The 229,197-nt window shown below is 71.5% G+C and carries 210 protein-coding genes, 2 pseudogenes and 1 riboswitch (2 of these 213 running past the window's edge); of the genes and pseudogenes, 125 read left to right on the top strand and 87 right to left on the bottom strand.

Going from position 1 to position 229,197, the window contains the following annotated elements:
* Together OU416_RS14670 and OU416_RS14665 are read right to left on the bottom strand one after the other, a co-directional pair.
* Positions 1–455 carry the beginning of an NAD(P)/FAD-dependent oxidoreductase gene (locus OU416_RS14670; RefSeq protein ID WP_270927480.1) on the bottom strand. It extends 694 nt beyond the left edge of the window, so the window shows 455 of its 1,149 coding nt (coding positions 1–455); its start codon is at positions 453–455; its stop codon lies beyond the left edge, outside the window.
* On the bottom strand, positions 452–2,035 hold the full coding sequence (locus OU416_RS14665) for an aldehyde dehydrogenase family protein (protein WP_270927479.1): 1,584 nt from the start codon (positions 2,033–2,035) through the stop codon (positions 452–454). The genes OU416_RS14670 and OU416_RS14665 overlap by 4 nt, the downstream gene beginning before the upstream one ends.
* A gap of 338 nt (positions 2,036–2,373) precedes the next feature.
* On the opposite strand from OU416_RS14665, the gene OU416_RS14660 reads away from it, so the two are divergent.
* From OU416_RS14660 to OU416_RS14645, 4 genes are all read left to right on the top strand, one after another.
* The gene (locus OU416_RS14660; RefSeq protein WP_270927478.1) at positions 2,374–3,312 is read left to right on the top strand and encodes an ornithine cyclodeaminase family protein; all 939 of its coding nucleotides are present in this window, start codon (positions 2,374–2,376) and stop codon (positions 3,310–3,312) included.
* 236 nt (positions 3,313–3,548) lie between these two features.
* Positions 3,549–5,021 (top strand): amino acid permease, encoded by a 1,473-nt coding sequence (locus OU416_RS14655; protein ID WP_270927477.1) that lies wholly within the window; start codon positions 3,549–3,551, stop codon positions 5,019–5,021.
* Positions 5,018–6,388 (top strand): SLC13 family permease, encoded by a 1,371-nt coding sequence (locus tag OU416_RS14650; protein ID WP_270927476.1) that lies wholly within the window; start codon positions 5,018–5,020, stop codon positions 6,386–6,388. Before OU416_RS14655 ends, OU416_RS14650 begins: the two co-directional genes overlap by 4 nt.
* 7 nt (positions 6,389–6,395) lie before the next feature.
* Positions 6,396–7,193 carry a serine hydrolase gene (locus OU416_RS14645; RefSeq protein ID WP_270927475.1) on the top strand — a complete coding sequence of 266 codons (798 nt, stop codon included), beginning with the start codon at positions 6,396–6,398 and terminating at the stop codon, positions 7,191–7,193.
* Here OU416_RS14645 and OU416_RS14640 read toward each other — a convergent pair whose 3' ends face one another.
* Both OU416_RS14640 and OU416_RS14635 read right to left on the bottom strand, forming a co-directional pair.
* On the bottom strand, positions 7,194–8,462 hold the full coding sequence (locus OU416_RS14640) for a glycosyltransferase (RefSeq protein ID WP_270927474.1): 1,269 nt from the start codon (positions 8,460–8,462) through the stop codon (positions 7,194–7,196).
* Positions 8,463–8,520: 58 nt separating this feature from the next.
* On the bottom strand, positions 8,521–8,910 hold the full coding sequence (locus OU416_RS14635) for a VOC family protein (protein WP_270927473.1): 390 nt from the start codon (positions 8,908–8,910) through the stop codon (positions 8,521–8,523).
* 363 nt (positions 8,911–9,273) lie between these two features.
* Between OU416_RS14635 and OU416_RS14630 the strand changes: the two genes are divergently transcribed.
* The 5 genes and pseudogenes from OU416_RS14630 to OU416_RS14610 all read left to right on the top strand — a co-directional run bounded on the left by OU416_RS14630 (position 9,274) and on the right by OU416_RS14610 (position 13,747).
* On the top strand, positions 9,274–9,915 hold the full coding sequence (locus tag OU416_RS14630; RefSeq protein ID WP_270927472.1) for a hypothetical protein: 642 nt from the start codon (positions 9,274–9,276) through the stop codon (positions 9,913–9,915).
* 391 nt (positions 9,916–10,306) lie between these two features.
* Positions 10,307–11,626, top strand: a complete 1,320-nt coding sequence (locus tag OU416_RS14625; protein WP_270927471.1) for an RNA-guided endonuclease InsQ/TnpB family protein — start codon at positions 10,307–10,309, stop codon at positions 11,624–11,626.
* A 41-nt stretch (positions 11,627–11,667) separates the two neighbouring features.
* A pseudogene (locus OU416_RS14620) lies at positions 11,668–12,093 on the top strand (MFS transporter); the annotation flags it as partial.
* Positions 12,090–12,542: a GAF domain-containing protein gene (locus OU416_RS14615; RefSeq protein ID WP_270927469.1), complete on the top strand. Its 453-nt coding sequence runs from the start codon at positions 12,090–12,092 to the stop codon at positions 12,540–12,542. The pseudogene OU416_RS14620 and the gene OU416_RS14615, both read left to right, overlap by 4 nt.
* On the top strand, positions 12,539–13,747 hold the full coding sequence (locus OU416_RS14610) for a metal-dependent hydrolase family protein (RefSeq protein WP_270927468.1): 1,209 nt from the start codon (positions 12,539–12,541) through the stop codon (positions 13,745–13,747). Before OU416_RS14615 ends, OU416_RS14610 begins: the two co-directional genes overlap by 4 nt.
* A gap of 63 nt (positions 13,748–13,810) precedes the next feature.
* Here OU416_RS14610 and OU416_RS14605 read toward each other — a convergent pair whose 3' ends face one another.
* Entirely contained in the window at positions 13,811–14,683 is an 873-nt protein-coding gene (locus OU416_RS14605) for an NAD(P)-dependent oxidoreductase (protein WP_270927467.1), read from the bottom strand.
* Positions 14,684–14,845: 162 nt separating this feature from the next.
* On the opposite strand from OU416_RS14605, the pseudogene OU416_RS14600 reads away from it, so the two are divergent.
* A pseudogene (locus OU416_RS14600) lies at positions 14,846–15,158 on the top strand (winged helix-turn-helix transcriptional regulator).
* Between the two features lie 41 nt (positions 15,159–15,199).
* Here the strand turns inward: OU416_RS14600 and OU416_RS14595 are convergent.
* The 3 genes from OU416_RS14595 to OU416_RS14585 form a co-directional block, all read right to left on the bottom strand.
* Complete coding sequence (locus OU416_RS14595; RefSeq protein ID WP_270927466.1) at positions 15,200–17,386, bottom strand: terpene synthase family protein; 2,187 nt, start codon at positions 17,384–17,386, stop codon at positions 15,200–15,202.
* Positions 17,387–17,526: 140 nt separating this feature from the next.
* Positions 17,527–19,131, bottom strand: a complete 1,605-nt coding sequence (locus OU416_RS14590; protein WP_270927465.1) for an amidohydrolase — start codon at positions 19,129–19,131, stop codon at positions 17,527–17,529.
* A gap of 45 nt (positions 19,132–19,176) precedes the next feature.
* Positions 19,177–19,995: a hypothetical protein gene (locus OU416_RS14585; RefSeq protein ID WP_270927464.1), complete on the bottom strand. Its 819-nt coding sequence runs from the start codon at positions 19,993–19,995 to the stop codon at positions 19,177–19,179.
* A 534-nt stretch (positions 19,996–20,529) separates the two neighbouring features.
* Here OU416_RS14585 and OU416_RS14580 point away from each other — a divergent pair.
* The 4 genes from OU416_RS14580 to OU416_RS14565 all read left to right on the top strand — a co-directional run bounded on the left by OU416_RS14580 (position 20,530) and on the right by OU416_RS14565 (position 24,789).
* Positions 20,530–21,699 carry a Glu/Leu/Phe/Val family dehydrogenase gene (locus OU416_RS14580; RefSeq protein ID WP_270927580.1) on the top strand — a complete coding sequence of 390 codons (1,170 nt, stop codon included), beginning with the start codon at positions 20,530–20,532 and terminating at the stop codon, positions 21,697–21,699.
* Positions 21,700–21,931: 232 nt separating this feature from the next.
* Positions 21,932–22,135 (top strand): cold-shock protein, encoded by a 204-nt coding sequence (locus OU416_RS14575; protein ID WP_270927463.1) that lies wholly within the window; start codon positions 21,932–21,934, stop codon positions 22,133–22,135.
* A 192-nt stretch (positions 22,136–22,327) separates the two neighbouring features.
* Positions 22,328–23,269, top strand: coding sequence for an NAD-dependent epimerase/dehydratase family protein (locus tag OU416_RS14570; RefSeq protein WP_270927462.1), 942 nt, complete (start codon positions 22,328–22,330; stop codon positions 23,267–23,269).
* Positions 23,270–23,403: 134 nt separating this feature from the next.
* Positions 23,404–24,789: an FAD-binding oxidoreductase gene (locus OU416_RS14565; RefSeq protein ID WP_270927461.1), complete on the top strand. Its 1,386-nt coding sequence runs from the start codon at positions 23,404–23,406 to the stop codon at positions 24,787–24,789.
* A 23-nt stretch (positions 24,790–24,812) separates the two neighbouring features.
* On the opposite strand, the gene OU416_RS14560 is transcribed toward OU416_RS14565, so the two are convergent.
* The 5 genes from OU416_RS14560 to OU416_RS14540 form a co-directional block, all read right to left on the bottom strand.
* Entirely contained in the window at positions 24,813–24,983 is a 171-nt protein-coding gene (locus OU416_RS14560; protein ID WP_270927460.1) for a hypothetical protein, read from the bottom strand.
* 124 nt (positions 24,984–25,107) lie between these two features.
* Positions 25,108–25,548: a thioesterase family protein gene (locus OU416_RS14555; protein ID WP_270927459.1), complete on the bottom strand. Its 441-nt coding sequence runs from the start codon at positions 25,546–25,548 to the stop codon at positions 25,108–25,110.
* Positions 25,545–26,507, bottom strand: a complete 963-nt coding sequence (locus OU416_RS14550) for a 3-hydroxyacyl-CoA dehydrogenase NAD-binding domain-containing protein (protein ID WP_270927458.1) — start codon at positions 26,505–26,507, stop codon at positions 25,545–25,547. The genes OU416_RS14555 and OU416_RS14550 overlap by 4 nt, the downstream gene beginning before the upstream one ends.
* 147 nt (positions 26,508–26,654) lie before the next feature.
* Positions 26,655–27,539 carry a BKACE family enzyme gene (locus tag OU416_RS14545; RefSeq protein WP_270927457.1) on the bottom strand — a complete coding sequence of 295 codons (885 nt, stop codon included), beginning with the start codon at positions 27,537–27,539 and terminating at the stop codon, positions 26,655–26,657.
* A gap of 74 nt (positions 27,540–27,613) precedes the next feature.
* The gene (locus OU416_RS14540) at positions 27,614–28,474 is read right to left on the bottom strand and encodes a TetR/AcrR family transcriptional regulator (RefSeq protein WP_270927456.1); all 861 of its coding nucleotides are present in this window, start codon (positions 28,472–28,474) and stop codon (positions 27,614–27,616) included.
* A gap of 221 nt (positions 28,475–28,695) precedes the next feature.
* Here OU416_RS14540 and OU416_RS14535 point away from each other — a divergent pair, with 221 nt between their 5' ends.
* Entirely contained in the window at positions 28,696–30,138 is a 1,443-nt protein-coding gene (locus OU416_RS14535; RefSeq protein WP_270927455.1) for an MFS transporter, read from the top strand.
* A gap of 155 nt (positions 30,139–30,293) precedes the next feature.
* On the opposite strand, the gene OU416_RS14530 is transcribed toward OU416_RS14535, so the two are convergent.
* Positions 30,294–30,734, bottom strand: a complete 441-nt coding sequence (locus OU416_RS14530) for a jacalin-like lectin (protein ID WP_270927454.1) — start codon at positions 30,732–30,734, stop codon at positions 30,294–30,296.
* 336 nt (positions 30,735–31,070) lie between these two features.
* Between OU416_RS14530 and OU416_RS14525 the strand changes: the two genes are divergently transcribed.
* Positions 31,071–31,688: a GyrI-like domain-containing protein gene (locus OU416_RS14525; RefSeq protein WP_270927453.1), complete on the top strand. Its 618-nt coding sequence runs from the start codon at positions 31,071–31,073 to the stop codon at positions 31,686–31,688.
* A gap of 104 nt (positions 31,689–31,792) precedes the next feature.
* Here OU416_RS14525 and OU416_RS14520 read toward each other — a convergent pair whose 3' ends face one another.
* Together OU416_RS14520 and OU416_RS14515 are read right to left on the bottom strand one after the other, a co-directional pair.
* Positions 31,793–31,981 carry a DUF397 domain-containing protein gene (locus tag OU416_RS14520; RefSeq protein ID WP_270927452.1) on the bottom strand — a complete coding sequence of 63 codons (189 nt, stop codon included), beginning with the start codon at positions 31,979–31,981 and terminating at the stop codon, positions 31,793–31,795.
* A 2-nt stretch (positions 31,982–31,983) separates the two neighbouring features.
* Complete coding sequence (locus OU416_RS14515; protein WP_270927451.1) at positions 31,984–32,850, bottom strand: helix-turn-helix domain-containing protein; 867 nt, start codon at positions 32,848–32,850, stop codon at positions 31,984–31,986.
* 147 nt (positions 32,851–32,997) lie between these two features.
* Between OU416_RS14515 and OU416_RS14510 the strand changes: the two genes are divergently transcribed.
* Together OU416_RS14510 and OU416_RS14505 are read left to right on the top strand one after the other, a co-directional pair.
* A complete protein-coding gene (locus OU416_RS14510) occupies positions 32,998–33,210 on the top strand; it encodes a hypothetical protein (RefSeq protein WP_270927450.1) in 213 nt (70 codons plus the stop codon).
* Between the two features lie 97 nt (positions 33,211–33,307).
* The gene (locus OU416_RS14505; protein ID WP_270927449.1) at positions 33,308–33,715 is read left to right on the top strand and encodes a YybH family protein; all 408 of its coding nucleotides are present in this window, start codon (positions 33,308–33,310) and stop codon (positions 33,713–33,715) included.
* A gap of 24 nt (positions 33,716–33,739) precedes the next feature.
* Here OU416_RS14505 and OU416_RS14500 read toward each other — a convergent pair whose 3' ends face one another.
* From OU416_RS14500 to OU416_RS14485, 4 genes are all read right to left on the bottom strand, one after another.
* Positions 33,740–35,161 (bottom strand): APC family permease, encoded by a 1,422-nt coding sequence (locus OU416_RS14500; RefSeq protein WP_372907152.1) that lies wholly within the window; start codon positions 35,159–35,161, stop codon positions 33,740–33,742.
* 197 nt (positions 35,162–35,358) lie between these two features.
* A complete protein-coding gene (locus OU416_RS14495) occupies positions 35,359–37,461 on the bottom strand; it encodes a catalase (RefSeq protein WP_270927447.1) in 2,103 nt (700 codons plus the stop codon).
* 73 nt (positions 37,462–37,534) lie between these two features.
* Positions 37,535–38,032 carry a VTT domain-containing protein gene (locus tag OU416_RS14490; protein WP_270927446.1) on the bottom strand — a complete coding sequence of 166 codons (498 nt, stop codon included), beginning with the start codon at positions 38,030–38,032 and terminating at the stop codon, positions 37,535–37,537.
* Positions 38,033–38,304: 272 nt separating this feature from the next.
* Positions 38,305–39,027, bottom strand: a complete 723-nt coding sequence (locus OU416_RS14485) for a FadR/GntR family transcriptional regulator (protein ID WP_270927445.1) — start codon at positions 39,025–39,027, stop codon at positions 38,305–38,307.
* A 154-nt stretch (positions 39,028–39,181) separates the two neighbouring features.
* Here OU416_RS14485 and OU416_RS14480 point away from each other — a divergent pair, with 154 nt between their 5' ends.
* Together OU416_RS14480 and OU416_RS14475 are read left to right on the top strand one after the other, a co-directional pair.
* On the top strand, positions 39,182–40,612 hold the full coding sequence (locus OU416_RS14480) for an acyl-CoA synthetase (protein WP_270927444.1): 1,431 nt from the start codon (positions 39,182–39,184) through the stop codon (positions 40,610–40,612).
* Positions 40,605–41,936: a carboxyl transferase domain-containing protein gene (locus tag OU416_RS14475; RefSeq protein ID WP_270927443.1), complete on the top strand. Its 1,332-nt coding sequence runs from the start codon at positions 40,605–40,607 to the stop codon at positions 41,934–41,936. Before OU416_RS14480 ends, OU416_RS14475 begins: the two co-directional genes overlap by 8 nt.
* A gap of 74 nt (positions 41,937–42,010) precedes the next feature.
* On the opposite strand, the gene OU416_RS14470 is transcribed toward OU416_RS14475, so the two are convergent.
* The gene (locus OU416_RS14470) at positions 42,011–42,712 is read right to left on the bottom strand and encodes a nucleotidyltransferase family protein (RefSeq protein WP_270927442.1); all 702 of its coding nucleotides are present in this window, start codon (positions 42,710–42,712) and stop codon (positions 42,011–42,013) included.
* Positions 42,713–42,869: 157 nt separating this feature from the next.
* Between OU416_RS14470 and OU416_RS14465 the strand changes: the two genes are divergently transcribed.
* Genes OU416_RS14465 through OU416_RS14445 form a run of 5 tightly spaced genes read left to right on the top strand, consistent with a single transcriptional unit; the run spans position 42,870 to position 47,526 of the window.
* Complete coding sequence (locus OU416_RS14465) at positions 42,870–43,646, top strand: 2,3-dihydro-2,3-dihydroxybenzoate dehydrogenase (RefSeq protein ID WP_270927441.1); 777 nt, start codon at positions 42,870–42,872, stop codon at positions 43,644–43,646.
* A gap of 28 nt (positions 43,647–43,674) precedes the next feature.
* Complete coding sequence (gene dhbC, locus OU416_RS14460) at positions 43,675–44,919, top strand: isochorismate synthase DhbC (RefSeq protein ID WP_270927440.1); 1,245 nt, start codon at positions 43,675–43,677, stop codon at positions 44,917–44,919.
* A gap of 12 nt (positions 44,920–44,931) precedes the next feature.
* A complete protein-coding gene (locus OU416_RS14455; protein ID WP_270927439.1) occupies positions 44,932–46,560 on the top strand; it encodes a (2,3-dihydroxybenzoyl)adenylate synthase in 1,629 nt (542 codons plus the stop codon).
* 42 nt (positions 46,561–46,602) lie between these two features.
* A complete protein-coding gene (locus OU416_RS14450) occupies positions 46,603–47,256 on the top strand; it encodes an isochorismatase family protein (RefSeq protein WP_270927438.1) in 654 nt (217 codons plus the stop codon).
* Positions 47,257–47,280: 24 nt separating this feature from the next.
* Complete coding sequence (locus OU416_RS14445; RefSeq protein WP_270927437.1) at positions 47,281–47,526, top strand: phosphopantetheine-binding protein; 246 nt, start codon at positions 47,281–47,283, stop codon at positions 47,524–47,526.
* Between the two features lie 60 nt (positions 47,527–47,586).
* Here the strand turns inward: OU416_RS14445 and OU416_RS14440 are convergent, their stop codons facing one another.
* Both OU416_RS14440 and OU416_RS14435 read right to left on the bottom strand, forming a co-directional pair.
* Positions 47,587–49,098 (bottom strand): beta-N-acetylhexosaminidase, encoded by a 1,512-nt coding sequence (locus OU416_RS14440; protein WP_372907153.1) that lies wholly within the window; start codon positions 49,096–49,098, stop codon positions 47,587–47,589.
* A 143-nt stretch (positions 49,099–49,241) separates the two neighbouring features.
* Entirely contained in the window at positions 49,242–50,093 is an 852-nt protein-coding gene (locus tag OU416_RS14435; protein ID WP_270927436.1) for an EamA family transporter, read from the bottom strand.
* A 73-nt stretch (positions 50,094–50,166) separates the two neighbouring features.
* Between OU416_RS14435 and OU416_RS14430 the strand changes: the two genes are divergently transcribed.
* The gene (locus tag OU416_RS14430; RefSeq protein WP_270927435.1) at positions 50,167–51,072 is read left to right on the top strand and encodes a LysR family transcriptional regulator; all 906 of its coding nucleotides are present in this window, start codon (positions 50,167–50,169) and stop codon (positions 51,070–51,072) included.
* 9 nt (positions 51,073–51,081) lie between these two features.
* Here the strand turns inward: OU416_RS14430 and OU416_RS14425 are convergent, their stop codons facing one another.
* Complete coding sequence (locus OU416_RS14425) at positions 51,082–52,959, bottom strand: propionyl-CoA synthetase (RefSeq protein WP_270927434.1); 1,878 nt, start codon at positions 52,957–52,959, stop codon at positions 51,082–51,084.
* A gap of 314 nt (positions 52,960–53,273) precedes the next feature.
* On the opposite strand from OU416_RS14425, the gene OU416_RS14420 reads away from it, so the two are divergent.
* The 9 genes from OU416_RS14420 (at position 53,274) to OU416_RS14380 (ending at position 61,634) form a co-directional block, all read left to right on the top strand.
* A complete protein-coding gene (locus OU416_RS14420; protein ID WP_270927433.1) occupies positions 53,274–53,510 on the top strand; it encodes a hypothetical protein in 237 nt (78 codons plus the stop codon).
* A 152-nt stretch (positions 53,511–53,662) separates the two neighbouring features.
* Positions 53,663–54,370 carry a CDP-alcohol phosphatidyltransferase family protein gene (locus OU416_RS14415; protein ID WP_270927432.1) on the top strand — a complete coding sequence of 236 codons (708 nt, stop codon included), beginning with the start codon at positions 53,663–53,665 and terminating at the stop codon, positions 54,368–54,370.
* Between the two features lie 157 nt (positions 54,371–54,527).
* Positions 54,528–54,914 carry a glycine cleavage system protein GcvH gene (gene gcvH, locus OU416_RS14410; protein WP_270927431.1) on the top strand — a complete coding sequence of 129 codons (387 nt, stop codon included), beginning with the start codon at positions 54,528–54,530 and terminating at the stop codon, positions 54,912–54,914.
* A 118-nt stretch (positions 54,915–55,032) separates the two neighbouring features.
* A complete protein-coding gene (gene garA, locus OU416_RS14405) occupies positions 55,033–55,488 on the top strand; it encodes a glycogen accumulation regulator GarA (RefSeq protein WP_270927430.1) in 456 nt (151 codons plus the stop codon).
* A 534-nt stretch (positions 55,489–56,022) separates the two neighbouring features.
* Complete coding sequence (locus tag OU416_RS14400) at positions 56,023–56,499, top strand: bifunctional nuclease family protein (protein ID WP_093147450.1); 477 nt, start codon at positions 56,023–56,025, stop codon at positions 56,497–56,499.
* A gap of 268 nt (positions 56,500–56,767) precedes the next feature.
* Positions 56,768–57,337 (top strand): MerR family transcriptional regulator, encoded by a 570-nt coding sequence (locus OU416_RS14395; protein ID WP_270927429.1) that lies wholly within the window; start codon positions 56,768–56,770, stop codon positions 57,335–57,337.
* A 78-nt stretch (positions 57,338–57,415) separates the two neighbouring features.
* Positions 57,416–57,518, top strand: a riboswitch (glycine riboswitch).
* Positions 57,519–57,695: 177 nt separating this feature from the next.
* Positions 57,696–60,572: an aminomethyl-transferring glycine dehydrogenase gene (gene gcvP / locus OU416_RS14390; protein ID WP_270927428.1), complete on the top strand. Its 2,877-nt coding sequence runs from the start codon at positions 57,696–57,698 to the stop codon at positions 60,570–60,572.
* A 198-nt stretch (positions 60,573–60,770) separates the two neighbouring features.
* Positions 60,771–61,040, top strand: coding sequence for a HesB/YadR/YfhF-family protein (locus OU416_RS14385; RefSeq protein WP_270927427.1), 270 nt, complete (start codon positions 60,771–60,773; stop codon positions 61,038–61,040).
* Positions 61,041–61,187: 147 nt separating this feature from the next.
* Positions 61,188–61,634, top strand: a complete 447-nt coding sequence (locus OU416_RS14380) for a hypothetical protein (RefSeq protein WP_270927426.1) — start codon at positions 61,188–61,190, stop codon at positions 61,632–61,634.
* A gap of 7 nt (positions 61,635–61,641) precedes the next feature.
* Here OU416_RS14380 and OU416_RS14375 read toward each other — a convergent pair whose 3' ends face one another.
* Positions 61,642–62,232 (bottom strand): protoglobin domain-containing protein, encoded by a 591-nt coding sequence (locus OU416_RS14375; RefSeq protein ID WP_270927425.1) that lies wholly within the window; start codon positions 62,230–62,232, stop codon positions 61,642–61,644.
* Between the two features lie 124 nt (positions 62,233–62,356).
* Here OU416_RS14375 and OU416_RS14370 point away from each other — a divergent pair, with 124 nt between their 5' ends.
* A complete protein-coding gene (locus OU416_RS14370; RefSeq protein WP_270927424.1) occupies positions 62,357–63,070 on the top strand; it encodes a Crp/Fnr family transcriptional regulator in 714 nt (237 codons plus the stop codon).
* Here OU416_RS14370 and OU416_RS14365 read toward each other — a convergent pair.
* The 3 genes from OU416_RS14365 to OU416_RS14355 all read right to left on the bottom strand — a co-directional run bounded on the left by OU416_RS14365 (position 63,019) and on the right by OU416_RS14355 (position 65,379).
* Positions 63,019–63,588, bottom strand: a complete 570-nt coding sequence (locus OU416_RS14365; protein ID WP_270927423.1) for a hypothetical protein — start codon at positions 63,586–63,588, stop codon at positions 63,019–63,021. The two genes, OU416_RS14370 and OU416_RS14365, sit on opposite strands and share 52 nt — an antisense overlap.
* Before the next feature lie 82 nt (positions 63,589–63,670).
* Positions 63,671–64,834: an MFS transporter gene (locus OU416_RS14360; protein WP_270927422.1), complete on the bottom strand. Its 1,164-nt coding sequence runs from the start codon at positions 64,832–64,834 to the stop codon at positions 63,671–63,673.
* Complete coding sequence (locus OU416_RS14355) at positions 64,834–65,379, bottom strand: Chromate resistance protein ChrB (protein ID WP_270927421.1); 546 nt, start codon at positions 65,377–65,379, stop codon at positions 64,834–64,836. Before OU416_RS14355 ends, OU416_RS14360 begins: the two co-directional genes overlap by 1 nt.
* Positions 65,380–65,511: 132 nt before the next feature.
* On the opposite strand from OU416_RS14355, the gene OU416_RS14350 reads away from it, so the two are divergent.
* The 4 genes from OU416_RS14350 to OU416_RS14335 all read left to right on the top strand — a co-directional run bounded on the left by OU416_RS14350 (position 65,512) and on the right by OU416_RS14335 (position 69,680).
* Positions 65,512–66,045: a 2,4'-dihydroxyacetophenone dioxygenase family protein gene (locus OU416_RS14350; RefSeq protein ID WP_270927420.1), complete on the top strand. Its 534-nt coding sequence runs from the start codon at positions 65,512–65,514 to the stop codon at positions 66,043–66,045.
* 13 nt (positions 66,046–66,058) lie between these two features.
* Complete coding sequence (locus OU416_RS14345) at positions 66,059–67,276, top strand: MFS transporter (RefSeq protein ID WP_270927419.1); 1,218 nt, start codon at positions 66,059–66,061, stop codon at positions 67,274–67,276.
* 120 nt (positions 67,277–67,396) lie between these two features.
* Complete coding sequence (locus OU416_RS14340; RefSeq protein ID WP_270927418.1) at positions 67,397–68,389, top strand: 2,3-butanediol dehydrogenase; 993 nt, start codon at positions 67,397–67,399, stop codon at positions 68,387–68,389.
* Positions 68,390–68,771: 382 nt separating this feature from the next.
* Positions 68,772–69,680 carry a helix-turn-helix domain-containing protein gene (locus tag OU416_RS14335; protein ID WP_270927417.1) on the top strand — a complete coding sequence of 303 codons (909 nt, stop codon included), beginning with the start codon at positions 68,772–68,774 and terminating at the stop codon, positions 69,678–69,680.
* Between the two features lie 13 nt (positions 69,681–69,693).
* On the opposite strand, the gene OU416_RS14330 is transcribed toward OU416_RS14335, so the two are convergent.
* Positions 69,694–70,821, bottom strand: coding sequence for an MFS transporter (locus tag OU416_RS14330; protein WP_270927416.1), 1,128 nt, complete (start codon positions 70,819–70,821; stop codon positions 69,694–69,696).
* 221 nt (positions 70,822–71,042) lie between these two features.
* Here OU416_RS14330 and OU416_RS14325 point away from each other — a divergent pair, with 221 nt between their 5' ends.
* The 3 genes from OU416_RS14325 to OU416_RS14315 all read left to right on the top strand — a co-directional run bounded on the left by OU416_RS14325 (position 71,043) and on the right by OU416_RS14315 (position 77,634).
* Positions 71,043–71,852: a molybdenum cofactor biosynthesis F family protein gene (locus tag OU416_RS14325; protein WP_270927415.1), complete on the top strand. Its 810-nt coding sequence runs from the start codon at positions 71,043–71,045 to the stop codon at positions 71,850–71,852.
* A gap of 9 nt (positions 71,853–71,861) precedes the next feature.
* Entirely contained in the window at positions 71,862–73,538 is a 1,677-nt protein-coding gene (locus OU416_RS14320) for an amidohydrolase (RefSeq protein ID WP_270927414.1), read from the top strand.
* A 358-nt stretch (positions 73,539–73,896) separates the two neighbouring features.
* Positions 73,897–77,634, top strand: a complete 3,738-nt coding sequence (locus tag OU416_RS14315) for an nSTAND1 domain-containing NTPase (protein WP_270927413.1) — start codon at positions 73,897–73,899, stop codon at positions 77,632–77,634.
* Positions 77,635–77,653: 19 nt separating this feature from the next.
* Here OU416_RS14315 and OU416_RS14310 read toward each other — a convergent pair whose 3' ends face one another.
* The 3 genes from OU416_RS14310 to OU416_RS14300 are packed head-to-tail and all read right to left on the bottom strand — an operon-like array spanning position 77,654 to position 80,514.
* A complete protein-coding gene (locus OU416_RS14310; RefSeq protein WP_270927412.1) occupies positions 77,654–78,610 on the bottom strand; it encodes an alpha/beta hydrolase fold domain-containing protein in 957 nt (318 codons plus the stop codon).
* A complete protein-coding gene (locus OU416_RS14305; RefSeq protein ID WP_270927411.1) occupies positions 78,607–79,548 on the bottom strand; it encodes an alpha/beta hydrolase in 942 nt (313 codons plus the stop codon). Before OU416_RS14305 ends, OU416_RS14310 begins: the two co-directional genes overlap by 4 nt.
* A gap of 6 nt (positions 79,549–79,554) precedes the next feature.
* Entirely contained in the window at positions 79,555–80,514 is a 960-nt protein-coding gene (locus OU416_RS14300; protein ID WP_270927410.1) for an aldo/keto reductase, read from the bottom strand.
* Positions 80,515–80,622: 108 nt separating this feature from the next.
* Here OU416_RS14300 and OU416_RS14295 point away from each other — a divergent pair, with 108 nt between their 5' ends.
* The 8 genes from OU416_RS14295 (at position 80,623) to OU416_RS14260 (ending at position 89,961) form a co-directional block, all read left to right on the top strand.
* Positions 80,623–81,984 carry an amidohydrolase gene (locus OU416_RS14295; RefSeq protein WP_270927409.1) on the top strand — a complete coding sequence of 454 codons (1,362 nt, stop codon included), beginning with the start codon at positions 80,623–80,625 and terminating at the stop codon, positions 81,982–81,984.
* 45 nt (positions 81,985–82,029) lie between these two features.
* On the top strand, positions 82,030–83,010 hold the full coding sequence (locus tag OU416_RS14290; protein ID WP_270927408.1) for a methyltransferase: 981 nt from the start codon (positions 82,030–82,032) through the stop codon (positions 83,008–83,010).
* A gap of 213 nt (positions 83,011–83,223) precedes the next feature.
* Positions 83,224–84,732, top strand: a complete 1,509-nt coding sequence (locus OU416_RS14285) for an ABC transporter substrate-binding protein (RefSeq protein WP_270927407.1) — start codon at positions 83,224–83,226, stop codon at positions 84,730–84,732.
* A gap of 98 nt (positions 84,733–84,830) precedes the next feature.
* Positions 84,831–85,772: an ABC transporter permease gene (locus tag OU416_RS14280; RefSeq protein WP_270927406.1), complete on the top strand. Its 942-nt coding sequence runs from the start codon at positions 84,831–84,833 to the stop codon at positions 85,770–85,772.
* Positions 85,769–87,508, top strand: coding sequence for a dipeptide/oligopeptide/nickel ABC transporter permease/ATP-binding protein (locus OU416_RS14275; protein WP_270927405.1), 1,740 nt, complete (start codon positions 85,769–85,771; stop codon positions 87,506–87,508). The genes OU416_RS14280 and OU416_RS14275 overlap by 4 nt, the downstream gene beginning before the upstream one ends.
* Positions 87,505–88,350, top strand: a complete 846-nt coding sequence (locus OU416_RS14270) for an ATP-binding cassette domain-containing protein (protein ID WP_270927404.1) — start codon at positions 87,505–87,507, stop codon at positions 88,348–88,350. Before OU416_RS14275 ends, OU416_RS14270 begins: the two co-directional genes overlap by 4 nt.
* Positions 88,351–88,355: 5 nt before the next feature.
* Positions 88,356–88,949 carry a TetR/AcrR family transcriptional regulator gene (locus OU416_RS14265; protein WP_270927403.1) on the top strand — a complete coding sequence of 198 codons (594 nt, stop codon included), beginning with the start codon at positions 88,356–88,358 and terminating at the stop codon, positions 88,947–88,949.
* 283 nt (positions 88,950–89,232) lie between these two features.
* Complete coding sequence (locus tag OU416_RS14260) at positions 89,233–89,961, top strand: alpha/beta fold hydrolase (RefSeq protein ID WP_270927402.1); 729 nt, start codon at positions 89,233–89,235, stop codon at positions 89,959–89,961.
* Here the strand turns inward: OU416_RS14260 and OU416_RS14255 are convergent, their stop codons facing one another.
* Complete coding sequence (locus tag OU416_RS14255; protein ID WP_372907151.1) at positions 89,962–90,927, bottom strand: aldo/keto reductase; 966 nt, start codon at positions 90,925–90,927, stop codon at positions 89,962–89,964.
* Between the two features lie 100 nt (positions 90,928–91,027).
* On the opposite strand from OU416_RS14255, the gene OU416_RS14250 reads away from it, so the two are divergent.
* Together OU416_RS14250 and OU416_RS14245 are read left to right on the top strand one after the other, a co-directional pair.
* The gene (locus tag OU416_RS14250; RefSeq protein WP_270927401.1) at positions 91,028–91,768 is read left to right on the top strand and encodes an SDR family NAD(P)-dependent oxidoreductase; all 741 of its coding nucleotides are present in this window, start codon (positions 91,028–91,030) and stop codon (positions 91,766–91,768) included.
* A gap of 84 nt (positions 91,769–91,852) precedes the next feature.
* Entirely contained in the window at positions 91,853–92,962 is a 1,110-nt protein-coding gene (locus OU416_RS14245) for a zinc-binding dehydrogenase (protein ID WP_270927400.1), read from the top strand.
* A 6-nt stretch (positions 92,963–92,968) separates the two neighbouring features.
* Here OU416_RS14245 and OU416_RS14240 read toward each other — a convergent pair whose 3' ends face one another.
* Positions 92,969–93,532 (bottom strand): TIGR03086 family metal-binding protein, encoded by a 564-nt coding sequence (locus OU416_RS14240; RefSeq protein ID WP_270927399.1) that lies wholly within the window; start codon positions 93,530–93,532, stop codon positions 92,969–92,971.
* Between the two features lie 122 nt (positions 93,533–93,654).
* On the opposite strand from OU416_RS14240, the gene OU416_RS14235 reads away from it, so the two are divergent.
* From OU416_RS14235 to OU416_RS14225, 3 genes are read left to right on the top strand one after another with little or no spacing between them, the layout of a single operon-like run.
* On the top strand, positions 93,655–94,842 hold the full coding sequence (locus OU416_RS14235; RefSeq protein ID WP_270927398.1) for a Bcr/CflA family multidrug efflux MFS transporter: 1,188 nt from the start codon (positions 93,655–93,657) through the stop codon (positions 94,840–94,842).
* Between the two features lie 41 nt (positions 94,843–94,883).
* A complete protein-coding gene (locus OU416_RS14230; protein ID WP_270927397.1) occupies positions 94,884–96,053 on the top strand; it encodes a GDSL-type esterase/lipase family protein in 1,170 nt (389 codons plus the stop codon).
* Between the two features lie 7 nt (positions 96,054–96,060).
* Positions 96,061–96,441 carry a winged helix-turn-helix transcriptional regulator gene (locus OU416_RS14225; protein WP_270927396.1) on the top strand — a complete coding sequence of 127 codons (381 nt, stop codon included), beginning with the start codon at positions 96,061–96,063 and terminating at the stop codon, positions 96,439–96,441.
* On the opposite strand, the gene OU416_RS14220 is transcribed toward OU416_RS14225, so the two are convergent.
* A complete protein-coding gene (locus tag OU416_RS14220; protein WP_270927395.1) occupies positions 96,442–97,404 on the bottom strand; it encodes an ArsR/SmtB family transcription factor in 963 nt (320 codons plus the stop codon).
* A 91-nt stretch (positions 97,405–97,495) separates the two neighbouring features.
* Between OU416_RS14220 and OU416_RS14215 the strand changes: the two genes are divergently transcribed.
* The gene (locus OU416_RS14215) at positions 97,496–98,749 is read left to right on the top strand and encodes an MFS transporter (RefSeq protein ID WP_270927394.1); all 1,254 of its coding nucleotides are present in this window, start codon (positions 97,496–97,498) and stop codon (positions 98,747–98,749) included.
* Here OU416_RS14215 and OU416_RS14210 read toward each other — a convergent pair.
* The 5 genes from OU416_RS14210 to OU416_RS14190 all read right to left on the bottom strand — a co-directional run bounded on the left by OU416_RS14210 (position 98,724) and on the right by OU416_RS14190 (position 104,336).
* Positions 98,724–99,599, bottom strand: coding sequence for a 3-methyladenine DNA glycosylase (locus OU416_RS14210; RefSeq protein ID WP_270927393.1), 876 nt, complete (start codon positions 99,597–99,599; stop codon positions 98,724–98,726). The two genes, OU416_RS14215 and OU416_RS14210, sit on opposite strands and share 26 nt — an antisense overlap.
* 26 nt (positions 99,600–99,625) lie before the next feature.
* Positions 99,626–101,152 carry a protein kinase domain-containing protein gene (locus OU416_RS14205; protein ID WP_270927392.1) on the bottom strand — a complete coding sequence of 509 codons (1,527 nt, stop codon included), beginning with the start codon at positions 101,150–101,152 and terminating at the stop codon, positions 99,626–99,628.
* A gap of 68 nt (positions 101,153–101,220) precedes the next feature.
* The gene (locus tag OU416_RS14200; protein ID WP_270927391.1) at positions 101,221–102,261 is read right to left on the bottom strand and encodes a hemolysin family protein; all 1,041 of its coding nucleotides are present in this window, start codon (positions 102,259–102,261) and stop codon (positions 101,221–101,223) included.
* Positions 102,258–103,595: a hemolysin family protein gene (locus tag OU416_RS14195; protein ID WP_270927577.1), complete on the bottom strand. Its 1,338-nt coding sequence runs from the start codon at positions 103,593–103,595 to the stop codon at positions 102,258–102,260. The genes OU416_RS14200 and OU416_RS14195 overlap by 4 nt, the downstream gene beginning before the upstream one ends.
* A 180-nt stretch (positions 103,596–103,775) precedes the next feature.
* Positions 103,776–104,336 (bottom strand): TIGR03086 family metal-binding protein, encoded by a 561-nt coding sequence (locus OU416_RS14190; protein WP_270927390.1) that lies wholly within the window; start codon positions 104,334–104,336, stop codon positions 103,776–103,778.
* Between the two features lie 253 nt (positions 104,337–104,589).
* On the opposite strand from OU416_RS14190, the gene OU416_RS14185 reads away from it, so the two are divergent.
* The gene (locus OU416_RS14185; protein ID WP_270927389.1) at positions 104,590–106,065 is read left to right on the top strand and encodes a peptide MFS transporter; all 1,476 of its coding nucleotides are present in this window, start codon (positions 104,590–104,592) and stop codon (positions 106,063–106,065) included.
* Positions 106,066–106,120: 55 nt separating this feature from the next.
* On the opposite strand, the gene OU416_RS14180 is transcribed toward OU416_RS14185, so the two are convergent.
* The 4 genes from OU416_RS14180 to OU416_RS14165 form a co-directional block, all read right to left on the bottom strand.
* Positions 106,121–107,629 carry an alpha/beta hydrolase gene (locus OU416_RS14180; RefSeq protein ID WP_270927388.1) on the bottom strand — a complete coding sequence of 503 codons (1,509 nt, stop codon included), beginning with the start codon at positions 107,627–107,629 and terminating at the stop codon, positions 106,121–106,123.
* Positions 107,630–107,676: 47 nt separating this feature from the next.
* A complete protein-coding gene (locus tag OU416_RS14175; protein ID WP_270927387.1) occupies positions 107,677–109,074 on the bottom strand; it encodes a pyridoxal phosphate-dependent decarboxylase family protein in 1,398 nt (465 codons plus the stop codon).
* 115 nt (positions 109,075–109,189) lie between these two features.
* Positions 109,190–111,265: an FUSC family protein gene (locus OU416_RS14170; RefSeq protein WP_270927386.1), complete on the bottom strand. Its 2,076-nt coding sequence runs from the start codon at positions 111,263–111,265 to the stop codon at positions 109,190–109,192.
* 125 nt (positions 111,266–111,390) lie between these two features.
* Positions 111,391–111,981: a TetR/AcrR family transcriptional regulator gene (locus tag OU416_RS14165; protein WP_270927385.1), complete on the bottom strand. Its 591-nt coding sequence runs from the start codon at positions 111,979–111,981 to the stop codon at positions 111,391–111,393.
* 209 nt (positions 111,982–112,190) lie between these two features.
* Between OU416_RS14165 and egtA the strand changes: the two genes are divergently transcribed.
* The 5 genes from egtA to OU416_RS14140 all read left to right on the top strand — a co-directional run bounded on the left by egtA (position 112,191) and on the right by OU416_RS14140 (position 116,961).
* Positions 112,191–113,423, top strand: coding sequence for an ergothioneine biosynthesis glutamate--cysteine ligase EgtA (egtA, locus tag OU416_RS14160; RefSeq protein ID WP_270927384.1), 1,233 nt, complete (start codon positions 112,191–112,193; stop codon positions 113,421–113,423).
* A gap of 19 nt (positions 113,424–113,442) precedes the next feature.
* Positions 113,443–114,768, top strand: coding sequence for an ergothioneine biosynthesis protein EgtB (gene egtB, locus OU416_RS14155; RefSeq protein ID WP_270927383.1), 1,326 nt, complete (start codon positions 113,443–113,445; stop codon positions 114,766–114,768).
* Between the two features lie 3 nt (positions 114,769–114,771).
* Positions 114,772–115,527, top strand: coding sequence for an ergothioneine biosynthesis protein EgtC (gene egtC / locus OU416_RS14150; protein WP_270927382.1), 756 nt, complete (start codon positions 114,772–114,774; stop codon positions 115,525–115,527).
* On the top strand, positions 115,524–116,495 hold the full coding sequence (egtD, locus tag OU416_RS14145) for an L-histidine N(alpha)-methyltransferase (RefSeq protein ID WP_270927381.1): 972 nt from the start codon (positions 115,524–115,526) through the stop codon (positions 116,493–116,495). Before egtC ends, egtD begins: the two co-directional genes overlap by 4 nt.
* 130 nt (positions 116,496–116,625) lie before the next feature.
* Positions 116,626–116,961, top strand: a complete 336-nt coding sequence (locus OU416_RS14140; RefSeq protein WP_270927380.1) for a hypothetical protein — start codon at positions 116,626–116,628, stop codon at positions 116,959–116,961.
* Between the two features lie 44 nt (positions 116,962–117,005).
* On the opposite strand, the gene OU416_RS14135 is transcribed toward OU416_RS14140, so the two are convergent.
* A complete protein-coding gene (locus tag OU416_RS14135; protein ID WP_270927379.1) occupies positions 117,006–117,224 on the bottom strand; it encodes a hypothetical protein in 219 nt (72 codons plus the stop codon).
* Entirely contained in the window at positions 117,221–117,436 is a 216-nt protein-coding gene (locus OU416_RS14130; protein ID WP_270927378.1) for a zinc finger protein, read from the bottom strand. The genes OU416_RS14135 and OU416_RS14130 overlap by 4 nt, the downstream gene beginning before the upstream one ends.
* Positions 117,437–117,732: 296 nt before the next feature.
* Between OU416_RS14130 and OU416_RS14125 the strand changes: the two genes are divergently transcribed.
* The 9 genes from OU416_RS14125 (at position 117,733) to metX (ending at position 131,223) form a co-directional block, all read left to right on the top strand.
* Positions 117,733–118,107, top strand: a complete 375-nt coding sequence (locus OU416_RS14125) for an MmcQ/YjbR family DNA-binding protein (RefSeq protein WP_270927377.1) — start codon at positions 117,733–117,735, stop codon at positions 118,105–118,107.
* A 668-nt stretch (positions 118,108–118,775) separates the two neighbouring features.
* Positions 118,776–121,586, top strand: coding sequence for an AfsR/SARP family transcriptional regulator (locus OU416_RS14120; protein ID WP_270927376.1), 2,811 nt, complete (start codon positions 118,776–118,778; stop codon positions 121,584–121,586).
* A gap of 233 nt (positions 121,587–121,819) precedes the next feature.
* Positions 121,820–123,298 (top strand): FAD-binding protein, encoded by a 1,479-nt coding sequence (locus OU416_RS14115; RefSeq protein WP_270927375.1) that lies wholly within the window; start codon positions 121,820–121,822, stop codon positions 123,296–123,298.
* Positions 123,295–124,395 (top strand): Gfo/Idh/MocA family oxidoreductase, encoded by a 1,101-nt coding sequence (locus tag OU416_RS14110; RefSeq protein ID WP_270927374.1) that lies wholly within the window; start codon positions 123,295–123,297, stop codon positions 124,393–124,395. Before OU416_RS14115 ends, OU416_RS14110 begins: the two co-directional genes overlap by 4 nt.
* Positions 124,395–125,582 carry a hypothetical protein gene (locus tag OU416_RS14105; RefSeq protein WP_270927373.1) on the top strand — a complete coding sequence of 396 codons (1,188 nt, stop codon included), beginning with the start codon at positions 124,395–124,397 and terminating at the stop codon, positions 125,580–125,582. The genes OU416_RS14110 and OU416_RS14105 overlap by 1 nt, the downstream gene beginning before the upstream one ends.
* A 134-nt stretch (positions 125,583–125,716) precedes the next feature.
* Complete coding sequence (locus OU416_RS14100) at positions 125,717–127,027, top strand: UDP-glucose dehydrogenase family protein (protein ID WP_270927372.1); 1,311 nt, start codon at positions 125,717–125,719, stop codon at positions 127,025–127,027.
* Between the two features lie 79 nt (positions 127,028–127,106).
* Positions 127,107–128,510 (top strand): DHA2 family efflux MFS transporter permease subunit, encoded by a 1,404-nt coding sequence (locus OU416_RS14095; RefSeq protein WP_334271035.1) that lies wholly within the window; start codon positions 127,107–127,109, stop codon positions 128,508–128,510.
* Between the two features lie 254 nt (positions 128,511–128,764).
* Positions 128,765–130,084, top strand: a complete 1,320-nt coding sequence (locus OU416_RS14090) for a bifunctional o-acetylhomoserine/o-acetylserine sulfhydrylase (protein WP_270927370.1) — start codon at positions 128,765–128,767, stop codon at positions 130,082–130,084.
* Positions 130,081–131,223: a homoserine O-acetyltransferase MetX gene (gene metX, locus OU416_RS14085; protein ID WP_270927369.1), complete on the top strand. Its 1,143-nt coding sequence runs from the start codon at positions 130,081–130,083 to the stop codon at positions 131,221–131,223. Before OU416_RS14090 ends, metX begins: the two co-directional genes overlap by 4 nt.
* Positions 131,224–131,262: 39 nt before the next feature.
* Here the strand turns inward: metX and OU416_RS14080 are convergent, their stop codons facing one another.
* Positions 131,263–132,072, bottom strand: coding sequence for an alpha/beta fold hydrolase (locus tag OU416_RS14080; protein ID WP_270927368.1), 810 nt, complete (start codon positions 132,070–132,072; stop codon positions 131,263–131,265).
* A 123-nt stretch (positions 132,073–132,195) separates the two neighbouring features.
* Between OU416_RS14080 and OU416_RS14075 the strand changes: the two genes are divergently transcribed.
* Positions 132,196–133,605: a GAF domain-containing protein gene (locus tag OU416_RS14075; protein ID WP_270927367.1), complete on the top strand. Its 1,410-nt coding sequence runs from the start codon at positions 132,196–132,198 to the stop codon at positions 133,603–133,605.
* A 7-nt stretch (positions 133,606–133,612) separates the two neighbouring features.
* Here OU416_RS14075 and OU416_RS14070 read toward each other — a convergent pair whose 3' ends face one another.
* Entirely contained in the window at positions 133,613–135,523 is a 1,911-nt protein-coding gene (locus OU416_RS14070) for a beta-N-acetylhexosaminidase family protein (protein WP_270927366.1), read from the bottom strand.
* A 253-nt stretch (positions 135,524–135,776) separates the two neighbouring features.
* On the opposite strand from OU416_RS14070, the gene OU416_RS14065 reads away from it, so the two are divergent.
* The 18 genes from OU416_RS14065 to OU416_RS13980 all read left to right on the top strand — a co-directional run bounded on the left by OU416_RS14065 (position 135,777) and on the right by OU416_RS13980 (position 156,143).
* Positions 135,777–136,721 (top strand): MetQ/NlpA family ABC transporter substrate-binding protein, encoded by a 945-nt coding sequence (locus OU416_RS14065; RefSeq protein WP_270927365.1) that lies wholly within the window; start codon positions 135,777–135,779, stop codon positions 136,719–136,721.
* Positions 136,718–137,743 carry a methionine ABC transporter ATP-binding protein gene (locus tag OU416_RS14060; RefSeq protein ID WP_270927364.1) on the top strand — a complete coding sequence of 342 codons (1,026 nt, stop codon included), beginning with the start codon at positions 136,718–136,720 and terminating at the stop codon, positions 137,741–137,743. Before OU416_RS14065 ends, OU416_RS14060 begins: the two co-directional genes overlap by 4 nt.
* Entirely contained in the window at positions 137,740–138,402 is a 663-nt protein-coding gene (locus tag OU416_RS14055) for a methionine ABC transporter permease (protein WP_333779639.1), read from the top strand. The genes OU416_RS14060 and OU416_RS14055 overlap by 4 nt, the downstream gene beginning before the upstream one ends.
* Before the next feature lie 151 nt (positions 138,403–138,553).
* Positions 138,554–139,570, top strand: coding sequence for a LacI family DNA-binding transcriptional regulator (locus OU416_RS14050; RefSeq protein WP_270927362.1), 1,017 nt, complete (start codon positions 138,554–138,556; stop codon positions 139,568–139,570).
* 103 nt (positions 139,571–139,673) lie between these two features.
* The gene (locus OU416_RS14045) at positions 139,674–140,984 is read left to right on the top strand and encodes an extracellular solute-binding protein (protein ID WP_270927361.1); all 1,311 of its coding nucleotides are present in this window, start codon (positions 139,674–139,676) and stop codon (positions 140,982–140,984) included.
* A complete protein-coding gene (locus tag OU416_RS14040; RefSeq protein WP_270927360.1) occupies positions 140,981–141,913 on the top strand; it encodes a carbohydrate ABC transporter permease in 933 nt (310 codons plus the stop codon). The genes OU416_RS14045 and OU416_RS14040 overlap by 4 nt, the downstream gene beginning before the upstream one ends.
* Positions 141,906–142,745: a carbohydrate ABC transporter permease gene (locus OU416_RS14035; protein WP_270927359.1), complete on the top strand. Its 840-nt coding sequence runs from the start codon at positions 141,906–141,908 to the stop codon at positions 142,743–142,745. Before OU416_RS14040 ends, OU416_RS14035 begins: the two co-directional genes overlap by 8 nt.
* Before the next feature lie 21 nt (positions 142,746–142,766).
* Complete coding sequence (locus OU416_RS14030) at positions 142,767–144,710, top strand: cellulase family glycosylhydrolase (protein ID WP_270927358.1); 1,944 nt, start codon at positions 142,767–142,769, stop codon at positions 144,708–144,710.
* Positions 144,711–144,765: 55 nt separating this feature from the next.
* A complete protein-coding gene (locus tag OU416_RS14025) occupies positions 144,766–145,500 on the top strand; it encodes a dienelactone hydrolase family protein (protein ID WP_270927357.1) in 735 nt (244 codons plus the stop codon).
* A gap of 134 nt (positions 145,501–145,634) precedes the next feature.
* Positions 145,635–147,062, top strand: coding sequence for an MFS transporter (locus tag OU416_RS14020; protein ID WP_270927356.1), 1,428 nt, complete (start codon positions 145,635–145,637; stop codon positions 147,060–147,062).
* Between the two features lie 14 nt (positions 147,063–147,076).
* Positions 147,077–148,600 carry an FGGY family carbohydrate kinase gene (locus OU416_RS14015; RefSeq protein ID WP_270927355.1) on the top strand — a complete coding sequence of 508 codons (1,524 nt, stop codon included), beginning with the start codon at positions 147,077–147,079 and terminating at the stop codon, positions 148,598–148,600.
* Positions 148,594–150,267, top strand: a complete 1,674-nt coding sequence (locus OU416_RS14010; protein ID WP_270927354.1) for a glycerol-3-phosphate dehydrogenase/oxidase — start codon at positions 148,594–148,596, stop codon at positions 150,265–150,267. Before OU416_RS14015 ends, OU416_RS14010 begins: the two co-directional genes overlap by 7 nt.
* Entirely contained in the window at positions 150,264–151,817 is a 1,554-nt protein-coding gene (locus tag OU416_RS14005; protein ID WP_270927353.1) for an FAD-binding oxidoreductase, read from the top strand. The genes OU416_RS14010 and OU416_RS14005 overlap by 4 nt, the downstream gene beginning before the upstream one ends.
* 28 nt (positions 151,818–151,845) lie before the next feature.
* Entirely contained in the window at positions 151,846–152,463 is a 618-nt protein-coding gene (locus OU416_RS14000) for a glycerol-3-phosphate responsive antiterminator (RefSeq protein ID WP_270927352.1), read from the top strand.
* 37 nt (positions 152,464–152,500) lie between these two features.
* Positions 152,501–152,803, top strand: a complete 303-nt coding sequence (locus tag OU416_RS13995) for a putative quinol monooxygenase (protein WP_270927351.1) — start codon at positions 152,501–152,503, stop codon at positions 152,801–152,803.
* Positions 152,803–153,924 (top strand): zinc-dependent alcohol dehydrogenase family protein, encoded by a 1,122-nt coding sequence (locus tag OU416_RS13990; RefSeq protein ID WP_270927576.1) that lies wholly within the window; start codon positions 152,803–152,805, stop codon positions 153,922–153,924. The genes OU416_RS13995 and OU416_RS13990 overlap by 1 nt, the downstream gene beginning before the upstream one ends.
* 15 nt (positions 153,925–153,939) lie before the next feature.
* Entirely contained in the window at positions 153,940–154,893 is a 954-nt protein-coding gene (locus OU416_RS13985; protein ID WP_270927350.1) for a pyridoxal-phosphate dependent enzyme, read from the top strand.
* Between the two features lie 74 nt (positions 154,894–154,967).
* Positions 154,968–156,143 carry a serine hydrolase domain-containing protein gene (locus OU416_RS13980; RefSeq protein ID WP_270927349.1) on the top strand — a complete coding sequence of 392 codons (1,176 nt, stop codon included), beginning with the start codon at positions 154,968–154,970 and terminating at the stop codon, positions 156,141–156,143.
* Here the strand turns inward: OU416_RS13980 and OU416_RS13975 are convergent.
* Positions 156,119–156,523 carry a DUF5313 family protein gene (locus OU416_RS13975; protein WP_270927348.1) on the bottom strand — a complete coding sequence of 135 codons (405 nt, stop codon included), beginning with the start codon at positions 156,521–156,523 and terminating at the stop codon, positions 156,119–156,121. The two genes, OU416_RS13980 and OU416_RS13975, sit on opposite strands and share 25 nt — an antisense overlap.
* 98 nt (positions 156,524–156,621) lie before the next feature.
* Here OU416_RS13975 and OU416_RS13970 point away from each other — a divergent pair, with 98 nt between their 5' ends.
* Positions 156,622–157,104, top strand: a complete 483-nt coding sequence (locus tag OU416_RS13970; protein ID WP_270927347.1) for a MarR family winged helix-turn-helix transcriptional regulator — start codon at positions 156,622–156,624, stop codon at positions 157,102–157,104.
* Here OU416_RS13970 and OU416_RS13965 read toward each other — a convergent pair.
* On the bottom strand, positions 157,091–157,297 hold the full coding sequence (locus tag OU416_RS13965; protein ID WP_270927346.1) for a hypothetical protein: 207 nt from the start codon (positions 157,295–157,297) through the stop codon (positions 157,091–157,093). The two genes, OU416_RS13970 and OU416_RS13965, sit on opposite strands and share 14 nt — an antisense overlap.
* A 105-nt stretch (positions 157,298–157,402) precedes the next feature.
* On the opposite strand from OU416_RS13965, the gene OU416_RS13960 reads away from it, so the two are divergent.
* On the top strand, positions 157,403–158,605 hold the full coding sequence (locus tag OU416_RS13960; protein WP_270927345.1) for a dipeptidase: 1,203 nt from the start codon (positions 157,403–157,405) through the stop codon (positions 158,603–158,605).
* A 720-nt stretch (positions 158,606–159,325) separates the two neighbouring features.
* Here the strand turns inward: OU416_RS13960 and OU416_RS13955 are convergent.
* Positions 159,326–160,801, bottom strand: coding sequence for an HNH endonuclease signature motif containing protein (locus OU416_RS13955; RefSeq protein ID WP_270927344.1), 1,476 nt, complete (start codon positions 160,799–160,801; stop codon positions 159,326–159,328).
* A 758-nt stretch (positions 160,802–161,559) separates the two neighbouring features.
* On the opposite strand from OU416_RS13955, the gene OU416_RS13950 reads away from it, so the two are divergent.
* Positions 161,560–162,846, top strand: a complete 1,287-nt coding sequence (locus tag OU416_RS13950) for a M14 family metallopeptidase (RefSeq protein WP_270927343.1) — start codon at positions 161,560–161,562, stop codon at positions 162,844–162,846.
* Positions 162,847–162,913: 67 nt separating this feature from the next.
* Complete coding sequence (locus OU416_RS13945; protein ID WP_270927342.1) at positions 162,914–163,657, top strand: SDR family oxidoreductase; 744 nt, start codon at positions 162,914–162,916, stop codon at positions 163,655–163,657.
* Here the strand turns inward: OU416_RS13945 and OU416_RS13940 are convergent.
* From OU416_RS13940 to selD, 4 genes are all read right to left on the bottom strand, one after another.
* The gene (locus OU416_RS13940) at positions 163,654–164,778 is read right to left on the bottom strand and encodes an MsnO8 family LLM class oxidoreductase (RefSeq protein WP_270927341.1); all 1,125 of its coding nucleotides are present in this window, start codon (positions 164,776–164,778) and stop codon (positions 163,654–163,656) included. The two genes, OU416_RS13945 and OU416_RS13940, sit on opposite strands and share 4 nt — an antisense overlap.
* Before the next feature lie 25 nt (positions 164,779–164,803).
* On the bottom strand, positions 164,804–166,168 hold the full coding sequence (locus OU416_RS13935) for an NtaA/DmoA family FMN-dependent monooxygenase (RefSeq protein WP_270927340.1): 1,365 nt from the start codon (positions 166,166–166,168) through the stop codon (positions 164,804–164,806).
* A complete protein-coding gene (locus OU416_RS13930; protein ID WP_270927575.1) occupies positions 166,165–167,325 on the bottom strand; it encodes an LLM class flavin-dependent oxidoreductase in 1,161 nt (386 codons plus the stop codon). Before OU416_RS13930 ends, OU416_RS13935 begins: the two co-directional genes overlap by 4 nt.
* Positions 167,326–167,562: 237 nt before the next feature.
* On the bottom strand, positions 167,563–168,564 hold the full coding sequence (selD, locus tag OU416_RS13925; protein ID WP_270927339.1) for a selenide, water dikinase SelD: 1,002 nt from the start codon (positions 168,562–168,564) through the stop codon (positions 167,563–167,565).
* 54 nt (positions 168,565–168,618) lie between these two features.
* Here selD and OU416_RS13920 point away from each other — a divergent pair, with 54 nt between their 5' ends.
* Entirely contained in the window at positions 168,619–169,407 is a 789-nt protein-coding gene (locus OU416_RS13920; protein ID WP_270927338.1) for an alpha/beta fold hydrolase, read from the top strand.
* Here the strand turns inward: OU416_RS13920 and OU416_RS13915 are convergent.
* Complete coding sequence (locus OU416_RS13915) at positions 169,404–170,390, bottom strand: sigma-70 family RNA polymerase sigma factor (RefSeq protein WP_333779638.1); 987 nt, start codon at positions 170,388–170,390, stop codon at positions 169,404–169,406. The genes OU416_RS13920 and OU416_RS13915 overlap by 4 nt on opposite strands.
* A gap of 103 nt (positions 170,391–170,493) precedes the next feature.
* Positions 170,494–171,417 carry a siderophore-interacting protein gene (locus OU416_RS13910; RefSeq protein WP_270927337.1) on the bottom strand — a complete coding sequence of 308 codons (924 nt, stop codon included), beginning with the start codon at positions 171,415–171,417 and terminating at the stop codon, positions 170,494–170,496.
* A 62-nt stretch (positions 171,418–171,479) separates the two neighbouring features.
* Between OU416_RS13910 and OU416_RS13905 the strand changes: the two genes are divergently transcribed.
* Positions 171,480–172,484: an ABC transporter substrate-binding protein gene (locus tag OU416_RS13905; protein WP_270927336.1), complete on the top strand. Its 1,005-nt coding sequence runs from the start codon at positions 171,480–171,482 to the stop codon at positions 172,482–172,484.
* 60 nt (positions 172,485–172,544) lie between these two features.
* On the opposite strand, the gene tatA is transcribed toward OU416_RS13905, so the two are convergent.
* Positions 172,545–172,730, bottom strand: a complete 186-nt coding sequence (gene tatA, locus OU416_RS13900) for a Sec-independent protein translocase subunit TatA (protein WP_270927335.1) — start codon at positions 172,728–172,730, stop codon at positions 172,545–172,547.
* A gap of 189 nt (positions 172,731–172,919) precedes the next feature.
* On the opposite strand from tatA, the gene OU416_RS13895 reads away from it, so the two are divergent.
* The 4 genes from OU416_RS13895 to OU416_RS13880 all read left to right on the top strand — a co-directional run bounded on the left by OU416_RS13895 (position 172,920) and on the right by OU416_RS13880 (position 177,576).
* Complete coding sequence (locus tag OU416_RS13895; protein ID WP_270927334.1) at positions 172,920–174,431, top strand: LCP family protein; 1,512 nt, start codon at positions 172,920–172,922, stop codon at positions 174,429–174,431.
* A 119-nt stretch (positions 174,432–174,550) separates the two neighbouring features.
* The gene (locus tag OU416_RS13890) at positions 174,551–175,540 is read left to right on the top strand and encodes a Bug family tripartite tricarboxylate transporter substrate binding protein (RefSeq protein ID WP_270927573.1); all 990 of its coding nucleotides are present in this window, start codon (positions 174,551–174,553) and stop codon (positions 175,538–175,540) included.
* A complete protein-coding gene (locus OU416_RS13885) occupies positions 175,537–176,067 on the top strand; it encodes a tripartite tricarboxylate transporter TctB family protein (RefSeq protein ID WP_270927333.1) in 531 nt (176 codons plus the stop codon). The genes OU416_RS13890 and OU416_RS13885 overlap by 4 nt, the downstream gene beginning before the upstream one ends.
* Before the next feature lie 3 nt (positions 176,068–176,070).
* A complete protein-coding gene (locus OU416_RS13880) occupies positions 176,071–177,576 on the top strand; it encodes a tripartite tricarboxylate transporter permease (protein WP_270927332.1) in 1,506 nt (501 codons plus the stop codon).
* A gap of 44 nt (positions 177,577–177,620) precedes the next feature.
* Here the strand turns inward: OU416_RS13880 and OU416_RS13875 are convergent, their stop codons facing one another.
* From OU416_RS13875 to OU416_RS13860, 4 genes are all read right to left on the bottom strand, one after another.
* Positions 177,621–178,088 (bottom strand): DoxX family protein, encoded by a 468-nt coding sequence (locus OU416_RS13875; RefSeq protein WP_270927331.1) that lies wholly within the window; start codon positions 178,086–178,088, stop codon positions 177,621–177,623.
* A 104-nt stretch (positions 178,089–178,192) separates the two neighbouring features.
* A complete protein-coding gene (locus OU416_RS13870; protein WP_270927330.1) occupies positions 178,193–178,975 on the bottom strand; it encodes an alpha/beta fold hydrolase in 783 nt (260 codons plus the stop codon).
* 250 nt (positions 178,976–179,225) lie between these two features.
* Positions 179,226–180,086, bottom strand: coding sequence for a hypothetical protein (locus tag OU416_RS13865; protein WP_270927329.1), 861 nt, complete (start codon positions 180,084–180,086; stop codon positions 179,226–179,228).
* Positions 180,087–180,209: 123 nt separating this feature from the next.
* Positions 180,210–180,920 carry a Crp/Fnr family transcriptional regulator gene (locus OU416_RS13860; protein ID WP_270927328.1) on the bottom strand — a complete coding sequence of 237 codons (711 nt, stop codon included), beginning with the start codon at positions 180,918–180,920 and terminating at the stop codon, positions 180,210–180,212.
* A 407-nt stretch (positions 180,921–181,327) separates the two neighbouring features.
* On the opposite strand from OU416_RS13860, the gene OU416_RS13855 reads away from it, so the two are divergent.
* The 4 genes from OU416_RS13855 to OU416_RS13840 are packed head-to-tail and all read left to right on the top strand — an operon-like array spanning position 181,328 to position 184,138.
* Positions 181,328–181,492, top strand: a complete 165-nt coding sequence (locus OU416_RS13855) for a hypothetical protein (RefSeq protein WP_270927327.1) — start codon at positions 181,328–181,330, stop codon at positions 181,490–181,492.
* Between the two features lie 14 nt (positions 181,493–181,506).
* Positions 181,507–182,205: a hypothetical protein gene (locus OU416_RS13850; RefSeq protein WP_270927326.1), complete on the top strand. Its 699-nt coding sequence runs from the start codon at positions 181,507–181,509 to the stop codon at positions 182,203–182,205.
* Positions 182,202–183,110, top strand: a complete 909-nt coding sequence (locus OU416_RS13845) for a DUF6895 family protein (protein WP_270927325.1) — start codon at positions 182,202–182,204, stop codon at positions 183,108–183,110. The genes OU416_RS13850 and OU416_RS13845 overlap by 4 nt, the downstream gene beginning before the upstream one ends.
* The gene (locus OU416_RS13840; protein ID WP_270927324.1) at positions 183,107–184,138 is read left to right on the top strand and encodes a serine hydrolase domain-containing protein; all 1,032 of its coding nucleotides are present in this window, start codon (positions 183,107–183,109) and stop codon (positions 184,136–184,138) included. The genes OU416_RS13845 and OU416_RS13840 overlap by 4 nt, the downstream gene beginning before the upstream one ends.
* Positions 184,139–184,326: 188 nt before the next feature.
* On the opposite strand, the gene OU416_RS13835 is transcribed toward OU416_RS13840, so the two are convergent.
* The 5 genes from OU416_RS13835 to OU416_RS13815 all read right to left on the bottom strand — a co-directional run bounded on the left by OU416_RS13835 (position 184,327) and on the right by OU416_RS13815 (position 186,721).
* Positions 184,327–185,238 carry an alpha/beta hydrolase gene (locus OU416_RS13835; RefSeq protein WP_270927323.1) on the bottom strand — a complete coding sequence of 304 codons (912 nt, stop codon included), beginning with the start codon at positions 185,236–185,238 and terminating at the stop codon, positions 184,327–184,329.
* On the bottom strand, positions 185,235–185,465 hold the full coding sequence (locus OU416_RS13830; protein ID WP_270927322.1) for a hypothetical protein: 231 nt from the start codon (positions 185,463–185,465) through the stop codon (positions 185,235–185,237). The genes OU416_RS13835 and OU416_RS13830 overlap by 4 nt, the downstream gene beginning before the upstream one ends.
* On the bottom strand, positions 185,462–185,860 hold the full coding sequence (locus OU416_RS13825) for an acyl-CoA thioesterase (RefSeq protein WP_270927321.1): 399 nt from the start codon (positions 185,858–185,860) through the stop codon (positions 185,462–185,464). The genes OU416_RS13830 and OU416_RS13825 overlap by 4 nt, the downstream gene beginning before the upstream one ends.
* On the bottom strand, positions 185,857–186,075 hold the full coding sequence (locus OU416_RS13820; protein WP_270927320.1) for a DUF2277 domain-containing protein: 219 nt from the start codon (positions 186,073–186,075) through the stop codon (positions 185,857–185,859). Before OU416_RS13820 ends, OU416_RS13825 begins: the two co-directional genes overlap by 4 nt.
* A gap of 100 nt (positions 186,076–186,175) precedes the next feature.
* On the bottom strand, positions 186,176–186,721 hold the full coding sequence (locus OU416_RS13815) for a winged helix-turn-helix transcriptional regulator (RefSeq protein ID WP_270927319.1): 546 nt from the start codon (positions 186,719–186,721) through the stop codon (positions 186,176–186,178).
* Positions 186,722–186,832: 111 nt separating this feature from the next.
* On the opposite strand from OU416_RS13815, the gene OU416_RS13810 reads away from it, so the two are divergent.
* From OU416_RS13810 to OU416_RS13795, 4 genes are all read left to right on the top strand, one after another.
* Positions 186,833–188,251, top strand: coding sequence for an MFS transporter (locus tag OU416_RS13810; protein WP_270927318.1), 1,419 nt, complete (start codon positions 186,833–186,835; stop codon positions 188,249–188,251).
* A 191-nt stretch (positions 188,252–188,442) separates the two neighbouring features.
* Positions 188,443–189,231, top strand: a complete 789-nt coding sequence (gene fabG, locus OU416_RS13805; protein ID WP_270927317.1) for a 3-oxoacyl-ACP reductase FabG — start codon at positions 188,443–188,445, stop codon at positions 189,229–189,231.
* Positions 189,232–189,474: 243 nt separating this feature from the next.
* On the top strand, positions 189,475–191,070 hold the full coding sequence (locus tag OU416_RS13800; protein WP_270927316.1) for an ABC-F family ATP-binding cassette domain-containing protein: 1,596 nt from the start codon (positions 189,475–189,477) through the stop codon (positions 191,068–191,070).
* A 99-nt stretch (positions 191,071–191,169) separates the two neighbouring features.
* Complete coding sequence (locus OU416_RS13795) at positions 191,170–191,970, top strand: MBL fold metallo-hydrolase (RefSeq protein WP_270927315.1); 801 nt, start codon at positions 191,170–191,172, stop codon at positions 191,968–191,970.
* Between the two features lie 3 nt (positions 191,971–191,973).
* Here OU416_RS13795 and OU416_RS13790 read toward each other — a convergent pair whose 3' ends face one another.
* The 3 genes from OU416_RS13790 to OU416_RS13780 are packed head-to-tail and all read right to left on the bottom strand — an operon-like array spanning position 191,974 to position 194,763.
* Positions 191,974–192,384: an archease gene (locus OU416_RS13790; RefSeq protein WP_270927314.1), complete on the bottom strand. Its 411-nt coding sequence runs from the start codon at positions 192,382–192,384 to the stop codon at positions 191,974–191,976.
* Entirely contained in the window at positions 192,381–193,793 is a 1,413-nt protein-coding gene (locus OU416_RS13785; protein WP_270927313.1) for an RtcB family protein, read from the bottom strand. The genes OU416_RS13790 and OU416_RS13785 overlap by 4 nt, the downstream gene beginning before the upstream one ends.
* A gap of 40 nt (positions 193,794–193,833) precedes the next feature.
* Positions 193,834–194,763 (bottom strand): TauD/TfdA dioxygenase family protein, encoded by a 930-nt coding sequence (locus OU416_RS13780; RefSeq protein WP_270927312.1) that lies wholly within the window; start codon positions 194,761–194,763, stop codon positions 193,834–193,836.
* Positions 194,764–195,155: 392 nt separating this feature from the next.
* Between OU416_RS13780 and OU416_RS13775 the strand changes: the two genes are divergently transcribed.
* The 6 genes from OU416_RS13775 to OU416_RS13750 are packed head-to-tail and all read left to right on the top strand — an operon-like array spanning position 195,156 to position 203,586.
* Positions 195,156–196,331 (top strand): ROK family transcriptional regulator, encoded by a 1,176-nt coding sequence (locus tag OU416_RS13775; RefSeq protein ID WP_270927572.1) that lies wholly within the window; start codon positions 195,156–195,158, stop codon positions 196,329–196,331.
* Positions 196,328–197,881, top strand: coding sequence for an ABC transporter substrate-binding protein (locus OU416_RS13770; RefSeq protein WP_270927311.1), 1,554 nt, complete (start codon positions 196,328–196,330; stop codon positions 197,879–197,881). Before OU416_RS13775 ends, OU416_RS13770 begins: the two co-directional genes overlap by 4 nt.
* Before the next feature lie 19 nt (positions 197,882–197,900).
* Complete coding sequence (locus OU416_RS13765; RefSeq protein ID WP_270927310.1) at positions 197,901–198,860, top strand: ABC transporter permease; 960 nt, start codon at positions 197,901–197,903, stop codon at positions 198,858–198,860.
* Entirely contained in the window at positions 198,857–199,675 is an 819-nt protein-coding gene (locus OU416_RS13760; protein ID WP_270927309.1) for an ABC transporter permease, read from the top strand. Before OU416_RS13765 ends, OU416_RS13760 begins: the two co-directional genes overlap by 4 nt.
* Entirely contained in the window at positions 199,672–201,978 is a 2,307-nt protein-coding gene (locus OU416_RS13755; protein WP_270927308.1) for an arylsulfatase, read from the top strand. The genes OU416_RS13760 and OU416_RS13755 overlap by 4 nt, the downstream gene beginning before the upstream one ends.
* Before the next feature lie 36 nt (positions 201,979–202,014).
* On the top strand, positions 202,015–203,586 hold the full coding sequence (locus OU416_RS13750) for a dipeptide ABC transporter ATP-binding protein (RefSeq protein WP_270927307.1): 1,572 nt from the start codon (positions 202,015–202,017) through the stop codon (positions 203,584–203,586).
* Positions 203,587–203,592: 6 nt separating this feature from the next.
* Here OU416_RS13750 and OU416_RS13745 read toward each other — a convergent pair whose 3' ends face one another.
* The 5 genes from OU416_RS13745 to qcrB all read right to left on the bottom strand — a co-directional run bounded on the left by OU416_RS13745 (position 203,593) and on the right by qcrB (position 207,873).
* Positions 203,593–203,871: a DUF6343 family protein gene (locus tag OU416_RS13745; protein WP_270927306.1), complete on the bottom strand. Its 279-nt coding sequence runs from the start codon at positions 203,869–203,871 to the stop codon at positions 203,593–203,595.
* Positions 203,872–203,909: 38 nt separating this feature from the next.
* A complete protein-coding gene (locus tag OU416_RS13740) occupies positions 203,910–204,428 on the bottom strand; it encodes a winged helix-turn-helix domain-containing protein (protein ID WP_270927305.1) in 519 nt (172 codons plus the stop codon).
* A gap of 202 nt (positions 204,429–204,630) precedes the next feature.
* On the bottom strand, positions 204,631–205,104 hold the full coding sequence (locus OU416_RS13735) for a DnaJ family domain-containing protein (protein WP_270927304.1): 474 nt from the start codon (positions 205,102–205,104) through the stop codon (positions 204,631–204,633).
* Positions 205,105–205,150: 46 nt separating this feature from the next.
* Entirely contained in the window at positions 205,151–206,170 is a 1,020-nt protein-coding gene (locus OU416_RS13730; protein WP_270927303.1) for a CobW family GTP-binding protein, read from the bottom strand.
* A 56-nt stretch (positions 206,171–206,226) separates the two neighbouring features.
* Entirely contained in the window at positions 206,227–207,873 is a 1,647-nt protein-coding gene (qcrB, locus tag OU416_RS13725; RefSeq protein WP_270927302.1) for a cytochrome bc1 complex cytochrome b subunit, read from the bottom strand.
* A 361-nt stretch (positions 207,874–208,234) separates the two neighbouring features.
* Between qcrB and OU416_RS13720 the strand changes: the two genes are divergently transcribed.
* Positions 208,235–209,428, top strand: coding sequence for an FAD-dependent monooxygenase (locus OU416_RS13720; protein ID WP_270927301.1), 1,194 nt, complete (start codon positions 208,235–208,237; stop codon positions 209,426–209,428).
* A gap of 54 nt (positions 209,429–209,482) precedes the next feature.
* Here OU416_RS13720 and OU416_RS13715 read toward each other — a convergent pair whose 3' ends face one another.
* The 4 genes from OU416_RS13715 to OU416_RS13700 form a co-directional block, all read right to left on the bottom strand.
* Positions 209,483–211,360 carry an ABC transporter ATP-binding protein gene (locus OU416_RS13715; RefSeq protein WP_270927300.1) on the bottom strand — a complete coding sequence of 626 codons (1,878 nt, stop codon included), beginning with the start codon at positions 211,358–211,360 and terminating at the stop codon, positions 209,483–209,485.
* A 90-nt stretch (positions 211,361–211,450) separates the two neighbouring features.
* The gene (locus OU416_RS13710) at positions 211,451–211,624 is read right to left on the bottom strand and encodes a hypothetical protein (protein ID WP_270927299.1); all 174 of its coding nucleotides are present in this window, start codon (positions 211,622–211,624) and stop codon (positions 211,451–211,453) included.
* 566 nt (positions 211,625–212,190) lie between these two features.
* Positions 212,191–212,376 (bottom strand): hypothetical protein, encoded by a 186-nt coding sequence (locus OU416_RS13705; RefSeq protein WP_270927298.1) that lies wholly within the window; start codon positions 212,374–212,376, stop codon positions 212,191–212,193.
* Positions 212,377–212,426: 50 nt separating this feature from the next.
* Positions 212,427–213,269 (bottom strand): IclR family transcriptional regulator, encoded by an 843-nt coding sequence (locus OU416_RS13700; protein ID WP_270927297.1) that lies wholly within the window; start codon positions 213,267–213,269, stop codon positions 212,427–212,429.
* Positions 213,270–213,411: 142 nt separating this feature from the next.
* On the opposite strand from OU416_RS13700, the gene OU416_RS13695 reads away from it, so the two are divergent.
* The 3 genes from OU416_RS13695 (at position 213,412) to OU416_RS13685 (ending at position 216,502) form a co-directional block, all read left to right on the top strand.
* Complete coding sequence (locus tag OU416_RS13695) at positions 213,412–214,362, top strand: DUF1177 domain-containing protein (RefSeq protein ID WP_270927296.1); 951 nt, start codon at positions 213,412–213,414, stop codon at positions 214,360–214,362.
* A 233-nt stretch (positions 214,363–214,595) separates the two neighbouring features.
* Entirely contained in the window at positions 214,596–215,366 is a 771-nt protein-coding gene (locus tag OU416_RS13690; protein WP_372907237.1) for an enoyl-CoA hydratase-related protein, read from the top strand.
* A 53-nt stretch (positions 215,367–215,419) separates the two neighbouring features.
* The gene (locus OU416_RS13685) at positions 215,420–216,502 is read left to right on the top strand and encodes a VIT1/CCC1 transporter family protein (protein ID WP_270927294.1); all 1,083 of its coding nucleotides are present in this window, start codon (positions 215,420–215,422) and stop codon (positions 216,500–216,502) included.
* On the opposite strand, the gene OU416_RS13680 is transcribed toward OU416_RS13685, so the two are convergent.
* On the bottom strand, positions 216,503–216,832 hold the full coding sequence (locus OU416_RS13680) for a GNAT family N-acetyltransferase (protein WP_270927293.1): 330 nt from the start codon (positions 216,830–216,832) through the stop codon (positions 216,503–216,505).
* Positions 216,833–216,906: 74 nt separating this feature from the next.
* Between OU416_RS13680 and OU416_RS13675 the strand changes: the two genes are divergently transcribed.
* Positions 216,907–217,896, top strand: coding sequence for a pirin family protein (locus tag OU416_RS13675; RefSeq protein WP_270927292.1), 990 nt, complete (start codon positions 216,907–216,909; stop codon positions 217,894–217,896).
* A gap of 108 nt (positions 217,897–218,004) precedes the next feature.
* Entirely contained in the window at positions 218,005–219,390 is a 1,386-nt protein-coding gene (locus tag OU416_RS13670) for an amidase (RefSeq protein ID WP_270927291.1), read from the top strand.
* Here the strand turns inward: OU416_RS13670 and OU416_RS13665 are convergent, their stop codons facing one another.
* Complete coding sequence (locus tag OU416_RS13665) at positions 219,391–220,344, bottom strand: threo-3-hydroxy-L-aspartate ammonia-lyase (protein WP_270927290.1); 954 nt, start codon at positions 220,342–220,344, stop codon at positions 219,391–219,393.
* A gap of 35 nt (positions 220,345–220,379) precedes the next feature.
* Positions 220,380–221,024: a TetR family transcriptional regulator gene (locus OU416_RS13660; protein WP_270927289.1), complete on the bottom strand. Its 645-nt coding sequence runs from the start codon at positions 221,022–221,024 to the stop codon at positions 220,380–220,382.
* 114 nt (positions 221,025–221,138) lie between these two features.
* On the opposite strand from OU416_RS13660, the gene OU416_RS13655 reads away from it, so the two are divergent.
* On the top strand, positions 221,139–222,152 hold the full coding sequence (locus OU416_RS13655) for an NADP-dependent oxidoreductase (protein WP_270927288.1): 1,014 nt from the start codon (positions 221,139–221,141) through the stop codon (positions 222,150–222,152).
* Positions 222,153–222,288: 136 nt separating this feature from the next.
* Here OU416_RS13655 and OU416_RS13650 read toward each other — a convergent pair whose 3' ends face one another.
* From OU416_RS13650 to OU416_RS13635, 4 genes are all read right to left on the bottom strand, one after another.
* Complete coding sequence (locus OU416_RS13650) at positions 222,289–223,053, bottom strand: TetR/AcrR family transcriptional regulator (RefSeq protein WP_270927287.1); 765 nt, start codon at positions 223,051–223,053, stop codon at positions 222,289–222,291.
* A 94-nt stretch (positions 223,054–223,147) separates the two neighbouring features.
* Positions 223,148–223,948, bottom strand: a complete 801-nt coding sequence (locus OU416_RS13645) for an SDR family oxidoreductase (protein ID WP_270927286.1) — start codon at positions 223,946–223,948, stop codon at positions 223,148–223,150.
* Between the two features lie 53 nt (positions 223,949–224,001).
* On the bottom strand, positions 224,002–224,565 hold the full coding sequence (locus OU416_RS13640; RefSeq protein WP_270927285.1) for a hypothetical protein: 564 nt from the start codon (positions 224,563–224,565) through the stop codon (positions 224,002–224,004).
* 291 nt (positions 224,566–224,856) lie between these two features.
* Positions 224,857–225,021, bottom strand: coding sequence for a hypothetical protein (locus tag OU416_RS13635; RefSeq protein ID WP_270927284.1), 165 nt, complete (start codon positions 225,019–225,021; stop codon positions 224,857–224,859).
* 190 nt (positions 225,022–225,211) lie between these two features.
* Between OU416_RS13635 and OU416_RS13630 the strand changes: the two genes are divergently transcribed.
* Genes OU416_RS13630 through OU416_RS13620 form a run of 3 tightly spaced genes read left to right on the top strand, consistent with a single transcriptional unit; the run spans position 225,212 to position 228,513 of the window.
* Positions 225,212–225,595 (top strand): DUF5313 family protein, encoded by a 384-nt coding sequence (locus tag OU416_RS13630; RefSeq protein ID WP_270927283.1) that lies wholly within the window; start codon positions 225,212–225,214, stop codon positions 225,593–225,595.
* 6 nt (positions 225,596–225,601) lie between these two features.
* Positions 225,602–226,993 (top strand): NAD(P)/FAD-dependent oxidoreductase, encoded by a 1,392-nt coding sequence (locus OU416_RS13625; RefSeq protein WP_270927282.1) that lies wholly within the window; start codon positions 225,602–225,604, stop codon positions 226,991–226,993.
* 38 nt (positions 226,994–227,031) lie between these two features.
* Positions 227,032–228,513 carry an amidase gene (locus OU416_RS13620; protein ID WP_270927281.1) on the top strand — a complete coding sequence of 494 codons (1,482 nt, stop codon included), beginning with the start codon at positions 227,032–227,034 and terminating at the stop codon, positions 228,511–228,513.
* Between the two features lie 106 nt (positions 228,514–228,619).
* Here OU416_RS13620 and OU416_RS13615 read toward each other — a convergent pair whose 3' ends face one another.
* Positions 228,620–229,197 carry the 3' end of a GmrSD restriction endonuclease domain-containing protein gene (locus OU416_RS13615; protein WP_270927280.1) on the bottom strand. The gene runs 1,876 nt beyond the window's last position, so only the last 578 of its 2,454 coding nucleotides appear in the window; its start codon lies off the right edge, out of view; its stop codon occupies positions 228,620–228,622.

Raw genomic sequence — 229,197 nt, 5'->3', positions numbered from 1 at the left:
TCCGGCGTGCAGTGGCCGTCGGTGGGGGAGAAGGCAGCGGCCAGCAGCCCGTCGGGCACCGCGTACGGCGAGAGCTCGCAGGCCTCGGCGACGGTCAGCATCCGGCTCGGCACCCCGAACTCGTTCTGCAGCCGGACACCGTCCTCGAACGCCGCGACGTCCGCGGGGTCCGACAGCAGGAACAGGTAGCCGTGCTGCTTGAGGTCGATCTCCCCGCCGGGTCTGCGCGCGAAATCCTCGAACGCGCGCAGGCTGCGCTGGCCGAGCTCGATGTTGACCGGGTCGGAGAACTGCGCCCGGACACCGCCGGCGGCCTTGCAGGTGCTGCCCGAACCGAGCTCGTCGCGCTCCAGCAGCAGCACCTGCACGCCGGCCTCGGCGAGGTGGAAGGCGGTGCTCACGCCCACCACCCCGCCGCCGATCACGACGACCTCGGCGCTGCCCGGCAGCGTCACCGGGCACCGCCGAGTTCGGGTGGCAGCGTGAAGTCGAGCTCCGGCTCCACGGTGTCGACGTCCATCTGGGCCTTCTGCAGCTTGCCGGAGAAGTCCCAGTTCAACGACTGCCAGCGGGTGAACTGGTCGAGCACCCACACACCGGACTGGCGGCTGCCGTTGCCGGACTTGCCGTTGCCGCCGAACGGCAGGTGCGCCTCGGCGCCGGAGGTGGAGTTGTTCACGCTGACCATGCCCGCGCCGATGCCCTGCCGGAACCGGAACGCGGTGGCCGGGTCGGTGGTGTAGATCGCCGCGGACAGCCCGTAGCCCGGGGCGTTGCCCAGCTCGATCGCCTCCTCCAGCGTCTCGTAGGTGCTCACGCCGACGATCGGCCCGAAGGTCTCGTTGCGGAAGACGTGGTCGTCCGGGCGCAGCCCGTCCAGCAGCACCGGGTGGTAGTACAGGCCGGTCGACGGGTCGCCGTGGAAGCCCTTGCGCGGTGCGGATTCGGTGATCCGCCCGACCGACTCGGAACCGAGCACGGTGTGGTGGTCGCGGATCTCGCCGAGGATGTTCTCGAAGTTGTCGGCGAACTTCTGGTCCAGCATCGGCCCGTAGAGCACGTCACCGCTCGGGTCGCCGATGGTCGCCGCGCGCAGCGCCGCGTCGAGCCGGTTGACGAACTCGTCGTGCACGTCCCGGTGCACGATCAGGTTGCCCAGCGAGGTGCAGCGCTGCCCGGCGGTGCCCCAGCCGGAGAACAGCGCGCCCTCCACCGCCAGGTCCAGCTCGGCGTCCGGCGCGACGATCATCGGGTTCTTGCCGCCCAGCTCCAGGCACGGGCTCTGCAGGTACCGGCCGCACAGCGCGCCGACCTCCGAGCCCACCGCGCTGGAACCGGTGAACCCGACCTTGTTGACGGTGCCCGCCGCGAGCGCGGTCTCCAGACCCTTGAAGGTCGACTCGCCGTCGGCGTAGACCAGGTTCAGCACGCCCTTGGGCACCCCGGCCCGCCAGGCCAGCTCGGCGAGCGCGCGGGCGGCACCGGCGGCGTACTCGGCGGGCTTCCACACCACGGCGTTGCCGCACAGCAGCGCGGGCACCAGGTACCAGGACGGGACCGCGACGGGGAAGTTGCCCGCGGTGATCACCACGGCGACGCCCACCGGCACGCGGAAGGTGAACAGCTGCTTGTCCGGCATCTCCGAGGGCACCGTCTGCCCGTAGAGCCGCCGCCCCTCGCCCAGGAAGAAGTCGCAGGTGTCGATGATCTCCTGGACCTCGCCCAGCGCCTCGGCGTAGGGCTTGCCGATCTCGCGCGTCACCAGCCGCGCCAGGGATTCCTTGTTCGCCTCCACCAACCGGCCCAGCCCGGCGATCACGCGCCCGCGCACCGGCGCGGGCACCTGCGCCCACTCGCGCTGCGCGCGCTGAGCCTGCTCGGTGGCGGCGGGCAGCACCTCGGGCCCACCGAGCGAGACCTCGGCGACGACGTCGTCCAGGTTCGCCGGGTTGCGCGAGAGGTACTCGCCCCCGCCGTCGACCCGCGCCGGGGCGTCCGGACCGATCACGGAGCTCAACGTCGACTGCACCGACATGCACCTCTTCCTGCTCGAACGTCTCGATGTCCAGCGGTGCCGCGGCGGTGTGTGCCGCGCGCCACCGTCGTCGCACGGCTCACGGTAGTTCGTCGGTGGGGCGTTCGCGGAGAATCAGGAGAGTGATTTCTCCTCCGCCTGAGCACCAGCAACCCTGCGTCTCGCCGTCGCGCCCCACCAGCTTCGACCGAAACCGCGCGGCACCGGTGCATCCGGTGCCCGACACACCGGCGCGTGTCAGGTGTTCCTGGGGCAACAACGGAATGGTGCCCATCGGAACCGCCTCCGCGAGCTCGGTGCGTTGATCTTCGCCGCAGCGGGTGGCAGCGTGGTCGCGCATGAGGATGTGGAGCGATGCCGAGGTCGCCGCGGCGCTGGACGTGGACGTCGCGATCAGCTCGCAGCGGGTGGCGTTCGAAGCACTCGCCCGGGGTGAGGCGCAGCTGGCCGACAAGGTCGGCATCCGCACCGGTGACGACACCGCGCTCAGCTACCTGTGCCGCCTTTCGCCCCGGCACGGCGCGGTGAGCAAGATCGTCGCGGTGCACCCCGGCAACGCCGGGCGCGGGCTGCCCACGATCTCGGGGACGGTCCTGGTCATGGATCCGGTGACCGGCCGGCTCGTGGCCACGATGCAGGCCGCCGCCCTCACCGAGACCCGCACCGCCGCCGGCAGCGCCGTCGCCGCGGACGCCCTGGCGCTGCCGGACGCCGACGAGCTCGCGATCCTCGGCTCCGGCGTGCAGGCTCGCGCCCACGTGCGCGCGATAGCGCGCGTGCGGCAGCTGCGCGAAGTGCGGATCTTCAGCCGCGACGCGGCGCGGCGCGAAGCGGCGGCCGCGGAGCTGGCGGCGGAGCTGGGGCTGCCGGTGCGAGCGGTGGCGAGCGCCGAGGAAGCGGTGCGCGAAGCGCCGCTGATCGCCGCGTGCACCCTGAGCGCGGAGCCGGTCGTGCCGACCGCCGCGGTAGCGGCGGGAGCGACCGTGATCAGCGTGGGCAGCTTCGAGCACCACCGGTGCGAGGTGGACGCGGAGCTGGTGCGGCGCGCCGGAGCGGTCGTCGTCGACGAAGTCGGCGCGGCCGCGGCGCACGCGGGGCCGATCGCCGGAGCGCTGGAGCGCGGAGACATCGCGCGCGAGCGGCTGCGAGCGCTGGGCGAGGTGCTCCTCGGAGCGGCGCCGGGGCGCCGCGACGCGGCGGAGGTCGTGTTCTACAACAGCGTCGGCCTGGGCGTCCAGGACGCCGCCGCGGCGCATGCCGTCCTCGGCACCCTCTGAGCTCCGTTTCCGCTGTTCAGGAGCCGTGAGCGGTTTGAGGGGCTATGGCACCACAAAACACTCACGGGCTACCACCAGCGGAAACCACGGCTCGTTCGCCGGACTGCCACCAGCTGAAGATCCGCTGGGGCTCAGGGGAAGGCATCCGCTCGCTTCGGCGTCTTTCCCGGGTCCGTTCCACCGACGATCATCCCGGCATCGCTAGCGCATCCGGCGCAGCTCGCGGGGAGGTACTCATGCGCGATGAGACTACCGCGACGGGTGGGTCGCTGTTCGGCACCGGGCCGAACGGCATCTTCCGCCGCACCGTCCCGAAACCCGAGGAGCAGACCGACCGGCGGATGCTGCGGGTGCTCGGGCTGCCGCAGCTGACCATGATCGGCGTCGGGGCCATCATCGGCGCCGGGATCTTCAGCCTGGCCGGTGCCGTGGCGCGGGACGTCGCCGGGCCCGCCGTGCTCGTGTCGTTCCTCATCGCCGGGGCGGCTTCGCTGTGCGCGGCCTTCGCCTACGCCGAGTTCGCCGGGATGGTGCCGCGCGCCGGTTCGTCCTACACCTACGCCGCCGCCGTGCTCGGCGAGGTCGTCGGCTGGATCATCGGCTGGGACCTGCTGCTGGAGTACACCGCCATCGTCGCGACGGTGTCCATCGGCATGTCCGGCTACGCCGGGTTCCTGCTGGAGTCGGTCGGGCTCCAGCTGCCGGTGTGGATGCTCGGCGCGCCCGGCACCGGCGAGGGCCACCGGGTGGACCTGATCGCGATGCTGATCTGCCTCGGCGTGGCCTGGCTGCTCAACCGCGGCACCAAGACCTCGGCGAAGGTCGACGTGGTGCTCACGGTGGTGAAGATCGCGGTGGTGCTGCTGGTCGTCGTGGTCGGTCTGTCCAAGGTGGACTTCGGGAACCTGACGCCGTTCGCGCCGTTCGGCTGGGGCGGCGCGGTCACCGGTGCGGCGACGGTGTTCTTCGCGGTGTTCGGCTACGACGCGCTGTCCACCGCGGCGGAGGAATCCGTCGAGGCCCGCAAGCTGCTGCCCAAGGCCATGATGCTCTCGCTGGCCATCTCGATGGTGCTCTACGTCGGCGCCTGCATCGTGCTCACCGGCATGGTGTCCTACGACCAGGTCGACCCGGACAGCGGGTTCTCCAGCGCGTTCGCCAGCGTGGGGATGTCCGGCGTGGCGGTGGTGATCGCCGTCGGAGCGGTGCTGGGCATCGTCACCGTCAGCTTCTCGTTCATGATGGGCGCGTCCCGGCTGTGGTACGCGCTCAGCCGCGACGGGCTGATGCCGAAGTGGTTCGGCGAGCTGCACCCGGTGCGCCGCGTGCCGCACCGGGCGACCTGGATCCTCGGCATCGTCTCGGCCGTGCTGGCCGGCCTGCTGCCGGTGCAGGAGGCCGCCGAGCTGACCAACATCGGCGTGCTGTTCGCCTTCGTGCTGGTCTGCGCCGCGGTCGTGGTGCTGCGCTACCGCAGGCCCGATCTGCCGCGCGGGTTCCGCTGCCCGGGCATGCCGGTGGTGCCGGTGCTGGGCGTGCTGTTCTCCGCCTGGCTGATGTCGTTCCTGGCCGCCGAGACCTGGCTGCGCTTCGCGGGCTGGCTGCTGCTCGGACTGCTGGTCTACGCGCTCTACAGCTACCGCAGCACCCGCCGGGTGATGCCCGGCGGCTCGGCCGACCTCAGCTCGCTCGACGAGCCCGGCCGATGACCGGGTGGAAGCCGCGGGCCGCGGCCGGTGTCTTCGGGGCCGCGCTGGTCGCGGCGGTGGTGCTGCTGCTGACCGGCTCGGCGGGAACGCTGTGGGGCCTCACGCCGATCGTGGTGTACGCGATCCTGGTGCTGCTCGACGTCGACATCGTGCTCGCGACGCTCGGTGCGCTCGTCGTCGCGGCCCTGCAGACCGGGACCGCACCGCTGGAGCTGGGCGAGCTGATGGCCGAGTCGCTGGGCTCGTTCATCGCCGTCGTCGGGCTGATCGTGCTGCTCGGCGGCGGTCTCGGCCGCGTCGTCACGGAGACCGGCGCGGCCGCGACCATGGTCCGCGGCGTGCTGCACGGGATCGGGATCAGCACTCGGCTGCGGTTCCGGATCGGGGTGATGGCCTCGGCGACGCTGCTCGCCGCCGCCCTCGGCACGCTGTCCGGGGCCAGCGCGCTGCTGGTGCCGATCGTGCTGCCGATCGCCGCCGCGCTGCGGCTGACTCCGCCGTCGATGGCCGCGATGCTGCACGCGGGCACGGCCGCGGGCCTGGTCACCGGCCCGTTCACGCCGCCGGTGGTCACCATCATGGGCGCGGCGCAGCTCGGCTACGGCGACTACCTGCTCCACGCCGGGATCCCGATGGCCGTCGTGGTCTGGCTGACCGGCCTCGGCATGTCGCACTGGATCCAGCGGCGGACCGAGGGCACCGAGGCCTACCCGGACGAGGTGGCCGAAGACCAGGATCGCGCACCGGTCGCGGCGAAGCGGGCGATGGCCGGGTTCCTCGGCAGCATGGCGGTTCTGGTGGTGCTGGGCATCGTGTTCCAGGCGAGCTACACCTACGTGCTGATCGTGATGCCGGTCAGCGCCGCGGTGACCGCGCTGCTCGGGCGCATGCCGCCGAGCGCGGCGCTGCAGGCGATGTACCGCGGCGCGCAGCCGCTGCTGTGGTTGTTCCTGCTGTTCTGGCTGCTCAACCCGATGCTGGAGCTGTTGGAGAAGTCCGGCGCCTACGACGCGCTGCAGAACCTGATGGCACCGACGCTCGACGGCGTCGGGCCGTGGGTGTTCTGCATGATCGTGCTGCTGGTGGGATGGCTGGGCATCTCCGGTGCGGCGGTGGCGCAGGTGGTGCTGCTGCAGAAGCTGTTCGGGCCTGCGCTGGCCGCGGTGGGTGTTCCGCCGGGCGCGTGGGCCGCGGTGCTGCTGGGCTCGTCGCAGATCGACTGGTTCGGGCCGTTCCCCGGACCGGACATGATCGGGCAGATGGGGCTGGCGCGCTCCCGCAACCTGCGGATGATGATGTACAACGGCTGGGCGATCATGGTCGCCAACCTGGCGCTGTTCGCCGTGCTGTTCCTGGTCCTCGTCTGATGGGAGCGTGGTTGTGGGATTCGCGGAGCGGTTGCGGGCGGAGCTGTCGCAGGCCGAGCTCCCGGGCCGCGTCGGGTTCGCGGCGTGGGACCTGGCCGAGCGGGAGCCGGTGCTGCTCGGTGCCGAGCGGGTGGTGCCCGCGGCCAGCACGATCAAGGTCCTGATCATGATCAGCGCGCTGCGAGCGGTGCAGGCCGGGCGGATCGGGCTGGACGAGCAGGTGGAGCTGCCCGCGGAGCGCGTCGGCGGCGCCGGGCTGCTCCGGCAGTTGCGCAGCGTCGACCGGCTCTCGCTGCGCGACCTGCTCACGCTGATGGTCGTGATCAGCGACAACGCCGCCACCAACGCGGTGATCGACGCGGTCGGCTTCGCCGCGATCCGGGACTGCGCGGCGGATCTGGGCTGCACGGGCACCCGCGTCGAGCGGCGGCTGATGCACCACCACGAGCCGGGCCGCAACGAGACGACCGCGCTGGACCAGGCCCGCGTGCTCGACCGGCTGGCCGGAGGAGCGGCGCTGCCACCCGAGCTGACCGAGCACGCGCTGGGCGTGCTGGCCGAGCAGCAGGTCCGCGACCGGCTGCCCGCGCTGCTGCCGGTGGGTGCGAACTGCTGGAACAAGACCGGCGAGCTGCTCGGGCTGCGCCACGACGTCGGTCTGCTCGGCACCGACCGCCCGCAGGCGGTGATCGCGGTCCTGGTCGACGAGCTCACCGACGAGCGCTCCCTCAGCACCTACCGGGGCGGCCCGGCCTGCGACGCCATCGCCGCGCTGGGCCGGGCCGCCTTCGCCGCCCTGAGCTGACTACGCGTCGCGGAGGAGCCGCCGCACGGTTCGGATCACCGGTGCCGCGCCGTCCTCGGCGGCGATCGTGCGGCCGATCTGCGCGGCCCGGCGGCGGTGGGTTTCGTCCTGGGTCGCCCGGCGGATCAGGCCGGCCAGGCGTTCCGGCGTCAGCTTCCCGAGCGGCACCGACCCCGGGCTGATCCCGAGGGCTTCCATCCGGGAGCACCAGAAGGACTGGTCGGCGATCACCGGCACACCGATGGCAGGCACTCCCGCGCGCAGCCCGGCCGCGGTCGTTCCGGCGCCCGCGTGGTGCACGACCGCGGCGAGCTGCGGGAACAGCCAGTCGTGCGGCACCTCGCCGACGGTGATGACGTCGTCGTGGCTGATGTCCAGGCCGGCCCAGCCGGACTGCAGGACCCCGCGCACCCCGGCCCGGCGCAGCGCCGCGGTGACGATCCCGGTGATCCGTTCGCTGTCGCGGAAGCTCCGGCTGCCGAAGCCCACGAAGACCGGTGGCGGCCCGGCTCGGAGGAAGTCGACGAGCTGCGGCGGCGGCTGCCGGCCCGGCCGCCGGACGGGCCACCAGTACCCCGTGACCTCGACGCCGGGACGCCAGTCCGAAGCACGTGGCGACACCAGCGGGCTGAAGCCGTACAGCAGCGGCCAGCGCCGTGCCCGCTGCTCCGAGCGCACGGTCCGGTAGGTCACCGGCGGCAGCCCCAACTCCGCCCTGAGCTGCTTGATCGGTTTCGCCTGCGAACCGGTGCCGAGCTTGACCACCGCGCTCCACGCCGCCGAGTTGCCCCACCGGCCCAGCTGCGGGAGCCCGACCGGCGGATAGTCGCCGGTCGGCTCGACCGGCTGAAGGTTCAACGCGGCGCTCGGGATGCCCAGCGCCCGGCCGATGTGATAGCCGCCGAGGGACAGGAAACCGCTGAGCAGCAACACGTCCGCGCCCTGCTGGGCGATGCCGAGCAGACCGGTGTTGAGCTCGCGGATGTGCTCGGCCATCATCCGTAGGAACTGCAGCGTGGACTTGAGCCCGGCACCGCCCTCCTGCCAGGACAGCCCCTCCTCGGAGCGGTCCATGGCCTGCGGATCACCGGGCAGCGGCTGGAATTCGAGGCCCTGTTCGCGCACTTGCCCGGCGAACAGCTCGTAGGTGGCGACGCTGACCCGGAACCCGGCGTCGCGCAGCCGCACGCCGAGTCCGATGAAGGGGACGACGTCGCCGACGGACCCCGCTGCCGCGATGAGCACGTGCTCGCCCTGCTCCGTCGTCAACCCGACCCCCTAGTCGTCCGGCCGCAGGCTATCGCCGGGCGCCGCTGCGCGGTGCTGATCAGGGGTGCCGGCCGGAGAGGACGCAGAACTCGTTGCCCTCGGGGTCGGTGAGGGTCACCCAGCTCTCGTCGCCGGTCTGGCCGACGTCGGCGTGCCGGGCACCCAGGTCGAGCAGCCTGCGGACCTCCTCGTCCTGCTCCACGTCGGTGGTGTTGACGTCCAGGTGGACCCGGTTCTTGACCACCTTGCCCTCCGGCACGCGCGCGAACGTGAGCACCGGCGGCACCGGGCCGCGGCGGCTCTTGCCCTCGGGCACCTCCGGGGAACCGATCGTGATGGTTTCGTCGTCCATTTCCTGCACCACGTAGTCGAGGGCAGCGCACCAGAACCGGGAGAGCACGGCGGGATCGGCGCAGTCGATCGCGATCTCGGTCAGCTTGCTGGTCATGCCGGGGTCTCCTCGTCGGATGCCGGGTTCGTCGAAGGACGCACGTTAGCCGCGGCCGCTGTTGTGCCGCAACAGGTTTGATCCGGCAGCGGGACTGGGGCGAGCCGGGGTCGGCCCCGCCGGGGCGGCGATCGGAGCCGGGGACTCCGCGGTGTCGAGCACAGCGCTTCGATATGACCGAAAAGTACGGTTCGCGCGGCGTCGGGATCACTCGAATGCGTGTTCTAAAACGGCCTCTGACGTGGTAAGATCTTGTTGTCGGGCAGGGGATTCGGGCGCATTTCGACCACTGTGGACTGTTGCGCTGCGGGCGCGCGGTCAGCGGTGGCGATGAATGCTGCCCTCGGCCGCGGAGGGGTACTCGTGGATGGTGTGCACATCGGTCTCGGTTCGTTCCTGGACTACGCGCGCAGCACGCCGCGCGGCTGCGCGGGCATCGTTCGGAACCAGTGGGAGATCTACATCGACGAGACGAGCTTGGCCTGGACGTTCTACGCGCCGTTCCGGTCGGCGCTGCGCAGGGCGGTGAGCTCGCCGGACGCCTCGGAGGTCGTCGCCGAGGCGGTCCGGCAGGCCCGCCCGGTGCAGCAACCGCACTACCAGCAGCTGCACGAGGGGTTCCAGCGCTGGTGGGGCAAGGTCAGGGCCACCGGGGTGCCGATGGAGTCGGCGGCCTGGGACTGCGGTGATCTCTCGGTCACCCTGTCCAGGCGCAGCGCGCTGGCGTTGCGCCACCGGGACGGCCACACCGAGGTCGTCCTGCCCTACCTGAAGGAGCCGGAGCTCGGGGCGGATTCGGCGAACCTGGCGCTGCGGGTGCTGGAGCACCTGATGCCGGTCGTGCTGCCGGAGGCGACGCCGGTCGTCCTCGACGTGCGGCGCGGCAAGGCGCTGCGGCTGCGCCGGAACACCAACCGCGCGGAGCTCGACGCGCTGCTGGCCGCCGAAGTCGCCAAGTACCTCACGCACTGGGAGGCCATGGCCGAAGTCCGCCGGGCCGAGTAGCGCCCAGATGCGTGGGTTCCGAGATGACCACCGAGTGCGGCGCGGACTTCGCGGCCGCGCCGCACTCTGGTGCGGTGTCCGGTTTTCGGGCGAGGCCATGGTCTGAGTTCAGCCGGGGGTCGCGTTTGCTGTTCGATGCACTGGAGAAGCATCGAAATCGGCGTGTTTCCGGTCGGCCCGGTGAAGTGCGGTTCCGGTCACGACCGGAGGTCTTCCCGGTAGGCAAGAACAGGTCTCTGAACTCCTTGCGTAACAGCTTGCTGGAGAACCTGTTGAGACCGGCGCTCAGCTTCGATTGTGACTTGTGGGAGGTGGGTTCACCAGCAGGTGGACGTCCTCGCGGCAAGTGAGGTGGGTATCGCTGAACAGTGGATGCAGGTATACCGCCAAGATGGTCGGTGTGAAGGCGAACACGGCGGCGAAGTTCCGCTTGTACCCCACCGCAGATCAGGCGGAACGACTTGTGTCGTGGTCGCACACCTGCCGAGCGGTGTGGAACATCGCGCTTGCGCAGCGGGTCTGGGCGTATGGCTCAGCACAACGCAAGACCCTGCAGGCAGGGGAGCAGTGCTCTGAGCTCACCCTCGCACGAAAGGAACACGTCTGGCTCAGGGACTTGCCAGCCCAGTGTGCGCAGCAGGTTCTGCGTCAGCTGGACGCGGCGTACGAAAACTTCTGGAACCCGGAGCATCCGGCCAGGTCCCCGCAGTACAAGCGCAAGTCTCATCAGCAGGGCGTCACTTTTCCCGGACAGGCTGTGCAGATTCGCAAAGTCTCACGCCGTATGGCGCATGTGAGGTTGCCGAAACTCGGGTGGGTGCGGTTTCGCCTATCCCGTCCTATCGAGGGGACGGTTCGCAACGCCACCATCAAACGGGATGGGCTCGGTTGGCACGTCGCGTTCGGTGTCCACCGCCCCGAGCCGGTAGATCGGCATGTCAACGCTGGGCCTGCTGCTGGGGTGGATGTGGGTATCGCCTGCTCGGTTTTCGTCTCGACGGAGAACGAGGGGCGACAGCGCCCTGACACTCTTACCGCTGGCGAAAAGCAGCGGTTGAGAGGGCTAGAGCGCCGCATGGCCAGGCAGTTGACATTCGCGAAGAAGCACAACGGAGGTAAGTACAGCAAGCGGTTGCGCAGGACGATCGCGCAGATCGCAGTGCTCAAAGCCCGGCAGGCCCGTCGCCGTGCGGATTGGAACCACAAGCTCACCGACGACCTGGCCAAAAGCCACGGCATTGTCGCGGTCGAAGACCTCAAGGTTTCCAACATGCTCCGCTCGGCCAAGGGCACCGTGGCGCAGCCCGGCACCAACGTCAAGCAAAAGGCCGGGCTCAACCGATCCATCGCTGATCAAGGCTGGTTTGAGATTCGTCGCCAACTGGGGTACAAGACCCGGCGGTATGGCGGTGAACTCGTTGCGGTCGCACCGCACGGCACTTCGCAAACCTGTGCCCGGTGCGGCACTCGCGACTCCGAAAACCGGCAAGGTTGCGGTCGGTTGTTTGCGTGCGTGCACTGCGGCCATACCGAACATGCCGACCGCAACGCGGCCATCAACATCCTTGATCGGGCGCTCAGCACCGCCGGACGTGCGGGCTGTGCCGCGAGCGGACGCGGCACAGCGCAGAGCACGCGCAGTCCACACGGGCAAGGCAGCCTAGCGGGTAGCCGCATGCGTGAACCATCCTCGAACGTCACCGCAGCATGACGCCGAGGAATCTCCGCCCTTCACAGCGGAGTGGACGTCAAGGGTTCTTCACCTGGATCCCGACGCTGCTGGTGCAGCAGGGCATCACAGTGACCAAGAGCTTCGAGTTCTCGATCATCATCTACCTGGCCCAGGTGCCGGGGTACTTCTCGGCGGCGTGGCTCGGCGAGTACCTGGACCGCAAGAACACCATCGCGCTGTACTCCTACACGCCCGAGGTGTTCCCGACCTGGATCCGCGCCTCCGGCACCGGCCTGTCCAGCGCGTTCGGCCGGTTCGGCAGCATCATCGCGCCGTCGGTGATCGGCATCTTCGCCGCCTCCCTCGGGTTCGCGGGCGTCTTCGGCATCACCACCGCGGTGCTCGCGGTCGGCGTCATCTGCACCCCGATGTTCGGGTTGTCCACCGCGGGGCGGTCCTTGGAAGACCTGACCGAACCCGATTCGCCGAAGGCGGCCGTCCGATGAATCTGTCCACCGTGGAAGAGCGGGTGCGGCGGGAGGTCGGCGTCCGGCTGTTCACCGTGCTGGCCTGGCTCCCCGGCAGGCGCGTGCTGCACCGGGCGCACACCAGCCACCCCGACCAGTACCCGCTCGGCGGTGAGAAGTCCGTCGAGATCGCCGCGGACTGGCTGGATCGCTGCATCAACCGCCAGCAGCCGTTCTTCGGGCCGGACGCGGAGTCGGTCCGCCAGGTCTTCGCCGATCACGCGCTGATCGCGGAACTCGGCTGCGGCTCGGTGATCAACGTGCCGGTGATCGGGGCCGACGGTGCCACGCCGGGCACCCTGGCCCTGCTCGAGGCCGAGCACGCCTACGGCCCGGACCAGGTGCAACGCGCGGTCGAACTGGCCGCGCTCGCCGCTCCCGCGCTGGTCGAACTGGTCCAGCGCCTCGACGATCAGGAGGATTCGTGACCGCTCTGCTGCTGCGCTCGGGCAAGCTGCTCGACGTCGAGACCGGCGAGTACGCCGAGGGCGACCTGCTGTGCGCGGACGGCCGGATCGTCGAGTCCGGGCCCGGGCTGACCGCACCGGAGGGCGCGCGGACCGTGGACCTGGCGGGCGCCACCGTCCTGCCCGGGCTGATCGACGCACACGTGCACGTCACCGCCGCCACAGCGGATCTCGGCGCGCTGCCGCACTGGTCGCCCTCCTACGCCGCGGCGCACGCCGGGCGGATCATGGGGCAGATGCTCGACCGAGGCTTCACCACGGTTCGCGACGCTTCGGGTGCTGATTTCGGCCTGGCCGACGCGCAAGCCGAAGGCCTGATCCGGGGGCCGCGGCTGGCGTTCTGCGGCAAGGCGTTGAGCCAGACCGGCGGCCACGGCGACAGCCGTCCGCGCGGGACCAGGGTGCACGACGGCCACCAGTGCTGCGCCGGACTGGGCCGCATCGCCGACGGGGTGGACGCGGTGCGCGCCGCTGCCCGCGACGAGCTGCGCAAAGGTGCGCACCACATCAAGGTGATGGCCGGGGGAGGGGTGGCGTCGCCGACGGACCGCATCGACTCCACCCAGTACTCGATGGACGAACTCCGCGCAATCGTGGAGGAAGCCGACGCCGCCAACCGCTACGTCGCTGCGCACGCCTACACGGCGCGTTCGGTCAGCCGGGCGCTGAAGGCGGGCATCCGGTCCATCGAGCACGGCAACCTCATCGACGAGTCCAACGTGCCCGAGTTCCTCGAGCACGACGCGTTCCTGGTGCCGACCCTGGTGACCTACTGGGCGCTCAAGACCGAGGGGCGCGAGTTCGGGCTGCCCGAGGACAGCTGGCGCAAGGTCGACGACGTGTTGGAAGCCGGCCTGGCCGCGCTGGAGATGACCCACCGCGGCGGCGTCGAGATCGTCTACGGCAGCGACCTGCTCGGCGGCATGCACCGCCACCAGAACGAGGAGTTCCGGATCCGCAGCGAGGTCCAGCGGCCGCTCGACGTCATCCGCTCGGCGACCAGCACCGCGGCCGACCTGCTCGGCATGACCGGCGAGATCGGCACCCTCCGCGAGGGCGCCCTGGCGGACCTGGTGGTCGTCGACGGAGACCCGCTCGCCGACATCTCCGAGCTCGCCGACCCCGAGCACGTCCGCCACGTCGTGCAGGGCGGCAACCTGGTCTGAGCCGCGGTCCTGGCCGGGCGGGTGGTTCCACGCCGAACCACCCGCCCGGCCGGGCGTTGCGGCTCAAACCGGGTGCTTGATGCTCTCGATGATGCGGGGGAAGGCCTCTTCGCCGTGCCCGGCGTCGATCTGGCGCTGGATGAGGTTCTGCACCACGTCGATCACCTCGGTGCTGATTCCCTGCGCGGCGCTGGCGGCGACGATGTCGTCGAGGCTGGAGAACTCCAGGCTCTGCTGCCCGGCGATGGTGTAGTCCCCGCCGTCGATCACGGCGGCCAGCCCGCCCAGCGATCCGGTCATCGCCGCGATCCAGGCGGAGGCCCGCTCGGCGAACGCGCCCGCCGACACGCCTGCGGGCGCGACCATGGCCGCACCGTGCATGAATCCGGCGAACATGACGTACATCCCCGACAGCAGCGCGAGATCGTACAGCGACGCCAGACCGGCGTCGTCGCCGAAGTACACGCTCTCGCCCCACAGGTCCAGCAGCGGGCGGTGCTGCTCGAACACCGCCGCCGAGCCGCTGTAGAGGATCGACGACCCCGGCTGGCCGATCATCGCCGGGACGGCCATGATGCCGCCGTCCAGGTAGGCGATGCCGTGCCCGGCGGCCCACGCTGCGATCTCCCTGGCCTGGTCGGGAGAGGTCGTGGTGACGTTGATCAGCGTCCGCCCGGACAGCTCCTCGACCACCGGGTCGAGGGTCTCGCGGACCGAGGCGGCGTCGTACAGGCAGGCGATGACAACGTCGGCGGCAACCGCCTCGCGCACCGAACCGGCGGCGACCGCGCCCCGGGCTGCCAGCCCGTCTGCCTTGCCCGGCGTCCGGTTCCAGACCACCGTCTGATATCCCGCCTCGATGACCGCGGCGGCCATCACGCTGCCCATGGCGCCCAGCCCGAGCATGCTGACGCGGGTGTTCTTCTCGTCGCTCAATTTCAGTTCCCCTCAGCGCTTTTCGATGCCTGAATCCTTTCTCCAGCAGGTAGGATCGACAAGTACCGACTAATTAGTGGGGTACTTACCTTTTGGGAAGTGAGGAGTGCGGTGGCGAAGGAAGCCCGGCGCGGGCCCTACTTCTGCGGCATCGACGCCGCGATGGACGTGGTGTCCGGCAAGTGGAAGTCGCTGATCATCTGGGAGCTGCACGAGCACGGCACCCGGCGGTTCGCCGAACTGCGGCGCGGCCTGCCCGGCGTGACCGAGAAGATGCTCACCCAGCACCTCCGCGAGATGGAGCAGGACGAGCTGGTGCACCGCGAGGTCTACCCGGGAGGTTCCGCCCAAGGTGGAGTACTCCCTGACCGAGCACGGTGAATCGCTCAACCGCGCGCTGGCCGCGCTCGGCGAATGGGGCATCGAGCGCTGCCGCCGCATCGGCGCGGAACGTCTGCACGAGGCTGCGAGCTGATGGCCGCCTCCGCACCCGGGTGCGGAGGCGGCCATCCGGCCCTAGCCGAGGACCGGGTCCCAGCTGATGCGGGCGGCCGAGGTGCCGAGCCCGGTGGGCCGGGGCACCACGACGTTGTGGCGGAGTTCGGCGTCGAAGTAGCGGCGGCACTCGCGGTGCCAGTTGAGGATCCCGGCCATCCAGTCCTGCAGCTCCGCGGCGTAGCGGGTGAGCGTCGCGCGGGCTTCGGCGTCCAGGTCCTGCTCGGCGAACAGGGCGGGGAGCTCGACGTCCACGGTGCGCTCGAACTGCCGCAGGCGCGCGTCCATCAGGTCGTGCACCACCTGGAACGCCCGGTCCAGGTCGCAGTCCAGGAAGTTCTGCACCACCAGCACCGCGTTGTGCACCTCGCCCTCGTACTGGATCTCCTTGCGGTAGGAGTACACGTCGTTGACCAGCGTCGCGAAGTCGGTCGCCGAGTTCTCCATGGCCCGGATGGTGCGGGTCCGGTAGATCTCCGGTGGCACGGTCGTGCCGTGGGAGAACCGGGACAGGCTCATGGTGAGCTCGGTGCCGAAGGTGCGGCGCCGCATCTCGACGTAGTCGACCGGATCGGGGATCCGGTTCTGGTGCTGGTTGGCCAGTTCCCACAGCCAGCTGTCCAGCATCACCTCGACGGTGCCGCGGAACGCCCGGCGCTTGTCCACCGGCAGCGGGCCCGCCGTGCGCAGCCACAGGTCCGCGAGCCCGCGCTCCAGCGCGTTGGCCGGGACGACGGGACTGCTGCCCTCGACCGGCATGAGCTCCTTGAGGCGCGCGGTGAGCGCTTTGGCGCCCGCCATGTCGCGGGTGTGCCCGAAGACCTGCGGGTAGTAGTCGTCGCCGTAGGTTCCCCAGGTCAGCCACGCCGAGGCCAGGTCGATCTCCTCGACGGTGGCGTCCGGGTCGAGCCCGGCGGCGCAGTGCGGGAGGTCGTTGGCGCGCATCGCGGGCTCGTCCCACACCATCGGGACGTCGGTGAAGATGCCGATGGAGCGGGCCCACTCGACGGCGTGCTCGCGGGCCAGGTCCAGGTGCGGCGAGAGCGAAACCGGGTACGGCAGCCGGATTTCCCGGCGCGGCACGTGCCCGACCGGCTGGAACGGGGTCCGCGTGTAGCTGCGCATCCGCTGCGGCGCGGTGCTGATCAGCGAGGAGATGATCCGGGCCGCCGAGGTGCCCAGCCCGGTCGGCCCGGCCAGCACGCTGGAGGCGCCGCCGTCGGGGTACCGGCCGGACTGCACGTGCCACTCGTGGCCGCCGGACTGCCAGTCCTGCAGCCCCTTGACGTAGCCGAGCACCGCCAGCCTGCCCAGCGGATCGATGCCCCGCTCGTCGAGCAGCTGCGGCACCTCGGTCAGCGCGGTGTGCTCGAACTGGTGCAACCGCGAGGTCAGCAGGTCGTTGACCGCCTGCGCGGCCTGCTGCGTCGAGCAGCCGAGGAACTTCTCGAAGACCAGCACGCCGTTGCTCAGCTCGCCCTCGTCCCGCACCTCCCGCTCGTAGGAGAACAGGTCGTTGCGCAGGTGCACCGCGTCGGAGAAGGTGTCGCGCAGCACCTGCATCGGCCTGGTCGCGGCGATCTCGGCGGGCACCTCGGCGCCCACCGCGTGCTCCACCAGGTTCGCCGACCACGGCGCGCCACCGACCTTGCGGCGCATCTCGACGTACTCGATGGGGTTGGACAGCCGGTTCTCGCTGATGTTGGTCAGCTCCCACAGCGATTCGTCCAGCAGGTGCTTGGTGTTCTCGGCGAACCGCCGCCGCCAGTCCGCGCTCATCGACGGCACGGTGCGCTCCCACAGGTCCGCCAGGCCGCGCTCCACCGGGTTGACCGGCTCCGCGGTGATCGGGCCCTCGACCGGCATGAACGCGGGCAGCCGTTCGAGGTGCTCGCGCGCGCCCGGCAGATCCGGATTCCGCTTGTACAGCTCCACGAAGTGGTCGTCGAAGTAGAACACCCACACGTACCAGTCGGTGATCAGGTCCAGCTCCGCGCCGTCGGCGTCGGGATGGGTGTACGCGCACAGCAGCGCGTAGTCGTGCCGGTCGAGATCCGATTCGGTCCAGACGTCCACGCCGTGCTGCGGCGCGTCGATCATGTCCATCCGCCGGGCCCAGGTCTTGCTGTGCTCCCGGGCCCGGTCCAGGTTCGGGTTCAGCCGTGCCGGGTAGGACAGGTAGAACTCCGGCAGCCGGAAGGCCTGCATGGTCCGCGCACCTCTCTGCGATGGTCACCGACCCTGCGCACGAAACCAGCCGCGTCCGCGGCGGCCAATGCCCTCCGATGCCCTTCCACACGATCGGGAAACCGCGTCGCCCGCACGGCCCAGCGCGGGGTTGCGGTCGGTCACCGCCGCTGGTGCACCACTGCTCCGTCGACCATCGTCAGCTCCACCTCGCACCGCCAGATCTCGTTCGGCGGCAAGGCGAACGGGTCGCGGTCCAGCAGCACCAGGTCGGCGGCCTTGCCGACCTCGACGGTCCCGGTCTCCCGCTCGGCGTGGTCGACCCACGCGCTGCCCGCGGTGTAGGCGGCGAGCGCGTCGACGAGGTCGAGGGCCTCCTCGGGCCGGAACGGCGGATCGTCGGTGTCCGGCTCGCTGCGGTTGACCGCGACGTGCACGCCCAGCACCGGATCGGCCTCGGACACCGGCCAGTCGCTGCCCGCCGCCAGCACCGCCCCCGCCGCGCGCAGCGAGCGGAACGGGTACTGCCAACCGGCTCGCCGGTGCCCGAGGCGCGGCACGGTCAGCTCGGTCATCGCCGCGTCGTTGACCGCCCACCGGGGCTGGATCGTGGCCGTCACGTTGAGCTCGCGGAAGCGCGGCACGTCGGAGGGGTGCACGACCTGCACGTGCGCGATCTGGTGGCGCAGGTCCTGCTCGCGCGCGCCGGCGAGGGCGTCCAGCACGTCGCGCACCGCGCGGTCGCCGATGGCGTGGAAGTGCAGCTGGAAACCGGCGTCGGCGAGCTCGGGCACCACCTCGGCGAGCAGCTCGGAGTCCACGAAGGACAGTCCGCTGCCGTGCTCGCCGAGGTAGGGGAGCCGCAGCGCAGCGGTGAAGTTCTCGCACACGCCGTCCTGCATGATCTTCACCGTCTCGGCCCGGAACCGGTGCCCGCGCGCCCGGTCCCGGCGGTGCCGCAGCTCATCGATCTGCTCCCGGCCGCGGCCGCGGTCCCACCACAGCGCGCCGCGCACCTTGCCGGTCAGCAGCCCGCGCCGGTCGGCGTCCAGGTAGGTGGCCACCGCGTCGTCGTAGCCGAGGTAGGGGCCGACGATCGCGTCGTGCCACGACGTCACGCCGCGCGAGTGCAGGTGCCGCTGGCCCTCCAGCAGCCCGGCGAGGTACTCCGCGTCGCCGGTCTCCGGCAGCACCCGCTCGACCAGCCGGGTCGCGCCCTCGTGCAGGGTGCCGGTGGGATGACCGCCGGGATCGCGTTCGATCCGGCCGTCCGGCGGGTCGGGGGTGTGCCGGTCGATGCCGGCCAGCAGCAGTGCTGCGGTGTTCACCCAGGCGCCGTGGTGGTCGCGGTTGAGCAGGTAGGCCGGGCGGGTCCCGGTCACCTGGTCCAGCGCGGCCCGGTGCGGTGCGCCCCCGGGGAACTGCGCCATGTCCCAACCGCCGCCGAGCACCCAGCCGGTGTCCGGGTGCGCGCGCTGGTAGGCCTCGACCTGGCGGAGGCACTGCGCGGCGTCGAGGCATTCGGTGAGGTCGCAGCGCAACCGCTCGATCCCGCCGTAGACCGGGTGCACGTGGGCGTCGTGGAAGCCCGGCAGCAGCAACCGGCCGCGGAGGTCGACGAACTCGGTGCGCGCGGACCAGTGCGCCCGCACGGCATCGCGCCCGACGGCCGCGATCCGGCCGTCCCGCACCGCCACCGCGTCGGTGAACGACCGGGCGGCGTCCATTGTGGCCACCGGACCACCGGCGAACACCACATCGCGCATGCCGGGATTGTGCCAGCTCCCGGCGCTGCGGCCGACCGCGGACGACTACTGGCGCTGCTCGCCGGTGATCAGGGTGACGGCCTGCTCGCGGACCGGCTCGGCGACCTCGGGAACCCGGAAGCCCTGGCGGCGGACGTGCGCCACGAGGTCGGCCTCCGGGGCCACTCCGTGCTGGCGCAGGTAGTAGCCGACCGCGCCGGGCCAGACCCAGGTGCCGTCGGTGTGGAAGGTCATCGGCACCGACGGGGTGCGGTTCGGGTCGAGCCGGTCGGTGTCGTAGCTGCGCGCCGCCAGCACGATCGGCGCCTGCTCCAGGTAGTCGGCGACCGGCTCCAGCTCGGCCGGGTCGATCCCCGGGCGGTCGGTGATCGGGCGGCCCGAGTCGTCGAAGACCTCCGCGGTGCGCAGCTGCGCCGCGGGGCTGCCCGAGAGCCAGTCCGGGATGGCCGATGCGGGGCGCGGGAAGCGGTTGAGCTCGTCGGCGTAGGCGGCGGCAGGGGGAGCGGTGCGCCAGTTCGGCTCGTAGTCCCCGTTGAAGTCGACGGTGTAGCTGCCGGGGCGCTCCAGCCGGTACAGCGCGCTCACCCAGGTGCCGCGGTCGGGCTGGTACATGCCCTGCCGCAGCCGGGCGAAGGCTTCGGCGGCTTCAGCGGGAGCGGCCAGCGGGACGGCGGTGCCGTTGGGCGCGATCAGCTGCGCGACCAGTTCCTGGTGCCCGCCCAGCGACCGGTACTCGACGGTGGCCTCGCGCCAGCCAGGGGGCAGCGCGCGCACGATCAGCCGGCCGATCTCCTGGATCAACTGCTGCTGCGTCGCCTCGTCCAGCGATCCCGGTAGCTCGTGGGGTCGTCCCGGTTGGCTCATGCTCGCATCCTCCCAGCCGCGCGGTGATCTTGGGAGTGGTTTGGTCCAAGTCCACGCGCGGTTCGTGCTACGCCCTCATCCCTCGCGATCGGAAGCTTAGAACCGCGTATCCCCCGTTCGTGTGACCTGGGGTGCGGATGGTCTTCCGGTGCTGGTCGGAGGCCCTTTCGGGGTGCTCGGCGGTGGTGGTCGCGCACCCGTTCCGATGATGTGCCGCTTGTCCGAGAAGTCGATTGTTGACAATCCAAACCGACCGCCCTTAACTTCGAGCCATCCGGGCGGAGAGCGGGAGGTGGACCATGCGAGCAGAGTCGTACCGAAACCCGCGTCCAGTCCGGTGGTTGTCCTCTTCCTCGCTCTGGCTGCGACATCACTGACCGACCTGATCGGCAGTGGGGCGAGCATCGCGATTCCGCGGCTCGCAGGTAGTTCGATCACTGGTTGCACTCACCACATCCCCGCCCGGGTTCTCCGCGGCGGGTTCGCGCGTACTGGAAGGAGGTTCGGCCCGTGGCACTCGTCGACCGCGACCCGATGATGCGGGTGATCTGGACGGATCCGGTGACCGGCCGCAACGGTTACCTGGTGGTGCACAGCCTGGTGTCCGGTCTTGCCACCGGCGGGACCCGGATGCGGGCCGGGTGCACCCTGACCGAGGTGGAAGACCTGGCGCGCGGCATGGCGCGCAAGACCGCCGTGTTCGACCTGCCGGTGGGCGGGGCGAAGGGCGGTATCGACTGCGACCCGAAGGACCCGGAGGCCAAGGGCGTCCTGCGCCGCTTCGTGCAGTCGATGCGTCCGTACCTGGACGCGCACTGGGTGACCGCGGAGGACCTCGGGGTGCCGCAGCACCTGATCGACGAGGTGTTCGCCGAGGTGGGGCTGCACCAGTCCTACCACGCGGCGATCAGGCGGGCGCCGGACGCGGAGCGCACGCTGCGCCGCGTCCGAGCGGGGCTCAACGCTCCGGTGCCCGGCGGCCTGCTGCTCGGTGACGTGGTCGGCGGCTACGGTGTCGCGCAGAGCTGCCTCGGTGTCGTGCACGCGCGGGGCTGGACTCCCGCTGAGACCACGGTCGCGGTCCAGGGCGTCGGCACGATGGGCGGCGGCGCGGCCTACTACCTGCACGAGGCCGGGCTGAAGGTGGTGTCGATGGCCGATGCGGCGGGCACCTTGCACGATCCGGACGGGCTGGACGTCCCGGCGCTGCTGGACGCCCGCGACCGGTTCGGCGAGATCGACCGCGGCCAGGTGCCCGAGCACGTGCAGCGCGCGCCGCGCGAAGCGGTCCTCGGTGCCGAGGTCGACGTGCTCATCCCGGCCGCGGTGTCCTACGCGATCGCCCCACCGCAGGTTCCGGAGATCAACGCGAAGGTGATCGTCGAGGCGGCCAACACCCCGGTGACGGCCGACGCGGAGGAAATGCTGGCCACGCGCGGCATTCCGGTCATCCCGGACTTCGTGGCCAACGCGGGCGCGGTGGCCTGGGCCTGGTGGCTGCTGCTGGGCCGGGTGGACGCCGACCCGGTGCTGTCGTTCCAGGTGCTGCGGGAGGAGATGCTGGCGAAGATCCCGCCGCTGCTGGTGGCGTGGGACGCCGAAGGGCTCACGCCGCGCGCCGCGGCGCTGCTGCTCGCCGAGCAGCGGACCGAGCAGAACCTCGCCGCGGAAGCCCGCGGTCAGGGCCTGCTGAGCATCCCCTGAAAACCGGTGCCGGCGGCGGTGTTGACGGGCGGCGATCGACGTGTGACAACCCGCAGTCGGGGTGCTAGCGTTGCGGTGGTTGCTGTTTTGGTCCCAGCAGTACTGGAAAGTGCCTGCCAGAACGCAGGCACTTTTTTTGTGCGGTGGTGCTCGGAGCGCGGCGGGGATCGGCTCGGCGACCTCGGGTCTGCGCAGTGTTGACCCTGGCCAGCAGAATCAGGAGAAACAGGGAATGGCTACCGGTACGGTCAAGTGGTTCAACGCGGAGAAGGGCTACGGGTTCATCACCCCGGACAACGGCGGCGCCGACGTCTTCGCCCACTACTCCGCGATCGACGCCACCGGTTTCCGCACGCTGGAGGAGAACCAGCGCGTGGAGTTCGAGATCGCCCAGGGCCCGAAGGGCCCGCAGGCCGCGGGAATTCGCGCCATCTGACGAAGGGTCGTGCCGCTCCGGCACGACGGTGCATCGGAAGAGAGCTCTGATGCCGCCTCATGGGGCGGCAGGTCCGGGCCGTCCGCGGCGCTGGTCTGCCGCCTGCGAGGGCGAGCGTTTTTCACCCGTTCCGGGGTAGGCCACCGGGGTAGGCTTTCGAGCCGCTGACGTCTAACCCGGTGCGAGGTCGAAGTGCCCCTGCGTGTGGTTGTCGCCGGTGCGACCGGCGTGGTCGGAAGGACGCTCCTCCCGCTGCTGCGGGAGCGAGGTCATCACGTGACCGCGCTCGTCCGGCGCGTTGACCGGCTGAACGGCTCGACATCGTTCGACGATATCGCCGTCGCCGACCTGCTGGATCCCGACGGGGTGCGGCGCGAGTTGTGCCGCGCCGCACCGGATGTCGTGGTCGACCAGACCTCCGGGATCGGCCGGACCGATCTCCCCGACGGGCGGCACCGCACCGCGCGGTCCCGCGAGCGGGCCTCGAAGAACCTGGTCGACGCCGCGGTGGCGGCCGGGACCAGGCGCATCATCGGGCAGAGCACGACCGCTGCCTACCGTCCGCACGGCCACGACGTGCTGGACGAGGAATCACCACTGTGGACGGACGCGCCGGGCTGCTGGGGCGATGCGGTCCGGGCCCAGGTGGCGATGGAGGAAGCGGTCCTGACCTGTTCGGACATCGAGGGCGTCGCGCTGCGCTACGGCAACCTCTACGGCCCGGGCACGCAGTACGCGCCGGGCGGCGCGGTCCACTCGCGGGTGTGCGGCAGCGAGCTGCCGGTGGTCGCCGAGGGAGCGGGAGTGACGTCGTTCACGCACGTCGAGGACGCGGCCGGGGCGGTGCTCGAACTGCTGGCGAGCGGCGATCCCGGCCCGTACAACGTGGTGGACAACGAGCCGGCGGAGGCCACCGAGTGGCTGCCCGCCTACGCGCGGATGGCGGGCGGCCCGGCGCCGGTGTCGCTGACCCTGGAGCAGGCCAAGGCCCAGCTGGACTGGCTGACGGTCCACCAGCTGACCGAACAGCGCGGCGCGACGAACTTCCGCCTCCGCGAAACCCTGGGCTGGCGCCCGAAGTGGCCCAGCTGGCGAGAGGGCTTCGCCGACCTCTTCGGCCACTGGCCGGGCTGACCGCCGGAACCGGGCGCTGCTCACCGGTGCCCGCATTGTGAGCAGGCCCATTCCGCAGGGTGGACTCCGGGGCCGTTCGGCGGGTTAAGTTCTAGCGGCAAGACCGTTCCCACCGAGGTCGGAGAGTTCACCCGATGACCACCGCTGATGTGCAGGCCCTGCGCGATCTGCTGCCCGACGGGCGCGTTTTCGACGACGTCGACGTGCTGGAGGCCCACCGCCGGGACCGCGCCGGCTTCTGCCCGGCGGGCACTCCCGCGGCGCTGGTCCGCGCGCGGTCCACTGAGGACGTCTCGGTGACCTTGGAGTGGGCGCACCGCAACCGGGTTCCGGTGGTGCCGCAGGGCGCTCGCTCCGGGCTGTCCGGCGCGGCCAACGCGCTGGACGGCTGCATCCTGCTGTCGCTGGAGAAGATGGACCGCATCCTCGACATCGACGTCTCCGAGCAGGTCGCGGTCGTGCAGCCCGGCGTGGTCAACGGGGTGCTCGCGGCGAAGGTCGCCGAGCACGGGCTGTTCTACCCGCCGGATCCCGGTTCGCGCAGCGTCTCCACGATCGGCGGCAACGTGGCCACCAACGCCGGCGGCATGTGCTGCCTGAAGTACGGCGTGACCGGGGACTTCGTCCGCGGCCTCGAAGTCGTGCTGGCCGACGGCCGGGTGATGCGCACCGGTCGCCGCACCGCCAAGGGCGTGGCCGGCTACGACCTGACGCGTCTGGTCGTCGGCTCCGAAGGCACCCTCGGCGTGGTCACCGAGGTCACCGTGGCGCTGCGCCCGGCCGTCGCGCAGCCGCTGACCGCGGTCGCGTTCTTCCCGACCATCGCCGACGCAGTCCGCACGGTGGCCGGTTACCTGGCCGAGGGCTACCGGCCCTCGGTGCTGGAGTTCATGGACCGGCCCACCGTCAACCTGGTGCAGAAGGTCGCCGACCTCGGCTTCCCCGAGGGCATGGCGGGCATGCTGCTGGTGCAGTCGGACCGGGGCGAGGCGGCGCGGGGGGACTTGGCCGTCTTCGAGGACGTGGCCCGCACCCACCGCGCTTCCGAGGTGATCGTCGCCGACGACCCGGCGGAGGGCGAGCTGCTCATGCAGGCGCGGCGGCTGGTCGGCGACGCCCACGAGCACCTGGGCCTGACGGTGCTGATCGACGACGTGTGCGTGCCCCGGCGCAACCTGGTGAACCTGGTCGAGGGCCTGGGACGGATCGCCGACCAGTACCAGGTCCAGGTGCTGTGCGCCGGGCACGCCGGTGACGGCAACATGCACCCGGTGGTGGCCTTCGACGCCGACGACGCGGCGGAGAGCGTCCGCGCGCAGCAGGCGTTCGACGCGATCATGGAGCTGGGCCTGGATCTCGGCGGCACCATCACCGGCGAGCACGGCGTCGGCCACCTCAAGCGGCGGTGGCTGGGCGAGGAGCTGGACGAGGCGGCCTTGAGCACGCAGCGCGCGATCAAGGCGGCGCTGGATCCGCACAACATCCTCAACCCCGGCCGCGTCTTCCCCGAGCAGGGGTAGTTCGCCCCGCGCTGCGGCGCGGGTCAGTCGTGGTCGTAGGTGTCGTCGATCGGAACCTCGCGGTGCTGGTCGGCGAGATCGGCCGGATCGGCGTCGAGGGGCACCTCGACCTGCTCCGGCTCCTCGTCCTCGACGAGTTCCTCGGCCTGCCTGGCCTGCTCGACCGCGTCGGCTTCTGGCGTCTCGGGGCTCATCGAACCTCCAGTCGGTCGCTGGGCGGAACACCCGCCACGGTAGCCATCCGAGCCGGTTCGGTCATCCCGAGCGGGGCCCACGTGAGCGGCCACCGCCGCTCACGTGCCCCTCCCGCACCACCGGTCAGCCGATGGACCGGCCCGCGTACTCCGGCGGCGGCTCGACCAGCGCGGCCAGACGTTCGGCCACCGCTGCGGGGAACGGTGTGGTGCCGCCCTGCGCCTGGTCGACGTGCAGCGCCATGATTTCCTCGGTGGCCACCACGGTGCCGTCCGCGGACATCTCGTGGCACAGGCGCACCTTCTTCGCCCCCGCGCCCACCACGCGCGTGGTGATCACCAGCTCCGCGTCCGGCCCGACCTCCCGCAGGTAGCGCACGTGGGCCTCCACTGTGTACAGCGAGCAGCCGGTGCTGCTGCGGTAGGCCTCGTCCAGGCCCACCCGGTCCATCACCGCGTCGGTGGCGAACCCGAAGACCAGCACGTAGTAGGCCTCGCTGAGGTGGCCGTTGTAGTCGATCCACTCCGGACGGACCCGCTGGCGGAACTCGCCGGGCCCGGTCACTTCGCGCCCTTCCGCACCTCGTCGACCGCCCGCATCACCGCGATCACCGCGCGGTCGCGGTCGGCGACGAGCTCGGCGATGCTGCGGCCGTCGGCGGCCTGCTCGCAGCCCTGGACCATCGCATCGCGCAGCTCGGTGGTGAGTTCGGGCGCCTCCAGCCGGGTCCACGGCGACTTCAGCGACGGGCCGAAGTGGTCCAGCATGTGCGCCATGCCGCCCTCGCCGCCTGCCAGGTGGAAGGTCAGGCACGGGCCGAGCAGCGGCCAGCGCAGCCCCGGGCCCTCGGTGATGGAGGCGTCGATCTGCTCGACGGTGGCCTCCCCGTTGGCGACCATGTGCAGCGCCTCGCGCCAGATCGCCTCCTGCAGCCGGTTGGCGATGAAACCCGGCACCTCGCGGTCCATGGTGATCACCGACTTGCCCGCGACCTCGAAGAACTCCGAGGCCCACCGCACGGCCCAGGCCTCGGTCCGCTCGCCGCCGACCACCTCGACCAGCGGGATGAGGTACGGCGGGTTGAACGGGTGGCCCACCACCAGCCGCTGCGGGGTCGGGCAGTCCACCTGCATCTCGGTCATGCCGTAGCCCGAGGTCGAGGAGGAGATCACCACGCCCGGCGGGGTGGCCGCGTCGATGCGGGCCAGCAGGTCCCGCTTGAGCGCCAGGTCCTCCGGCGCGCTCTCCTGCACGAACTCGGCGTCGGCGACGGCGTCCGCCAGCGTCGCGGCGATGACCAGGTTGTCGCGGGAGGCGCCGTCGGCCAGGCCCAGCTCGGTCAGCGCGGGCCACGCGGCGTCGACCAGCCGCCGCAGCTTCGCCTCGAACTCCGGCGCCGGGTCCCACGCGGTCACCTGGTAGCCGCGGGCCAGGAAGTGCGCGACCCAGCCACCGCCGATGACACCGGCACCGATGCAGGCGACCCGCCGCACGGCACCGGGGGAGGGGGTGTGCTCGTTCAACTCAGAATTCCCTTTCGAGGTCGATCAACGGGCGGCACCGGCTCCGTTTGCGCAGGTGGTGGCCCGTGAGTGCTTTGTGGTGCTATAGCCCCTCAAAACGCTCACGGGACCTGACCAGCGGAAACGGAGCCGATGGCGTGGCGAGGCTCAGCGCTTCTTCAGGCCGAGCTGCTCGCGGGCCTGGTCGGGCGTGGCGATCTTCATGCCCATGCCCTCGACGATGGTCACCGCGCGCTCGACGAGCTGGGCGTTGCTGGCCTTGACGCCCTTGCTCAGGTAGAGGTTGTCCTCCAGGCCGACGCGCACGTTGCCGCCGAGCGCGGCGGTCAGGCCCACCCAGCGCAGCTGGTCGCGGCCGATGGCGAAGCTCGCCCAGTTCGCGCCCGCGGGCAGCATGTTCACCATCGCCTGCAGCAGCACCGGTTCCGGCGGCGCGCCCCACGGGATGCCCGCGCACAGCTGGAACAGCGGCGGGGCGTCGAGCAGGCCTTCGGCCAGCAGCTGCTTGGCGAACCACAGGTTGCCGGTGTCGAAGATCTCCAGCTCCGGCTTGACGCCCAGCTCCTGGATCCGCTTGGCACCGGCCCGCAGCATGTCCGGGGTGGAGATGTAGAGCTGGCTGCCCTCGCCGAAGTTCAGCGAACCGCAGTCCAGCGTGCAGATGTCCGGCAGCAGCTCCTCGACGTGCGGCAGCCGGTCCAGGCCGTTGACCAGGTCGGTGCCGTCCACCGGCTTGAGCGGGTCGTCGGGGTCGATGACCAGGTCGCCGCCCATGCCCGCGGTCAGGTTGATGACCACGTCGGTGCCGGTCTCCTTGATGCGCTCCACGACCTCGCGGTAGAGCGCGGTGTCCCGCGAGCCCTGGCCGGTCTCGACGTTGCGGACGTGGATGTGCACCACGGCCGCCCCGGCCTCGGCGGCCTCGACCGCGTCCTTGGCGATCTGCTCCGGGGTCACCGGGACGAACTCGCTCTTGCCGGTGGTGTCACCGGCGCCGGTGAGCGCGGCGGTGACGATCACTTCGCTGGCCATCGGGGCTCTCCTCTCGTGGGCAGGTTCCAGCGCCCGGGCACCGGTGCGGTGCCCAGGTCGGGTTGCGGGGGATGTCAGTGCCGGACGATCTCGCGTTCGACGTACTCGCGCAGCGCCTTGCGCATCCGCTCGACGGACCGGCCGGGACGTCCGGCGAGCACCTGGATGCCGAGGCCGTCGATCAGCGCGGTCAGCGTGACGGTCAGCTCCTCGGCGTCGGTGTCGGCGAACACGCCCTGCTCCTGGCCCTGCCGGATGGTGCGGGCGATGGTGTCGTGCCAGCGCGTGTAGGAATCGCTGTGCAGCACCTGCAGATCGGGGTTGAGCGCGCTCTCGTTCCACACCTGCAGCCAGATCGACCACTCCTGGCGCAGCAGGCCGGGCGTGGGCAGCTGGAGTTCCACCAGCCGCAGCAGGCGTTCGTGGGCGTCCTCGATCGCGTGCAGCTCGGCGACCTGCCGGTCGAAGGCCAGCCGCACCGAGTAGCGCAGCGTCTCGGTGAGCAGGTCGTTGCGGCCGGGGAAGTAGTAGTGGATGGTCGCCGCGCTGGTGCCGCACTCCTTGGCCACGTCGGCCACGCGCACCGAGTGGTAGCCGCGCTCGGCGATCAGGTGCCAGGCGGCGTCGAGGATCTGCTGGTAGCGGCTGGCTTCCCGGAGGTCGCCGGGATCGCGAACGGGCCGGGCGGTGCGCTGCGGCGCGGCGGCCACCGTCTCGACGTCGTCGCCGCCGTTGATCAGCCAGTTCACCGTCACGCCGGTCAGCTCGGCGATGCGGGTGAGCTCGACCGGGGTGAACCGCCTGGTGCCGGTCAGCGACTTGGACAGCTTGGTGGGGTCCAACCCGATCTGCTCGGCGAAAGCGCGCTGGCTCCCGGGGTACTGGTGCAACACGTCGCGCACCCGCTGGCGCAACGCAGCCGTCGTGTCCTGCACGAGACGGAACGCTAACAGCACATTGCGAGAATCGCAATGATCCGACCGTGTTGCGATCGGCGGCCGTGCCGTCGAGTGGTGGGATATGCCTAGACAGAGGCGGTTGATGACAGGTTCAGCGCGGTCGCCCGGATGATCTACGTGATTGATAAGTCAGTCGGTCGCAATGCTGGGGCGCATCGGGTAGTGCGAGCCTAGAACGAACGTGCTGAGGTGAATCCGTGGACCCGACCGAGTCGACGGCGCGGACCGACGAGCCGTCCGCCACCCGCTGGCGTGTGCTGGCCATCTGCCTGATCGCGGGCTTCATGACGCTGCTGGACGTCAGCATCGTCAACGTCGCGCTGCCGTCCATCCAGCAGGGCCTGGACGCGCCCGCCGCCGCGCTGTCCTGGGTGGTCTCCGGCTACGCGCTGACCTTCGGCCTGGTGCTGGTGCCCGCGGGCCGGCTGGGCGACGACCGGGGCCGGAGCAGGATGTTCCTGCTGGCGCTGGGCGCGTTCACGGTCGCCAGCGCGCTGGCCGGATTCGCGATGACACCGCTGTGGCTGGTGGTGGCCCGCCTCCTGCAGGGCGTGGCGGGCGGACTGCTCAACCCGCAGGTGCTCGGCCTGATGCAGCAGCTGTTCCGCGGCCGTGAACGCGGCAAGGCCTTCGGCCTGTTCGGCGCCGTGGTGGGCATCTCCACCGCGATCGGTCCGCTGCTCGGCGGCCTGATCATCCAGCTGGCGGGCGCGGAGCACGGCTGGCGCTGGGTGTTCTTCGTGAACCTGCCGATCGGCGCGGCGGCGATCCTGTACGGGATGCGCGTCCTGCCGCGCGACCGCCGACGGGAGGCCACCCGGAGCCTCGACCTGGTGGGCGTGCTGCTGCTCGGCGGTGGCCTGCTGTGCCTGCTGCTGCCGCTGGTCGAGCAGGAGGGCGGCGGCAGCAGCCCGTGGTACCTGCTGATCGTCGCGGTCGTGATGCTGGCGGCGTTCGCGGTGTGGGAGCACTGGTACCGCAAGCGCGGGAACCACCCGCTGGTGAACCTGCGCCTGCTGCGGATCCGCAGCTACTCCTTCGGCGCCACCCTCGGCCTGCTCTACTTCGCCGGGTTCACCAGCATCTTCTTCGTGCTGGCGGTGTACTTCCAGCGCGGCCTGGGCTACTCGGCCCTGCAGGCCGGGCTGGCGCTGACGCCCTTCGCGGTCGGCTCCGCGGTGTCTTCGGCCCTGGGCGGCCGGATCGTGCACCGCATGGGCCGCCACCTGGTGATCATCGGCCTGCTGGCGGCGCTGCTCGGTCTGCTGGCCACGGACGTCCTGCTGGCCACCCACCCCGGCTCGATGGCGGGCGCGGTGACGGCGGCGCCGCTGCTGGTGGCGGGCATCGGCAGCGGCCTGGTGATCTCCCCGAACCAGACCGTGACCCTCAGCGAGATCGACGCGGCCCACGGCGGAACGGCGGCGGGCGTCCAGCAGACCGGCCAGCGCATCGGCTCGGCGGTGGGCACGGCAGCGGCCTCCGGCCTCTTCTTCGGAGTCCTGACCACGGGAGGCTTCGACGCGGCGATCACCAGCGGCCTGATCGTCTCGATCACCTTCGTCGCCGCAGCCCTGCTCGTGGCCCTGGCCGAGGTCGTCCTGGCCCGGCGAAGGCCTTCGGCGGCAGATGGCCCGTGAGCACTGTGCGGGACTGTGGCACCAGGAAGCGCTCACGGACCAATACCAGCGAGAACATCACGCGCAGTCTCGCGCTTCGGAGATGTCCGCTACCTCGCAGCGGCGCACGCGAGCAAGCCTCGATTACGCCGCCTGAACCTCCTGGCTTCCAGGGCTCAGTACGAGGGTTCCCCGTACAGCACGCCGATGGCGTCGATGTAGTCGCCTTCGCGGCCGACGAAGCCTCCGACGTAGGTGCGTCGGGGCAGGTCGATCGTGAACTGAGTACCCCCGCCCTCGCCGAAGGGACCGAAGACGTGTCCCTGGTTGGTGGTGAAGCTGATCTGGTTGAGCACCCAGTCGTAGGTGCCCGTGACCTTCACGATCAGCTCGCCCGGCGCGAGCGAGATGTTGTTGACCTGCCCGCCGTTGCCGCCGTGCTGCTTACCGGTCTCGATCGTTCCTTCGCCGTCCTCCAGCATCCAGGTGCACTGGATGGCATCGACGTGCTTGGCAGCGCGGACCATGATCGAGGTCAGGCGCTTGAGCCGCGACGCGGTGTCGCGGAAGTCGGCACCACCGGATCCGCCGTTGATCTTGCTTTCGGTATAGGCCATGACGAGCCTCCCTTGTGGAGCGTTGCCGGAACACAGAACTCACTCACGAATCCCGCATCGACAGTCCCGTCGGCGCCCGACGTTTGCTCGATGACCACGGCTAACGGGTGTCGCCCTCTCGGACCGCCCGCTGGCGGCCTCCGGCCTCTTCGGGGTCCTGGCCACCAGCGGCTTCGGCGTGGCGATCACCAGCGGCCTGATCGTCTCGATCACCGTCGCAGCGGCCCTGCGGGTGGCACTGGCCGAGGTGCTCATCGGCAGGCGAGCGGCGCGGTCGTGAGCGGTTGTCGCACCCCTCCAGCAGGATGGCGCTGAACGGGCGAGTGGAGGGTGCCGATGACGGACAAGGTCGACTTCAAGAAGAGCCTCGACACCTACCGGGCGGAGCGCGGCCGGTTCCGGGTCGTGGACGTGCCGGACATGCAGTACCTGATGGTCGACGGCCACGGCGACCCCAACACCTCGCCCGCCTTCGCCGAAGCGGTCGAAGCGCTGTACCCGGTCGCCTACAAGCTGAAGTTCGCCAGCAAGCAGGACCTCGGCCGGGACTACGTGGTCCCGCCCCTGGAAGGCCTGTGGTGGGCCGAGGACATGAGCGCCTTCACGGCGGCCCGCGACAAGTCGCGCTGGGACTGGACGATGATGCTCATGGTCCCCGGCTGGATCGATCGGACCATGTTCGCCACCGCCGTCGAGCGAGCCGGGGCGAAGAAGCCGCCGACGCGCCTGGCAGACGTCCGCCTGGAACCGCTGTCCGAAGGACGGTGCGTCCAGACGCTGCACATCGGCTCCTTCGACGACGAAGCGGAGGTCCTCGCGGAGCTGCACGACGAGTACATCCCGGCCAACGGCCTGTGCATGTCCGGCAAGCACCACGAGATCTACCTGAGCGACTTCCGCAAAGTCGCCCCCGAGAAGCAGCGCACCATCCTCAGGCAACCGGTCGCGAGCTGAACCACGTCCTCGCCAGGCGCGCTCCTTCAGCAGCTGATGGCCCGTGAGTACTTTCTGGCGTCATAGCGCCAGAAAGTACTCACGGGCCATGACCAGCCAAAACATCACCCTTTGAGGAAGGACAAGAAAGCACCCCAGCTCTCGCTCGCGAAGGTCAGAATCCCGTCCTCGGGAGCCTTGGAGTCCCGCACCAGGGCGGTGCTGTCGAGTAATCGGACCTCGACGCAGTTGTCACTGGCTGCGGCGCTCTTGGAGCTCTTGAACCATCCCGTGTCCCGGGCAAGCCTCGGCATGATCAGCCATCCCTCATGATCTCGTCGATCAGCTGACGCGACTCCGACACGCTCAAGGCGAGGTCGCGGAGCCGTCGGAAGACGCGAAACATCGTCGCAGTATCGGCTTCGTCGTGGAAGTAGGTGGAAGGGCCGTAAACGACGTTGGCGAAGGCGACCGGCGCGCCCTGTCCGCTGAACTCGAACAAGGTGAAGCCACCACCGCGTGCCGGGTTCTGGTAGCTCTCACGGGGGAGGATCTGAATGCTCAGTTCGTCGCGCTCATCCAGCAAGGCGAGGAGATTTGTGAGTTGATCGCGCATGACCTCCGGTCCGCCGACCGGTGCGCGAAGCGACTCCTCGGTCAGGATGAAAGCCATCTTCTTGCTGGGTGATGCATCGAAGGTGCGCTTCTGGCGATCGAGGCGGAACGCAACGCGCTGCTCCAGCTCCGCTTCCGATGACTGCCACCAGATCCCGTCGCCTTCGTTGATGAGAGCTCTGACGTACTCGGGCGTTTGCAGTAGTCCTGGCACCATCCCGCACTCGTAGCTGCTGATCTCCGTAGCGCTGGATTCGAGGTCGGCGAAGCGCTGGAAGGCTCCGGGGAGGAGGTCCGTGTAGGTGCGCCTGCGCTGGCGCTTCCTTGCTTCCACTCCCAGGGCGAGCGCTGTTCTGCGTTGTTCGGCGGAAACGTCGTAGCAGTCGAGCAGCTTGACGAGGTCGTTCTCCGGGATGGCGCTGCGGCCGTCCTCCAGGTCGACGATCCGGGATCGGACCTTGCCGATCGCGTCGGCCGCCTGCTGCTGGGACTTCTCGGCTTCCTTGCGCAACCGGCGCAGCATCAGTCCGAGCTGTCGTCGCTCCAAGGTCTGGCGAGCTTGGCCCATGCGATGACTCCTGCTCCTGATCAGCACCCGACAGAGGGATACAAAAGTCCGACTGTCGGACCTAACCTCAAAATAGTCCGACAGTCGGACTTATGTGAAGCGGTTCCAGCAAGTCACCATAGTCGTCCACTGAGGAAGGTCGGGAGCATGGGCGTGTGCAAGCAGTCCGGGATATTCATCGACTCGTTCGTCGCGATGGAGCGGGAGGTGCCGATGCGCTACGAGCTGGATCGGCACAACGACGTCGTGGTCCTCTACTGTGGACCGAACAGCGAGTACGTCCTCACCATCGGCCGGGAGAACCTCGCCAACCTCATCGCCCTCGGTGCCGAGGCGATCCGCGAACTCTCCGCCACCTGATCAGCGTCGTCGGCAATGGGAGGCACGCCAGTGCTCTGGGGCGAAGCGCTGGCGTGCTCTTGTCCTCGACCGGACTCGAAGTTCTATCGTCGTGACCATGGCTGACGACATCGATGGCGTTCTCGCACTGGTCGAGGCGTACCGGGCGGCTTGGGCGGGTCTGGACCCTGCCGCGTTCCGGTCGATCTGGGATCCGGAGCGCGAGATCGTCTACTGCCCCTCCGAGCTGGACCGGCCGCTGCTGGGAGCGGATGCCGTCGGGCGGTACTTCGACCGCGTCGTCTCCGGCATCCGCCACGTGCGGGCGATGACGGTTTCCGACGTCCGGGTCGAGGTCATCGGCGATGCCGCCTGGGCGTTCTTCTCCTTCGACCTCGAAGGTTCGGGCGCTGAGCCGTTCGAGGTGCGCGGCCGGAACACGCTGCTCGCGCGTCGCACCGGCGGAGGGTGGAAGGCGGTCCACTACCACGAGTCGCTGCGCGGCCCGCTCACCGAGCCGGTGTAGCCGCCGCGCAGCGAACCCGCCGCGCTAGTCGCGGGAGGCCAGGCGGGCGTTGCGGTAGCCGTAGGCGAAGTAGATCAGCAGGCCGAGGACCAGCCAGGCCGCGAAGCGCAGCCAGGTGATGATGTCCAGGTTCGTCATCAGGTACAGGCAGGCCAGGGCGCTCAGGATCGGCAGCCAGGGCGACAGCGGGACCCGGAACGGGCGGTGCAGGTCCGGTTTGGTGCGGCGCAGGACCGGGACCGCCAGCGAGACGATCACGAAGCCCGACAGGGCGCCGATGCTCACCATGTCGGCCAGCTCGGAGATCGGGATGAACCCGGCCATCAGCATGATCACCACCGCTCCGCCGATCGTCATCCGGTGCGGCGTGCCCCACTTCGGGTGCACCTGGGAGAGCTTGGGCGGCAGCAGGCCGTCGCGGCTCATCGCGAAGCCGATGCGGCCGATGGTGACCAGCTCGACCATCATCACCGAGGTCAGGCCCGTCACCGCGCCCAGCGCGATCAGCGCGCCCACCCACGGCTGGCCGACCGACTGGAACGCCGCCGCCAGCGGGGCGCCCTCGTCGATCTCCCGGTAGTCGACCATCGCGCTGAGCACGATCGCGACCAGCACGTACAGCAGGGTGCACACGATCAGGCTGCCGAGCAGGCCGACCGGCAGGTCGCGCTTGGGGCGCTTGGTCTCCTCACCGAGGTTGGCCAGCGCCTCGAAGCCGGTGTAGGCGAAGAACACGATGGCCGCCGCGGTGAACACGCCGCCGATGCCGTACATCGACTGCTCCATGCCGAGCAGGACCTGCACCAGCGGCTGCTCCAGCGCGCTCGCGGTCTCGGCGGCGGGCTGCGCGGGCGGGACGAACGGGTCGAGGTTGGCGCCGTTGAAGAAGAACAGCCCCGCGACGATCACCAGCACGCACACCGCGACCTTGACCACGACCAGCGCGTTGGTCACCCACGACGACTCGCGGATGCCGATGACCGCGACCGCGGTGAGCGCCGCGATGATCAGGATGGCGCCGACGTTGACCGTGGCGTCCTCGCCGAACCACTCCGGTGGCAGGCCGAGCAGGTTGGCCACGTAGCCCGACCAGCTGCGCGAGACCACCGCGGCGCCCAGGGCGAACTCCAGCAGCAGGTCCCAGCCGATGATCCACGCGAACAGCTCGCCGAGCGTGGCGTAGCCGTAGGTGTAGGCGCTGCCCGCGGTCGGCACCGCCGAGGAGAGCTCGGCGTAGCACAGCGCGGCCAGCGCGGCGACGACGCCGCCGATCACGAAGGACAGCACCACACCGGGCCCGGCGTGCTCCTTGGCCTCGATGCCGGCCAGCGTGAACACACCGGTGCCGATGATGATGCCGATCCCGAAGCCGACCAGGTCCTTGCCGGTCAACCTGCGGATCAGCCCGCTGCGCTCACCGCGGGTCAGGATGTCCTCGACGGGCATCGTTCGGAAGACGCTCACGGGCAAGCACGGTAAGCGAGGCGTGCTGACATGGCGCGACCGGAGTCGCGTTGCGTGATCGTATCGGTACGAATCGTGACGCTAGGTGCGCGTGGGGTGCCCGCGAGTGATCCGGATCAACCCGGCGAACGGGCTGTTCGTGCGGCGGGGAGGCACGAACAGCCCATTCCGCCCGCGGCTCAGGCCGGTACGGCCGCGGTGTCGCGCTCCCACACCCGGTGCTGGGCGAGCGCGGCGGCGAACTCCTCGATGAACCCCTCCGGCAGCGCGCCGCCGGTGTGCGCGGCCATGACCACGCCGAGGTCGGTCACCACGCCGTCGGGCCCGGAGGGCTCGCGCGCTTCGGCGACTCCGGCCCGCCGCAGCAGCTCCATGCCCTCGTCGCTGGCCGCGACCGGCTTGTGGTGCTTGTACGCCTCGGCGACGAAGTGCACGACGTGCCCGTCTTCGGACAGGGCGCGCACGCTGTCCGCGCCGCCCGGGACGATCACGCCGTCGTAGAGCACCGACATCATGGTGTGCACCGCCCGGTCCGCGGTCACCTCGTCGCCGTCGGCGCCGCCGACCTTGCCGTCGCGCAGGCCCAGCACCTCCGCCAGCGCGCCGCGCTCGGCCAGGCCGCGCTGGATCTGCGTCACCTCCGCGGCGTCCACGCCGTCGGCGACGAGCACGGCGATCTTGCGGCTGGTGATCGTGTCGGTGCGCGAGTTGGCCAGGCTCAGCGCGGGGGAGCTGCGGCCGTGGTTCGGCCGGCCGCCGCTGGGCGGTGCCACGCCGACGCCTTCGGCCACCGCCGCGGCCAGCTCGTGGTCGACGTTCTCCAGGTGGTCGACCACGTTGGCGCGCACGTGCTGGTGGTCGACCTTGCCGAGCTCGAAGCGGAACGCGGCGACGATGTGCGCCTTCTCCCAGGGCGCCATGCTGTTCCAGAACAGCGTGGCCTGGCTGTAGTGGTCCTTGAAGCTCTCGCTGCGCTTGCGGATCGTGTGGCCGTCCACCTTCTGCTGGTAGTGCCGGAACACGTCCTCGTCGGCCAGCGCCGGGCACCCGCCGGCGAGGGTGTTCTCGGTGTAGCTCGTCCGGCCCCGGTGGATCCGCTGCTGGCCGTAGCCGTCGCGCTGGTTGTTGGCCACCTCCGCGGTCGGCCGGTTGATCGGGATCTGCGCGAAGTTGGGGCCGCCGAGCCGGATCAGCTGGGTGTCGAGGTAGGAGAAGTTGCGGGCCTGCAGCAGCGGGTCGTTGGTGAAGTCGATGCCCGGCACCACGTTGGCGGTGTGGAAGGCGACCTGCTCGGTCTCGGCGAAGAAGTTGTCCGGGTTGCGGTCCAGCACCATCCGGCCCACCGGCCGCACCGGCACCTCCTCCTCGGGGATGATCTTGGTGGCGTCCAGCAGGTCGAAGTCGAAGTCGAACTCCCGCTCCTCGGCGACCAGCTGCACGCCCAGCTCCCACGTCGGGTACTGGCCGGCCTCGATGGACTCCCACAGGTCGCGCCGGTTGAAGTCGGCGTCGGCCCCGGCGATCTTCTGGCACTCGTCCCACACCAGCGAGTGGCTGCCCAGCAGCGGCGTCCAGTGGAACTTCACGAAGGTGCCCTCACCGCTCGCGTTGACCAGGCGGAAGGTGTGCACGCCGAAGCCCTGCATCATCCGGTAGCTGCGCGGCAGCGCCCGGTCCGACATCAGCCACATCATCATGTGCAGCGTTTCCGGTTGCAGCGACACGAAGTCCCACAGCGTGTCGTGCGCCGACGCGGCCTGCGGCATCTCGTTGTTCGGCTCCGGCTTCACCGCGTGCACGAAGTCGGGGAACTTGATCCCGTCCTGGATGAAGAACACCGGCATGTTGTTGCCGACCAGGTCGTAGTTGCCCTGCTCGGTGTAGAACTTGGTGGCGAACCCGCGCACGTCGCGGACCGTGTCCGCCGAGCCGCGGGAGCCCGCGACGGTGGAGAACCGCACGAACACCGGGGTGCGCTGGTCCGGATCGGTCAGGAACCGCGCGACGGTGTGCTCGGTCAGCCAGCCGTCGTAGGGCTGGAAGTGCCCGTAGGCCCCGGCGCCGCGGGCGTGCACCACGCGCTCCGGGATGCGCTCGTGGTCGAAGTGCGTGATCTTCTCGCGGGCGTGGAAGTCCTCCAGCAGCGTGGGGCCGCGCTCACCGGCGCTCAGCGCGTCGTCGGTGTGGTCGATGCGCACGCCCTGCTGGGTGGTCAGCTTCGTCCCGGTGAGGTCCTGGCGGACCCCGTCGAGCTGTCGTTGCTTGTCGTCCTCGGTGCCCATCGCGCTCGGCTCCCCTCGGTGTCGGCTCGAACCGCCCACCAGGTTTCCCACCGGTGCCGAGGGGTATGCCCGCTCAGGAGCCCAGTGCGGCGGGCAGCCAGTGCAGCAGTTCGGGGGCGCCGGCCACGATCAGGAAGTGCGCGCTGCGGCCCAGCAGGCTCGCCGCCAGGAAGCCGAGCAGCGGCAGTCCGGCGGCGCCGGAGAGCAGGCACATCAGGCTGTAGGGCGGGATGCCGGGGATCGCGGTCAGGGCCAGCACACCCAAGCCCCACCAGGGGCGTTCCACGGTGCGCTGGTGGAACTTCTCGAACCAGCCGGCCCACCGGCTGCCCTTCCGCTTGGTCTCCAGCCGCTTCAGCAGCCGCTCGCCGAGCGCGAATCCGCCCCGGCCCGCGAAGTAGAACAGGGTCTTGCCCGCCACCTGGCCGACCGCGGCGGCCAGCCCGAACGCCCACCAGCTCACGCCATCCACTGTGGACACCACGCCGAGCAGGTAGAGCTCGATGTTGACCAGCGGGAAGAAGCTGCCCAGCGCAGCGGTGCCCGCGGTGGCCAGCAGCCACCCGATCATCGGACCACCCGCTCGCGCGGCGAGACCAGGTGGTCGACCACGTCACGCACTCCACAACGACCGGAACAGGACGACCCAGCCTAACGACCCGCTCCAGCCATCACCCTGTCGGGGACGAGATGTCAATTTCGTACGAAATTGACACCCTCCTCGCAGCGCGGGTGCTCTGAGCTGGGAGGGGGTCTGGGGCTCCGGTCAGGGCGGCGTCACTCGGCCGGTCGACTCGTGCGCGGCGCGATGGTCAATTTCGTACGAAATTGACCATCCGCGCCTCACTCGGCCGGGGGTGGCGGGTCGGCGTCGGGGTCCCAGGAGAGGAGGCGGACGCGGCTGACCGTGCGCAGGTGGCGGCGCATCGCGGTGACCGCCGCGCGGGCGTCTCCGGCGCGGATCGCCTCGGCGATGCGCTCGTGCTGGGTCAGGGACTTGGTCGGGCGGTCCGGCTGGCGCAGCGACTCCTGGCGGCTCTCGGCGATCTCGGTCGCGATGGTGCGCATGAAGTCGGCGATCAGGGAGCTGTGCGCGGCGGCGGTGATCGCGGCGTGGAACCGGCGGTCGCCCTCGCTGCCGAGCTCGCCGTCGGCGATCTCGCGGCGCATGTCGGCCAGCGCCGCGTCGATCTCGGCCAGGTCGGCCTCGGTGCGCCGCTGCGCGGCCAGCTCCGCGGTCTTGGTCTCCAGCGCTTCGCGCGCGTCCAGCACGTCGGGGAGACGGCGCTTGCGCGCCACCAGCTCGTCGACCGGCTCGACGTCCAGCGATTCGCGGCGCAGGTAGGTGCCGCCGCCGTGCCTGACCTCGACCAGCCCTTGCACCTCGAGCACCACGATGGCCTGCTTGACCGAGGCGCGGCTGACGCCGAGCTGCTCGGCGAGCTTGCGCTCCGGCGGCAGGCGGTCGCCCGTGCGCAGGCCGGAGGCGGTGACGTGCTCGCGCAGCCGCTGCACGACCTGCTCGTACAGGCGCGGGCGGGTGAGCGGGCGCAGGGCGTCGGACACCGGGTTCCTCCAGGCCGGGAAGGGGAGAGGTGATCAGGCTAACACCGGGGGTTCGGTTCAGTGGCTGAGCCAATTTTCGCACAGTCGCTTGACTGCGGTGGTTCGCGGCGCAAAAGTGGACTGGCCAGTGAACCAATGATCGTGGAGGTGGCCCGTGCTGTTCCCGAAGTTGCGGCAGCCGGATGGCACGGAGGCCCTGCGCTTCGGCGCGCGGGCGCTGGACTACCAGGAGCTGGCGGGGGTGGCCGCGGCGATCGCCGAGCTGGTCGCGGGACGGCAGCGGATCGCGGTGTGGGCGACCAACGAGCTGGAGACCTGCGCGGCCGTCATCGGCGGGCTCAGCGCGGGTGTCGCGGTCGTGCCGATCAACCCGAAGGTGGGCGAGCGCGAACTCGCGCACATCCTGACCGACAGCCGGCCGGAGCTGCTGCTGGCCGCGCCGGGGTTCCGCGCGCCGGACGGGCTCGGCGACATCCCGGTGCACGAGATCGACCTGACCGCCAGCGGCGGTGAGCTGCCGCCGGAGGCCGACGAGGACGCGCCAGCGCTGATCGTCTACACCTCGGGCACCACCGGCCCGCCCAAGGGCGTCGTGCTGCCGCGCCGCGCGCTGAGCGCCAACCTCGACGCGCTGGCCGAGGCGTGGGAGTGGACCGGGGCGGACGTGCTGGCGCACGCGCTGCCGCTGTTCCACGTGCACGGCCTGATCCTCGGCACGCTCGGGCCGGTGCGGCTGGGCGGCTCGGTGCACCACCTGGGCAAGTTCTCCTCCGCGGCCATCGCCGAGGAGCTCGCCGGGCCGGCGACCATGATGTTCGGCGTGCCGACCATGTACCACCGGCTGGCCGAGGACGCCGAGCGCGATCCGCGGATCGGCGAGGCGGTCGGCAAGGCCCGGCTGCTGGTGTCGGGCTCGGCGGCGCTGCCCGCGGTCGAGCACGAGCGGATCGAGCGGCTGACCGGTCAGCGGGTCGTGGAGCGCTACGGCATGAGCGAGACGATCATGAACTGCGGCGTGCGCGCCGACGGCGACCGCAGGCCCGGTTACGTGGGCCGCCCGTTCGCCGGTGTCGAGCTCAAGCTGGTCGACGAGCGGGGCGCGGAGATCGAGGTCAGCGACGACGAGACGGTCGGCGAGATCCTGGTCCGCGGCTCGAACCTGTTCAGCGGCTACCTCAACCGCCCCGACGCCACCGCCGCGGCGTTCACCGACGGCTGGTTCCGCACCGGCGACGTGGCCACCCGCGCCCCGGACGGCTACATCCGCATCGTCGGCCGCAAGGCCACCGACATCATCAAGAGCGGCGGATACAAGATCGGCGCGGGCGAGATCGAGAACTGCCTGCTGGAGCACCCGGCGGTCGCCGAGGTCGCGGTCACCGGTGAACCGGACGCCGACCTGGGCGAGCGGATCATCGCCTGGATCGTGCGCGCGCCGGGCCAGGAGGTCACCGACCAGGAGCTGGCCGACCACGTGGCCCGTCTGCTGACGCCGCACAAGCGCCCGCGCGTGGTCCGCTACCTGGAGGCCTTGCCGCGCAACGAGATGGGCAAGGTGCAGAAGAAGGCCTTGCAGCATGGCTGAGCTCAGCGCGGCTCGCGCGCTGGTCGAGGCGATCGGCCGGGGGTTCGAGGAGTTCGAGCCCCCGGCGGTCGCCGAAGCCGTCGACGGCCCGCTGGGCTGGCCGGGCTACGACGACCAGCGCGCCCGCGCGACCGACCGCAGCGGCGCCGCCGAGTCGGTGCTCTGCGGTCGGGCCCAGGTGGGCAGGCTGTCGGCGGTGCTCGTCGCGTTCGACTTCGCCCACCTCGGCGGATCGGTCGGCGAAGCGGCCGGTGCGCGGATCGTGGCGGCCTTCGCGCGGGCCCGGGAGCTGCGGCTGCCGGTGATCTCGCTGGTGGCCTCCGGTGGTAGCCGGATGCAGGAGGGCATCCGCGCCCTCCGGCAGCTCCAGGAGATCGCGCGGGCCTGCCTGCGGACCCGGCGGGACGGGATCCCGCACATCACGGTGCTGCGGAACCCGACGACCGGAGGCATGTGGGCGGCGCTGTCGGCGGCCGCCGACGTGGTGCTGGCCGAGCGCGGCGCGGCGGTGGCCTTCGGCGGCAGCCGCGTGCGCAGCGCGACCGAGACGGGGGAGGCGTTCACCGCCGAGGGCAAGCTCGCCGACGGCCAGGCGGACCGGATCGTCGACCCCGCCGAACTGCCCGTGGTGCTGGCCGAACTGGTCCGGTTGCTGCACCCGCAGCGGTCGGACCAGCTACCGGCCCCGGTGCCGAAGTCGCTGGCAGGCGGCGAGCCACCCGCGACGGGCTGGGAGGCGGTCCAACGTGCGCGGTCGGCCGACCGGCCGCACGCCCAGGCATACCTGGATGCCTACTTCGCCGCCCGCTTCGAGATCAGCGGCGACCGCGCCGGCGGCCGGGACGAGGGGATGCTCTGCGGCTTCGGTGAGCACGAAGGCCGCACGATCGCCTTCGCCGCGCAGACCGGCACCGCCAACACCCCGCCCGGATTCCGCACCGCGGCCCGCCTGATCGGGCTCGCCGACCGGCTGGGCATCCCGGTGCTGACGCTGGTGGACACCCCGGGCGCGGCCAACGACGCGGCGGCCGAGCGCGGTGGCGTCGGCCCCGCGATCGCGGAGCTGTTCACGGCGGTCGCCGACGCGCAGGTGCCGATCACCACCCTGGTCATCGGCGAAGGCGGCTCCGGAGGAGCGCTGGCCCTGGCGGCACCGGGGCGGACCTGGATCACCGCGGACGCCTACTTCGCGGTGATCGCCCCGGAACACAGCGCAGCGATCCTCAAACGAGACCCGGAGCAGGTCCCGGGCCTGGCCGGACACTTGCGCCTGCGCCCCCAAGACCTCGTCGACCTGGGCTTCGCCCAGGACATTGCCGACTGACCTCCTGCGCGCTTCTCCCGGGCGGAGGCGTCAGTGCGCAGCTGCCCTGCGTGACCACAGGTTCGCCGGGTCCGTCAGGGGTTGCGGGGGTCGGTAACTTCGTAGCCCTCGCGAAGTCGGCCTCCGACGGTGTTGAGGACCTGGTGGGCGAGCGCGGTGAGGCGGGCGGGATCGGTGAGGGCGGTGGCCAGGTCTTCGGCCAGGTGCGGGTCGTGGTCGTGCAGTTCGCGGAAGAGCCATTTGCCGGTGCCCTGCCAGTGGCGCGCCGCCAGCAGGGCGAGCTGGGCGGTCTTGTTCAGCGCGCGGGCGGCGGTGAAGGCGGTTTCGGCGGGGACGGTGCTGCCCGCGAGGTCGTCGAGCAGGTCGGTCAGCTCGTAGCGGAGTTCGGCGAGCTCGGCAGGCGTCGGTGCGGCCGGTCCTGCGGCCAGGTTGTGGCGCATCTCGTCCTGCAGGCGGGCACCCAGGCCGTCGCGGTCGGCCACGATCGCGCCCTCGGCGATCAGCCGCGGGATCCCCGGCCAGCGGCGGGCGAGGTTGTCGGCGCAGTGGGCGGCCAGGCTCCGCTCGTCGTGCTCCAGCACTTCGACCGGCCAGTCCTCCCAGGTCAGCGACCGGCGGGACGGCTGGGCCCTGGGCTCGGTGACCACCACCACGTCCAGGTCGGAGGTCGCGGTGCGGCGGGCGGTGAGGACGCTGCCGCCCACGATCACCAGGCGGGCCGCGGCGTACTCGTGCTGGGCCAGACGGCGTGCCGCGTCGATCGGATTCCGGTTCACCGACTCGTTCTACCGTGCTGATCGGGTGATGAGAACAAGGGATCGTTGCGGTCGGTGATCAATGCCACCTCGATGGTGGGGCGATCCGGGCACGTCCGTGTTCTAAACTCAGGCTCGCCTGACAAAGGTTAGGCTTGCCTGAGTTTCAGAAGGTGCGATGAACCGGACGGGGATCGGCGGCGCGGTCGCCATCGTGACAGGCGCGGGCCAGGGCATCGGTGCCGCGGTGACCGCTGCGTTCGCCGGGCTCGGCGCGACCGTCGCCGCGGTGGACCGCGACGGGGAGAAGGTCGCGGCCGTCGCCGCGGAGCTGGGCGAGCGGGTGCGGGCCTACCAGGCCGACGTGGCCGACCCGGCGGCCGTGACCGACGTCGTGGAGCGGGTGGAGGCCGAGGTCGGGCCGGTCGGCGTGCTGGCCAACGTCGCCGGGGTGCTCCAGGTCGGCACGGTGCAGGAGATCAGCGACGAGGACTGGCAGCGGACCTTCGCGGTCAACACCACCGGGGTGTTCAACTTCTCCCGCGCGGTGTCCAAGCACATGATCGCCCGGCAGCGGGGCTGCATCGTCACCGTCAGCTCGAACGCCGCGGGCGTGCCCCGGCACGGCATGGCCGCCTACGCCGCGTCCAAGGCCGCGGCCACGCTGTTCACCAAGTCGCTCGGGCTGGAGCTGGCCGAGCACGGCATCCGCTGCAACGTCGTCGCCCCCGGCTCCACCGACACCGACATGCAGCGCGGGATGTGGGCCGACGAGCGCGGCGCCGAACGGGTCATCGCCGGTTCTCCCGAGACCTTCAAGGCCGGCATCCCGCTGCGCAAGCTCGCCACCCCGGAGGACATCGCCGACGCGGTGGTGTTCCTGGCCTCCGATCAGGCCCGGCACATCACCATGCACGACCTGTACGTCGATGGCGGCGCCACGCTGCGCGCCTGACTCCTGCCGCGAACTCCGAAAGGTTGCCATGACCACCATCGACAGCGATATCGACAGCATCGACCTGGTCGCCGACGACGCGGCGGCCCGGTTGTTGTCCGCTTACGAGGCGGGCTCGTCGTTCCTGTTCTCCACGCCGCGCGGCGTGCTGCTGGCCCGCGGTGTCGCCGCGACGGTCCCGAAGACGCTGTGCGCTCGGGAGAACCTCCCGCAGCGGGTCTCGGAGTTCTTCAACAGCGCGGCGGAGTTCGGCCACCGCAACCCGATGGTCGTCGGCGCGGTGCCGTTCGGCAACAACCTGCCCGCGCACCTGGTGCTGCCCGAGGACGTGCTCCGCGCCGAGCCGCTCAACCTCGTCGTCCCGCGCAGCCCGCGCGGCGGCGGGCTGGACTGCGAAGTCCGCCCGGTGCCCGCGCCCGCCGAGTACGAGCGCGGCGTGAGCCGCGTGCTGCGGCGGCTGGAGGAGGGCGAGCTGAGCAAGGTGGTGCTGGCGCGGTCGCTGGAGCTGACCGCCGCTGAACCCATCGACGTGCGCACCGTGCTGCAGAACCTGGCGCTGGCCGATCCCGCCAGCTACACCTTCGCGGTCGACCTGCCCAAGCGCGGCGAGGACGGCACCCGCGACAGCTTCGGCCCGCAGCCGCTGCTGCAGCGCACCTTCCTGGGCGCGAGCCCGGAGCTGCTGGTGTCGCGGCGCGGCATGCGGGTGCGCTCCAACCCGATGGCCGGATCGCGCCCGCGCAGCACCGACCCGGTCGAGGACCGGCGGCGCGCCGCCGAGCTGTCCACTTCGGACAAGGACCTGCGGGAGCACGCGGCCGTGGTGGAGGCGGTGGCCGAGGCGCTGCGCCCGTACTGCCGCGAGCTGCGGGTGCCCGAGCCGTCGGTGATCAGCACCAACGCCATGTGGCACCTGGCCACCGAGGTCACCGGCGAGCTGCGCGACCCCGCGACCTCGTCGCTGGAGCTGGCCGACGCGCTGCACCCCACCCCGGCGGTGTGCGGAACCCCGCTGCAGCGGGCGCGCGAGGTCATCGCCGAGACAGAGCCTTTCGAACGCGGCTACTACGCGGGCATGGTCGGGTGGTGCGACGCGGCCGGGGACGGCGAGTGGGTGGTGGCCATCCGCTGCGCCGACGTCGAGGACGAATCGCTGCGGCTCTACGCCGGAGCGGGCATCGTGGCCGGCTCCGATCCGGCCGATGAACTCGCCGAGACCTCCGCGAAGTTCCGCACCGCGTTGTCCGCGATGGGCCTGGACCAGGCGTTCTGAAGGGGCTGAGCAATGACCGAACCGCAACCGGACCACCCGATCTGGCCGCCGGAGTTCGCCGACCGCTACCGCGCGGCGGGCTACTGGCGCGGCTACACCTTCGGCCAGATGCTGCGCGAACGCGCCACCGAGCACCCCGACCGCATCGCGGTGGTCGACGGCGACCGCCGGGTGTCCTACGGCGAGCTCGACGTGCGCGCCGACCGCCTCGCCGCCGGGCTGCGCGATGCCGGCATCGGCAAGGGCGACCGCGTCGTCGTGCAGCTGCCCAACATCGCCGAGTTCTTCGACGTGTGCTTCGGGCTGTTCCGGCTGGGAGCGGTGCCGGTCTTCGCGCTGCCGTCGCACCGGTTGACCGAGGTCTCCTACTTCTGCGAGTTCAGCGGGGCCGCCGCCTACATCACCACCGACGTCGAAGCCGGTTTCGACCACCGGAAGCTGGCCGCCGAGGTGGTGGCGAAGCTGCCGGAGCTGCGGGTGTTCATCGCGGGCGAGCCCGGCGAGTTCGCCGCGCTGTCCGAAGTCGACGCCGAGCCGGTGGGGCTGACCGGGCCCGAGCCCGGCGACCTCGCGTTCCTGCAGCTCTCCGGCGGCAGCACCGGGGTGCCGAAGCTGATCCCGCGCACCCACGACGACTACATCTACTCCTTCCGCGCCAGCAACGAGATCTGCGGCGTCACCGCGGACACCGTCTACCTCGGAGCGCTGCCCATCGCGCACAACTTCCCGATGAGCTCGCCCGGCACCTTCGGCGTCCTGCACGCCGGCGGCCGCGTGGTGCTGGCCCGCAGGCCCAGCCCCGACGAGGTGTTCCCGCTGGTGGAGCGCGAGCGCGTCACGCTGGCCGCCGCGGTCCCGCCGCTGGCGCTGGTGTGGCTGGACGCGGCGGGCAGCACCGAGCACGACCTGTCCAGCCTGGAGGTCCTCCAGGTCGGCGGGGCCAAGTGCAGCGAGGAGGTCGCCCGCCGGGTGCGACCGGTGCTCGGCGCGACCCTGCAGCAGGTCTTCGGCATGGCCGAGGGACTGGTGAACTACACCCGCCTCGACGACCCCGAGGACGTCATCCTCACCACCCAGGGCCGGCCGATCTCGCCGGACGACGAGGTGCTGGTCGTCGACGACGAGGACAACCCGGTGCCGCCCGGCGGAACCGGGCACCTGCTCACCCGCGGGCCCTACACCATCCGCGGCTACTACCGGGCCGCCGAGCACAACGCGAAGGCCTTCACCGCCGACGGCTTCTACCGCACCGGCGACGTCGTCCGGCTCACCGCGGCGGGCAACATCGTCGTGGAGGGCCGCGCGAAGGACCAGATCAACCGCGGCGGCGAGAAGATCGCCGCGGAAGAGGTGGAGAACCACCTGCTGGCGCACCCGGCGGTGCACGACGCGGCCGTGGTGTCCATGCCCGACGACTACCTCGGCGAGCGCAGCTGCGCCTTCGTCGTGCCGCGCGGCACCCCGCCCAAGGCTCGCGAGCTGATCAAGTTCGTGCGCGAGCGCGGGCTGGCCGCCTACAAGGTGCCGGACCGGGTCGAGTTCGTCGAGCAGTTCCCGCAGACCGGCGTCGGCAAGGTCAGCAAGCGCGACCTCCGGGAGGCGATCAGCCGGGAGCTGGTGCCGGAGCTCGAACGCCGCTGACCTGCACAAGGACCGATCATCGACTACAGGAGGAGGCCGCCCGTGGCGCTTCCGACCATCGCCCCGTACCGGGTTCCGCAGCCCGACGAGCTGCCGGAGAACCGCGTGTCGTGGCGGCCCGACCCGAACCGGTCGGTGCTGCTGATCCACGACATGGAGCGGCACTTCGTCAACGCCTTCCCGGCGGAGGGCGAACCGCTGGACCAGGTGGTGCCCAACATCGCGCTGCTGCGGGAAACCGCTCGCGCGGCAGGCGTTCCGGTGGTGTACTGCGCGCAGCCCGGTGGCCAGACGCCCGAGCAGCGCGGCCTGCAGCTGGAGTGGTGGGGCCCGGGCGTGGCCGACCCGGCGCAGGAGGCGATCATCGACGAGCTGGCGCCCGGCGACGGCGACGTGCTGCTGACCAAGTGGCGCTACAGCGCCTTCCAGCGCACCGAGCTGCGCCAGCTGCTGCGGGACTGGGGACGTGATCAGCTGATCATCACCGGGATCTACGCCCACATCGGCTGCCTGATGACCGCCGCCGAGGCCTTCCAGCAGGAGGTCCAGGCGTTCCTGGTCGCCGACGCGGTCGCGGACTTCTCCGCGGAGGAGCACCGGATGGCGCTGACCTACGCCGCCAAGCGGTGCGCGGTGGTCGACACCGCGCAGCGCCTGGCGCAGGACCTCGCGGTGCGCGAGTCCGAAGTGGCCTGACGATTTTTTCTGGGAGTGCGTGCGATGTCGCAGAAGTTGACGCTGGAAGAGGTCCGGGAGCAGGTCGCGGAGCTGCTCTACGAGGACCCCGCGGAGCTGACCGACGAGGAGAACCTCATCGACTGGGGCCTGGACTCGGTCCGCATCATGACCCTGGTGGAGAAGTGGCGCCGCCTCGGCGTCCAGATCACCTTCGCCGACCTGGCCGAACGCCCCACCCTCGCCGAGTGGTGGACGGTCCTGCAACCCAAGCTCCCAGCGGGGGAGTGAGGTGAAGGGCACCTTTTAGCAAGTATGTTGCCTAAAGGTGCCCTTCACCGGGCCGGTTCCTCAGATGTTCCAGGGGACCTGGGGCGACCTGTAGTAGTTGATGCCGGAGGCTTCCAGGCGGGGGCCGTGGGTGGCCAGGCGCTGGGCGAAGGACTCCCAGTCCTGGGCGGACTTCGGGGACCAGGCCAGTTCGGCGAGCGCGGGCAGGCGGGGGAAGGCCATGAACTCGACGTGGTCGGAGTTCTCCAGGGTTTCCGACCACAGCGGCGCTTCCACGCCGAGGATCGCTTCCTCCGGCACGTCCCGCAGGTAGCTGCCCGGGTCCCAGCCGTAGGCGTCGGCGACCTCGATGAACCCGGCCCACTTCAGGCCCAGCGGGGTGTTCTCGTCGTACTTCATGTCCAGGTAGGACTTGTTCGCGGGCGAGACCAGGATCTTGTTGCCGCGCGCCACCGCCTCGGGCAGCAGCGGATCGGTGTCGGTGGTGCCCCAGTACTGCACCACCGCCTCGCCCTGCGGGGCCGCCTTGGCGTACTCGTGCCAGCCGACCGCGGTCTTGCCGTACTTCGCCACCACGGGCAGGATCCGCGAGACGAACTCCTTGTAGTCCTCCTCGCTGGTCGCCTCCGCCTCGTCGCCGCCGATGTGCAGGTACGGGCCGGGCGTGATCTCGGCGAGCTCGCGGATGACGTCCTCGACGAACTCGTAGGTGACCTCCTTGTCCGCGCACAACGAGCTGAAGCCGACCTCGATGCCGGTGTAGCGCGGCGGTGCCACCCCGTCGCGGTTCAGCTCGGCGTAGGAGGCCAGCGCGGCGTTGGTGTGCCCGGGCAGGTCGATCTCGGGGATCACCACCACGTGCCGGGAGGCGGCGTACTCGACGATCTCGGCGTAGTCCTGCTTGCTGTAGTGCCCGCCCGGACCGCCGCCGACCTCGGTGCCGCCGCCGTACTCGGTGAGCTTCGGCCAGCTGTCGATGTCGATGCGCCAGCCCTGGTCGTCGGTCAGGTGCAGGTGCAGCCGGTTGAGCTTGTACCGGACGATCTGGTCGATGTAGCGCTTGACCTGCTCGACGGTGAAGAAGTGCCGCGCGACGTCGAGCATCGCGGCCCGGTGCGCGAAGCGCGGCCGGTCGACGATCTCACCGCCGGGCACCGACCACGGGCCGGGCTGCTCGGTGCGGCTCTCGATCGCGGCGGGCAGCAGCTGCCGCAGCGTCTGCACGCCGTTGAACAGCCCTTCGGCGCTGACGGCGCGCAGGCCGACGGTCTCCCCGGTGACGAGCAGCCGGTATCCGGCCGGGCCGGTCTCCGCGGTCGCGTCGATCTCCAGCGCGATGGCGCCTGCGTCGTCGCGCACCGGCAGCGGGAAACCGGTCGACGGTCGCAGGATCCCGGCCAGGTACTCACCGACCTCGGCGGCGTCGCCCGCCGCCCGGATCGACGTCTGCGGGGACAGTGCGAAGGTCGTCGCCGGATCCGGTCGCACCGATTCGGGGACGGGGATGAGGTTGTCCATGGCGAGGTTCTCCACGGCAGGTGCGGCCACCGCGGTCCCGGCGACCGAGCGCACCTGCCACAACGGCGAGCGCGGCTCTGCGCGCCGTTGGTCGGTCGGGCGTGAGGTCAGGTGCGTGCGCTCCTCGTGGCTCGGGGAGCGGCGCACCTCAAAGGTATAGACCAAAGTCGGCCGACGAAGCGTCCGAACGGACGCACTCAGCGGTCCCGGGTGAGCACCGCTCCGATCGACGCCGCCGTGACGCAGCCGAGCGCGACGAGCTGGACCGGTGACAGCAGCTCGGCGAGCAGCAGCAGGCCGGCCAAGGCGCCGGTCGCAGGCTCCAGGCTCTGCAGCACCCCGACGACCCGGGGTGGGATCCGGCGCAGCGCGGCCAGCTCCAGCGAGTACGGCACGACCGCCGACAGCACCGCGATTCCCAGCCCGGCCAGCAGCACGGCGGGGGACAGGAGCGCCGTCCCGGACTCGGCGATGCCGAAGGGCAGCACGAGCACTGCGGCGCAGGCGACCGCGAGCGCGAGCGGGGAGCCGTCGCTGCTGATCGCGCCGACGCGGTGGCTCACCAGCAGGTAGCAGCCCATCCCCGCCGCCGACACCAGCGCGAGACCAACGCCGATGACGGGCAGCGGTGCGCTGACCGGGCCGCAGAACAAGAACACGCCCGCCGCCGCGAGGGCTGCCCACAGCACGTCGCGCGGACGTCGTGAGCCGAGCAGCGCGACGGAGAGCGGGCCGAGCAGCTGGAGCGTGCTGGCGACCGCCACCGGCAGGTGCGCCAGCGCGAGGTAGACGACGTTCATCGTCGCGATCGCCGCTCCGAACGCGATGATCAGACCGCGCGAGCGCCAGTCGGCGGGGATTCGCGGCCGCCGCAGGACCAGCAGCAACAGTGCCGCCAGCGACAGCCGCAGGCCTGCGACCCCGAGCGGCCCCACGACTGCGAACAGCTGCTTGCCGAAGGCCTGCCCGAACTGGACGCTGACGACGGCGCCGAGCACGAGCGCGAACGGTGGCACGGCGATCGGCCGCGATGGCGTGGATGACTGCACCCCTGAAGCCTGGGACGGCCGCGGTTTCAGATCCATCTCACATTTCCGCCCGCAACCGTGAAGAATCGCCTGAATGATCGACCTGCGACGACTCCACGTCCTGCGCGTCCTCCGGGCGGAAGGCACGGTGACCGCGACCGCGCGGGCGCTCTACCTGACGCCGTCAGCGGTCTCGCAGCAGATCCGCTTGCTGTCCCGCGAGATCGGCGCCGAGCTGCTGCGGCCGGAAGGCAGACGAGTGCAGCTCACCCCCGCGGCGCACATCGTGCTGGCGCACGCCGATGCGATCGCGGCCGAGTGGGAGCGGGCCCGCGCCGATCTGGCCGCGCACTCCGCCGGGGCGGTGGGGCAGGTCCGGGTGGGCGGGTTCGCGACCAGCTTCGGCTCGCTGCTGGCCCCCGCCGCCGCGCGGCTCCGCGACTCCCACCCGCGGTTGGAGGTGGGGCTGCGGGAAACCGACATCGACGACGGCCTGCGCCTGCTGCTGGGCGAGCAGACCGACGTCGTGGTCCTGCCGGTGGCGGGCACGCCGCCGCTGGACGACCCGAGGCTCGACCAGCAGGTCCTGCTCGACGACCCGCAGGATCTCGTGGTCTCCGCGGAGCACCCGTTCGCCGAGCGCGATTCGGTCCGGCTGGTCGAGACCGCGCGCGAGACCTGGATCGAGCCGCACCACGACCAGTTCCAGCTGATCGAGGTCGCGTGCGCGGCGGCGGGATTCGCCCCGCGAGTGGCGCACGGGGCCGCGGAGTGGAACTCGGTGCTGGCGATGGTCGCGAGCGGGCTCGGCATCTGCCTGCTGCCCCGTCTCGCCACCACCTCGCCCGAGCACCGGGTGGTGCGGATCCCGCTCCGCGACGAGCCGGTGCCGTCGCGGAGCGTCCTCACCTGCGTGCGCCGGGGCAGCCGCGAGCAACCGGCCATCGCGGCCGTCCTCCAGGCGCTGGAGGACGTCGCGCGGGACCGGCAGCGCGGCTGAGCCCTCCGGTCACTCGCCGCGCAGCGCCGGGCGCAGGCGGTCGAGCACCGCCGGGTCCTCGATGGTGGACGGGACCTTGGTGTCGCCGCTGTCGGCGATCTCCCGCATCGACTTGCGCAGGATCTTGCCCGAGCGCGTCTTGGGCAGGCCGTCCACCACCGCGACCTCGCGGAACGCCGCGACCGGCCCGATCTGCTCGCGCACCGCCGCCACCAGCTCCTCGCGCAGCACCTCCGGATCGATGTCCACACCGGACTTGAGCACCACGAGCCCGCGCGGCACCTGGCCCTTCAGCGCGTCGCGCACCCCGATCACCGCGCACTCGGCGACCGCGGGGTGCGCCGCCAGCACCGCTTCCATCGAGCCGGTGGACAACCGGTGCCCGGCGACGTTGATCACGTCGTCGGTGCGGCCCATCACGAACACGTACCCGTCGGCGTCGACGTAGCCGTTGTCGCCGGTCAGGTAGTAGCCGGGGTAGCGCGACAGGTACGACTCGCGGAACCGCTCGTCATCGCCCCACAGCGTCGGCAGCGTGCCCGGCGGCAGCGGCAGCCGGATGCAGATCGCGCCGTCGGTCTCCGGCGGCAGCGGATTGCCCGCCTGGTCCAGCGCCACCACGTCGTAGCCGGGCACCGCCACCGTCGGCGAGCCCGGCTTGACCGGCATCGGCTCCAGCCCGCGCAGGTTCGCGCAGATCGGCCAGCCCGTCTCGGTCTGCCACCAGTGGTCGATCACCGGCACGCCGAGGTGCTCGGACGCCCAGTGGTAGGTCTCCGGGTCCAGCCGCTCACCGGCCAGGAACAGCGTCCGCAGGCTGGAGATGTCGTGCTCGGCCAGCAGCTTCGCCTCCGGGTCCACCCGCTTGATCGCCCGGAACGCGGTCGGCGCGGTGAACAGCGCCTTGACCCGGTGCTCGGCGATGACCCGCCAGAACGCGCCCGCGTCCGGCGTGCCGACGGGCTTGCCCTCGTAGACCACGGTGGTGGCCCCGGTCAGCAGCGGCGCGTAGACGATGTAGGAGTGGCCGACCACCCAACCGACGTCGGAGGCGGTCCAGAACACCTCGCCCGGACCGATGTCGTAGATGTTGGCCATCGACCAGCGCAGCGCCACCGCGTGCCCGCCGTTGTCGCGCACCACGCCCTTCGGACGGCCCGTGGTGCCCGAGGTGTAGAGCACGTACAGCGGATCGGTGGCCTTGACCGGGACGCACCCGGCTGGTTCGGCCTGCGCCAGCGCCTCGTCCCAGTCCACGTCCCGCTCGCCGAGCTCGGCGCGGGCCTGCTCGCGCTGGAGCACGATCACCCGCTTCGGCTGGTGCTCGGTCAGCCGCAGCGCCTCGTCGACGATCGGCTTGTACTCGACGACCCGGTTGGGCTCCAGCCCGCAGGACGCCGCCACGACCACGGTCGGCCGGGCGTCCTCGATGCGCGCGGCCAGCTCCTTCGGCGCGAAACCGCCGAAGACCACCGAGTGCACCGCGCCGATGCGGGCGCAGGCCAGCATCGCGATCGCGGCCTCCGGGATCATCGGCAGGTAGAGCACCACGCGATCACCGCGCGCCACGCCCTGCGCGCGCAGCGCCCCGGCGAACAGCGCCACCCGCTCCAGCAGCTCCCGGTAGGTCCAGCGGACCACCTGGCCGGTCATCGCCGAGTCCCAGATCAGCGCGTCCTGCTCGCCGCGACCGTCGCGGACGTGCCGGTCCAGCGCGTTGAAGCAGGTGTTGAGCTCCCCGTCGGGGAACCAGCGGAAGAACGGGTCGGCGTCGCGGTCGAGGGCGCGCGACGGTTCGCGCTCCCACTCGATCGCCGCCGCCGCGTCGAGCCAGAAACCCTCCGGGTCGGTCAAGCTCCGCCGGTGGGCCTCGGCATAGGCACCCATGACCAACTACCTCCCGCATCCGCCACCAAGTGCCTGTCGTCCTACCGCACAACCACCGGGTGCGCCAGAGCCGTTGTGCCGCGCCGCGAACAGGCGCCCCCCGGTGAGCGGTTCGCCCGAGTTCGGCGGGGCATAGCGCCCGGCCTATCGCCGACGGCAGCTCGGCGACGGAACGCGTCCGCTGGGCGCTGCGGTCCGGCTTCGGCGCGACGCAGCGCGCATGTCCGATCACAATCGGATCCGAGTCTGAGATCGGGCTAACAAAAGTGCGCGCCGCGCCGACAACAGAAGCAGAAAACGGAGGTGCTGCAACGATGAGCACGGAACCGGCCCGGTCCCCCGAGGCATCCACCGCACAGGTCGAAACGCGCCCGGCCCCGTCGGCCGAACTGCCCACCGCGCCGTGCAGCGTGGTGTGGAGCGGCGGTCATTCCTACGTGCTCGAGGGCTCTGCCGGAGCCCGCTGGGCCGGTGTCGACGACCGCGGGCGAGCCCGCTTCCTCACCGACGCCGAACTCCGCCGCCGCGGCTGGAGCCGCACCCGGGCCTGACCCCGTCGGCCGTCGGCTCCCGCCGCCATCCGGCCCGATCCTCGGGAGCCACGGCCGCCAAGTGTGTTGTGCGCCGAATGTGAGATCCTGACCCCGAGGGGATGCGCATCCGTGCATCTGGGGTAGCACGCACAACCATTCAGGGGAGGCTCGTGGTGCAGGACGCCGAGCGCACCACGGAGAACACCACGAGCGGAAGCCGCGGGGACAACCCGGGTCGCTCGCCGGAGCAGCGCCAGGACCACGGCATAGCCCGGATCCGCGAAGCCGCCGCCGGGGTGTGGGCCGATCCATGGTGGACACTGCCGAACCTGCTCAGCGTCGTCCGGCTCGCCGGGGTACCGCTGTTCCTGTGGTTGCTGCTCGGCCCCAAGGCCGATCTGCTCGCCCTGCTGGTGCTGGTGATCAGCGGGATCACCGACTGGCTCGACGGCAAGCTCGCCCGCTGGCTCAACCAGTACAGCCGCCTCGGCGAACTGCTCGACCCGGCCGCCGACCGCCTCTACATCATCGCTACCCTGGTGGCCTTCGTGCTGCGCGACGTGGTGCCCTGGTGGGTCGCCGCCGCGCTGGTGCTGCGGGACGTGGTGCTGACCCTGTGCCTGCCGGTGCTGCGCTGGCACGGTTACGAGCCGCCCGAGGTGCACTACCTGGGCAAGGCCGCGACCTTCTGCCTGATGTACGCGTTCCCGCTGTTGTTGCTGGTGCAGGAGGAGTTCCCGCTGTCCGAAGTGGTGCGCCCGATCGCCTACGCCTTCACCTGCTGGGGCGGCGCGCTGTACCTGTGGGCCGGAGTGCTGTACCTGGGGCAGGTGGTGGCCGCGGTGCACCAGGCCCGCCGCCGACCGGCGCGGGCCTGACCGGCGGTCTCCCGCCCGCGCGGCAGGCCTGAACCGATGCCACCGGGGGTCGCCTTGCGGGCGGCACCGCGCGCTGCATACGCTCGCCGAGCCGATCACGCCACCAGCGCGGCCGGCGTTTCCGAAGAGCAGCAGCGGACGAGGAAGGCGGGACCACGTGGCGGCCCCGGACGAGATCAAGTACACCGAAGAGCACGAGTGGGTCCAGCGCACCGGCGAGGACACCGTGCGGATCGGGATCACCGACTACGCCCAGCAGCAGCTCGGCGATGTGGTGTTCGTGCAGCTGCCCGAGCTGGGAGAGCAGGTCGCGGCCGGCGACTCCATGGGCGAGGTGGAGTCGACCAAGAGCGTGTCGGACATCTACGCGCCGGTGAGCGGCGAGGTGACCGCCCGCAACGGCGAGCTGGAGGACCAGCCCGAGCTGGTCAATTCGGCGCCGCAGGACGGCGGCTGGATGGTCGAGATCAAGCTCGCCGATCCGGAGCAGTTCGCGGATCTGCTCGACGCCGAGGCCTACCAGAAGCTGATCGACCAGGAATGATCGTCGTTCTGTCGGGGTCGCCCGGGAGAATGTCGGGAGTCCCGCGTCCAACGCCTGCCCAGGCACGGTACGTTGGGCACATATTTAGCACGATCTATCCGCGTGGAGGAGAGCTCAGGTGAGCCAGAACAGCGGCTTCGGCGAGGTTCCGCCGGAGCAGTCACCGGAGACCACCTCGGTCTTCAGGCCGTTCCTCTCGGAGCCGGAGAGCACCGAGAGCCCGGCCCCGGAGCCCGCCGCCGCGTCCGGGGTCGACGCACTGCCCGCGGGCAACGCCCTGCTGGTGGTCAAGCGCGGCCCGAACGCGGGCTCGCGGTTCCTGCTGGACCGGGAGGCCACCACCGCGGGCCGGCACCCGGACAGCGACATCTTCCTCGACGACGTCACGGTTTCCCGTCGGCACGCGGAGTTCCGCCGCGAGGGCAACGACTTCGTGGTCGTCGACGTCGGCAGCCTGAACGGCACCTACGTCAACCGCGAACCGGTGGACACCTCGGTGCTGGCCAACGGCGACGAGGTGCAGATCGGCAAGTTCCGGTTGGTGTTCCTGACCGGGCCGATCGACGGGCGCTGAGAGCCTGTCGGCGAAGCCGTCCGCGCTTCGGTGAGCGGCGGCAGCCGCTCGGGGTGCGTGTGCGGGGTGGCCGTCGGCGGGTCGGGTTCCGCTGGACGACCACCTGAGCGGCACGACCGCCAACAGGCATTGAGACCCGGATCCGACTTCCGACCCGCCAGCGGGGCGACGCCATCCCGGCGCCGCCCCGCTGGCGCGTCGCGGTACTTGCGCGACCGAGGTCGAGCGGCATCCGCAGCGAGGAATTTCTCGGCGCCGCAACCGGTTCTGCCGTTGCAGCGGCTTCATTTCCGGCGGTCCGCGCGGACGGTCGGCGGTGTATCGTGCTGGTAATGCTCGATGACGAGCTCGGCCAGCGGTTCGAGCCCACCGGTGGCGATCGGGTATCCGGTGGGAAAGCTGTGGCAGCGGCGGCCGGTGAGGCCGCCGGAGGGATGGGCGTAGCCGCCGTATCGCGGGTAGCGTCGGAGGCGTCGGTGCGCGATCCTCGACGGGGATGTCACGCTTCGGCGCGCTGGAGGAGGCGATGTGACGATGAGCAGCGAGATGCGCGTCGTCGGCGTGCGAGTGGAACTACCAGCCAATCAGCCGATCCTGCTGTTGCGCGAAGCGCACGGCGAGCGCTACCTGCCGATCTGGATCGGCTCGGTCGAGGCGACGGCCATCGCGCTCGAGCAGCAGGGCGTGCGACCGCAGCGACCGCTGACCCACGACCTGCTCAAGGACGTCATCGGCGCCCTCGGGCGCGACCTGGAGCAGGTGCGGATCACCGATCTGCAGGAGGGCACCTTCTTCGCCGAGCTGGTGTTCGACGGGGACGTGCGGGTGTCCGCGCGGCCGAGCGACTCGGTGGCGCTGGCGCTGCGCATCGGAGTGCCGATCCACGCCGACGAATCGGTGCTGGACGAGGCCGGGCTGATCATCCCCGACGAGCAGGAGGACGAGGTGGAGAAGTTCCGCGAGTTCCTCGATTCGGTGTCGCCCGAGGATTTTAGAGGTGCCGACACGTAACGGTCGGCCGATCAGGTGTTCCCGGCCCCCGCTTGCTGGTGCAGGCGGGGGCCGGGTCGTTCGGCGTGCCCCGCGCGTCGCGTTGACCTCCCCGCGCGGCAGGCATACCGTCGGGTTACGCGAAATTGCCCCGGTGTGATTCAGCGGGTGAACTGCCGATGCGGCGGTGCTACCGGACCGCGGTCGGCGGGGCGTTCGCGGCCCCGGTCGAACCGATCCGGGCGCTGGTGATCGTCGTCGGCGACAAGCCGGACGAGGGGAGGCAGGCGTGGTCGAGGAAGCGTCCAACGGGGATGCTGCCGCGGAGCAGGGTGGTCTGTTCCCAGACGCCTCGCTGCCGGACGAACTGGTCGGCTACCGGGGTCCGGCCGCCTGCCAGATCGCCGGCATCACCTACCGCCAGTTGGACTACTGGGCGCGCACCAAGCTGGTCGGCCCGTCCATCCGCGGTGCGGCGGGTTCCGGCTCGCAGCGGCTGTACTCGTTCAAGGACATCCTGGTGCTCAAGGTGGTCAAGCGGCTGCTGGACACCGGGGTGTCGCTGCACAACATCCGGGTCGCGGTGGAGCACCTGCGCAACCGCGGCGTGCAGGACCTGGCGCGGTTGACGCTGTTCAGCGACGGCACGACGGTCTACGAGTGCACCTCCGCGGAGGAGGTGGTCGATCTGCTGCAAGGCGGCCAAGGCGTGTTCGGCATCGCCGTCAGCGGTGCGATGCGCGAGATCAGCGGCACCATCCACGAGTTCCCGGCCGAGCGGGCCGACGGCGGCGAGCTGGTGCAGGCCGAGGACGAGCTGTCCCGGCGCCGCCGGGACCGGCAGGCCGAGACCGGCTGAGGCGGTTCCGGCACTGTGCCGCAGCTCGCATCGGAGGTTCGTGAGGGCCTGCTGATCGGGTAAGCTCCGACGCATCGCCGACCCCGTGCGGGAGAGTCCGGCCCGGCGCCCAGCCGCGGTCGGCGCCGAAGGAGCAACCCTCCCCGACAACCTCTCAGGCCACCTGGACCGCACGGGCGAGATACCTCTGGAAAGAGGGTGCGCCACGGTCGTGGTGTCACCCCGCCGACGGTGCAAGCCCGGTTCCCGGGTGAAGCTCTCAGGCGTCCGCTTCGCGGACGGGGACAGAGGGGGAGAGAACAGCGCAGTCCCAGCTGCACTGCCACCCCCTGTTCGCCGCGATGATTGAGGTTTGGCGATGACCGACGACCGCATTCCCCTGGCAGCTCTGGAGCACGGCACGCCGTTCGCCGACCGGCACGTCGGACCGGCGCCGGCCGAACTGGCCCGCATGCTCGACGTGATCGGCGTCGGTTCGCTCGAGGAGCTGGGCCGCAGCGCGGTGCCGGAGGCCATTCGCGAGGACGACCTGCGGCTGGCGCTGCCGGAACCGGCGACCGAGTCGGCGGCGCTGGCCGAGCTGCGCGAGCTCGCGCGCCGCTGTCACCCGCACACCGAGATGATCGGGCTCGGCTACTACGGCACCACGACCCCACCGGTGATCCTGCGCAACGTGCTGGAGAACCCGGCCTGGTACACCGCCTACACGCCGTACCAGCCGGAGATCTCGCAGGGCAGGCTGGAAGCGCTGCTGAACTTCCAGACGATGGTGGCCGACCTGGCCGGGGTGCCGGTGGCCAACGCGTCGATGCTGGACGAGGCGACCGCCGCCGCCGAGGGCATGACGCTGGTGCGCCGCGCGGGCAAGTCCAAGTCGTCGCGCTTCCTGGTCGACGCCGACACCCTCCCGCAGACCATCGCGGTCATCGAGACCCGCGCCGAGCCGCTGGGCATCGAGGTCGTCGTGGCCGACCTGTCGGCGGGCCTGCCCGAGGGCGAGTTCTACGGCGTGCTGCTGTCCTACCCGGGTGCCTCGGGCGTGCTGCGCGACCACGAGGCGCTCATCGCCGAGGCCCACGAGCGCAAGGCGAAGGTCGTGGTGGCGACCGACCTGCTGTCGCTGACGCTGCTGCGCGCGCCCGGTGAGATCGGTGCGGACGTGGTCGTCGGCAGCACCCAGCGCTTCGGCGTGCCGATGGGCTTCGGCGGCCCGCACGCCGGGTTCATGGCCGTGGCCAAGGGACTGGAGCGGCAGCTGCCCGGGCGGCTGGTCGGGGTGAGCGTCGACGCCGACGGCGACAAGGCCTACCGGCTCGCGCTGCAAACCCGCGAGCAGCACATCCGCCGGGAGAAGGCGACCAGCAACATCTGCACCGCGCAGGTGCTGCTGGCCGTGATGGCGTCGATGTACGCCGTCTACCACGGTCCGGCCGGGCTGCGGGCGATCGCGACCCGCGCGCACCGGATGGCGGCGGTGCTGGCCGAGCAGCTGCGGCGCGGCGGCGTCGAGGTGCTGCACCAGGAGTTCTTCGACACGATCGTCGCGAAGGTGCCCGGCCGGGCCGACGAGGTCGTGGCCGCGGCGCGGCGCGGCGGCATCAACCTGCGCCGGGTCGACGCCGACCACGTGGGCGTCAGCTGCGACGAGACCACCACGCGAGCGCACCTGGCGACGGTGTGGCAGGCGTTCGGGATCGACGGCGTGGACGTCGACGAGCTGGACGCGCAGACCACCGACGCGCTCCCGGCGGCGCTGCGCCGCACCTCCGAGTACCTGACGCACCCGGTGTTCCACACCCACCACTCGGAGACCTCGCTGCTGCGCTACCTGCGGCGGCTGTCGGACAAGGACATCGCGCTGGACCGCAGCATGATCCCGCTGGGCTCGTGCACGATGAAGCTCAACGCGACCGCCGAGATGGAGGCCATCACCTGGCCGGAGTTCGGCTCGCTGCACCCGTTCGCGCCCGCGCAGGACGCCGAGGGCCTGCTGTCGCTGGTCAAGGACCTGGAGACCTGGCTGGCCGAGGTCACCGGCTACGACGCGGTGAGCCTGCAGCCCAACGCGGGCAGCCAGGGCGAGTTCGCCGGACTGCTGGCCATCCGCGCCTACCACCGCAGCCGTGGTGAGTCGGCCCGCGACGTGTGCCTGATCCCGGCGAGCGCGCACGGCACCAACGCCGCCAGCGCGGTCATGGCCGGGATGCGCGTGATCGTGGTGCGCTGCGACGACGACGGCAACATCGAGCTCGACCACCTGCGCGAGCTGGTCGCCGCGCACGCCGAGGACCTCGCCGCGATCATGATCACCTACCCGTCCACGCACGGCGTCTACGAGGGCACCGTGCGCGAGGTGTGCGGTCTCGTGCACGACGCGGGCGGGCAGGTCTACGTCGACGGCGCGAACCTCAACGCGCTCATCGGCCTGGCCCGGATGGGCAAGTTCGGCTCCGACGTCTCGCACCTGAACCTGCACAAGACGTTCTGCATCCCGCACGGCGGCGGCGGCCCGGGCGTCGGCCCGATCGGCGTGCGCGAGCACCTGGCGCCGTTCCTGCCGAACCACCCGCTGCAGCCCTCGGCCGGCCCGGCCACCGGGGTGGGCCCGATCAGCGCGGCCCCGTGGGGCAGCGCCTCGATCCTGCCGATCTCGTGGGCCTACGTGCGGATGATGGGCGGCGAGGGGCTGCGCCGCGCGACGCTGACCGCGGTCGCGGCGGCCAACTACGTGGCCCGGCGGCTGAACAACTACTTCCCGGTGCTCTACACCGGCGAGGGCGGGTTCGTCGCCCACGAGTGCATCCTCGACCTGCGCCAGATCAGCAAGACCAGCGGCATCACCGTCGACGACGTGGCCAAGCGGCTGGCCGACTACGGCATCCACGCGCCGACGATGTCGTTCCCGGTGGCCGGCACGCTGATGGTGGAGCCGACCGAGAGCGAGAACCTGGCCGAGCTGGACCGCTTCTGCGAGGCCATGATCGCGATCCGCGCGGAGATCGACAAGGTCGTCGCCGGGCAGTGGCCCGCCGAGGACAACCCGCTGGTCGGAGCCCCGCACACGGCGGCCTGCCTGGCCAAGGACTGGGACCACGCCTACTCCCGCGAGGAGGCGGCGTACCCGCTGGGCGTGGGCGAGGCGAAGGTGTGGCCGACGGTGCGGCGCATCGACGGCGCCCGCGGCGACCGCAACCTGGTCTGCTCCTGCCCGCCCCTGGACGCCTACCAGTCCTGAGCCGTCGGGGTGGCGGTCGATTTCGCGCGAAATTGACCGTCACCCGGGTGAACGTCAATTTCGCGCGAAATTGACGCCGACCTGGGCGAGCGGAGCCTTGGGTGCCGACACGCCCGGGCGGGCTGGTTTGCGTGCTGGGCCGTTCGGATGACACGGTGGCCCCTTCACCTGACCGGCTCCGAGAAGGAGTTGAGCACCATGCTCACCATCAGTGAGAGCGCCGCCGAGGTCATCAAGCTCGTCCTCGTCGGTGGTGACTCTCAAGAAGGCTCCGGGCTGCGCATCGCACCGGCCGGGGACGGACTGCAGGCGTCGATCGCCGATCAGCCCCAGGAGGGCGATGAGGTGATCGAGGCCTCCGGGGTCCGGGTGTTCCTCGAACCGCAGGTCGCCACCCTGCTCGGGGACAAGACGCTCGACGCCGAGAAGGACGCCAACGGCGATCTCGCGCTGGCCGTCCGCGACTGATCCGACGGGCTCGACGAACGCCCCGGGCACCCGCCCGGGGCGTTCGCGCGCTTCCGGCGGCCGCGCGCTGTGTGACGGGCGTAACCGACGAGCGGTACGCGGGCGCCGATGCTGCTGGTGAGGGCCTGAACGATCGGAGGTCGCGTCATGTCCACTGCTGCACATCCAGCGCACCACCCGGTGCAGCTGGTCGTCACGCGCGGACTGCACGGCGCCGTCGCCGGTATCGGTGGCGGGCTCGTGTTCGGCGTCCTGATGGTGCTCACGGGGATGCTGCCCATGGTGGCGATGCTCGTCGGAGGTTCCGGCGCCGCTGTCGGAGCCGTGGTCCACCTGGTGATCTCGGCGGTTCTCGGTGCCGGTTTCGGACTGGCCGTGCCCGCCACCGGCTTCCGAGCACTGCTCGTCGCCGGAGCGGGTTATGGCCTCGTGTGGTGGGTGCTCGGCGGGTTGCTGCTGATGCCCGCCGGATTGGGGATGCCGGTGTTGCAGATCGGGGCCACGGCGGTGTGGAGCCTGGTCGGGCACCTGCTCTACGGCCTCGTCACCGCGTCGGCGCTCTTCGGGATCCGCCACCGCGCCGGGCGGGCGTGAGCCCGCGTCACCACGAGTCGGTGTAGGCGCGGCTCCACAGCGCCACGTCGAGCACGACCGCCTTGAACCACGCCTGGTGCATGCGGTCGACGTCGTCCGGCTCGTGGCCCTTGCGGGCGAGGAACGGGCGGATCGTCGTCGTGATCGGGTTGATGAAGGCGATCATGTAGCGCAGCGGGACGAGGTCGACCGCGCGGGCGTGATCGGTCTCGTTCTTCTTCGCCCGCGTGTGCCGGAGCGCGATCTCGTTCTGGTAGTCCAGCCAGGCCTGGTCGTGCGGTTTGCGGCAGGTGTCGAGGATCCACTGCTCGAAGCGCGGGCGGACCCGCTCCAGGTAGTCGTGGTCGGGTTCGCCGCCGGGCGGCGCGAAGTAGGCGGCCAGGTGCGGGTGCGAACCGACGTAGCCGTACCAGGCGTCGACGATCTCGGTCACCTGATCGGCCAGCACGTCTCCGGCCTCGCGGAGCGCGCGGTCGTCGTCGTCGCGCCACAGCAGCGCGGACTTGAGCCGGTCCACCTCCGGCAGGGTGACCGGCGAGTGCGGGAGGTGCGGATCGCCGTAGTCGTAGCCGGAGATGGTGTGCGGTGTGCTGCCCATGGTCGCCTCCTGCTCTCGCCCGACTGCACTCATCTACCCGCTGCGGGCAGCTCGCAGGCATCTCGCTGGACAAGTTCGCGGTCAGCGGTGATGGTGGCGGGGAGCGGTCCTCCCGGAGGCTTCGGTGCCCGAAGATTTCTACTGCCTGTCCGAAGCCGAGCTGTTCCGCGATCTGTCCAGGCGGGAGATGGCGGAGCTGGGGGCGCGTGCGCCGCTGCGCGAGGTCGCTGCGGGGCAGGTGGTGTTCAGCCCGCACCGGCCGGTGGCGGACCTGTTCGTGGTCAAGCGGGGCAGGATCTGGCTCTACCGGATCTCCGCGGCGGGGACACCGGTCACGACCGGGGTGCTGGGGCCCGGATCGGTGTTCGGCGAGGTCCGGCTGCTCGGTCTGCGGATGGGGGCGAACTGGGCGGAAGCGCTCGAACCCTCTCAGCTGTGCGTGCTGAGCCCGCACCACGTCCGGCGGCTGCTGCTGGCCGACCCGCGCATCGCGGCCCGCGTCGCCGAACACCTGGGTGCCCGCATCGTCGAGCTCGAGCACCAGCTCACCGACCTGGCGTCCCAGTCGCTGCTCGAGCGCCTGGCCACCGCGCTGTGGACGTTGAGCGGGGGTGCGTCGGCCGGCTCGCCCCCGCAAGCGGTCCGGTTGACGCACCAGCAGCTGGCGGGGCTGGTGCACGCCAGCCGGGAGCGGACCACGGCAGCGCTCGGTGAACTCGCCGACCGGGGGCTCGTACGCCTGCACCGGGCGAAGATCACCGTGCCGAGCCGGGAGCGCCTGCTCGGCTACCTCGACACCACCGAACCGGGCGCCGGGGAGCTGCCCCGCCAGGAGTGATTCCCGACCGCGCTCCGGCGCAGGCGGCCCCAGGGCTTGAACACCGACAGCAGGTAGGCGGTGAGCAGCAGGCTCGGCCCGAGCACGATCGGGAAGAGCAGCGTCGGGGGAATCGCGGCGGTCGCGTCGCCCGCGGTCATGCGGGCGCCGGCGTCGGCCGCCTCGTCGATGCCCGGGCGCAGCCCGGCGAGGATCAGCGCGGAGAAGACCACGTTGATGGCGAGCTTGACCGCCACCCACCAGTACCGGACCAGCCCGTACTTGGTGCCCAGGCCGAGCACCGCTCCGGAGGCCAGGCACAGGACGCTGGTGGTGAACATCGGCCAGACGGCGAAGATCCCGACGGCCTGCAGCGCCGCGCCCGCGGTCTGCGGGGAGTCGGTGATCGCGGCCGTGACGACCAGGACTCCGACGACGAGGTCGATGCCGAACCAGGCGGCGGCGGTGAGCAGGTGCGCGGCCAGGAACACCTTGCGGCGGCGACCGCTGAGCCGTCGGCCCGGGCGCGTTGTCGTCATGGGGATCCCTCCTGTCGGCGCGGCTCGGTGAAGCGTGGCCGACGGGAGGGATCCGCTCATCCGTCGCGGAGCTGAACCTCGGCTACGCCCGCTGACGTAGCCGCGCGGCGCGCACCGCGAAGGCGACCGCGGGGCCGAGTGCGATCAGGACGGCGAGCGCGGTGTAACCGGTGGTCAGACTCGCGATCGTGGCGATCGCCGCGACCAGCAGCGGGCCGCCCGCGTCGCCGAGCTCCCGGCCGAGTTCGGCCGCGCCCATCGTCTGGCCCATCCGCTCCTGCGGGGTGGCGGCGGCCAGCGCGGCGAAGCCGAGCGGGGTGATCAGGCCGGTTCCCGCTCCGATCAGCGCGGCGGCCGACAGGACGCCGAGCAGGCCGGGCAGCACTGCGCAGACCAGACCCACCGCCGTGATCAGCAGACCTGCGGCGATGCCGCGGGACGGCGCGAGGCGGCCGGCGTCCAGCGCGCGCCCGGCCATCGGCTGCACGACGGCGGCGCAGGCGGCCAGCACCGACACCGCGGCTCCGGTGGCGATCGGGCCCAGACCGTCCAGCCGTCCGGTCACCGGCAGGAAGCCCACTCCCACCGACAGCGCGGCGGTCGCCGCGGCCAGCGCCGCCGTCGGGGCGAGGAAGGCCGGATCGGCCAGGCGGCGGAGGAGGTCCAGCACCGTCTGGCGGGTCTTGGGCAGCGGTGGGACGGACGGGACGTCGACGGCGGCCCAGATCGCGACGGCGAGGCCGAGCAGCGCCATCACCGCGAACACCAGCCGCAACCCGCCGGCCCAGACCAGCACACCGCCCAGCAGCGGGCCCAGCGTGTAGCCGATCGACTTGTAGAAGCCGTAGGAGCCGAAGGCGCGACCGTGCTTGGCCGACGGGTTGAGCCGGGCGACGAGCGCTGAGGCGGACGGCGAGAAGGCCGAGGCCGCGGCGCCCTGGCCGAGGCGCGCCACCCACAGCCACGCGGGGCTGTCGGCGATGACGTAGATCGCCGACGCGGCGGCGAAGCCGAGCAGCCCGCCCAGCAGCACCGGGCGGGCGCCGATGCGGTCGGCGAGGGTGCCGAACAGCGGTTTGAGCAGGACTTCGGCGCCGTCGTAGAGGGCGAGCAGCGCGCCGAGCACCAGCAGCGAGGTGACCGCGTCGTCGGAGAAGCCGCCGAGGTTCGCCGCGATGCCGTGAGCGCCGAAGGCGGTGGTGAAACCCGCGGCGTACAGCGGCCACATCTGGCGCTTCGAGCGCATCACCTGTCCCCGTTGTGCAGCGCGTTGAAGACGCGTTCGGCGTAGTCCTCGCACGCTGCCGCGCACTGCTTGAGCCGTTCGGCGGCTTCGGGGGCCTCCGGGGCTCCGAAGACGTCGCGGGCGGTCAGGTCGCGGTGCCAGCGGCGCAGCCGTTCCAGCGACTGCTCCTCTTCCTCCAGCTCGGCCAGGGTGAACTTGGCGATGCGGATCTCCTTGGCCAGTTCGGCCTCGAACTTGCCGCAGTCGGCGAGGAATTCCGTCCAGTCGGCCGAACGCGCCGCGGTGAACTGGGCTTTCAGCGCGGCGGCGTCGGACTCGCCGCGCCCGGCGGCATCCAGCGCCAGGGCCTGGCCACCGGCCTGCTCGGTCAGCTCGACGGCGCGGGCGATCCCGTCGGCGAACACCGGGACGTCGGGCACGCTCCACACGCCCTGCCCGAGGGAGAGCGCGCCGATCTTGCGGAGCTCCCGCCACACCGCGACCCGGTGCCGGGACGGTTCGGCGGGCACCTTGATCACGAGGACCAGCCAGCGAAGGTCTGTCACGAAGAAGAATGTAGCAGCTGTTACATCGGCGTGTCCGGGACGGGCAAGAACTGGTCCGCCAGCGGAAAGACCCGGGGGCCGCCGGCGGGATTGGATGCCAGCACCTGGTACTCAGCGGAAAGGCGGCCGACGATGCCCGAACAGCCCACCACGGAGTTCTGGAAGGACCTCAAGCCGATCGAGAACTCCTTCCGGCCGGACGCGCAGCCGGAGGTCTACCTGTCGCAGGTGGCCACCGACGACGACCGGTACTACGCGCCGTTCTCCGACACCGTCGGCTCCCGGCCGCTGTGGATCAACGTCAAGGACAACTCCTGGTCGGACATCCTGCGGGCCAAGACGGCCGGGCTGGTCAACCGGCACTACCACCCGCACGAGGTGTTCGCCTACACCATCTCCGGCAAGTGGGGCTACCTCGAACGGCCGTGGACGGCCTCGGCGGGCGACTTCGTCTACGAGGCGCCGGGGGAGGGCCACACCCTGGTCGCCTACGAGAGCGAGGAGCCGATGAAGGCCATGTTCATCGTCAAGGGCCCGCTGATCTGGCTGGACGAGAACGGTGAGACCACCGGCTTCTTCGACGTGCACGACTACATCGAGCTGTGCCGCAAGCACTACGACGCCGTCGGCATCGGCGCGGACTACGTCAACTCGCTGTTCCGCTGAGGGCGGTGCTGCCGTGAACCCGGTCCGCTACGAGAACCGACTGCTGCTGATCCTGTTCCTGTCGTTCGGCTTCGTGTTCTTCGACCGGCAGGCGCTGTCGTTCCTCGCGCCGATGATCCGCGAGGACTTCCCGCTGTCGAACACCCAGCTCGGCGCGCTGTCCGGGGTGCTGGCGCTGACCTGGGCGCTGTCCGGGATGGTCGTGGGCACCGTCTCCGACCGGATCGGGAAGCGCAAACCGCTGCTGATCGCGGCGATCCTGGGCTTCTCGGTGTGCTCGGCGGCCTCCGGTCTGATGACCGGGTTCACCGGGCTGCTGATCGCCAGGGCGCTGATGGGGCTGGCCGAGGGCGCGGTGCTGCCGATGGCGCAGTCGCTGATGATCGAGGCCTCCCAGCAGCACCGCCGCGGCCTGAACATGGGGCTGGTGCAGGGATCCTCGGCCGGGCTGCTCGGCGGGATCGTCTCGCCGATCGTCGTGGTGTGGGCCGCCGAGCACGTCGGCTGGCGCGCGGCGTTCCTGCTGACGATCGTGCCGGGACTGCTGCTGGCGGTCTGGGTGGCGCGCTCGGTGCGCGAGGTGCCGCCCGGCGGCCGGGTGGAGGCGGCCGCGGAATCGGGGCCGAAGGTGCCGGTCGGCCAGCTGCTGCGGCAGCGCAACATCGTGCTGTGCATGGCGATCGCGGCCTGCTACCTGACCTGGTTCGTCGTGATCATCACCTTCGCGCCGACCTACCTGGCGTCGGTGAAGGGCTATTCGCCCGGCACGATGAGCGCGGTGATGGCCTGCTTCGGCGTCGCCTGGGTGCTGTGGGGCTTCGCCACCCCGGCGATCTCGGACCGCATCGGCAGGCGGCGCACGATGATCGCGTTCACCGCGGTCGCCGCGCTGTGCCCGCTGGCCGTGGTGCTGGTGGCGCAGCCGCTGCTGCTCGGGGCGATCGTCGTGCTCACCTACACCGGGCTGGGCTGCTTCACGCTGTTCATGGCGACGATCCCGGCCGAGACCGTGCCGAGCCGGGCACTGGCCACGGCGCTGGGCCTGGTGATGGGCGTCGGCGAGCTCTGCGGCGGGTTCCTGGCGCCGATGCTGGCGGGCTGGGCCTCCGACGAGTGGGGCTTGCAGGCGGCGATGTTCATCGCTGTCGGCGGAGCCGTCGTGGTGGTGCTGTTGTCGTTCGGATTGCGCGAAACCGCACCGCTGGTCCTGCAGCGGCGGACACGTGAGTAGTCCCGAGTCCTGCGAAACTGCACCTCAGGGGAACGTGACGCACATCAGCCAGGAGAAACCGCGAAACGTGAGATCACTCCTGAACGCAATCACCACTGTGAATCGCGGAGAGGTGGAACTGTGAAAGCGGCGGTGTACCACGGCGCTGGGGACGTCCGGATCGGCGAAGTGCCGGTGCGGGCTCCCGGGCCGGGGGAGGTGCAGGTGCGGGTCGCCTACTGCGGGATCTGCGGTAGCGACAAGCACGAGTTCGTCGACGGGCCGCACGCGATCCCGGTGGATCGACCGCACCCGGAATCGGGGGTGGTGGCGCCGCTGGTGCTCGGGCACGAGTTCTGCGGGACCGTCACCGCGGTCGGCGCCGATGTGCGCGGCCTGGCCGAAGGCGATCGGCTGGCGATCGAACCGCACTACCGGTGCGGGCGCTGCGATCGCTGCCGGTCGGGCGAGTACAACATCTGCGCGCACTTCGGGTTCGCCGGGTTGATGGGGCACGGTGGACTCGCCGAGTACGCGACCGTCCCGGCGTACATGGCGCACGTGCTCCCCGAGGACGTTTCCTTTGAGCAGGCAGCGGTTTTCGAGCCCGCCTCGGTGGCGCTGCACGCGCTGCGCCGGTCGGGAGCGCGGCCCGGCGAGTCGATGGCGGTGGTCGGGCTCGGGCCGATCGGACTGCTGATCACGCTGCTCGCGCGGCAGCTCGGCGTTGGCCGGATCCACGGTGTCGACCCGGAATCCGCGCGGCGGGAGTTGGCGGCTGAACTCGGAGCCTCCAGCGTCGGCGACGACGTTCCCGAGGTGGACGTGGCCTTCGAGGCGGTCGGCATCCAGTCCACGTTGGACACATCGCTCGCGGTGACGCGGGCGGGCGGCCGCGTGGTGCTCGCCGGTCTCGGCGGGCGCCTGGACTTCGACGCCTTTCGCCTGGTCAACCGCGAGCAGTCCATCATCGCGACCGTCGGCTACCGGGACACCTTCCCGGAACTCATCCGGCTGGCTTCGCAGGGCGTGGACTTCTCCCGCATCGTCACCTCGACGGTGCCGCTGGACGAGGTGGTGGAGCGCGGTCTGCGCGCGGGCGCTGGCGAGGTGAAGGTGGTGGTGCGGCCATGACGGTGGTGATCACGGGCGGGACCTCGGGCATCGGGGCCGCCACCGCGCCGACCCCCGTGGCGGAAGTCGCGGCTTAATTGCCCTCTTTCGTTCAGACTCCGGGAAACCGCATCCCTGGCCCTCCACCGGCGTGCAAAGACGTATGTACGAACAGTCCCGAGTTCTGCGAAACCGCACCTCAGGGGACCGTGACGTACCCCAGCCACAAGAAACCCCGAAACGCGAGATAATTCCTGGACGCAACCACCACTGTGAATCCCGGAGAGGCGGCACTGTCACCGGTGCCGTGGTGCCGGTGGACGGCGGCTACCTGGCCGCTTGAGGCCGGGCGCGGCGCGGGTTAACCTGCCCCCGCAACGAGGCGCGCCGGCGGGAGGCCGTGATGACTCAGCCTGTTTCGCTGATCTCGCGAGTGTCCACGGCCCACGTCGACCCGGCCGACCGGGTGGCGGCGTGGGAGGAGTACAACCGCCGCGCCCTGGTGGGGTTGAAGTGCTCGCCCTACGCCGAGCAGGGATTGCTGGCCACCCAGACCAACGTGCGCTTCGGCGCGCTGCGGATGGCCGACATCGCGGGCAACGAGCACGTCATCGAGCGAACCTCGGCGGCATGCCGTGCGCTGCCGAAGGATTCGGTGTTCGCCAGCCTGGTGCTCTCCGGCGAGGCCGTGTTCTACCACGGCCAGGGCTGCCTGACCCTCGGCGCGGGCGAGCTGGTCGTCTACGACACGCGCCGGTCCTACCTGTTCGGCTTCGCCGCGCCGATGCGCCAGCTGCTGGTGGACATCCCGCGCGAGCTGTTCGCGGAAGTGCCCGGCCCCGCCAAGTTCAGCGCGGACAGATCGGCGCTGCGGGCGCTGCGCGCCCTGCTGGAGTCGGTGGCGGCCCGCCCGGAAGCGGTGGCCGACGGCGCGGACGAGACGGCGCTGGACCTGTTGCGGGCGTTGACCACCGGTGGTGCGCCGCCGCTGTTCGCGGCCAAGGACTACGTCGACCGCCACCTCGGCGACCACGAGCTGACCCCGGCCAGGGTGGCCGCCGCGGTCGGCATGTCCGCACGGCACCTGGGCAGGCTGTTCGCCGCCGAAGGCGACACCCCGGGCCGCTACGTGCTGCGGCGGCGCCTGGCGAGAGCGCGTCGCGAACTGGCCGACCCGGCCAGTCGCCACCGCACGATCGCCGACATCGCGCACCGCTGGGGCTTCGCCAGCCACGCGCACTTCACCAGGGTCTTCCGCGCGGAGTACGGCCATCCGCCCACCGACTGCCGTGAGCGTTTCGGGGCGCTATGACACCCCGAAGCGCTCACGGCAGTTGACTCGGCCGCGAGATGATCGCCGCGCAGGTGGTGGAGAGCAGGACCGCGGCGAGGGAGACCGCGAGCATCGTGGTGTGGCCGCCGGTCGCGTCGACCAGCACTCCCGCCAGGTACGGGCCGATCGCGAAGCCGCCGCCGATCATCAGGTTCGTGCTGTTCATGACCTGGGTTCCGCTGCTCAGGTCGGCGAGCGCGGTCAGCAGGTTCGGCAGCAGGAACGTCCAGGCGAACTTGAAGACCACCGCGGCCACCGCGAAGCGGACCAGGCCGGGAGCGCCGAGCAGCAGCGCGATGCTCGCGGTCAGCGCCGCGTAGCCGGAGAGCAGGTAGGTGCGGCGGCGCGGGCTGTCTCCGATGAGCGTGGCGATCAGCGCGGATCCGATGCCCGCCACCGTCGCCACCGACAGCACCACGCTGGTGTCGGAGAGGTCGGTGCCCGCCGCCGAGGAGATCCCGGCCATGAACGTCCACACGCCGCTCAGCGCTATGTAGAACAGGAAGATCCCGGCCAGGCCCAGCGCGAACCTGGCGCTCGGCGTGCGGCGGCCGGTGGCTTCCGGCGCGCTCAGGCCGCCGCGCAGCAGGCGCACCACCGGCAGGCACAGCACGCCGAGCACGGCCATCGTCCAGTACACCGCCGCGACCGGGGCACCGGCGAAGACGACCGGGAACACCGCGAGGAACAGCGCGCCCATCGCCAGCTGGCTCACCACGAAGATGCCGAAGGCGCGCCCGGGGTTGGCGGTGCGGGCGCTGAGGGTGAGCAGCACGATCGTGATCGAACCCGCCGCCAGCGAGGTGATCACCCGCACCGCGACCAGCAGCGGGAAGCTCTCCAGCAGTCCGGAGACGACGTTGCCCGCGATGAACACCGCGGTGCAGGCGTAGGTCGCGGTGCGCGGGTCGATGCGGCCCAGCCACAGGTAGGCGGGCAGGGTGGCGAGGCTGAAGGCGCCGAGTTCGAGCGAGAACAGGCCGCCGAGCTCGCCCGGGGTCAGGTCGAACTGCGCGGTCAGCGCGCCGCCGATCACCGGGGCGGTCAGCAGCACGGTGTAGAGCACCGCGCTGTAGACACCGATGAAGGTGCCCGCGGCGCGATCGGAGGTGGCGGCCATGGCGGACCCCATTCCTCGTCGGAGTTGATCGTCCACAGGGGACGCTCGCGAGCGTCGAGTCGCGGCCTGCAGCATCGCGCGGTCCCGGCGCCGCGGCAGCCGATCGGCCGGGACGCGTGCACGGACCGACAAGGACGGTGCAGCGCGGGACAAGACACCGCCGTGCCCGCGGCGGGATGGTCGTGCCCGTCCCGCCCCCGGAGATCGCCGAGGACGAATCGATGACCACGCTTTCCGACACCTCCACCTGGCCGCCGCTCAACGAGCTCGCCGACGGCTTCGACGCCAACAAGGGCCCGGTCTCCACTGCGCTGGCCGACCGCACGATCACCCTGGTCAACGCCAACGGATCGCGCGTCGAGCACCAGTTCACCCGCGACGAGGTGCGCTGGGACTACGTCGCGGCCGAAGGCGACCCGCACGGCAACGCGCGCGGCGCGGACCGCTACGAGGCCTTCGAGGTCGACGAGCAGCTGTACTACGCGCAGTTCCACACCGGCTCCCGCCCGCAGGACGCGGTTTCGCTGCTGCTGGACCTGCGCAGCGGTCACGCGCTGAGCGTGGTGAGCATCATCGGCGACAGCGCGCCGCGGGTGTCGCAGGGGTTCATGCCCGGTGTCATCGACGGCGTGGAGGTCACCGGCACCGCACCGGCGCCGACGACGAGCCTGCTGGGGCGTCGGGTGATGTGGGTGTACAGCGAGCAGCACGCCTACGAGCACGTCTACCTGAGCCCGCACTGGTACACCTGGCACTGCCTGGCCGGTCCGGAGCGCGGTCTCGCCGACACCGACGAGCACACCACCTACCAGCTGCGCCCGGGGATCCACGTGTTCGCCTGGCGGGAGAAGGTGATCCCGTGCGCGGCGGTCACCGTGGCCGACCACCGGGACGCCCGCAACATCCGCTCGCACGGCGCGCTCTTCGGGCTCGACGAGTCCGGCTCGGCCACCACCCACTTCACCTTCGGCGCGCACGGCCGTCTCCTGAGCGCCACCGCGCACCCGGCCGAGTACGACCCCGCCCGCTGAGGAGGCGTCATGGACACCGCAGAGCTGATCCTGACCGGTGCCACCGTGTACACAGTGGACTCCGGGCGGCCGTGGGCGACGGACCTGGCGATCGCGGGCGGCAAGCTGCTGGCGGTCGGCGACCGCGACGAGGTCGCCCGCCACGGCGGGGACGGCACGGCGGTGGTCGACCTCGGCGGTGCCTTCGTCATGCCCGGGCTGGTCGACGTGCACAACCACCACGTGCTGGCCGGGATGGCCGAGCTCTTCGAGCTCTCGGTGGACCCGGCGGCGGACCTGGCGCAGGTGCTCGCCGCCGTCGCCGAGCGGGCTCGTTCGGCGGGGCCCGACGAGTGGGTGACCGGCGGATCGTGGGGATCGCACCTGGTCGGCGAGCTCTCCCGCGAGGCGGCGTTGCGGGCGCTCGACGATGCGTCGTGCGGCAGGCCGGTGCTGCTGTCGGACGACAGCCACCACAACCGGTGGGCGAACTCGCGGGCCCTGCGGCTGGCCGGGATCGGCGCGGACAGCGCGGACCCGGCAGGCGGCGTGATCGTGCGCGACCAGGACACCGGTCGGCCGACCGGATTGTTGCTGGAGCGCGCGGGCATCGCCGCCGCGCAGGCCGTGCACGACGCGGCGGCGCCGACGGCCGAACAGCACCGCCGCGCCTCGCGGCGGGCCGTGGAGGTGCTGAACTCCTACGGCATCACCGCGTTCCAGGACGCCGGTGCATCGCGGGAGGTCATGCGGGCGTTGCACGAGCTGGACGGCGACGGCGAGCTCAGCGCGTGGGTGGTCAGCTCGATGCTGATCAACGATCCGATCTTCGGGTTCGCCCCGATCGGTGCGGACCTGCTGGCCGAGGGGGAGCGCTACCGCAGCGCGCACCACCGGCCGGACTTCGTCAAGATCTTCCTCGACGGGGTGCCGCCGACGCGCACCGCCGCGTTCCTCGACCCCTACCTGCCCGACCACGCGCACGGCGCGCACCACCACGGCGAGCTGAGCATGCCGCCGGAGGAGCTCCTCGGCTGGCTGCGGTCGGTGGCCGGGGCGGGCCTGTCGGCGAAGATCCACTGCACCGGGGACGCTTCGGTGCGCGCGACGCTGGACGCGGTGGCGCAGATCCGCGCGGAGGGCAACCGGTCGAGCCGGTTCCAGATCGCGCACGGCCAGTTCGTGCACCCGCAGGACCTGCCGCGCTTCGCCGAGCTCGACGTCATCGCCGACATCTCGCCGTTCCTGTGGTTCCCCGGGGTGATCCCGGCGGCCATCGCCGAGGTGCGCCCGGCGGAGCTGGCCGGGCGGATGCAGCCCAACCGGGCGCTGCTGGACTCCGGCGCGCTGGTCGCGGGCGGATCGGACTGGCCGGTGAGCACCTCGCCGAACGCGTGGGAGGGCATCCAGGGCCTGGTGACCAGGCAGGACCCCAGCGGCGCCCACGCCGGTTCGCTGTGGCCGGAGCAGGCGCTGTCACCGGCCGAGGCGATCGAGGTGTTCACCATCAACGGCGCGCGGGCGATGGGCCTGGGCGGGGTGACCGGTTCGCTGCTGCCGGGCAAGTCGGCGGACTTCGTCGTCCTCGACCGCAACCCCTTCGAGCATCCGGTGCACGAGCTCGCCGCCACCACCGCCGCGGAGACCTGGTTCGCCGGTCGCCGGGTCTTCCGGCGGCCGGAATCCTCAAGCGCACCAACCGAATGACGGGGGCCGAGCGGGGCAACCGGGTGCGTCCGAACGACAGGTAGGATGGGAACGCTGGCCGCGTGCTTCCCGCATTCCCCCTCGGGAAAGCACGTGGCCGGCCCGTGCGCCGCTGGGCTCCTCGCTGGAGTTCCCGCGCGGGTCGACCGGCGATGCTCCCCTCGGCGCAATCACTCCGATGCGGGCCCGGAAGTCGCGATGACCGGGATACCGTGGTGAGGCGTTCCCACCCGGCTGCGAGGAGTTCGCGTGGAACCTGAAGTGGCGGCACCGGTTTCGACGGCGGCGAACACCCTGGTGGACGTGATGACGACAGGTGGCGACCAGCACATCACCTTCGGCGGCGAGCGGTAGCGGGATGCCGCCCGACGACCCCGACGTCCACCAGATCGCGCACGCATCCGGTTCCGCGGCGGTCTTCCAGGCGGGCGGCGACCAGCACTTCGAGACGCACCTGCACTTCGGGGCCGGCACCCGCCGGGCGGAAACCGGTGCGGTGACCGAGGTGTGCCCGTACCCGACGGGCATGTCGGCGTTCCGCCCGGATCAGGCCGAGTGGTTCTTCGGGCGGGACGAGCTCGTGGCGAGCGTGCTGGACCGGTTGGACCAGCGCCTGCGCACCGGCGGCAGCCCGCTGGTGCTGGTCGCACCTTCGGGAGCGGGCAAGTCGTCGCTGCTGCAAGCAGGTCTGGTGCCCCGGCTCGAACAGGGATCGCTGCCCGGTTCGGCGCGGTGGCCGGGATTGCTGTTCACGCCCGGTGCGAAACCGGTCGAGGCGCTGGCGGCGGCGATCGCCTCGGTGAACGACGAGCACGTGATCGACGTGCACCGCAGGATGTCCGATCCCGAGCAGTTCGCGGAAGACCTGCGAGCAGGCCTGCGCGGGCTCTCGGCGGCCGACGGCGGCCAGGCGGGTCGAGTGGTCGTGATCGTGGATCAGCTCGAAGAGCTCTTCACGATGTGCACCGAGGGCTGGCAACGACGTGCGTTCCTGGACGTGCTGGCCAAGCTCAGCGCTCAGGGCCCGGCCGGGCGAGAACCGGCGGCGTTGGTCGTGTACGGCCTCCGGGCGGACTTCTACGCGCAATGCGCTGGTCTTCCCGAGCTGCGAGAAGCGCTGGAGGACGGCCAGATCGTCGTCGGGCCGATGTCGGCGGCGGAACTGCGGGCGGCGATCGTGAACCCCGCTCAACGGGCCGGGCTGCGGATCGAGGACGGGCTCGTCGACGTGCTGCTGCGCGATCTCGGCGTGGACGACTTCGATGCCGCCTACGAAGCCGGGAGACTTCCGCTGCTGGCGCACGCGATGCGGGGCACGTGGCGCGAACGGCACGGCCGCACGCTGACCGTGCAGGCCTACCGCAACACCGGTGGAATCCAGGGCGCGGTGGCGAAAACCGCGGAGCGGACCTTCACCGGCCTCAAGCTCTCGCCCGAGCAGCAGCGCACCGCGAAAGGCCTGTTCCTGAGGCTGGTCAGCATCGGCGACGCCGCGGACGACGCCCGGCGCCGGGTCTCCCAAGCGGCGCTGGTCCGCGACAGCCCGGACCGGCCGACGGCGCGAGCCGTCCTGGAGGCGTTCACCCGGGACCGCCTGCTCACCCAGGGGCAGCACACCGTGGAGATCACCCACGAGGCGCTCCTGCGGGCCTGGCCGCGCCTGCGGGAGTGGATGAGCCAGGAACGCTCCGACGACCTCACCCGTCAAGACCTGGAAGAAGCCGCCGCCGCCTGGTCCCGCCACGAGCGCGACACCGCCCGGCTGTTCCGCGGGCGCCGCCTCGACAACGCCCGGGCGTGGAGCGCGGAGCACCGGGGCGAACTCGGTGCGGTCGCGATGGAGTTCCTCGCCGCCTCCCGCGCGGCGGCACGAGGCCGTCGCGGCATCGCGGTGGTGCTGGCCGTGCTGGTCCTGGTGCTGCCGTCGGTGGCCGCCGTCTACGCCTTCGGGCAGCGCGACGCCGCTCTCTTTCAGCAGATCGCCGCCCAAGCCGGTCAGCTCCACGGCACCGACGTGTCCATGGCCGCCCAGCTGCACCTCGTCGCGCACGACATGCGCCCTGACGACCTCGGTGTCCGGACGGATCTGATCAACACCGCGAACACCCCGCTGGCCACGCCGATGCGGCAGTTCGGCGACGTGCACTCGGTGGCCTGGAGCCCGGACGGCACGGTGCTGGCCAGTGCGAGCTGGGAGGGCACCGTTCAGCTGTGGGACGCCTCCGACCGCAGCGCACCGGTGGAGCTCGGTCCGCCGCTGGAGCACCGCGGCAACGCGCTGTCCGTGGTGTTCAGCGCGGATGGCGCGCTGCTGGCCAGCGGGAGCGGCGACGGAGAGGTGCAGCTGTGGGACGTCACCGATCCCGCCGGCCCGAAACGGATCGGAGCTCCGCTGGCGCATTCGGGTTCCGTCTACTCGCTGGCGCTGAGCGGTTCGCTGCTGGCCAGCGGGGCCAGCGACGGCACGGTCCGGCTGTGGGACATCTCGGACCGCGAAGCCCCGAAACCCCTGGGCGTTCCGATGACGGGTCACCGCGAGGTCGTCTACTCGCTCGCGCTGAGCGAGGACGGTTCGCTGCTGGTCAGCGGAAGCTTCGACCGGACGGTCCGGCTCTGGGACGTCTCCGACCGGAGCGCGCCGAGACTCGTCGCCGATCCGCTGACGGGCGCCGGCCGGGTCACCGACGCGGTGCTGAGCCCGGACGGCGGGCTGCTGGCCGCCGTGAGCGACGACGCGACGACTCGGCTGTGGGACGTCTCCGACCGCTCACGGCCCCGGCCCGTCGGAGAACTCCTGGAACCGGACCACCCGGCAGGTCTGCTCTCGGTGGCGTTGAGCCCCGACGGGTCGACGCTGGCCACCGGTGCCTCCGACGGGACGGTCCGGCTGTGGAACATCGCAGATCCCGCCCACCCGAGCCTCCTGCACGATCCGCTGACCGGTCACACCGGCTCGGTCTACTCCCTGGCGTTCACCCCGGACGGCAGCGCGCTGGCAAGTTCGAGCCGGTCCGAGGCGCGCCTGTGGAACCTGCCCGGCGCGTTGCTGGTCGGTGACGCCCAGGCCGCCAACTCGATGGTCATGAGCTCCGATGGCCGAACGCTGGCGAGCGCGAACGAGGGCCGGGCCGTCCGGCTGTGGGACGTGTCCGACGCCGCCGATCCGAGGGCGCTCGGAGTTCTGGGCGGCGACCGCGCGAGAGTGCTCTCGATCGCGCTCAGCCAGGACAACACGATGCTGGTCACCGGAAGCCTCGACGGCGTGGTCCAGCTGTGGAACATCGCCGATCGCGCGCACCCGAGACTCCTCGGATCCGCGCAGACCGGGCACGTCGGCACCGACCTGAGCCTGGCGCTGAACCGGGACGCCACGCTGCTGGCAACCGGGAGCTCCGACCGGACGATCCGCCTGTGGGACGTGTCGGACCGCGCCGATCCGGTCCCGCTCGGTGAGCCGTTGACGGGGCATTCCGACGGGGTTCTCTCGGTGGCCCTCAACCCGGACGGCACCGTGCTGGCCAGCGGAAGCCTCGATGAGACGGCCCGGGTGTGGGACGTCTCCGACCCCGCCGATCCGAAGCCGCTGGGCGATCCCGTCGTGTCCATGGGCTCGGTTCGTTCAGTGCACTTCAGCGCCGACGGCCGAGTGCTGGTCCGGGCGGGGGCGGGCGAGTACTTGCGAGTCGGGCTCTTCGACATGAGCGATCCGGCCGACCCGAGGGTGGTGCCGCAGGATCCCGTCGAAGGCCACACGAACGCCATCAACTCGACGGCGCTGAGCGAGGACGGCCGAACCCTGGCCAGCGCGAGCAGGGACGGCACCGTCAGGGTGTGGGACGTCTCCGATCTCGTGCATCCGAAGCCGCTGGTCGGGCCGCTGACCGGTCACAACGACGGAGTCTTGGCGGTGGCGCTGAACCACGACGGTTCGCTGCTGGCCAGTGCGAGCGACGACGGCACAGTGCGCCTGTGGCGGCTCGACGCCGAGGTCGCCGAGCAGCGGATCTGCGCCACCACGCGCAACGTCCTCACCGAAGACCGGTGGGAGGAGCGCAGCATCCCGTTCGGGTACGCGCCACCTTGCGGGGAGAGCTGACCAGGGGCGCAACGTTCCCTCATGCGCCCGGTTCGCCGAACACCCGGCGCAGCCAGGAATCCCGCGCCGCCATCGCGGCCCGGGACACCTCGGCCGCCGGGGACGAACCGGCGAAGCCGTGGTAGCCGCCGGACCACACGTGCAGTTCGGCGCGGCCGCCGGTCGCCCAGATCCGCGTCGCGTGGTCGATGGCCTCGTCGCGGAAGACCTCCGCGGCGCCGACCGAGATGAACGCCGGAGGCAGGCCCGACAGGTCGCTCGCGCGCGCCGGTGCCGCGTACGGCGAGACCGCGTCGGTGCCGCGCCGCGAGCCGAGGATCGCGTTCCAGGCGGTGTCGTTGTTGTTGCGGTCCCAGGCGCCGATGCCGTCGTACTGCCTGCTGGAGGCCGTGTCGTTGCGGTCGTCGAGCATCGGGCAGTCCAGCAGCTGCCCGACGAGCGCGGGACCACCCCGGTCGCGGGCCATCAGCGCCACGGCCGCGCTCAGCCCGCCACCTGCGCTCGAACCGCTCACCAGGATGCGCGCCGGGTCCACGCCGAGCTCACCGGCGTGCTCGGCGAACCAGCACAGGCCCGCGTAGCAGTCCTCGGCGGCGGCGGGCGCGGGGTGCTCCGGCGCGAGCCGGTATTCGACGGTGACCGCGACGGCGCCGAACCGCAGCACGTCCTCGACCAGTCCGGCGGCTCCGAAGGCGCGGTTGCCCAGCACCATTCCGCCGCCGTGGATGCCGCAGATGCCCGGCGCGCCGCTGGTGCCGCCGCGCGGGCGCAGGACGGTCAGCTCGACGCCCGGGGCGGTGACGTGCTCGAAGTCCACCGGTCGGTCGCCGATCGCGGCTTCGACCGGCGGGACGACGGAGTCGAAGTGCGCGCGGTTGGCCAGGATCGTCTCCGCGCGCAGCGGGATCTGCTCGACGAGTTCGAGGAAGGCGGCCAGGCCCGGTTCGAGCTCGGGGTCGTAGGGCACCGGGTTCATGGCGCCAGCACCCGCCGCAGCCAGGACAGCCGGGCGGCCAGCGCGGCCCGGGTGATCTCGGCGGCCGGGGCGTAGATGTCGAAGCCGTGGCAGCCGCCGCTCCACACGTGCAGTTCGGCGCGGCCGCCGGTGGCCCAGATCCGCCGCGCGTACTCGACGTCCTCGTCGCGGAAGCCCTCGGCGCTGCCGACCTCGATGAAGGCGTGCGGCAGGTTCGACAGGTCCGCGGCCCGGCTCGGCGCGGCGTAGGGCGAGACCTCCTCGGCGTCGCCGACCAGCGCCGACCAGCCCGCGATGGTGGCCTCCCGGGGCCACGGGCCGATGCCCTGGTACTGGTGGCTGGCCACCGTGGTGCTGGTGTCGTCGATCATCGGGCACAGCAGCAGCTGCCCGGCCAGCGCCGGGCCGCCGCGATCGCGGGCCAGCAGCGCCACGCCCGCGGCGAGCCCACCGCCCGCGCTGCCGCCCATCACGACGATGCGCGCCGGGTCGACGTGCAGCTCCGCCGCGTGCGCCGCCGTCCACACCAGACCCGCGTAGCAGTCCTCCACCGGTGCTGGGTGCGGGTGCTCTGGCGCGAGGCGGTATTCGACGTTGATGGCGACGACGCCGAGCTCCAGCACCAGGTCGACGAGGCGCGGGTTGTCCATGTCGCGGGTGCCGAGCATCATGCCGCCGCCGTGGATGTTGTACAGCGCGGGGACCGGGTGGTCGAGCCCGCGCGGGCTGAGCACGGTGATCGCGATGCCGCCGTCGGCGGTGTGCTCGGCCACCTCGACCGGGCGGGCGCCGATGACGTCGGCGGCGGTGGGTGACATCGAGGCCATCGCGCGGCGCATCTCGGGGAGCGTCTCGGCGGTGTACTCGGGCGTCGTGCCGTCCGGCACGCCCAAGGCCGACTCGATCTCGGGATCGAAAGGTACTGGGGTGTGGGGCATTTCGGGTCAGGGTCCTTCCGGGGAGACGGCGTCGCGGTCGGCCCAGAACGGTTCGGCCAGCGCGCGCAGCTCGTCGGAGCCGACGCGCGCGAGCAGGTCGAAGGCGCCGATGTTCTGCTCGACCTGCTCCAGCCGGCTCGCGCCGACCAGGGTGGAGACGTTGGCCGGGTGGGTGAGGGTGAACGCGATGCACAGCTGCGCCGGGGTGGTGTCCAGCTTCTCGGCGAGGTCGGCGAGCACCGGCACGGCGGCCAGGATCGTCTCCCGGATGCCGCCCGGATCGCGTCCGACGGCGCGTTCGGGAGTGGTGTTGCCCGCGAGGATCCCGCCTTCGAGCACGTCGGAGGCCTCCATCTGGAAGCCGGTGCGGAACAGCTCGGCGAAGGGTGCACCGTCCGGAATGGACCGTCGCGCGACGCTGTACTTCAGCTGCGCCAGCTGCGGGCCGGGAACGCCGTCGCGGTCGGCGATGGCGCGCAGGGCGTGGATGTTCGGCGCGGACCAGTTGTTCACGCCCCAGGCGCGGATCAGCCCGTCCCGGGCCAGTCCGGCGAGGTCGCCGACCAGGTCGTCCAGCGGCACGTCGTCGCGCCGCAGATCGCCCAGGATCACCAGGTCGGCGTGGTCGAGGCCGGTGCGCAGCAGCGTGTTCTCCAGCTGCGGGCGGAATCCGCGCTGGCCGAAGCCCTCGATCCACAGCTTGGCGGAGAGCAGGAAGTCCTCGCGGGGCGGGCCGATCGCCCGCATGATCGCGCCCCAGATCACGTCGGTGAAGGTCGGGGGAGCGCCGGGCAGGCCGTAGACGCCGACGTCGAAGAGGTTGACGCCGCGGTCGAGCGCGTGGCGGACCATCGCGACCGCATCGGCGAAGTCCACCCGGTCGTAGGTGTGCCAGGAACCCAGGGAGAGCGCGGAGGCCTCGAGGTCGGTGCTACCGATGCGGCGGTGCGGAACGGTGGTGTGCACGGATCGCCAGCTCCTTCGCAAATCGTGCGGGTGCAACGGCGCGAACCTGGGTTAGTCTACAGCTGTTGACTCAAATGTCGAGTCCACGGCGGAGAAAGGGGAGTGCCCGTGCGCGCAGCAGGGGACAGCACCCGGGGAGTCGCCGACCTCGTCCTGCGCGGCGGGGTCGTTCGCACCATGACCGAGCAGGACCCGGCGACCGCGATCGCCTTGCGCGGCGGGCGGATCGCCGCGATCGGCACCGATCGCGAGGTGCTGGCGCTGGCCGGTCCGGCCACCGGGACCATCGAGCTGGCCGGGCGGGCGGTCCTGCCCGGGATCAACGACGCGCACCTGCACGCGACCTGGCTCGGTGCGCTCTGGCCGCGTACCCTGTTCGGATCCGGCAGCGGTGATCCGCGAAATCCGTTGCGCACCAACGAGCAGCGCCGCGCGGCGATCCTGCGCGCCGGCGACCTGCTCGCCTCCCTCGGCATCACGAGCTACACCGAACCCGGCCTCGGGCCGGGGGAGGACGCCGGGCCGACCGGCGCGTTCGGCAGCCCGGTCGTGGCGCAGTACCGCGAGCTCGCCGCCGAGGGGCTGCTGAAAGCCCGCGTCACGGTGCTGTCGCTCTACGGCGAGCTGGACGGCCGGAGCTCGCTGCCCGACGTGCTCGCCGGGCTCGAGTCGGACCGGGCCAGCGCCGACCCGCGGTGGCTCAGGTTCGCCGGGATCAAGATCTTCGCGGACGGCATCCCGCCGATGCGCTCGGCCTGCACCAAGTGCGGGTACGCCGACGGGAGTTCGGCGGGCCTGCTGGTGGACGGGATCGACGACGCCGATCGCGAGCACAACCTGACCCGGATGATCGTCGCCGCGCACCGGGCCGGGCTGCAGGTGGGCGTGCACGCCACCGGCGACCGCTCCATCGAGGTCGTGCTCAACGCGGTCGAGCTGGCCGGAGTCGGGCACGGCGCGGATCTCGGGCACTACATCATCCACGGTGACATGGCCTCGTCCGAGCAGCTGCGGCGGATGGCCGAGCTCGGCGTCGGCCTCGACGTGCAGCCGGGAATAGCCCTGTGCACCGGCGAGCAGGTCGACGCCGTGCTCGGGGCCGGTGCGGCGGCGGAGTCCTGGCGGCTGGGCGAGGCGCTGGAGTTCGGCGTGCGGATGTGCGTGACCTCCGATGCGCCGGTGCTCTCGCCCGACTGGCGGCGCCAGATCGCCGCGGCGGACGAATGGCTGGGCCCGGCGGAGGATCCCCGGCAGCGCACGGCCCAGCTCCTTCGCTGCTGCACGGTCGAACCGGCTCGCCAGGACGGCGCCGCGTCGTGGAAGGGGGTGCTCGCGCCCGGGATGGCCGCGGATCTGTGCGTGCTCGCGGCGGATCCGCTCGCGGTCGCGCCGGCCGAGCTGCCCGACGTCGAGGTCGACCTGACCGTCGTGGACGGGCGGATCGTCCACGACCGCACCGGGATCGGCTGAGCGGTCCACAGTGGCCTTATCAGAAGAAACCCTAATGGAGGAAGCATGTCCGCAGCACCGACACCGGATCGCATCGTCGACATCGCGATCGGCTACATGGGCGCCAAGCAGCTCTTCGCCGCCGCGCGCACCGGGATCTTCCGCGAGCTCGCCGCCGGTGAGCGCAGCATCGAGCAGCTGGCCGCCGGGACGGGCTTGAGCGAGCGGACGACCCGGATCCTGGCCGACGGCATGAACGCGCTGGGCCTGCTGGACCGCCGCGACGGCGCGTACCGGCTCGCCCCCGACGCGGCCGCGTTCCTCTCGGGCGAGGGCGAGACCGATCTGCACCCGTTCCTGGGCTTCCTGAACGAGATCAGCTTCGGCCACTGGTCGCAGTTCGACGCCACCGTGGACACCGCCGAGCCCGGCGACCTGAAGATGGACGAGGCCCGGTGGGCGACGTTCATGGCCGGTGTCATGCGCTACAACGCCCTGCACGCCGCGATGCTGGCCAGGAGCTTCGACTTCGCGCCGTACCGGGACATGCTCGACTTCGGCGGGCTCTCCCCGGCCTTCGCGATCGGTGCGATGCGGGCGAATCCCGAGCTGTCGGTGCGCTTCGCCTTCGCGCCGGACTTCACCGACGGCATCACCGGGGCGCTGGAATCGGCCGGGCTGACCGAGCGGGCCAGGATCGACCCGGCGCCGACCGACACCGCGGATCCGGGCGGTGCGCACGACATCGTCATGCTCAACCACGTGATCCACCGGTTCGCCGCGGAGCAGAACCGCGCGATCCTGGGCCGGGCGCGAGCGGCGGCGCGGGACGGAGCGACGTTGCTGCTGCTGGACTTCCTGCTCGACGACGACGAGCGCCAGCGCGGCATCGACGCCCTGCACGCGGCGGAGTACCTGGTCATCGACGGCACCGTGGTCTACCCGGCGGCCGAGGTGTTCGGCTGGTTGCGGGAAACCGGTTGGCAGCCGCGAGAAGTGCTGCAACTGCCGGGAAGTCCGCGGGTGATCGTGGCCGCGGCGAGCTGACCGCGGCGGGAAGTGGCCTCGTGCGGGCGAATCCGGGCGAGGCCATTGCATTTTTAGCCGACATCCGTAGACTCAACGGCCACGACGCGGTGCGGCGGCGAGCAACGGGCCCCTCCCTCGCGTCCCGCTCGCCCGGGAAATCCGCAGCCGGTGGCGAGGATCCTCGGAGTTTCGAACGGTCATCAGCGCCCCTCTCGCCGGAGGCAGAGATCCATGAAAAGGCTCTGGAAAACCGCACTCGCCGCAGTGCTCGCACTGACCGCGGCCGGGTGCACCAGCATCGCCGGGAATTCCGGCGCCGCGGCCGACGAGCTCAAGATGGGCACGTTCCAGGACGTGACGTCGTGGGACCCGGCCAACGCCGACATCGGCTTCGACGGCCCCTACCTGTCGGCGGTCTACGACCCGCTGGTCGCGCTCGACGAGCACTCCCAGCCGGTTCCGGCGCTGGCGACCTCCTGGTCGTTCTCGCCGGATTCCCGCACGCTGACCATGCAGCTGCGCACCGGGGTCACCTTCGCCGACGGGCAGCCGTTCGACGCGGCGGCCGCGGTGAAGAACCTGGAGCACCTCCGGGCCGGGGCGCGCTCCGGGCAGGCCTACCTCAACGTCGCTTCGGTGACCGCGGTGGACCCGCAGACCATCGCCCTGCACCTCACGCGCAAGGACGACACGCTGCTGTACTTCATGGGCCTGGGGCGCAGCTGGATGGCCTCGCCGGCCGCGATCGACCGCGGCGACCTGGCCACCGACCCGGTCGGCTCCGGCCCCTACGAGTACCGGGCCGCGGAGTCGACGGCCGGTGCGCAGTACGTGTTCGCCAAGAAGCCGCAGCACTGGGACGCCGCCACCTACCCGTTCACCGGTGTCCGGATGTTCCCGATCACCGACCAGACCGCCAGCCTCAACGCGATGCTGTCCGGTCAGCTCAACGTCGCCTTCGCCAACCCCGCGGAAATCCCGCAGGCGCAGCAGAACGGCTGGAACGTCTCCTCGAAGGTCGCGTCCTGGGTCGGAATCCAGTTCGTGGACCGCACCGGCGAGCGCGTCGAGCCGCTCGGCGACGTGCGGGTGCGCCGCGCGATCAACCACGCCTTCGACGGCGCGGCCATCCTCAAGGCGGTCGGCCAGGGCGGCGGAACGGTGAGCAGCCAGGTGTTCCCGGTCGGCGACCCGGCCTACGACCCGGCGCTCGACGACCGCTACGCGCACGACGTCGCCGAGGCCAAGCGGCTGCTGGCCGAGGCCGGTCACCCGCGGGGATTCCCGGTGCACATGCCGATGTCACCGATCTTCCAGGCCTGGCAGCCCGCCGTGCAGCAGACCCTCGGCGAGCTCGGCATCACGGTCACCTGGGACGAGATGTCGCAGGCCGACTACCAGAAGAACGCCGCGACCTACCCGATGTTCATCGCCGTCATCGCGATGGACTCCAACCCGATGGCCTCGGTCGCGGGCCGCTTCACCACCGAGCAGTGGTACAACCCGGAACCGTCGATCGAGGCCTTCCCGGAGGTCGCCGAGCTGGTCGCGCGCACGGAGGCGGCCTCCGGCGACGAGCAGCTCGCGCTGGCGCGCGAGCTCAACGGCAAGCTCGTCGACCTCGCCTGGCAGGACGTCTGGTACCAGGCGAACAACACCTACTTCAGCGTTCCGGGAATCAAGGTCACCCCGATCACCGGAATGATGTTCCCGACCCTCCGCTTCATCCAGCGCGGCTGAGGATTTCGCGGCTGTGCGAGGTCAGACCGTGCGCGTTTCGGGGCGTCATGGCACCCCGAAGCGCGCACGGACGCCCACTCACCCGAGAGGGGTGCGCAATGCTCAAGTTCACCGTCCGGCGGTTGGTGTCCGGGCTGGTCCTGCTGGTCGTCGTCACCTGCGGCTCGTTCTTCCTGGCGCACCTCGCGGTCGGCGACCCGACGGCCGGGCTGCTCGGCAACAACGCCACTCCCGCGCAACAAGCGGTGCTGCGCCAGCAGCTCGGGCTCGACCGGCCGCTGCCGGTGCAGTTCTGGGACTGGGCCTCGCACGCCGTCCGCGGCGACTTCGGCACCTCCTGGCGCAGCTTCCAGCCGATCTCCGAGCAGATCGCGCTGCGGGTGCCGGTGACGCTGTCGGTGGTCCTCGCGGCCACCTTCCTGGCCGCCGCGCTGGGACTGGTGATCGGCGTGGTGGCCGGGCGGCGGCCGGGCGGGCTGCTGGACCGGTGCCTCAAGCTCGCCTCGGTGGTCCTGTTCGCGCTGCCCGGGTTCTGGGTGAGCCTGGTGCTGGTGCTCTGGTTCGCCGTGCAGCTGCGCTGGTTCCCCGCGGTGGGCTACGTGTCGCCGGACGAGTCGGTGCTCGGCTGGCTGCGCTCGATCACGCTGCCCGCGGTGTCGTTGTCGCTGACCGCGATCGTGCTGGTCGCCGAGCAGCTGCGCAACGGCCTGCTGGAGGTCGGCGGGCAGGACTTCGTCCGCACGCTGCGGGCTCGCGGCCTGCCCGAGCGCAGGGTGGCGCTGCACGTGCTGCGCAACGCCTCGCCCGCCGCGCTGACGGTGCTGGCGCTGATGTTCGTGGGACTGCTCGGCGGGGCCGTGGTCGTCGAGGTGGTGTTCAACCTGCCGGGCATCGGCAGCCTCACCCAGTCGGCCTCGCAGATCGGCGACATCCCGGCGCTGCTCGGGCTGACCGCCGTGACCGTCGTGTTCGTGGTCGTCGTCAACTTCCTGCTCGACCTCGTGCTCGGGTGGGTCAACCCGAAGGTGCGTGAGAAGTGACCGCAACCGCGCATGCCGACCGCGGCCTCTGGCGGCGCTACCTGCGCCGTCCCGCCGGTGCGCTGGCCCTGGCGGTGTTCCTGCTGGTGGTGCTCGCCGGTCTGCTGGCGCCGCTGCTCGCGCCGCACGACCCGAACCACGTCGACTTCACGCTGGCCCAAGCGCCACCGGGCCCCGGGCACCTGATGGGCGGTGACTCGACGGGGCGCGACATCTTCAGCCGGTTGCTCTTCGGCGCGCGCACCACGGTGTACGGCGCCGCCGTCGCGTGCCTGACCGGGATCGCGCTGGGCGTGCCGGGCGGTGTCGCGGCCGGTTACCTCGGCGGCCGGGCGGACCGGATCGGCTCGTGGATCAGCGACGCCGTGCAGTCGGTGCCCGGCATGGTGGTGCTGCTGATCGTCGCTGCGGGCACCGGCTCGAACTTCACCGTGCTGATGGTGACGATCGGCGTGTTCATGGCGCCCGGCTACTTCCGCATCTCGCGCTCCCGCGCGCTGGCCGTGCGCAAGGAGCCCTACATCGACGCGGCCCGCGTCGCGGGCCTGACCGACGCCCAGGTGCTGCGCAGCCACGTGCTGCGAGCGGTGCGCGCACCGATCATCATCCAGACCGCGCTCACCGCGGGCATCGCGATGGGGATGCAGACGGGGCTCCAGTTCCTGGGCGTGGGCGCTGCGTCGACGCCCAGCTGGGGGCAGATGATGAACGACGGCTTCCGCACCATGCTGAACCACCCGCTGATCCTGCTGTGGCCCTCGGCCGCGCTCGGCCTGACCATCGCGGCCCTGGCGTTCATGGGCTCGACGCTCGCGGACCTGGTGAGCGTGCGGGCCGGTGACCCCGGTCGGCACGATGCGGCGGAACCCGACCACCCGCGCACGGGCACGCTGGTGCACCCGCCGGAGCAGGCGGCGCTGCGGATCGACAACCTCCGCGTCGCCTACCGGGAGCAGGTGGTGCACGGGATCTCGCTGGACGTCGCGCCCGGCGAAGTGCTGGGCATCGTCGGGGAATCCGGCTCGGGCAAGTCGCAGACCGTGTTCGCCGCGCTGGACCTGCTGCCCGCCGCGGCGCGCAGCACCGCCGACGGCATCCGGATCGGCGGCCGCGAGGTCGGCGGTCTGCCGCGCGGCAAGCGGCACGCGCTGCTGGGCACCGAGATCGGCTACGTGCCGCAAGAACCGATGAGCAACCTCGACCCCTGCTACACCATCGGGCACCAGCTGGTCGAGCCGCTGCGCGCGGTGCACGGACTGGGCAAGGCACAGGCGCGGGAGCGCGCCCGCGAGATCCTGCGGCGGGTGGGCATCGCCGAACCCGACCGGCTGCTGGCCAGCTACCCGCACCAGATCTCCGGCGGGATGGCGCAGCGCGTGCTCATCGCCGGAGCCGTCGCGGGGCGGCCGGGCCTGCTGGTCGCCGACGAGCCGACCACCGCGCTCGACGTCACGGTGCAGGCCGAGGTCCTGGAGCTGCTGCGGGAACTGCAGTCCGAGCACGGCATGGCGCTGGTGATCGTCACCCACAACTTCGGCGTGGTCGCCGACATCTGCGACCGCGTGGTGGTGATGAAGGACGGCGCGATCGTCGAAACCGGCCCGGTCGCCCGGATCTTCGCCGAACCGGCCGACCCCTACACGGCCGAACTCATCCAGGCGTCCCAGGAAGACACCGAAACCCGCGCCGAACTCGACGCGGCACAGGACCGACCCGGACGGACGGTGCGCGCATGAGCACGAACCACAGCTCGCTCCTGGAGGTGGACGATCTCGTGGTGGACTACCGCCGCGGTCGGAGCACCTTCCGCGCGCTGCACGGGGTGTCGTTGAGCATCGGGGCGGGGGAGTGCGTCGGGCTGGTCGGCGAGAGCGGCTCGGGCAAGTCGACGCTGGGCAAGGCGATCCTCGGGCTGAGCCCGGTCTCCGCGGGTTCGATCCGCATCGACGGTCGCGACACCACGCGCGCCAGCGGCGCTGAGCGGCGCCGGCTGGCCGCTGACGTGCAGGTGGTCTTCCAGGACCCCTACGGCTCGCTGGACCCGGCGATGACGGTGGGCCAGGCGGTGGCCGAGCCGCTGCGGGCGGCCGGGACCGACCGGGAGACCGCCCGCGCCGCGGTCGCCGAGATGCTCGACCAGGTGCGGCTGCCCGCGGACGCGGCGGAGCGCTACCCCGGCGAGTTCTCCGGCGGGCAGCGGCAGCGCATCGCCATCGCCAGGGCGCTGGTGCGCCGGCCGCGGCTGATCATCTGCGACGAGCCGGTCAGCGCGCTGGACCTGACCACCCAGGCGGCCGTGGTCGACCTGTTCATCGACATCCAGCGCGAGACCGGGGTGTCCTACCTGTTCATCTCGCACGATCTGGGTGTGGTGCGCCGCATCTGCCACCGGGTTTCGGTGATGTACGGTGGGCGAATCGTCGAGTCGGGGGCGAACGGGACGATCACGCGCAGCCCGGCGCACCCGTACACGCGTCGACTGCTGCTCGCGTCCCCGGTCGCCGATCCGGCCCGGCAGGCCGAGCGCAGGCGGGCGTGGCTCCGGCTGCGCGACCCGGGCGAGTCGAGCACAACGTAGGGACCATGCCGAAGATCATCGATCACGACCAGCGACGCCGGGAGATCGTCGCGGTCGCCAAGCAGCTCATCATCGAGGGCGGGTTCGAGGCCGCGACCATGCGCAGCATCGTCGCGGCGGCGGGTTACGCCAACGGTGCGCTCAAGCGGTACTTCCCGAGCAAGGACAGCATCATCGCGGCCACCTTCCAGAGCGTGCTGGCCGAGATGAACGAGCGCTCCGGCGAACAGCGCCCGGAGTCCGAGGACGCGGAAGCGGCACTGCGCCACTACGTGGAGGCCGCGCTGCCGCTCGACCAGTACCGGATCGACTCGGCGCGGATCCTGCTGGCCCTGTGGGAGCACTCGGTGACCAACGAGGAGCTGGCGGAGCTGTACCGCGAGCACCTGCGAACCTGGCGGGCCCAGCTGGCGGAGCGGATCGCCGCGGCCCGCGGCAAGGGCGAACCGCCGGACGCCCCGGCGGTGACGGCGGTGGCGGGCGAGATCATCGGCGTGTCCATAGGGGCGAACGTGACCTGCCTGATGTTCCCCGACGGAGCCCTGATCCCGGAGTACCGCGCCTACGTCGACCGCCTCCTCCGCCACATCGCCGACTGAACCCCAGACCGGACGGCACTGGGTTTCCGGACGCCGCGTTCTCGGCCGCTCCGGTGGTGGCGAGCTTCGTCGATTTCGCTTGAAATTGGCGACCTCGCCACCGCAGGTTTCGTCGACAACGCAGCCAATTTCATGCGAAATCGCTACCCCCGCAAGGCGACCGCCTACCGCTCTGATCTCAACCCGGCCCCGTCGTCAGCCGGCCCGTCACCGCCGCAACCCCACCCCGCTATCACCGCCGATAGCGGGGTGCTGCCCCGAGTTTTTGGTCTACAGTCGTAGAATGACGACTGAACTCGCCATCACCCGCACCGTTGCGGACGAGGTCACCGGTCCCGCCGTCGTCCTGATCCACGGCTTCGCCTCCAGCGGCGCGCAGGACTGGCCAGTCGGCCGGTGGGCGCGACCGCTGGCCTCCGCCGGACGCGAAACGCTGGTGGTCGACCTGCCCGGGCACGGCGCGAGCCCGCGCGTCGGCTCCGCTGCCGAGGGCACCACCGGGAAGGTGCTGGACAAGCTCGCCGAGGCGCTGCAAACCGCTGGCACCGATACCGTCGACGTGATCGGCTACTCCCTCGGGGCGCGGTTGGCGTGGGATCTCGTTGCGGTGAGCCGGGTTCCGGTCCGCCGGCTGGTGCTCGGCGGGTTGAGCCCGGTCGAGCCCTTCGGCGCGGTGGACGTCGCCGCCGCTCGCGCCGCGGCGCGGGGCGGCGACCGGCCCGCCGATCAGCTCACCGGCATGGTCCTGGGCATGGTCACCGCCCCCGGGCGGGACGCCGAATCGCTGCTGTCGCTGGTGGAAGGGCTGGCTCGCGAACCGTTCGACCCGGCGGCGGCTCCGCCCGGGGTTCCCGCGCTGCTGGTCGGGGGAGCGGACGATCCCATGTCGCAGGGCGTCAACGGGCTCGCCCACCACCTGCCGCGGGGCGAGGTGCTGCGCGTTCCCGGGGATCATCACGGAGCTCTCACGGGTGATGAGTTCCGGGCTGCGGCGGTGGAGTTCCTCCGCTGATCACCAGGTCCCGTCGGGGCTGAGCTCCCGGTCGAGCCAGAGGTGTTCCAGTGCCGCGCGGAGCTGGGCCCCGTGCTCCTGCCACAGGTGCAGGGCGGCGAGGTTGTCGGCCAGCTGCTCCGCGCGGCTCACGCCGAACAGGACGTTGGCCACCGCCGGGTGTGCCAGGCAGAAGGCGATCGCGACCTGCGCCGCGGTCGCGTCGAACTCGGCCGCCACGGCTGCCACGTCGTCCGACACCGCGCGGATCTGCTCGCGGATGTTGCCCGGGTCGGCGCCGATCTTGCGCTGCGGGTGCTTGCGACCGGCGAGGATGCCGCCTTCGAAGACGTCCGAGGCCTGCAGGGCGAGGGTGCCGGTGCGGAAGTGCTCGCCGTACGGGCCGCCCTCGGCCATCGAACGGCGGACGATGCTGTACTTCAGCTGGGCGAAGCACGGCGGCACCAGGCCTTCTCGGGCGGCGAAGTCCACTGCGGACGTCAGATCGGCGGCGATCCAGTTGTTCACGCCCCAGCTGCCGATCCGGCCCGCGCGGATCTGCTCGTTGACGTCCAGCACGATCTGCCGCACGTCCGGTTCTTCCAGGTAGTCGCCGACCACCGCGGTGTCCAGGTGCGTCACGCCGACCCGCTCCAGGGAGGTGGTCAGCTGCTCCTCGAAGCCGGTGCGCGGGTACTCCCACAGCCACAGCTTCCCGCACAGCTGGTACCGGTCCCGTTCGATCCCCGCCGCGCGGACGGCTTCGCCGAAGATGATGTCGGTGCGGGCCTGCTCGGCGTGCGGGCCCGTGTTGTAGTGCGCGACGTCGAACAGCGTCACGCCCCGCTCGACCGCGGTCGAGATCAGCGCGACCGCGTCGGCGAAGTCCATCCGGTCCCAGGTGTTCCAGGACCCGAGGCCGAACACCGAGGTGCGCGTCCCGCCGGGGCCGAGCTGCCGGATCGCGGGGTTTCTGCTCTCCTCCACGATTCTCCCTTCATCGCAACGGCTTTTTAGTCTACGGTCGTATAATAAAACGTGATCCGGGTGCGCGGCAGGTGTCGCGCCGAATCGAGGGTGGTCTGCGATGGGCGAGCTGTCCCGAGTGGTGCTGGTGACCGGAGGCGGCAGCGGAATCGGCCGCGGTGTCGCGGAATCCTTCGCGGCCGGCGGGGATCGCGTGGTGGTCGCCGACATCTCGGCCGGTGCGGCCGAATCGGCGGCGGCCGAGCTCGGCGCGGAGTGGGTGGCGGTGGACATCGCCGACGCCGGCGCGGTGGAGGCCGCGGTGGCCGAGGTGCACGACCGGATCGGCGCGGTGGACGTGCTGGTCAACAACGCCGGGCTCACCGCGGGCGGCGGCCCGCTGGTGGAACTGGACGTCGCCGCCTTCGACACGTGCTTCCGGGTGAACCTGCGCGGCACCTTCCTGATGACCAGGGCGGTCGGCGCGCGGATGGCCGAGCGCGGCGAAGGCGGCGCCATCGTGAACATCACCTCGATCGGCGCGCGGCAGCCCACGCCCGGTCTCGGGCACTACGAGGCGAGCAAGGCCGCCGTCGAGGCGCTGACCAGATCGGCCGCGATCGAGCTGGCGCCGCGCGGAATCCGGGTCAACGCGGTGGCGCCCGGGCCGGTGCGCACGCCGATGACAGCTGGGCTCACCGCCGATGCCGCCGCCCGCGCCGCGTGGGAGCAGCGGATCCCGCTGGCCCGGATCGCCGAGGTCGCCGACGTGGTGCCTGCCGTGGTGTTCCTGGCCTCCCCGCAGGCCCGGCACATCACCGGCGCGAGCCTGCAGGTCGACGGCGGCCAGCTGCTCGGCTGAGCTGTCGAGTTGTTGCCAGGCGCGACTTTTCCGTCTCCATTCGTAGTCTGATCTTTCGCGGTGCTCCGCGAGAAGGGGTTGGCGATGACGCTTCCGACGACGACCGCGGCGGCCGTGCTCACCGGGCACGTGCAGCCGCTGGCCCTGCAGGAGGTTCCCCTGCCCGCCGAGGTGGAACCCGGTGCGGCGCTGGTGCGCATCACCTGCGCCACGCTGTGCGGCACCGACGTGCACCTGTGGCAGGGGCGGATGACCTTCCCCGGGATGCTGCCGGTGATCCTGGGCCACGAGATGGTCGGCGAGGTCGTCGCGGTGGGGGAGTCCACATCGGACGCGCTGGGCAGGCCGGTCGAGCCGGGTGCCCGGATCGGCTGGTCGGAATCGGTGTGCGGCCGCTGCTACGGCTGCACCGTCCTGCGCGAACCGGTGGCGTGCGCCGACCGCGGCTACGGATTCCGCCAGCGCGCGGACCGAAGCCCCTACTCGACCGGCGGTTTGACGCAGCTGTGCTACGTGACCCCCGGCGCGGCCAAGCTCCTGCTGCCCGGCGAGGTGCCGGACACCTGGGCGGCGATGTCGGGCTGCGCGGGCAAGACCGTGCTGCGCGCCTTCGACCGGGCGGGCGGCATCCGCCCCGGCTCGACCGTGGTGGTGCAGGGCGCGGGTGCGCTGGGCATCTTCGCCACGGCGGCCGCCCGGATCGCCGGAGCGGCGCAGGTGATCACCATCGGCGGCCCCGACGACCGGCTGGCGGCCGCGACCCGCTTCGGCGCCGACGTGACGGTGCCGCTGAGCCGCAAGCCGGTGGGCCGGATCGCGACGGTTCGGGAGCTCACCGGCGGCCGCGGCGCGGACTACGTGTTCGACTTCGCCGGTGCCGACACCGTCGGCGCCGAAGCGGTGGGCATGGCGGCCCAGCGGGGCACGATCGTCGTGGTGGGCTCGACCGGCACCAAGCCCACCCCGGTGCCGCTGGGCGAGGTGATGGGCAAGGAGCTGACCGTGCGCGGCTCGCTCAACGGCGACATCTCCGACTACCACCGGGCGGTGGAGTTCTTCCGCACCTTCGCCGACCGGATGCCCTGGGACGAGCTGTTCAGCGAACCGGTCGGCCTGGGCGGGGCGTCCAAGGCGCTGGCCGCGATGGCCAACCAGGGCAAGATCAAAGCCGTGATCGACCCCCGCCTGCCCTGATGCCGCTCAGGGGCGCCAGCCCGGGTCCCGGCCGGTCAGGCCGATGAGCCGGTCCAGCGGCGGGGCGTCCGCGGCGACCTCGACCGGTGGGTCGAACGGGCCTTCCTCGTCTCCGGCCGCCGGGCCGACGAACTCCAGGCACGCGGTCAGGGATTCCTCGTCGCAGTCGAACGGCTGCCCGGTCGCCTTCGCGAGGTCCCAGCCGTGCACCACGAGCTCGTCCAGCGCGATCAGACCGGCCACCGGGCCGGGCAGCTCCAGGCCACCGGCCTGCGTCATCCCGTCCCAGGCCGCCGGATCCGCCCAGGCCCCGGCCATCGCGGTCAGCTGCTCGGGGATGCGGGTGCGCCAGTCGGCGGGCAGCCGGGACGCGTCACCGGAAGGCCCTTGCGCGGTCAGCGAGAAGTCCTTCACCGCCGCGCCGGTGAAGGCCAGGCTCAGCCCGCTGATGTGGTCGATCAGGTCGCCCGCGGTGTACTCCGAGCACGGGGTCGGCGCGGTGAGCTGGGCATCGGTGACGCCGGTCAGCAGCGCGGCCAGCCGGTCGGCGGCGGGTTGCAAATCGTGCATCGGAACTCCTCGAAAGCGTCGGATCGCCGGTGCATACGACCATGAACCACCGACACCGGCCCCGCGCGCGGTCGGCTAACGTGCTGTCGGCTCATTTGCACGGCGAACGAACGAGGCGGGGGATGTCTGCACCGGACAGGACCAAGTACGTGCTGATCCTGGGCGGGTTGTCCGCGTTCGGCCCGCTGGCCATCGACATGTACCTGCCCGCCTTCCCGGAGATCGCCGCCGAGCTCGGCACCGGGGCCTCCCAGGTCCAGCTGTCGCTGACCGCCTGCACGCTCGGGCTCGCGCTGGGGCAGCTGGTGGCCGGACCGCTCTCGGACACCTTCGGCAGGCGGCGCCCGCTGCTGATCGGGCTGGTGGTGTTCACGCTGGCCTCGCTGCTGTGCGCGTTCGCCCCGTCGGCGTACGCGCTGGCCGGGTTGCGGCTGGTGCAGGGGCTGGGCGGGGCGGCCGGGATCGTCATCGCGCGGGCCGTGGTGCGCGACCTGTACTCGGGCATCGAGATGGCCCGGTTCTTCTCGCTGCTGATGCTGGTCAACGGGCTGGCGCCGATCCTCGCGCCGCTCATCGGCGGGCAGCTGCTGCAGGTGACGTCGTGGCGCGGGGTGTTCCTGGCGCTGGGCCTGATCGGGGCGGTGCTGCTGGTGGCGTCCGCGTTCGGGGTGCGCGAGACGTTGCCCGCGCAGAACCGGCGGGCCGGGAACCTGGGCGACACCCTGCGCACCTTCCGCGCGCTGCTCGGCGACCGCGCGTTCATCGGGTGCTCGCTGTCGTCCGCGCTGGCCTTCGCGGCGATGTTCGCCTACATCTCGGGCTCGTCGTTCGTGCTGCAGGACGTCTACGGCATGTCGCCGCAGCTGTTCAGCCTGGTCTTCGGGATCAACTCGCTGGGCATCATCCTCGTCGGCCAGCTCAACGCCCGCCTCGTCGAGCGCGCCGCGCCCCGGCGCCTGCTGGCCATCGGCCTGGGCTGCACCGCGCTCGGGGGAGTGGCGGTGGCGGTGTCGGCGGCCGTCGACGCGGGCCTGGCCGGGCTGCTGCCCGCGTTGTTCCTGGTCGTGTCCAGCATCGGCATGGTCTCGCCGAACGCCACGGCGCTGGCGCTGTCCGGGCACCCGGAGACGGCGGGCAGCGCTTCGGCCCTGCTCGGTGTGATGCAGTTCTCGGCAGGCGCCTTGGCGGCTCCGCTGGTCGGCTCGGCGGGCACCGGCACGGCCTTGCCGATGGGCCTGGTCATGGGCGGTTTGTCGGTGGCCGCCGTGATCGTCTTCGCGGTGCTGGTCCGCCGCGGGAGCACCGCGTAATTCAGGTGCGCCCCGGGCGCCGAGTTGACAGGGTGGGGCGCATGAACAACGCCGCAGCGGTGTCGATCACCACTCCGATCACCGAGAGCATCGTGCGCGGTGCGCTGGAGCTGGAGCGGACGGAACGCGGGGTGCGGCCGCACCGCCTGCCCGCGCGAGCGCGCGCGCAGTGCGCCGACGGGCAACTGGCCATGGTGGAGTCCCAGCCGTCCGGGGTCCGGCTGGTCTTCCGGACCGCGGCGACCGCGATCGAGCTGGACGTGCTGGCGACCAGGAACGTCTACCGGGGCGCCCAGACCCTGCCCGGCAACGACTACGACCTGCTCGTCGACGGCCGGTTGGCCGATCGGGCCAGGGCGACCGGTGGCAACGTGGTGACCATCGACATGGCCACCGGCGGTGTGGACACCGAATCCGGCCCGGTCGGCACCGTCCGGTTCGCCGGGCTCGCCGCCGGGGTCAAGGACGTCGAGATCTGGCTGCCCTACCGGGAGGTCACCGAGCTCGTCGAGCTGCGCACCGACGCGCCGGTGGAACCCGCCCCGGACCGCGGCCGCCGGGTGTGGCTGCACCACGGCAGCTCGATCAGCCACGGCTCGAACGCGGAGAGCTCCACCACGACGTGGCCGGCGCTGGCCGCGGCCGCCGGCGAGGTGGAGCTGATCAACCTCGGGCTCGGCGGCAGCGCCCTGCTCGACCCGTTCACCGCCCGCGCGCTGCGCGACACCCCCGCGGACCTGATCAGCGTCAAGATCGGCATCAACGTGGTCAACGCCGACCTGATGCGCCTGCGCGCGTTCGGCCCCGCGGTGCACGGCTTCCTCGACACGATCCGCGAGGGGCACCCGAGCACGCCGCTGCTGGTGATCTCGCCGATCCTGTGCCCGATCCACGAGGACACCCCGGGCCCCGGAGCCCCGGTGTTCGCCGACGGGATGGTGCGGTTCCGGGCGACGGGCGATCCGGCGGAGCGCGCAGCCGGGAAGCTGACGCTCAACGTCATCCGCGAGGAGCTGGCGCGCATCACCGCGCAGCGGGCGGCCGACGACCCGAACCTGCACCACCTGGACGGGCGAGAGCTCTACGGCGAGGCCGACTTCGCCGAGCTGCCGCTGCCGGACGCGCTGCACCCGGACGCCGCGGCTCACCGCCGCATCGCCGAGCGCTTCGCCGAGCTCGCCTTCGGAGGACCGTTCCGCGCCGTGCTATAGGTATCTCATGGTTACCGAGCAGGGCAGCGCGTTCGAACGGGGGAAGCTGACCGATCCGGACTGCCCGACCCGGCTGGTGCTCGACCGCATCGGCGACAAGTGGACGGTGCTCGTGGTGACCCTGCTCGCCGACGGCCCGCTGCGCTTCACCCAGCTGCGCGCGGGCATCGGCGGCGTCGCGCCGAAGGTGCTGACCCAGACGCTGCGGGCGCTGGAGCGCGACGGCCTGGTGACCCGCACGGCCTACCCGGAGATCCCGCCGAAGGTGATCTACGAGCTGACCGAGCTCGGCCATTCGCTGCGCGCCCCGGTGGCGGCGATCGCCGACTGGTCCGAGCGCAACGTCAACCGGATCCTCGCCGCTCGAACCGCCCACGACCAGGCCTGATCACCCGGACCGGGCCAGCAGCCCGGCGCCCAGAGCGGTTCGGTTGTAGAGCACGTACCGGCCTTCCCGCTGCACCGAGACCAGTCCGGCGGCGCGCAGCGCGGTCAGGTGCTGCGAGGCGTTGCCCGCCGACATCCCGGTACGGCGAGCGAGCTCGGTGGTCGACCTCGGGGCGTCCAGCTCGGTCAGCAGCACAGCCCGGGATCGGCCGATGACCGCGGCCAGCGCGTCGAGCGAAGCGGGTTGCTTCGGCGCCCAGAGCGCGCCGATGCCGCGGGACGGGTAGCGCAGCGCGCTCGGCCACAGCGGCTCCAGCTTGGAGAAGACGACGGGCCAGATGAACGTCGACGGCACCAGCACGAGCCCGCGACCGTCGAGGACGTGCGTGCCCTCGAAGTACCGGTGCCGCACCCGCAAACCGTCCTCGCGCCACTCGACCGCCGGGCTGAGCTCGCTGAACAGCCGCTCGGCCCCGCCTTCCACCAGCAGCGCACCGCGGTGCCGGACGTCCTGGTCCAGCAGGTCCTGCATCTCCGGCCACCACGGCTCGACGGCCAGCGCCCAGTAGGCCTCGATCACCTCGGCCAGCCGCGGCAGCTCGCGAACCGGGTCGGCGTGCAACCGGCGGACCGGCTCGGAAGGCGCGCGCACGGCGCAGTCGATCATGGTCCGGACCGTGCGCGCGGGCACCGACCGGAGATCGGCCAGCTCCTCGGCCAGCGTCGGCCGCTGCCCGGCGGGCACCGGGGCGAGGAACCCGGGCAGGATCTTGCTCGGCGTCGGCACCAGGTCGAACAGCAGCGACAGGTCGGCGGTGCTGCGGTCGAGCCGGGACCGGGCCTCGGCCCGCCACGCGTGGTGCAGCGGGTGCTTGCCGGGCTCCTTCAGGACGCGAACGCTCGCCGTGACCTCCCACAGCGGGGAGCGGGCGAACCTGATCCGGGCCAGGCCCTCGGCCGACATCGTCATCCTGAGCAGTTGCGGCCTCCCGGTGGTGGATTCGGCCCAGTCTAAATTCGTGGTCACCGGGCCCGGGAACCGCGATCGTCGCCACGTGATCGAAAAACCAGCGTTGCCGGGGCAGTTCCGGTCGTTCTTCGCCGCGATCGCGGGCAGCGACTTCGGCACCCAGGTCAGCTACGTCGCGCTACCCCTGACTGCGGTCCTCGCGCTCGGCGCGGGCGCGGCCGAGGTCGGTGCCCTCACCGCTCTCACCACGGCCGCGTTCCTGCTGATCGGATTGCCCGCCGGGGCCTGGGTGGACCGGCTGCCCCGCCGCGCGGTGATGATCACCGCGGACGTGGTGCGCGCGGTCCTGTACGGCTCGGTCCCGGTCGCCTGGCTGCTGGGGGCGCTGACGATGCCGCAGCTGTACGCGGTGGCGCTGCTCGGCGGGGTGGCGACGGTGTTCTCCGAGGTGGCCGCGCAGACCTTCCTGCCCGAGCTGGTGGGCCGCGGCCACCTGGTGCGGGCCAACGCCCGGTTGATGGGCGCGCGCGGGGTGAACCAGATCGTCGGCCGCAGCGCGGGCGGCTTCCTGGCCTCGGCTTTCGCCGCACCGGTCGTGATCGCGCTCGACGCGCTCAGCTACGCCTGCTCGGCCGTCGTGCTGTGGCGGATCGAGGTGACGTCCCCGGCGGCCCCGCCGCGGCCGAGGTCGCGGGTGTGGCCGGACGTGCGGGACGGACTGCGCCACGTGCTCGGGAACCGGATGCTGCGACCGCTGGCGGTCGAAGGTGCGCTGACCAACTTCGCCACCACCCTGACGATCACCGTGCTGCCGGTGGTGTTCGTCCGCGAACTCGGGCTCGGTGAGTGGGTTCTCGGAGTCTTCCTGGCCATCGGCGGCTGCGGAGCGCTCGCCGGGGCGATCTGTGCGCGAGCCCTGGCCGCCCGCTTCGGGCACGGCCGGGTGCTGTGGATCGCCGGTGCGGCCGCCAGCTGCGCCGGGTGCCTCGTACCCGTGCTCGGCAGCGGTCCCGGGCTGTGGATCGCCGCCGCCGGGTGGGCGGTGACCACCACCAAGACCGGCATCGGGAACGTGCTGGCGGTGAGCCTGCGGCAGTCGATCACCCCGGACCGCCTGATGGGCCGGATGAACGCGACGTTCCGGTTCCTGCTCACCGGCGCGCTCGCCGTCGGGGGAGTGCTCGCCGGTGTGCTCGGCGAATCGGCGGGCGCCCGCGCGGTGCTGTGGGTTTCGGCGGGAGTCTTCGCGGTCACCTGGCTGGTGGTGTTCCTCTCGCCGCTGCGCTCCCTGCGCGAACTGCCCGGAGCTCAGCTCACACCGGTTGGCGCGACCAGGTGAGGACGTCCCGGCAGGTGCCGATCAGCCGCTGCCGCAGCACGGCCGCCTCATCGGCGAACTCGCGCTGTCTGCGGGCGTAGTCCGCGCGGCCTTCGGGGGTTTCGATCGGGACCGGCTGGTAGCCCAGCTCGCGCAGGTCGTAGGGGCTGGCCCGCATGTCCAGCTCGCGGACCCGCACCGCCAGCTCGAAGCAGTCCGCGACCAGCTCGGCGGGCACGAACGGATCCAGCTTGTAGGACCACTTGAACAGGTCCATGTTCGCGTGCAGGCAGCCCGGCTGCTCCAAGCGGACCTGGTCGGCGCGCTCGGGCTGGAGGGTGTTGAGCGGGCGCGCGGGCGGGGTGAAGAACCGGAACGCGTCGTAGTGCGTGCAGCTGACCTGCATCGAGTCCACGACCTCGTCGGTGCCCGCGTGCCCGAGCCGCAGCGGCCAGCCCGAGTGGCGGATGTCGGCCGGTTGCGTGCGGTAGACCATGGCCCACTCGTGCAGCCCGAAGCAGCCCAGCCGGGGTTTGCGGGCCGCGGTGGCGCTGAGCAGGCCGAGCACGAACTCCGCGGTGCTGCGGCGCTTGTCGGTGAAGGCCGCGGGATCGAGCGCCACCCCGTCCGGGGTGGTGGTGAAACCGCGCCGGTCGAGGAATTCCGCGCCACCGGCCAGCACCACGCCGACCTCCGGCTGCCAGCGCTCCAACCGCGCCGGGCGGAAGCTGTAGTAGGTGAACAGGAAGTCCAGCACCGGGTGCTTGCGGTGCTCGTGCTGGCGTTCGCGGTGCGGGCGCGTCCACTCGGCGACGCGTTCGCGGTGGGCGGCCTGCCGGGCCCGCCACTGGTCTTCGGACAGCACGGTCATCGCCGGTCAAGGGTAGTCGGGCCGCCTCAGCGGTGGAACCGCACCCAGTCCACCTCGACGTAGGGGATGGGCTTGTCGGCGATGACCGACAGGTGCACGGTGTGCTGCCCGTCCACCGGGCGCGTCAGCTTGACCGGCACCACCCGCCACTCCGGCCCGCGATCCAGGGCAACCGGGATCTTGGCGATCTCCTCGCCGTACGGCCCGTCCAGGCGGAGCTTGATGCGGGTCGCGTCGAGGTCCTTGTCGACCACGGTGCGCAGTCGGAGTGAGACCTCGGTCGCCGTGCGGTCGCCGAACTGGACGTCCTGGAAGGTGATCGAGGAGCCGTGCAGCATCGGGCCGACGAAGCCGACCGGCTCGCCCGCATCGCGATCCGAATCGAGCTTGGCCTTGTCACGCTCGCCGAGGTAACCGTGTTCGGCTTCGACCGTGCCGAAGGCGTTGACACGGATCATCGGGGCGGGGGAGTACGTGGTCGCCTTCCCGGGAACGCTTGTGAGCTCTGGCCCACCGGCGCGCCCGAGCAGGAATCCGCCGGTCGCGGCGCCGATCGCGAGCACCGCTGTCGCGCCGAGCACGATCGTGGTGCGGGTGCTGGAGCGCTTCGCCGCCGGTGCCGGCGCCGTGGCCTGCTCGGACGGGGTGGCGGAGGGGGTGATCGGGCGGGGCGGTTCGATGTCGCGGAGGTACTCCTCGAACGGGTGTTCCCCGGCCTGGCGGGCCAGGTCGTGCACCCGCTGCCGCACCTCCATCAGCGGCATCCGGCGCGCCGGATCCTTGATCATCAGCCCGCTGATCACCTCGCCGATCGGCCCGGTCTGCCGGTGCGGCGGTACCGGGCCGTGCACGATCGAGCTGATGGTGATCAGCGGATCGCCGCTGCTCTCGTAGGGCAGGCGCCCTTCGGCCGCGGCGAAGAGCATCGCGCCGAAGCTCCACAGGTCCGCGTTCGCGCCGAGCTCCCCGCCGATCGCGATCTCCGGGGCCAGGTAGGCCGGAGTGCCGACCAGCACGCCGGAGCGGGTGAGGGTGGATTCGCCGGTGCTGCGGGACATCCCGAAGTCGGCGAGCTTGACCTGGCGATCGGCGCCGAGCAGCACGTTGCCGGGCTTGACGTCGCGGTGCACGATGCCCATCTGGTGCGCCGCCTGCAGCGCTGCCGCGACACCGTCGGCGAGCACGGCCAGCTTCGCGGGCGGGAGCGAGCGGTGCTTGTTGAGCAGCTGGGCGAGGCTGAGCCCGTGCACCAGCTCCATCACGACGAACGGCTGCTCGTCCTCGCGCGCCACGTCGTAGAGCAGCACGGTGTTCGGGTGGTTGAGCGCGGCCATCGCCCGTGCCTCGCGCAGCGCACGTTCCCGCATCTCAGCCGCGTGCTCCTCGGCGAGCCCGGGGGACAGGCGGAGTTCCTTGACCGCGACGGGGCGGTGCAGCAGCTCGTCCGTTCCGGCCCAGACGTGGCCCATCGCGCCGTGGCCGATGGTGCCCTCCAGGCGATAGCGAGCTCCGATCAGGCGGCGTTCAGGGGCGGTGTCTGCGAGGTGAGGCACCTTCTGATCATCCCGCACTTCCGGCGAACGGGTGACCGGGTCGGGCGATATTGCCCGACCCGGTGCCATCAGTGCACGTGAGTGCCGTCCCGGACGGTTCCGACGTATTCCTCGACGAGGTCTTCCATGGCGACGACGCCGACGGGTGCGCCGGTGGTGTCGACGGCGGTGGCGAGGTGGCTGCCGGAGCGCCGCAGCGAGGCGAGCGCTTCGTCGAGCCGGGCCGCGGCCGAGACCGTCGGCAGCCGTCGGATGCGGGCCGGTGCGATCGGGGTGGACGGGTCCTGCCCGGCCTGGTCGAGGACGTCCTTGATGTGCAGGTAGCCGCGCATCTCGCCGTCGTCCCCGCGCACCGGGAAGCGGGAGAACCCGGTTTCGCCGACGACGCGTTCCACGTCGCCCAGGGTGGGGCGGGCGGGCAGCGTGGTGACCTCGGCGGTGGGGACGAGGACGTCGGTGACGGTGTGGTCGGCGGAGGAGAGGGTTTGGGCGAGGCGGCGGTGTTCGGAGTGGTCGATGAGTCCTTCGCGGCGGGATTCGACGAGGAGTTCGGCGAGTTCGGCGGAGGTGTAGGCGGTGTCGAGCTCGTCCTTGGGTTCGACTCGCATGATCTTGAGGATGGTGTTGGCCATCATGTTGAACAGGGCGATGAAGGGGCGGGCGAGTTTGACGAACCCGACCAGCGGCGGGACCAGCCACAGCGCGACCTTCTCGGGTTCGGCGATGGCCAGGTTCTTCGGGACCATCTCGCCGACCAGCACGTGCAGCACCACCACGAGGGCGAGTGCGATGGCGAAGGACACCGCGTGGGTGACCGTCTCCGGGATGCCCAGCGCGGCGAAGGGTGCTTGGAGCTGGTGGGCGACGGCGGGTTCGCCGAGGCGTCCGAGTCCGAGGGAGCACAGGGTGATGCCGAGCTGGGCGCTGGCCAGCATGAGCGAGCCCTGCTGGCTGGCGTTGATCACCACCCGGGCGCGGGCCTTGCCCTGGGCGGCCAGGGCTTGCAGGCGGTCCCGGCGCGAGGACAGCAGCGAGAACTCCGCGCCCACGAAGAACGCGTTCAGCAGCAGCAGCACCACACCGAGCAGAATCGCGAACCCATCGCTCATCGGGTCGCTCCCGTGGCCTCGGCGTGCTCGGGTTGGCGGGTCAGCCGCAGTTCGGCGATGCGGTTGCGGTCCATTCGGGACACGGTGAGCTCCCAGTCGTCCACCGGCAGCCGGGTGCCGACCTCGGGGATGCGGCCGAGCTTGCTGAGCACGTACCCGGCGGCGGTCTCGTAGTCGCCGTCGGGCATCGCGAAGCCGGTGGCGTCGGCGAGCTCGTCGGGCCGCAGCAGGCCGGAGATGATCCAGGTGCGGTCGCCGGAGCGGCGCACCGCGGCGATCTCCCGGCGGTCGTGCTCGTCGCGGACGTCGCCGATGATCTCCTCGACGACGTCTTCCAAGGTCACGATGCCCGCTGAACCGCCGTACTCGTCGACCACCACGGCCAGCTGGAGGCCGGAGCCGCGCAGCCGGTTGAGCAGTGCGTCGCCGGCCAGCGTCTCGGGCACGGTCGGCACCGGTCGGGCCAGCGATTCGATCGCGGTGCTGCGCCGGTGCTCGGCCGCGACGGCGAAGGCCTGCTTGACGTGGACGACGCCGTGGATGTCGTCCAGATCACCACCGTGCACCGGGAAACGCGAGAACCCGCTGCGCCGAGCCAGTTCCAGCAAGTCCATCACCGTGTCACCGACCTGCAAGGCCTCCACCCGAACACGCGGAGTCATCAGTTCCTCTGCGGTGCGGTCACCGAACCGCAACGAGCGATCCATCAACTCCGCCGTGGACTCATCCAACGTCCCGTGCTCAGCACTGGAACGCACGATCGACCCCAACTCCTCCGGAGAACGAGCCGACCGCAACTCCTCCTGCGGCTCCACGCCGAAACGACGCACCACCCAGTTCGCGCTGTTGTTCATCGCATCGATCAACCACCGGAACACCTGCGAGAACCGCGCGTGATACCCCGACACCGCCCGCGCCGTCGGCAACGGCCGCGCGATCGCCAGGTTCTTCGGCACCATCTCCCCGAACACCATCGACAACGTCGTCGCCAACAAGATCGCCAACGTCAACGACACCGCACCCGCCGCCGACACCGGAACACCCACCGCCAACAACACCGGACGGATCAACTCACCGATCAACGGCTCAGCCACATAACCGGTGACCAACGTCGTCAACGTGATCGCGACCTGCGCACCCGAAAGCTGGAACGACAACGTCCGATGCGCCTTCTGCACCGCCCTCGCACGCCTATCACCCACCGCATGCACATGAGCATCAACCGTGCTGCGCTCAAGAGACGTCAGCGAGAACTCGGCAGCCACCGCCAGGCCGGTGCCCAGGGTGAGCACGCCGACGAAGACCAAACCCAACACCGACAGGAGAATGTCGATCACCGGTCACCTCGCGGGCGACCGCGCACGAACTCGGAAACGCCGGGAAGGATCCCCGGCCCGGTACTGCCCCCGTCAGGGGATTGTGCCGCAGGCACTGAAGCCGTCACTCCTCGAAAAGGGAAGGATACGCCCGCCGATTGTACCGTGATCGGTTGCGCGCCAACGCGAACGACGCGCTCAGGACCGGCCGACCAGCGCCAGCAGCCTGGTCTGCTCGTCGGCGTCCGGCGGCACCTGGCGCGGTGCGGCGAAGATCCCCAAGCCCTGCCAGGCGGGCACCTGCGGGGCCAGCACGGTGTGCAGTTCGGCCACCAGCTCGGGGTTCAGCCGCTCGTCGGCGCCGATCCCGCGGGCCAGGTCCCACGCGTGCACCGCCAGGTCCGCGGTCATCTGCCAGCCGTAGTCCTCGGCCGGGATCACGCCGCCGGTGACGTTCACCTCACCGCTGGTGGCCCCCGGTGCGTCCCACGCCCGCCGCGCCGCGTCGGCGGCCGCGGTCCACGCGCCGACCGGGTCCTCGCCCAGCACGTCGCCGTCGAAGCGATCGCCCACCTCGTCGAGGGTGGCGCCGTCCAGCAGCCACGGTGCCCAGAGCTGCTCGGAGACCAGGTGGTTGAGCAGGTCACGGACGTTCCACTCGGTGCACGGCGTAGGGTTGTCCCACTGCTTCGCCTCGATGCGCCGCACCCGGGCGTCGAATTCCGCCATCGCTGTGCGGTGGGCCGTCAACAGCTGCACGATTCCTCCTGGGGTACGGGTGTGAATCCGGTCACGCGCTGATCGTCGGTGCCAACGGATCTGCAGCTAGCGGGCTCCCAGTGTGACTGGAACGTCGCGATGTGTCGTGCGCGGTGAGGCGGGTTTACGCCCCGGTGGTCTGGGCCACTTCGGGGAGTCGTAACCTGCCGAGCAGTTTCTTACGCGCGGGTAACCAACCTCGCGGCACAACCGAAGGCGGTCACCGCCGCCTGGTCAACGAGAGGACGTGATCGTGAGTTCACCCACGGTTGCGGACGCACCGCAGCAGGGGTTCTTCGGACACCCCCGCGGCCTGTCGACGCTGTTCTTCACCGAGATGTGGGAGCGCTTCTCCTACTACGGCATGCGGGCGATTCTGGCCTACTACCTGTACAGCGCGATCGCCGACGGCGGCCTGGGCATTCCGGAATCGACCGCGCTGTCGGTGGTCGGCGTCTACGGTGCCTCGGTGTACATGACCGGCGTGGTCGGCGGCTGGCTGGCCGACCGGGTCATGGGCGCGCAGTCGGCGGTGTTCTGGGGCGGCGTGGTCATCATGCTCGGCCACATCTGCCTGGCGCTGCCCGGTGGCGTCGCCACCGTGGTGCTCGGCCTGGTGCTGCTGGTCATCGGCACCGGCCTGCTCAAGCCGAACGTGTCCGGCCTGGTCGGCGGTCTCTACAGCGACGACGACACCCGCCGCGACGCCGGCTTCTCGATCTACTACATGGGCATCAACCTGGGCGGTTTCCTCGCGCCGCTGGTGTCGGGCACGCTCGGCGAGCGGGTCGGCTGGCACTGGGGCTTCGGCGCGGCCGCGGTAGGCATGGCGATCGGGCTCGTGCAGTACTCGCTCGGGCGCAAGAACCTCGGTTCGGCCGGGCTCAAGCCGGTCAACCCGCTGCCCGCGGATCACAAGGGCCGCGTGCTGGGCCGCGTGATCGGCATCGCGGTGCTGTTCGTCGTGGTGCTCGGCGGCCTGTCGGTGAGCGGCGTGGTGGGCCTCGACGGCATGGTCAACCTGATCAGCATCATCTCGGCGGTGCTGCCGGTCGTCTACTTCGCGGCGATGCTCTCCAGCAAGCAGATCACCAAGATCGAGCGGGACCGGCTCATCGCCTACATCCCGCTGTTCCTGGCCACCGCGCTGTTCTTCCTGCTGTTCGAGCAGCAGCCGAACACGCTGGCCAACATCGCCGAGGCGGACACCGACCTGAACATCCTCGGGTTCGAGATCCCGGCATCGTGGTTCCAGTCGATCAACTCGCTGGCGATCATCATCCTGGCGCCGGTGCTGGCCGCGCTGTGGATGAAGCTGGGCAACCGCCAGCCCACCACCCCGCAGAAGTTCGTCGGCGGGCTGTTCTTCGTCGGCCTCGCGTTCCTGTGGGTCGTGCTGTCGAAGACCGTCGCGGGCGACGACAAGCACCTGCCGCTGATGCTGGCGATGGTGTTCGTGATCCTGACCATCGGTGAGCTGCTGCTCTCCCCGGTGGGCCTGTCGGCCAGCACCAAGCTGGCGCCGAAGGTCTTCGCCTCCCAGACCATGGGCCTGTACTTCCTGGCCCCGGCGATGGGGCAGGGCCTGGGCGCCCAGCTGGTGAAGTCCTACTCGGTGGACAACCAGCAGATCTACTTCGGCATCGTCGGTCTGGCCACCATCGCCTGCGCCGCGCTGCTGCTGGTGTTCTCCAAGAGCATCAAGCGCAAGATGCACGGCGTGCTCTGATCGTTCGAGCGCGCTGGGGAGGCCGGGTCCGGTTCGGGCCCGGCCTCCCTCGCGTTCAGGGCAGGTCAAGGGTCTTCGGCGCGGGGGCCGCCGGGTCGGGATCCGGGTGCCCGGGGAGCGTGACGTCCTCGGGTGGCAGCACCCCGTTGACCAGGTAGTCGGTGCCGATGCGGTCGGCTTCGGCGTTGCCCGCCAGCGCCCACACGCCGTGCTTGCCCGCGTCCTTCTCGGTGACCAGGACCGACGACGGCAGCGAGCGGTGCATCTCCAGCGCGCCTTGGTACGGCGTGGCCACGTCGTGCTCGGAGTTGAACAGCAGCACCGGCGGCAGGCCGTCGCCGGTGATCTTCAGCGGCTGCTGGGCGGGCGCGTGCCAGAACCGGCAGGGCGCCACGGTCCAGCTGTTGTACCAGGCGGCCAGCGGGTAGTCGGCGGCCAGCCGCTCGGAGTCGCGCTCCCACTCGCGCTGCCGGGTCGGCCACGGCGCGTCCACGCACTCCACCGCGTTGTAGATGGCGTTGCCGTTCTCGGCCACCTCGTCCTTGGGCTTGACCAGGGCGGCGAGCTTCTTCTCGTCGTTGCGGAGGTGGAAGTCGGCCAGCCCTTCGGCGATGTCCTTCCAGCTGCTCTCGCCGTAGAGCGCGTTGAAGGTGGTGTCGATGAACTCCGCCGGACCGAGGTTCCCGCGGGGCGCCTTGCGCAGCTCGGCCTGCACGCCGTCCCACGCGGCCTGCACCTGGGCGCGCTCGGTGCCCAGGTGGAAGACCTGGTCGTGCCGGGCGATCCAGTCGAAGTACATCCCGAGCCGGTGCTGGGCGGCGACGTCCTGGTTGAGGTTGTTGCGGTACCAGATCTCCGAGGTGTCCGGGTTGGTCACGCTGTCCAGGACCATCCGGTCCACCCGCTCCGGGAAGAGCTGCCCGTACACCGCGCCCAGGTAGGTGCCGTAGGAGTAGCCGAGGTAGCTGATCCGCTGCTCGCCCAGGGCCTCCCGGATCCGGTCCATGTCCCGGGCGTTGCTCGGGGTGGTCAGGTGCGGCAGGTACTTCCCGGCGCGCTGCTGGCAGCCGTCGGCGTACTGCTGGGCGCGCTGCCAGTTCTGCTCCCGCGCCTGCGGCGAGTCCGGGTCGGGCAGCGGCGTCTTCCAGTAGGTGGCTGCGTCCACGCAGGTGATCGGGGTGCTGTGCGCGGTGTTGCGGGTGTCGAAGCCGATCAGGTCGTAGCTGTCGAGCACCGCCCCGGGCAGCTTGGGCGCCAGCGCCCCGGCGAACCCGACGCCCGGTCCGCCGGGGCCTCCCGGGTTGATCAGCAGGACTCCCCGGCGGGATTCGGGTTTGCGCGCGGGCTGCTTGGAGACGAGCAGCTTCAGCTGTTCGCCGCCCGGGTCGCCGTGGTCCAGCGGGACCTGCAGCTCGGCGCACTGCAGCTGCGGGTAGGGCTTGCTGACGTCTTCCGGGCACGGTCCGAACTGCAGGCCCGGTGCCGCCTGCGCGGTCACGCCGGTGACCGCTGTGCTGGCGAGCACCGCGGCACTGGCCAGACCGAGTGCGAACGAGCGCTTCACTGCTTCTCCTCACCGAGCGGGGTCGAGCTGCTCCGGAGCGTATTCGATCAGTCGCCGGTGAGCCCGTCACCCGCGGTTCGCAGCGCGTCGGCGACCCGGGTGACGTCGGGTCCGGTGGTGCGCCAGCTGCTGAAAGCGGCCCGCAGGCCGGGAGTTCCTTCGTGGACGGTCGGGGTGAGGAACGCCTCGCCCGACTCGGTCACGGCGCGGTTCAGCCTCCCGACCCGCTCGCCGGTGGGGTTCTCGGCGAGGGTGAAGCAGACCACGTTGAGCCGCACCGGTGCCAGCAGCCGCAGGTGCGGCATGGCCGCGACGCGATCGCCCAGTTCCCGCGCCAGCGCGATGTCGCGCTCCACGACCTCGCGGTGTCCGTCGCGTCCGTAGGCGGCGAGGGTGAACCAGGTGGGCAGGGCGCGCAGCCGCCGGGAGTTCTCCGGCACGAGGTGCAGGAAGTCCGGGTCCTCGGTGGGCAGGCCCAGGTATGCCGCGGAGTTCTGGAAGACGCGCAGTTGCAGGTCCCGGTGGCGGGTGAACTGGACCGCGCTGTCGTAGGGCACGTTGAGCCACTTGTGCAGGTCCGCGCACACCGAGTCGGCCTCGTCGAGCCCCGCGACCAGCTCGGCGTGCTGCGGCGACAGCGCGGCGAAGCCGCCGAACGCGGCGTCGACGTGCAGCCAGAACGGGAATCGCTGCCGCAACGCGATGATCGCGCGCAGGTCGTCGAAGTCCACCGTGTTGACCGTTCCGGCGTTGGCCACCACGATCGCGGGCCGTCCGTCCAGCGCTGCCAGCCCGGCGGCCAGCTGATCGACGTCGACGGCCTCCCGGCCCGGCAGCGCGGGCACCTGGCGGAGGCGGCCCCGGCCCAGCCCGAGCATGGCGAGCGCCTTGCGGGTGCTGGAGTGCGGGCTGCCGGACAGGACCGCGAGGTCGCCGAGGGCGGCCACCCCGTCCTCGGCGACCGACACGCCGAGCTGTTCACCCGCCCATTCGCGGGCGATGGCCAGCCCGACGAAGTTCGACATCGTCGCGCCGCTGACGAACGCCCCCTGGTGCGAGGGCAGGCCGAACAGCTCCCGCAGCCAGCCGACGGTCTGCCGTTCCAGAACCGGTGCCGCCGAATCCAGCGAGCTCACCGCGTTCTGGTCGAACGTGCTCGTCAGCCAGTCGCCGACGAGGGCGGCCGGGGTGGTGCCGCCGGTGACGAAACCGAGGTAGCGCGGTCCGGCGCTGGCCGAGAAGCCCGGTGCCCACTGGTCGCGGAACAGCTGGAAGGCGCCTTCCGCGCCGGGACCGCGATCGGGCAGCGGCGCCGGTTGCGGGGCCCGATGCGGGCTCGCGGCAGGCCGGTCGGCGATTCCGGCGAGCACCTCGCCGGCGTAGCCGCGGGCCGCGTCCAGCAGCTCGGGCAGTCGGGCGAGGTCCTCGGCGAGGTTCGGGTGCACGGGCACCACCTTCGGAGCGGTCTGGGTGCCACGAGATGGTCGCGAGCACCGGGTTCGTCGGTGAAGCTATTCGGCGAACGGCGGTGTGTCGCGGTCCAATCGGCGGACTCTGGCCTCAACCGGTGTGCTGCTGCGCCGCGGTGCCGAGTTCGCGGGCCAGGTCTTCGACGATCTGGGTGGTGCGGTCCAGCCAGCGGATCGTGCGGTGCAGCGAGGTCGGGCCGTCGGTCAGCGATTCGGCGATGTCGTGCAGCGAGTCGGCCGTGCGGTGCGCGGAGTCCATCGCGGCGTCGAAGCCGACCTGCGCTTCGCCGGTCAACGCCTCCACCGCGTCGGCCAGCGCCCACAGCAGCTCGGAGAGCCGGTTGCGGGTGTCCTCGTCGACCATGTCGGCCGTCGCCGACAGCGCCACCGCGAGGTTGCGCACGTAGTAGGCGCAGCCGCTGAGCATCGTCACGCTGCGCTGCACCTGGCTGCGGCGGGACCGCAGCCGGTAGGAGGTCAGCGGCCGGGCGCTGCGGACCACCCGTTGCAGGCCGTCGTCGAGCTCGCGCATCGACTCCTGCAGGCCGGTCACCTCACCGCGCTCGCTGAGCTCGGTGCCGGTGCCGCGCAGGAAGTCCCGCAGCGCCAGCAGGAAGTCCTCGGTGTTGTCGCGCACCAGCGAGCGGGTGCGGGTGGGCAGCACGAACACCGCGGCCAGCACCCCGGCGAGCGCCCCGACCGCGGTCTCCCACAGCCGGGTCTCCAGCACGCTGGCGTCGAAGGTGCCGAGCATGCCGTAGAGCGCGCCGAGCAGCGCGGTGATGAAGAAGGTCATCACCGCGTAGGAGAACCCGGCGAAGTAGAAGCCGAGGAACACGCAGATCAGGATCATGGTGATCTCGGCGGCCAGGTTCCCGGAGATCTGCGCGGCGACCAGGATGCCCGCCAGCACGCCGAGCACCGTGCCCGCGGTGCGCTGCCACGCCCGCACCAGCAGCTCACCGCGGCTGTTGGTGCTGATGAACACCACGAACGCGGTGATCACCGCCCAGTACCAGCGGTTCGGCGAGACCAGCTGGCCGAGCATGATCGCCAGCGCGGTCGCGCAGGTCACCTGGACGGCCATCCGCACTTCCGGGCGCTGCAGGCCGGTTTCGCCCGGTTCCGCGGCTTCGGGCTCGGTGGTGGCGGCCGGTTCGCCCTCGGCGCGGTCGTCGAACTCCTCGGTCGCGGTGGCGAGTTCGGCCAGGCAGGTGCCCAGCCGCCGCACCGCCATCGCGACCGCCACGGATCCCTCCTGCTCGATGCGCTCGGCGACCAGCCGGGTGGCCTCCCGCAGCTCGCGCGGATCGGTGCGCAGCACGGCCAGCAGCGCGCCGACGGCATGCGGGACGGTGTCGCCGCCGCTGGGGTGGTCGACCAGCCGCAGCAGCGGCGTGAGCAGGTTCTCGGCGGCGAGTTCGACGTCGAGGATGCGCTGGCGCAGGCGGTCCCGGCCGGCCTCGTCGAGCGAGTCGAGCTGACCGACGGCGCCCTCCAGCATCAGCGCGGTCTCGTTGAGCCGGACCGACCGGTTGTTCAGCTCGCGCCGCCGGGCCGCCGAGCCGGGGTGCTCGGCGACGTCGCGCACCGCGTGCAGCAGGCCGTGCACCTGCGCCAGCAGCGTCCGGCGGCCGCGTTCGAGCACGCCTTCGGGCTCGTCGCGCAGCACCAGGAACCGCAGCGCGAACGCGGCCAGGGCCCCGGTGACCGCCGTCGCGAACAGGGCGGGCAGCTGCGCGAGCTGCGGGCGCAGGAACATCGCGAAGAAGTAGCCCATGAACGCGACCATCCCCAGCGGGAAGTAGCGCGGGCCGAAGCGGCGGACGTAGACCGCTGTGAAGATCACGACCAGGAACACCAGGGTGTTCACCAGCGGCCAGGACGCGGTGAGCATCGCCAGCAGCAGCGCGGCCGTCACCGGCAGCGGCATCAGCAGGGTGGTGATCCGCTGCTGGCGCGGGTCCGGGTCGTTGACGCCGAGCGAGGAGTTGATCGCCACCACGGCGCCGATCATCGCCAGCGGCAGCGGCTGGCCCCACCAGGCCAGCACCGGGAGCACGACGACGATGGTGAGCGCGACGGCGAGCACCACCCGCGTGGCGGTGCGCAGCCTGCGCATGGCCGGATCCGAGGCGAGGAAGCGATTCCACCACTCGCTCCACATTGCGCAGCGGCTCCTTCGCGCTCGCCCGACAGGTGGTGCGAGATTACGCCGAACGACCGCTCGGTGGGGCGTTCGCTCCTCTTTCGCCACCGGCCCCGCCACCCGGGGTGAGTTCGCCGCAGAGGTCAGCGGGTGCGGTGGCGGCGGACGCTTTCCTCCACCAGGTCCAGGACGGGGCGCAGGTGCTGTGCGGGCAGGCCCATCGCCAGGTGCGAGAGCAGGCCCTCCAGCGCCAGCTCCAGGTAGGCGGTCAGCACGTCGACGTCGACGTCGTCGCGGAGGTTGCCCGCTTCCTTCTGCCACAGCAGGCGCGCCCGGGTGGCGGCGGTCAGCTGCTCGGAGCGCTGCGCCCACCGCTCGCGGAACTCCTGGTCGGTGCGCAGCCTGCGGGACACCTCCAGCCGGGTGCCCAGCCAGTCCGCGCCCAGGGCGGGCGAGGCCTCGCTGGTGGCGTCGAGCAGGTTGCGCATCACCTGCACCAGGCCCTGCTCGGCGACCACGTCGGCCATCCGGGTCGCGTCGTCCTCGGCGAGGGCGAGGAACAGCGACTCCTTGTCCTTGAAGTGGTGGAAGATCGCGCCGCGGGACAGCCCGGTCGCTTCCTCCAGGCGGCGCACTGTGGCACCTTCGTAACCGAAGCGCGCGAAGCACGACCGGGAGCCGTCGAGGATCTGACGGCGCCGGGCGTCGAGGTGGTCTTGGCTGACCCGAGGCATATGCTGATCGTCCCAGGCCGCCCCCGGGAATTGCAATCCGTACGTACGTCTTGCTGGCCACGTCCCGCCTGCTCCGACCGGCGTCCGATCAGGTGGTCGCCCCCGGAAGATCCCGAAACCCCTTAGCAGCTGGCGAGATCGAGAACAAGGGTCGCGACCACCGGGGGTGCGCGGTAGCGTCGGTAACCGGCCAATCACGGGCGGTGATCATGTTCCCGGTGTCGACCGATCCTGCAGCCGATGACTTCCCGACCTCCCGGGTGCGAACCCGCGCGGAGGCCGAGGCGTACGTGGCGTCGGTGTGCTTCAAGCACGGCCCTCCGCGGCTGATGGGCATCGAACTCGAATGGACCGTGCACCACCAGGACGACCCAGCAAGACCGCTCGACACCGCGACGCTCGTCGCCGCGCTCGGCGCGCACGCGCCCCGCTCCCTGGTCCCGGACAGCCCGCACCGGCCGTTGCCGAACGGGTCGGTGCTCACCGTCGAACCCGGCGGCCAGGTCGAGGTCTCCAGCCGTCCCGCCACCTCCATGCGCTCGCTGTTCACCGTGGTCGCCGCCGATGCCGCGCACGTCGCGCGCCGGCTGGCCCGCGAAGGCCTGGTGCTCGGCGAGCAGGGCACCGACCCGTGGCGGCATCCCCGGCGCATCCTGCGGGTGCCGCGCTACGCGGCGATGGAGACCGCCTTCGACCGCATCGGCCTGGACGGCCGGTTGATGATGTGCAGCACCGCCGGGGTCCAGGTCTGCCTGGACGCGGGCGAGCCGCACCGGATCGCCCCGCGCTGGAGCGCGCTGCACGCGCTCGGACCGGTGATGATGGCGACCTTCGCCAACTCGCCGCGGCTGTTCGGGGAGGAGACCGGCTGGGTGTCCACCCGCACCCGCGCGCTGCTGCGCACCGACCCGCCGCGCACCCGCCCCGGTTCGATCTCCGACGACCCGGCGGGCAGCTGGGCCAGGCGGGTGCTGGACACCTCGGTGGTCTGCCTGCGGCGCGACGGCGACGACTGGACCGCGCCCAGCGGGATCAGCTTCGCGGAGTGGATCCACGGCGCGCTGCCGAACCCGCCCACCCACGACGACCTCGACTACCACCTGAGCACGGTGTTCCCGCCGGTCCGGCCGCGCGGCTACCTGGAGGTCCGCTACCTGGACGCGCAGCCCGGCGAGGGCTGGATGCTCCCGGCGGCGGCCCTGATCGCCCTGTTCCGCGAGGAATCCACAGTGGACGAGGTGCTGGCGCTGACGTCCCCGGCCATCGGCCGCTGGGTGCACGCGGCGCGGCACGGCCTGCGCGACCGGACCCTGGCGCAGGTCGCCGAGGGCGTCTTCGCGCTGGCCTGCCGACTGCTCGACGGACCGGACGTCCCGGCGGGGCTGTCCGGGCGACTGGCCGACTTCGTGGCGCGGCGGATCGCCGCGGCCGGTGATCGCTGATCTTCTCCCGGAGGTACCGGTGAACCTGCAAGAGCTGAGCGACGACGACCTGCGCGCGCACGTGGCGGCCGAGCTGGCGCGCACCCGGCAGCGCAGTGCCGGGCTGACCGACTCGGTCGACGACGACGACCTCGTCCGGCAGCACTCACCGCTGATGTCCCCGCTGGTGTGGGACCTGGCGCACGTGGGCAGCCAGGAGGAGTTGTGGCTGGTCCGCGACGTGGGCGGCGCGGAAGCGATCCGGCCCGACATCGACGACCTCTACGACGCCTTCCAGCACGCGCGCGCCGACCGGCCGCAGCTGCCGCTGCTGGGTCCCGCCGAGGCTCGCGACTACGTCGGCACGGTGCGGGAGAAGGTCTTCGACCTGCTGGCGCGCACCCCGCTGGAGGGCAGGCGGCTGGTCGACCAGGCCTTCGCCTTCGGCATGATCGTGCAGCACGAGCAGCAGCACGACGAGACGATGCTGGCCACCCACCAGCTGCGCAGCGGGCCGCCCGCGCTGACCGCCGAGCCGACGCCGTCCGATGTGGACGTGCTGCCGCCCGAGGTGTTCGTGCCCGGCGGGCCCTTCACCATGGGCACCTCCACCGAACCCTGGGCGCTGGACAACGAACGACCGGCGCACCAGGTGCACGTGGACGACTTCTACCTGGACAGCACGCCGGTCACCAACGGCCGGTACCTGGCCTTCATCGACGCGGGCGGCTACGACGACCCGCGCTGGTGGAGCGAGGCGGGCTGGGCGCACCGGCAGAGCGCCGAGCTGCGGGCGCCCCGGTTCTGGCAGCTCGACGGGGACCGCTGGCTGCGCCGCCGGTTCGGCCACCTCGAACCCGTGCCGGAAGCCGAACCGGTGGTGCACGTCAGCTTCTACGAAGCCGAGGCCTACGCCGCGTGGGCGGGAAAGCGGCTGCCGACCGAGCAGGAGTGGGAGAAGGCGGCCCGCTTCGACCCGCGCAGCGGCCGGTCGCGCCGCTACCCGTGGGGCGACGACGATCCGCGCCCGGAGCACGCCAACCTCGGCCAGCGGCACCTGCAGCCGGCGCCCGCCGGGGCCTACGCGGCCGGGGCCGCGCCCTGCGGCGCGCGGCAGCTGATCGGTGACGTGTGGGAGTGGACGGCCACCGACTTCCTGCCCTACCCGGGATTCTCGGCGTTCCCGTACCGCGAGTACTCCGAGGTCTTCTTCGGACCGGGCTACAAGGTGCTGCGCGGCGGCTCGTTCGGCACCGACCGGTCGGCCTGCCGCGGCACCTTCCGCAACTGGGACTACCCGATCCGCAGGCAGATCTTCGCCGGATTCCGCTGCGCCCGCACCCCGCGGGCGGAGGAGCGCGGCTGAGCCATGTGCCGACACGTTGGATACCTGGGGCCCGCGGTCTCGCTGGCCGACCTGCTGCTGGAGCCCGAGCACTCGCTGCTGGAGCAGACCTGGGCGCCCGCCGACATGCGCGGCGGCGGCACCATCAACGCCGACGGCTTCGGCGCCGGCTGGTACCGCGCGGACGGTTCCACGGCCCGCTACCGGGCTGCGGTTCCGATGTGGACCGACCAGTCCTTCCGGGAGACCGCCCGCGAGGTGCGCAGCGGCGCGGTGGTCGCCGCGGTGCGCTCGGCCACCGTCGGGATGCCGGTGGTGCCCGGGGCCTGCGCGCCGTTCACCGACGGCACCTGGCTGTTCAGCCACAACGGCCGGGTCACCGGCTGGCCGGACTCGGTGGCCAAGCTCGCCGCGCGGCTGGACGTGGTCGACCTGCTGACGCTGGAGGCCGCCACCGACTCGGCGCTGCTGTGGGCGGTGCTGCGGCAGCGGGTGCTCGACGGGGCCGATCCGGAGGTGGCGGTGCCGGAGCTGGTGGGCGAGGTCGTCGCGGTCGCCCCGGATTCGCGGCTGAACCTGCTCTTCAGCGACGGCGCCCGGCTGGTGGCCACCACCTGGACGCATTCGCTGTGGGTGCGACAGGCCCGCGGCGCGGTGACCGTCGCGTCCGAACCGTTCGGCGCGCGCGCCGGATGGCGTGAAGTTCCCGACCGGAGCCTGGTCGTGGCCACCGTCGACGACGTCGAGCTGCGGCCGCTGGAGGAGATGGGGGAGAGATGAGCGAACCGGAGCTGATCGTCCGATTCACCGCCGAGGACGCGGCCCGCGAGCTGCGCGCCGACGTGCGGGAAGGACTGACCGAGCAGCCGAAGTGGTTGTCGCCCAAGTGGTTCTACGACGCCGCGGGCAGCGAGCTGTTCGAGCGGATCACCACCTTGCCGGAGTACTACCAGACCAGGGCCGAGCAGCAGATCCTGCAGCGCACCGCGATGGACATCGCCGAGATCACCGGGGCGGCCACGCTGGTGGAGCTCGGTTCGGGATCGTCGGAGAAGACCCGGCTGCTGCTCGACGCGCTGCGCAAGCACGGGACGCTGCACCGCTTCGTGCCGCTGGACGTCTCCGGTTCGGCACTGCGCGCCGCGGTGGACGCCATCGCGCTGGACTACCCGGAGCTGCTGGTGCGCGGTGTGGTCGACGACTTCACCAGCGGGCTCACCGCGCTCGACGCGGGCACCGACCGGCTGGTGGCGTTCCTCGGCGGCACCATCGGCAACCTGCTGCCCGCCGAACGCGCCGGGTTCTTCGCCTCGGTGCGCGCCGCGCTGCGGCCGGGGGAATGGCTGCTGCTGGGCACCGACCTGGTCAAGGATCCCGAGCGGCTGGTGCGCGCTTACGACGACGCGAGCGGGGTGACCGCGGAGTTCAACCGCAACGTGCTGCGCGTGCTCAACCGCGAGCTCGGCGCCGACTTCGCCGTCGAGGAGTTCGGGCACGTGGCGCTGTGGAACGCCGAGCAGGAGTGGATCGAGATGCGGTTGCGCGCCGCGCGGCCGATGCGGGTGGAGCTCGCCGAGCTGGCGCTGACGGCCGAGCTCGCCGCGGGCGAGGAGATCCGCACCGAGATCTCGGCGAAGTTCCGGCGGGAGCGGGTGCACGACGAGCTCACCGCCGCCGGTTTCGACCTGCGGCACTGGTGGCTCGACGACGCGGGCGACTTCGCCCTGTCGCTGGCGGTGGCGCGCTGATCGGAACCGCCTGATCGGAGGATCTCGCAGGCGGTCACCCCACCGGTGGGTGACTGGAATGGCGGCGCTCGGGGCGCGGAGCAAGATCGGCCCCGCAACTGCCGCACTACCTGCTGGAAAGGACGTTCCGATGCGTCTTCGCGCAACTGTCGCCGCTGCTCTCGGTGCCGCTGGGATGCTGCTGGCCCTGCCGGGTTCCGCGCTCGCCGCCTACGGCGAGTTCTCCTACTCGGTCCAGCACCGGGGCCAGGTGTACCAGACCTCGATCAGCGACCCGGTCGGCCGCGACTGCCACACGCTGGACGTGCCGGTGGACAGCCCGGCGTACCGGGTGCACAACGGGACGAACGCGACGGCCGTCGTCTTCCTGGACTCCCACTGCGCCAGCGACACCTTCTTCACCCTGGCGCCCGGGGAGACCGCGCCGAGCGGGGTGCTGGTCCGCTCGGTGCTCTTCTCCCGCTGAGCACCTGACCCGAAGGGCGTCTCCGGTTCTCCCGGAGGCGCCCTTCAGCGCGTGATGGTGCGGGTGGCGCCTGCCAGGCAGCGGATGCAGGGCATGCCCGCCGGGTGCTCGGAGACCTCGGCCTGGTGCGCCGGGATCTCCACCCCGCAGAAGGTCAGCCAGATCGCCGGGATCCCCGTCCCCGGCGCGGTCGTCAGGTGCACCTCGCGGCGGGCCTCGCCGACGACGCCGAAGGCGAAGCGGACGGCGACGGTGCGGGTCACGGTGCTGTCTCCGGCATTCGCCCCGCGGCGCGCAGGCATTCCGCGCAGGTCGGCCACATCCAGTTCAGCGCCGAGGGCTCGGCTGCGGTGATGCGCTGCGCGCACAGCGTCGTGAGCAGCTCGCCCGCGTGGTGCGGCCCGGCGGGCAACGTCCCCGCGACCGCGTGGCAGAGCTGCCCGGCCGGTTGCCAGTGGTGCTCGATGCAGATCATTCTCCCCACCTCCGCCGTTGGGACTGGCCTGCGCCGGTTCGGTGACGGGTAATCAGCTGACCTTGACCCGTTCGGCCCAATGCCGCTCGGCGGAACACGCCTGGCGATCATCCGAAAGGATCAATGGCTGGATCTGCGTGCACGCTGGGTGATCGGCGTTGTGGTGGAAGAGCCGGCCGCGCGCTCCGGCCACTGGGGGGAGGTGCCTCGGCACGCGGTCGGCGCGGCCAGGCTACACCTGGGCGCGGGCGGGTGAGGCGGCGCGGACGTCGGTGCACCGGGCTAGGTTGGCGGGCATGACGCCGCAGGAGCTCAAGGCCGCTTGTCTGTCGATGACCGGTGCCCGGGAGGAGTTCCCGTTCGACGAGGCCAACAGCGTGTTCAAGGTCGGCGGGAAGATCTTCGCGATCAGCAGGCTGGCGGCCGAGCCGCTGCGGGTGTCGCTCAAGTGCGAACCGGAGCTGGCGGTGCAGCTGCGCCTGAGCTACTCGGCGATCATCCCCGGGTACCACCTGAACAAGCGGCACTGGAACACCGTCGTGCTCGACGGGTCGGTGCCCGACGAGATGGTCGTGGAGCTGATCGAGGACTCCTACGACCTGGTGGTCGCCGGGCTGCCCAAGCGGGAGCGGGAGAAGCTGCACTGGCGTTCACTCGGAGAGCGCGGCTGATTCGGACTTCGGCGCGAAAAGTTGTGAATGCGGGCCGTTCATTCGCGGTTGGTAGAAAGATGAATCAAATTCATTCAGTCATTCCGGGACGTCCCGGTGCGCGGAAAAAGCGCCGCCCGCTTGACCCTTTGTTGAAACAACCTTAGCGGCACCTTATGCCGATGCACCATCCGGTCGCGCGGGTGGCCGCCGTTCGTCCGCATCTTGATCAAACAGGTGCGCACCCAGGCGTGCCCGCGTAACGTTCAGATGAAAGCTGCGTTCATGTGTGCTGGCCAAAGGCTTGCGCGAGATGAATTTTCACGGAACCGCCGGGACGGTGACCGGTACGCGTGAACCGGCTTCGGGACAGCGACATGGGGGGCGGTCACCGGCTGGATTCCGTTCGTTGCGGAAAACGAACGGAAACGCTCGGTGGTCACCGAAGTGCGGAAACTGCGGGGAGGTCTGCTTAGTACCGGGAAGATGCCGGTGCCGGAACGACGGAGTGGCGGAGGAGTTCGCCCGCTCCGGACGTCCTCGGTCGCCGGTTGGGAATTGTCGTCGTTCACCGAAATCGCAGCCGCCGGTCCACCCGGCCGGCGGAACGGGTGCGCCGCAGGGACGATGCCGGTGCGGCCGGTGCCCATGCGCGGTGGACGACCCGGGATCCGGAGCGGAGCGCAACAGTGGGAGAGCAGGTCAAGTTCCGCGTGCTCGGGCCGCTGGAGGTCGGCAGCACCGACGGACGAATATCGCTGGGCGGCACGAAACCCCGGCTGCTGCTGGCGACGCTGCTGCTCAACGCGAATCAGACCGTGCACGCCGACGTGCTCGTGGAATCGTTGTGGCCGGAGCGGCGGCCGAGGTCTCCCGCGGCGAACCTGCGCACCTACGTCAGCTCGCTGCGCAGCACCCTGGCGCTGGTCGGCGCCACCATCCGCACCGAGCACGCCGGATACGCCATCTCCGTGCTGCCCGGTGAGCTCGACCTGCTCGTCTTCCGCGAACTCCTCGCCACGGCCCGGCAATCGCACCGCGTCGGCCGGCTCCACGAGGCGTGCGGCCGGCTCGAAGAGGCGCTCGCGCTCTGGCGCGGCGAGGTGCTCGCGGACCTGCCCTCCAGCGGTGCGCTGACCCGGCACCTGGAAGCCGCGGCCGAAGCGCGGCTGGGCGCGCGGGAGGAACTGCTCGGGTTGTACGTGGCCACCGGCCGGTACGCGGAGGCGATCGGGGATCTGCGGGCGCTGCTGGCCGAGCACCCGTTCCGCGAATCGCTCTGGCAGCAGCTGCTGCTCGCGCTCAACGGCGACGGGCAGCAGGCCGAGGCGCTGCGCGCCTACTCCGAAGTGCGGGAGCTGCTGGTCAACGAGCTCGGCGTCGAACCGGGCCCGGAGCTGCGGCGCATCCACATGTCCATCCTCGCCGGGGAATCGGCGACGGCACCGTTCGAGCAGCCGGACATCCCGGTGGTGAGCCGGTCCGGCCAGCTGCTGCGCCAGCTGCCGCCGGACGTCCCGGACTTCACCGGCCGCGCCCGCTCCACCGCCGCGCTCCAGCAGGCCCTGTCCAGCACGTGGCAGACACCGGCCGGTGCGCCGACGGTGGCCAGCGTGGTGGGGTCGCCCGGGGTCGGCAAGACGGCGCTGGCGGTCCACGTCGCCCACCTCCTGCAGGACGGGTTCCCCGACGGCCAGCTGTACGTGGATCTCGCGGGCACCTCGGACAAGCCCCGCGAACCGGCCGACGCGCTGGCCGACCTCCTGCGCTCGCTCGGCGTCGACGGCGCGGCGCTGCCGGAGCGGATCGAGGACCGCACGGCGCTGTACCGGTCGCTGGCCGCGCAGCGCCGGATGCTGGTGCTGTTCGACGACGCGGCCAGCGCGGCGCAGGTCCAGCCGCTGCTGCCCGCCAGCGACTGGGCCGTGGTGGTGACCTCGCGGTCCCGCATGGCCGAGTTGCCCGGTGCCAAGCAGATCGAGCTCGACGTGCTCTCCCCGGCCAGCGCGCACGCCCTGCTCTGCAAGATCGCCGGCGCCGAGCGCGTGGAGCTGGAGGAGGCCTCGGCCGCGGCGATCCTGCGCGCCTGCGGCTACCTCCCGCTGGCCATCCGGATCGCCGGTGCCCGGCTGGTCGGCCGCCGCGGCTGGCCGCTGGAGGTGCTGGAGCAGCGCCTGGAGAACGAACGGCGGCGGCTCGTCGAACTGCGCACCGGCGAACTCGCGGTGCAGGCCAGCTTCGACCTCAGCTACCGCCAGCTGCCACCGGCGGCGGCCCGGGCGTTCCGGCTGATCGGCCTGCTGGGCGCGGGTTCGGTGCCGGAGTGGTCGATCGACGCGCTGGTCGATCGGGGCGCGGCGCGGTGGGTGGACGTGCTGCTCGACGGCAACCTGCTGGAGCTCACCGGCACCGACGTGCTGGGCAGGCCGCGGTACCGGATGCACGACCTGGTCCGGTGCTACGCGCGCAACGCGGCCGAATCCGAGCCGGCGCAACTGCGGCGCGCCGCCATCGACCGGGTGCTCAGCGGGTGGCTGCTGGCCACCACGCACGCCTCGGCCGGGCTCCCGGTCAGCATCTTCCGGCCGGTGCCCGCCGGGGTGGCCCACTGGCGCCCGGAGCGGTCGGTGCTCGACCGCATCGACCGCGCCCCGGTGTCCTGGCTCGACGCCGAGCAGGACTCGCTCATCGGCGCGGTGCACCTCGCGGTCGCGGAGGGATCCCCGGACCTGGCCTGCTCGCTGGCCATCTCGCTGGCCCAGTACTTCGACTTCCGCTCGAACTACGGCGCCTGGCGCCGCACGCACGAGATCGCGCTGAGCACGCAACCGGACCCGGGCACCCGGGCGGCGCTGCTGCGCGGGCTGGCGCAGGTGCACCACTTCCTGGACGACCAGGGCGGGGCCCGGCGGTTGTTCGCCGAATCCCACGCCCTGTTCCGGCAGACCGGTGATGCCGTCGGCGAGGCGTTCGCGATCTGCGGGCTGGCCGCGGTGGAGCGGCGCTGCGGTCGCCCGCACATGGCGCAGCGCAGGCTCCGCCGCGCGCTGGCGATCTTCCAGCAGTCCGGGGACAAGCACGCCGAGGCGTTCGTCCGGGAGGCGATCGGCCGGACCTACCTCGTGCTCGGCGACCGCGCTGAAGCCGAGCGCTGGCTCACCGACTCGCTGCGCGTCTCGCGCTCGGCGGGCGACCGCCACCGGGAGGGCAAGACGCTCGCCGAACTCGGCAGGCTGCACACCGCAGCAAACGATTTCCAGACGGCCATGAGCTGTCTGGAGCCGGCGGTGCGGATACTCGGCGAGCTGGAGGACGAGCACTGCACCGCCAACGCGCTGCAACGGCTCGGCGATCTGTGCGCCAGGCAGGGCAACCACCAGCGGGCGCTGGCCGCGGTGCGCCAGGCGCACGCGATCTTCCAGCGGATCAACGACCACCGCGGTTCCCCGGAGGGCAGGCGGTCGATGCGGCGACCGGGGCTCAACAGCCTGCCGGGGTAGCCGGTTCCAGTCCAGGGTGGACGAGGCCCGGCAGGAGCGAGAACAGCGCTCCTGCCGGGCCTTTTCACGTGCCCACCAGGGCACGTGTGCCGGAGTTGTGCGCCGATTTGATTCGGTTTGTGCGCGCTGTGCATAGCTTTTCACCGAGTTCGCAAGCCCGGTCGCGGGTCCGCCTCGACCGGCGGGAGGCGAACTCCTGCGGGGGCAAGGCTGATCGTGGAGGGGAGCAGTGGATGCATAGCCGGAGGAAAGGCCAACGGCAGTGGCAGGTCGTCATCGTCGGTGCCGGCAACGCGGGTCTGTGCGCGGGGATCGCGGCGCTGCAGGCCGGGGCGGACTCGGTCGCGGTGCTCGACGCGGCGCCCAAGGAGTTCCGCGGCGGGAACAGCTCGCTGACGCGGACCATGCGCTTCTCCTGGCGGGACCGCTCGTTCCTGGCCGGTCTGATGCCGGACCCGGGCGACGCGCGGACCGCCGAACTCCCGGCCGGCCCGGCGGGGTACTCCGACGAGGACTACCTGGCCGACTGGCTGCGGACCGCGGGCGACCAGGTGGACACCACCCTCGTCGAGTCGATCATCCGCCGGTCCACCAGCGCGATCACCTGGATGCGCGGCTTCGGGCACCGCTGGGTCCCGCGGCCGAACCCGCTTCCCGGCGACTTCCCGGTGGTCTTCGACGGTGGCGGTGAGGCGCTGCAGGCCCGCAACTTCGCGGAGTTCGAGCGCCTCGGCGGCACGGTCTGCTACGACAGCGCGGTCACCGAGATCGAGAAGGTCTCCGGCGGGCGCTACCTGCTGCGCGGATCCGGCCCGGCGTTCCCGGTGGTCTGCGACGCGCTGGTGCTGGCATCCGGCGGGTTCGAGGGCAGCGCGCGGATGCGCGAGCGGCACCTCGGCGTCCAGTGGCGCGACGTGAAGCTGCGCGGCGTGCCGTACAACAAGGGCGAACCGCTGGAAGCGGCCATCGCGCTCGGCGCGGACACCGCGGGCAACTGGCAGCAGACCCACACCACGCCGCAGGGCACCGCGCTGCCCGACTACATGATGCCGGGGCGGATGCGGGAGTCCCACGGCCTGACGCGCTACGCGTTCCCGCGCGGGATCGTGGTCAACCGGGACGGGCGCCGGTTCTTCGACGAAGCCGGCGACCACAGCCAGCTGAGCTACGTCTCGCTGGGCCAGCGGATCATGGACCAGCCCGGGCAGGTCGCCTTCCAGGTCTTCGACGGCAAGGTCGTCGAATCGGGGAAGCTGCCGCAGGGCTACCTCAGCGATCCGGCGTCGGTGATCACCCGCACCGTCGAGGAGGGCGCCCGGCGGCTGTCCATCGACGCGGGCAACCTCGCCGAGGAGGTCCGCAGGCTCAACAGCTCGGACACCGACTTCCTGCCCGTCGACCGCGATGACGCCGAACGCGTCCCGAAGCGGCTGGACACCCCGCCGTTCCTGTTCGTGCCGGTGGTGTGCGGGCTGACGTTCACCTACGGCGGGCTTTCGGTGAGCACCAACGCCGAAGTGCGCGGGGACGGCAAACCGATCAGCGGCCTCTACGCCGCCGGCGTGATCGTCGGCGGGCTCTACGACAAGGGCTATCCCGGCGGGACCGGGCTCATGGCCGGTGCCGTGCTGGGCCGGGCCGCCGGGACCGCCGCCGCCAATCACGCGCTGAAGAACGGCGAGCGCGTCCGGGAACTGGGCAGGCTGGCATGAACATCGTGATCGTGGGCATCGGGATGATCGGCGCGCGCCACGTCGCCTGCTTCGGCAGGGCGGGCCACCGGATCACCACCGTGGACCGGAAGGAAGGCGCGGATCACGACCGGGTGGCCGACGTGCCCGACCGGTCCGATGTGGACGCCTGGGTGGTGGCCACGCCGACGGCCACGCACCTGGCGGTGGTGTCGGAGATCCTGCGGTGCCAGCCGGACGCCCGGATCCTGCTGGAGAAACCGGCCTGCTACCCGGCCGAGCTCGGCGACCTGGTCGACCTGGTCCAGCGGCACCCGCGTGCCCGGATCGTGGTCAACGACGTCTACGCGCACAGCCGGGTGGTGCGGCGGTTCGCCGAATCGGTGCACCGGGCGGCTGCCGGCGATCCGATCAGGAAGATCACCATCGAGTTCACCAAGAACCGCGAGCTGGACATCGCCAACGGCAGGTTCGTCGACACGCAGTACGGCGAGGCCGGTTACGAGTGCTTCCACATGCTGAGCATCCTGCGCGCGATCCTGCCCGCCGAGCGCTACCAGCGCTACCTGCGGACCAACCCGGCGCTGGTGACGCCGGAGATGCGGGTGCGCACGGTGGTCCCGGAACTCCCGGAGGTCGAGCTCTACACCTCCTCCGGCGGGGCCATCGGATTCGCCGGGCTGGCCGGGTTCGCGTTCGCCGCGAGCACCGCGAAGCGCTACCTCGCCCGGTCGATCATCCCGTTCAGCGCGGAGCTGCGGTACCGCTTCGCCGACGTCGAACTGGGCTCCGGCAAGCACGTGACGCTGGTCTTCGAACCGAGCTACGGCGTGGCCGCCGACTACAAGAACGAGCACACCGTGCACGTCCGGGACGCCGGCTCGCAGCAGCGGGTCACCGTCTCCGGCAACCACTTCGAGGAGGCGTTGCTGGCACAACTGGACTTCTTGTGCGGTGCCGACGAGGGCACCGCGGTGCTGCGGCTGGCCGAGCACCGGCTGATGGCCGCGCTGGGCCTGACCGCGGCGACCGGCAGCTTCGCCTGGCCGGTCGAACCCGAGTTGCAGGTGGGATCACCAGGAAACGGCGAGGAACTCGCCAGATTTGGGAGTGCGTGATGCAGAGCATCGAGGAGTACGCAAGGCTGCTGCGACTGGCCCCGGACATGGTCGGGGAAGTCATCGACAGGGCAGCGGGCCGGGAGCAGATCGCCGGCCGGATCAAGAACGACGACGAGGCCTACGAGCTGTTCGCCAAGGCGTGCCGGTTCGAGGCGCCGTTCGCCACGAGCTGGATCCACGGGCCCGGCGAGAACGCGCCGTACCTGTCGCTGGAGCTGGCCGAGGCGACGCTGGACGACGACCGCTACCGGCGGGTGCTCGCCGAGAGCGTGCTGTCCACCTCGCCGTCGGTGCCCTACGACTACCGGGGCCTGGCCGCGGCGGAACTGGTGCGGATCGGCGTCGGTGACTTCGCCGGCGCGCTGGCGGAGGTGGTGGATTCCTACACCGCGCTGCCGATGCGCACCACGGAGGCCAAGATCGACGTGCCGACCGACGGCATCGACCACCTCTTCGACATCCCGGACACCGCCGAGGCCCGCATCGCCCTCATCCGCACCGCGAGCGAGCTGAAGACCGAGGAGAGCCGGTACCTGATCGCCAGCCGGATCCTCGACCGCGGCGAGCGGGTGGCCGCCCCGGCCACGGAGGCCGAGCGGCTGATCGCCGAGGACGTCGGCACCGACCTGATCGCCGCGTCGGACTACCTGGTGCCCTGGGACCAGGAGTTCCCCAGCCCGTCCGGTGCCGACCTGACGCTCGCCGAGCTGATGCGCATCGTGCTGCTGGGCCCGGAGTTCAAGCTCCCGGACGCCCAGATCCGTCCGGTGCTGGTCGACTTCTACCGCTCGGTGCTGCGGATCAGCGGCCGCTCCATCATCGGCCTGGCCGCCGGGGTCTTCCACGTGGAGCACGGCACGATGTCGGATCCGTCCTTCTACTACCAGGGGCGCGATTCCATCCTGGGCAAGGGCCTGGTGATCGACTGCGTCGGCGGGGCGATCCTGCAGCAGGGCACCTTCCTCGGCGGCGGCTTCATGCCGATCCTGATCCACACCCACAAGCACATCCGCAAGAGCGGTGAGGCCGGTGCCGCGGAGCGCAAGCGGGTGCTGCCGTGCGTCTTCGTGGCCGAGGCCGGTGCCCGGTTCCCGATGCACGCGGTCGGCCTGTTCGAAACCGTGGACTACCTGGAGAAGACCACCCCGTTCGAGGGGATCCGGGCGCTCCCGCACGGGGCGTAGCACCGCCGGCCCCCGGCGTTCGGGGACCGGTGCGAGGACCAGTCAGCGCCCGGCTCCGGCCGGGCGGTGTTCGGCAGCGTCACGTCCGCGCCACCGGATTCCTCCGGTGGCGCGGACGGTTCGAAGTGAAGGGGATGAACGTGGTGAGTGGGGTCAAGATCGCGGTGATCGGCGCCGGCTACGTCGGGCTGACGACGGCGGCGTGCCTGGCATCGCTGGGGCACCGGGTGGTGTGCGCGGACATCGATCCGGCGAAGGTGGACGCCCTGTCCCGGGGCGAGGTGACGATCCGGGAACCGGGGATGGCCGAGCTGGTGCGGACCGGGCTGGCGGACGGCCGGTTGCAGTTCGTGGTGGGTGCGGGCGGCGCGGCGTCGGACGCCGAAGTGGTGTTCCTCTGCGTGCCGACGCCGATGGGGCCGGACGGGTCGGCGAAGCTGGCCGCGCTGGAGACCGCGGTGGCGGAGCTGAGAGACCCGCTACCGCCTGATTCGGTCGTGGTGAACAAATCGACCGTGCCGGTGGGCACGGCGGCCCGCGTCGGCGAGCTGCTCGGCCGCCCCGATGTCGCGGTGGCCTCCAACCCGGAGTTCCTGCGCGAGGGCAGCGCGGTGCACGACTTCCTGAACCCGGACCGGATCGTGATCGGTTCGACCGACCTGGACGCCGCCAAGCGGGTGGCCGCGCTGTACGAGGCGCTCAACGCGCCCATCCTGCTGACCGACCCGGCCAGCTCGGAGATGATCAAGTACGCGGCCAACTGCTACCTGGCGACCCGCCTGTCCTTCGTGAACTCCATCGCCGAGCTGTGCGAGCGGATGGGCGCCGACGTCGACGACGTGACCAGGGGGATGGGCTACGACCAGCGGATCGGCACCGCGTTCCTGCGGCCCGGCCCGGGCTGGGGCGGATCGTGCTTCCCGAAGGACGCCCACGCGCTGCTGCGCTCGGCCGCGGTGATCGGCTCCGACTTCCCGCTGCTGCGCGCGGCGATCGACACCAACGCGCGGCAGCAGCGGCTGGTGGTCGACAAGATCCGGCGCGCGGTCGGCGGTCAGCTGGCCGGTGCCCGGGTGGGGCTGCTCGGGCTGACGTTCAAGGCGGGCACCGACGACCTGCGCGACTCGCCCGCGCTGGCCATCGCCGAGCTGCTGGCCGCCGAGGGCGCCGAGCTGGTCGGCTACGACCCGAGCATGCCCGGTGCGGTGGCGGGGATCGCCGTCGTGGACTCGGCGTACCGGGCGGCGGCGGGCGCGGCGGTGCTGGTGCTGCTGACCGAGTGGCCGGAGTTCCGGGAGCTGGACTGGGAGCGGATCGCCGGGCAGGTCAGCGGCAGGCACGTCATCGACGCGCGCAACCACCTCGACCCGCTCGTGGTGCACCACGCCGGACTGCTCCACCAGCGCCTCGGCCAGCCCGAGCCGCAGCGCGCCCTGTCCAGGTGAGACGGCGCCCGACCCCGGCGGCGCACTTCTCCGGGGCCGGGCGGTCCCGCCTGCCCGACCACGTCCTCCCGAGGTGACCATGTCCGTGCCCCACCGTCGATTCCTGGTGCTGGGGATCTGCTGCTTCAGCCTGTTCCTGACGTCGCTGGACACCACGATCGTGAACCTGGCGCTGCCCGAGATCGAGGACGAGCTGGACGCGCCGCTGTCCGGTCTGCAGTGGACGATCGACGCCTACACGGTGGTGCTGGCGTCGCTGCTGCTGCTCTCCGGTTCCGTCGCCGACCGCTTCGGCCGCCGCCGCGTCTTCCAGCTCGGACTGCTGGTGTTCACCGCGGCGTCCCTGCTGTGCGGCATCGCACCCACCGTGGAGTGGCTCATCGGTTTCCGCGTCCTGCAGGCGGTCGGCGCGTCGATGCTCAACCCGGTGGCGCTGTCGATCGTCGTCAACACCTTCACCGACGCGCGGGAACGGGCCAGGGCCATCGGGGTCTGGAGCAGCGTCGTGGGCTTGAGCATGGCGGTCGGCCCGGTGACCGGCGGGCTGCTGGTGGACAGCGCGGGCTGGCGGTCGATCTTCTGGATCAACATCCCGGCGGGCATCGCCGCGATCCTGCTCACCGCGCGGTTCGTGCCGGAATCCCGATCGCCCCGGCCGCGCCGCTTCGACCCGCTCGGACAGCTGCTGGTCGTCGTCGCGCTGGCGAGCCTGATCTTCGGGATCATCGAAGGCCCGCACCTCGGCTGGACCGCGCCGGAGACGCTGGGCTGCTTCCTGCTCAGCGCGATCGCGAGCGTCGCCTTCGTGCGCCACGAGAAGCGCCGCGAGCAGCCGCTGCTGGATCTGCGGTTGTTCGCCAGCGCACCGATGTCCGGTGCGACGGCCATCGCGCTGTGCGGGTTCGCCGCGCTGTCCGGCTTCCTGTTCCTCAACTCCCTCTACCTGCAGGACGTGCGCGACTTCTCCGCGCTGGAAGCCGGATTGCTGACCTTGCCGATGGCCGCGCTGGCCGTCCTGTGCGCGCCGGTGGCCGGCCGGTTGGTCGGCGTTCGCGGGCCCCGGATCCCGCTGGTGCTCAGCGGCGCGGGAATCGCGCTGAGCGGCGTGGTGCTCGCCGGTCTCGAAGACGACACGCCACTTCCCTGGCTGATCGCGGGTTATGCGCTGTTCGGGCTCGGTTTCGGCATGCTCAACGCCCCGGTCACCGCCACCGCGGTCGCCGGGCTGCCCACCGCGCAAGCCGGGGTGGCCGCCGCCGTGGCCTCCACCAGCCGCCAGGTCGGCGCCTCGCTGGGCGCCGCCGTGCTGCCCGCCGTGGTGGCCGTCCAGCTGGAGGAGAGCGGGTTCGGCGAAGCCAGCCGCCCGGCGTGGTGGATCATGGCGGGCTGCGGGTTGCTCATCGGCGTGATCGGGTCGTGCACCACCGGCAGGTGGGGCAAGCGGACGGCCGAGACCACCGCCGCGGAGCTGGCCGCCGCGTGATTCCGGATCGTGGACCGGGTTTCGCGCGGAGCGGACTTCTCGTAACCTCCCAGGCGTGATCCGCTTGGTTGCCCGTCGGCACGTCGACCTCCTGCGCGTGACCGCTTCGGCGTGTTGATCCTGCTCCGCTGCGCGCGATGAGCGCAGTTCTCCTCCCACCGGCGGCCTGACCGCCTGTTCCCGCACGCCTGCGGTGCCGCACCGCAGGCGCGAGCGCGCATGCCCGCGCCCATCCACGATCCAGGAGACATTCCGTGAGCGCTTCCACCGACCGTTCCGCGTGGTCCTTCGACACGCTCCAGGTGCACGCCGGAGCCGAGCCCGACCCCACCACCGGGGCCCGCGCCGTGCCGATCTACCAGACCACCTCGTTCGTCTTCCGCGACACCGAGCACGCGGCGAACCTGTTCAACCTCAGCGAACCCGGCAACATCTACACCCGCATCAACAACCCCACCCAGGAAGTCCTGGAGAACCGGGTGGCCGCGCTGGAAGGCGGCGTGGCGGCGGTGGCGCTGGCCTCCGGCCAGGCGGCCGAGACGCTGACCGTGCTCACCCTCGCGCAGGCCGGTGACCACCTGGTGGCCAGCTCGGCGCTCTACGGCGGCACCCACAACCTGTTCCGGCACACGCTGCCGAAGCTGGGCATCGAGGTCAGCTTCGTCGAGGACCCCGACGACATCGAGGCGTGGCGGGCCGCCGCGCGGCCGAACACCAAGCTGTTCTTCGGCGAATCGCTCGGCAACCCGCGCTCGAACGTGCTGGACATCCGCGCGGTGGCCGAAGTCGCCCACGAGGTCGGCGTGCCGCTGGTCGTCGACAACACGGTGACGACGCCGTTCCTGCTGCGCCCGATCGAGCAAGGTGCGGACATCGTGGTGCACTCGGCGACGAAGTACCTGGGCGGGCACGGCGCGGCGGTCGGCGGCATCGTCGTGGACGGCGGCACCTTCGACTTCGGCGCGAACAGCGAGCGGTTCCCCGGCTTCTTCGAGCCGGACCCCAGCTACCACGGCCTGCAGTACTGGTACGCCCTGGAGCACGGCGCGTTCGCGACGAAGCTGCGGGTGCAGGGCCTGCGCGACATCGGCCCGGCGATCTCGCCGTTCAACGCCTTCCTGCTGCTGCAAGGGCTGGAAACGCTGTCGCTGCGCATCGAGCGGCACGTCAGCAACGCCCAGCAGCTCGCCGAGTGGCTGAGCACCCGCGACGAGGTCGAAACCGTGCACTACGCGGGACTTCCCAGCAGCAAGTGGTACGAGCGCGGCCAGGAGTACCTGCCGGGCGGGGCGGGCGCGATCGTCTCGTTCGAGCTGCGCGGCGGGGTCGACGCCGGACGGGCGTTCGTCGACGGCGTGCAGCTGTTCAGCCACCTGGTGAACATCGGTGACGTGCGCAGCCTCATCGCGCACCCGGCGAGCACCACGCACAGCCAGCTCACCGAGCAGGACCAGCGGCTGGCCGGGGTGAGCCCGGGCCTGGTGCGGCTGTCGGTGGGCATCGAGGCGGTGGCCGACCTCCAGGCCGACCTGGAAGCCGGTTTCCGAGCGGCAAAGGCCGAGTTGGAGCGATGACCCGGACGCACGGTCGCCCGCCCGCCACCGGTGCGTGGCGGGCGGGCGACCCCGTCGGCAGGCGCAGCTGGTTCCGGCTGCCCGGCCCGCTGGTGCTGGAGGCGGGCGGTGTGCTCCCGCAGGTGGATCTCGCCTACGAGACCTGGGGAGAGCTCGCTCCGGACGCCTCCAACGCGGTGCTGGTGCTGCACGCCCTGACCGGCGACAGCCACGTGGCGGGACCGGCCGGCGCGGGGCATCCCAGCCCCGGGTGGTGGGACGCGCTCGTCGGGCCGGGGCGGGCGCTGGACACCGACCGCTGGTTCGTGATCGCGCCGAACGTCCTGGGCGGCTGCCAGGGCAGCACCGGCCCGTCGTCGGCCGCGCCCGACGGCCGGCCGTGGGGCGGGCGGTTCCCGGCGATCACCGTGCGGGACGCGGTGCAAGCGGAAGCGCACCTGGCCGACGCGCTCGGCATCCGGCGGTGGGCGGCGGTGCTCGGCGGCTCGTTCGGCGGGATGCGGGCGCTGGAGTGGGCCGCGGGGCACCCGGAGCGGGTGTCGGCGGCGCTGCTGCTGAGCTGCTGCGCGGTGGCCTCCGCGGAGCAGATCGCCTGGTCCGGGGCGCAGGTCGAGGCGATCCGCAGCGATCCGGACTGGTTCGACGGCCACTACCACGACCTGCCCGACGGTCGCGGCCCGCACGCCGGGCTGGGCGTGGCGCGGCGGATCGCGCACATCACCTACCGCAGCCCGCACGAGCTGGAGCAGCGCTTCGGCACCGAGCACCAGGACGGCGAACACCCCTGGCGCGGCGGCAGGTACGCCGTCGAGTCCTATTTGGACCACCACGCGGGCAAGCTGGCGCGCCGGTTCGACGCGGCGAGCTACGTGCTGCTCGCCCAGGCCATGTCCGGCCACGACGTGGGGCGCGGCCGGGGCGGGGTGGACGCCGCGCTGCGCCGGATCACGGCGCGCACCCACGTCGCGGGCGTGGACAGCGACCGGCTGTTCCCGCTGGAGCAGCAGCGCGAGCTCGCCGCGGCGATCCCCGGCGCCGAGTTCGGCACGATCGCCTCGGCGCACGGCCACGACGGCTTCCTGATCGAAACCGGCCAGGTCGGCAGGCTGGTCACCGATCTGCTGCGCAGCGGGCGCTGACCGGCCCGGGCCCCGAGGGGCGGGGCCCGGGCGCGGAGCTCAGGACCGGAGGAAGGAGCCCAGCACTTCGTTGAACGAGTCGGGTTCCTCGCTGAACGGGGCGTGACCGCTGCCGTCGAAGCGGGCGATCTTCGCCTGCGGCAGCTGCCCGGCCAGCCAGTCGTCGAGATCGCCGGGGAAGACCTTGCTGCGGGCGCCGTACATCAGCAGCGTCGGAACGGTGACCTCGGGCAGCACCGGGCGCAGGTCGGCGTGGGCCATGTCGTACCACACCGCGAGCGCTGCCGAAGTGGGCGTCTTCGCGGTCTCGGCGTAGACGGCGTCGATCACCTCCGGCGGCGGGGTTTCGGCGAAGCACGCGGCGATGAACGGCTTGACGACGCTGGGCCGGGCGTGCTGGAAGCCCTGGGCGAACACCGCGAGGTCCACCGCGGTGTACTCGCCGAACAACGGGTACTGCCAGTCCGCTGCGTCGAGGAAGCGCGGTGACTGGTCGATGAACGCCGCCGAGCGCAGCGACCCGCAACCGAACTGCTGGACGTAGGACAGGATGACCGCGGTGCCCATCGACCAGCCGACCAGGCACACGTCGCGCAGCTCCAGGTGCTGCATCAGGTGGTGGACGTCGCGAGCGTACTGGGCGAGGGTGTGGCCGCCGTCGGTCTTCCCGGACAGGCCGTGCCCGCGCAGGTCGAGCGTGATCACGCGGTTCTGCGCGCTGAGCGCGGCCACGTTCTGCTGCCAGAACGTGCTGTTCATGGTCCAGCCGTGCAGGAGCACCACAGCCGGTCCCGACCCGTGGTCCTCGTAGTAGAGCGGCAAGCCGTCCGGCAGTTCCAGGTACGCCACGGTCGTCCTCCAAGCGTCGAGCCTCAGATCGCACCGACTGTGGGGCACCGCGTCCGCACCGGCCAAGACCTCCGCGCGCGTTGCACCGGCGTTGCAACCGGGGATACCTTTCCTGATCTCGACATGGATGAGACGACACGACGACTGGCGGCCGCCCGCGAGAACGCGCTGAGCGGCGGCGCCTCCGCGCCGGTGCGCCCCGAGGTGCGCGCATCGTGGGACCGTGCCCGCAGCCGGGGCGTGCACCCCGACCGCTCGGCCGCCCCGGTCGACCCGGCCGCGGACCTGGTCCGAGAGCTGACCCGGAAGCACCGGCTGGCGGAGGTCTGGCCGACGCTGCTGCGCACCATCGGTGACGCGATCACCCAGCCCGGGCACCTGGTGTTCATCAGCGATCCGCACGGGCGGCTGCTGCAGGTGGTGGGCGACCCGGCCACCAGGAGGAACGCCGAGCGAGCGCGCCTGGTCCCGGGTGCGCTGTGGAACGAGGAGCAGGTCGGCACCAGCGGCGTGGGCACCGCGCTGGCGCTGGGGCGGCCGTTCCAGGTCCGCGGTCCGGAGCACTACCTGTCCGTGGCCGCCGACTTCAACTGCTCGGCCGCGCCGATCGTGGACCCGGTCACCGGCGCGACGGTCGGCACCGTCGACGTGACCTACCCGCTCGCGTCGTCGAACGCGCTGGCCATGCCGCTGGTCGCGGCTGCGGCGAGGCTGGCCGGAACGCAGCTCGGCGAGCAGACCCGGCGCCGCGACGACGACGTCCGGGCGCGCTACGTCGATCACGTCCTGCGCCGCAGCGGCGTCCGCAGCGCACTGGTCGGCGTGGACGGGCGGGTGCTGCACACCTCGCCTGCCGGATGGCTCCCGCCGCAGTGGGCGGCGAGCCTGGGGGAGGACGGCCCGATGACGCTGCCGGACGGCCAGCGCGTGGTCGTCGAACGGCTCTCGCCGACCGGGCCCTACGCGGTGCACGGCGTCGACCACCCGGAACGCGGCGGAGACCTGCTGCTGGTGCACGCTCTCGGCCGCAGCCGCGCACTGGTGCACGTGGACGGTGTGCCGCGCGAACTCAGCTTGCGCCACAGCGAACTCGTCGTGCTGCTGGCGGCCCACCCCGCGGGGATGGGAGCCGACGAGGTGGCCCGCGAGGCCTACGGCCCGAACGGCAAGGCGGTCACCGTCCGCGCCGAGATGACCCGGCTGCGCCGCGTCCTGGGCTACCGGCTGCGCTCGGACCCCTACCGGCTCGTCGGCCGGATCTCGGCGGACTTCCTCGAACTGGAGCGGAGTCTGGCCGAGCGCACCGGCGGTGAAGCCCTCGACGGCTATCCCGCGCCGCTGCTGCCCACCTCGCGGGCGGCCGGGATCGAGGCCTTGCGGGACGGTCTGCACCACCGGGTCCGGGGCAGGCTGATCTCGCACGGCGACGCCGACGCGCTCGCGCGCTGGATCGCCTCGCCGCACGGGCGTGACGACGTGTTCGTCCGGCGCCTGCTGAGGGCGCCGGACGAACACGCATCTCCGGGGGAGTGAACCCGGCTCAGCGCAGGTCCGGTGCTCCGGCGATGAAGGTGTCCAGCACCCCGTCGCCGACCTTGATCGGCCCCTCCGGGCGGGTTTCGCCCGGGATGGTGTGGATCTCGCCCGCCCGGCGCGCCAGGTCGGCGGCCTCGGCGAACGCCTTCTCCGCGGCGGCCTCGTCACCGTCCACCCTGGACTGCAGGCCGTTCAGGCTGGCCAGCAGTGCCGGGCCCCACAGGTCGGTGGCCTCCAGCCACGGCGCGGCGTCGGCGAGGAAACCCTGATCGGCCACACCGTCGCGGATCCGCTGCGGTGCCGCGGCGATCAGCTCCGCGTAAGGCCGCAGGGCCTCGATCGCCGCGCCCTTGTCCTCGGCCCACTTCGCGCGGAACTCGTCGAGCCGGCGCGCCAGCTCCGGAGCCTGCGGCTGCCAGATCTCGCCCTCCAGGGTCGGCGAGAGGTGCTCCAGGTCGAAGAACGCCAGCAGCGCCTCGGTGGTCGCCGCATCACCACCGGCCAGGTAGCGGGCGGACTCCCGCCAGGCCCGGTTCGCGTCGTAGGCGGTGTCGTTCCAGGAGAAGTCGGCCGCGCCGAACTCGGCGACCTTGCTCGCCGCCGCCTGGTTCATCGGGTTGAGCACGATGCCGGCCAGCTGCTCGTGCAGCCCGGACTCGCGCTCGGCGTACGGCGCGAGCAGCAGTCGCCCCGCGGTCGCGTTGAAGTCGTTGACCGGGTAGTTGTCCCACACGAACACCTTGCGGCCCCACACCGCGGCGGCCTCCTCGGCCTGCGGCACGGTGATCTCCGGCGGGACCACGCCGACACCGGTCCACATCATCACCACCGCGGGGTCGAGCTGCTCCCGGATGGTCTTCTTGTACGGGCTGTCGGCGGTGTCGGAGTAGTCGGTGGGCACCGTCTGCAGCGGCTTCGCGCCGTCGTGGGTGTTGATGAACTCGCGCTGGATCCGGTTGAGCAGGTCCACCTGCGCCTGTCCGGCGGCCTGCTGCCCCGGCGCGCCGTACTTCGCCTCGTCGCCGGCGCAGTGCCACTTGTTGTAGTCGATGTCGTCCAGCGGCAGCGAGAACGCGCGCACGCCCAGGTCGTACATCGCCTGCAGCTTGGCGGTCAGCGCCTGCCAGTCCTGCTCGCTGGTGTAGCAGATGGACAGCCCGGGGGAGAGGGCGAAGGTGAACTTGACGTGGTGCGCGTCGCTCTGCGCGATCAGCTCGGCGAGTTCGGCGAGCTTGTCCGCCGGGTACGGGTCGCGCCACTGCTCCCGGTGGTAGGGGTCGTCCTTCGGCGCGTAGATGTAGGTGTTCATCTTCACGTCGCCGTAGAAGGCGAGCTGGTCCAGGCGCTCGGCGTGGGTCCAGGGGCTGCCGAAGAAGCCCTCGATCGTGCCGCGCAACGGCATCAGCGGGTGGTCGACGATGCCGGCCCCGGCGATCCCGTGGTCGCGCACCAGCTGGCGCAGCGTCTGCGCGGAGTAGTAGACGCCGTCGGAGTCGGCGCCGCCGAGCACGACCGCGCCGTCCTTGGCGGCCAGCGCGTAGCCCTCGGCGGGCAGGTCGGGCGGCACCTCGACACCGGCGTCCTGGAGCCCGCGCGCGATGTCGTCGGTGGCGATGCCGCCGACCCGCACCACCAGCGGGGCATCCGGCTGCTGGCCGGCGTCGACGACGTCCACCTCCTCGGCGCCCGCGCCGCGCAGCACCGCGACGAGCAGGTCGCGGGTCGGCTGGCTCACCTCGCGGTCGGCCACCACCGACACCCGCTCGGGAACCGGCACGTCGTCGCCGAGCTGCACGACCTGCTGCGGCTGCGGGGTGATCTGGGGCAGCGGGGAGTCCGGGGCGGCGGTCGCCGGAGCGGCCGCGCCTGCCGCCAGCAGCGCGGCGCCGGCGAGGCTGAGAACGGAGCGGATCAAATCTCCTCCTCCAGGGTCGGGGGCGTCGCGGGCCAGGCCGTCGCAGCGGACAAACCGGTCGCGATCGTGGCACAACCCAACACCGGATCAAATGGTCTGGACAATCCGCCGGATGGCTGATGATCGCGCTACCACAACCGGCCGCCGAACGGCAAATCGCGCCGTTTCGACCCAGATCCTGAAACGATTTCGGGCGGGCCGGCCCGGGCGTGCAAGGTGTCCGCGAAGTGATCGACACCTGGAAGGGCCAGCCATGTCCGACAACGACACCACCCCCGCCGATCTGGGACTGCCGGAGAAACCGCGCCGGCGCGGGGGTGCGGTGGCGGTGATCGCCGTCGTCCTGATCGCGGTGGTGGCCGCCGTGCTCTACGCGGTCAACTCCGGATCCGACGACACCGCCACCGGGCGGACCAAGGTGCGCATCGGCGTCACCGACGCCAGCAAGGCGTACTGGAAGACCTACAAGGAGCTCGCCGCCGAGCGGGGCATCGACCTGGAGACGGTCAACTTCAGCGACTACCACCAGGCCAACCCGGCGCTGTCGCAGCGGCAGATCGACCTCAACCTCTTCCAGCACGTGCTGTTCCTGGCCAACTACGACGTGTCCAACGACGACACGCTCACGCCCATCGGCTCCAGCTACGTGGTGCCGCTGAGCCTGTACTCGCAGAAGCACACCGACGTCGCGGCCATCCCGCAGGGCGGCACCGTGGCCGTGCCCAACGACAAGACCAACCAGGCCCGCGCGCTGCTGGTGCTCCAGCAGGCCGGCCTGATCGAGCTCAAGGGCGGCGGCACGGTGCTGTCCACCCCGGCCGACATCGACACCGCCGCGTCGAAGGTGACCGTGGTCCCGGTCGACGCCGCGCAGACCGTGGCCTCGCTGCCGTCGGTGGACGGGGCGATCGTGAACAACAACTTCGCCCTCGACGCCGACCTCGACCCGAGCGAGGCGCTGTTCGGCGACGACCCGAACAGCCCCGACGCCGCGCCCTACATCAACGTCTTCGTCGCCCGCGCCGAGGACAAGGACAACCCCGTCTACCACGAGCTCGTGGAGCTCTACCGGGACGAGCGCGTCGCCGACCAGGTCGTGGCCGACTCCAAGGGCACCTCGGTGAGCGTCGACCGCCCGCAGGCCGAGCTGGAGGGCATCCTGGCCGGGCTGACCGAGACCGTGCGAGGCGCGAAGTGACCCCGATCGTCGAATTCCGGCAGGTCGGCAAGACCTTCGGCACCGGAGCGCGGTCGGTGACCGCGCTGAGCGGGATCGACCTGTCCATCGAGGCCGGTGACGTGTTCGCGGTCATCGGCTACTCCGGAGCGGGCAAGAGCACCCTGGTCCGGCTGATCAACGCGCTGGAACCGGTGAGCTCCGGCAGCCTGCTGGTCGACGGGACCGACATCACCGGGCTGCCGGAGCGGCGGCTGCGCGAACTCCGCCGCGACATCGGCATGATCTTCCAGCAGTTCAACCTGCTGCGCTCCCGGACGGTGTTCGGCAACGTCGCCTACCCGCTGAAGGTGGCGGGCTGGGACAAGGAGAGCAGGCAGCGGCGCGTCGCCGAGCTGCTGCACTTCGTCGGCATCGCCGACAAGGCCTGGAGCTACCCCGACCAGCTCTCCGGCGGGCAGAAGCAGCGGGTGGGCATCGCCCGCGCGCTGGCCACCAACCCGAAGATCCTGCTCGCCGACGAGTCCACCAGCGCGCTCGACCCGGAGACCACCGGTGAGGTGCTGCGGTTGCTGAAGCGCGTCAACACCGAGCTCGGCGTGACGATCGTGGTGATCACCCACGAGATGGAGGTGGTCCGCGAGATCGCCGACCGGGTGGCGGTGCTGGACTCCGGGCGCATCGTCGAGCAGGGCAGCGTGCTGGACGTCTTCGCCACGCCCAAGACCGGGACCGCCCGCCGGTTCGTGGAAACGGTGCTGCCCGACCGGCCCGGCGGCGAGCGCCTCGACCGGCTCCGGGCCCGGCACACCGGGCGGCTGGTCACCGCGCACCTGCGCGACGACCGCCGCGTCGGTGCGGCGCTCTCCGAAGCGGTGAGCCGCCACCAGGTGCGCTTCGAGATCGTCGACGGCGGGCTCAAGGAGCTCGGCGGCGTGCAGCTGGGGCGGCTGACCCTGGAACTGCTCGGCGCGGAGTCCGATGTGGACGCGGTGATCGCCGAGCTGCGCCGCACCACCGAGATCGAGGAGCTGACCGCGTGATGATCGACTGGCAGACCATCGGGCCGGTGCTGCTCACCTCGATCGGCCAGACCGTGTGGATGGTGCTGGCGACGATGCTGGTCGGCGGGCTGCTCGGCCTGCTGCTGGGCATCGCCCTCTACACCACCAGGGCGGGCGGCATCCTGGCCAACCGGCTGGTGTTCACGGTGCTCAACGTGCTGGTGAACATCATCCGGCCGATCCCGTTCATCATCTTCATCACCGCCATCGGGCCGCTGACCATCAAGGTCGTCGGCACCACGCTGGGCACCCCGGCGGCGACCTTCGCGCTGATCGTGGCGGCCACCTTCGGCATCTCCCGGATCGTGGAGCAGAACCTGGTCACCATCGATCCGGGCGTCATCGAGGCGGCCCGTGCGATGGGTGCGGGCCCGCTGCGGATCATCGCCACGCTGCTGGTGCCGGAGGCGCTGGGCCCGCTGATCCTCGGCTACACCTTCGTCTTCGTCGCCGTGGTGGACATGACGGCGGTGGCCGGCGCGGTCGGCGGCGGCGGGCTCGGCGACTTCGCCATCAGCTACGGCTACCAGCGCTACGACTGGACCGTCACGGTGATCGCGGTGGTTATCATCATCGTGCTCGTGCAGGCCGCCCAGTACCTCGGGAACTGGTTGTCCCGCAAGGCCTTGCGGCGCTGATCAGGAGCACGTGCCATGACACCCCCCATTGCATCGAGTTCTGCTCAACCGCACCTCAGGGGAACGTGATGCAACCCAGCCACGAGAAACCGCCGAACGTGAGATCGATCCCGGACGCAACCACCACTGAAAAACGCGGAGAGGCGGGACCGTGAAGCGGCCGACGATCATCGACATCGCCCGCGAGGTCGGTGTGTCCAAGGCCGCGGTCTCCTACGCGCTCAACGGTCGCGGTGGCGTGTCCCCGCAGACCCGCGAGCGCATCCTCGAAGTCGCCGCCGAACTCGGGTGGCGGGCCAGCAGTGCCGCCCGTGCGCTCTCCAGCGACCGGGCGGCCAGCGTCGGCATCGTGCTGGCCCGCCCGCCCGAGGTGCTGCACACCGAGCCGTTCTTCATGCAGATGGTCGCCGGGCTGGAGCAGACGCTCTCCGAGCACGGGGTGTCGCTCCAGCTCGCGCTGGTCGCCGACACCGCGACGGAACTGGCGACCTACCAGCGGTGGTGGGCCGAGCGCCGGGTGGACGGCGTGGTGGTGACCGATCTGCGGGCAGCGGACCCGCGCCCGCGGCTGCTGCGGGAGCTGGGCACTCCCACGGTCTTCTTCGGCACCGCGGAAGCGATGCCCGGTAGCTCGGTGCTGCTGGTCAACGAGAACGACGTCGCGCGAACGGCTCTCGCGCACCTGGCCGGGCTCGGGCACCGGCGGATCGGGCACGTGCAGGGGCCGCGCAGCCTGCAGCACACCGTGCGCCGCGAGGAGGCGCTGCGGGCTGCGGCGCGGGCGTACGACGGCGTCGTGCTCAGCCGGGCATCCGGCGACTACACCGAGGAGAGCGGGATGCGGGCCACCCGGCGGTTGCTCGCCGCCCGCGACCGGCCGACCGCGATCGTCTACGACAACGACGTGATGGCGGTGGCCGCGGTGGCGGGCGCGGACGAACTCGGCGTCGCGGTGCCCGCCGAGCTGTCGGTGCTGGCGTGGGACGACTCGATGCTGTGCCGGGTGGTGCGCCCGGCGGTGACCGCGTTCGCGCACGGGGTTGCCAAGGACGCCGCGACCGCCGCTCGGATGCTGCTCGAATTGGTGGAAACGGGTGCGGTCGAGGAGTGCGAGCTGTCGTCCCGGCGGCTCGTGCCGCGGGCCAGCACGGCCGAGCCCGGAAGTTAACGACCCGATAACGGCGGTTTTCGACTCTTCTGATTAACCGGTTAAGTCCCTAGCTTGATCGGCGGGTCCAACGACGGGCCCGACAAGCACGAGGAGTCGTTTCGTGGACAAACGCTCGCTCGCGGCGGTGTCGTTGATCGCGACGCTGATCACCGCCATGCTCACCGGCTGCGCACCACCGGCCGAGAACTCCCACCGCATCACCTACTGGGCCAGCAACCAGGGCAAGAGCTCCGAGCAGGACCTGCGGATCCTCGGCGCGGAACTGGCCGAGTTCACCGCGCGCACCGGGATCGAGGTCGACGTCGAGGTCATCGGCTGGTCCGACCTGCTCAACCGGATCCTCGGCGCGGCGACCTCCGGAGTCGCCCCGGACGTGGTGAACCTCGGCAACACCTGGGCCGCGTCGCTGCAAGCGACCGGCGCGTTCGTGCCCTTCGACGATCCGCTGATGGAGCGCTTCGGCGGCCGGGACCGCTTCCTGGACAGCAGCATGAGCTCCACCGGCATGGCCGGTCAGCCACCGGCGTCGCTGCCGCTGTACGGGCTGTCCTACGGCCTGTTCTACGACAAGGCGCGGTTCGCCGAAGCCGGCATCGACCCGCCGCGCGACTGGCAGGAGTTCCTCGACGCCGCCAAGCGGCTGACCGATCCGGCGCGCGACCGCTGGGGCCTGACCATCGCCGGTGCGAGCTACACCGAGAACGCGCACTTCGCGTTCATGTTCGGCCGCCAGCAGGGCATCCACCTGATCGACGAGCGCGGCAACGCCACCTTCACCTCACCGGAAGCGGTGGCCGCGGTGCAGCAGTACGTCGACCTGATGGGTGCCGAAGGCGTGGTGAGCCCGGACGATGCCGAGGAGGGCAACACCTCGGGTGCGGCATCGAACTTCACCAACGGCAGTGCCGCGATGCTCATCGCGCAGAACAGCGTCATCCCGACGCTGGAGGAGAACGGCATGGCCGACGAGGCCTACGGCGTCGTGCCGCTGCCGGTGCCGGAGCCGCTGCCGCCGGGTGGGCACGCGGTGCGCAGCCACGTCGCCGGGTCGAACGTCGCGGTCTTCGCCGACAGCCCGCGCCGCGAGCAGGCCCTGGAACTGGTGGAGTTCCTGACCAGCGCCGAGACGCAGGCGGCCCTCAACGACCAGTACGGCACGCTGCCGGTCGTCGAGGACGCCTACGACCACCCCGCGTTCCACACGCCGAAGAACCAGGTGTTCCGCGAAGTGCTGGCCACCGGCTCGGAAACCGTGCCGATGATCCCCAACGAGGCGCACTTCGAGACCACCGTCGGCGCCGCGATGCGCGACCTGTTCGCCGAGATCGCCACCGGCCGGCGGGTCGGTGCTGCGGAGGTGCGCGAGGCGCTGTCCGATGCCGAGCAGAAGATGCGGGGGAGCGGCGGATGACGACACCGACACGCGCCGAACGTCGCAAGTGGACACCCAGCAGGCGGGCGCTGCCGTACCTGCTGCTGGCGCCCGCGCTGGCCTTCGAACTGCTGGTGCACCTGATCCCGATGATGGGCGGGCTGTGGATGAGCGCGCTGGAGCTGACGCAGTTCCACGTGCGCAACTGGATCCAGGCCCCGTTCGCGGGCCTGGACAACTACCGGTTCGCGATCGACTTCAACGGGGCGGTCGGGGCCGAGCTGCTGCACTCGTTCCTGATCACCTGCGCCTTCGCGGTGCTGACGGTCGCGATCTCCTGGGCGCTGGGGATGTTCGCCGCGACGCTGCTCCAGCGGTCCTTCCCCGGCCGCGCGGTGCTGCGCGCGCTGTTCCTGGTGCCCTACGCGCTGCCGGTCTACACCGCGGTGCTGATCTGGAAGTTCATGCTGGACCGCAGCGACGGCATGGTGAACACGGTGCTCGCCGACCTCGGGCTCGGTGGCGGCACGTTCTGGCTGCTGGGCGACAACGCGTTCCTCAGCCTGGTGATCACCGCGGTGTGGCGGCTGTGGCCGTTCGCGTTCCTGGCGCTGATGGCGGGCATGCAGTCCATCCCGTCCGACGTGCCCGAATCGGCCACAGTGGACGGAGCGGGCCCGTGGCAGCAGTTCCGCTCGATCACGGTGCCGATGCTGCGCCCGGTCAACCAGGTGCTCGTGCTGGTGCTGTTCCTGTGGACGTTCAACGACTTCAACGTGGCCTACCTGCTGTTCGACAAGTCGGTGCCGGGCGCGGCGAACCTGCTGTCCATCCACATCTACAGCAGTTCGTTCCTCACCTGGAACTTCGGCCTGGGCTCGGCGATGTCGGCGCTGCTGCTGCTGTTCCTGCTGGTGGTCACCGCCGGGTACCTGGCGTTCACGTCGCGGAGGGTGAAGGATGTCTGAGCCGCGCTGGTTCCGCGTCCTGCGGGTGGTGGGGCTGACCGGCCTCGCGCTGTTCGTGCTGGTCCCGCTCTACGTCATGGTCACCTCGGCGGTCAAACCGCTGTCTCGGGTGCAGGACCGCTTCGAATGGCTGCCCGGCGAGATCACCTTCCAGCCGTTCGTGGACATGTGGTCCACCGTCCCGCTGGCCACCTACTTCCGCAACAGCGTCGTGGTCGCCGCGGGCGCGGCGGTGCTGTCGGTGGCGATCGCGGTGCTCGCCGCCTACGCGATCAGCCGGTACCGGTTCCGCGGGCGGGACACCTTCCGCATCGTCGTGCTGTCCACCCAGATGTTCCCCGGCATCCTGTTCCTGCTGCCGCTGTACCTGATCTACGCCACGATCGGGCAGGTGACCGGCATCGCGCTGCACGGCAGCCAGGTGGGGCTGATCATCACCTACCTGACGTTCTCACTGCCGTTCTCCACCTGGATGCTGGTCGGCTACTTCGACTCCATCCCGCGCGACCTCGACGAGGCGGCGCTGATCGACGGCGCGGGCCCGGTGGGCGCGCTGCTGCGGGTCGTGCTGCCCGCCGCCCGGCCGGGCATCGCCGCGGTGGGCATCTACTCGTTCATGACCGCCTGGGGCGAAACGCTGTTCGCCTCGATCATGACCGACTCGGGATCGCGCACCCTGGCCGTCGGGCTGCGGGAGTACTCCACGCAGTCCTCGGTGTACTGGAACGAGGTGATGGCCGCCTCGCTGGTGGTCAGCATCCCGGTGGTCGTCGGTTTCCTGTTCATGCAGCGCTTCCTCGCGCAGGGGCTCACCGCTGGCGCGGTCAAGTGACCGCCCGAGAAAGGGGATTCGATGCGACGCAACTCGGCGAAACTGCTGGTGGACGGAGTGCCTCAGGTGTGGCTCGGGGCGAACTTCTGGTCCCGCACCGGCGGCCCGCTGATGTGGCGCGACTACTCGCCGGAGGTGGTGCGCGAGGAGTTGCGGGTGCTGTTCGAGCACGGCCTGCGGCAGACCCGCTCGTTCTTCTACTGGCCGGACTTCATGCCGACGCCCGAGCGCATCGACGAGGAGAAGGCCGAGCACTTCGCCGACTTCCTCGACGCGCACCGCGAGATCGGGATGACCTCCATCCCGACCTTCATCGTCGGCCACATGTCCGGTGACAACTGGGACCCGGCCTGGCGCGGCGGCCGCGACCTCTACGCCGACGTGTGGCTGGTGTCCCGGCAGGCGTGGTTCGCGCAGCGGATGACCGAGCGCTTCGCCGCGCACCCGGCGGTGGCAGGCTGGCTGATCAGCAACGAGATGCCGATCTACGGACGGCTGCGGCACGAACCGAAAGCACCCGTCGAGCAGGTCAACGCCTGGGCGCAGCTCATGGTGCAGGCGGTGCGCGCAGGCGGCGGGCACCAGCCGGTGTCGCTGGGCGACGGGGCCTGGGGGATCGAGGTGACCGGCACCGACAACGGGTTCTCGGTGCGCGACACCGGCGCGATGGTCGACTTCGTCGGGCCCCACGTGTACCGGATCGACAGCGACCCGGTGCGCCAGCACCTCAACGCGGCGTTCATCTGCGAGCTGTCCGCGGTGGCGGGCAAACCGGTCGTGCTGGAGGAGTTCGGGCTCTCCAGCGACCAGGTCTCGGCGGCAGGCGCCGGGCACTACTACCGGCAGACCCTGCACAACTCGCTGCTGGCCGGGGCCACCGGGTGGATCGCCTGGAACAACACCGACTACGACGACCTCGTCGAGCAGGGGCCGTACTCGCACCACCCGTTCGAGATGCACTTCGGGATCACCGACCGCTCGGGGAACCCGAAACCACCGCTGCACGAGCTCGCCGAGTTCGCCCGCATCCTGTCCGAAGTGGACTTCGCCGGGTGCGAGCGGCCCGACGCGCAGGCCGCGCTCGTGGTCACCGAATACCTGGAACGCGGTTACCCGTTCAGCCAGGACGACGACCGGCCGCTGATCTTCACCTCGCTGCAGCAGGCGCACGTGGCCGCGCGGGAGGCCGACCTGCCGGTGGGCTTCACCCGGGAACGCGACGGGATCGACCCGGACTGCTCGCTCTACCTGCTGCCCTGCGTGAAGCAGATCCAGGGCCTCACCTGGCAGCGGCTGCGGGACCGCGTCGCCGACGGAGCGCTGCTGTACCTGTCCTACACGGCGGGCGAGGTGGGCCACCACCGGCAGCCGTGGATCCCGTACTTCGACGAGACCTTCGGCGTCGAGAAGCAGCTCACCTACGGCGTCGTGGACGAGGTGACCGACGAGGTGGTGGAGATGACCTTCACCGACGACTTCGGCGACATCACCGCGGGCGAGGTGCTGCGCTTCCAGGTCGGCGGCAACGAGCACAGCCGCGCCTACCTGCCGGTGCGGCCGCGCGGCGCCAAGGTGGTGGCCACCGACGCGCACGGACGTCCGGCCCTGCTCCGGCACCCGACCGGCAGCGGCGAGGCGGTGCTGTGCACCTACCCGGTCGAGCACTTCGCGGCCCGGACCTCGCGCGTCAACCCGGAGGACACCCACCGGCTCTACTCGGCGCTGGCCCGCATCGCCGGGATAGACCGGGTGATCGCGGTCGACGATCCGCGGGTGTTCGCCGATGCGCTGGTGCACCACGACGGACGGGTCTTCGCCTGGCTGATCAGCCAGCACGACCGCGAAGTCCCGGTCGTTCCCACCGCGCCGGGACGTTCGGTCCACGAACTCGGCACCGGGGAGGAGCTCACCGAGGTCGTGCTGCCCGCCTACGGCGTGCGCGTGGTCGAGCTGAAGACGCGCTGACCGGGGTTCGGGCATGCTGGTCGGGTCGTGATCGCCGACCCGCCGGAGGAACCCCATGCCCACCATCCCGGTCGAACTCACCGCGCGCAGCAGCGCCCTCGGCGGTTCGCGCGAGCTGACCGGCCACCTCGCGCAGCCGACGGGTTCCGGCCCGTGGCCCGGAGTCGTGGTCGTCCACGAGGCGTTCGGGGTGGACGAGGTCATGCTGCGCCAGACCGAGCGCATGGCCGAGGCGGGCTACCTGGCGCTGCTGCCCGACCTGTACACCGACGGAGGCGCGCGGCGCTGCCTGGTACCGACCATGCGCGCCGCGCTCTCCGGCCGCGGGCGCGCCTACGCCGACCTGGACGCCGCGCGGGAAGCCCTGGTGGAGCGGGACGACTGCACCGGCAAGGTCGGCCTCATCGGGTTCTGCATGGGCGGAGCCTTCGCGCTGGTCGCCGCCGGGCTCGGCAAGTTCGACGCCGCCTCGGCCAACTACGGGCAGCTGCCGAAGGACATCGACCGCGCGCTGGCCGGCGCCTGCCCCGTGGTGGGCAGCTACGGCGGCCGGGACGGGATGCTGAAGGGCGCGGCGTCGAAGCTGGACGCGGCGCTGGAACGCGCCGGTGTGCCGCGCGACGTGAAGGAGTACCCGGACGCCGGGCACTCGTTCCTCAACGACGCCGAGAACGGGCCCCGGGTGCTGCGGCCGCTGCTGCGGATCACCGGCACCGGGCCGCACCCGGAATCCGCCGCCGACGCCTGGCGGCGCATCGAGGCGTTCTTCGCCGAACACCTGACCGCTTGACGGGCGGGTTTCGGCGAGGTTAATGTCTCGCCTCAACGACAGGCATAGACGAAGAGCCACTGTCAGCGGACTTCGTCGTGCCTTCGTCTCGTCGGATCGCTGCCAGCGGCCTTCTCTCCGAGAGGTGGCGATCCATGGCCTCACCTTCGAACCCGGCAGCGGAGACGATCTCCGGCGTCCCGCACGTGGTGGCGTTGATCAACAAGCTGGAGCGGCTGCCCGGCAAGGCGAACCTGCTGTGGTACCTGATCCTGGGCGGGCTTTTCCTCGACGCCTACTCCAACGCCGCGCTGGGCGCCGGGCTCTCGCCGATGGTCTCCGAGCTCGGCCTCACCGCGACCCAGGTAGGGCTGCTCACCGCGACCGCACCGGCCATCGCGATCGTGTTCAACCCGATCGGCGGCTGGCTGGCCGCCCGCATCGGCCGGGTCAAGCCGCTGCTGCTGGCCAAGGTCGTCGCCGTGGCGGGCGCCCTGCTGACCGCCTACGCGGGCAGCTTCGAAACCGTGTGGTGCGGCCGGGCGCTGGTGGGCATCGCCTACGGCATCGACTTCGCGGTCGCGATGGCGATGCTCGCCGAGTACACGCCCACCAAGCTCAAGGGACGCCTGAACCTCTGGCAGTGCGTCTGGTACATCGCCACCACCACGAACCTGGCGCTGACGCTGGTGTTCTTCAAGTTCGGCATCGGCACCGAGATCTGGCGCTACTCGGTCGGTTCCGCCGCGGTGTTCGCCGCCGTGCTGCTGGTCCTGCAGCTGCTGTTCCTGGTGGAGAGCCCGGCCTGGCTGGCCTCCCAGGGCAGGCTCGCCGACGCCGCCAAGAGCCTGCGCCGCATCTACGGATTCAACGTCGTCGCCGGTGAGCGCACCGAAGAGCGGGCCGAGCAGCCCGCCATCGGGTTCCGGCACACCGGCGTGCTGTTCCGCAAGCCCTACCTGGCGCGGACGATGCTGTCCACGATGATCTCGCTGACCCAGTCGATGCAGTACTTCGCCATCGGCTGGTACCTGCCGGTGATCAGCCTGGCCATCTTCGGCGACCAGTTCGAGACGGCCACCATCGGATCGATGGTGTTCAACGCGGCGGGCATCATCGGCGGCGCGGTCTCGGCCTACATCGGCCGCCGGATGGGCCTGCGGCTGAGCTCCGCGGTCGGCTACGCGATGGCCTTCGTGCTGCTGCTGACGCTCGGACTGGGCTTCGGCAACCTGCCGACGCTGCTGTCCTTCGCGGTGCCGTTCCTGTTCATCTTCTTCCACTCGGCCGGGCCCGGCGCCAACGGCAAGTCGATCGCCGCGCTGTCCTACCGCAGCGACATCCGCACCCTGGGAACCGGGATCACCGGCATGCTCGGCAGCTTCGGCAGCGTGATCGGCCTCTACATCTTCCCGCTGATCAAGGAGTCGATGGGCCTCGGGCCGACGATCGCGCTGCTGTCCGCGGTGCCGCTGCTGGGCCTGATCACCTGCCTGATCATCAAGTGGGACCCGACCCGCAGCAGCATCGACCCGGACGAAGAGGACATCGACCTCAAGCCGCGCGCGCTCGCGGGTAGCTGAGGGAGGCACGGCACATGAGCGCAACGCTACGGGGCGTCCTGTCCATCGACGAAGGCTCCACCGGCACCCGGGCGGCGGTGGTCACCTCCGACGGCGCCAGCGGCCCGTCCTTCTACCAGCCGATCGCGGTGCTGCACCCCGACCCGCTGCGCGTCGAGCAGGACGCCGACGAGCTGTGGCGGCGCACGCTGGACGTGGCGCGGCAGGCGGTGCGGTGGGCAGGCGACAACGCGGTTGAGATCACCGGTGTCGCCCTGTGCACCCAGCGCGCCACCGCGGTGCTGTGGGACCGCGAGACCGGTCGTCCGCTGGCCCCGGCAGTGGTGTGGCAGGACCGCCGCTACGCCGCCGAACTGGCCGAGCTCGCCGCCGAGTGGGATCCGGTGCAGCTGGCCCGCACCGGCCGCCCGGTCGGCACCCGCTCGCCGTTCTTCTGGGCGGCGCGGCAGATCGAGCAGAACCCGCAGGTGGCCGCCGCCGCGGCGGATGGACGGCTGCTGTTCGGCCCGATCGACACCTGGCTGAGCTGGAACCTCAACGGCGGCACCCGGCACGGGGTCGCCACCTCCAACGCCGCGGCGCTCGGCGGGTACCTGCTGCGCGAACACCGCTGGGACGCCGAATGGCTCGCCGCCGTCGGCTGCCCGGCGCAGCTCGCCCCGGAGCTGGTCGACGACGACGGCGACTTCGGCTGGACCGACCCGGACGTGCTGGGCGTCCGGGTGCCGATCGCGGCGGCGATGGGCGACCAGCACGCATCGCTGATCGCGCTGGGCGCGCTCGAAGCGGGGCAGGGCATGTGCATGCACGGCACCGGCACCTTCGTCGGCGCGCTCACCGGCGACGAGCCCGCCGACGCGGCCACCGCCACGGCCGGGGTGCTCGCGCTGCCCGGCTGGCGCAGCGGCGGGCGCACCCGCTTCAGCCTGGAGGCCTACACCTCCACGACCGGCTCGGCGCTGCGCTGGCTGGTCGAGGACCTGCAGCTGTTCGACTCCGCCGAGCAGGTCGGCGCACTCGCCGGCGAGCACCCGCGCGAACGGGAGACCTGGTTCGTGCCCACCCTCGCCGGGCTCCGCACCCCCGTCGCGGAGCCCGGCGCGCGGGCCAGCCTGACCGGGCTGAGCCTGGCCACCACCCGGGCCGGGATCGCCCGCGCCGTCCTCGAAGGCATCGCGCACTCGGTGTGCGACACCGTCGACGGAGTGCGCTCGGCGATGCCGGCCGGACACGAGCTGACCCGGCTGCGCGTCGGCGGTGGGCTCGCGGCCAGCGACGCCCTGCTGCAGAGCCAGGCCGACCTGGCCGGTGTCGCGATCGAACGGGCCGCGGACTCGGCCACCGCGAGCCTGCGCGGCGTCGCCTACCTCGCCGGGGTCCGCCTCGGCCTGTGGGACTCGCTCGGCGAGGCCCTCCACGCACTCCCGGCCGGCCGGGCCTTCGAGCCCGCGATCGGCGAGGACGAACGGCAGGAGCTGCGCGCGCAATGGGGACGCGTGCTCCGGAAGTCACTGCCAGAAGAAGGAACAACATGCTGAAACTCCCCGGCAGGCGGCCGAACTCGGCCGCTGCCAAGGCAACCCCCGGTGCACCGGTGACCCTGGACCGGCGGCGGGCGCTGCGGCGGCTCGGCGAAACCGAGTTCGACGTCCTGGTGATCGGCGGCGGCATCACCGGCGCCTACACCGCGCTGGACGCGGTCTCCCGCGGCCTGTCCGTGGCGCTGGTGGAACGCGACGACTTCGCATCGGGAACCTCGTCGAAGTCGTCGAAGATGGTGCACGGCGGCCTGCGCTACATCGAGCAGGGCAACGTCAACCTGGTCCGGCACTCGCTGCTGGAGCGCCACCGGTTCCGCCGCAACGCGCCGCACCTGGTGCAGCGGCTGCCGTTCCTGTTCCCGATCCTGGAGCAGGAAGGCGTTTTCGACGCCCGCATCGCCAAGGCCTTCGAAGGTCTGCTGTGGACCTACGACCTGGTGGGCGGCTGGCGCATCGGCAAGCTGCACCAGCGCCTGACCCCCAACGAGGTGCTCTCGCACGCGCCGACGCTGCGCGCCGAGCACCTCAAGGGCGGGTTCATGTACTACGACAGCCGCACCGACGACGCCCGGCTGACTCTCACCGTCGTGCGCACCGCCGCGCACCTCGGCGCGGTCGTCGCCAACGGCGCGAAGGTCGAACGGCTGGTCAACAGCGGCGGCCGGGTGCGCGGCGCCGAAGTCCACGCCGACGGCGCGCAGATCGACGTGCGGGCCCGCGTCGTGGTGAACGCGACCGGTGTGTGGACCGACGGCATCGACGCGATGGCCGACGCCGCGCACCGCCCGCAGGTCCGCCCCGCCAAGGGCGTGCACATCGTGGTGCCGTGGTCGAAGATCCGCAACGACTGCACCGTCACCGTGCCCATCCCCGGGCGCGCCCGCCGCGCCACCTGCACCCGCTGGGGCGACGTGGTCGTGCTCGGCACCACCGACACCGACTACACCGGCTCCGTCGACGACGTGCACTGCACCCGCGAGGAGATGCAGTTCCTGCTCGACGGCGCCAACGTCGCCTTCGACACCGACCTCGGCCCCGACGACGTGCTCGGCAGCTACGGCGGCCTGCGGCCGCTGGTCGGCGGCAAGGAGGGCGCCACCCTCGACATGCGCCGCGACCACCACATCGAGGTCGGCACCGGCGGCATGGTCACCGTCACCGGCGGCAAGCTCACCACCAGCAGGCACATGGGCGAACTCGTGGTGGACAAGGTCACCCGGCTGCTCGGCCGCAAGACCCGCAGCCGCACCGCCAAGCTGCCGCTGCTGGGCGGCGCGGGCTACGACGCCGAAGCCGTCGGCGCCTCCGGCGGCATCGCCGCCCACCTCGGCGGCCGCTACGGCACCGAAGCCCGGTTCGTCAGCGCGCTCATCGAGGAGAACCCCGAGCTCGGCGAACCGCTGCTGCCCGGACAACCGCACCTGAAGGCCGAAGTCGTCTACGCGGCCCGCTGCGAGATGGCCCGCTCGGTCGACGACGTGCTCTCCCGCCGCACCCGCCTGCGCCTGTTCGCCCGCGACGCCTCCGCCGAAGCGGCCCCCGTCGTCGGCGAGCTGCTCGGCGCCGAACTGGGGCTCGACGAAGCCGAGATCGCCGAGCAGGTGCGCAGCTACCAGACCGAAATCGCCCGCGAGAAGTCGATCCTGTTGGGAGACCAGGCATGATCAGCCGTCAGACCATCACCCACCCCTTCAACCGCGGCAACTACGTCGTCGGCGCCCCGACCCCGCCCCGCTACGCGGCGCGCACCGAGATCGGCCAGGGCCCCGCGTCGCTGCAGACCAAGGCGGTGGAGGTGCCGGCGGAGGTCATCGCCGAACTGCGCGCCTCCGCCGACGCCGTGCACACCGACCACGACGAGGTCGTGCTGCGCACCCGCGACTGGTGGGCGGGCTCGATGATCGGCGAGACCGCCGACCGCCCGGCCACCCCGGACGCGGTGATCGTCGAGGTCAGCACCGTCGAGCAGATCCAGGCGGTGGCCAAGCTCTGCCACGACAACACCATCCCGCTGACCGTCTCGGCGGGCCGCAGCAACGTCACCGGCGCCGCGCTGCCGGTGTTCGGCGGTGTCGTGCTCGACGTGTGCGGGCTGGTCGGCATCACCTCCTTCGACGCCGAGTCGCAGATCGTCGAAGTGCGGGCAGGCATGTTCGGCGACCTCTTCGAGCAGGAGCTGCAGGAGACCCACGGCGCCACCACCGGGCACTGGCCCTCGGCGTTCGCCATCTCCACCGTCGGCGGCTGGGTCGCCTGCCGCGGCGCCGGGCAGCTGTCCACCCGCTACGGCAAGATCGAGGACATGGTCGTCGGGCTCGACGTGGTCCTCGCCGACGGCACGCTGGCCACCTTCGGCGACTACCCGCGGGCGGCCACCGGCCCGGACCTGCGGCAGCTGTTCGTCGGGTCGGAAGGCACCCTCGGCATCATCACCTCGGTCCGGCTGCGCACCCACCCGCTGCCCGAGCACGCCAAGGCCATCGCCTACGGCTTCGCGACCTTCGCCGACGGCCTGGAAGCGTGCAGGCAGATCATGCAGCGCGGCGGCACGCCCGCCGTCCTGCGGCTCTACGACCAGCTGGAGAGCGGCACCCACTTCGGCCACCCGGACACCAACCTGCTGCTGATCGCCGACGAGGGCGACCCGCTGGTGGTGGAGGCGAGCATGGCGGTCAGCGCCGAGGTGTGCGCGGCCACCGGCACCGAACTCGACGGTCAGGCGATCTTCGACCGCTGGCTCGACGAGCGGATGCTGGTCGGCAAGTCCGCCGACGGCTTCACCCCCGGCCCCGGTTTCGTCGCCGACACCCTGGAGATGGCCGGGCCGTGGTCGAAGCTGCCGGCCATCTACGACGACGTGTGCGCCGCGATCAACAGCGTCCCGGGCACCCTGGCCGCCTCCGCTCACCAGTCGCACGCCTACACCGACGGCGCCTGCCTGTACTTCTCGCTGCGCGGCGACGTCGAACCCGAGCGGCGGCGCGAGTGGTACCGGGCGGCGTGGGACGCGGCCAACCAGGCGCTGATCCGCCACGGCGCGGCGCTGAGCCACCACCACGGCTCCGGCCTGCTGCGCGGCCCCTACCTGGCCGACTCGCTGGGCACCGGCTTCGGGGTGTTCGAGGCGGTCAAGAACGCGCTGGACCCGCGCGGCGTGCTCAACCCCGGCAAACTCGGCCTGCCGAGCCCGTTCGGGACCGGCCCGCTGGACTGAGCGACCCGACGAGGTAGAAGTTCCTGTCATGAGCGAACGTGCCACACCCCGGCCCCGGCCGGTCAAGCCGCAGCTGGCCGCGGCGTTCCAGGACGTCCCGGTCTGCGCGTCCGTGGTGGGCCCGGCGCGGGTCAAGGACTTCGCCTCGGCGGCATCGCAGGTCTGCGTCCTGGCGTCGATCCCGGTCGGTGAGCTGACGAACGCGGTGCGCGTCCTGGTGCACCTCGGCAAGACCGTGTTCGTCAACATCGACGCGTGCCCCGGCCTCGCGCAGGACCGGGGCGCGATCGACTTCCTCACCGGGATCGGCGCCCAGGGCGTGGTCAGCACCCGCGCCGCGCTCATCGACCGGGCCCGGGCGCTGGACATGCTGACCATGCAGAAGGTGTTCGTCACCGACCGGTCCAACCTCAACCGGAGCATGGAAGGCGTCGGCCGCAGCAGCCCGGACCTCGTCGAGGTGATGCCCGCGCCGATCATCCCGTGGATGCCGGAGGAGGCGCGCCGGGTGCTCTCGCCGTTCGTGGCGGCGGGCTTCGTGATGGACGCCGCCGGTGTCGCGCACTCCCTGGCGATGGGCGCGGTCGCGGCGGCGACCTCCGACCCCGCGCTCTGGTCCCTGAGCAGGGACGAGTTGCGCGGCTGAACAGCCACATTGCCCGTTCCAGGAGATCAGGAGAACCATGAGTTTCGTCGTAGTGGCCCGCTACGTCGTCCAGCCGGGCGAGCGGGACCGAGTGCTGGAACTGCTCGCACCGATGGTGGCGGCATCGCTGGCCGAACCCGGCTGCCGCCGCTACGGCGTGCACACCGGGGTCGAGGACGACGTGGTGGTGCTCGTCGAGGAGTACGACGGCGAAGCCGACTTCGCCCGGCACTGCGAGACCGAGCACTTCCAGCGGATCGTGCTCGGCCAGGTGGTGCCGCTGCTCGCCGACCGGCAGGTCACCCGCTGCACCCCGTTCCAGCCCGGGGCGGGGGCGTGATGCGAGTTCGCGCCGCTGTTCTGCGGGAATCCGGTGGGCCCGAGCCCTACGCGCAGTCGCGCCCCATCGAGGTCACCACCCTGCACCTCGACCCGCCCGGCCCGGGCGAGCTGCTGGTGCGGGTCCGCGCAGCCGGGCTGTGCCACTCGGACCTGTCGGTGATCAACGGAACGCGCCCGCGCCCGCTGCCGATGGCCCTCGGCCACGAGGCCGCCGGCGAGGTCGTGGAAGCCGGGCAGGGGAGCGGTTTCGCGCCCGGTGACCACGTGGTGCTCGCCTTCGTGCCGTCCTGCGGCGACTGCGAGCGGTGCGTGGCCGGCCGCCCCGCCCTGTGCGGGCCGGGCGCGGCCGCCAACGGCCAGGGCACCCTGCTCGGCGGCGGCATGCGGTTCCGCGCCGACGACGGGACCCGCCCCTACCACCACCTCGGCGTGTCCGCGTTCGCCGAGCACATCGTGGTGTCAGCGCGCTCGGCGGTGAAGATCGATCCCGACATCCCCTTCGAGATCGCCGCGCTGTTCGGCTGCGCGGTGCTCACCGGTGCCGGTGCCGCCCGGTACTCGGCGCAGGTGCAGCCGGGCGAGAGCGTGGCGGTGTTCGGGCTCGGCGGTGTCGGGCTCGCCGCGCTGCTCATGGCGAAGGCCGCCGGTGCGTCCACCGTGGTCGCGGTCGACGTCGTGCCGCACAAGCTGGAACTGGCCACCGGGCTCGGCGCGACGCACGCCGTGGCGGGCGGATCCGGTGCCGCGGCGCAGATCCGCGAGATCACCGGTGGGGGAGCGGAGAAGGTCATCGACACCACCGGCGTCGCCCCGGTGCTGCGCCAGGCCTACGACGCGACCCGCGGCGGCGGGACGACCGTCACCGTCGGGCTGCCCGATCCGCAGGCCCAGCTCACGCTGCCCGCGCTGAGCCTGGTCGCCGAGGAGCGGACGCTGCGCGGCAGCTACCTGGGCTCGTGCGTGCCCCGCCGCGACGTGCCCCGGTTCATCCAGCTGTACCGATCTGGTGCGCTCCCGGTGGACCGGCTACTGTCGCACCGCATCGAACTGGACGAGATCAACGAGGGCTTCGACCGCTTGCACGAGGGAAGCGCCGTTCGTCAGGTCGTGGTCCTCTAGGCGGAGGCGAGCGGGTTGATCGGCATCACCGACATCGAGACGACGGCGGAGCGCATCGCGGAACACGTCCTGCGCACACCGACGGTGCCCAGCCCCGGGCTGGCCGAGCTCCTCGGTGTCCCGGTGACGGCGAAGCTGGAGCTGCTCCAGCGCACTGGATCCTTCAAGGTCCGCGGGGCGGCGGCGAAGCTGCTGTCGCTCGGTGAGGCCGAACGCGCGGCCGGGGTGGTCGCGGTCAGCGGCGGCAACCACGGCATCGCGCTGGCGGTCATGGCCGGGGCGCTGAGCATCAAGGCGACGGTGGTCATGCCGCGCTCCGCGCCCGGCCACGCCGTCTCGGTCGCCGAATCGGCCGGTGCCGAGGTTCGGCTCACCGACGACATGGCAGCCGCGTTCAAGCTGATGACCGACCTGCAGGCCGGTGGGCTGACGCTGGTCCACCCGTTCGACGATCCGGTCGTCATCGCCGGTCAGGGCACCGTCGGCCTGGAGTTCGCCGAAGACGCCGGGCCCGTCACCGACGTGCTGGTCAGCATCGGCGGTGGCGGGCTGATCTCCGGTGTCGCCACCGCGCTGCGCGCCCGCCGCCCCGACGTGCGGATCTGGGGCGTGGAAACCGCCGGTGCGCACGCCATGTCGGCGGCGCTGGCCGCGGGCGGGCCGACCGAGATCGAACTGTCGTCCATCGTGTCCACGCTCAGCGCCCCGCAGGTGTCAGCGCTCACCTACGAGCACGTGTCGGCACTGGTCGATGACGTGATCGTCGTCTCCGACGCCGAGGCGGTCCAGGGCGTGCTGGACTTCGCCGAGCGGGCCAAGCTCTGGACCGAACCCGCCGAGGGCTGCCTGCTCCCCGCCGCCCGCCAGGTGCTGGAACGGGTCGGCGACGCCGAACTCGGGCTGCTGGTCTGCGGCGGCAACGCCACCACCGCCGACGTGATCGGCTGGGCGCAGCGCTTCGGGCTGTGATCCCGCATCGGGAATACCCGGGTGCGCTCACCACTTGATCAGTGCGCAAGGAACGCGTGAGCCGAGGAGCACTGATGTCGACCGAGAACACCCCGCGGGGCACCGTCGCGGCGGGCTACGAGTCCGTGCGGGAGGAGTTCGCCGCCGTGGCCGCGGCGGAAGGCGGCGACTACGCCGCGCAGCTGGTCGCCCACGTCGGCGGACAGCGCGTGGTGGACCTCTGGACCGGGCCGGAGTTCACCGGCTCGACGCTGACCGGCGTGTTCTCCGCGACGAAGGGCGCCGCGTACCTGGTCGTGGCCTTGCTCGTGCAGGACGGCGTGCTCGACCTGGATCAGCGGGTCAGCCACTACTGGCCGGAGTTCGGCGCCGAGGGCAAGCAGGACATCACGCTGCGCGATCTGCTCGCGCACCGCGCCGGCCTGGTCGGCGCCGACGAGGGCTTCTCGCTCGACGAGCTGGCCGATGACCTGGTGATCGCCGAGCGGCTCGCCGCCCAGCGCCCGTACTGGCGGCCGGGCACCGCGTTCGGCTACCACGCGTTGGTCATCGGGGCCCTGGTCGGTGAGGTCGTCCGCCGAGCCACCGGCCAGACCCTGCACGAGGTGTTCGAGACCCGCGTCCGGACGCCCTACGACCTGGACTTCTACCTCGGGCTGCCGGATGAGCAGGAGGCCCGGTTCCGGACCACGCTGCCGATGCAGCCGACCTCGGCGCAGCTGGCGGAGGCGGAGCCCGATGCGGCCGCCGCCCCGGACAGCGTGCCCGGTGTTGCCGTGAACCGGCACCACCCGGAGGCGGTCGCGCTCACGGAGCTGCCCAACCACCGCGTGGTGCGGGCGAAGGGCCAGGCTTCAGCCGGCGGCGTCGCCTCCGCCCGCGGGCTGGCGGGCATGTACGCGGCTGTCATCAGCGAGGTCGACGGCCGGGCCCCGCTGCTCAAGCCGGACACGGCAGCGACCTTCGCGCAGCTGCACTCGGTCGGCTACGACGTCGTCTACCGCGCGCACAAGGTGTACGGGCTCGGGTTCGTGCTGCCCGACAACATCTACCCGGTCCTCGGGCAGGGCGCCTTCGGGCACGGCGGAGCCGCCGGAGCCCAGGCGTTCGCCGATCCGCGCAGCGGCCTCGCCTACGGCTACAACCGCCGCCGCGTCGCGTTCCCCGGTGGCGCTGCCCCGGAGAACGACCGCCTGGTCCGCGCCGTGCACGCCGCAGCGGTCGCTCAGGACTCGGGCGCGTTGCGGTAGATCTGCTCGTAGCGGGAGGCCTTGGCGGCGCGCTGCTCGGCCTTGGCCTCCTCCCGGGTGGCCTTCCCCGCGCCGATCGGATACCCGTGCTTGTACAGCCGGTACTCGGTGGTGTGCTCCATGTAGGACATCGAGTACCAGATGCCGAGGATGTATCCGCCGAGCACCGCCATGCCGCGGATCCACAGCGGGCCGGGGAGCAGCAGGAACAGCAGGCCGGGGGAGAGCTGCACCAGCGTGCGGCTGACGTGCCGCAGTATCCAGGTCCGGCAGGTGATGTCGTGCAGCACCCACTCGCGGTAGCGCTCGGGTAGCCGGCCGCCCAGCGCGTACCAGATCCACTGCAGCGGGTTGGGGCGCGTTGGCTTGGTGCCGGTCACAGCTGCTCCCCTTTCTGCTCGGCGGGCGGGACGCCGCCGCACGTTGATTAGTACACTAATTATTAACGCATGTTGGAACGTGGTGGAAGGTGGCCCGGATGAAGCCGATCGACCTGGGGGAAGACCCGCTGGCCCTCGACCGCCAGGTGTGCTTCGCGCTGTCGGTGGCATCGCGCAACGTCATCGCTCTCTACCGGCCGCTGCTGGCGCCGATGGGCCTGACGCATCCCCAGTACCTGGTGATGCTCGCGCTGTGGGAGAGCTCACCGCGGTCGGTGAAGGATCTCTGCGGCGCGCTGCACGCCGAGGCGGCGACGCTGTCCCCGTTGCTCAAGCGGCTGGAAGCGATCGGCTACGTGGTGCGCCCGCGCAGCCGCAGCGACGAGCGGCAGCTCGCGGTCGACCTGACCGACGCGGGGCGGGAGCTGCGCTCGGAAGCCGAGAAGATCCCCTACCGGGTGGTCGAGCTGCTGGGCATGGACCTGGCCGACCTGGAGCGGCTGAACGCGGCCCTCGGGCAGGTCATCTCGGCCACCGGGAAAGCCCTCGACGGGCTCGGTGCAGGCGCTACGACCAGCTGACCGGATCGGTCTCCCGGAGGCCGGACAGGCGGGCGACGTGTTCGTCGATCAGCTCGTCCAGCTCGGCCAGGCGTGCGCGCAGCGCCTCAGCGCGCTGGCGGGACGCGCCCGGCAGCTGTGCCGCCAGGTGGCCGTACTCGGCGAGCACGCTGGGCAGGTCGTTGCCGACCTGCTGCCTGGGGATTTCGTCCATTCCCCGATAGTGCGGCCGGTGGCGGGATAAGTCGATTCGATCAGTTCTCCAGGCGGCCGGATATCCTCGCGGCCAGGTGCTGAACTCGCGGATTGAGGTGTTCTGATGACCGACGCGGCCGCCGTGGAGCGGGCCCGAGCGCTGCTCGCCGAGAACCCGGTGCTCGACGGGCACAACGACTTGCCGTGGGCGTTGCGCGAGAAGGTCGGCTACGACCTCGAGCGCTGCGACATCGCCCAGGACCAGTCGGCCCGGCTGCACACCGACCTGGCCAGGCTGCGAGCGGGCGGGGTCGGCGGCCAGTTCTGGTCGGTGTACGTCAAGGCCGAGTACCAGGGGGACAAGGCGGTCAGCGCCACCCTCGAGCAGATCGACTGCGTGCACAACCTGATCGCCCGCTACCCGGACGAGCTCCAGCTGGCGCGCACGGCGGATGAAGTGGAGGCGGCCAGGGCCGGCGGCCGGATCGCCTCGCTGCTGGGCGCGGAGGGCGGCCACTCGATCAACTGCTCGCTGGCGACCTTGCGCGCGCTGCACCAGCTGGGTGTCCGGTACATGACGCTCACCCACAACGACAACGTGCCGTGGGCTGACTCGGCGACCGATGAACCCGCCGCGAACGGCCTGACGGCCTTCGGCGTCGAGGTGGTGCGCGAGATGAACCGGATGGGCATGCTGGTGGACCTCTCGCACGTCGCGCCGAGCACGATGCGCGACGCGCTGCGGGCCAGCCGTGCGCCGGTGATCTTCTCGCACTCCTCGTCGCGGGAGGTATGCGACCACCCGCGCAACATCCCTGACGACGTGCTGGCCGCGCTGCCCGCCAACGGCGGGGTGGCGATGGCGACCTTCGTGCCGAAGTTCGTCCTGCCCGCGGCGGTCGAGTGGACCAAGGCGGCTGAGGACGTTCTCCGCGAGCGCGGCTTCGATCCGCTGTCCACCTCGTCGGAGGCGAAGGCGGTGCTGCAGGCCTACGAGGAGGCCAACCCGAAGCCGGTCGCGACGGTGCCGACGGTGGCGGACCACCTGGACCACATGCGGGAGGTTGCGGGTGTTGACCACATCGGGCTCGGTGGTGACTACGACGGCGTCGCCTTCACTCCGGAGGGGTTGGAGGACGTCGCGAGTTACCCGAACCTGATCGCGGAGCTGCTTGAGCGCGGTTGGTCGGAGACCGACCTGGGCAAGCTGACCTGGCGCAACGCGGTCCGGGTGCTCCGGGATGCGGAGGCGGTGGCTCGGGATCTGCAGCAGGTTGAGCGGCCGTCGATCGCGACGATCGAGCAGATCGACGGGGTTGGGGCGTAGTCCAGGGGAGTTTGGGTGGGTTACTTCGCCTGGTTGCCGGTCTAATCGTTTGCGTGTTCGTGGATTCCCTGGCGTTGGGGTTTTGGTCGTCAGGGAATCCACGAATCTTGGGGCGCTTCTTGTTTCCACTCTTGAGTTTTCAAGGTGCGCGGTACTTTTATTGGTTGTGTTGTGGTGGGGGTCATCCCCGTGGTTTGGGGGATTGTGGGGGCTGTGGTCCGGATGTCAAGCCCGGCCTGGCGGCCGCCCCTTCGGGGTTTCAGGCTTGACATCCGGCCCACAGCCCCGTTTTGGCTTTATGTCACGGGGATGACCCGGTATGGAACGGACCCCGGGCCGTGCTGGCGTGTCGCGGGGCGTGGGTGGTTGGGGCTTTTCGGGGTTGGGTGGTGGTGTGTTCCGGCGCCGACAGGTGGTGTGCGGGGTTGGTGTGCGGTGCGGGCTGGTGGTTGATCGGGGTGTGGCGACGGAGCCTGGTGGTGGCCGTTTCGTGCTGGGTGATGGTTTGGTTCGTCATCAGTGGGTTCCTTTCTTGTTCGGGTTGCGAGGTTTCTGGGTGTGGTGCTGGTGTGTTGGTGGTGGGTTGATGTCGCCTGGCGGCGTGTAGCTTTCGGTTGGCCGGTTGGCCGGTTGGCCGGTTGGCCGGTTGGCCGGTTGGCCGGTTGGCCGGTTGTTCGGTGGGTGGGCAGGGTGGGGTGCCCCGCCCGGTCTCGGGTGGGGTCAGCGTGTGTTCGCTAGCGGTCTGCCCGCTGGCGGTCTGCCTTCTGGTGGTGTGGTCAGGGTGCGGAGGGCGTGGTGGTGTGTGGCGGGTTGGGCTTTCCCGCCAGGTCGTGGTGTGCGTGTCGGATCCACGTTTGCCGGTGGGGTGAACATCGGGCGACCACGCTGGAGTTCGATATCCCAATGGTGGTTGTGGATGGTGCGGTGGTGGTGAGCGCACAGCATCAGCATGTTGTCCACGCTCGTCGGGCCGCCGTCGACCCAGTGCACGATGTGGTGGGCTTGAGGTGTTCCGGCCGGGTGGTCGCATTCCGGGAACGCACACACCCCGTCCCTCGCGAGCAGTGCGGCACGAATATGCGTCGGCGCGGTCCGCTGCGAAGCACCCACATCCAGAGGCAGGCTGTCCCCGCCCATAACCATCGGGAGAACCTCGCAGTCACAAGCGATCCTGCGCACCGTCTGCGGGCTCAGGTACTGGCCGGTGCCCTCCAACATCCCCGCACCAGCAACGGCGATCTCGCCGCCGTTGATAGTGGGGAGCTGGTTCTTCAAGTCGGTGTAGTCGATGGTGACCGTCAGGTGCGGCTTCTGACCACCGGTGCGGGGCATCCCGTCGGTGTCGAGGACGAGGTCGAGCAGGGTCGACAGGCCGTCGGCGTTGCGCTGCCCGACCGTGCGCGGGTCCTTGACCCCATCAGACTCCGGGCGCGGCGCCGCCAACGGACGCAAAGCCGTGACGAACTTCGCGCCGGTCTCGCGGTCGAGTCGGGCTTTGATGACAAGCATTCCGTCTCGGGCGGTGGCGTAGTGCAGCTCCCGTGATTCGAACTGCGCCCGTTCATCGGTCACAGCGCCGTCGGTGTCGAGCATGTAGCGGATCCGGTCGGCGAGTTTGGCCAGGTCGCGGGGGCATTGGCGGCAGGCGTTCTCCACCAGCAGCCGCTCCACCTCGGCCGCACGGTGCTGGGCATGCTCGGGCAGCCTGGACACGCAGCGGGAGATCACCCGCGCATGCTCCAGACCGATCACACCTTCTGCCAGGGCTTCTCCAGTCGCCGGGAGATCGACTCGGGCGCTGTCCTGGCTGTCGGTGGGGTTGGTTGAGTCGTCGGTGTCCTCACCCGGGTTCGGCGAGGGAGTGGTGGCGGTGGCGATGCGGACCCGGGTGGTGGCGTCCTGGCCGTCGATGTTGAGCAGGGTCTTCAACCATGCTTGGGTGGAACGCGCGCCGTGGGTAGCGTGGAGGCGTCGGCGGTCGGCTTCGGCAATCAGCCGCAGCTGCTCCATTCGGGCCTGGCGGATCTGTTGTTCCACTTGGCCGATCCGGGCCGCAAGCTCCTCATCGGTGTAGGAATCAACCGCAGGCGCCCACGACCCGCCCGGCGTGGACGCATCCCACGCGGGCAAGGCGGACACGACCACGCCCGCGCCAGCGGCGGGGCTCGTGTCCTGGGTGGTCATCAGCGGTGTCATGCATCAATTCTCTCAACAATCGAACGAGAATTCGAGCAAATTACCGTCGCACGATCAGGTGATCACAACACCTGCCAAACGCGAAAACCATTATGAGCAAAGGAAATATCTACAATTCGGCAGGGTATTCGTCGGCGTGTCGTTGGCATGCATCCAGATGTGAACGTGAAAGCGCGACCGTCCTATTAGGACTTATTGGGGGGCTTCGGTAACGGCAAGGCTCGGCCGGTTGACAGTCAGGTCTCGGAAGCCAAAACCAGCCTGATCAACCGCCAGCCCGCAGAACACAGCAGCCAGGCACTCGAACCACCGGTGACGGAGCGCCCCGCCACCTAACGCTGCAAGGCCCCGACCACCCACGCCCCGCGACCCGCCAGCACGGCCCGGGGTCCGTTCCATACCGGGTCATCCCCGTGACATAGAGCCAAAACGGGGCTGTGGTGCGGATGTCAAGCCTGAAACCCCGAAGGGGCGGCCGCCAGGCCGGGCTTGACATCCGGACCACAGCCCCCACAATCCACCAAACCACGGGGATGACCCCCACCACAACACAACCGATAAAAGCCCCAACCACCCACAACACCAGAACATCACCCCACCAAGCCCCCAGACCGATCACCCCGCAAGAACACGGATTCCCGTTTATCCCCGCTCAACTGGGAACCGACAGCGGTTGAAATGCCACTTTCGCTGGTGGCGGCGGGTCTGGCCGTCGGTCAGATTCGGAGTCCCACGACCGCTGATCGATCGGAGGTCCGATGTTCAGTTCACGGCGCACCGCAGTGACGATTGCGGCCGCTGCTTGTCTCCTGCTGCTGCCCGTCGCCCAAGCCGGTGTCTCGGCCGCTACCGATGACCCGGCGGCGGTTCCGGCCGCCGGCGCAGGTGGCACCGCGGTCTACACCGTGCCGGACACCGACAGCCGCAGCAGGACCGAGATCAACAGCAGCGGCGCGCAGGTCCTGTCCGTCACCGGGAACGCGGCCACCGTCGAGGCCACCCCGGAGCAGGCCGAGCAGCTGCGCGCCGGCGGGTTCGTGCTGCAGGCGCAGCAGGACGTCGCCAGCGCGCTCCAGAAGCTCAACCTCGACAGGCAGGCCGGTCCGGGCACGACCGCCTTCCCGCCGGATGACCAGGGGTACCACGACTTCGACGAGGTCAACCAGGTCCTCGACCAGGCCGTCGCCGAGCACGGCGACATCGCCGCGAAGTCCAGCGTCGGCAAGTCCTTCGAAGGCCGCGACATCCCGATCTTGAAGATCAGCGGGAACGTCGCGGCGGACGAGGCCGAGCCGGAGGTGCTGTTCAGCTGCAACCAGCACGCTCGGGAGCACCTGACCACCGAGATGTGCCTGCGCATCATCAACCGGTTCACCGACGGCTACGCGACCGACCCGGCCATCAAGGAGGTCGTCGACAGCCGCGAGATCTGGATCGTGCCGGTGGTCAACCCGGACGGCTCGATCTACGACGTCGCCTCCGGCCAGTACCAGGGCTGGCGGAAGAACCGGCAGGACAGCGGTACCGACACCAACCGCAACTGGGACTACCAGTGGGGCTGCTGCGGCGGTTCCAGCGGCAACCCGGCTTCCGAGACCTACCGCGGCACCGCGCCGTTCTCGGCGCCGGAGCCCAGCGAGCTGGCCCGGTTCGTCGACTCCCGCGTGGTCGACGGTGCGCAGCAGATCAAGGCGCACATCGACTTCCACACGTTCTCGGAACTGGTCCTGTGGCCCTACGGCTACACCTACGACGACGTGGCCGAGGGCATGACGCAGGAGGAGTACGACCGGTTCGCCCGGGTCGGCACCGAGATGGCCGGGACCAACGGCTACACCCCGCAGCAGTCCAGCGACCTCTACGTCACCGACGGCAGCGTCAACGACTGGATGTGGGGCAAGCACAAGATCCTGTCCTTCACCTTCGAGATGTACCCCTCCAGCGGCGGCATCGACGGCTTCTACCCGCCCGACGAGGTGATCGAGCGGGAGACCCAGCGCAACGACGCGGCAGTCGACATCCTGCTGCGCGAAGCCGGGGCCTGACCGGTGGGTCGGCGGCCCGCTCGGGTATCAATGAGCGGGTCGCCGACATCCAGGACCGGGAGGGCAGATGGGCGAGATGCGAGTTGCGGTGGTGACCGGTGCGGGTTCCGGCGTGGGCCGGGAGATCGCGCGGGCGCTGCTCGACGCCGGGTACCGGGTCGCATTGGCCGGACGGCGCCTCGAACCGCTGCAGGAGACCGCTCGCGGCTCCGCCGCCGCCCTCGCCGTGCCCACCGACGTCGGTGATCCCGACTCGGTGGCCGCGCTGTTCGACGGTGTGCGCGCCGAGTGGGGCCGGGTGGACCTGCTGGTCAACAACGCGGGCACCTTCGGGGCTCCCGGCTCCGTCGGCGAGCTCTCCAGCGCCGACTGGCAGGACGTCGTGCAGGTCAACCTGACCGGCTCGTTCCTCTGCGCCCAGCACGCCTTCCGCATCATGCGGGAGCAGCAGCCGCGGGGCGGGCGGATCATCAACAACGGCTCGATCTCCGCGCACAGCCCGCGGCCGCGCAGCGTCGCCTACACCGCGACCAAGCACGCGATCACCGGGCTGACCAAGTCGATCTCGCTGGACGGTCGCGCGCACGACATCGCCTGCGGGCAGATCGACATCGGCAACGCCGCCACCGAGATGACCTCCGGGATCGCCACCGGTGCGGCCCAGGCGGACGGCACCATCCGCCCGGAGCCGACCTTCGACGCCCGGCACGTCGCCGATGCGGTGCTCTACATGGCCGGACTGCCGCTGTCGGCGAACGTCCAGTTCCTGACCATCACCGCCACCGCGATGCCGTTCATCGGCCGCGGCTAAGCCGCCTGCCAGGCCTTGGCCAGCAGTTCGTACGAGCGCACCCGGTCGGTGTGGTCGTGGGTGATCGTGGTGATCACCAGTTCGTCCGCACCGGTGGCATCGCGCAGGGCCGCCAGTCCGCGCACCACGACGTCCGGAGTGCCCACGAACTGCGTGTCCACCCGGTCGGCGACCAGTTCCCGCTGCTGATCGCTCCACTGGAACGCGGCGGCCTCCGCCGGGCTGGGGAACGGGATCGCGCCCGCCCCGGCGCGGATGCTGTGCACCCACGGCGCGTAGGGAGCGGCCAGCTCGCGGGCCGCCTCCCCGGAGTCGGCGACCACCACGTCGGCGGAGACCACCACGTGCGGTCGCGTCAGCCTGGTCGATGCGATGAAGTCGCGCCGGTAGGCCGCCACCGATTCCAGCACCGTGGACGGGCTGACGTGGTAGTTCGCCGCGTACGGCAGGCCCAGCGCCCCGGCGGTCGCCGAGCTCTCCCCGGCGCTGGAACCCAGGATCCACACGTCCAGGTCGGCGCCTTCCGCGGGATTGGCGTGCAGCGGTTCGCCCGCGCTGTCGCGGAAGCCACCGGTGAGGTACTGCAGGACCTGGCCGACCTGCGTCCGGTAGTCCAGCGCCTCCGCCGGGCTGCCGACCAGCCGCTGCTGCTCGGCGATGCGCGCCAGCAGCCGCTCGGACTTGGCCAGGCCCTTCGGCTTCGACGGGATCAGCAGCCCGTCCACGACCTGCGACGGCGCGTCGGCGTCCTCGGCGAAGCGGCGCGCCAGATCGCCCGAGCGGTTCGGCGCGGTCCGGCCGAGTCCGAGGTCGACCCGGTCCGGGTGCAGCTGGGCGATGGTGCCGAACTGCTCGGCCACCACCAGCGGCGAGTGCTGGCCCAGCAGCACCGCCGCCGACCCGACCCGGATCCGGCCGGTGGCCCCGGCGATCAGCGCGATCAGCACCGCAGGCGCGGCTGAGGCCACACCTGGTGTGAGATGGTGTTCGGCCACCCAGTAGCGCTGGTAGCCGAGCTGTTCGGCGCGGCGGGCGAGATCGATGGTGTTGTGCAGTGCATCCGCGGCGCCGCTCCCGGAGGAGATCGGTGCGAGGTCGAGGATCGAGAGTGGGGTGGGCATCAGTGCGACCTCCGATCGGACCGGCTCATGAGGCGTTCCTGCTGCGCTGCGGGTTCGGCAGCGGTGGGAGGCCGAGGTTGTCGCGCAGCGTCCCACCCGGGTACTCCGTGCGGTAGACGCCGCGTTCCTGCAGCAGCGGTACCACCGCGTCCGCGAACTCGTCGAGGCCGCCCGGGGTGAGGTGCGGGACGAGGATGAAGCCGTCGCAGGCGTCCTCCTGCACGAACCTGTTCATCTCCGCCGCCACGCCCGCCGCGGTGCCGATGAACGACTGGCGGGCGGTCACCTCGATGATCAGCTCTCGGATGGACAGCCGCTTGGCCTCGGCCAGCTCGCGCCACTGGCGTGCGGTGGCGACCGGATCCCGGTGCCTGCGCACGCTGGCGCGGCCCTTCGCGATGGTGTTCTCGCCCGGCTCCGGGTCGAAGTCCGGCAGCGGGCCGTCGGGGTCCAGCGCGCTGAGGTCGCGGTTCCAGAGCTGCTCCAGGAACCGGATCGCGGTCTGCCCGCTGACCTGCTGGTGGCGGATGTGCGCGGCGTGCTCGTGGGCTTCGGCCTCGGTGTCGCCGAGCACCACCGTCGTCGCCGGGAACACCAGCAGTTCCTCGCGCGACCGGCCGTGTCCCGGCAGCCTGCGCTTGACGTCGGCGTAGAACTCCTTGCCGGCCTGGAGGGTTCCGTGCCCGGTGAAGATCGCGTCGGCGGCGGAGGCGGCGAACTCCCGCCCCGCGTCGGAATCCCCGGCCTGGAAGATCACCGGCCTGCCCTGCGGGCTGCGCGGCACGGTGAAACGGCCTGCGATGTCGAAGTGCGCATCGCGGTGCGCGAACGATCCGGCGTGCGGATCGGCGAGGAAGGTTCCGGTTGCCTTGTCGGCGACGATCTCGTCACCGCGCCACGAGTCGAACAGCTCCCACGCGGTCCGCAGGAACTGCTCGGCGCGCTCGTAGCGCTGGTCCTCGGGCAGGAAGCCGCCGCGCCGGAAGTTCTCCCCGGTGAACGCGTCCCACGAGGTCACCACGTTCCAGGCGGCCCGGCCGCCGGAGAGGTGGTCGAGGCTGGCGAACTGCCGCGCCACCTCGTAGGGCTCGTTGAACGTCGAGTTGATCGTGCCTGCCAGCCCCAGGTGCTCGGTGACCGCGGCGAGCCCGGCCAGCACGGTGAAGGTGTCCGGCCGGCCCACCACGTCCAGGTCGTAGATCTCGCCGCCCTGCTCGCGCAACCGCAACCCCTCGGCCAGGAACAGGAAGTCGAACTTGGCGCGCTCGGCGGTGCGGGCCAGGTGCTCGAACGAGGAGAACTCGATCTGGCTCAACGATCGCGGGTCGCTCCACACCGTGGTGTTGTTGACCCCGGGGAAGTGGGCGGCGAGGTGGATCTGCTTGCTCACGGACGTCCTCCGGATGTCGTGGCGTAGCGGCTGGCGGGGCGGGGCAGGCCGAGCCGTCCGCGCAGGGAGCCGGTGTCGTAGGAGGTGCGGAACAGCCCGCGCCGCTGCAGCTCCGGCACGAGTTCGCGGGTGATCGCGGTCAGGTCCTCCGGGATCGCGCCCGGCCGCAACCGGAAGCCGGAAAGCCCTGCCCCGGACCAGGTCTGCAACCGGTCGGCGAGCTCGTCGGCGGTGCCGGTGAAGACCGGGGCGTCCGATGTGTACTCCGCGCCGTCGAGCTCGTCCAGCTGCGCTTTCCGGTCGGCCGCATCAGGCCCGAGGAACACCACCACGTCGCCGAAGACGTGCAGCCGGTCCTGCTCGCGGCCGGCTTCGGCCTGCTCGGCGCGGATGCGCGATTCGACGCGCCGCACCTGCTCGACGTCGTGAGGCGTGGTGAACGCGACGTCGGCGGCGCGCGCGGCGAAGCGCTGCCCGGCCGGATCGGTGGCCAGCGCGGTCACCAGCGGTTGTCCCTGCGGTGGCCGGGGAGTGATGGACGGGCCCTTGACGTCGAACCACTTCCCGGCGAAGTCGATGTAGTGCAGCTTGTCCCGGTCGATGAACCGGCCGGTCACCACGTCGCGGATCTCCGCGTCGTCCTCCCAGCTGTCCCACAGCCTGCGCACCACCTCGACGTGGTCGGCGGCCTCGTCGAACAGCTCGGCGGCGCGCACTTCGCGGCGGCCGAAGTGCGCGGCCTCGCTGCGCAGCGCCGACACCTTCGGCTGCCACCCCGCTCGCCCGGTGCTGATGTAGTCGAGGCTGGCGACGGCTTTGGAGATGTGGAACGGCTCGGTGTGGGTGACCACGACGCCGGGCACCAGGCCGATGCGCCGGGTCCGCGGTGCCACGCGGGCGGCGATCAGACCCGCGTCGAGCCGTCCGCGCACCTGGTCGGTGCGGTCGTCGGGGCCGCTGTCACGGCTGGACTGCGGGCCCAGGGCGTCTTCGAAGGTGATGAGGTCGAGCAGGCCGCGCTCGGCCTCCAGCGCGAGATCGACCCAGTACCGGGCGCTGAAGAGGTCGCCGGGCCGGGCTTGCGGCAGCCGCCAGGCGGCCGGGTGCCAGCCGGCCCCGTCGAGCGCTACCGCGAGGTGCAGTTCAGGTGGTGCCATCTGCAGGTCGTCCTTCCTGCGGGCGTGGACCACCGCGGACGTCATTCGTCCACAGTGGATAAGAAGAGTTCAGGTGCGCGCCGTCAGCGCCGCGGACAGGCGGCGGAGATGATCCGGAGGAGGTCCACGTGGTCCCTGGTGACCAGCTGAACCGGGTGCGCCATGCCGTGAACGCTAGAACCGGAATCGCCGCAACGTCAACGGAACTCCGGCGGTGCCCACGATGTGGGCGGCGGCTCAGCGCAGCGCGAGCACGGCACCGGACGCGGGCAGCACCCGGCCGATCACCGGCGCACCGGGAATCTCGCCCACCACCAGCAAGCCGCCCGAGGTCTGCGCGTCGGCGAGCAGCAGCTGCTCCTCCTCCGGTGCCTGCCCCGCGTCCAGGTGCGGCCGCACCCAGTCCAGGTTCCGGCGCGTTCCGCCGCTGACGAAGCCCGCGCGCACCGCATCCCGCGCGCCGTCGAGGTACGGCACGGCGGCGACGTCGATCTCAGCGGAGGTCCCCGAGGCGCGCATCATCTTGAACAGGTGGCCGAGCAGCCCGAACCCGGTGACATCGGTGGCGCACACCGCGCCCGCCCGCAGCGCCGCGGCCGCCGCGTCCCGGTTGAGCGCCGTCATCGCTTCGACGGCTTGCGGAAAGCGTTGCCCGGTGCGCTTGTGTCGGGTGTTGAGCACGCCGATGCCCAGCGGCTTGGTCAACGAGAGCGGCTCTCCCGGCCGGGCCGTGTCGTTGCGCAGCAGCCGGTCCGGATCGACCAGGCCGGTCACCGCCATGCCGTACTTGGGTTCGGGGTCGTCGATGCTGTGTCCACCACCGAGGTGGCAGCCGGCCGCGGCGGCGACCTCGCCACCGCCCCGCAGCACCTCCGCGGCCAGTTCGAACGGCAGGACGTCGCGAGGCCAGCCGAGCAGGTTCACCGCGACGATCGGGGTGCCGCCCATGGCGTACACATCGGACATCGCGTTGGCCGCCGCGATGCGCCCCCAGTCGCGCGGATCGTCCACCACCGGGGTGAAGAAGTCCGTGGTGGCCACGATTCCGGGCCCGCCGTCGGCGCGCACGACCGCGGCGTCGTCGCCGGTGCCCATGCCGACCAGCAGCTGCGCGCCGGGGTGCGACGCGGTGGTCGCGAGCCCGCCCAGCACCGCTTCCAGCTCACCGGGCGGGATCTTGCACGCGCACCCGCCGCCGTGGGCGTACTGGGTCAGGCGAATCGGCTCCGAGCCGGTCATACCGGGCATTAGAGCATCTCCGGCCGCTGAGCACAGCGCATTAAGATGGTGCGCGTGCCGTTCGTGAAAAGCGCTGACCAAGCCGAGATCTACTACGAAACGCACGGCAGCGGGGAACCGCTGGTGCTGCTCAGCGGGCAGGCCAACACCCATCACTGGTGGGACAACGTGCGTGCCGACTTCGAGGCGGATCACCAGGTGGTCCTGCTGGACTACCTGGGCACCGGGCAGAGCGGCAAACCCGCCGACGCCGAGTACAGCGTCCGCCGCTTCGCCACCGACGTGATCTGCGTCCTCGACGAGCTCGGCATCGCCCGCGCGCACGTGTACGGCACTTCGATGGGCGGCAAGGTCGCCCAGTGGCTGGCCATCGACTACGCCGACCACGTCGGCGCGCTGGTGCTGGGCTGCACCTCCGTCGGTGGCGTGCACGGCCTGCGCCCCGGTGCGGAGATCACCCGCGCGCTGGCGCAACCGTCGGCGCAAGCCGCCCGCGAAGTCCTGATCGATCTCATGTACAGCCCGGAATGGGTGCGCGACCACCCCGGTCCGCACGTCACCCTGGGCGGTCCGATGCCCGGTCACGCCCGCCGCGCGCACCTGCGAGCCAGCAACCGCCACGACAGCTGGGCGGTGCTCGACCAGATCACCGCACCGACGCTGGTGCTGCACGGCACCGATGACGTGTTCAGCCCGGTGGACAACGCGGCGATCCTCGCCGACCGCATCCCCGGTGCCGAAGTGCACTACCTGGCCGGGGCCCGGCACGCCTACTTCGAGGAGAAGCGCGCGGAGGCCTCGGGCGCGGTGCTCGGGTTCCTGGCCGCGCACCCGCTCGGCTAGTCGCGCGGTTCCGGGCAGGTGAGGGGCAGGCCGAAGGCGGGGAAGAGGCTGACGTCGAAGAAGATCACCGCGTGCTGGACCACGTCGCCGTCCAGCTCCAGCACGTGCAGGTGGAACGGCCGGTAGACCCCGTCCGGCCCGCGCAGGTAGACCCCGAACGCGGGCTGCCCGTTGGCCCGGGTGGGCAGCAGCCGCATGTCGCCCGGCCCGGCCGGGCAGTTGAGGTCCACCAGCCGGCCGATCTGCTCCGCGCCGCGCACCCAGGTGGTGAACGGCGGCATCTCCCAGATCGCTTCGGCGGTGAACAGCTGCACGATGGCGGTGATGTCCTTGGCCTCGAACGCGCTGACGTAGCGGTCCAGCAGCTGCTGCTGCGCGGTGGTCAGCGGTGCGGGCCGGTCGTCCTGCGAGGGCTTGACCTCGGCGAGCTGCGCTCGGGCGCGCTGCAGGATGCTGTTGACCGCTGTCGTGCTGGTGCCGAGCACCTCGGCGACCTCGGCGGCCTTCCACCGGAACACCTCGCGCAGGACCAGCACCGCGCGCTGCCGGGCGGGCAGGTGCTGGAGCGCGGCGACGAAGGCCAACCGGGTGGTCTCCCGGGCGCTGACGACCGAGGCCGGATCGGCCGGGTCGTCCACCAGGGCCGAGTCCGGGATCGGCTCCAGCCACGGGATCTCGGGTCGTTCGACCAGCTCGTCGCCGGGCATCTCGCTGGGCCCGCCGAGGCCGGTCGGCAGCGGGCGGCGCTTGCGCTTCTCCAGCGCGGTGAGGCAGGCGGTCGTGGCGATCTTGTACATCCAGGTGCGCACCGAGCTGCGCCCTTCGAACCGGTCGTAGGCCCGCCAGGCGCGCAGGTAGGTCTCCTGCACCAGGTCTTCCGCGTCGTGCAGCGAACCGAGCATCCGGTAGCAGTGCGCCAGCAGCTCCCGCCGGTACGGATCGGTCGCGGTGGCGAAGTCTTCGACGACCATGGTGGCGCCCAAGAGATCCCCCTTTCGGCTGCTCCTGTTGCGACTTCAGGATGCCACCGGCGCAGCGGCCGGTGGAGTCACTGGAACAGTACGGGGGAGCACCGACAGTGACGGGTCAGCTGCGCCCCTCGCGCCAGTAGCCCATGAAGGCCACGGACTGCTTCGGGACGCCGTAGTCGCTGACCAGCATGCGGCGCAGTCGCTTGATCACGCCCGCTTCACCGGCCAGCCAGCCGTAGAGGCGGCTCGGCGGGGTGTTCTCGGCGGGCACCTCCCACAGCGGTTCGGTGTCCACGTCGATGTCGTCGAGCTCGGCGGTGCCGGAGGGCGATCGCGGGTGCAGCTCCGCGAGCGCGGCGGCGACGCCTTCTTCCAGCAGCTTGCCGTGCGGCGCGCCCGCGCAGCGGGAGAACCACCGCACTTCGACCCCGGCGGGCACCTGCCAGTCCTGGCGGTCCAGCTCTTCGGGCACTTCGAGGCAGACCACACCGCGAGCGCACGGCGGCAGGCTCTCGACGATCGAGGCGACCGCGGGCACGGCGGTCTCGTCACCGGCCAGCACGAGGTGGCTGGCCGATTCCGGGGGCGACCACTCGCAGCCCCACGGACGCCCGCGGCCGGGGCGGTCGGGGCCGAGCAGCCCGATCTGCTGCCCGGGGCTGGCGGTGGCGGCCCAGGTGGAGGCGGGCCCGCCGTGCCCCTCGGTGCTGCCGTGCAGCACGAAGTCGACGTCGAGCTCGGCGGTGGCCGGCCGGAACGCGCGGACGGTGTAGGTGCGCAGCGTGGGGCGGATCTCGTCGGGCTGCGCCAGCCACTGCTGGTACCAGTCCGGGCCGTCCGGGAAGTCCGCGAGGGTGCGGCCGGGCTGCGGCAGCACCAGCTTGATCCGCTGGTCGTCACCACCGGCGCCGAAACCGCGCAGGCAGCCGGCGCTGAAGGTGACCCGGACGAAGCTGGGCCCGAGCCGCTGGACCCGCGCCACCTCGACCGGGAAAAGCCGGTAGTCCGGCCGGTGCTGGACGGTCTGCGTACCTGCCATCCGAAAACCTCCCGAGATCAGCTGCTAGGTTAGCCTAGCCTTACAGAAATGGGGAGGTTGGTGTGCGTCACAAGATCCGAGCCGCAGCCGCGTCGTTGGTGGCCGTCGGCGTGTTGGCGGGGTGCGGTTCACCCGCGCCGGAAGGACAGGGGGAGGGTGCCTGGTCCTACACCGATGACCGCGGTGTCGTGGTGAACACCGAGCACCGCCCGGAGCGGATCGTCGCACAGGTCTCGGCGGCCGGTGCGCTCAAGGACTTCGGCGTGTCGGTCGCGGGCACCTTCGGCCCGCTGGTGCGCGATGACGGTTCGGTCGAACCGGAGGCGGGCAGCATCGACCCGGCCCAGGTCACCGACGTCACCGGCCCCGGCTACGGCGAGGTGAACCTGGAGCGCCTGACCTCGTTGCAGCCCGACCTGCTGGTCAGCGGCAAGTACGCGGAGTTCCCCGGGCTCTGGCACCTGGTGGAGGACCAGGAGGAGGCCGTCAAGCGGATCGTGCCGACGGTCGGGGTGCAGCAGTCCGGCATCGCGCTGCCCGAAGCGATCGGCAAGTACAAGGAGCTGGCCCGCGCGCTCGGGGCCGATGTCGACTCGGCGAAGGTGAAGGCCGACGAGGCCGCCTTCCACGCCGCCGCCCAGCGGCTGCGGGACATCGGGGCGCGGATGCGCGCCGACGGCAAGTCGATCCTGGCCGTGGGCGGCACCAAGGAGGAGTACTTCGTGGTGGTGCCGGCGCGCAATCCCGACCTGGACTTCTACGTCAAGGAGCTGGGCCTGCCGATCACCACGCCGAACAACCCGGACGTCGCCGGTGGCGGCTACTTCGAGCGGTTGTCCTGGGAGAACGCCAACGCCTACCCCGGTGACGTCCTGCTGTGGGACGCCCGGCCGGCGTCGATGAAGCCGGAGCAGATGAAGCAGAACCCGGTCTTCGCCGCGCACCCGGCCGCCGCCGCGGACCGCTTCGTCGAGTGGGACGCGGTCGCACCCATGAGCTACGCCAGCTACGCGAAGATCATGAACAAGCTCGCCGACCAGCTGGAGGCGAGCCTGGCCCGGGCCTGACCCGCACGCCGAAGAGCTCCCCTGCCGATCCGGTCGGCAGGGGAGCTCTCGTTCGCGCGGTCAGTTCTTGTTGTCGTCGGGCTGCTTGGCCGCTTCCTCGTCGGCCTTCATGCCGCGCGCCTCGGCCTTGAGGACGCGGGCGGACTGGCCGACCGAGCGGGCCAGCTGGGGCAGCTTCGCCGAGCCGAACAACAGGACGACCACGGCGAGCACGACCAGCCAGTGCCAGATGCTGAGCGAACCCATGGCAGAAAACTCCTCGCGGTTCGGCCGCCTGGACCGAGGTCGGGCGGCCTGCGGATGCGCCGAACGGAGTCTACCCATCCAGGTGGTCTCCGGGCGTCGACCGTCCCGGGAGCGTGATCGAATTCGCGCGCAGGGGCGCGAGTAGGCTCGGCGCGGTGGCTGCCCGACTGGGTGAGGTGAATTGATCCGGTGACCGATGGTGACCGTCCTGGCTTCGAGCGCGACGACCGCACCATGCCGATCGGCAGGGTGGCGCCCGGGCGGCGCGGGTGGCGGGCGGGTGCTCGTGTCGCCGTTGCGCTGGTCTCGACCGCGGTGTTCGCCTTCAGCGGCTACCTGTGGAGCACGCTGGGCCGCCTGCAGGACGGCATGTCGACCAGCGACGTGACCACCGGGGCGGGGCCGGACGGCGCGGTGGACATCCTGCTTGTCGGGCTGGACGGCCGCACCGACGCGCAGGGCAACGCGCTGCCGGAGGAGATGTTGCGCGAGCTGCGGACCGGCGACAGCGGTTCCAGCCTGACCGACACGCTGATCCTGCTGCACATCCCGGAGGACCGGTCCCGCGCGGTGGCCTATTCGCTGCCGCGCGACTCCTACGTGTCGATCCCGGACGGCCACGGCCAGCACAAGATCAACTCGGCGTACGGGCGGGGCAAGGCGACCGCCCGCGCGGAGCTGAAGGACGAGGGCGTCAGCGATCCGGTCGAGCTGGAGCGCAGGTCCAACGACGCGGGCCGCAAGCTGCTGGTGCGCACCGTGGAGCAGCTCACCGGGGTCGCCGTCGACCACTACGCCGAGGTCAACCTGCTCGGCTTCTACCAGCTGACCCAGGCGATCGGCGGCGTGGAGGTGTGCCTGAACAACGCCGTCGACGATCCGCTCTCGGGTGCCCGCTTCCCGGCCGGGCACCAAATGATCGACGGCGGTGACGCGCTGGCCTTCGTCCGGCAGCGGCACGGCCTGCCACGTGGCGACCTGGACCGGGTGCAGCGGCAGCAGGCGTTCATGGCGGGCCTGGCGCAGTCGGTGCTGTCCACCGGAACGCTGACCAACCCGGTGAAGCTGAACCGCATGCTCGACTCGGTGCAGCAGTCCGTGGTGCTCGACGAGGGCTTGGACGTGCTCTCCTTCGCCGGGCAGCTGCAGGGCCTGGCGGGCGGCAGCATCACCTTCGACACCATCCCGGTCGAGGACCCCGAGTACGACACCCCGGGCGACGGGATGGCGGTCAAGGTCAACCCGCGCAAGGTGCAGCTGATGATCCAGCGGGTGAACGAGGGGCGGCCCGCCGAGCCGCCGCGCCCCGACAGCCTGAACACCAGCGTGGTCGACGTGCGCAACGGCGCGGGGATCGCGGGCTTGGCCTCGCGCGTGCACGACGAGCTGAACTCCGAGGACATCCCGGTCGGCGACGTGGGCAACGTCGCCGGAACCGCCACCTCCCGCGTGCTTTTCACGCCCGGCAACGACGAGGCGGCCCGCTTCGTCGCCGAGCACCTCGGTGACCTGCCCGCCGAGCCGGACCCAGCGCTCAGCGGTGGCCGGATCAGCGTCGTGCTCGGCAGCGACTACGACGGCCCCGGGGCGCAGCACTTCGCCGTCGCGCCCCGGCTCCGGCTCGATGGGGCCGTTCGCCAGTCGCCGGGGCGGCCGAACGGTGACACCATCACCGCCGGCGGGATTCCCTGCGTGAACTGACCGGGCTTACACAACTTCCACAAATTCCGATAGGCCCGAAACCGAGACGGTTCGCGCCGCGCGAGGGATGATCACCCACCACCCGGTCGATGCGAGATCGGGATCACAGTGAGGTGATGATGCGCAAGCTGAAAGTGGCGCTGGCGGTGCTGGGAGCGGCACTGCTGGTGTTCCTGGTGCCGCCCCTGGCCGGTTCGGGGCGCGACGACGCGGCGGGGACCCAGATCCGCGGTCTGCGGGTCATGGTGCCCAACACGCCCGGCGGTGGCTACGACATCACCGCGCGGACCGCGGTGAAGGCCGTCGAGGACACCGAGCTCAACGGGCCGACGGAGGTCTTCAACCTGCCCGGTGCGGGCGGCACGGTCGGGCTCGGCCGGCTGGTCAACGAGTCGGGCAACGGTGCGCTCGTGATGTCCATGGGGCTGGGCGTGGTGGGTTCGGTGTACACCAACCACTCGCCGGTGTCGTTGCAGGACACCACGGCGATCGCGAAGCTGACCGAGGAAGCCGACGTCATCGTGGTGGCCAAGGGTTCGCCGTACCGGACCATCCACGAGCTGATCCAGGCGTGGAAGGCCAACCCGGGCGCGGTCCCGGTGGGCGGCGGCTCGTCGCCGGGCGGACCGGACCACCTGGCCCCGATGCTGACCGCGCGGGCGATCGGCCTGCCCGCCAAGGACGTCAACTACGTGCCCTTCGACGGCGGCGGCGAGCTGATGGCCTCGGTGCTGGGCAGCAAGGTGGCCTTCGGCGTGTCCGGGATCGGTGAGACCCGCGACCAGATCGCCGCGGGCGAGCTGCGGGCGCTGGCGGTGACCAGCCCCGAGCGCGTGCCGGGCATCGACGCGCCCACGCTGCAGGAATCCGGGGTGGACGTCAGCTTCACCAACTGGCGCGGCATCGTCGCGCCGCCGGGCATCAGCGAAGCGGAGCGGGAGAAGCTGATCGGCCTGTTCACCAGGCTGCACGACACCGAGCAGTGGCGCGAGGCGATGCGGCTCAACGGGTGGACGGACGCCTTCCAGACCGGTGACGAGTTCGGGGCGTTCCTGAAGTCGGAGAACGACCGGGTGGCGTCGGTGCTCAAGGAACTGGGGGCCGCATGAGTTCCACTGTGGACACTGAAAGGGCCGGCTCGCGGCAGAGCTGGTGGAAGTCGCACTCCGAGCTGGGCCTGTGCGTCCTGCTGCTCGCGGTGGGCGTGCTGGTGCTGGTGGACGCGATCAACATCCCCACCGACTTCGCGCAGCGCGGACCGGTCGGGCCGAAGGCGGTCCCGGTCGTGGTCGGGACGCTCCTGCTGCTGATCGCGGTGCTGCTGGCCCGCGACGTGCTGCGCGGCGGTCGCGGCGAGGCCGAGGGCGGCGAGGACGTCGACCTGGACGCGCCGACGGACTGGCGCACGTTGCTGCTGCTGTCCGGGTTCTTCCTGCTCAACGCCGCGCTCGTGAACGTGATCGGCTTCCCGGCGTCGTCGGCGATCCTGTTCTGGGGCGCGGCCTACTCGCTGGGCAGCCGGAACTTCGTGCGGGACCCGCTGATCGCCGCGGGCATCGCGGTGATCACCTGGTTCGCGTTCAACAACCTGCTCGGCGTCCCGTTGCCCGGCGGCCCGCTGATGGGGGTGCTGTAACCGATGGATCTGTCCAACCTCCTGACCGGTTTCGGCACCGCGCTGACCCCGGAACACCTGCTGTACGCCGCGATCGGCGTGCTGCTGGGCACCGCCGTGGGCGTGCTGCCCGGCATCGGCCCGGCGATGGCCGTGGCGCTGCTGCTGCCGGTGACCTACGCGCTGGACCCCACCGGTGCGTTCATCATGTTCGCCGGGATCTACTTCGGCGGCATGTTCGGCGGCTCGACCACCTCGATCCTGCTCAACACCCCCGGTGAGAGCGCGGCGGTGGTGGTGGCCATCGAAGGCAACAAGATGGCCAAGAAGGGCCGCGGCGCGCAAGCGCTGGCCGCGGCGGCGATCGGCCACTTCATCGGCGGTCTGATCGGCCTGATCCTGCTGGTGCTGCTGGCACCGGTCATCGCGAGCTACGCGGTCAACATCGGCGCCCCGGACTACTTCGCGTTCATGGTGCTGGCCTTCGCCGCGACCGCCACCGTGCTGGGCAGCTCGCGGATCCGCGGGTTCGCCTCGCTGCTGATCGGCCTGACCCTGGGCCTGGTCGGCCTGGACCAGATGAGCGGCCAGGCCCGGCTGACCTTCGGCTCGCTGCAGCTGGCCGACGGCATCGACATCGTCATCGTGGCGGTCGGGCTGTTCGCCGTCGGCGAGTCGCTGTGGGTCGCCGCGCACCTGCGCCACACCCAGGAGAAGCCGCTGTCGGTCGGCCGCCCCGGCCTGGGCCGGGAGGACCTGCGGCGCGCCTGGAAGCCGTGGCTGCGGGGACCGCTGATCGGGTTCCCGTTCGGCGCGATCCCGGCGGGCGGCGCGGAGATGCCGACGTTCCTGTCCTACACGGTGGAGAAGCACCTGTCCCGCAAGACCGGCGACTGGGGCAAGGGCGCCATCGAAGGCGTCGCCGGGCCGGAGTCGACCGCGACGGCGAGCGCGGCGGGCACCATGGTCACGATGCTCACCCTGGGCCTGCCGACCACCTCGGTGGCCGCGGTGATGCTGGCGGCGTTCCAGCAGTACGGCATCCAGCCGGGACCGCTGCTGTTCGAGCGCGAGACCGAACTGGTGTGGACGCTCATCGCGAGCATGTTCGTGGGCCTGGCGCTGCTGCTGATCATCAACCTGCCGATGGCCCCGGTGTGGGCGAAGCTGCTGCGGGTCCCGCGCCCGTACCTGTACGCGGGCATCCTGTTCTTCGCCAGCGTCGGTGCGTACGCGGTCGGTGGTGAAGCGCTGGACCTGGTGCTGCTGTTCATCATCGGTGCGATCGGCTTCGCGATGCGACGCTACGGACTGCCGGTGCTGCCCGCCATCGTCGGCGTCATCCTCGGCCCGGCCGCCGAGCTGCAGATGCGCCGAGCGCTGCAGATCAGCGACGGTTCCCTGACCGGTCTGGTGAACTCGCCGCTGGCGATCACTGTCTACGTGATCATCGCGGTGCTGCTGACCTGGCCGCTGTGGAACAAGTTCGTCCGGCGCCCGGCGAAGCAGGAGGAGCGGGTCGACGCCTGATCGGACCCGGGGAGGCGGTCGCGGTTCGCCGCGGCCGCCTCCTGTCATTCCCGGTCGTGGTGCCGGGACCTGGACAGCGCGGCGTCGAGCGAGATCGGCCCGGCACCGACGATCAGCAGGAACACCGAGCCGAACAGCTGGCCGAGCTCGGCCCGGGCCTCGTGCACGTAGGCCAGGAACCCCTCGTCGAGCAGGACCGGAACCTTGGTGAACACCTCGGCCCCGACCATGTTGACGATCATGGGTATCGCGGCCAGCCGGGTGAGCAGCCCGACGATCAGCAGCACGCCGCACCCCACCTCGAACACCCCGTCGAGGTAGGCGAAGAACCCGGGCGCGGGCAGCGGGGTCTCCCGCGCGAACCGCCCCGGCCCGAGCCTGTCCGGGTACAGGAACTTCTGAATGCCTTCGAACAGGAAGATCCCGCCCACCACGAGCCGGATCAGGATCGTCGCCCGCGGCGCACCGCTACCCAGCAGACGCGTCCGCACCGAGGACGTTGGTGCAGTCATGGCCCACCTCCCGCTCTACGGGGGATACCCAGCGCTGGTGCGGTGAACCGGAGGCTCGCGCGAGTCCCTGCGGGACGAAGCACCCGCAAGTCCAGCTTTGCTGTTCAGCCCAGCGCGGTGCGGAGTGCGGCGGTGACGGCGTCCGGGTTGTCGACGTTCATCAGGTGACCGGAGCCCGGGATTTCCAGGTAGGTCGCGTGGGGGAGGGCTTCGAGGAGGATGTCCGCGGCCTTGCGCGGGCAGAGCGCGTCGTGCTCGGCGCCGATCACGGTCACCGGCTGCTCGATCGCGGCGAGCGCGGGTGTCAGCGGGGTGTCGCGGATCCCGGCCATCGAGGTCGCCGCGTTCGCGAAGCCCGCGCCGTCACCGATCGTCGCGGCCCGCCGCGCGACCAGCTCATCGATGTCCACTGTGGAGCTCGTGATCATCATCCGGGTGTCCTCGTGCAGGGAGGCCAGCAGCGCGGCGGGATCGGACGCCTCCTCGGCGCGCTGCAGGTTGATCTCTGCTGCTCGCCGACCCACCACCGACGACGTCCCGAGAACCACCACGCCGGTCACCAGGTCGGGACGTTCCGCGGCAGCGGAGAGCACCACTGTGCCACCCAACGAGAACCCGACGCACACGGCGGGCCCGGAGACCTCGGCGAGAAAGGCCAGCAAGTCATCGCGCAACTGCTCCAAGGTCCCGTCCGCGGCCCCGAGAGTGCTCGCCCCGTGCCCGCGCACGTCGTAGGCGTAGGTCCGATGGCCGCTGAACTCCTCCTGCTGACGCCGCCAGCTGCGATGATCCTCGGCCAGCCCGTGCACGAACACCACGGCCGACCCGGAACCAGCAGCGCAGTAGTGCGTCCGGATGTCGTGCAACACGGCTGTCGCGGTCTGCACCCTCGATCAACTCCTCACTTCGGCCCGCACCCGATTCTGCTGCCCGCCGCAACCCTACGTCCCCAGCGCCGGGCCGGAGGCGAGGTGGCGAAGGATTCCGGAAGGCTGGTGGCTCGCCGAGCACGAGGAGCGTGAAGACCGATGAGAATTGATTCCCACGCTCCACGGATGGTCGACCGTCAAAGGCTGCAGGGATTTCGGTATGCCGCATCCAGCTCTGCTCTGCGCTCATCTCGACTTCTTGCGGTCATCATTCTGAAGGAGAGCGCCGAAAGTCGACGTTCTGGGTGTTCCCGTCGCCGATCTGAACACCCTGGGCGTGGTCGGCGGTCACGACGTACTTGCCCTGGTCGCTCTGGCTCACGTTCCCGTGCACCGTGCCGGCCTGAACCTCGTTGCTCCGCCCGCCTGCGTGGCTGCTCGTGTTGACGCTCTGAGCCGTGTCGACGCCTTCGATGGACATCCCGCTGTCGCTGAACAGCGGAGTGGAATCCCACGACGGCGCCGTCGCTGGGGGGATGCCGCTGATCTGGGTCGGGTGGACTCCGGCGACCCGGACCCACGAACGGTCGTCGAACTCGTTGTTGGTGATCAGCAGGGGTGCGAACTCGTTGCGGCCGATCACGCGCGTGTAGTCCCCCTGGAACACCGTCCGGTAGGCGTTGTCGGAAAGGATGAGGGCGGTCGTGAAGGTGTCCCCGGTGATGTGCTCGCGGCAGTAGTCGACGACGTGCTTGAGCGCGGCGGCTTCGAGCAACCGGCTGAGGTCGATGTTCGGCCGGTAGAAGCCGCGGCGGGCCGGCAGCGGGCCTAGGTGCACGGCGACCCGGAGGCGGATCTCCGGCTTCGTGGTCCTGTTGTGCTCGGCCAGAAGAGCGTCGAGCACGCTGATCATGTCGATCAGCGCGGGCAGGAACCTGCTCGGGTACGCGCGCAGGAACCCGTCTCCGGTGAACTGGTCGTCCTCGGGGCGATCGCCGTCGATCCCGACGGCGTGCAGCGCGGCCTGGGTCAGGTCGCGGACCAGGTCGGGGATGGTGCCGAGGTGTTCGGGGCGGCTGCTTCCGGACCCGATCACGTCCACCGCGAGCAGCGCGCTGTGTTCCGGCATCAAGGCTGTATCGGGTGCTTCGGGCAAGGCTTCGCTCCGTTCGTCAGGCTGGAATGCACGGAGCTTCACCGACGTGCGCAGCCAGGTCTCCCTTGCCGCAGGGAATCGGGAATGTGATCGCGCTCACTTTGCTTGGTTGGTGATGTGGTCGAGCAGGCGCCGCGGCGAGGGCAGCACGTACTTCCGCCAGTGGGTGCGCACCAGCCCGTGGGCGGTGAGGTCCTTCAGCACCGCGTCGACCGTGGTCTCGCCGGCGCCGATGCACTGGGCGAGGTCCTTGCGGCTCAACCCGCTGATGGTCACGCCGTCGGCCGTCCGGGTGCCGAGCGTTTCGGACCACGCGAGCAGTTGCCGCGCGACGCGGGTCGGGACGTCCTGGCCGACCAGGCTCTGCTGGCGCTGGTCCGCCTTGCGGAGACGTTCCCGGAGGATGCCGTACAGCGCACCGAGAACCGCTGGATTGCGCTCCACGTAATGCCGGAAAAGGTGGCCCGGGACCCGCGTCGCCGTGCCCGGGGTGTGTGCGACCACGGTGGCGCTGCGGGCTTCGGAGAACAGCACGCCCTGCTCGCCCATCAGCTCGCCGGGACCGTAGAACCCGACCACCAGGTCCCGGCCTTCTCCCGGCAGGAGCACCTTGACCAGTCCGTGCTCGATGAGCAGCACGTGATCGCTGGGCGTCCCGGCGACGATGAGCATGTCGTTCCGGTCGAAGCTCCGTCGAGCGCCCAGCTCGAGAAGTTCGCCCCACACCCGGCTTTCCGCCTTGTTGACGAACGTGTCCCGGGCGAGGGCGTCTCCGGGACCGGGTACTGCTGCATGGCCGTCCAACATCGACTCCGAGCATCGGGTTCGGCTGCTTACTCGTGCCGGGCAGTACCAGATCTTCCCAGCTGCGCTGATCCCTTGTCAGGGCAATCCCCGAACCTCGAAACCTGGAGGCCGGGAACCTCGGGGCTTCAGCCGGTCGGGTCGCGTGCCGCCCACGTCGGTTGCTGATCGAGTCTGCTTTCCGGGGCGGCACCGCGGCCGTCGCTCCGGGCTGAACGACGAGCCGGCGGCGCTTCGCCTGGACGTGGTGTGAGGTGCCTTCGTCCGTGGTACCGGTGCTCGCTGGATGGGGGCCTTGCTGTTGCAGGTGGCGGCGGTTCGGGCTGTTGTGAAATGTCTCCGGGGCCGGATGCCCCGGGGCGTGGTTTTCCACGGTGCACGACCGATTGGTTCGTGAGGAGATGAACCGGATGAAGGTCGCTGTCGAACCTGTGAAGTCCGCTGAAGCCGAGGACGTGGCCGCGGCGGTGGAGGCGCTGGTCGACTCCGCCGAACCGCGCGGGGAGTTCCGGGACAGCCCGTTGACCAACTGGCTGCTGATCCTTTCCGCTCCTCTTCCGCGTCCGAAGAAGTGACGGGTGGATGATCGGTGGAACGCGCGAGCACTGGCGCCCGGCTAGCTGAGGCGGTTCAGGATTGCGCGCTGTCGGTGGTGTCCGTCCTGCGGGGCGGGCACCACTGCGGGGTGCTGGAGCCGGCTGCCGGGACGGGCGAGCCGGATCCGCTGGTGGTGGGGGCGGTGCGCGTGCTGGGTGCCGATGTGCTCTCCCCGCGGGCCTTTCGCGGCATTGCGCCGACCGCCGGTGATCTGGACCTCGTCCGGGCGGCGGCGCGGCACCGCTCCGCGGAGGGGACGTCGATGCCGTTGGCCTGGATGCACTGGGGCCTGCGCACGGCACTCCACGCAGCCGAGGGAGGCAGGGGCATCGCCGCACCGTTGGGCGAACCGGAATCTGCGTGGGTGGCGACGGTGTCCTGGCCGGTGCTGACGCATCGCCTGGCGCAATTGGCGTCGTTGGCCGCACCGGGGCTGCGATGCGGTCTGACAGCGCAGGCATCACTGCGAGTGCGTGATCTGGCGCGGGGATTCGCCCGCGCGGTGCGCCGCGGGGACTGGCTGCAAGCCGCCGGGGCCGGGCGGTGGCTGGCCGCTCTGGACGGCGTGCCGGTCTCGTTGGAGCTGGCCCGCGGAATGGAGTTCGTGGAGCGCTTCGGGGCTGCGGACGAGGCACGGGTACGGCTGCACGTTCAGGCAGCTCGACTGCTCAGCGAAGCGAGGGCGCGATGAACTCACCAGCGCTGCTGCACCAGGTCGGAGTACGAGCCTGGGAGTGGTTGGCGGCCAACCGCGAGCACTTCCGCCCCTGTCCCGGAGAGGACAACCCCGCTGAGGCGTTCAAGCCGGTGGGCGAGCTGGCCATGGCCGCCGCGGCCCTGCTGCGGGAAGGAGTGGCCGGTTCTCAGCAGGTCGCCGATGCCCGCAGCCTGCTGGAGTTCGCCTGGAACGATCTGCTCGACGCCGGCGACGTGCTGGAACGGGTGCAGCGCGAGGCACCGCTGACCTCGGCGTGCATGGAGGTCTACGTGCACTTCCACGAGCGCGGCTACCGCAATCCCGGCCTCGAGGAGACGTTGCGGGTCGTGCGGGCGCTGCGGGGCTGTTCGGCCGCGGAGGTGGTTCCGTACCGAAAGCTGGGTATCGCGCTGGCCGAGCACCAGCTCGGATTGACCGTCGGCAGCGACCTCGACGGTGCCGTGCGGGAGACGTTGCTGGGCCGATTCCCGGAACCGTGGACGGTGGACCGCGACGTCGCCTACGCGATCACCCACACCGTCTTCTACCTCACCGACTGGGGCGCCCGCCCTGATCGAGTGCCGAGCATGATCGCCGACTACCTCGACCTCTGGCTGCCGGTGTGGTCGGCGGAGTGCGTCGAGCGCCGCCAATGGGACCTGCTCGGCGAACTGCTGGCCACCGATGCCTGCCTGCCGGAGCCCGCTCTGGACGGCGCGAGCTGGGGCGGCCTGGCCGCCGCGCAAGCACCTGACGGGGCACTGCCCGCCATCGGCGAGATGCCGGCCGGCGATGCGGGGGAAGTGTTCGAGCTGGTCTACCACCCGACCCTGGTCGCGGCTTTCGCCACCACGCTGGCCACCTCCCGCGTGCTGAGCGCGCTGGCGGCCACGCCATGACCGCACGGCCCGACACCGCGCTCGCCGAGCGTCTCCAGCTGGCCGCCGACGCCGTCGACGCTCCCGACGTGGTGTTCGCCTGGTCCGAGCGCGGTCACCGCACCATCGTCATCACCGGCACCGCACCCGCCGGTGGGCCGCGGCAGCACCTGCACTACGAGATCGGCTCGGCGTCCAAGACCTTCCTCGGTCTGCTGCTGGCCGATCTGGCCGCCGCCGGAGTCCTCGACCTCGACACCCCGGCCCGGGACTGCCTGCCCAGCCCACCAGGTCGGTCGTGCGCCAGCGCGATGATCACGCTGCGGCACCTGATCAGCCACACCTCGGGGCTGCCCGGCGTCCCCCGCCAGCCGGCCTTCTACCGCCACGTCCTCTCGGGCGGGTACAGCAACCCCTACGCCGACTTCACCCACCAGCGGTTGCTGGCGGCCTTTCACCGCCACGGCAACCGGGCTCGGCCCGGAACCAGTTGGCGCTACTCGAACTTCGCCACCGCCGTCCTCGCCCACGCCTTGGAGCGCGTGACCGGCACCGCATACGCAGACCTGCTCACCCGCCGCATCCTGCGACCGATGCAGCTGCGCCAGACCCGCCTGGCACCCGGGCCGCCCGGCACCGACGCCCAGGGCCACCGCCGCAACGGCATCACTCCAGCGCCTCCGATCCGGCTTGGTGCGGTCGCTCCCACCGGCGCCGTCCGCGCCACCCCGGCTGATCTGCTCACCTACCTCGAAGCCCACCTCACCCCGGAAGCCTCTCCGTTGTGCGAGGCGTTGCAACTCGTGCGCACCTCGTACCCGGTGCCAGGACCGCGCCGCGCTCCTGCTCGTTCGCTGACCTGGTTCCTCGACCGCACCGATCGCAGCCCGGTCTACTTCCACGGCGGTTCCACGTTCGGCCAGACCGCCTACCTCGGTTTCCGACCTGCCGGGCAGGTCGCTCTGGCCGCTCTCGCCACCCGCCATCACGATCGCCGCAACACCCTGATCAACACCGCGCACGCCCTGCTCACCAGCACAGCCGCCTGACGCCGGTGCGTCGTAGCGGCGGGCTTCGAGGAGGATGTCCGCGGCTTTGCGCGGGCGGGAACCGGCGGCGCAGCAGTGCGTCCGGATGTCGTTCAGCTCGACCGTCGCGGTCTGCACGCTCGATCAACTCCCACCTCGGTTGCCGTGAGGGCGGGACCACGTCCGGGCCGCGGTGCCGCCGGGTGGGATCAGCGGTGGTCGCGCAGGAACGTCAGCACGATCTCGGCGATCTCGTCGGGGGCTTCGAAGACCATGCCGTGGCTGGCGTCGACCTCCTGGACCTCGACTCCGGGCCGCTGGGCGGTGAGCCGGGCGAGGTCGCGGCGCAGGCCTTCCTGCAATGCCCGCATCAGATCGGTGAACTCCGGTGGGAAACCGGTCAACCGGGTGGCCAGGACGAGCAGGAAGGGGCTGCCGAGCTCGGCGAAGACCGGGAGGGCGTCGAGGAATTCGGGGCTGTTGCGCAGCGATTCGAGCAGCTCCGGGCCGGGCCGGGCCAGCGTTCGGTCGTCGTGCACCTGCCAGCCGCGCCGGGTCTGCTCGATCCAGTGCTCGACGTCGATCCCGGCCTGCGCCGCGAAGGCGCGCTGCTGCTCCAGCACCGCGGCGGCCTGCTCGGCGCTCATCGGCTGCCCCGCTGCTGAGGCTTGCGCGTCGAACACGGCGCGCAAGCGTTCGAGCTGCGCGTGCAGCTGTTCGTCCGGCAGTCCTGCGTAGTTCTCCGGGTGGGTGAGGGCCGCGCGGTGGCCGTCGAGGCTGATGGCGGCCGGGCAGTCGGGGTGCCGGAGCGCCCACAGCGCGGCGATCATGCCGCCCAGGGAGTGTCCGACGACGGCCGGGCGGGACAGCCCGAAGTGCCCGGCCAGCGCTTCGAGGTCGTCGAGCACGTCGTCCCACGTCCACGGCCCGTCCCCGGAGTGCCCGTGGCCGCGCAGATCCACCGAGATCACCCGGTGCTCGGCGGTGAGCAGCGGCGCGAAGTTGTGCCACGCCAGCAGGTTTCCGCCCGCACCGTGCAGCAGCACGACTGCGGGCCCGTTCCCGCCGTGGTCGCGGGCGGCGATCCGGGTGCCCGGGGAGTCGATCAGGACGTCGTTCACTCGCTGCCTCCGGAGATGTGGTCGATCCGCGCGCGGATCGATGCGGTGTGCACGCCGCCGTCCGGGTGGCGGTCGAGCTTGCCGCGGTTGACCAGGTCGTGCACGCCCTGGCGGGTGATGCCCAGGATCGCCCCCGCGGTGGCGAAGGAGACGTGGTCGGTGCAGGGGTGGCCGAGGCGGCGCGCGACGACCCGCCCGAACGGGGTGCGCCACCGGTGCGCGGTCATGCCGAAAGCGCGCTGCGGACTTCTTCGGGGATCGGGGTCTTCTGCCCGGTGGCCGGGTCGACGAACACGTGGCGCACTTCGCCGTCGGTCAGCAGCCTGCCGTCGCGGTGGAACTGCGGGGAGATGACCATGCTGGTGGTGCCCAGGTGCGTGACCGGCAGCGAGATGTCGATCTCCTCGTCGAACCGCGCCGGTGCCCGGTAGCGCAAGCGGGTCTCGGCGACGACGAGGTCGGCGCCGCGCTCCAGCACCTGCTGCCACGAGCCGATCCGGGCGCGGAACAGCTCGACGACCGCGACGTCGTAGAAGAACATGTAGTGGCCGTTGAACACCACGCCCTGCTGGTCGCACTCGCTGTAGCGGACCCGGATCCGGTGGGTGAAGGTGTCGGTCATGCGCGGCTCTGGCCCCGGACCTGCAGCGACGCCAGCAGCTTCGCGGTGGCCTGCTCGATCTCGTCGACGGCCTGCTCGAACGCCGCGGCGTTGTGCGCGGCGGGCTGCCGGAACCCGGAGATCTTGCGGACGTACTGCAACGCCGCCGCGCGGACGTCACCCTCGGTGACCTCGTCGGCGTAAGGCGGGCGGAGGGTCTTGATGCTGCGGCACATGGGCACTTCCCGGGTCGGCTCCGGCGCCGGCCGGAGTGGGTGAACTGTGCTGTCCCGGCCATGCTAGGTGGCGCAGCCGACGAAAGTGCGCGATCCGCGGTCAGCTGTCCGGTGCTCTGTAGGCGGGTTCCGGGTTCAGGGCGGTCAGCAGTCGGTGCGGGCCGCGGCGCAGTGCTTCGCTGACTGGGTCGTCGCGCAGGGTCGGGTCCGCTCCGGGGCCCTGCCGGGCGGTGATGTCGGCAGGGGCGGGGGTGGTGTCGCACGCCGGGCACGATCCGGTGGCGGTGAGGTCGGTGCCGCAGGTGGCGTGGCTGAAGATCCGCCGGGCACCGCCGGGGGAGAACCAGCGCTCGCCCCACCGCGCCAGCGTGTAGACGGTCGGCCAGAGCTCGATGCCGCGCTCGGTGAGCAGGTAGTGGACCTCGGTGCCGTGCGGGTGCCGTTCGAGCAGGCCCTCGGAGACCAAGGTCTTCAGCCGGGCGGTCAGCACGGCTCGCGGGATGTCCAGGTGCGCCTGGAAGTCGCGGAAGTGCCGCACGCCGTAGAAGCAGTCCCGGAGCACCAGGAGCGTCCAGCGCTCGCCGACGACTTCCAATGCGCGGGCCAGCGAGCAGTCCTGGCCGGTGTAGTCGCGTCCCAATCCCACGAGGTCACCCTACCATCCGATTCGGTGGTTGAACTCGTAGGTTCATTCATTGAACTTCTGCTGCTACGGTTGAGCCCGAGAGCCTTCAGCCGCCGAATCCTGGGAGCAGCAGTGACGACCGAACCCGCGGTCGATCGTTCCGCGATCACCCGTGCGACGCTTGCGATCTCGTGCGCGGCGACCCTGCTCGTGCTCATCAACTTCACCGCTCCGATGGTCACCGTGCGGATCATCGGCGCGGAGCTGGATTCCGGGGCTTCGGGGCAGACCTGGATCCTGAGCAGCATCAGCGTCGGTCTCGCCGCGTTCCTGCTCGTCGCGGGGAGCCTCGCCGACGGCTTCGGCCGCAAGCGGGTCTTCGTGACCGGCGGCGTACTGCTCGGCCTGGCCAGCGCGATGTGCGCGATGGCGCCGACCGCGCTGGTGTTCGTGCTGGCCCGCGTCGTCCAAGGCGGTGCGAGCGCCGCTCTGCTGGCCGCCGGCCTCGGACTGCTGGGGCACGTCTTCCCGCCCGGGCCGGAGCGGGCGCGGGCCACCGGCCTGTGGGGTGCGATGGTGGGCGGGGGCATCACCATCGGCCCGGTGTTCTCCGCGCTGCTGAACAAGGTCGCGGACTGGACGCTGGCCTACTGGATCATCGCCGCGCTCTCCCTGCTCCTGGCCGGGTGGGCGGCGCTGTCGCTGGAGGAGTCCCGCAGCGAGCGGGCGCGCAAGCTCGACCTGGCCGGTGTGATGACCCTCGGTGGCGGGCTTTCCTTCCTCGTCGCGGCGCTCACCGAGGGCCGTGGCGGCTGGACCCGCCCGCACGTCCTGGTCTGCCTGGCCGCGGCGCTGGTGCTGCTGGTGGCGTTCGCGCGGGTGGAGCGCAAGGCCGCCGACCCGATGCTCGACCTGGGATTGCTGAAGAGACCGGCATTCCTGGCCGCGACCACCGGTGCGCTGGTGACCGGGGCGGCGGTGGTCGGGTTCATGACCTACGTGCCCATAGCGGTGCAGCAGGTGCTCGGCCTCAGTCCGTTGGCCAGCGCCGTGCTGTTCGGCGTGTGGGCGGGCGTGTCCTTCCTGGTCGCGCCGCAGGCGCGCCGGCTGACCGGCCGCATCGAGGCCCGCAACCAGATCGCGGGCGGGCTGGCGCTGTGCGGGCTCGGCCAGCTGGCCCTGATCGGGATCGGCGTGCAGTCGGCGTGGTGGCAGCTGGTCCCCGGACTCGTGCTGGCCGGTGCGGGCAGCGGGATCGCCAACGCCTCCTTGGCCGGGCTGGCGGTGCAGAGCGTGCCGCCGAACCAGGTGGCGATGGGATCGGGAGCGAACAACACCGCCCGCTACCTCGGCTCGTCGGTCGGGATCGCGCTGGTCGCCGCGGTGCTGACGATGGCGCCCGGCGGTGGCGGCCCTGCCGGGGAATTCGCGTCCGGCATGACCTGGGCGGCGGTCGTCTCCGCAGCGCTGTCGATCCTCGGTGCGGTGGTCGTGGCCTCGCTCCGGACCCCGGCCCGCTCCGCGAAGCGGGCCGCAGCAGGATCGGCCTGACCAGCATTCGCGCACAACGTTGTTGCTGCACAACGGGATTTCCCCGAGCGCCGGGTTCGCCGACGACGTTGCGCGACCCGGCCGCCGGGATATGATCTTGTCGTTCGCAGCTCGGCCCGGCTCGCAGTTCCCGCACCGCTTCGCGAGCGGCCGCCGCTGCCCGTGCGGATGCTGGAGGAGAGGTTCTCACCGTGCTGAAGTCGCTTGCAGGGAGCCGGGTGCTGGTCACCGGCGCGAGCCGGGGGATCGGCAAGGGCGTGGCCGCGGTCTTCGCCGAGGCTGGCTGCAACGTGCTGATCACCGGCCGGGACGAGGACGCGTTGGCGAGCACCGCCGACGAGCTCTCGGGCCGGGCGCCGGAGGGCGCCCAGGTGGCCTGGCTGGCCGCCGACACCGCCGAACCCGAGGATTGCCGCGCCGCGGCGGCGGAAACGGTCCGCCGCTTCGGCGGGATCGACGTGCTGTGCGCGAACGCCGGGGTGTTCCCGGAGGACCCGCTGCCGAGCATGACCCCGGAAGGCCTGCAGCGGGTGATGGCGACCAACTTCAACGGCACGGTGTACTCGGTGCAGGCGTGCCTGGACGCCCTCGCCGAATCCGACCTGGGCCGGATCGTGGTCACCTCGTCGATCACGGGGCCGATCACGGGTGTCCCCGGCTGGAGCCACTACGGCGCGAGCAAAGCCGCCCAGCTGGGCTTCATCCGGTCCGCCGCTCTCGAGCTCGCGGCCAAGGGCATCACCATCAACGCGGTGCTGCCCGGCAACATCCGCACCGAGGGGCTGGACGACCTGGGCGAGGACTACCTGCGCCGGATGTCCGCGTCGGTGCCGCTGGGCCGGATCGGCTCGGTCGCCGACATCGGCTACACCGCGCTGTTCCTGGCCAGCAGGGAAGCCGGGTACATCACCGGTCAAACGATCGTGGTCGACGGCGGCCAGGTGCTGCCGGAGAGCCTGGACGCCATCGGCGCACCGTAGGGTCGGTCGCCCTGGGAACGGCACCGGGGCGAAAATCACGTGCAGCGCCGAACTGCGGTCTGCTACCGTCGTCGACGTGCGATTCCACTACTTCCTCTGAGAGCGCCGACCTCGGTGCCGGACGGCCATGAGCCGGTCCGCACCTGAGTCCGTCGGTCGTTGAACGCACTTCTTTTCCGGATTCCACCGCCTGCCCAGGGGTTGCGCCCTGCCGTGCCGCGGGGAATCCGCCTCGGAGGAAACGTGTCCATTCGCACTGAACTACCTGCGCGCGCCCGAGCGCACCTCACCGCCACCGGACTGCACCTCGTCCGCGGCGGGGGCCCGGTGCTGACCGGGGTCGACCTGGCGGTCTCCGCCGGTGACCGGCTCGGCGTGGTCGGCGAGAACGGAACGGGCAAGACCACCCTGATCCAGGTGCTCGCCGGGAAGCTGACCGCCGACCGCGGCACGGTGCACCGCGCGGGCACCGTCGGCGTCGCGGACCAGGAGATCCCGGTCGGTCCGGCGCGCACCGTGGGCGACCTGATCGACCTCGAACTCACCGAGGTCCGGCGAGTCCTGCGGGAGCTGGACGAGGCGACCGAGGCCGTGGTCGCGGAGCGGCCGGAGGCCGACGAGCGGTACGCCGAAGCGCTGGCGGCGGCGGAGGCGCTCAACGCCTGGGACGCCGACCGGCAGGTCGAGATCTCGCTGGCCGCGCTCGGCGCCGTCGCCGACCGGGGCCGGCCGCTGGCGACGCTGTCGGTGGGGCAGCGCTACCGGGTCCGGCTGGCGTGCCTGCTCGGCGCCGGGCACGACCTGCTGCTGCTCGACGAGCCCACCAACCACCTCGACGCCGGTGGGCTCGAGCACCTCACCGCGCGGCTGCGCGAGCACACCGGCGCGGTGGTGCTGGTCAGCCACGACCGGGCACTGCTCGCCGACGTGGTCACCGCGGTGCTCGACCTGGAACCGGGCCGGGACGGGCGGCCGCGCGTCTACGGCGGCGGCTACCTCGGCTACCAGGAAGGCCATCAGGCCGAGCGCGAGCGCTGGGAGCACGAGCACCGCACGCAGCAGCGCGAGCACCAGCGCCTCGCCGACGACCTGTCGGCCGCGCAGAACCGCCTGTCCACCGGCTGGCGGCCGGAGAAGGGCACCGGCAAGCACACCCGCGCCACCCGCGCGCCGGGCCTCGTCCGCGCCGTCCACCGGCGGCAGGAGGATCTGGCCGCGCACCGCGTGGACGTTCCCACGCCGCCGCTGCGGTTCCGGGCGCCGGAACTGGGGAACCTGCCCGGAGTCCGGCTGCTGCAGGCCGACGCGGTGACGCTGCGCGGCAGGTGGGCGCAGCCGCGTTCGCTGCTGCTGCAATCCGGCGACCGGCTGGTGATCACCGGCCCGAACGGGGCGGGCAAGTCCAGCCTGATGGCCGCGCTCGCCGGCGCGGTCGAGCCGACTTCCGGTGCCGTGCAGCGCAACCGCGCCGCGCGGATCGCCTGGCTGTCCCAGGAAGCACCGGCTCCGTCGCGGCGGACCGCGCACGAGGAGTACGAGGCGGCGCTGGCGGACTCCGACCGGATTTCGCTCTCCGAGCTCGGGCTGTTGCCCTCGGCGGCGCTCGGGCGGCCGGTCGCGGAGCTGTCGGTCGGGCAGCAGCGCCGGTTGCAGCTCGCGATCGCGCTGGCCGCACGACCGCACGTGCTGCTGCTCGACGAACCGACCAACCACCTGTCCACCAGGTTGGTCGACGAGCTGACCGAGGCCCTGGCGGTGACCTCGGCGGCGGTGGTGGTCGCCACCCACGACCGCCAGCTGCTGCGGGACACCGCGGACTGGCCTCGGCTGCGGCTCTGAGGCCGGGACTCGCGGTGCGCGCTGGTCGCGCGCACCGCGAGCTCCGCTCCCGGCGTTACGCTGGCTGCCTGCGACCGAAGTGCGAGAGGAACGACCACGATGCCAGCCACTCCGCTGCCGATCTGCGCGACATGCGGCATGCAGTACTCCCACCCGCGGCCCGACTGCCCGGTCTGCGAGGACGAACGGCAGTACGTTCCGGCAGGCGGCCAGCGGTGGACCGACCTGGAGGCGCTCCGCTCCGGTGAGCGCACCGCGCTGATCCGCGACGAGGGCGAGGTGCTGGGCATCGGCTGCGAACCGGGGTTCGCCATCGGTCAGCGCGCGCTGCTGCTGCGCACCGAGGCCGGGAACTTCCTGTGGGACTGCCTGTCCTATTTGGACGACGAGATCGTCGAGACGGTCAACGACCTCGGCGGGCTGGCCGGAATCGCGATCAGCCACCCGCACTACTACACCACGGTGGTCGAGTGGGCCCGCGCCTTCGACGCCCCGGTGCACCTGCACGCGAGCGATCAGCAGTGGATCGGCAGGCCGGACCCGGCGATCCAGCTGTGGGAGGGCACCACCCGGCAGCTGGCGCCCGGCCTGACGCTGCTCAACCTCGGCGTGCACTTCGCGGGCGGCACCGTGCTGCACTGGGAGCGCGGTGCGGGCTCGCTGTTCAGCGGCGACATCGTGCAGGTCATCCCGGACCGCACGCACGTGGCCTTCATGTACAGCTACCCGAACTACATCCCGGAGCGGCCCAGCGTGGTCCGCCGGGCCGCACGGCTGCTGGAGCCCTACCGCTTCGAGGCGCTCTACGGCGCTTGGTGGGGCACGGTGATCCCGGCCGGTGCGGACCGCATCGTCCAGCGCTCCGCCGAACGCTACCTGCGCTTCGCCACCGAGGAGTAGGGCTCACACGTCCACCGTGACGGTGCACCGCCAGCCGTGCTCGTCGTGGGCGAAGGAGAACCCGTGCAGGGAGATCGCCTTCGGCGCGGCTCCGGTGAAGCGCACGCGATCGACGTCCACTTCGGACAGATCGAGCGCGAGGCCGGTCGGCGTGGGCCGGGCTTCGACGGACCGCGGCACGGTGCCCCCGGCGTCGAGCCGGTAGATGATCTCGTCCAGCGCGGCGAGCAGCAGCTGCTCGTCACCGCCGTCGATCTCCGCGGAGGTGGTTCGGGCCGGGGCCGTTCCGGGGACCTCCGCGAATGCTGCGATCAGCGCGCAGGCGGCTTCGGCGAGGCATTCCTCGCGGGTGGTGCCCCACGCCTCGAACCGGACGTCGGCCGTGTGCGGCAGGAAGCGGAAGCCACCGCTCACCCCTTCACCACGCCCAACGGCACGAGCCTGGCCACCCTGCGGCACAGTCCGGCGCCCTCGGCGACGGCCACCACCGCGTCGACGTCCTTGTACGCGGTCGGCGCTTCCTCGGCCAGCCCACGCGCGGAACTCCCGCGCACGACGATGCCGCTGTGCTCCAGCTCCCGCCGCAGCTGCCGCGCATCGATCGTGCGAACGGCCTGGTGGCGGCTCTGCGTGCGCCCGGCCCCGTGGCAGGTCGAGTGGAACGCGTCGCCACCGGCGACCCCGGCCAGCACGTGGGAAGCGGTGCCCATCGAGCCCGGGATGAGGACCGGTTGCCCGGCCTCCCGCAGGCCCGGCGGCAGCTCGGGGTGACCGGGTGGCAGCGCGCGGGTGGCGCCCTTGCGGTGCACGCAGAGCGTGCGGCGCTGCCCGCCCACCTCGTGCGTCTCGATCTTGGCCAGGTTGTGCGAGATGTCGTAGACCAGGTCCAGTCCGCGGCCGGTGGCCTCCCGCAGGACCTCACCGGCCGCGACGCCGAGCACGTGCCGGTTCGCGCGGGCGTAGTTCGCCGCGGCGGCCATCGCGCCCAGGTAGGCCCGGCCCGCCGCGGAGTCCACCGGAGCGCACGCCAGCTGCCGGTCGGGCACCGACAGGCCGTGATCGGCCATGCTCTCGTCCATCCGCCGCACGTGGTCGGTGCAGATCTGATGGCCCAGTCCCCGCGAGCCGCAGTGGATCATCACGCACACCTGGCCCGGGTGCAGCCCGAAGGCCCCGGCCAGAACCTCGTCGTAGATCTCGTCGACGGCCTGCACCTCCAGGAAGTGGTTGCCCGAACCGAGGCTGCCGACCTGGCCGAGCCCGCGGTCCAGCGCGCGGGCGCTGACCCGGCCGGGCTCGGCGTCGGCGACCGCTCCGCCGTCCTCGCAGCGCTCCAGATCGCGTTGCACGCCCCAACCCCGCTCGACCGCGTAGTGCGATCCCTCGGCGAGCAGGCGTTCGAGACCGTCGCGGGACAGCTGCCACACGGCTCCTCGCCCGGCTCCGCGCGGAGTCGCCCGGCTGAGGCCGTTGAGCACCTTCTCGGCCACCCTGTGGAAGTCCGAGCGCTCGAGGTCGGCGGCCAGCAAGCGCACGCCGCACGAGATGTCGAACCCGACCCCGCCCGGCGAGACCACTCCACCCGCCCGGACGTCGGTGGCGGCGACCCCGCCGATCGGGAAGCCGTAGCCCCAGTGCATGTCGGGCATCGCGTAGGAGGCGCCGACGATGCCCGGCAGCGCGGCGACGTTCGCCACCTGGACCAGCGAGCCGTCGTCCTTCGGCGGCAGCAGCCGGCGCGATGCGAACACCACGCCGGGCACCCGCATCGCACCGTGCGGCTCGATCCGGAACCGGAAGGGCGTCTCCTCGACGAGCTCCACGCCTCCGCAGTACCCAGCACCGCCGGATGCGACACGCGCGTCAGGCCCCGGCCACGGAGGAGTAGTGCGAGGCGTCGCCGGTGCGGGTCGTGCTGCGGACGCCGTCGACGCCGACCGGGACGTCGCCGGCCAGCGTGATGCGGTGCAGGCGGCGCGGCTGGTCGTCGTAGTCGGCGATCGCGTAGTGCTGCGTGGCCCGGTTGTCCCAGATCGCCAGGTCGCCGTCCGCCCAGTTCCAGCGGACGGTGTTCTCCAGCTGGACCACCCGGTTCTGCAGCAGCTGGAACAGCGCCGCCGACTCCGGGCTGGTCAGGCCCACCAGGCGCCGCACGAAGTGGCCCAGCAGCAGCGAGCGCTCACCGGTCTCCGGGTGCACCCGCACCACCGGGTGCTCGGTCTCGAAGACGTCGTTGACGAACTCCTTCCGGTACTCCTGGAACTTCACGTCGACGCCGCCGGTGCGCTGCTCGTCGATGTTCGCCGCGTAGTCGTAGGAGTTGCTGTGCACCGCCCACAACCGGTCCACCAGCGCCCGCAGCGAGTCCGGCAGCTTCTCGTAGGCCGCCACCGTGCTGGCCCACGTGGTGGTGCCGCCGTAGGAGGGCAGCCGCACCGCGCGCAGCAGGCTGATGGCCGGGATGCGGTCGACGAAGGTGACGTCGGTGTGCCAGCTGTTGGCCTTCGAGTAGTCCGAGTCGATGGGCAGGACGTTGGCGTGCTCGCGCCCCTTGACGGTGGGGTGGGCCAGCGTGGGTTCGCCCAGCAGCTCGGCGAAGGCCAGCTGCCCGGCGTCGTCGAGGTGGTGCTGGTCGCGGAAGAAGATCACCTTGTGGGCCAGCAGCGCGGCGCGGATCTCGGCCACCGCGCCCGCGTCCAGATCACCGCCGAGGCGGACGCCGTCGATGCGCGCCCCGATGTGCGCGCCGAGCTTGACGACCTCGACCTGGGTGCGGTCCAGCTGTGCGGTCATGGTTGTCCTCCCGGGAGGTAGGAAGAAGGCTGCGTTGCCGGATGGTTTCGGCGCGGAGAAGGCGGAGTCGATCCACCTCGGACGAACGCTAAGGACGGTTGTCCGGAAGCGGCAAGGGTTTTCGGTCGACTGAAAATAAGTCGGCCGTCGCGTCCCGCATCGCGGAAGGCTTTGACACCACCTGCCGCGCGGTGGATTCTCGGCCCATGCAGCAGATCCGAACCCAGCGCCAGCACGGCACCCCGGCTTCCGCCGCGCCGTGCTGTTGCCGCGGTTGATCGCGCGATCCCGGACTTCTCCCACCACCGAAAGCAAACCCGCGCACCCCGGCGCGTTCGCCGGGTGCTGCGGCGCGCTGTTCTCCCGACCGGACAAGGCAATCCGTGACGACCATGCTGTCCGCGCGCCCCAGCGGGGTGCGCGAAGCCAACGCCGCCACCGTCCTGGACGTGATCCGCCAGGCGGGTCCGCTGTCCCGCGCCGCCATCGAGCGCCGGGTGGCGCTGAGCCCGCCGACGGTGAGCCGTCAGGTGGCGGCGCTCATCGAGCTCGGGATCGTCCGCGAAGCACCGGAGCTGACGCACTCCGGTGCCATCGGCCGCCCCCGGGTGCCGGTGGACATCGATGCGACGGTGCTGGCCGCGTGCGGCGTGCACGTCGGCGTCAGCACCACCACCTTCGGGCTGTCCGACCTGCGGGGCAGGCTGCTGGCCGAGGAGCGCCTGCCCACGCCGGGCGGCGGCCCGGAGGACGTGCTGGGCTTCCTGGCCTCCCGGCTGGCGGTGTTCCTGCGCCGCTGCCCGCAGCGCAGCGTGGTGGGCATCGGCCTGGTGACCGGCGGGCACGTCGACCCCGATCGCGGTGTGGTCGACCACGAGAGACTCGGCTGGTACCAGGTGCCCGCCGGTGAGCTGCTGGCCGCCGCCACCGGACGGCCGGTGCACGTCGACGGGCACCTGCCCGCGATGGCATCGGCGGAGCTGCTGTTCGGGCTGCGCCAGACCCCGAAGAGCCTGCTGTACTGCTACGCGCGCCAGGTGGTGGGCGTGGCGCTGGTGTCCGGTGGCAGGCTGCACCGCGGGCCCGGGCGAGGCAGCGACATCGCGCACCTCGCGGTCGGCACCGACGTGCGCTGTCCCTGCGGGCGGACCGGGTGCCTGGAGGCCTCGGTGTCCGAGCAGTCCGTCCTGCGCGAAGCCGTCGCCGACGGGGTGATCGAGCGCCCGGACATCCACCTGCTGCACGCCGCCGCGGCCGCCGGTGATCCCGGCGCGGTGCGGATCCTCGTCGCCCGGGCCCGTGCGCTGGGCCGCGCGGTGGCGGCAGTGCGCGACGTCGTCGATCCGGACGTGGTGGTGCTCGGCGGCCAGGCGATCACCGATGCGCCGGACCAGCTCGACGAGCTGCGGCACAGCTTCGCCGACCACACCGCGCTGCCCGGCGCACCGCCACCGCAGGTCACCCGGTTCGGCGCCGACGTGCAGGCCGTCGCGGCCTGCACCAGCGTCCTCGCGCACCTCTACGACCGGCCGTTCGCCCTGTTCACCGCTGCCCGAAGGAAATCATGACCCATCCCATCGGCCGTCGCGGCCTGCTGCGCGGGCTCGGCATCGGCGCCGCACTGCTGGCCACCGGCTGCGAGTCGGCCGTGGCCCGGCAGGAGCGCGCGGTTCCCGCCGGCCCGCCGAAGCCCGGCGGCACCGCCGAACTGGGCCTGCTCGCCGACCTGGTGCCCAAGAACCTGTTCACCAACACCGGCCCGGCGATCACCACGATGATCGGCCTGGTCTTCGACCGGCTGGTCCGCTACGGCCCGTCGGGCCTGGAGCCGCGGCCGTCGCTGGCCACCTCCTGGGCCTTCGAGCCGGACGGCCGGGCGCTCGCGCTGCGCCTGCGCGAGGGCGTCCGATTCCACAGCGGACGGGAGTTCACCGCCGCCGACGTCGAGTTCTCGCTGCGCTCCTACGCCGATCCGCAGTGGAACGGGCAGCTGCGCAGCACCGCGGCCGCGATCACCGGCATCGAGGTGATCGGTCCGCACGAGGTGGTGCTGCGCTTCGCCCACCCGCTGAGCAACATCTTCGACCTGCTGGACACGGTGCCGGTCATCGACTCCGAATCGGTCGTCGACCTGCGCGCGGGCACGCGGTTCGTGGGCACCGGCCCGTTCCGGTTCGAGCGGTGGCGGCCCAACACCGAGCTGCGGTTCACCCGCAATCCCGACTACTTCGTGCCCGGCAGGCCCTACCTGGACGAGGTGCGGGCGCGGATCATCCCGGAGAAGTCCTCCCTGCTGTCGGCGCTGAAGTCGGGGCAGGTGCACTTCGCCGACACCCTCGGCCACCGCGACGTGGAGTCCGCGGTGCGCCTCGGCGCCGCGCGGGCGATCACGCTCACCGGGGCCGAGCTGCAGGCCTACGTCGGCACGAACGTGACGACACCGCCGCTGGACGACGTGCGCATCCGGCGGGCGATCGCGCACGCGCTGGACCGGGACCGGATCATCACCGAGGTGTTCCGCGGCGCGGGCCACGCGTCGTCGCTGCCGTGGCCGAAGGACAGCCCGGCCTACGACGAGGTGCGCGCGGGGCGCTACGCGCGGGACGTGCCGCGGGCGCGTTCGCTGGTGGCCCAGCACGGCCCGGTGCCGGTGCTGCCACTGGTCTACGCGGCGAAGGACCCGTCGTTGGCGGCCGTGGCGCAGATCGTGCAGAACAACCTCGCCGAGGTCGGCATCGAGGTGCGGCTCGAACCGCTGGACCGGGCGCAGTTCACCCAGCAGCTGATCGCCGGGGGCTTCCGCGGCCTGTGGGTGACCACGCACTCCTGGGCGCAGCTGACTCCTTCGACGCTGACCGTCAGCGCCTACCCGTTCAACGCGCGCAAGAACGCATCGCACTTCACCTCACCGGCCTACACCAGCGCCGCCGACGCGGCCTGGCAGCTCAGCGGTGATCCGGCGACCGCGCACGCCGCGCTGTCCGACCAGCTGCTCGACGAACTGTTCCTGATCGAGATCGGCGTGTACCGGCAGCGCTGGGCGCACTCGCCCGCGCTGCAGGGCATCGGCTACAGCCGCCGCCGCGAGCTCGACCTCTCCGAAGCCTTCCTGGCCTGATCCGCGAAAGGAGGTGCCCATGACGGGCTACCTGCTGCGCCGGGTGCCATCGGCGCTGCTCGTGCTGCTGCTGGCCTCGGTGCTGGTGTTCATGGTGATCCGGTTGATCCCCGGTGACCCGGCCTCGATCCTGGCGGGCTCGGACGCCACGCCGGAGGCGATCGCCGCGATCCGCCGCGAGCTGGGCCTCGACCGGCCGCTGCACCTGCAGTACCTGCACTGGCTGACCGGGCTGCTCTCCGGCGACCTCGGCAGTTCCTACCTGATCGGCGGTGAGATCGGCGATCTGCTCGCCGACGGTGCGGCCAACACCGCCGTGCTGGCCGTCACCGCGCTCGTGCTGGCGGTGCTGTGCGCGGCCGCGCTCGGTCCACTGTGGGCGGTGACCCGCGGCGGCTGGGCGGACCGGGCGCTGACCGGCTTCACCACGGCCGCCATCGCGCTGCCGCCGTACGTCACCGGCGTGCTGCTGGTGCTGGTGTTCGGCGTGGCGGTCCGGCTGCTGCCGGCGGGCGGAGTGCCGCCGGACGGGCTCGCCGACCGCCTCGACATCACCGCCCAGCACCTGGTGCTGCCCGCGACCTGCCTGGCGCTCCCGGTGGCCGCGGTGCTCACCCGCTTCTTCGCCGAAGCGCTGCGCGGCGAACTCGCCCGCGACTACCCGACGACCGCGGCCGCGGCCGGGATCCCGCGCCGCCGGATCGTGTTCCGGCACGCGCTGCGCAACGCCGTGCCCGGTGCGGTGACCGTGCTGGGGCTTCAGGCCGGAAACCTGCTGGGCGGCGCGGTCCTGGTGGAGGCGGTGTTCTCCTGGCCGGGCCTGGGCATGCTCATCGAGCAGGGCATCGACCGGCGCGACTACCCGGTGGTGCAGGTGCTGCTGGTGCTCTCCGTCGCCGTCTACGTCCTCGTCCAGCTGGTGACCGACGTGGTGCACGCCTGCCTGGATCCGCGCATCCGGCTCGGGGGCACGTCATGACCGCACGCCGGATCCCCGTCCGCGGCCTGGTCGGCGCGGCCGTGATCGGGTTGATCTTCGCCGCCGGGCTCGCCGCACCGCTGCTCGCCCCGTACGCGCCGGAAACCCAGACCGAGGGCGCGAACCTGCTCGGGCCGGGCGCGGCGCACTGGTTCGGCACCGACGAGCTGAACCGGGACGTGCTCTCCCGGGTGCTGCACGGCATCCGGGTGGACCTGCTGATCAGCTTCGCGGCGGTGCCGCTGGGCGCGCTGACCGGCATCGCGGTCGGCGTCGCCGCCACCGCGCACCAGGCGCTCGACGTCGTGGTGCAGCGGGCGCTGGACGTGCTGCTGGCGTTCCCGAACCTGATCCTGGCCATCGCGCTGACCGCCGTGCTCGGGCCTGGCCTGAGCACGATCTTCACCGTGGTCGTGGTGGTGGAGATCCCGGTCTTCGCCCGGCTGGTGCGCAGCGAGGTGCTGCGGGTGCGGGAGCTGGAGTTCGTCACCGCGGCGCAGGTGATCGGCGCCCGCCGCGGCCGCGTCCTGCGCACCCACGTGGTGCCGAACTCGGCGGGCCCGCTGATCGTGCAGACCGCGTTGTCGATGTCGATCGCGGTGTTCCTGGAGGGCGCGATGAGCTTCCTCGGGCTCGGCGTGCGACCGCCCGAGCCGTCGCTGGGCAGCACCCTCAACGGCTCGCTGAACTACCTGGACGCCAACCCGGCCTACGCCATCGGGCCGCTGCTGGTCATCGCCGCGCTGGTGCTCGGCTTCCAGCTCATCGCACAGGCCGCGAGCGCGGCCACGAGGACAGGGGAGACGACGTGGTGAGCATTCCCGACGACGCCCGCGGCTACGAGGGGTTCGGCGGCGCGGTCGGCCGCACCTTCGCCGGATCGAAGCCGTGGTGGCCGCCGAAGCCCGGCGCGGACCGCGGTGCGCCCAACGTGGTGCTGATCGTGGTCGACGACCTCGGCTACAGCGACACCGGCCCGTACGGGTCCGAAGTGGACACCCCGAACCTGGACCGGCTGGCGGCTTCCGGCGTCCAGCTGACCAACTACCACACCACGCCGCTGTGCTCGCCCTCCCGAGCGGCGCTGCTGACCGGGCTCAACCCGCACCGCGCGGGCTTCGCGGTCCCGGCCAACTCCGATCCGGGCTTCCCCTCGCACGCCTTCGAACTGCCCGACCACGCGCCCACCCTGGCCGAATCGCTGCGCGCCGCGGGCTACGCCACCTTCGCGGTCGGCAAGTGGCACCTGACCAGGGACGCGCTCAGCCACGACGCGGCCGACCGCTCCTCCTGGCCGCTGCAACGCGGTTTCGACCGCTACTTCGGCAGCCTGGAGGGCCTGACCAACATGCACCACCCGCACCGCCTGGTGTGGGACAACAGCCCCTACGACATCGGCGATCAGCCGGCGGACTACTTCCTGACCGACGACCTCACCGACCGCGCGATCGGCATGATCGACACGCTGCGCGCCAACGATGCCGACAAGCCGTTCTTCCTCTACTTCGCACACCACGCGGTGCACGGCCCGATCGCGGCCGGGGAACCGGACCTGGCGAAGTACCGGGGCCGCTACCGCGCGGGCTGGGACGCGATCCGCGAACAGCGCTTCGACCGCCAGCTCGCCGCCGGGCTGTTCCCCGAAGGCACCGCGCTGCCGCCGCGCAACAGCGAACCGGGCCGCAGCGTCCCGCCGTGGGACGAGCTCAGCGCCGAGCAGCAGGAGCTCTACGCGCGCTACATGGAGGTCTACGCCGCAGCAGTGGACAGCGTCGACCAGAGCCTCGGCAGGCTGCTGGACGCGCTGGCCCGCCACGGCGAGCTGGACAACACCATCATCGCCTTCACCTCGGACAACGGCGCCACCGCCGAGGGCGGTGAGGAAGGCACCCGCAGCTACTTCAGCCAGTTCGCGCACGTCCCCGGGCTGCCCGCGGAGTGGGAGCGCGACGTGCCCCGCGACCCGGAGCTGATCGGCGGGCCGCAGACCACGGTGCACTACCCGAGCGGCTGGGCGCAGGCGTCGAACACCCCGTTCCGGCTGTACAAGTTCGACACCTTCGCGGGCGGGGTGCGCACCGCGTTCCTGCTGCACTGGCCAGCCGGGCTGAGCACGGGCGGGCTGCGGCACCAGTACGTCTACGTCACCGACGTGGCGCCGACGCTGCTGGAGCTGGCCGGGGTGCCGGGCCTGACCGAGCGCCACGGAGTCCCGGCGGCCGAGCTCGACGGGGTGAGCGCGGTGGACGTCCTGCGCAGCCCGGACCTGCCGAGCAGGCACACCCGGCAGTACACCGAGACCGGCGGCAACCGCGGCTACTACGCCGACGGCTGGAAGATCGTGACCCGCCACCGCCGCGGCACCGAGTTCACCGACGCCGAGTGGGAGCTCTACCACCTGGACGCCGACCCGACCGAAACCCGCGACGTGGCCGCGGAGAACCCGGCGAAGCTGGCCGAGCTCGCGGCCGAGTGGGAACGCGCGGCCTGGCGCAACGGCGTGTTCCCGCTCAACGACGGCAGTCCCGCCGCCCAGCTGCGGCGACCCGACGAGGAGCGGTTCCAGCGGCCGGTGTCGCTGTTCCCGGGCACTCCGACGCTGGAGCGCTACCGCTCGGCCCGGCTGGTGCAGTTCCGCGACTTCACCGCCACCGCCGACCTCCAGCACACGGCGGACGACCGAGGCGTCCTGTTCGCCCACGGCGACCAGGGCGGCGGCTACCTGGTGCACATCGACGACGGTTCCGCGCAGCTGGTCTACAACGCCTACGGCCGGATCCACCGCAGCGATCCCGTCCCGGTCGGCACCGGCGCGGTCGCCGTTCAGCTGGTGGCCGAAGCCCTGCCGGAATTCCGGTGGCGCTTGGCGCTGCAGGTCGGGGAGAAGCGCGCCGAACTCGCGCCGGTTCCGCAGCTGCTGGGCATGGCGCCGTTCACCGGCATCAGCATCGGCGCGGACCGCGGCGGACCGGTCGACTGGGACCTGCACAGCCGCGAGGGCCGCTTCCCCTACACCGGGCAGCTGGTGAAGGTCCGCTACGAACCCGGCCGCCAGGCCGACTACGACCCCCAGCTGATCGCGCGCCTGTGGGCTGAAGCTCAGCGCTTCTACGAGTGAAACACCATTCCGCACAACGGGTTTGAGGAGATCGTGATGGCGAGTCCGGTGCTGGCGTTCGACGGGCTGACGGTCGGCTTCGCCGCCGGGCCGGTGGTGCACGAGGTGGGCTTCGAGGTGGCGGCCGGGGAGATCGTCGCGGTCGTCGGCGAGTCCGGCTCGGGCAAGTCGGTCAGCGCCCGCGCCGCGCTGGGCCTGCTGCCGCCTTCGGCGGAGGTCTCGGGCAGCATCCGGCTGGACGGCCAGGAGCTGCTCGGGGCCGACCGGCAGCGCTGGCAGCAGGTCCGCGGCACCGGCATCGCGATGGTCTTCCAGGATCCGTCGTCGGCGCTCAACCCGGTGTTCAGCATCGGCTGGCAGCTCGCGGAGGTGCTCCGGGCGCACCGCGCGCTCAGCCGGAAGCAGGCCAGGGCCGAGGCGGTCGAGCTGCTGACCGCGGTGGGCATCCCCGAACCGCGGCGGCGCCTGCGGCAGTACCCGCACCAGCTCTCCGGCGGCCAGCAGCAGCGCGTGGTGATCGCGATGGCGCTGGCCAACGACCCGCGGGTGCTCATCGCCGACGAGCCGACCACGGCGCTGGACGTGACGGTGCAGGCCGAGATCCTGGCCCTGCTGCGCCGCCTCCGCGACGAGCGGGGCACGTCGATCGTGCTGATCACGCACAACATGGGCGTGGTGTCGGAGATCGCCGACCGGGTCGTGGTGCTGCGCGGCGGCGAGGTCGTGGAATCCGCACCGGCCGGCGAGCTGTTCTCCCGCCCGGCGCACGCCTACACCCGGCAGCTGCTGGCCGCCGTGCCGAGGTTCGGGGGCGAACCCGCACCGGCCGCCGATGCGGACCGGGCGGGCCTGGAGCTGGCGGACGTGGTGGTCGACTACGGCGGCTTCCGCGCCGTGGACGGGGTGAGCCTGCGGATCGGTGCGGGCGAAGTGCTCGGCCTGGTCGGGGAATCCGGCTCGGGCAAGTCGACGCTGGGGCGGGTGGCGGCGGGTCTGATCGTGCCGCGCTCGGGCTCGGTGTCGGTGCTGGGCGACGATCCGGCGGCGTTGTCACCGGCCCGGCGCCGGCAGCTGCGCCGCCGCATCGGATTCGTCTTCCAAGGCGCGGCGGCGTCGCTGGACCCGAGGTGGGCGGTGCGGGACTGCATCGCCGAACCGCTGCTGGTGCACCGGGCCGCGACCGGGCCGGAAACCCGGAGCAGGGTGGCGGAGCTGCTCGACGCGGTGCAGCTGCCGGCCGCGGTCGCCGACCGGCGGCCGCACGAGCTCTCCGGCGGGCAGCGCCAGCGCGTCGGCCTGGCCCGCGCCCTGGCGCTGCGACCGCAGCTGCTCATCGCCGACGAACCCACGAGCGCGCTGGACGTCTCGGTCCAGGCCGCGGTCCTGGACCTGCTCCGGCAGCTGCAGGCCGAGCTGGGCTTCGCCTGCCTGTTCATCACCCACGACCTGGCCGTGGCCGACAACCTCACGCACCGCGTGGTGGTGCTGCGCGGCGGCCGGGTCGCCGAGCAGGGGCCGACCCACCAGGTCCTGCGCAACCCGTCGGCCGACTACACGCGCGGTCTGGTCGCCGCCGTCCCCGGCGCGCAGCACCTGGTGCGGGTGTGAGCGCGCTCAGCCCGGTTCGCCGCGGCGCTTGCGGTGCGCGACCCAGGCGAAGTCGACGGCGGCGATCACGGCCAGCACCACGAGCACCCACGCGAACCAGACCAGCCCCGGGACCAGCAGGAACAGCCCCACCGCTGCGCCCGTGCAGAACACCAGGCCGAACCCGGCCAGCCACAACCGCAGGGTCAGCGCGCTGCGCGCGTAGGGCGCCCCGCCCACCCCGGCCATCGGATCGTGGTAGCCGGGCAGCCCCCGCTCGTACTCCTCGCGACTGCGTTTCGGCATGCCCCTCGGCTACCCGCGGTGCGCGGAGCCATGCCCGCTCAGTCCCGCACGACCTGCACGTCGGTGGTGCGGTCCAGCCGGTAGCCGACGCCGCGCACCGTGGTGATCAGGTCCAGGCCGGTGCCGAGCTTGCTGCGGATGCGGCGGATGTGCACGTCCACGGTCCGGGTGCTGGGTGCGCTGGTGAACTGCCACACGGCGTTGAGCAGCGAGCTGCGCCGGTGCACCCGGCCGGGGTTCTCGCACAGGTACAGCAGCAGGTCGAACTCCAGCCGGGTCAGCTGCACGGCGCTGCCGTCGGCGCGCAGGATGCGCCGGGGAGCCACCAGGATCTGCAGCTTCGGTTCTTCCGGGGCGGGCAGCGACCGCAGCCGCGGAGTCTCCACTGCGGACTGCTGGGGGAGGTGGCCGGGCTGCGGGGTGAAGACCCGTTCCAGCGCGGCCAGGTCCTGGCGGGTGACGATGAACCGGGCGGTCACCTCGACCACCGCGCCGTCCTGCAGCGGGCGGGTCTCGAACGAGTTCGCCGCGAGCGGCCGAGCGGCTTCCGATGTCATGGCACGAATCTCCGTCTCACATCGCGATGCGGATCCGGGGGAGCGGGTGGTGCGCGGGAGTGCTCAAGCGCGCCGACAGGCCGCCGACGCGACCCAGAGCAGGTCGATGTGCGCGCGCTGCACCAGCAGCGGTCCCAGTGCCATGATCGGATCAAAGCATCGCGGTGCACGGCCGTCAAAGCCGCTCATCAGGTGGGACGGGTCACCTCCGGAACCGGCGCCACCAGCGGGGTTTCGGCTCCTCCGGCGCGGGTTCGGGCGGAGCGGACGCTCGTGACCGGGCGGCCCGCCAGCTCGCCAGCAGCGCGTCGACGTCGGCCGGCGCGATGGCCACCTGCGGGCCGGTCGGGGCGCGCAGGTGCTCGACGATCCGGCGGTTGAGATCGCCGGCGACCTCGCGCACGGCCTGCTCGCTGGGCAGCTCGTGCGCGGTCTCGGCGAGCCGCTCGACCTCCTTGCGCAGCCGCAGCGGCGTCGGCAGCAGCGCCTCGCCGGACAGGCCTTCGCGGCGAAGGTAGTCCTTGACCCACCACTGCTCCTCGACGGGCTGGCCGGCGCCGGGCAGCGGCTTGCCCGCGCCGGGCAGGTCGTCGAAGTCGCCGCGCTCCTGAGCCGTCCGGATCTGCCGGTCCACCCACGATTCGAACGTGGTGCCGGGTGGCTTGCGCTCGGTCATGGCCCGATTGTCCGCCAGGCCGCACCGGCGGTGCCACCCCCGGCGCTCAGCCCCGGATGAACTTCAGCACGTCCAGCATGCTGTGCTCGTCGGCCGCGTCCGGACGGCCCAGGCAGGCGTGCAGGTCCTCGCGGATCCGATCGCGGTCGAGGCCGGATCCGATCACCACGAGCTGGGTGCGGCGCGGCTCGGAGCGGGCCCAGCGGGAGCGCTGGAAGCGCAGGAAGTCACCGACGGTGTGCAGGGTGAACTTCTGCTCGTGGCCGGGCACCCCGAAGTGGACCTGGCCCTTCATCCGGTACACCCCGGCCGGGCGGGCGTCCAGGAAGCGCATCAGCGCGCGCGGGTGGACCGGCTCGTCGGCGGTGAACTCCACGCTCTGGTAACCGGCGTGCAGGTGCTCGTGGCAGTCGTCGCCGACCAGGTCGTCGAAGGTCAGCTGCCGGGCGCTCTCCCGCCGCTGCCGCACCGACTCCCGGTCGAACAGCAGTGCCGGGTCGAGACGGCCGTGCGCGGTCGGCAGCACCGGCCCGCCGTCGGCGAGCTCGCGCACCAGCTCCAGCAGCCGGTCGCGGTCGCCGTCGGAGACCCGGTCGGTCTTGTTCAGCAGCACCAGGTCCGCGAAGCGCAGGTGCTGGTCGAGCTCGGGGTGGCGCTGCCGGGTTCGGTCGAACTCGGCGGCGTCGACCACCTCGACCAGCCCGCCGTAGCCGAGCCGGGGATTGGTGCTGCCCAGCAGCATCCGGACCATGGTGCGCGGATCGGCCAGCCCGCTGCACTCGATCACGATCACGTCGATGTCGCTGCTCGGGCGCGTCAGCTTGGCCAGCAGGTCGTCCAGGCCGCTGGCGTCCACCGCGCAGCACAGGCAGCCGTTGCTCAGCGAGACCGACGAGTCGACCTGCCCGGCCACGCTCAGCGCATCGATGTTGATCTGCCCGAAGTCGTTGACCACCACGCCGATCCGGGCGCCCTGCGGGTTGCGCAGCAGGTGGTTGAGCAGGCTCGTCTTCCCGGAGCCGAGGAACCCGGCGACGATGATGACCGGGATCGGTTGCCGAACCACACTGCCTCCGACGGATCGCTGCTGCGCCGGAAAGCATATTCACCGCGCCGCGCCGATCACTGCTCGGGTGTCGCCGGCGGCCCGGAGCGCACCTCGGTCTCGCGGCCCGCTGCCTGCTCGCGCCGCGCCTGCTCCAGCGACTCGGTCTCCTCCCGCGGGTCGGGGACCAGCAGGCTGCCCGGCACCGAGTGCCCGGCCGCGCCGAGCTGGTTCATCCTCTTGGGCACCGGGGCGCCCTGGTAGGGCAGCGGTTCCGGGTGGCCGTGCTCGTCCACCGGCCCCAGCGCCTGGTGCACCTCGACGAACTCGCCGTGCGGCAGCCGCTTGACGATGCCGGTCTCCACGCCGTGCGCCAGCACCTCGCGGTCCGTGCGCTGCAGCCCGAGGCAGATCCGGTAGGTCACGTAGTAGGCGATCGGCGGCACCAGCAGGACCCCGATCCGGCCCGCCCAGGTCGTCATGTTCAGCGACAGCCCGAACATGTAGGCGATGATGTCGTTGACCCCGGAGGCCAGCACCACCAGGAAGAACGCCAGCGCCATCGCGCCCAGCGAGGTGCGCAGGGGCACGTCGCGCGGGCGCTGGAGCAGGTTGTGGTGGGCGTCGTCGCCGCTGAGCTTGCGCTCCAGCAGCGGGTAGACGATCGCGACGGTGAACACCAGGCCGAGCCCGAGGACCAGCGGGAAGAACACCGCGGGCACGGTGTAGGGACCGAGGTAGAGCTCCCACGGCGGCCAGATGCGACCCATCCCGTCGGTCCAGATCATGTACCAGTCGGGCTGCGAGGCCGCGGAGATCATCGAGGCGTTGTACGGGCCGAAGTTCCAGACCGCGTTGATCTGGAAGACCCCGCTCATCATCGCCAGCACGCCGGTGACGATGAAGAACAGCCCGCTGCTCTTGACCGCGAACACCGGCATGATCCGCACACCCTCCACATTGGACTCTGTGCGGCCCGCGCCGGGGTACTGGGTGTGCTTCTGGTACCAGACGATCGCCAGGTGCACCGCGATCAGGCCCGCGATGATGCCCGGCAGCAGGAAGATGTGGATCATGTAGAAGCGCGGGATGATCTCGGTGCCCGGGAACTCCGCGCCGAACAGGATCCACTGCAGCCAGGTGCCGATCACCGGGATCGACAGCACGATGCCGGAGGCGATCCGCAGCCCGGTGCCGGAGAGCAGGTCGTCGGGCAGCGAGTAGCCGATGAAGCCCTCGAACATGCCGGTGATGAACAGCAGGATGCCGATCGTCCAGTTGACCTCGCGCGGGCGGCGGAACGCGCCGGTGAAGAAGATCCGCATCATGTGCACCACGATCGCGGCCATGAAGATCAGCGCCGCCCAGTGGTGCAGCTGCCGGGCGAACAACCCGCCGCGCACGTCGAAGGAGATGTCCAGGGTGCTCTCGAACGCCCGCGACATCGGGATCCCCTGCAGGTTGGTGAACTTCCCGTCGTAGACCACCTCGGTCATCGACGGGTCGAAGAACCAGGCGAGGTAGGTGCCGGTGATCAGCAGCACCACGAAGCTGTACAGCGCGATCTCGCCGAGCAGGAACGACCAGTTCGACGGGAAGACCTTGTTGAGCTGCCGCCGCATCCCGGCGGCCATGCGGAACCGCAGGTCCACCTCGTCGGCCTGGCGGCGCAGCGAAGCGGTGAACCTGCTCTCGGGCTTGGTGGGCTGGGTCAGCCTGCTCATGTCGACTCCCGGCTGCCGCGCCCCGAGCGACGCGGGGACCGCCTGCTGCCGAACCCCCGCGCGTGGCTGGGCGAAACGACGATGCGCGGCTACGAGCGTACTGCTTCGGCAAGCCGCGAGCAGCCGAACTGGTGTCCGGTCCCCGGTCAGCGACTGTGAGAGGAGATTCCCGCTTCGGGCAGCGACCGCGACGCATGACCGGCACCGCCACGCGAAATGAGCCTGGAACTCTCGACGCGGTGCAGGTGCGACCATGCGGGCTGGGGGGTACAACGAGGACGTATCGACTTCTCACGCGGACATTGGCGATCCGCCCGGACCGCCTGCGCAGCTGGCCGCCTGTCGTTCAGGAGGTGCTGCTGTGAAAATCGTGTGCATCGGGGCCGGTCCCGGGGGGTTGTACTTCGCCATCTCGGCGAAGCTGCGCGATGCCGGCCACGACATCACCGTGATCGAACGGGACCCGCCCGGTGCCACCTACGGCTGGGGGGTCGTCTACTGGGAAGACCTGCTGGACACGCTCTACCGCAACGACCGGGAGAGCGCGCGCCGCATCCGCGCGGAGTCGACGCTCTGGCAGGAGCAGGTCGTCGCGCTGCACAACACCGACAAGGCCTACCTCGGCGGCTACGGCTACAGCGTCAACCGGGCGCCGCTGCTGGCGATCCTGGCCGAGCGGGCGGCCGAGCTGGGCGTGCGGTTCCAGTACGAGACGACGGTGGAGGACCTTGCCGAGTTCGCCGACGCCGACCTGGTGGTGGTGGCCGACGGCGCCAACAGCCGCACCCGGCAGCGCTACCAGGACCAGTTCGGCACCCGGATCGACCACGGGCGCAACCCCTACATCTGGCTGGGCACGGAGCGGGTGTTCGACAAGTTCACCTTCGACTTCGAGCAGACCCCGGCGGGCTGGATCTGGTTCCACGCCTACCCGTCGGCCGCCGGCATCAGCACGTTCATCGTGGAGTGCACGGAGCAGACCTGGCGGGGACTGGGCCTGGACCGGCTCGGCGACGCCGAGACGCGGCAGCTGCTGGAGCAGATCTTCGCCGCCCCGCTGAAGGGACGGCCGCTGATCAGCCAGTCGCGCGGGAAACCTGCGTCGTGGCAGCGCTTCACCCAGGTGTTCAACGAGACCTGGCGCTACGACAACGCCGTGCTGATCGGGGATGCCGCGCACACCACGCACTTCACGCTGGGCTCCGGCACCAAGCTGGCCATCATGGACGCGATCGTGCTCGCGCAGGGCCTCTACGAACAGCCCGAGACCACCTTGGCGGTCAAGGAGTTCGACGAGGCGGGCCACACGGCGCTGCGGGAGGCGCAGATCGCGGCGCGCAGCAGCATGGCCTGGTTCGAAAGGGCCGACCGCTACACCGATCGCGGTGCCGTGGAGTTCTGCTACGCGATGGCGGGCCGGCACGGCATCCAGGGCCCTTGGCAGTACCAGCGCTACCTGGCCCAGCAGAACCTGCTGGTGCGCAAGGCGAAGCGGCTGACCGGCACCGGTCAGCGGTGGCTGCGGGCCCGCCGCCGCGGCGAGCCCTGGCGCTGACCGCCCGAAGAACTGCCCCTCCGCCCAACGGGTGGAGGGGCAGCTCTTGTCGGCTCAGTTGGGCAGCTGCCCGTCGACCGGCCGGGGCGGTGCCACCTGCTGCTCGGGCACCGCCGCCTGCCCCCGGTCCGGGTGGTGAAGCCGGTAGAGGTGGGCGTAGCCGGTGTTGTTGGCCAGCAGCTCCTCGTGCGTGCCCGCTTCGGTGATCCGGCCGTTGTCCAGGTACACGATCTGCTGCGCGTCGCGGACGGTGAGCAGGTTGTGCGAGATCACGATGGTGGTGCGCCCGGCCATCAACCGGCGCAGCGGGGCGAGGATCCGCCGCGTGGCATCGGCGTCCAGGCTCGTCGTCGGCTCGTCGAGCAGCAGGATCGGCGCGTCGCGGATCATCGCGCGGGCGATGGCGATGCGCTGCCGCTGCCCGCCGGAGAGCAGCCTGCCGCGCTGCCCGACGCGCGTTTCGTAGCCCTCCGGCAGGGTTTGGATGAACTCGTGGGCGTCGGCGGCCTCGGCGGCCTCGACGAGCTGGCGCTCATCGGCATCCGGGCGGCCGGCCAGGATGTTGTCCGCGATGGTGCCGTCCAGCAGCAGCGTCTCCTGCAGCACGATCGCGATGTTGGCGCGCAGGTCGGCGATGTCGAGCTGCCGCAGGTCGATCCCGTCGAGCAGGATGCGGCCGCGCTCCGGGTCGTAGAAGCGCAGCAGCAGCTTGGTCAGCGTCGACTTGCCCGCACCGCTGGCGCCGACCACCGCGGTGGTCTGGCCGGGCGGCGCGCAGAAGCTCACGCTGTGCAGCACGTCGTTGGTGGTGCCGGGGTAGCGGAAGTCGACTCGGTCGACGTCGATCCGGCCGGTGACCCGCCGCAGCGGCACCGGGTCCGGCGGGCTCTGCACCAGCGGCTTCTGGTCGAGCAGCTCGATGATGCGCTCGGCGCTGGCGGATGCGGAGAACACCCGGTTGACGAGCTGGCCGAGGCTCTGCACCGGCGTGTAGAGCTGGGAGAGGTAGATCAGGAACGCCAGCAGCCCGCCGAGGCTGATCCGCCCGGCCGACAGCTCCAGGATCCCGACCCCGACGATGGCCAGCACGCCGAAGACCTGCATCAGATCGGTCAACGGCCCGAACAGCGCCCCGATGCGGGCGGCGGAGAGCTCGGCGACGACGTTGCCGCGGCTCTGCCGGGCGAAGCGGCCGACTTCGGCCTCCTCGCGGCCGTAGGCCTGGATCAGCGACGCGTTGCCGAGGCTCTCCTCGGCCACGGTGCTGATCGAGCCGCTGCGCCCGCGCTCCTCCCGGGCGGCGTCCTTGATGCGGCGGGCGAAGAACTTGGCCACCAGCCAGAAAAGCGGCACCGACACCAGCGCCACCAGTGCCAGCCGCCAGTCGAGGTAGAACAGCACACCGCCGAACAGCAGGATCTTGACCACCGAGGAGAAGGTCTGGGCGACGCCGGAGAGCACCAGGGACTCGATGGCGCCGACGTCGTCGGTGAGCCGGGACAGGGTGTCGCCGATGCGCCTGCGGTCGAAGAACCCGACCGACAGCGTGTGCAGGTGCGCGAAGACCCTGGTGCGCATCCGGTGCAGGAAGTTCTCGCCGATCCACACCGCGAGGTACTGCCCGCAGAAGTCGAGCACCCCGGACAGCAGCGTGAGCACCGCGTAGGCGGCCGCCACCATCGGGAACACGGCGAAGTTCTGCGGTGTCAGCACGTCGTCGATGAGCACTTTGAACAGCCAGATCGCCGCGGTGTCCAGCAGCGGCGAGATCAGCACGAGCAGCAGGCTGAGCAGCAGCCAGCCGCGGAACGGCCTGGCATCCGGCCAGAACCGCTTGATGACCGCCCGCACGCGCATCACCGGCGCGTGCTCGACGAGCCCCTCGGTGTCGCGCTCCGCAGGCCGGAACAGCCAGTTCACCAACCCCGGCAACCGCCTCACCCCCAGGCAGAGGCGTGGCTCCCGCTCCGGGGGAGCGGGAGCCACGCGAATCGGATGGATGGAACGTCGGTCAGAGCGCGGTCAGCAGCCCCAGCCGCCCCAGCCGCCCCAGCCCCAGCCGGAGCCGCCCCAGCCCCAGCCGGAGCCCCAGCCGCCCCAGCCCCAGCCGGATCCCCAGCCCCAACCGGAGCCCCAGCCCCAGCCGTGGCGGTTGCCGCGGAATCCGTCGAACTTGAACGTGTCCTTGATCTGCATTCCGATCACTCTTTTCCCAGTCGATGCACGTCGCGTGCCGGACCGTCGTGCAATCCGGCGTGCGCTTGCACGCGATGCGAGGTGAATTCAGCTGGTACCGCGAACCACATTCCGGGCGGAATCGATCAGGGCCCCAGGATCGAACTGCCGCTCGGTGGGAGCTTCGGGCTCGCGGCCCGTTTCCGGAATTTGCCCCTCGCGTCGGGTCACTTCGCGGGGCGAACCGGACTTCCCCAGTTCCCCGTCGTCCTGCGACGCCGGGTCTTTCGCTTTCCTCGACGTGACCGCCTCCCACACTAAGACGTCGACTGGTGCAGGACAAGCTGACTCCGGCAATGCTCCGACGGGTTTTTTCGCCTGCTCGCGGCGGACTGGGGCGGACTGCCGGGAAAACGGGTATTTGGTCCCTGGATTCTTCCGCGACCTGTTTTCCAGGAGTGCGAATTGGGTAAGAGGAAACGCTGATCTTTCACGCGCGCCGTGCGTTTTCGCGCGCGGAGATCGGACCGGGAATGCGCCGTTGATTGATGACGCGCCGCAGTGCCGGTGAAGGAATTTCCGATTCGTCAGCTGCTGTGGAACAGGTGCTGGAAGAAGGTCGTCAGCGAGGTGAACACGGTGCTGACCGCGGTGATCACCAGGTCCCACGCGGCCTGCACGGTGGTGGCCGCACCCACCGGATCGCGGACCAGCAGGAACCCGCAGACGACGACCACCAGCACCACGACCGCGATCACCGGCTTGCGGTTCATCGCCATCAGCCTCCCCGTCGTCGGACCACCCGCGCAGCGACGCGAAAACCCTACCGGGCGGAGCTCGGCGCGGCCGCACCAGAGCCCGCCACGGCGCGTCGTGCCCGCAGCGGCCGGGTCAGCCGCCACCCGATCCGGGTGCTGAGCTCCCGCAGCGGCTCCACCCAGTCGGCCGGATCGTGCTCGTGCTGGCCGGTGTGCCAGCCCACGCTGACGCTCCCGTAGAGCTCGTCGCGCAGGAACACGGGCGCGGCCAGCGTCGCCACCCCGAGGTCGTACTCGCCGACGGTGAACGCCCAGCCGGATTCCCGGACCTCGGCGAACTGCCGCTCCAGCACCGCCAAGTCGGTCACCGTCCGGTCGGTGAACCGGGCCAGCGGCCGGTCGGTGAAGATCCGGGACCGCGCCTCCGGCGGCAGGAAGGCGTAGAAGGCCTTGCTCGTGGCCCCGGCGTGGGCGGGGTAGAGCTCGTTGGTCAGCGGGTAGTCGCGCAACCTCCCGTCGGCGCCCTCGGCGACCACCACGCAGCGCATGTGCGCGCTGTCGGGCAGCGCCAGCAGCACGCTGTGCCCGGTGTCGGCGGCGAGCTCCGCCAGCAGCGGCCGCACCAGCAGGTCCAGCGCCCCCGCGTGATCCCACAGCCGGCCCAGGTGCAGCGCGGCGGGCCCGATCCGGTAGCGGCGGTTGGCGTCGTTGCGCACCAGGAACCCGCGGTGGGCCAGCGTGGCCAGCAGCCGCTGCGCGACCGAGGTGTGCAGCCCGAACTCGGCGGCGATCTCGGTCACACCTCGCTCCGGGTGCGCGCGGTCGAAGGCCAGCAGGACCTGCAGCGCCCGGTCGGCGGTCTGCGGCAGCCCGGGCGGCGTGCGGCGGTCGGTTCCGAAGTCCGGCATGGCCCCATTGTGCGAATAACGGGATTTCCTTGCCCAGCGGTCCGGCCGCCGCGCACGGTGGTCGTCGAGGGGCCGCCCGTTCCCGGCGGTCACCAGCGAATCCGGCCGCACCGCTCGGCCCCGGCTCCGGAGGAAACCGCGGATGCTCAAGTACGTCCTGGACGTGGTGGACCTGCTCGACTCGCCGGAGGTGACCGGTGCCGACGTCGTCGGCTACCTGGACCGCGCGGCGGGGGAACCCGGGCTGGTCAGCAGCACCACGGTGCCCGGCGAGCGCGGCAGCACCGACTTCGTCCAGGTCCGCGTGCCCGGCACCCGCGGCCGGGCGGCGGGCGGCGACGCTCCGACGCTGGGCGTGGTGGGCAGGCTCGGCGGCATCGGCGCCCGGCCCGAGGTGACCGGTTTCGTCTCCGACGGCGACGGCGCCGCGGCGGCGATCTCGGCCGCGGCGAAGCTGCTGACCATGCGCGCCCGCGGCGACCGGCTGCCCGGCGACGTCGTGATCAGCACCCACGTGTGCCCGGACGCCCCCACCCGCCCGCACGACCCGGTGCCGTTCATGGACTCACCGGTGGGCATCGCCACCATGAACGCCCACGAGGTCGACGCGTCGATGGACGCCGTGCTGTCCATCGACACCACCAAGGGCAACCGGATCATCAACCACCGCGGCCTGGCGCTGTCGCCGACGGTCAAGCAGGGCTGGGTGCTGCGCGTCGCCGACCGGCTGGGCACCCTGCTGGAGACGGTCACCGGCGAACCGCTGGTGACCTACCCGGTGACCACTCAGGACATCACGCCCTACGGCAACGGCGTCCACCACATCAACTCGATCCTGCAGCCCGCCACCGCGACCGGCGCGCCGGTGGTCGGCCTGGCGATCGTGGCCGCCACCGCGGTGCCCGGCTGCGCCACGGGCGCCAGCCACGAGACCGACATCGCCGCCGCGGCCCGCTACGCGGTCGAGGTGGCCAAGGAGTTCGGCGCCGGGCAGCTGGTCTTCCACGACCAGGCCGAGTTCGACCACCTCGTCGCCCGCTACGGCTCGATGGCCCACCTGCAGACGATGGGAGCGCTGCCCGCCGAGCAGTGACAGTCCCGCCTCTCCGCAGTCCCGCCTCTCCGCGATTTTCAGTGGTGGTCGCGTCCGGAGTCGATCTCGCGTTGTGCGGTTTCTTGTGGCTGGGTTGCATCACGGTCCCCTGAGGTGCGGTTGAGCAGGACTCCGGTTGACACGAGAGAAGTCGCGTACGAGTCCTCAGGGGCTGCTACTTGCACCGCCGCAGAGAATGTTCCTGGAAGCCTTTCCCGGTCGAAGGAGCGTTGATGGAGTACCAGCACGTGTTGTTGGAGGAGGACGGTGCGGCCGTCCGCATCACCATGAACCGGCCGGAGCGGCGCAACTCGCTGTCGGTCGACCACCTCGCGGAGTTGGAGGAGGCCTTCGAGGCGGCCGCCGCGACGAAGGCGACCGGGATCGTGCTGGCCGGGTCCGGGCCGGTGTTCAGCTCCGGCCACGACTTCGGCGACATGGCCGGGCGGGACCTGGCCGGGATGCGCGAGATGCTGCGGCGGTGCGAATCGCTGATGCGCACCATCCACGCCGTCCCGCAGGTGGTGATCGCGCGGGTGCACGCGCTGGCGATGGCGGCAGGCTGCCAGCTGGTCGCCTCCTGCGACCTGGCGGTGGCCGCCGAGTCCGCGGGCTTCGCGCTGCCCGGCGGCAAGGGCGGCTGGTTCTGCCACACCCCGGCGGTGCCGGTGGCGCGGTCGATCGGGCGCAAGCGGCTGATGGAGCTGGCGCTCACCGGCGACCCGATCGACGCCGCGACGGCCGAGCGCTGGGGCCTGGTCAACCGCGTGGTTCCCGACGACGAGCTGGACGCCGCGGTGGACGAGCTGCTGGCGCGCGCCACGCGGGGCAGCAGGCACGCGAAGGCGGTGGGCAAGCAGACCATCTACGCCCAGCTGGACCGGCCCGAGGCCGACGCGTACGCGATCGCCACCGAGGTGATGGCGGCGACGTCGCAGTCACCGGACGCGCGCGAGCAGATGCAGGCCTTCCTGGAGAAGCGCAAGCCCGACTTCGGCGGCTGACCTGGATCGCGCGTCGACTGGTGGCCGCGGAGATCGGCTGCGAGGCTTGGCGCGTGCGTGAGAGCGGAAGATCGCCGAAGGCGGATGCGAGGTCGGTGCGGCGCTGGCGGCGACTGCTCGCCGACGAGCGCGAGGAGGCCGCGGTCTACCGCGAGCTCGCCGCCCGCCGCACCGGCGAAGAGCGCGAAATCCTGCTCGGGCTGGCCGAAGCCGAAGAGCGCCACGCCGCGCACTGGGAGGAGCTGCTCGGCGACGAGGCCGGGCCCCAGCGCCGCGGCCAGTTCCGGATGCGGCTGCTGGTGTTCCTGGCCCGCCGCTTCGGTTCGGTCTTCGTGCTCGCCCTGGCCCAGCGCGCGGAGAGCCGCTCGCCGTACGGCTCGGACCGCGACGCTTCAGCGGCGATGGCCGCCGACGAGCGGATCCACGAGGAGGTCGTGCGCGCGCTCGCCGCCCGCGGCCGGGCCCGCGTGTCGGGAACCTTCCGCGCGGCGGTGTTCGGCGCGAACGACGGCCTGGTCAGCAACCTGGCCCTGGTGCTCGGGGTGATCGGCGGGAACGTGCCGACCGGGACGGTGCTGCTGACGGGCCTGGCCGGGCTGCTCGCGGGTGCGCTGTCGATGGGCGCGGGCGAGTACATCTCGGTGCGCTCCCAGCGGGAGCTGCTGGCCGCGGCCTCGCCGAACCCGGAAGCCCGCGCCGTGGTGCCCTACCTCGACGTCGACGCCAACGAGCTGGCGCTGGTCTACCGCGCCAGGGGCATGTCCGCCGAGGAGGCGCAGCGCCGGGCCGACGCGCTGCTGCGCGACCCGAAACCGCCGGTGCCCGCCCCGGAGGCGCCCGCGGACGACCACGAGATCGTCGGCACCGGGGTGAAGGCAGCCATCTCCAGCTTCGCCTTCTTCGCCTCCGGCGCCCTGGTGCCGGTGCTGCCGTTCCTCTTCGGCATGTCCGGCGGGTGGGCGGTGCTGGTGGCGGTGGTGCTGGTCGGGCTCGCGCTGATGCTCACCGGCGCGACCGTCGGCGTGCTGTCCGGCGCCGCGCCGCTGCCCCGCGCGCTGCGGCAGCTGGGCATCGGCGCGGGAGCGGCGGCGGCGACCTACGTGCTCGGCCTTGCCTTCGGCGCGACCGTCGGCTGATCAGTCCGCAGTGGACTCCTCGAGCTCGAACTTGGCGCGCTTGTCGGCGGGAACGAGGTCGAGGTAGTCGGCGTGGGTGCTGATCCAGCGGCGCACGAACGGGCAGTAGGGCAGCACCGCGAGACCGCGCTCGCGAGCCGAATCCAGAGCGGCGCGCACCAGCGTGCCGCCCATTCCGCGGCCGCCGAAGGCCGCGTCGATCTCGGTGTGCACGAACGCGATCGAGCTGGGTCGCAGCTTGTACTCGGCGAACCCGGCGAGCTCGCCGTCGGCGCGGATCTCGAACCGCTCGGCGTCCGGGTTGTCGACGACCTCGGGCTGGTCGGTCACGTTCGAGCCTCCTCGGCAACGGCTGCTGGCCGGGTCGATTGTGCCCCATCCGAGGTGTGGGGGAAGCTCACCGGGTGAGCAATGTGGAACAGGACCCGGCCGAGCTGCGCTGCGGCGGCGTGAGCACCGCCGCCGAACCGGAGGCCGAACTGCTGGAGCCGCGCGTCGTCCCGCTGGGCGGGCCGCGGGCGATGATGGTCGGCCGCACGCTGCCCAACCGCGACCGGCGGATGGTCGGGGCTTGGTGCTTCGCCGACTTCTACGGCCCGGCCGACATCGCGGGGCAGCCGGGCATGCAGGTCCCGCCGCACCCGCACACCGGCCTGCAGACGGTCAGCTGGTTGCTCGACGGCGAGGTGCTGCACCGCGACAGCCTGGGCAACGAGCAGCTGGTGCGGCCGGGCGAGCTGAACCTGATGACCGCGGGCCGCGGCATCTCCCACTCCGAGGAATCCCCGGCCGGTCACGGCCCGGTGCTGCACGGCGCGCAGCTGTGGGTCGCGCTGCCCGGCGCGCAGCGCGACGTCGCACCGCACTTCGAGCACCACGGCGACCTCCCGGTGGTGTCCTCGCCGGAAGGCGAGGTGACCGTGCTGATGGGCGAGCTCGCCGGGGCGGCTTCGCCGGCGCGCACCTACACGCCGCTGATGGGTGCTGAGGTGTCGATCAGCGCAGGCCGCGCCCTCCGGTTGCCGCTGGAGACCGACTTCGAGCACGCCGTGCTGGCGATGTCCGACGGGTTCTCCGTCGACGGACGCCCGGTCGGCGTCGGCGAGATGCTCTACCTCGGGCGGGGCCGCGCGCAGGTCGAGCTCGGTTCCGGCCGGGCACTGCTGCTCGGCGGTGTGCCGTTCGAGGAGCAGATCGTCATGTGGTGGAACTTCGTCGGCCGCTCGCACGACGAGGTCGCCCAAGCGCGCGAGGACTGGGAGCGGGGCCGCGCTTCCGGCGCACCGGACGGCCGCTTCGGCGTCGTGCACGGCTACGCGGAGCCCGCGCTGGCCGCTCCCGCGCTGCCCAACGCCGAGCTCCGCGCTCGCGGGCGCACCCGCAAGCCGAGCTGATCTGTCAACCGGCGAAGTGCAAGGTGTCCGCGCCCGGTGCGGACACCTTGCCAACTTTCCCCGCCGCGAACGGTGACCGAGACTCGGCCGTGAGCGAGGGAGAGTGGGATGGCGGAACTGGCCGATCTCTCGGCGGTGGACCTGGTCGCGGCGTACCGGGCGGGGGAGACCTCGCCGGTGGAAGCGCTCGACGCCGTTCTGACGCGCGTCGAGGCCTGGGAATCGAAGCTGTGCGCGACCTACGCGCTGGACGCCGAAGCAGCGCGCGCCGCGGCTGCGGCCTCGCAGCGGCGCTGGCTCGGCGGAGCACCGGCAGGCCCGCTCGACGGCGTCCCGGTGACGGTGAAGGAGAACATCGCCACCAGGGGCACCCCGGTGCCGCAGGGCACGGCGGCGACCGAGCTGATCCCGGCGCGGGAGGACGCACCCGCCGCGGCGCGCCTGCGGGAGAGCGGTGCGGTGATCTTCGCCAAGACCACCATGCCCGACTACGGCATGCTGTCCTCCGGCGTGTCCAGCTTCCACCGGCCGGCGCGGAACCCGTGGAACCTCGGCCGCACACCGGGTGGTTCGAGCGCCGGGGCGGGTGCGGCCGCCGCTGCCGGGTACGGACCGCTGCACCTGGGCACCGACATCGGCGGCTCGATCCGGTTGCCCGCCGGGTGGTGCGGGGTGGTCGGGCTCAAACCGAGCTTCGGCCGCATCCCGGTCGCCCCGCCCTACCCGGGCCGCGTGGTCGGCCCGATGACCCGCACGGTCACCGACGCCGCGCTGCTGTCCTCGGTGCTGGCGGCGCCGGATGCCCGCGACCACACCGCGCTGCCACCGGCAGGCATCGACTGGCTGCGGCTGGACGGCGAGGTGCGCGGGCTGCGCATCGCTCTGCTGCTGGACCACCGCGTGGGCCTGCCCGTGGAGCCGGTGGTCACCGCCGCGGTCGCCGCCGCGGGCCAGGTGCTGGAATCGGCCGGGGCGTCGGTGGAGCCGATCGACCCGTTCCTGTCCCGCGAGATGCTCGACGGCATGGACCTGTTCTGGCGCTTCCGGTCCTGGACGGACATCTCGGCCCTGCCCGCCGAGCGCCGGGAGCTGGTGCTGCCGGGCATCGCGCAGTGGGCGTCGAGCGCCCGCGATGCCACGGCGGCCCAGGTGTTCCACGGCTTCAGCCAGATGGACGCGATCTCGGTGGCGGCCAACCGGGTGGTCCGCGACTTCGACTACGTGCTCTCGCCGGTCGCGCCGATCCCGGCGTTCCCGGCGGAGCAGGCCTACCCGACCGGTGACCCGCTGCGCGGCATGGAGCACATCGCGTTCACCTTGCCCTGCAACATGTCCGGGCAGCCGGCGGTGTCGGTCAACTGCGGCTGGACCCCGGACGGCCTGCCGATCGGCCTGCAGATCGCGGGCCGCCGCTTCGACGACGTCGGCGTGCTCCGCCTGGCCCGGGCCTACGAGCAGTTGCGCCCGGCGCAGCTCGCCTGGCCGCGGCCGTGATCAGCCCAGCAGCTCCGCGAAGCGCTCGACGCCGACGTTGCCGCCGGAGACCACCACACCGACCCGGGACGCGGTGATCCGCCCGGCGAGCAGCGCCGCGATGCCGACCGCACCGCTGGGCTCGACCACCAGCTTCAGCCGCTCGAAGGCCAGCCGCATCGCCGCCCGGATCTCGTCGTCGGTGACCACCGCGATCTCGTCGACCAGCCGCTGGTTCACCGCGAACGTCAGCTCGCCCGGCGTGGCGACGGCCAGCCCGTCGGCGATGGTGCGCGACACCGGCACCGACACCCGCTCGCCCGCCGCGAGCGATCGCCTGGTGTCGTCGGCGGTGTCGGGCTCGACCCCGACGACGCGGATCTGCGGGTGCAGCGCCTTGGCCGCCGTCGCGCACCCGGCCACCAGCCCGCCGCCGCTGACCGGCACCACGAGCGCGTCCAGCGGTCCGGTCTCGGCCAGCAGTTCCAGCACGGCGGTGCCCTGACCGGCCATCACGTGCGGGTGCTCGTAAGGCGGGATCAGCGTCAGCCCGCGCTCCTCGGCGAGCTTTCCGGCGAGCTCCGCGCGGTCGGCGGTGTAGCGGTCGAAGGTGATGACCTCAGCGCCGTAGCCGCGGGTGGCGGCGAGCTTGGCAGCCGGGGCGTCCGCGGGCATCAGGATCACCGCGGTCGTGCCCAGCAACCGGGAGGCCAGGGCGACGGCCTGCGCGTGGTTGCCGGAGGAGTACGCCACGACGCCGCGCCGCAGCTGGTCCGGGCTCAGCCGGGAGATCGCGTTGTAGGCGCCGCGGAACTTGAACGCGCCCATCCGCTGGAAGTTCTCGCACTTGAGGAAGACCTCGGCGCCCACCAGCTCGTCCAGCGTGCTGGAGGTGACGACCGGGGTGCGGTGCGCGATGCCCGCCAACCGCTCGGCGGCGTCCTGGACATCAGCGAAGCTGACGATCTCGCCCATCTGGCCCCTCTCGTGGAAACTCCTGCCGAGCGTAGTCACCAGCGGTGCGGATCCTCGCCCCAGCGCTGCGGGATGCCGGCGGTGGCGAGGTCGATGGCCTGCTCGACGAGTTCGACCATTCGCGCCGGCTCGCGGCTGGGATCGGCGCAGGTCGCCTCCAGTCCGATGCGCAGCGCACCGCAGACCGCGGCGACGAGCACCCGCGGGCGCATGTCCTCGGCCGGGTCCAGGCCCTGCCGCTTGGCGATCTCGGTGGTCAGCCGCGCTTCGAAGCCCGCGGCTCGCCGGAGGTTGCCCGCCAGCAGCGCGGGTGTCTTGTTGATCAGGTGCTGGGTGGTCAGGAACCGCTGGACGCCGGAGTCGGCGGCGGACTCGCGCAACGCCTCCAGCACCGCGCCGCGCAGCGCGTCCAGCGGCGGTTCCCCGGCGGGCCGGGAGGTCAGGGCGTCCAGCAGCAGTTCGTCGAACTCGGTGCCCTTGGCCAGCGCGATGTCCTCCTTGCTCGCGAAGTAGCGGAAGAAGGTGCGCGAGGAGACCTCCACCGCGGCGGCGATCTGGTCCACGCTCGTCGTCTCGTAGCCGTGGGCCAGGAACAGGTCCAGGCCCGCGTCGATCAGGGCCGCGCGGGTGCGCTGCTTCTTGCGGGCGCGCAGGCCACCCTGGTCGTTGGCGACGTTCATGCCGTCCATTCTGCCATTGCGTCAGGTCGAGACATAAGTCATCCAGCGCCAATTGGCAGTGACTGACACTTTCGGTATCGTCGGTGGCGATTCCCGTCTCGTGGAGGAGAAACGATGAGCAAGGGCCTGGAGATCCGCCTCGCGTCCCGACCGAAGGGCTGGCCGACGCCGGAGAACTTCGACCTCGTCGAGGTCGACGTCCCGCAGCCCGGCGACGGCCAGCTGCTGGTGCGCAACGTGGTGATGAGCGTCGACCCGGCGATGCGCGGCCGGATGAACGAGGGCAAGTCCTACGTGCCGCCCTTCGAGGTGGGCAAGGCGCTGCAGGGCGGCGCGGTGGGCGAGGTCGTCGCCTCCAACGCCGAGGGCTTCCAGCCCGGTGACTTCGTGCTGCACTACCTCGGCTGGCGCGACCACGCGGTCTTCGACGCCAAGCACGCCGTCAAGGTCGACCCGCAGGTGGCGCCGCTGAACGCCTACCTCTACGTGCTCGGCATGCCCGGCATGACCTCCTACGTCGGTCTGACCGACATCGCCGAGCAGCGCGAGGGCGACGTGGTGTTCATCTCCGGCGCGGCCGGTGCGGTCGGCTCGCTGGCCGGGCAGATCGCCAAGCTGCGCGGCGCATCCCGCGTGATCGGCAGCGCCGGGTCGGCGGAGAAGGTCCGCTACCTCACCGAGGAGCTCGGCTTCGACGCCGCGTTCGACTACCACGACGGCCCGGTCGTCGAGCAGCTGCGCGCGGCGGCGCCGGAGGGCATCGACGTCTACTTCGACAACGTCGGCGGCGAGCACCTGGAAGCGGCGATCGAGGTGCTCAACGACTTCGGCCGGGTCGCCGAGTGCGGCATGATCTCGCAGTACAACAACGCCGAGCCGAAGCCGGGGCCGAACAACCTGTTCAAGATCGTCTCCAAGCGGCTGCGGCTGCAGGGCTTCATCGTCATCGACCACGCCGACCGCAAGGACCAGTTCTTCACCGAGGTGGGCGGCTGGCTGCGCGAGGGCAAGATCAGCTACCGGGAGACCGTCGTCGACGGCCTGCGCAACGCCCCGGAGGCCTTCCTCGGCCTGCTCCGGGGCGAGAACACCGGCAAGATGCTGGTGAAGATCGCCGACGCCGGGTGAGCTCCCGCCTCGCGCATGCCCGCTGACGGAGCGGTCGTGGGCTTCGCGCGGGGTGGTCCGCCCCGGGACGGCGTTCGTCGGCCGACCTGCGTGCCTGCCGGTCAGCCGGCGTCCGGAACTGCGTGTGGTGCCGGATTCACCGCTGTGCGATGAGGGCTTCGATCCCGTCGAGGATGCGCTGCAGGCCGAACTCGAAGGCGTGCTCGGGATCCAGGGCGGAGCCGTGCGCTTCGCCCGCGGCCGCGCCGATGCGGGTGGCGGTCGGGTAGCGCTGCGGATCCATCAGCTGGCCGAGCAGCGGCGCGTGCGCGCGCCACCACTGCTCGTCGGTCATCCCGCTGCGCTGCTCGACCAGCATCGCCTCCACCGCGCGGCGGGCGGCGGCCTCGGCGTGGCCGAGCACCAGGCTCAGCGCGGCGTCCACCTCGACGTCGGTGAGGCCGAGCCCGGTGAGCGCGGTCAGCTCGTAGTCGTACTTCGCGATGGCGTTCGGGCCCAGCACCGCGCGGCCGGTCGCGACCTGCAGCATCCACGGGTGGCGGTGGTAGAGCGCCCAGTTCTCCCGCGCGATCCGGGTGACCTGGTCGCGCCAACCGGTGGTACCGGGCTCGGGCCGCGCGGTCTCGCCGTAGGCGGTGTCGAGCATGACGTCGATCAGCTCGGCCTTGCCCGGCACGTAGGTGTAGAGCGACATGGTGCCGACACCGAGGTGGTCGGCCACCTTGCGCATGGACAGCGCCGCGAGCCCGTCGGCGTCGGCGATCTCGATCCCGGCGCGCACGATCCGGTCCACGCCCAGGTCGGAGCGTCCCCGGCGGCCGCTGCTCGGCCCGTCCTGGGTCCGCCACAGCAGCGCCAGGCTGCGCACCGGATCACCTCCGCCGCCGTACTCGGTCGCCATCGCACCCGCCTCCGCTTTCCGTCCGGTTGAAATCCTAGGAGGCTGCGGCGGGGTTCCGGGCACGGGCCCACGGGCGTCCGATGTGGACGGTCTGTCAGGCGGTGGGGTGAGTCCGCAGCCAGTCCGCCCAGGTGATCCGGCCGCGTCGCGCGCCGGGACAGGTCAGGTCGGAGGCGATGCGCCGCAACCGGCGGGGTGCGGGCAGCCCGATGAGCTTGCGGTGCTTGTCCCTGGAGGCCTGCCAGGTGCGCAGCGCATCACCGAGCGTCAGGACCTCGGGCCCGCCGAAGTCCTCCCGCCGGCCGCCGGGGCCGTTGCCGAGGCACTCCACCAGGTACTCCGCGAAGTCCCGGACGTCCACCGGCTGGGTGGGCAGGGCCGTGGGCAGCGGCAGGATCGGCAGCCGCGCGGCGCGGTCGAACATCCGGTCCAGCAGCCAGTGGAACTGGGTGGCGCGCACCGTGGACCACGGCAGGTCGGAGACGCTCACCAGCTCCTCGGCGGTGTGCTTGAGCCGCAGGTACGGCAGCGCAGGCCGGTCCACCCCGACGATGGAGACGTAGAGGAAGTGGCGCACCTCGGCCGCCGTCGCGTCCTCCAGCAGCCGGCTGGTGCCGTCGACGTCCACGTCCGGCGGGCTGCGCCAGAGGTCCACCGGGTGCACGAACCCGCGCTGCGCGGCGGGGGAGTAGGTGGCCGCGTGCACCACAGCGGTGGCACCGGCGACCAGTTCGGCCACGCCCGCGCCGGTGGTGAGGTCGCCCTGCACCCACTCCACCTCGGGATCGGTGCCGGGGCGGCGGGTGAGGACCCGGACCTGGTGCCCGGGCTTGAGCAGGCGCACCAGCTCGCGCCCGAGGTGTCCGGTTCCACCGGTGATCGCGATGACGTCCATGACGGCACCCCCTCGGGAACGACTGTCCCACCGGGTGCCGCGAATCGCGACGGCTAACGGCCCAGCAGCGGCCGGGTGAGCCCGTCGATGACCTCGCCGAGGCGGGGCAGCAGGCGCGGTTGCTCCGGCTCGGAGCTGGTCGGCGGCTGCGTCTCCGACGGCGGAGCCGTCTCGCCGGGGGTCTCCGACGGCGGCGTGGACTCCGACGGTGGAGCGGTGGTGGAGGTCGGCGGCTCGGCGGTCTCCGAGGTCTCGGACGGGGTCGTGGTCGCCACGACCGTCGTCGGCTGCACCGTCGGCTCGGGCGTCCCGGTCGCCCGCACCGGGGCGGGTTCCGGCTCGGCGGTGGGTGTGGGCCGGGTGGTGGTCCGCGGCGGGGCTTCGACGGCCACGACCACCGGTTCGGGCTCGCGGACGCGCAGGTCCGGCGCGGTCGAGGTGGTCTCGGGCGGCAGGAACTGGGCGGCAGGTGCCGGGGCCGCGGCCTGCGGTACCGGCACCGGAGCAGCGGCGGTGCCGTGGTGCGCGCTGCCGACCGCGATCACCGTGAGGAACACCGCGACGGCGTAGCCGAGCAGGCGCGGGGGAGTCGCGCGGTGCCACGTCTTGGGCTGCACGCGCCGGTGACGCCCGCGCCCGCGGGTCCGGGGCAACGACGAACTGCCCACTTGTGCTCACCCCACCTGGTCGGCCGACACGGTCCCCGCCGTCACCCGAACGGGTGAGGCGCTCGGGTCGCACCCTACGTGACCGCTGATCCGCTTCGCCAGTCCCCGTGCAAGATCATCACTGGTCAGCCCGGGTCCGGAGGTGCGGGCGATCGTCCGTCCTCAGTGGACGATCGGGCGGGTGCTGAGACGACGAAGGCCCGGCCGTCGACCGGCCGGGCCTGGTCCACTCCGGACCGCTCAGCGATGGCTGGGCGTCCGGAATCCCCGCTTCAACTCCGCCAGCAGGTGCTTCACGTTCCGGCGCTCCGACGGGCCCTTCCCGTCGAACACGTCGGTGAACATCACCGCACCCAGGATCACGACCAACAGCAGCGCCACCACGACCACGAACACGTCACTCACCCCTTCTGCCGTGAACATCGGTCCACGACCTGTTTCGTTACAGGTGGGACGCGGTCCGGCCCCCGGTGTGACGCGGGTTCGCCGAGCCGATCCGCGGGCCTGCCGGTCCGGGTGTCTAGGATCCAGCGGCGAACGCCGACCGGCCGAACGGGCGGACCGGTCGACCCCCGCGACGACTAGCCTGGAGACCATGGCGACCACTCGACCCAATCCAGCGCAATGGGTCTGGTACGCCTTCGGCGGCAGGCTGCCGGACCGCTGCGCGGAGTGGGTGCTGCACGACGTCACCTGCCGCACCTGGGTGCTGCGCCACGTCCTGCGCGCACTGACCCAGCTGGCGCCGTTCTGCCTGCTGGTGCTGCTGCCCGGCCCGCTGGAGATCAGGCTGAGCGCGATCCTGCTGGGGTTGCTGGTCGGCCTGTTCTACTCGGTCTGCTACATGGGCGAGACCGCCGAGCACCGCGCGCTCAAGCACGGGTTCCCGCCGGGTGTGGCGCGCGAGACGCGGGAGCTGCGCCGCGACGTGCAGCGCGTCGCCAAGCACGGCGTCGGCTACCGCCCCTGGTGGGAGTAGCGCCGGATGCCGCAGCCCGAGGCCGCGCTGGCCGATGCCGAGATCGCCGTGCTCTGGACCGACCGCGCCGACCGCCCAGAACCGCGTGAACCCCTGACCGGCGACGACCGGGCGGACCTGGTGGTGGTCGGCGGTGGGTTCACCGGGCTGTGGGCGGCGATCCTGGCCAAGCAACAACGCCCCGAGCTGGACGTCCTGCTGCTCGAAGCGCACCGCCTCGGGCACGGCGGCAGCGGCCGCAACGGCGGCTTCCTCTCCGAATCCCTGACGCACGGCCTCGCGCACGGCGCCCTGCACTGGCCCGCCGAGCTGGACCGGCTGGTCGCTCTCGGGCGCGAAAACCTGCTGGCGATCGAGAAGTTCGTCCAGGACGAGGACATCGACGCCGACCTGAGGTTGTGCGGCAAGACCGCGGTCGCCACCGAACCGCACGAGGTCGCCGAGCTCAGCGAGGAGGCCGAGCTGTACCGGGAGCACGGGATGACCGCGCGATTCCTGGGCGCCGGGGGAGTCCGCGCGGACGTGAACTCGCCGACCTACCGGGCGGGAGTGCGGCTGCCCGAAGCCGGCGGCCTGGTCGACCCGGCCCGGCTGACCTGGGGCCTGGCCGACGCGGCGCACCGCCTCGGCGTCCGCATCCACGAGACGAGCCCGGTGCGCGGGCTGCGCGAGCGCGGTGGGCAGCTCCGGCTGCGAACGCCTCGCGGGCTGATCCGCGCGGGCAGTGCTCTGCTGGGCACCAACGCGTTCCGCGCTCCACTGCGCACGATCCGCCGCCGGGTGCTGCCGATCTGGGACTACGTGCTGGTGACCGAACCGCTGTCGGCCCAGCAGTGGGCGGAGCTCGGCTGGCGGGACGGGCAGGGCATCACCGACAGCGCGAACCGCTTCCACTACTACCGCCCGACACCGGACGGCCGGATCCTGTGGGGCGGCTACGACGCGGTGTACTACTTCGGCGGCCGCACGGCTCCGGCGCTGGCCCGCCACGACGCGGCGCACCGCCAGCTGGTGCGGAACTTCTTCCGCACCTTCCCGCAGCTGGCGGGCATCCGGTTCACCCACCGCTGGGGCGGCGCGATCGACTCCACGACCCGGTTCACCCCGCTGATCGGCCGCACCGGCCGGACCGCCTACGCGGTCGGCTACACCGGCCTCGGCGTGGCCGCGTCGCGCTTCGGCGCGCAAACGGCGCTGGACCTGCTGTGGGACGAGGACACCGAGCGAACCCGCCTGGAACTGGTCCGCCGCGAGCCGCCGCCCTTCCCGCCGGAACCGCTGCGCTGGCCCCTGGTCCAGCTCACCCGCCGGGCGCTGGCCCGCGCCGACGAGAACGCGGGCCGCCGCGGCCGCTGGCTGCGCTACCTCGACCGCCACGGCCTCGGCCTGGGCAGCTGAGGGTTCAGAAACACCGAGATCCGTGCAAACGTGTCCGGATGGACTACGCGGAGTACCGGCGCTTCGACGCCGTGGGCCTGGCCGAACTCGTGCGCGGCGGTGAGATCGCACCGCGCGAACTGCTCGAAGCGGCGATCCAGCGCGCCGAGCAGGTCAACGGCCGGCTCAACGCGATCGTGCGGCCGATGTTCGACATCGGGCGGGAACGGGCGTCCCAGCAGCTGACCGGCGCACTGGCCGGAGTGCCGTTCCTGATCAAGGACCTGCACCAGGACTACGCCGGGATCCGCACCGGCAGCGGCTCCCGGTCCACCCGCAACACCACGGCGTCCCGCCACAGCACCAGCGTCGAGCGGTGGCTCGACGCCGGACTGGTGATCTTCGGCCGCACCAACACGCCGGAGTTCGGCGCGAAGGGCATCACCGAGCCGGAGGCCAACGGCCCGGCCCGCAACCCGTGGAACACCGGACACACCCCGGGAGGCTCGTCCGGCGGCGCCGCCGCTGCGGTCGCGGCGGGCATCGTGCCGGTGGCCGGAGCCAGCGACGGCGGCGGCTCGATCCGCATCCCGGCGGCGTGCTGCGGACTGTTCGGCCTGAAACCGGGCCGCGGCCTGATCTCGGCGGGACCGGACGCGGCCGAGAACATGCACGGCAGTGCCACCGACGGCGTGATCTCCCGGACGGTGCGCGACACGGCGGTCATGCTCGACGTCCTCACCGCCCGCCCCGACCTCGGCGGCCCGTACCTCGCGGCCAGGCCGGAGCTGCCCTACGCCGAGTGCGCTCGACGAGACCCGGGACGACTGCGGATCGGTTTCACGAGCCGCTCTCCGCTGGGCTTCCCGGTGAGCCCGCACGCCGTCACGGCGGTCAAGGACGCCGCCGCCCTGCTGGCCGGGCTGGGGCACGACGTCGAGGAGGCCGAACCCGACATCGACGGCCGCCGGCTCTCCCGCGACTTCCTCTCCGTCTGGTTCGTCCAGCTGGCCCACGCGGTGCGGTCCGCCCAGCGCGCTTCCGGCGCGTCGGCCGAGGACTTCGAGCTCGACACGAGACTGATGGCGGCCATCGGCCGCGAGACGAGAGCGACCGAGTACGTCGAAGTCCTCGCCCGCTGGAACGACTACAACCGCGCCCTCGCCGACTTCCACGACCGCTACGACCTGCTGCTGACGCCCGCGCTGGCCCACCCGCCGGCCCGGATCGGCGAGCTCGACACGCCCGCGCCCCTGCGCAAGGCGATCGCGCTGCTCCTGCGGGTCGGCCTGGCGGGCAAGCTCGGCCGCACCAAGCCGGTCACCGAAGTGGTCCTCAAGAACCTGGAGAAGGTCCCCTACACCCAGCTGGCGAACATCACCGGCCGCCCGGCGATGAGCGTCCCGCTGCACCAGACCCCGGAGGGCCTCCCGCTGGGAGTCCAGTTCGTCGGCGGCCTCGGCGCCGAACCGACGCTGCTGTCCCTGGCGACCCAGCTCGAGTCCGAACACCCCTGGGCCCACCTGGAACCGCCGCTGTGACGGAAGGCCCGTGAGCGTTTCGGGGCGTCCTGACACCCCAAAACGCTCACGGGCCCAACGCGCACCGTGCCGAAGCCGCCTCTGCTGCGGTCCGGGACGGCTTCGACTAGTTGAGGTTCGTCCTGGCCTGTTGGAACAGCTCTGCGACGCTCGGCTTCATGGCGTAGCGCGCTGGCTCGCCCTGCCACCAGTAGTACGGGTACCGACGTCCTGAGACCCGCTGCGGCTGCGCCAGCGCGGTGATGGCCCCGGCCACTGCATGCGCGCCGGAGAAGATCTCGTCACCAGCCATCTGGCGCAGGTCGTCCACGCTGAGCAGCTGGCCCGGATGATCGATCAGCAGGTCCAGGAACACCTTCGCCTTCCCGGACACGGGCTGGTAGAACGCTTCCGCGACAGCGATGTCGGCACCGGGATCCCACTCGGGATGATCGCGGTGCCCGTCGCGACCGCTGTGCCGGTCCCAGTACGGATCGTCATCGGCCAGCACCTTATCGGCCGGTTCGCCGACGACTTCGGGAACGTCGGTGTCGAGGTCGATCAGCCGCGCGAGTTCCGCCGCGGACATGCGCTGAGCGGCCGATGCGTTGCCAAGGCCGTCGAACCGCACTCCTTCGGCTTGGAGCACCTTCTTGGGGTCGTCGGCGCGGTCGGGGTCTGGCCAGCGGAACTCGGGCGAGATCT

The sequence above is a fragment of the Saccharopolyspora indica genome, assembly GCF_027853965.1.
Lineage (GTDB): Bacteria > Actinomycetota > Actinomycetes > Mycobacteriales > Pseudonocardiaceae > Saccharopolyspora > Saccharopolyspora indica.
This window is presented reverse-complemented; position numbering and strand designations above follow the sequence as displayed.

Coding starts and splice junctions, on each gene's coding strand:
- OU416_RS14220 (WP_270927395.1), bottom strand. CDS start 97,404: ATGTCGGCCGAGGGCCTGGCCCGGATCAGGTTCGCCCGCTCCCCGCTG.
- OU416_RS14035 (WP_270927359.1), top strand. CDS start 141,906: ATGTCTGAGCCGCGCTGGTTCCGCGTCCTGCGGGTGGTGGGGCTGACC.
- OU416_RS14115 (WP_270927375.1), top strand. CDS start 121,820: ATGCATAGCCGGAGGAAAGGCCAACGGCAGTGGCAGGTCGTCATCGTC.
- OU416_RS14260 (WP_270927402.1), top strand. CDS start 89,233: ATGACGACTGAACTCGCCATCACCCGCACCGTTGCGGACGAGGTCACC.
- OU416_RS14075 (WP_270927367.1), top strand. CDS start 132,196: ATGGATGAGACGACACGACGACTGGCGGCCGCCCGCGAGAACGCGCTG.
- OU416_RS13845 (WP_270927325.1), top strand. CDS start 182,202: ATGAACTCACCAGCGCTGCTGCACCAGGTCGGAGTACGAGCCTGGGAG.
- OU416_RS13855 (WP_270927327.1), top strand. CDS start 181,328: ATGAAGGTCGCTGTCGAACCTGTGAAGTCCGCTGAAGCCGAGGACGTG.
- OU416_RS13950 (WP_270927343.1), top strand. CDS start 161,560: ATGTTCAGTTCACGGCGCACCGCAGTGACGATTGCGGCCGCTGCTTGT.
- tatA (WP_270927335.1), bottom strand. CDS start 172,730: ATGGGTTCGCTCAGCATCTGGCACTGGCTGGTCGTGCTCGCCGTGGTC.
- OU416_RS13910 (WP_270927337.1), bottom strand. CDS start 171,417: ATGGCAGGTACGCAGACCGTCCAGCACCGGCCGGACTACCGGCTTTTC.
- OU416_RS14245 (WP_270927400.1), top strand. CDS start 91,853: ATGACGCTTCCGACGACGACCGCGGCGGCCGTGCTCACCGGGCACGTG.
- OU416_RS14000 (WP_270927352.1), top strand. CDS start 151,846: ATGAGCGAACGTGCCACACCCCGGCCCCGGCCGGTCAAGCCGCAGCTG.
- OU416_RS14315 (WP_270927413.1), top strand. CDS start 73,897: ATGCCGCCCGACGACCCCGACGTCCACCAGATCGCGCACGCATCCGGT.
- OU416_RS14265 (WP_270927403.1), top strand. CDS start 88,356: ATGCCGAAGATCATCGATCACGACCAGCGACGCCGGGAGATCGTCGCG.
- OU416_RS13965 (WP_270927346.1), bottom strand. CDS start 157,297: ATGGACGAAATCCCCAGGCAGCAGGTCGGCAACGACCTGCCCAGCGTG.
- OU416_RS14590 (WP_270927465.1), bottom strand. CDS start 19,131: ATGCGCGATGTGGTGTTCGCCGGTGGTCCGGTGGCCACAATGGACGCC.
- OU416_RS13745 (WP_270927306.1), bottom strand. CDS start 203,871: ATGCCGAAACGCAGTCGCGAGGAGTACGAGCGGGGGCTGCCCGGCTAC.
- OU416_RS14505 (WP_270927449.1), top strand. CDS start 33,308: ATGGCTGACGACATCGATGGCGTTCTCGCACTGGTCGAGGCGTACCGG.
- OU416_RS14125 (WP_270927377.1), top strand. CDS start 117,733: ATGACGCCGCAGGAGCTCAAGGCCGCTTGTCTGTCGATGACCGGTGCC.
- OU416_RS13970 (WP_270927347.1), top strand. CDS start 156,622: ATGAAGCCGATCGACCTGGGGGAAGACCCGCTGGCCCTCGACCGCCAG.
- OU416_RS14575 (WP_270927463.1), top strand. CDS start 21,932: ATGGCTACCGGTACGGTCAAGTGGTTCAACGCGGAGAAGGGCTACGGG.
- OU416_RS14495 (WP_270927447.1), bottom strand. CDS start 37,461: ATGGGCACCGAGGACGACAAGCAACGACAGCTCGACGGGGTCCGCCAG.
- OU416_RS13760 (WP_270927309.1), top strand. CDS start 198,857: ATGACCGCACGCCGGATCCCCGTCCGCGGCCTGGTCGGCGCGGCCGTG.
- gcvP (WP_270927428.1), top strand. CDS start 57,696: ATGACCGACGACCGCATTCCCCTGGCAGCTCTGGAGCACGGCACGCCG.
- OU416_RS14385 (WP_270927427.1), top strand. CDS start 60,771: ATGCTCACCATCAGTGAGAGCGCCGCCGAGGTCATCAAGCTCGTCCTC.
- OU416_RS14510 (WP_270927450.1), top strand. CDS start 32,998: ATGGGCGTGTGCAAGCAGTCCGGGATATTCATCGACTCGTTCGTCGCG.
- OU416_RS13775 (WP_270927572.1), top strand. CDS start 195,156: ATGCTGTCCGCGCGCCCCAGCGGGGTGCGCGAAGCCAACGCCGCCACC.
- OU416_RS13670 (WP_270927291.1), top strand. CDS start 218,005: ATGGCGGAACTGGCCGATCTCTCGGCGGTGGACCTGGTCGCGGCGTAC.
- egtD (WP_270927381.1), top strand. CDS start 115,524: ATGAGCGAACCGGAGCTGATCGTCCGATTCACCGCCGAGGACGCGGCC.
- OU416_RS14040 (WP_270927360.1), top strand. CDS start 140,981: ATGACGACACCGACACGCGCCGAACGTCGCAAGTGGACACCCAGCAGG.
- OU416_RS13825 (WP_270927321.1), bottom strand. CDS start 185,860: ATGACCGACACCTTCACCCACCGGATCCGGGTCCGCTACAGCGAGTGC.
- OU416_RS14615 (WP_270927469.1), top strand. CDS start 12,090: ATGAATCTGTCCACCGTGGAAGAGCGGGTGCGGCGGGAGGTCGGCGTC.
- OU416_RS13865 (WP_270927329.1), bottom strand. CDS start 180,086: ATGCCGGAACACAGCGCGCTGCTCGCGGTGGACGTGATCGGGTCCGGA.
- OU416_RS14305 (WP_270927411.1), bottom strand. CDS start 79,548: ATGCCCCACACCCCAGTACCTTTCGATCCCGAGATCGAGTCGGCCTTG.
- OU416_RS14320 (WP_270927414.1), top strand. CDS start 71,862: ATGGACACCGCAGAGCTGATCCTGACCGGTGCCACCGTGTACACAGTG.
- OU416_RS13990 (WP_270927576.1), top strand. CDS start 152,803: ATGCGAGTTCGCGCCGCTGTTCTGCGGGAATCCGGTGGGCCCGAGCCC.
- OU416_RS13840 (WP_270927324.1), top strand. CDS start 183,107: ATGACCGCACGGCCCGACACCGCGCTCGCCGAGCGTCTCCAGCTGGCC.
- OU416_RS14500 (WP_372907152.1), bottom strand. CDS start 35,161: ATGCCCGTCGAGGACATCCTGACCCGCGGTGAGCGCAGCGGGCTGATC.
- OU416_RS13650 (WP_270927287.1), bottom strand. CDS start 223,053: ATGGCGACCGAGTACGGCGGCGGAGGTGATCCGGTGCGCAGCCTGGCG.
- OU416_RS13955 (WP_270927344.1), bottom strand. CDS start 160,801: ATGACACCGCTGATGACCACCCAGGACACGAGCCCCGCCGCTGGCGCG.
- OU416_RS14290 (WP_270927408.1), top strand. CDS start 82,030: ATGTCCGCAGCACCGACACCGGATCGCATCGTCGACATCGCGATCGGC.
- OU416_RS14210 (WP_270927393.1), bottom strand. CDS start 99,599: ATGACCGTGCTGTCCGAAGACCAGTGGCGGGCCCGGCAGGCCGCCCAC.
- OU416_RS14100 (WP_270927372.1), top strand. CDS start 125,717: ATGAACGTGGTGAGTGGGGTCAAGATCGCGGTGATCGGCGCCGGCTAC.
- OU416_RS14445 (WP_270927437.1), top strand. CDS start 47,281: ATGTCGCAGAAGTTGACGCTGGAAGAGGTCCGGGAGCAGGTCGCGGAG.
- OU416_RS14565 (WP_270927461.1), top strand. CDS start 23,404: ATGACCACCGCTGATGTGCAGGCCCTGCGCGATCTGCTGCCCGACGGG.
- OU416_RS14545 (WP_270927457.1), bottom strand. CDS start 27,539: ATGGCCAGCGAAGTGATCGTCACCGCCGCGCTCACCGGCGCCGGTGAC.
- OU416_RS14230 (WP_270927397.1), top strand. CDS start 94,884: ATGAACAACGCCGCAGCGGTGTCGATCACCACTCCGATCACCGAGAGC.
- OU416_RS13820 (WP_270927320.1), bottom strand. CDS start 186,075: ATGTGCCGCAGCATCAAGACCCTCCGCCCGCCTTACGCCGACGAGGTC.
- OU416_RS13880 (WP_270927332.1), top strand. CDS start 176,071: ATGGATCTGTCCAACCTCCTGACCGGTTTCGGCACCGCGCTGACCCCG.
- OU416_RS14465 (WP_270927441.1), top strand. CDS start 42,870: ATGAACCGGACGGGGATCGGCGGCGCGGTCGCCATCGTGACAGGCGCG.
- OU416_RS13940 (WP_270927341.1), bottom strand. CDS start 164,778: ATGCCCACCCCACTCTCGATCCTCGACCTCGCACCGATCTCCTCCGGG.
- OU416_RS14425 (WP_270927434.1), bottom strand. CDS start 52,959: ATGGGTGCCTATGCCGAGGCCCACCGGCGGAGCTTGACCGACCCGGAG.
- OU416_RS14250 (WP_270927401.1), top strand. CDS start 91,028: ATGGGCGAGCTGTCCCGAGTGGTGCTGGTGACCGGAGGCGGCAGCGGA.
- OU416_RS14585 (WP_270927464.1), bottom strand. CDS start 19,995: ATGAGCCAACCGGGACGACCCCACGAGCTACCGGGATCGCTGGACGAG.
- OU416_RS13695 (WP_270927296.1), top strand. CDS start 213,412: ATGCTCAAGTACGTCCTGGACGTGGTGGACCTGCTCGACTCGCCGGAG.
- egtC (WP_270927382.1), top strand. CDS start 114,772: ATGTGCCGACACGTTGGATACCTGGGGCCCGCGGTCTCGCTGGCCGAC.
- OU416_RS14430 (WP_270927435.1), top strand. CDS start 50,167: ATGATCGACCTGCGACGACTCCACGTCCTGCGCGTCCTCCGGGCGGAA.
- OU416_RS14560 (WP_270927460.1), bottom strand. CDS start 24,983: ATGAGCCCCGAGACGCCAGAAGCCGACGCGGTCGAGCAGGCCAGGCAG.
- OU416_RS14365 (WP_270927423.1), bottom strand. CDS start 63,588: ATGACGACAACGCGCCCGGGCCGACGGCTCAGCGGTCGCCGCCGCAAG.
- OU416_RS13700 (WP_270927297.1), bottom strand. CDS start 213,269: ATGCCGGACTTCGGAACCGACCGCCGCACGCCGCCCGGGCTGCCGCAG.
- OU416_RS13620 (WP_270927281.1), top strand. CDS start 227,032: ATGGACTACGCGGAGTACCGGCGCTTCGACGCCGTGGGCCTGGCCGAA.
- OU416_RS14270 (WP_270927404.1), top strand. CDS start 87,505: ATGAGCACGAACCACAGCTCGCTCCTGGAGGTGGACGATCTCGTGGTG.
- OU416_RS14455 (WP_270927439.1), top strand. CDS start 44,932: ATGACCGAACCGCAACCGGACCACCCGATCTGGCCGCCGGAGTTCGCC.
- OU416_RS13945 (WP_270927342.1), top strand. CDS start 162,914: ATGGGCGAGATGCGAGTTGCGGTGGTGACCGGTGCGGGTTCCGGCGTG.
- OU416_RS14285 (WP_270927407.1), top strand. CDS start 83,224: ATGAAAAGGCTCTGGAAAACCGCACTCGCCGCAGTGCTCGCACTGACC.
- OU416_RS13860 (WP_270927328.1), bottom strand. CDS start 180,920: ATGTTGGACGGCCATGCAGCAGTACCCGGTCCCGGAGACGCCCTCGCC.
- dhbC (WP_270927440.1), top strand. CDS start 43,675: ATGACCACCATCGACAGCGATATCGACAGCATCGACCTGGTCGCCGAC.
- OU416_RS14350 (WP_270927420.1), top strand. CDS start 65,512: ATGCCCGAACAGCCCACCACGGAGTTCTGGAAGGACCTCAAGCCGATC.
- OU416_RS14530 (WP_270927454.1), bottom strand. CDS start 30,734: ATGGCCTATACCGAAAGCAAGATCAACGGCGGATCCGGTGGTGCCGAC.
- OU416_RS14520 (WP_270927452.1), bottom strand. CDS start 31,981: ATGCCGAGGCTTGCCCGGGACACGGGATGGTTCAAGAGCTCCAAGAGC.
- OU416_RS14660 (WP_270927478.1), top strand. CDS start 2,374: ATGAGGATGTGGAGCGATGCCGAGGTCGCCGCGGCGCTGGACGTGGAC.
- OU416_RS14595 (WP_270927466.1), bottom strand. CDS start 17,386: ATGCAGGCCTTCCGGCTGCCGGAGTTCTACCTGTCCTACCCGGCACGG.
- OU416_RS14635 (WP_270927473.1), bottom strand. CDS start 8,910: ATGACCAGCAAGCTGACCGAGATCGCGATCGACTGCGCCGATCCCGCC.
- OU416_RS13630 (WP_270927283.1), top strand. CDS start 225,212: ATGGCGACCACTCGACCCAATCCAGCGCAATGGGTCTGGTACGCCTTC.
- OU416_RS14200 (WP_270927391.1), bottom strand. CDS start 102,261: ATGAGCGATGGGTTCGCGATTCTGCTCGGTGTGGTGCTGCTGCTGCTG.
- OU416_RS14490 (WP_270927446.1), bottom strand. CDS start 38,032: ATGATCGGGTGGCTGCTGGCCACCGCGGGCACCGCTGCGCTGGGCAGC.
- OU416_RS14280 (WP_270927406.1), top strand. CDS start 84,831: ATGCTCAAGTTCACCGTCCGGCGGTTGGTGTCCGGGCTGGTCCTGCTG.
- OU416_RS13710 (WP_270927299.1), bottom strand. CDS start 211,624: ATGCAGATCAAGGACACGTTCAAGTTCGACGGATTCCGCGGCAACCGC.
- OU416_RS13890 (WP_270927573.1), top strand. CDS start 174,551: ATGCGCAAGCTGAAAGTGGCGCTGGCGGTGCTGGGAGCGGCACTGCTG.
- OU416_RS13770 (WP_270927311.1), top strand. CDS start 196,328: ATGACCCATCCCATCGGCCGTCGCGGCCTGCTGCGCGGGCTCGGCATC.
- OU416_RS14375 (WP_270927425.1), bottom strand. CDS start 62,232: ATGGGCAGCACACCGCACACCATCTCCGGCTACGACTACGGCGATCCG.
- OU416_RS13780 (WP_270927312.1), bottom strand. CDS start 194,763: ATGACCGCACAGCTGGACCGCACCCAGGTCGAGGTCGTCAAGCTCGGC.
- OU416_RS14105 (WP_270927373.1), top strand. CDS start 124,395: ATGCAGAGCATCGAGGAGTACGCAAGGCTGCTGCGACTGGCCCCGGAC.
- OU416_RS14110 (WP_270927374.1), top strand. CDS start 123,295: ATGAACATCGTGATCGTGGGCATCGGGATGATCGGCGCGCGCCACGTC.
- OU416_RS13795 (WP_270927315.1), top strand. CDS start 191,170: ATGCCAGCCACTCCGCTGCCGATCTGCGCGACATGCGGCATGCAGTAC.
- OU416_RS13830 (WP_270927322.1), bottom strand. CDS start 185,465: ATGACCGCGCACCGGTGGCGCACCCCGTTCGGGCGGGTCGTCGCGCGC.
- OU416_RS13960 (WP_270927345.1), top strand. CDS start 157,403: ATGACCGACGCGGCCGCCGTGGAGCGGGCCCGAGCGCTGCTCGCCGAG.
- OU416_RS13625 (WP_270927282.1), top strand. CDS start 225,602: ATGCCGCAGCCCGAGGCCGCGCTGGCCGATGCCGAGATCGCCGTGCTC.
- OU416_RS13995 (WP_270927351.1), top strand. CDS start 152,501: ATGAGTTTCGTCGTAGTGGCCCGCTACGTCGTCCAGCCGGGCGAGCGG.
- OU416_RS14420 (WP_270927433.1), top strand. CDS start 53,274: ATGAGCACGGAACCGGCCCGGTCCCCCGAGGCATCCACCGCACAGGTC.
- OU416_RS13665 (WP_270927290.1), bottom strand. CDS start 220,344: ATGGGCGAGATCGTCAGCTTCGCTGATGTCCAGGACGCCGCCGAGCGG.
- OU416_RS14335 (WP_270927417.1), top strand. CDS start 68,772: ATGACTCAGCCTGTTTCGCTGATCTCGCGAGTGTCCACGGCCCACGTC.
- OU416_RS14360 (WP_270927422.1), bottom strand. CDS start 64,834: ATGCGCTCGAAGCGCCAGATGTGGCCGCTGTACGCCGCGGGTTTCACC.
- OU416_RS14095 (WP_334271035.1), top strand. CDS start 127,107: ATGTCCGTGCCCCACCGTCGATTCCTGGTGCTGGGGATCTGCTGCTTC.
- OU416_RS14030 (WP_270927358.1), top strand. CDS start 142,767: ATGCGACGCAACTCGGCGAAACTGCTGGTGGACGGAGTGCCTCAGGTG.
- OU416_RS14165 (WP_270927385.1), bottom strand. CDS start 111,981: ATGCCTCGGGTCAGCCAAGACCACCTCGACGCCCGGCGCCGTCAGATC.
- OU416_RS14130 (WP_270927378.1), bottom strand. CDS start 117,436: ATGATCTGCATCGAGCACCACTGGCAACCGGCCGGGCAGCTCTGCCAC.
- OU416_RS14665 (WP_270927479.1), bottom strand. CDS start 2,035: ATGTCGGTGCAGTCGACGTTGAGCTCCGTGATCGGTCCGGACGCCCCG.
- OU416_RS13885 (WP_270927333.1), top strand. CDS start 175,537: ATGAGTTCCACTGTGGACACTGAAAGGGCCGGCTCGCGGCAGAGCTGG.
- OU416_RS14025 (WP_270927357.1), top strand. CDS start 144,766: ATGCCCACCATCCCGGTCGAACTCACCGCGCGCAGCAGCGCCCTCGGC.
- OU416_RS14020 (WP_270927356.1), top strand. CDS start 145,635: ATGGCCTCACCTTCGAACCCGGCAGCGGAGACGATCTCCGGCGTCCCG.
- OU416_RS13655 (WP_270927288.1), top strand. CDS start 221,139: ATGAGCAAGGGCCTGGAGATCCGCCTCGCGTCCCGACCGAAGGGCTGG.
- OU416_RS14310 (WP_270927412.1), bottom strand. CDS start 78,610: ATGAACCCGGTGCCCTACGACCCCGAGCTCGAACCGGGCCTGGCCGCC.
- OU416_RS14380 (WP_270927426.1), top strand. CDS start 61,188: ATGTCCACTGCTGCACATCCAGCGCACCACCCGGTGCAGCTGGTCGTC.
- OU416_RS14625 (WP_270927471.1), top strand. CDS start 10,307: ATGGTCGGTGTGAAGGCGAACACGGCGGCGAAGTTCCGCTTGTACCCC.
- OU416_RS13660 (WP_270927289.1), bottom strand. CDS start 221,024: ATGAACGTCGCCAACGACCAGGGTGGCCTGCGCGCCCGCAAGAAGCAG.
- OU416_RS13875 (WP_270927331.1), bottom strand. CDS start 178,088: ATGACTGCACCAACGTCCTCGGTGCGGACGCGTCTGCTGGGTAGCGGT.
- OU416_RS13765 (WP_270927310.1), top strand. CDS start 197,901: ATGACGGGCTACCTGCTGCGCCGGGTGCCATCGGCGCTGCTCGTGCTG.
- metX (WP_270927369.1), top strand. CDS start 130,081: ATGACCCGGACGCACGGTCGCCCGCCCGCCACCGGTGCGTGGCGGGCG.
- OU416_RS13750 (WP_270927307.1), top strand. CDS start 202,015: ATGGCGAGTCCGGTGCTGGCGTTCGACGGGCTGACGGTCGGCTTCGCC.
- OU416_RS14400 (WP_093147450.1), top strand. CDS start 56,023: ATGAGCAGCGAGATGCGCGTCGTCGGCGTGCGAGTGGAACTACCAGCC.
- OU416_RS13930 (WP_270927575.1), bottom strand. CDS start 167,325: ATGGCACCACCTGAACTGCACCTCGCGGTAGCGCTCGACGGGGCCGGC.
- OU416_RS13740 (WP_270927305.1), bottom strand. CDS start 204,428: ATGACATCGGAAGCCGCTCGGCCGCTCGCGGCGAACTCGTTCGAGACC.
- OU416_RS13645 (WP_270927286.1), bottom strand. CDS start 223,948: ATGGACGTCATCGCGATCACCGGTGGAACCGGACACCTCGGGCGCGAG.
- OU416_RS13735 (WP_270927304.1), bottom strand. CDS start 205,104: ATGACCGAGCGCAAGCCACCCGGCACCACGTTCGAATCGTGGGTGGAC.
- OU416_RS13690 (WP_372907237.1), top strand. CDS start 214,596: ATGGAGTACCAGCACGTGTTGTTGGAGGAGGACGGTGCGGCCGTCCGC.
- OU416_RS14225 (WP_270927396.1), top strand. CDS start 96,061: ATGGTTACCGAGCAGGGCAGCGCGTTCGAACGGGGGAAGCTGACCGAT.
- OU416_RS14065 (WP_270927365.1), top strand. CDS start 135,777: ATGTCCGACAACGACACCACCCCCGCCGATCTGGGACTGCCGGAGAAA.
- OU416_RS14170 (WP_270927386.1), bottom strand. CDS start 111,265: ATGTGGAGCGAGTGGTGGAATCGCTTCCTCGCCTCGGATCCGGCCATG.
- OU416_RS14010 (WP_270927354.1), top strand. CDS start 148,594: ATGCTGAAACTCCCCGGCAGGCGGCCGAACTCGGCCGCTGCCAAGGCA.
- OU416_RS13980 (WP_270927349.1), top strand. CDS start 154,968: ATGTCGACCGAGAACACCCCGCGGGGCACCGTCGCGGCGGGCTACGAG.
- OU416_RS14330 (WP_270927416.1), bottom strand. CDS start 70,821: ATGGCCGCCACCTCCGATCGCGCCGCGGGCACCTTCATCGGTGTCTAC.
- OU416_RS14235 (WP_270927398.1), top strand. CDS start 93,655: ATGTCTGCACCGGACAGGACCAAGTACGTGCTGATCCTGGGCGGGTTG.
- egtA (WP_270927384.1), top strand. CDS start 112,191: ATGTTCCCGGTGTCGACCGATCCTGCAGCCGATGACTTCCCGACCTCC.
- OU416_RS14580 (WP_270927580.1), top strand. CDS start 20,530: ATGATGCGGGTGATCTGGACGGATCCGGTGACCGGCCGCAACGGTTAC.
- OU416_RS14515 (WP_270927451.1), bottom strand. CDS start 32,850: ATGGGCCAAGCTCGCCAGACCTTGGAGCGACGACAGCTCGGACTGATG.
- selD (WP_270927339.1), bottom strand. CDS start 168,564: ATGACCGGCTCGGAGCCGATTCGCCTGACCCAGTACGCCCACGGCGGC.
- OU416_RS14655 (WP_270927477.1), top strand. CDS start 3,549: ATGCGCGATGAGACTACCGCGACGGGTGGGTCGCTGTTCGGCACCGGG.
- qcrB (WP_270927302.1), bottom strand. CDS start 207,873: ATGAGCAGGCTGACCCAGCCCACCAAGCCCGAGAGCAGGTTCACCGCT.
- OU416_RS14140 (WP_270927380.1), top strand. CDS start 116,626: ATGCGTCTTCGCGCAACTGTCGCCGCTGCTCTCGGTGCCGCTGGGATG.
- OU416_RS14650 (WP_270927476.1), top strand. CDS start 5,018: ATGACCGGGTGGAAGCCGCGGGCCGCGGCCGGTGTCTTCGGGGCCGCG.
- OU416_RS14240 (WP_270927399.1), bottom strand. CDS start 93,532: ATGCACGATTTGCAACCCGCCGCCGACCGGCTGGCCGCGCTGCTGACC.
- OU416_RS14525 (WP_270927453.1), top strand. CDS start 31,071: ATGACGGACAAGGTCGACTTCAAGAAGAGCCTCGACACCTACCGGGCG.
- OU416_RS14325 (WP_270927415.1), top strand. CDS start 71,043: ATGACCACGCTTTCCGACACCTCCACCTGGCCGCCGCTCAACGAGCTC.
- OU416_RS14015 (WP_270927355.1), top strand. CDS start 147,077: ATGAGCGCAACGCTACGGGGCGTCCTGTCCATCGACGAAGGCTCCACC.
- OU416_RS14475 (WP_270927443.1), top strand. CDS start 40,605: ATGGCTGAGCTCAGCGCGGCTCGCGCGCTGGTCGAGGCGATCGGCCGG.
- OU416_RS13705 (WP_270927298.1), bottom strand. CDS start 212,376: ATGAACCGCAAGCCGGTGATCGCGGTCGTGGTGCTGGTGGTCGTCGTC.
- OU416_RS14005 (WP_270927353.1), top strand. CDS start 150,264: ATGATCAGCCGTCAGACCATCACCCACCCCTTCAACCGCGGCAACTAC.